At 69.9% G+C, this 222,358-nt stretch carries 220 protein-coding genes, 5 tRNA genes, 5 pseudogenes and 1 riboswitch (2 of these 231 only partly in view); of the genes and pseudogenes, 117 read left to right on the forward strand and 113 right to left on the reverse strand.

The genetic code is table 11. The features are described from left to right. On the reverse strand, positions 1-480 hold the 5' end (the start) of the coding sequence (locus tag ACQCO7_RS14945) for a mannosyltransferase family protein (protein ID WP_464072299.1). 750 nt of this gene lie to the left of the window's left edge; only the first 480 of its 1,230 coding nucleotides appear in the window; it begins with the start codon at positions 478-480; its stop codon lies beyond the left edge, outside the window. A 546-nt stretch (positions 481-1,026) separates the two neighbouring features. Here ACQCO7_RS14945 and recD2 point away from each other — a divergent pair. From recD2 to ACQCO7_RS14960, 3 genes are all read left to right on the forward strand, one after another. Next, entirely contained in the window at positions 1,027-3,276 is a 2,250-nt protein-coding gene (recD2, locus tag ACQCO7_RS14950) for an SF1B family DNA helicase RecD2 (protein WP_464072300.1), read from the forward strand. Between the two features lie 261 nt (positions 3,277-3,537). Further along, positions 3,538-4,827 carry a citrate synthase gene (locus tag ACQCO7_RS14955; protein ID WP_010350127.1) on the forward strand — a complete coding sequence of 430 codons (1,290 nt, stop codon included), beginning with the start codon at positions 3,538-3,540 and terminating at the stop codon, positions 4,825-4,827. Between the two features lie 238 nt (positions 4,828-5,065). Then, positions 5,066-5,857, forward strand: a complete 792-nt coding sequence (locus ACQCO7_RS14960) for a helix-turn-helix transcriptional regulator (RefSeq protein ID WP_464072301.1) — start codon at positions 5,066-5,068, stop codon at positions 5,855-5,857. Between the two features lie 84 nt (positions 5,858-5,941). Here ACQCO7_RS14960 and ACQCO7_RS14965 read toward each other — a convergent pair whose 3' ends face one another. From ACQCO7_RS14965 to ACQCO7_RS15005, 9 genes are all read right to left on the reverse strand, one after another. Then, complete coding sequence (locus tag ACQCO7_RS14965; RefSeq protein ID WP_464072302.1) at positions 5,942-6,445, reverse strand: hypothetical protein; 504 nt, start codon at positions 6,443-6,445, stop codon at positions 5,942-5,944. A gap of 350 nt (positions 6,446-6,795) precedes the next feature. After that, positions 6,796-7,185, reverse strand: coding sequence for a D-ribose pyranase (gene rbsD, locus ACQCO7_RS14970; RefSeq protein ID WP_464072303.1), 390 nt, complete (start codon positions 7,183-7,185; stop codon positions 6,796-6,798). Further along, positions 7,182-8,174 (reverse strand): ribokinase, encoded by a 993-nt coding sequence (locus ACQCO7_RS14975; RefSeq protein ID WP_464072304.1) that lies wholly within the window; start codon positions 8,172-8,174, stop codon positions 7,182-7,184. The genes rbsD and ACQCO7_RS14975 overlap by 4 nt, the downstream gene beginning before the upstream one ends. A gap of 156 nt (positions 8,175-8,330) precedes the next feature. Continuing rightward, the gene (locus ACQCO7_RS14980; RefSeq protein ID WP_464072305.1) at positions 8,331-10,280 is read right to left on the reverse strand and encodes an ABC transporter permease/substrate-binding protein; all 1,950 of its coding nucleotides are present in this window, start codon (positions 10,278-10,280) and stop codon (positions 8,331-8,333) included. Beyond that, positions 10,270-11,790 carry a sugar ABC transporter ATP-binding protein gene (locus ACQCO7_RS14985; protein ID WP_464072306.1) on the reverse strand — a complete coding sequence of 507 codons (1,521 nt, stop codon included), beginning with the start codon at positions 11,788-11,790 and terminating at the stop codon, positions 10,270-10,272. Before ACQCO7_RS14985 ends, ACQCO7_RS14980 begins: the two co-directional genes overlap by 11 nt. Beyond that, positions 11,787-12,803 (reverse strand): LacI family DNA-binding transcriptional regulator, encoded by a 1,017-nt coding sequence (locus ACQCO7_RS14990; RefSeq protein ID WP_464072307.1) that lies wholly within the window; start codon positions 12,801-12,803, stop codon positions 11,787-11,789. Before ACQCO7_RS14990 ends, ACQCO7_RS14985 begins: the two co-directional genes overlap by 4 nt. Before the next feature lie 121 nt (positions 12,804-12,924). After that, positions 12,925-13,395: a GNAT family N-acetyltransferase gene (locus ACQCO7_RS14995; protein WP_464072308.1), complete on the reverse strand. Its 471-nt coding sequence runs from the start codon at positions 13,393-13,395 to the stop codon at positions 12,925-12,927. Between the two features lie 298 nt (positions 13,396-13,693). After that, complete coding sequence (locus tag ACQCO7_RS15000; protein WP_464072309.1) at positions 13,694-13,873, reverse strand: hypothetical protein; 180 nt, start codon at positions 13,871-13,873, stop codon at positions 13,694-13,696. Continuing rightward, positions 13,870-14,277, reverse strand: coding sequence for a hypothetical protein (locus ACQCO7_RS15005; protein WP_464072310.1), 408 nt, complete (start codon positions 14,275-14,277; stop codon positions 13,870-13,872). Before ACQCO7_RS15005 ends, ACQCO7_RS15000 begins: the two co-directional genes overlap by 4 nt. Before the next feature lie 168 nt (positions 14,278-14,445). Here ACQCO7_RS15005 and ACQCO7_RS15010 point away from each other — a divergent pair, with 168 nt between their 5' ends. Continuing rightward, positions 14,446-15,288, forward strand: a complete 843-nt coding sequence (locus ACQCO7_RS15010; RefSeq protein ID WP_464072311.1) for a helix-turn-helix domain-containing protein — start codon at positions 14,446-14,448, stop codon at positions 15,286-15,288. After that, positions 15,270-15,473 carry a DUF397 domain-containing protein gene (locus ACQCO7_RS15015; RefSeq protein WP_464072312.1) on the forward strand — a complete coding sequence of 68 codons (204 nt, stop codon included), beginning with the start codon at positions 15,270-15,272 and terminating at the stop codon, positions 15,471-15,473. Before ACQCO7_RS15010 ends, ACQCO7_RS15015 begins: the two co-directional genes overlap by 19 nt. 62 nt (positions 15,474-15,535) lie before the next feature. On the opposite strand, the gene ACQCO7_RS15020 is transcribed toward ACQCO7_RS15015, so the two are convergent. The 3 genes from ACQCO7_RS15020 to ACQCO7_RS15030 are packed head-to-tail and all read right to left on the reverse strand — an operon-like array spanning position 15,536 to position 18,668. Further along, positions 15,536-16,369: a sugar phosphate isomerase/epimerase family protein gene (locus ACQCO7_RS15020; protein WP_464072313.1), complete on the reverse strand. Its 834-nt coding sequence runs from the start codon at positions 16,367-16,369 to the stop codon at positions 15,536-15,538. Then, a complete protein-coding gene (locus tag ACQCO7_RS15025) occupies positions 16,366-17,520 on the reverse strand; it encodes a dihydrodipicolinate synthase family protein (RefSeq protein ID WP_464072314.1) in 1,155 nt (384 codons plus the stop codon). Before ACQCO7_RS15025 ends, ACQCO7_RS15020 begins: the two co-directional genes overlap by 4 nt. Further along, positions 17,517-18,668, reverse strand: coding sequence for a Gfo/Idh/MocA family protein (locus ACQCO7_RS15030; RefSeq protein WP_464072315.1), 1,152 nt, complete (start codon positions 18,666-18,668; stop codon positions 17,517-17,519). The genes ACQCO7_RS15025 and ACQCO7_RS15030 overlap by 4 nt, the downstream gene beginning before the upstream one ends. Before the next feature lie 247 nt (positions 18,669-18,915). On the opposite strand from ACQCO7_RS15030, the gene ACQCO7_RS15035 reads away from it, so the two are divergent. The 6 genes and pseudogenes from ACQCO7_RS15035 (at position 18,916) to ACQCO7_RS15060 (ending at position 23,046) form a co-directional block, all read left to right on the forward strand. Then, entirely contained in the window at positions 18,916-19,962 is a 1,047-nt protein-coding gene (locus ACQCO7_RS15035) for a LacI family DNA-binding transcriptional regulator (protein ID WP_464072316.1), read from the forward strand. Between the two features lie 137 nt (positions 19,963-20,099). After that, positions 20,100-20,273: pseudogene (locus tag ACQCO7_RS15040) on the forward strand (DUF6232 family protein); the annotation flags it as partial. Positions 20,274-20,352: 79 nt separating this feature from the next. Beyond that, positions 20,353-20,625: pseudogene (locus ACQCO7_RS15045) on the forward strand (DUF6232 family protein); the annotation flags it as partial. Then, positions 20,622-20,954, forward strand: coding sequence for a hypothetical protein (locus ACQCO7_RS15050; RefSeq protein ID WP_464077443.1), 333 nt, complete (start codon positions 20,622-20,624; stop codon positions 20,952-20,954). The pseudogene ACQCO7_RS15045 and the gene ACQCO7_RS15050, both read left to right, overlap by 4 nt. Positions 20,955-21,190: 236 nt before the next feature. Beyond that, positions 21,191-22,399, forward strand: a complete 1,209-nt coding sequence (locus ACQCO7_RS15055; RefSeq protein ID WP_464072317.1) for an MFS transporter — start codon at positions 21,191-21,193, stop codon at positions 22,397-22,399. A 254-nt stretch (positions 22,400-22,653) separates the two neighbouring features. Continuing rightward, a complete protein-coding gene (locus ACQCO7_RS15060; RefSeq protein WP_464072318.1) occupies positions 22,654-23,046 on the forward strand; it encodes a DUF6281 family protein in 393 nt (130 codons plus the stop codon). Here the strand turns inward: ACQCO7_RS15060 and ACQCO7_RS15065 are convergent. From ACQCO7_RS15065 to ACQCO7_RS15075, 3 genes are all read right to left on the reverse strand, one after another. Further along, entirely contained in the window at positions 23,021-23,668 is a 648-nt protein-coding gene (locus ACQCO7_RS15065) for a GNAT family N-acetyltransferase (RefSeq protein ID WP_464072319.1), read from the reverse strand. The two genes, ACQCO7_RS15060 and ACQCO7_RS15065, sit on opposite strands and share 26 nt — an antisense overlap. Further along, the gene (aroA, locus tag ACQCO7_RS15070) at positions 23,665-24,936 is read right to left on the reverse strand and encodes a 3-phosphoshikimate 1-carboxyvinyltransferase (protein ID WP_464072320.1); all 1,272 of its coding nucleotides are present in this window, start codon (positions 24,934-24,936) and stop codon (positions 23,665-23,667) included. The genes ACQCO7_RS15065 and aroA overlap by 4 nt, the downstream gene beginning before the upstream one ends. A gap of 119 nt (positions 24,937-25,055) precedes the next feature. Beyond that, positions 25,056-26,066, reverse strand: coding sequence for an EamA family transporter (locus ACQCO7_RS15075; RefSeq protein ID WP_464072321.1), 1,011 nt, complete (start codon positions 26,064-26,066; stop codon positions 25,056-25,058). Positions 26,067-26,156: 90 nt separating this feature from the next. On the opposite strand from ACQCO7_RS15075, the gene ACQCO7_RS15080 reads away from it, so the two are divergent. From ACQCO7_RS15080 to ACQCO7_RS15115, 8 genes are all read left to right on the forward strand, one after another. Continuing rightward, positions 26,157-27,065: a LysR family transcriptional regulator gene (locus ACQCO7_RS15080; RefSeq protein ID WP_464072322.1), complete on the forward strand. Its 909-nt coding sequence runs from the start codon at positions 26,157-26,159 to the stop codon at positions 27,063-27,065. A gap of 303 nt (positions 27,066-27,368) precedes the next feature. Further along, the gene (locus ACQCO7_RS15085) at positions 27,369-28,370 is read left to right on the forward strand and encodes a LacI family DNA-binding transcriptional regulator (RefSeq protein WP_464072323.1); all 1,002 of its coding nucleotides are present in this window, start codon (positions 27,369-27,371) and stop codon (positions 28,368-28,370) included. A 159-nt stretch (positions 28,371-28,529) separates the two neighbouring features. After that, positions 28,530-29,948: a S28 family serine protease gene (locus tag ACQCO7_RS15090; protein WP_464072324.1), complete on the forward strand. Its 1,419-nt coding sequence runs from the start codon at positions 28,530-28,532 to the stop codon at positions 29,946-29,948. A 100-nt stretch (positions 29,949-30,048) separates the two neighbouring features. After that, on the forward strand, positions 30,049-30,126 hold the full coding sequence (locus ACQCO7_RS15095; RefSeq protein WP_368451344.1) for a putative leader peptide: 78 nt from the start codon (positions 30,049-30,051) through the stop codon (positions 30,124-30,126). 130 nt (positions 30,127-30,256) lie between these two features. Further along, entirely contained in the window at positions 30,257-31,348 is a 1,092-nt protein-coding gene (locus tag ACQCO7_RS15100; RefSeq protein ID WP_464072325.1) for an LLM class flavin-dependent oxidoreductase, read from the forward strand. An 84-nt stretch (positions 31,349-31,432) separates the two neighbouring features. Beyond that, positions 31,433-32,734, forward strand: a complete 1,302-nt coding sequence (locus tag ACQCO7_RS15105; protein WP_464072326.1) for an ABC transporter substrate-binding protein — start codon at positions 31,433-31,435, stop codon at positions 32,732-32,734. Continuing rightward, entirely contained in the window at positions 32,709-33,602 is an 894-nt protein-coding gene (locus tag ACQCO7_RS15110) for a carbohydrate ABC transporter permease (protein WP_464072327.1), read from the forward strand. The genes ACQCO7_RS15105 and ACQCO7_RS15110 overlap by 26 nt, the downstream gene beginning before the upstream one ends. Then, positions 33,599-34,411, forward strand: a complete 813-nt coding sequence (locus ACQCO7_RS15115) for a carbohydrate ABC transporter permease (RefSeq protein ID WP_464072328.1) — start codon at positions 33,599-33,601, stop codon at positions 34,409-34,411. Before ACQCO7_RS15110 ends, ACQCO7_RS15115 begins: the two co-directional genes overlap by 4 nt. A 32-nt stretch (positions 34,412-34,443) precedes the next feature. On the opposite strand, the gene ACQCO7_RS15120 is transcribed toward ACQCO7_RS15115, so the two are convergent. After that, positions 34,444-35,652, reverse strand: a complete 1,209-nt coding sequence (locus ACQCO7_RS15120; protein ID WP_464072329.1) for a HEAT repeat domain-containing protein — start codon at positions 35,650-35,652, stop codon at positions 34,444-34,446. A 115-nt stretch (positions 35,653-35,767) separates the two neighbouring features. Between ACQCO7_RS15120 and ACQCO7_RS15125 the strand changes: the two genes are divergently transcribed. After that, positions 35,768-36,190: a DNA-binding protein gene (locus ACQCO7_RS15125; protein WP_464072330.1), complete on the forward strand. Its 423-nt coding sequence runs from the start codon at positions 35,768-35,770 to the stop codon at positions 36,188-36,190. A gap of 102 nt (positions 36,191-36,292) precedes the next feature. Here ACQCO7_RS15125 and ACQCO7_RS15130 read toward each other — a convergent pair whose 3' ends face one another. The 16 genes and pseudogenes from ACQCO7_RS15130 to ACQCO7_RS15205 form a co-directional block, all read right to left on the reverse strand. Next, complete coding sequence (locus ACQCO7_RS15130) at positions 36,293-36,529, reverse strand: hypothetical protein (protein WP_464077444.1); 237 nt, start codon at positions 36,527-36,529, stop codon at positions 36,293-36,295. Between the two features lie 107 nt (positions 36,530-36,636). After that, a pseudogene (locus ACQCO7_RS15135) lies at positions 36,637-36,783 on the reverse strand (helix-turn-helix domain-containing protein); the annotation flags it as partial. Positions 36,784-37,016: 233 nt separating this feature from the next. Next, positions 37,017-37,448 carry a hypothetical protein gene (locus tag ACQCO7_RS15140; protein WP_464072331.1) on the reverse strand — a complete coding sequence of 144 codons (432 nt, stop codon included), beginning with the start codon at positions 37,446-37,448 and terminating at the stop codon, positions 37,017-37,019. A gap of 77 nt (positions 37,449-37,525) precedes the next feature. Then, complete coding sequence (locus tag ACQCO7_RS15145; RefSeq protein ID WP_464072332.1) at positions 37,526-41,233, reverse strand: ABC transporter ATP-binding protein; 3,708 nt, start codon at positions 41,231-41,233, stop codon at positions 37,526-37,528. A gap of 63 nt (positions 41,234-41,296) precedes the next feature. Then, complete coding sequence (locus ACQCO7_RS15150) at positions 41,297-42,547, reverse strand: MFS transporter (RefSeq protein ID WP_464072333.1); 1,251 nt, start codon at positions 42,545-42,547, stop codon at positions 41,297-41,299. Next, positions 42,544-43,866, reverse strand: coding sequence for an amidohydrolase family protein (locus ACQCO7_RS15155; RefSeq protein ID WP_464072334.1), 1,323 nt, complete (start codon positions 43,864-43,866; stop codon positions 42,544-42,546). The genes ACQCO7_RS15150 and ACQCO7_RS15155 overlap by 4 nt, the downstream gene beginning before the upstream one ends. Continuing rightward, a complete protein-coding gene (locus tag ACQCO7_RS15160) occupies positions 43,863-45,140 on the reverse strand; it encodes an ATP-grasp domain-containing protein (protein WP_464072335.1) in 1,278 nt (425 codons plus the stop codon). Before ACQCO7_RS15160 ends, ACQCO7_RS15155 begins: the two co-directional genes overlap by 4 nt. Continuing rightward, the gene (locus ACQCO7_RS15165) at positions 45,128-46,099 is read right to left on the reverse strand and encodes a transketolase family protein (RefSeq protein WP_464072336.1); all 972 of its coding nucleotides are present in this window, start codon (positions 46,097-46,099) and stop codon (positions 45,128-45,130) included. Before ACQCO7_RS15165 ends, ACQCO7_RS15160 begins: the two co-directional genes overlap by 13 nt. After that, positions 46,096-46,929 (reverse strand): thiamine pyrophosphate-dependent enzyme, encoded by an 834-nt coding sequence (locus ACQCO7_RS15170; RefSeq protein ID WP_464072337.1) that lies wholly within the window; start codon positions 46,927-46,929, stop codon positions 46,096-46,098. The genes ACQCO7_RS15165 and ACQCO7_RS15170 overlap by 4 nt, the downstream gene beginning before the upstream one ends. Beyond that, the gene (locus ACQCO7_RS15175; RefSeq protein ID WP_464072338.1) at positions 46,926-48,851 is read right to left on the reverse strand and encodes a M20/M25/M40 family metallo-hydrolase; all 1,926 of its coding nucleotides are present in this window, start codon (positions 48,849-48,851) and stop codon (positions 46,926-46,928) included. Before ACQCO7_RS15175 ends, ACQCO7_RS15170 begins: the two co-directional genes overlap by 4 nt. Then, positions 48,848-49,891, reverse strand: coding sequence for an N-acetyl-gamma-glutamyl-phosphate reductase (gene argC / locus ACQCO7_RS15180; RefSeq protein ID WP_464072339.1), 1,044 nt, complete (start codon positions 49,889-49,891; stop codon positions 48,848-48,850). The genes ACQCO7_RS15175 and argC overlap by 4 nt, the downstream gene beginning before the upstream one ends. After that, positions 49,884-51,203 (reverse strand): DegT/DnrJ/EryC1/StrS family aminotransferase, encoded by a 1,320-nt coding sequence (locus ACQCO7_RS15185; RefSeq protein ID WP_464072340.1) that lies wholly within the window; start codon positions 51,201-51,203, stop codon positions 49,884-49,886. The genes argC and ACQCO7_RS15185 overlap by 8 nt, the downstream gene beginning before the upstream one ends. Then, positions 51,200-51,826 (reverse strand): PLP-dependent aminotransferase family protein, encoded by a 627-nt coding sequence (locus tag ACQCO7_RS15190; protein ID WP_464072341.1) that lies wholly within the window; start codon positions 51,824-51,826, stop codon positions 51,200-51,202. The genes ACQCO7_RS15185 and ACQCO7_RS15190 overlap by 4 nt, the downstream gene beginning before the upstream one ends. A gap of 19 nt (positions 51,827-51,845) precedes the next feature. Then, positions 51,846-52,721, reverse strand: coding sequence for a RimK family alpha-L-glutamate ligase (locus ACQCO7_RS15195; RefSeq protein WP_338683478.1), 876 nt, complete (start codon positions 52,719-52,721; stop codon positions 51,846-51,848). Continuing rightward, positions 52,718-52,906, reverse strand: a complete 189-nt coding sequence (locus ACQCO7_RS15200) for a lysine biosynthesis protein LysW (protein WP_050369545.1) — start codon at positions 52,904-52,906, stop codon at positions 52,718-52,720. The genes ACQCO7_RS15195 and ACQCO7_RS15200 overlap by 4 nt, the downstream gene beginning before the upstream one ends. A 141-nt stretch (positions 52,907-53,047) precedes the next feature. Continuing rightward, on the reverse strand, positions 53,048-53,200 hold the full coding sequence (locus tag ACQCO7_RS15205; RefSeq protein WP_464072342.1) for a hypothetical protein: 153 nt from the start codon (positions 53,198-53,200) through the stop codon (positions 53,048-53,050). Between the two features lie 296 nt (positions 53,201-53,496). On the opposite strand from ACQCO7_RS15205, the gene ACQCO7_RS15210 reads away from it, so the two are divergent. Further along, the gene (locus ACQCO7_RS15210; RefSeq protein WP_464072343.1) at positions 53,497-54,351 is read left to right on the forward strand and encodes a helix-turn-helix transcriptional regulator; all 855 of its coding nucleotides are present in this window, start codon (positions 53,497-53,499) and stop codon (positions 54,349-54,351) included. A 75-nt stretch (positions 54,352-54,426) separates the two neighbouring features. Here the strand turns inward: ACQCO7_RS15210 and ACQCO7_RS15215 are convergent, their stop codons facing one another. Both ACQCO7_RS15215 and ACQCO7_RS15220 read right to left on the reverse strand, forming a co-directional pair. Next, positions 54,427-55,452: an esterase-like activity of phytase family protein gene (locus ACQCO7_RS15215; RefSeq protein ID WP_464072344.1), complete on the reverse strand. Its 1,026-nt coding sequence runs from the start codon at positions 55,450-55,452 to the stop codon at positions 54,427-54,429. Between the two features lie 151 nt (positions 55,453-55,603). Then, positions 55,604-56,449, reverse strand: coding sequence for a serine hydrolase (locus ACQCO7_RS15220; protein ID WP_464072345.1), 846 nt, complete (start codon positions 56,447-56,449; stop codon positions 55,604-55,606). Positions 56,450-56,606: 157 nt separating this feature from the next. Here ACQCO7_RS15220 and ACQCO7_RS15225 point away from each other — a divergent pair, with 157 nt between their 5' ends. From ACQCO7_RS15225 to ACQCO7_RS15235, 3 genes and pseudogenes are all read left to right on the forward strand, one after another. Beyond that, entirely contained in the window at positions 56,607-58,889 is a 2,283-nt protein-coding gene (locus tag ACQCO7_RS15225) for a mannosyltransferase YkcB-related protein (RefSeq protein WP_464072346.1), read from the forward strand. An 88-nt stretch (positions 58,890-58,977) separates the two neighbouring features. Then, positions 58,978-59,619, forward strand: a pseudogene (locus tag ACQCO7_RS15230) (HAD family hydrolase). 114 nt (positions 59,620-59,733) lie between these two features. After that, positions 59,734-60,396 carry an HAD family hydrolase gene (locus ACQCO7_RS15235; RefSeq protein ID WP_464072347.1) on the forward strand — a complete coding sequence of 221 codons (663 nt, stop codon included), beginning with the start codon at positions 59,734-59,736 and terminating at the stop codon, positions 60,394-60,396. Here the strand turns inward: ACQCO7_RS15235 and ACQCO7_RS15240 are convergent. Further along, positions 60,377-61,558 (reverse strand): helix-turn-helix domain-containing protein, encoded by a 1,182-nt coding sequence (locus ACQCO7_RS15240; protein WP_464072348.1) that lies wholly within the window; start codon positions 61,556-61,558, stop codon positions 60,377-60,379. The genes ACQCO7_RS15235 and ACQCO7_RS15240 overlap by 20 nt on opposite strands. 368 nt (positions 61,559-61,926) lie before the next feature. On the opposite strand from ACQCO7_RS15240, the gene ACQCO7_RS15245 reads away from it, so the two are divergent. The 10 genes from ACQCO7_RS15245 to ACQCO7_RS15290 all read left to right on the forward strand — a co-directional run bounded on the left by ACQCO7_RS15245 (position 61,927) and on the right by ACQCO7_RS15290 (position 71,486). Beyond that, positions 61,927-62,166 carry a hypothetical protein gene (locus ACQCO7_RS15245; protein ID WP_464072349.1) on the forward strand — a complete coding sequence of 80 codons (240 nt, stop codon included), beginning with the start codon at positions 61,927-61,929 and terminating at the stop codon, positions 62,164-62,166. 75 nt (positions 62,167-62,241) lie between these two features. Further along, complete coding sequence (locus tag ACQCO7_RS15250; RefSeq protein WP_464072350.1) at positions 62,242-62,700, forward strand: DUF6415 family natural product biosynthesis protein; 459 nt, start codon at positions 62,242-62,244, stop codon at positions 62,698-62,700. Beyond that, positions 62,697-62,828 carry a hypothetical protein gene (locus ACQCO7_RS15255; RefSeq protein WP_464072351.1) on the forward strand — a complete coding sequence of 44 codons (132 nt, stop codon included), beginning with the start codon at positions 62,697-62,699 and terminating at the stop codon, positions 62,826-62,828. Before ACQCO7_RS15250 ends, ACQCO7_RS15255 begins: the two co-directional genes overlap by 4 nt. A 41-nt stretch (positions 62,829-62,869) precedes the next feature. Continuing rightward, on the forward strand, positions 62,870-63,499 hold the full coding sequence (locus tag ACQCO7_RS15260) for a hypothetical protein (RefSeq protein WP_464072352.1): 630 nt from the start codon (positions 62,870-62,872) through the stop codon (positions 63,497-63,499). Positions 63,500-63,752: 253 nt separating this feature from the next. After that, a complete protein-coding gene (gene fxlM, locus ACQCO7_RS15265; protein WP_464072353.1) occupies positions 63,753-64,991 on the forward strand; it encodes a methyltransferase, FxLD system in 1,239 nt (412 codons plus the stop codon). A 52-nt stretch (positions 64,992-65,043) separates the two neighbouring features. Beyond that, positions 65,044-65,247: an FxLD family lanthipeptide gene (locus tag ACQCO7_RS15270; RefSeq protein ID WP_464072354.1), complete on the forward strand. Its 204-nt coding sequence runs from the start codon at positions 65,044-65,046 to the stop codon at positions 65,245-65,247. Between the two features lie 81 nt (positions 65,248-65,328). Then, a complete protein-coding gene (locus tag ACQCO7_RS15275; protein WP_464072355.1) occupies positions 65,329-68,379 on the forward strand; it encodes a lantibiotic dehydratase in 3,051 nt (1,016 codons plus the stop codon). After that, positions 68,376-69,584, forward strand: coding sequence for a lanthionine synthetase C family protein (locus ACQCO7_RS15280; RefSeq protein ID WP_464072356.1), 1,209 nt, complete (start codon positions 68,376-68,378; stop codon positions 69,582-69,584). The genes ACQCO7_RS15275 and ACQCO7_RS15280 overlap by 4 nt, the downstream gene beginning before the upstream one ends. Beyond that, positions 69,566-70,555 carry a thiopeptide-type bacteriocin biosynthesis protein gene (locus ACQCO7_RS15285; RefSeq protein WP_464072357.1) on the forward strand — a complete coding sequence of 330 codons (990 nt, stop codon included), beginning with the start codon at positions 69,566-69,568 and terminating at the stop codon, positions 70,553-70,555. Before ACQCO7_RS15280 ends, ACQCO7_RS15285 begins: the two co-directional genes overlap by 19 nt. A 124-nt stretch (positions 70,556-70,679) precedes the next feature. Further along, positions 70,680-71,486: an endonuclease I family protein gene (locus ACQCO7_RS15290; protein WP_464072358.1), complete on the forward strand. Its 807-nt coding sequence runs from the start codon at positions 70,680-70,682 to the stop codon at positions 71,484-71,486. A 64-nt stretch (positions 71,487-71,550) separates the two neighbouring features. On the opposite strand, the gene ACQCO7_RS15295 is transcribed toward ACQCO7_RS15290, so the two are convergent. After that, on the reverse strand, positions 71,551-71,751 hold the full coding sequence (locus ACQCO7_RS15295; RefSeq protein ID WP_464072359.1) for a hypothetical protein: 201 nt from the start codon (positions 71,749-71,751) through the stop codon (positions 71,551-71,553). A gap of 152 nt (positions 71,752-71,903) precedes the next feature. Between ACQCO7_RS15295 and ACQCO7_RS15300 the strand changes: the two genes are divergently transcribed. Both ACQCO7_RS15300 and ACQCO7_RS15305 read left to right on the forward strand, forming a co-directional pair. Continuing rightward, positions 71,904-72,518 (forward strand): DUF7691 family protein, encoded by a 615-nt coding sequence (locus ACQCO7_RS15300; RefSeq protein ID WP_464072360.1) that lies wholly within the window; start codon positions 71,904-71,906, stop codon positions 72,516-72,518. A 10-nt stretch (positions 72,519-72,528) separates the two neighbouring features. After that, positions 72,529-72,915, forward strand: coding sequence for a VOC family protein (locus ACQCO7_RS15305; protein ID WP_464072361.1), 387 nt, complete (start codon positions 72,529-72,531; stop codon positions 72,913-72,915). Between the two features lies 1 nt (position 72,916). Here the strand turns inward: ACQCO7_RS15305 and ACQCO7_RS15310 are convergent, their stop codons facing one another. The 4 genes from ACQCO7_RS15310 to ACQCO7_RS15325 all read right to left on the reverse strand — a co-directional run bounded on the left by ACQCO7_RS15310 (position 72,917) and on the right by ACQCO7_RS15325 (position 78,260). Further along, positions 72,917-73,975, reverse strand: coding sequence for a methyltransferase (locus ACQCO7_RS15310; protein ID WP_464072362.1), 1,059 nt, complete (start codon positions 73,973-73,975; stop codon positions 72,917-72,919). Positions 73,976-74,087: 112 nt separating this feature from the next. Next, the gene (locus tag ACQCO7_RS15315) at positions 74,088-75,770 is read right to left on the reverse strand and encodes a thiamine pyrophosphate-binding protein (protein ID WP_464072363.1); all 1,683 of its coding nucleotides are present in this window, start codon (positions 75,768-75,770) and stop codon (positions 74,088-74,090) included. Further along, the gene (gene speB / locus ACQCO7_RS15320) at positions 75,767-76,738 is read right to left on the reverse strand and encodes an agmatinase (RefSeq protein WP_464072364.1); all 972 of its coding nucleotides are present in this window, start codon (positions 76,736-76,738) and stop codon (positions 75,767-75,769) included. Before speB ends, ACQCO7_RS15315 begins: the two co-directional genes overlap by 4 nt. Positions 76,739-76,787: 49 nt before the next feature. Beyond that, positions 76,788-78,260, reverse strand: a complete 1,473-nt coding sequence (locus tag ACQCO7_RS15325) for a sodium:solute symporter family protein (protein ID WP_464072365.1) — start codon at positions 78,258-78,260, stop codon at positions 76,788-76,790. A gap of 138 nt (positions 78,261-78,398) precedes the next feature. Between ACQCO7_RS15325 and ACQCO7_RS15330 the strand changes: the two genes are divergently transcribed. Together ACQCO7_RS15330 and ACQCO7_RS15335 are read left to right on the forward strand one after the other, a co-directional pair. Beyond that, the gene (locus tag ACQCO7_RS15330; protein ID WP_464072366.1) at positions 78,399-80,174 is read left to right on the forward strand and encodes a PucR family transcriptional regulator; all 1,776 of its coding nucleotides are present in this window, start codon (positions 78,399-78,401) and stop codon (positions 80,172-80,174) included. Between the two features lie 73 nt (positions 80,175-80,247). After that, positions 80,248-81,036, forward strand: coding sequence for a phosphatase (locus ACQCO7_RS15335; protein WP_409115905.1), 789 nt, complete (start codon positions 80,248-80,250; stop codon positions 81,034-81,036). Positions 81,037-81,046: 10 nt separating this feature from the next. Here ACQCO7_RS15335 and tesB read toward each other — a convergent pair whose 3' ends face one another. The 3 genes from tesB to ACQCO7_RS15350 form a co-directional block, all read right to left on the reverse strand. Then, positions 81,047-81,934, reverse strand: coding sequence for an acyl-CoA thioesterase II (tesB, locus tag ACQCO7_RS15340; protein WP_464072367.1), 888 nt, complete (start codon positions 81,932-81,934; stop codon positions 81,047-81,049). 46 nt (positions 81,935-81,980) lie between these two features. Further along, positions 81,981-83,138, reverse strand: coding sequence for an acyl-CoA dehydrogenase family protein (locus ACQCO7_RS15345; RefSeq protein ID WP_464072368.1), 1,158 nt, complete (start codon positions 83,136-83,138; stop codon positions 81,981-81,983). A gap of 144 nt (positions 83,139-83,282) precedes the next feature. Further along, entirely contained in the window at positions 83,283-83,882 is a 600-nt protein-coding gene (locus ACQCO7_RS15350; protein WP_464072369.1) for an SACE_7040 family transcriptional regulator, read from the reverse strand. 85 nt (positions 83,883-83,967) lie between these two features. Here ACQCO7_RS15350 and ACQCO7_RS15355 point away from each other — a divergent pair, with 85 nt between their 5' ends. The 10 genes from ACQCO7_RS15355 (at position 83,968) to ACQCO7_RS15400 (ending at position 97,080) form a co-directional block, all read left to right on the forward strand. Further along, positions 83,968-85,584 carry a carboxyl transferase domain-containing protein gene (locus tag ACQCO7_RS15355; RefSeq protein ID WP_464072370.1) on the forward strand — a complete coding sequence of 539 codons (1,617 nt, stop codon included), beginning with the start codon at positions 83,968-83,970 and terminating at the stop codon, positions 85,582-85,584. 137 nt (positions 85,585-85,721) lie between these two features. Then, positions 85,722-87,686 (forward strand): acetyl/propionyl/methylcrotonyl-CoA carboxylase subunit alpha, encoded by a 1,965-nt coding sequence (locus tag ACQCO7_RS15360; RefSeq protein ID WP_464072371.1) that lies wholly within the window; start codon positions 85,722-85,724, stop codon positions 87,684-87,686. Continuing rightward, positions 87,679-88,629 (forward strand): hydroxymethylglutaryl-CoA lyase, encoded by a 951-nt coding sequence (locus ACQCO7_RS15365; protein ID WP_464072372.1) that lies wholly within the window; start codon positions 87,679-87,681, stop codon positions 88,627-88,629. Before ACQCO7_RS15360 ends, ACQCO7_RS15365 begins: the two co-directional genes overlap by 8 nt. Beyond that, positions 88,629-89,789: an acyl-CoA dehydrogenase family protein gene (locus ACQCO7_RS15370; RefSeq protein ID WP_464072373.1), complete on the forward strand. Its 1,161-nt coding sequence runs from the start codon at positions 88,629-88,631 to the stop codon at positions 89,787-89,789. Before ACQCO7_RS15365 ends, ACQCO7_RS15370 begins: the two co-directional genes overlap by 1 nt. 134 nt (positions 89,790-89,923) lie before the next feature. Further along, positions 89,924-90,976 carry an ABC transporter substrate-binding protein gene (locus tag ACQCO7_RS15375; protein ID WP_464072374.1) on the forward strand — a complete coding sequence of 351 codons (1,053 nt, stop codon included), beginning with the start codon at positions 89,924-89,926 and terminating at the stop codon, positions 90,974-90,976. A 67-nt stretch (positions 90,977-91,043) separates the two neighbouring features. After that, positions 91,044-92,486, forward strand: a complete 1,443-nt coding sequence (gene desA / locus ACQCO7_RS15380; protein WP_464072375.1) for a lysine decarboxylase DesA — start codon at positions 91,044-91,046, stop codon at positions 92,484-92,486. Continuing rightward, positions 92,470-93,738 carry a lysine N(6)-hydroxylase/L-ornithine N(5)-oxygenase family protein gene (locus ACQCO7_RS15385; protein ID WP_464072376.1) on the forward strand — a complete coding sequence of 423 codons (1,269 nt, stop codon included), beginning with the start codon at positions 92,470-92,472 and terminating at the stop codon, positions 93,736-93,738. Before desA ends, ACQCO7_RS15385 begins: the two co-directional genes overlap by 17 nt. A gap of 68 nt (positions 93,739-93,806) precedes the next feature. Continuing rightward, a complete protein-coding gene (locus ACQCO7_RS15390; protein WP_464077209.1) occupies positions 93,807-94,373 on the forward strand; it encodes a GNAT family N-acetyltransferase in 567 nt (188 codons plus the stop codon). Then, positions 94,370-96,139, forward strand: a complete 1,770-nt coding sequence (locus ACQCO7_RS15395) for an IucA/IucC family protein (protein ID WP_464072377.1) — start codon at positions 94,370-94,372, stop codon at positions 96,137-96,139. The genes ACQCO7_RS15390 and ACQCO7_RS15395 overlap by 4 nt, the downstream gene beginning before the upstream one ends. A gap of 68 nt (positions 96,140-96,207) precedes the next feature. Then, a complete protein-coding gene (locus ACQCO7_RS15400; RefSeq protein ID WP_464072378.1) occupies positions 96,208-97,080 on the forward strand; it encodes a DUF4429 domain-containing protein in 873 nt (290 codons plus the stop codon). 77 nt (positions 97,081-97,157) lie between these two features. On the opposite strand, the gene ACQCO7_RS15405 is transcribed toward ACQCO7_RS15400, so the two are convergent. After that, positions 97,158-98,723, reverse strand: coding sequence for a purple acid phosphatase family protein (locus tag ACQCO7_RS15405; RefSeq protein WP_464072379.1), 1,566 nt, complete (start codon positions 98,721-98,723; stop codon positions 97,158-97,160). 199 nt (positions 98,724-98,922) lie between these two features. Between ACQCO7_RS15405 and ACQCO7_RS15410 the strand changes: the two genes are divergently transcribed. Beyond that, positions 98,923-99,180, forward strand: coding sequence for a hypothetical protein (locus ACQCO7_RS15410; protein ID WP_464072380.1), 258 nt, complete (start codon positions 98,923-98,925; stop codon positions 99,178-99,180). 41 nt (positions 99,181-99,221) lie between these two features. Then, positions 99,222-101,039 carry a glutamine--fructose-6-phosphate transaminase (isomerizing) gene (glmS, locus tag ACQCO7_RS15415; RefSeq protein ID WP_464072381.1) on the forward strand — a complete coding sequence of 606 codons (1,818 nt, stop codon included), beginning with the start codon at positions 99,222-99,224 and terminating at the stop codon, positions 101,037-101,039. Positions 101,040-101,222: 183 nt separating this feature from the next. Here glmS and ACQCO7_RS15420 read toward each other — a convergent pair whose 3' ends face one another. Together ACQCO7_RS15420 and ACQCO7_RS15425 are read right to left on the reverse strand one after the other, a co-directional pair. Beyond that, positions 101,223-101,798, reverse strand: coding sequence for a GPR1/FUN34/YaaH family transporter (locus ACQCO7_RS15420; RefSeq protein ID WP_464072382.1), 576 nt, complete (start codon positions 101,796-101,798; stop codon positions 101,223-101,225). Between the two features lie 165 nt (positions 101,799-101,963). Beyond that, a complete protein-coding gene (locus tag ACQCO7_RS15425) occupies positions 101,964-102,491 on the reverse strand; it encodes a universal stress protein (protein ID WP_010350209.1) in 528 nt (175 codons plus the stop codon). Positions 102,492-102,825: 334 nt separating this feature from the next. Here ACQCO7_RS15425 and ACQCO7_RS15430 point away from each other — a divergent pair, with 334 nt between their 5' ends. The 4 genes from ACQCO7_RS15430 (at position 102,826) to ACQCO7_RS15445 (ending at position 105,730) form a co-directional block, all read left to right on the forward strand. After that, positions 102,826-103,161, forward strand: a complete 336-nt coding sequence (locus ACQCO7_RS15430) for a hypothetical protein (RefSeq protein WP_464072383.1) — start codon at positions 102,826-102,828, stop codon at positions 103,159-103,161. A gap of 377 nt (positions 103,162-103,538) precedes the next feature. After that, complete coding sequence (locus ACQCO7_RS15435) at positions 103,539-104,780, forward strand: helix-turn-helix domain-containing protein (RefSeq protein WP_464072384.1); 1,242 nt, start codon at positions 103,539-103,541, stop codon at positions 104,778-104,780. Positions 104,781-104,944: 164 nt separating this feature from the next. Beyond that, positions 104,945-105,547 (forward strand): oligoribonuclease, encoded by a 603-nt coding sequence (gene orn / locus ACQCO7_RS15440; RefSeq protein WP_319731352.1) that lies wholly within the window; start codon positions 104,945-104,947, stop codon positions 105,545-105,547. A gap of 110 nt (positions 105,548-105,657) precedes the next feature. Then, positions 105,658-105,730, forward strand: a tRNA-His gene (locus ACQCO7_RS15445). A 40-nt stretch (positions 105,731-105,770) separates the two neighbouring features. Here the strand turns inward: ACQCO7_RS15445 and ACQCO7_RS15450 are convergent. Then, positions 105,771-106,562 carry a serine/threonine protein kinase gene (locus ACQCO7_RS15450; RefSeq protein ID WP_464072385.1) on the reverse strand — a complete coding sequence of 264 codons (792 nt, stop codon included), beginning with the start codon at positions 106,560-106,562 and terminating at the stop codon, positions 105,771-105,773. A gap of 54 nt (positions 106,563-106,616) precedes the next feature. Here ACQCO7_RS15450 and ACQCO7_RS15455 point away from each other — a divergent pair, with 54 nt between their 5' ends. Then, the gene (locus ACQCO7_RS15455; RefSeq protein WP_464072386.1) at positions 106,617-106,787 is read left to right on the forward strand and encodes a hypothetical protein; all 171 of its coding nucleotides are present in this window, start codon (positions 106,617-106,619) and stop codon (positions 106,785-106,787) included. Between the two features lie 20 nt (positions 106,788-106,807). On the opposite strand, the gene ACQCO7_RS15460 is transcribed toward ACQCO7_RS15455, so the two are convergent. Further along, positions 106,808-107,854 (reverse strand): LacI family DNA-binding transcriptional regulator, encoded by a 1,047-nt coding sequence (locus tag ACQCO7_RS15460; protein ID WP_409115882.1) that lies wholly within the window; start codon positions 107,852-107,854, stop codon positions 106,808-106,810. A gap of 349 nt (positions 107,855-108,203) precedes the next feature. On the opposite strand from ACQCO7_RS15460, the gene ACQCO7_RS15465 reads away from it, so the two are divergent. The 4 genes from ACQCO7_RS15465 (at position 108,204) to ACQCO7_RS15480 (ending at position 113,146) form a co-directional block, all read left to right on the forward strand. Further along, positions 108,204-109,541, forward strand: a complete 1,338-nt coding sequence (locus tag ACQCO7_RS15465; protein WP_464072387.1) for an ABC transporter substrate-binding protein — start codon at positions 108,204-108,206, stop codon at positions 109,539-109,541. A 5-nt stretch (positions 109,542-109,546) separates the two neighbouring features. Next, the gene (locus ACQCO7_RS15470) at positions 109,547-110,560 is read left to right on the forward strand and encodes a carbohydrate ABC transporter permease (protein ID WP_464072388.1); all 1,014 of its coding nucleotides are present in this window, start codon (positions 109,547-109,549) and stop codon (positions 110,558-110,560) included. A 10-nt stretch (positions 110,561-110,570) separates the two neighbouring features. Further along, positions 110,571-111,479, forward strand: a complete 909-nt coding sequence (locus tag ACQCO7_RS15475; protein ID WP_464072389.1) for a carbohydrate ABC transporter permease — start codon at positions 110,571-110,573, stop codon at positions 111,477-111,479. A 233-nt stretch (positions 111,480-111,712) separates the two neighbouring features. After that, positions 111,713-113,146, forward strand: a complete 1,434-nt coding sequence (locus tag ACQCO7_RS15480) for a GH1 family beta-glucosidase (protein ID WP_464072390.1) — start codon at positions 111,713-111,715, stop codon at positions 113,144-113,146. Positions 113,147-113,248: 102 nt separating this feature from the next. Here ACQCO7_RS15480 and ACQCO7_RS15485 read toward each other — a convergent pair whose 3' ends face one another. Continuing rightward, positions 113,249-114,112, reverse strand: a complete 864-nt coding sequence (locus ACQCO7_RS15485) for a spermidine synthase (protein ID WP_464072391.1) — start codon at positions 114,110-114,112, stop codon at positions 113,249-113,251. A gap of 121 nt (positions 114,113-114,233) precedes the next feature. Continuing rightward, entirely contained in the window at positions 114,234-114,623 is a 390-nt protein-coding gene (locus ACQCO7_RS15490) for a hypothetical protein (protein ID WP_464072392.1), read from the reverse strand. Between the two features lie 285 nt (positions 114,624-114,908). On the opposite strand from ACQCO7_RS15490, the gene ACQCO7_RS15495 reads away from it, so the two are divergent. Further along, positions 114,909-116,369 (forward strand): hypothetical protein, encoded by a 1,461-nt coding sequence (locus ACQCO7_RS15495; RefSeq protein WP_464072393.1) that lies wholly within the window; start codon positions 114,909-114,911, stop codon positions 116,367-116,369. Positions 116,370-116,436: 67 nt separating this feature from the next. On the opposite strand, the gene ACQCO7_RS15500 is transcribed toward ACQCO7_RS15495, so the two are convergent. Then, positions 116,437-117,030 (reverse strand): histidine phosphatase family protein, encoded by a 594-nt coding sequence (locus ACQCO7_RS15500; RefSeq protein WP_010350223.1) that lies wholly within the window; start codon positions 117,028-117,030, stop codon positions 116,437-116,439. 189 nt (positions 117,031-117,219) lie between these two features. On the opposite strand from ACQCO7_RS15500, the gene ACQCO7_RS15505 reads away from it, so the two are divergent. The 7 genes from ACQCO7_RS15505 (at position 117,220) to ACQCO7_RS15535 (ending at position 123,698) form a co-directional block, all read left to right on the forward strand. Then, on the forward strand, positions 117,220-118,161 hold the full coding sequence (locus tag ACQCO7_RS15505) for a phosphatase PAP2 family protein (protein ID WP_464072394.1): 942 nt from the start codon (positions 117,220-117,222) through the stop codon (positions 118,159-118,161). Next, positions 118,112-119,290 (forward strand): hypothetical protein, encoded by a 1,179-nt coding sequence (locus ACQCO7_RS15510; protein ID WP_464072395.1) that lies wholly within the window; start codon positions 118,112-118,114, stop codon positions 119,288-119,290. Before ACQCO7_RS15505 ends, ACQCO7_RS15510 begins: the two co-directional genes overlap by 50 nt. Further along, positions 119,281-120,870, forward strand: coding sequence for a hypothetical protein (locus ACQCO7_RS15515; protein ID WP_464072396.1), 1,590 nt, complete (start codon positions 119,281-119,283; stop codon positions 120,868-120,870). The genes ACQCO7_RS15510 and ACQCO7_RS15515 overlap by 10 nt, the downstream gene beginning before the upstream one ends. Continuing rightward, a complete protein-coding gene (locus ACQCO7_RS15520; protein WP_464072397.1) occupies positions 120,867-122,201 on the forward strand; it encodes an AAA domain-containing protein in 1,335 nt (444 codons plus the stop codon). The genes ACQCO7_RS15515 and ACQCO7_RS15520 overlap by 4 nt, the downstream gene beginning before the upstream one ends. Positions 122,202-122,472: 271 nt before the next feature. After that, positions 122,473-122,853 carry a hypothetical protein gene (locus tag ACQCO7_RS15525; RefSeq protein WP_409115868.1) on the forward strand — a complete coding sequence of 127 codons (381 nt, stop codon included), beginning with the start codon at positions 122,473-122,475 and terminating at the stop codon, positions 122,851-122,853. A gap of 196 nt (positions 122,854-123,049) precedes the next feature. Then, positions 123,050-123,634 carry a bifunctional DNA primase/polymerase gene (locus ACQCO7_RS15530; RefSeq protein WP_464072398.1) on the forward strand — a complete coding sequence of 195 codons (585 nt, stop codon included), beginning with the start codon at positions 123,050-123,052 and terminating at the stop codon, positions 123,632-123,634. Further along, positions 123,625-123,698, forward strand: a tRNA-Lys gene (locus ACQCO7_RS15535). Before ACQCO7_RS15530 ends, ACQCO7_RS15535 begins: the two co-directional genes overlap by 10 nt. Before the next feature lie 91 nt (positions 123,699-123,789). Here ACQCO7_RS15535 and ACQCO7_RS15540 read toward each other — a convergent pair. Then, positions 123,790-125,064, reverse strand: coding sequence for a M6 family metalloprotease domain-containing protein (locus tag ACQCO7_RS15540; RefSeq protein WP_464072399.1), 1,275 nt, complete (start codon positions 125,062-125,064; stop codon positions 123,790-123,792). Between the two features lie 330 nt (positions 125,065-125,394). Between ACQCO7_RS15540 and ACQCO7_RS15545 the strand changes: the two genes are divergently transcribed. Beyond that, entirely contained in the window at positions 125,395-127,269 is a 1,875-nt protein-coding gene (locus ACQCO7_RS15545) for a putative bifunctional diguanylate cyclase/phosphodiesterase (protein WP_464072400.1), read from the forward strand. Positions 127,270-128,601: 1,332 nt separating this feature from the next. Here ACQCO7_RS15545 and ACQCO7_RS15550 read toward each other — a convergent pair. Together ACQCO7_RS15550 and ACQCO7_RS15555 are read right to left on the reverse strand one after the other, a co-directional pair. Beyond that, entirely contained in the window at positions 128,602-129,684 is a 1,083-nt protein-coding gene (locus ACQCO7_RS15550; protein WP_464072401.1) for an LLM class flavin-dependent oxidoreductase, read from the reverse strand. 190 nt (positions 129,685-129,874) lie between these two features. Next, a complete protein-coding gene (locus ACQCO7_RS15555) occupies positions 129,875-130,528 on the reverse strand; it encodes an aspartate racemase/maleate isomerase family protein (RefSeq protein WP_464072402.1) in 654 nt (217 codons plus the stop codon). 259 nt (positions 130,529-130,787) lie between these two features. Here ACQCO7_RS15555 and ACQCO7_RS15560 point away from each other — a divergent pair, with 259 nt between their 5' ends. From ACQCO7_RS15560 to ACQCO7_RS15570, 3 genes are all read left to right on the forward strand, one after another. Next, positions 130,788-131,735 (forward strand): D-2-hydroxyacid dehydrogenase, encoded by a 948-nt coding sequence (locus ACQCO7_RS15560; protein WP_464072403.1) that lies wholly within the window; start codon positions 130,788-130,790, stop codon positions 131,733-131,735. Between the two features lie 264 nt (positions 131,736-131,999). Then, entirely contained in the window at positions 132,000-132,758 is a 759-nt protein-coding gene (locus ACQCO7_RS15565; RefSeq protein ID WP_464072404.1) for an IclR family transcriptional regulator, read from the forward strand. A gap of 81 nt (positions 132,759-132,839) precedes the next feature. Further along, positions 132,840-132,913: transfer RNA gene (locus ACQCO7_RS15570), tRNA-Lys, on the forward strand. On the opposite strand, the gene ACQCO7_RS15575 is transcribed toward ACQCO7_RS15570, so the two are convergent. The 4 genes from ACQCO7_RS15575 to ACQCO7_RS15590 all read right to left on the reverse strand — a co-directional run bounded on the left by ACQCO7_RS15575 (position 132,879) and on the right by ACQCO7_RS15590 (position 137,804). Beyond that, a complete protein-coding gene (locus ACQCO7_RS15575) occupies positions 132,879-134,558 on the reverse strand; it encodes an AMP-binding protein (protein ID WP_464072405.1) in 1,680 nt (559 codons plus the stop codon). The genes ACQCO7_RS15570 and ACQCO7_RS15575 overlap by 35 nt on opposite strands. 40 nt (positions 134,559-134,598) lie before the next feature. Next, positions 134,599-135,117, reverse strand: coding sequence for a DUF3592 domain-containing protein (locus ACQCO7_RS15580; protein ID WP_464072406.1), 519 nt, complete (start codon positions 135,115-135,117; stop codon positions 134,599-134,601). A gap of 145 nt (positions 135,118-135,262) precedes the next feature. Beyond that, a complete protein-coding gene (locus tag ACQCO7_RS15585) occupies positions 135,263-136,441 on the reverse strand; it encodes an SPFH domain-containing protein (protein ID WP_464072407.1) in 1,179 nt (392 codons plus the stop codon). Between the two features lie 73 nt (positions 136,442-136,514). Beyond that, positions 136,515-137,804, reverse strand: coding sequence for a peptidoglycan-binding protein (locus ACQCO7_RS15590; protein ID WP_464072408.1), 1,290 nt, complete (start codon positions 137,802-137,804; stop codon positions 136,515-136,517). Positions 137,805-137,989: 185 nt separating this feature from the next. Between ACQCO7_RS15590 and ACQCO7_RS15595 the strand changes: the two genes are divergently transcribed. Continuing rightward, positions 137,990-138,063 (forward strand) — tRNA-Lys (locus ACQCO7_RS15595). A gap of 405 nt (positions 138,064-138,468) precedes the next feature. Here the strand turns inward: ACQCO7_RS15595 and ACQCO7_RS15600 are convergent. The 5 genes from ACQCO7_RS15600 to ACQCO7_RS15620 all read right to left on the reverse strand — a co-directional run bounded on the left by ACQCO7_RS15600 (position 138,469) and on the right by ACQCO7_RS15620 (position 143,243). Continuing rightward, the gene (locus tag ACQCO7_RS15600; RefSeq protein ID WP_464072409.1) at positions 138,469-139,134 is read right to left on the reverse strand and encodes a class F sortase; all 666 of its coding nucleotides are present in this window, start codon (positions 139,132-139,134) and stop codon (positions 138,469-138,471) included. A gap of 3 nt (positions 139,135-139,137) precedes the next feature. Next, positions 139,138-139,848 carry a hypothetical protein gene (locus tag ACQCO7_RS15605; protein WP_464072410.1) on the reverse strand — a complete coding sequence of 237 codons (711 nt, stop codon included), beginning with the start codon at positions 139,846-139,848 and terminating at the stop codon, positions 139,138-139,140. A 142-nt stretch (positions 139,849-139,990) separates the two neighbouring features. Continuing rightward, entirely contained in the window at positions 139,991-140,770 is a 780-nt protein-coding gene (locus ACQCO7_RS15610; protein WP_010356346.1) for an HAD-IIA family hydrolase, read from the reverse strand. 247 nt (positions 140,771-141,017) lie between these two features. Then, positions 141,018-141,917: a hypothetical protein gene (locus ACQCO7_RS15615; RefSeq protein ID WP_464077210.1), complete on the reverse strand. Its 900-nt coding sequence runs from the start codon at positions 141,915-141,917 to the stop codon at positions 141,018-141,020. Positions 141,918-142,175: 258 nt separating this feature from the next. After that, a complete protein-coding gene (locus ACQCO7_RS15620; RefSeq protein ID WP_464072411.1) occupies positions 142,176-143,243 on the reverse strand; it encodes an ROK family transcriptional regulator in 1,068 nt (355 codons plus the stop codon). 56 nt (positions 143,244-143,299) lie between these two features. Between ACQCO7_RS15620 and ACQCO7_RS15625 the strand changes: the two genes are divergently transcribed. Together ACQCO7_RS15625 and ACQCO7_RS15630 are read left to right on the forward strand one after the other, a co-directional pair. After that, positions 143,300-144,379: a Gfo/Idh/MocA family oxidoreductase gene (locus tag ACQCO7_RS15625; protein ID WP_464072412.1), complete on the forward strand. Its 1,080-nt coding sequence runs from the start codon at positions 143,300-143,302 to the stop codon at positions 144,377-144,379. Continuing rightward, positions 144,379-144,870, forward strand: a complete 492-nt coding sequence (locus ACQCO7_RS15630) for a heme-degrading domain-containing protein (RefSeq protein WP_464072413.1) — start codon at positions 144,379-144,381, stop codon at positions 144,868-144,870. Before ACQCO7_RS15625 ends, ACQCO7_RS15630 begins: the two co-directional genes overlap by 1 nt. A gap of 4 nt (positions 144,871-144,874) precedes the next feature. Here the strand turns inward: ACQCO7_RS15630 and ACQCO7_RS15635 are convergent, their stop codons facing one another. The 4 genes from ACQCO7_RS15635 to ACQCO7_RS15650 all read right to left on the reverse strand — a co-directional run bounded on the left by ACQCO7_RS15635 (position 144,875) and on the right by ACQCO7_RS15650 (position 148,016). Beyond that, positions 144,875-145,732, reverse strand: a complete 858-nt coding sequence (locus ACQCO7_RS15635; RefSeq protein ID WP_464072414.1) for a fumarylacetoacetate hydrolase family protein — start codon at positions 145,730-145,732, stop codon at positions 144,875-144,877. Positions 145,733-145,868: 136 nt separating this feature from the next. Continuing rightward, complete coding sequence (locus tag ACQCO7_RS15640) at positions 145,869-146,576, reverse strand: YidC/Oxa1 family membrane protein insertase (RefSeq protein WP_464072415.1); 708 nt, start codon at positions 146,574-146,576, stop codon at positions 145,869-145,871. A gap of 131 nt (positions 146,577-146,707) precedes the next feature. Further along, positions 146,708-147,019 (reverse strand): DUF6412 domain-containing protein, encoded by a 312-nt coding sequence (locus ACQCO7_RS15645; RefSeq protein WP_050369599.1) that lies wholly within the window; start codon positions 147,017-147,019, stop codon positions 146,708-146,710. A gap of 193 nt (positions 147,020-147,212) precedes the next feature. Next, complete coding sequence (locus ACQCO7_RS15650) at positions 147,213-148,016, reverse strand: class E sortase (RefSeq protein WP_464072416.1); 804 nt, start codon at positions 148,014-148,016, stop codon at positions 147,213-147,215. A 243-nt stretch (positions 148,017-148,259) separates the two neighbouring features. Between ACQCO7_RS15650 and ACQCO7_RS15655 the strand changes: the two genes are divergently transcribed. From ACQCO7_RS15655 to ACQCO7_RS15675, 5 genes are all read left to right on the forward strand, one after another. Beyond that, positions 148,260-149,735 carry a glycoside hydrolase gene (locus ACQCO7_RS15655; protein ID WP_010356337.1) on the forward strand — a complete coding sequence of 492 codons (1,476 nt, stop codon included), beginning with the start codon at positions 148,260-148,262 and terminating at the stop codon, positions 149,733-149,735. Positions 149,736-149,916: 181 nt separating this feature from the next. Continuing rightward, positions 149,917-150,933, forward strand: a complete 1,017-nt coding sequence (locus tag ACQCO7_RS15660; protein ID WP_464072417.1) for an SEC-C metal-binding domain-containing protein — start codon at positions 149,917-149,919, stop codon at positions 150,931-150,933. Between the two features lie 285 nt (positions 150,934-151,218). Next, positions 151,219-151,611 (forward strand): very short patch repair endonuclease, encoded by a 393-nt coding sequence (locus tag ACQCO7_RS15665; RefSeq protein WP_464077211.1) that lies wholly within the window; start codon positions 151,219-151,221, stop codon positions 151,609-151,611. Positions 151,612-151,680: 69 nt separating this feature from the next. Then, the gene (locus ACQCO7_RS15670) at positions 151,681-152,589 is read left to right on the forward strand and encodes an NgoMIV family type II restriction endonuclease (protein ID WP_464072418.1); all 909 of its coding nucleotides are present in this window, start codon (positions 151,681-151,683) and stop codon (positions 152,587-152,589) included. A gap of 132 nt (positions 152,590-152,721) precedes the next feature. After that, positions 152,722-153,837, forward strand: a complete 1,116-nt coding sequence (locus ACQCO7_RS15675) for a DNA cytosine methyltransferase (RefSeq protein WP_319731438.1) — start codon at positions 152,722-152,724, stop codon at positions 153,835-153,837. Here the strand turns inward: ACQCO7_RS15675 and ACQCO7_RS15680 are convergent. The 3 genes from ACQCO7_RS15680 to ACQCO7_RS15690 all read right to left on the reverse strand — a co-directional run bounded on the left by ACQCO7_RS15680 (position 153,834) and on the right by ACQCO7_RS15690 (position 155,927). Next, positions 153,834-154,796 carry a NaeI family type II restriction endonuclease gene (locus ACQCO7_RS15680; RefSeq protein ID WP_464072419.1) on the reverse strand — a complete coding sequence of 321 codons (963 nt, stop codon included), beginning with the start codon at positions 154,794-154,796 and terminating at the stop codon, positions 153,834-153,836. The genes ACQCO7_RS15675 and ACQCO7_RS15680 overlap by 4 nt on opposite strands. Before the next feature lie 79 nt (positions 154,797-154,875). After that, the gene (locus ACQCO7_RS15685; RefSeq protein ID WP_464072420.1) at positions 154,876-155,271 is read right to left on the reverse strand and encodes a hypothetical protein; all 396 of its coding nucleotides are present in this window, start codon (positions 155,269-155,271) and stop codon (positions 154,876-154,878) included. Continuing rightward, positions 155,268-155,927 carry an ATP-binding protein gene (locus tag ACQCO7_RS15690; protein ID WP_464072421.1) on the reverse strand — a complete coding sequence of 220 codons (660 nt, stop codon included), beginning with the start codon at positions 155,925-155,927 and terminating at the stop codon, positions 155,268-155,270. Before ACQCO7_RS15690 ends, ACQCO7_RS15685 begins: the two co-directional genes overlap by 4 nt. 271 nt (positions 155,928-156,198) lie before the next feature. Between ACQCO7_RS15690 and ACQCO7_RS15695 the strand changes: the two genes are divergently transcribed. Beyond that, positions 156,199-157,050: a helix-turn-helix domain-containing protein gene (locus ACQCO7_RS15695; RefSeq protein ID WP_464072422.1), complete on the forward strand. Its 852-nt coding sequence runs from the start codon at positions 156,199-156,201 to the stop codon at positions 157,048-157,050. An 8-nt stretch (positions 157,051-157,058) separates the two neighbouring features. Continuing rightward, positions 157,059-157,253, forward strand: coding sequence for a hypothetical protein (locus ACQCO7_RS15700; protein ID WP_464072423.1), 195 nt, complete (start codon positions 157,059-157,061; stop codon positions 157,251-157,253). 118 nt (positions 157,254-157,371) lie between these two features. On the opposite strand, the gene ACQCO7_RS15705 is transcribed toward ACQCO7_RS15700, so the two are convergent. The 4 genes from ACQCO7_RS15705 to ACQCO7_RS15720 all read right to left on the reverse strand — a co-directional run bounded on the left by ACQCO7_RS15705 (position 157,372) and on the right by ACQCO7_RS15720 (position 159,584). Then, positions 157,372-158,274, reverse strand: coding sequence for a JmjC domain-containing protein (locus ACQCO7_RS15705; RefSeq protein ID WP_464072424.1), 903 nt, complete (start codon positions 158,272-158,274; stop codon positions 157,372-157,374). A 22-nt stretch (positions 158,275-158,296) separates the two neighbouring features. Then, positions 158,297-158,800, reverse strand: a complete 504-nt coding sequence (locus ACQCO7_RS15710; RefSeq protein ID WP_464072425.1) for a hypothetical protein — start codon at positions 158,798-158,800, stop codon at positions 158,297-158,299. Between the two features lie 69 nt (positions 158,801-158,869). Further along, complete coding sequence (locus tag ACQCO7_RS15715) at positions 158,870-159,109, reverse strand: DUF397 domain-containing protein (RefSeq protein ID WP_464072426.1); 240 nt, start codon at positions 159,107-159,109, stop codon at positions 158,870-158,872. A 106-nt stretch (positions 159,110-159,215) separates the two neighbouring features. After that, positions 159,216-159,584 (reverse strand): hypothetical protein, encoded by a 369-nt coding sequence (locus ACQCO7_RS15720; RefSeq protein WP_464072427.1) that lies wholly within the window; start codon positions 159,582-159,584, stop codon positions 159,216-159,218. Between the two features lie 194 nt (positions 159,585-159,778). Here ACQCO7_RS15720 and ACQCO7_RS15725 point away from each other — a divergent pair, with 194 nt between their 5' ends. Genes ACQCO7_RS15725 through ACQCO7_RS15740 form a run of 4 tightly spaced genes read left to right on the forward strand, consistent with a single transcriptional unit; the run spans position 159,779 to position 161,738 of the window. Continuing rightward, the gene (locus tag ACQCO7_RS15725) at positions 159,779-160,186 is read left to right on the forward strand and encodes a hypothetical protein (RefSeq protein WP_464072428.1); all 408 of its coding nucleotides are present in this window, start codon (positions 159,779-159,781) and stop codon (positions 160,184-160,186) included. Then, entirely contained in the window at positions 160,158-160,682 is a 525-nt protein-coding gene (locus tag ACQCO7_RS15730; RefSeq protein ID WP_464072429.1) for a DUF6879 family protein, read from the forward strand. The genes ACQCO7_RS15725 and ACQCO7_RS15730 overlap by 29 nt, the downstream gene beginning before the upstream one ends. A gap of 7 nt (positions 160,683-160,689) precedes the next feature. Further along, positions 160,690-161,544: a helix-turn-helix domain-containing protein gene (locus tag ACQCO7_RS15735; protein ID WP_464072430.1), complete on the forward strand. Its 855-nt coding sequence runs from the start codon at positions 160,690-160,692 to the stop codon at positions 161,542-161,544. A gap of 14 nt (positions 161,545-161,558) precedes the next feature. Next, positions 161,559-161,738 carry a DUF397 domain-containing protein gene (locus ACQCO7_RS15740; protein ID WP_319731465.1) on the forward strand — a complete coding sequence of 60 codons (180 nt, stop codon included), beginning with the start codon at positions 161,559-161,561 and terminating at the stop codon, positions 161,736-161,738. On the opposite strand, the gene ACQCO7_RS15745 is transcribed toward ACQCO7_RS15740, so the two are convergent. Together ACQCO7_RS15745 and ACQCO7_RS15750 are read right to left on the reverse strand one after the other, a co-directional pair. Then, complete coding sequence (locus ACQCO7_RS15745; RefSeq protein WP_464072431.1) at positions 161,716-162,537, reverse strand: alpha/beta fold hydrolase; 822 nt, start codon at positions 162,535-162,537, stop codon at positions 161,716-161,718. The genes ACQCO7_RS15740 and ACQCO7_RS15745 overlap by 23 nt on opposite strands. A gap of 49 nt (positions 162,538-162,586) precedes the next feature. Further along, positions 162,587-163,078, reverse strand: a complete 492-nt coding sequence (locus tag ACQCO7_RS15750; RefSeq protein WP_464072432.1) for a DUF2267 domain-containing protein — start codon at positions 163,076-163,078, stop codon at positions 162,587-162,589. A gap of 156 nt (positions 163,079-163,234) precedes the next feature. Between ACQCO7_RS15750 and ACQCO7_RS15755 the strand changes: the two genes are divergently transcribed. Next, complete coding sequence (locus ACQCO7_RS15755; protein WP_464072433.1) at positions 163,235-163,540, forward strand: hypothetical protein; 306 nt, start codon at positions 163,235-163,237, stop codon at positions 163,538-163,540. Positions 163,541-163,825: 285 nt separating this feature from the next. Here ACQCO7_RS15755 and ACQCO7_RS15760 read toward each other — a convergent pair whose 3' ends face one another. Together ACQCO7_RS15760 and ACQCO7_RS15765 are read right to left on the reverse strand one after the other, a co-directional pair. After that, positions 163,826-164,803 carry a GlxA family transcriptional regulator gene (locus tag ACQCO7_RS15760; protein ID WP_464072434.1) on the reverse strand — a complete coding sequence of 326 codons (978 nt, stop codon included), beginning with the start codon at positions 164,801-164,803 and terminating at the stop codon, positions 163,826-163,828. A gap of 89 nt (positions 164,804-164,892) precedes the next feature. Further along, positions 164,893-165,342, reverse strand: coding sequence for a hypothetical protein (locus ACQCO7_RS15765; RefSeq protein WP_464072435.1), 450 nt, complete (start codon positions 165,340-165,342; stop codon positions 164,893-164,895). A gap of 167 nt (positions 165,343-165,509) precedes the next feature. On the opposite strand from ACQCO7_RS15765, the gene ACQCO7_RS15770 reads away from it, so the two are divergent. Further along, a complete protein-coding gene (locus tag ACQCO7_RS15770) occupies positions 165,510-167,072 on the forward strand; it encodes an alginate lyase family protein (protein ID WP_464072436.1) in 1,563 nt (520 codons plus the stop codon). Between the two features lie 14 nt (positions 167,073-167,086). Here the strand turns inward: ACQCO7_RS15770 and ACQCO7_RS15775 are convergent, their stop codons facing one another. The 5 genes from ACQCO7_RS15775 to ACQCO7_RS15795 all read right to left on the reverse strand — a co-directional run bounded on the left by ACQCO7_RS15775 (position 167,087) and on the right by ACQCO7_RS15795 (position 172,274). Then, positions 167,087-168,538, reverse strand: a complete 1,452-nt coding sequence (locus ACQCO7_RS15775; RefSeq protein WP_464077212.1) for a DUF445 domain-containing protein — start codon at positions 168,536-168,538, stop codon at positions 167,087-167,089. Between the two features lie 235 nt (positions 168,539-168,773). Beyond that, positions 168,774-169,553, reverse strand: coding sequence for a DUF1707 SHOCT-like domain-containing protein (locus ACQCO7_RS15780; RefSeq protein ID WP_464072437.1), 780 nt, complete (start codon positions 169,551-169,553; stop codon positions 168,774-168,776). 32 nt (positions 169,554-169,585) lie between these two features. Continuing rightward, positions 169,586-170,551 carry an ABC transporter ATP-binding protein gene (locus ACQCO7_RS15785; protein WP_338683519.1) on the reverse strand — a complete coding sequence of 322 codons (966 nt, stop codon included), beginning with the start codon at positions 170,549-170,551 and terminating at the stop codon, positions 169,586-169,588. Between the two features lie 3 nt (positions 170,552-170,554). Next, positions 170,555-171,331, reverse strand: coding sequence for an ABC transporter permease (locus ACQCO7_RS15790; RefSeq protein WP_464077213.1), 777 nt, complete (start codon positions 171,329-171,331; stop codon positions 170,555-170,557). Between the two features lie 142 nt (positions 171,332-171,473). After that, entirely contained in the window at positions 171,474-172,274 is an 801-nt protein-coding gene (locus ACQCO7_RS15795; protein WP_464072438.1) for an ABC transporter permease, read from the reverse strand. Between the two features lie 351 nt (positions 172,275-172,625). Between ACQCO7_RS15795 and ACQCO7_RS15800 the strand changes: the two genes are divergently transcribed. Then, positions 172,626-175,067, forward strand: coding sequence for a transglycosylase domain-containing protein (locus ACQCO7_RS15800; protein WP_464072439.1), 2,442 nt, complete (start codon positions 172,626-172,628; stop codon positions 175,065-175,067). A gap of 49 nt (positions 175,068-175,116) precedes the next feature. On the opposite strand, the gene ACQCO7_RS15805 is transcribed toward ACQCO7_RS15800, so the two are convergent. From ACQCO7_RS15805 to ACQCO7_RS15815, 3 genes are all read right to left on the reverse strand, one after another. Further along, entirely contained in the window at positions 175,117-175,437 is a 321-nt protein-coding gene (locus tag ACQCO7_RS15805) for a DMT family transporter (RefSeq protein ID WP_338683521.1), read from the reverse strand. A 33-nt stretch (positions 175,438-175,470) separates the two neighbouring features. Continuing rightward, a riboswitch (guanidine-III (ykkC-III) riboswitch) is annotated at positions 175,471-175,549 on the reverse strand. A gap of 52 nt (positions 175,550-175,601) precedes the next feature. After that, a complete protein-coding gene (locus tag ACQCO7_RS15810) occupies positions 175,602-175,958 on the reverse strand; it encodes a GroES family chaperonin (RefSeq protein WP_464072440.1) in 357 nt (118 codons plus the stop codon). A 44-nt stretch (positions 175,959-176,002) separates the two neighbouring features. Then, positions 176,003-176,341 (reverse strand): DUF3618 domain-containing protein, encoded by a 339-nt coding sequence (locus tag ACQCO7_RS15815; protein WP_055724299.1) that lies wholly within the window; start codon positions 176,339-176,341, stop codon positions 176,003-176,005. Between the two features lie 110 nt (positions 176,342-176,451). Between ACQCO7_RS15815 and bcp the strand changes: the two genes are divergently transcribed. The 4 genes from bcp to ACQCO7_RS15835 all read left to right on the forward strand — a co-directional run bounded on the left by bcp (position 176,452) and on the right by ACQCO7_RS15835 (position 178,453). Beyond that, complete coding sequence (gene bcp, locus ACQCO7_RS15820) at positions 176,452-176,919, forward strand: thioredoxin-dependent thiol peroxidase (RefSeq protein ID WP_010356303.1); 468 nt, start codon at positions 176,452-176,454, stop codon at positions 176,917-176,919. Between the two features lie 139 nt (positions 176,920-177,058). Continuing rightward, entirely contained in the window at positions 177,059-177,694 is a 636-nt protein-coding gene (locus tag ACQCO7_RS15825) for an HNH endonuclease signature motif containing protein (protein ID WP_464072441.1), read from the forward strand. Continuing rightward, positions 177,691-178,362, forward strand: a complete 672-nt coding sequence (locus tag ACQCO7_RS15830; protein ID WP_464072442.1) for an HNH endonuclease — start codon at positions 177,691-177,693, stop codon at positions 178,360-178,362. Before ACQCO7_RS15825 ends, ACQCO7_RS15830 begins: the two co-directional genes overlap by 4 nt. Positions 178,363-178,377: 15 nt before the next feature. Continuing rightward, positions 178,378-178,453: transfer RNA gene (locus tag ACQCO7_RS15835), tRNA-Leu, on the forward strand. A 44-nt stretch (positions 178,454-178,497) separates the two neighbouring features. Here ACQCO7_RS15835 and rdgB read toward each other — a convergent pair. The 4 genes from rdgB to ACQCO7_RS15855 all read right to left on the reverse strand — a co-directional run bounded on the left by rdgB (position 178,498) and on the right by ACQCO7_RS15855 (position 180,852). After that, positions 178,498-179,100, reverse strand: coding sequence for an RdgB/HAM1 family non-canonical purine NTP pyrophosphatase (rdgB, locus tag ACQCO7_RS15840; protein ID WP_464072443.1), 603 nt, complete (start codon positions 179,098-179,100; stop codon positions 178,498-178,500). A 119-nt stretch (positions 179,101-179,219) separates the two neighbouring features. Next, positions 179,220-179,627, reverse strand: a complete 408-nt coding sequence (locus tag ACQCO7_RS15845) for a hypothetical protein (RefSeq protein WP_464072444.1) — start codon at positions 179,625-179,627, stop codon at positions 179,220-179,222. A 150-nt stretch (positions 179,628-179,777) separates the two neighbouring features. Next, complete coding sequence (rph, locus tag ACQCO7_RS15850) at positions 179,778-180,515, reverse strand: ribonuclease PH (RefSeq protein WP_010356299.1); 738 nt, start codon at positions 180,513-180,515, stop codon at positions 179,778-179,780. A 103-nt stretch (positions 180,516-180,618) separates the two neighbouring features. Then, on the reverse strand, positions 180,619-180,852 hold the full coding sequence (locus tag ACQCO7_RS15855) for a glucose PTS transporter subunit EIIB (protein WP_464072445.1): 234 nt from the start codon (positions 180,850-180,852) through the stop codon (positions 180,619-180,621). A 127-nt stretch (positions 180,853-180,979) separates the two neighbouring features. Here ACQCO7_RS15855 and ACQCO7_RS15860 point away from each other — a divergent pair, with 127 nt between their 5' ends. Then, complete coding sequence (locus tag ACQCO7_RS15860) at positions 180,980-182,266, forward strand: PTS transporter subunit EIIC (protein WP_464072446.1); 1,287 nt, start codon at positions 180,980-180,982, stop codon at positions 182,264-182,266. Positions 182,267-182,385: 119 nt separating this feature from the next. Further along, positions 182,386-183,642 (forward strand): PTS transporter subunit EIIC, encoded by a 1,257-nt coding sequence (locus ACQCO7_RS15865; protein WP_464072447.1) that lies wholly within the window; start codon positions 182,386-182,388, stop codon positions 183,640-183,642. 109 nt (positions 183,643-183,751) lie between these two features. Here ACQCO7_RS15865 and ACQCO7_RS15870 read toward each other — a convergent pair whose 3' ends face one another. Next, a complete protein-coding gene (locus ACQCO7_RS15870; RefSeq protein ID WP_464072448.1) occupies positions 183,752-184,504 on the reverse strand; it encodes an MBL fold metallo-hydrolase in 753 nt (250 codons plus the stop codon). 349 nt (positions 184,505-184,853) lie between these two features. Here ACQCO7_RS15870 and ACQCO7_RS15875 point away from each other — a divergent pair, with 349 nt between their 5' ends. Next, positions 184,854-185,255, forward strand: coding sequence for a type II toxin-antitoxin system PemK/MazF family toxin (locus tag ACQCO7_RS15875; protein WP_464072449.1), 402 nt, complete (start codon positions 184,854-184,856; stop codon positions 185,253-185,255). 49 nt (positions 185,256-185,304) lie between these two features. Here ACQCO7_RS15875 and ACQCO7_RS15880 read toward each other — a convergent pair whose 3' ends face one another. The 7 genes from ACQCO7_RS15880 to clpS all read right to left on the reverse strand — a co-directional run bounded on the left by ACQCO7_RS15880 (position 185,305) and on the right by clpS (position 191,208). Beyond that, a complete protein-coding gene (locus ACQCO7_RS15880; protein ID WP_464072450.1) occupies positions 185,305-186,255 on the reverse strand; it encodes a PLP-dependent cysteine synthase family protein in 951 nt (316 codons plus the stop codon). Positions 186,256-186,262: 7 nt separating this feature from the next. Further along, positions 186,263-186,541 (reverse strand): MoaD/ThiS family protein, encoded by a 279-nt coding sequence (locus ACQCO7_RS15885; protein WP_075825489.1) that lies wholly within the window; start codon positions 186,539-186,541, stop codon positions 186,263-186,265. 275 nt (positions 186,542-186,816) lie between these two features. Beyond that, entirely contained in the window at positions 186,817-187,845 is a 1,029-nt protein-coding gene (locus ACQCO7_RS15890) for a LacI family DNA-binding transcriptional regulator (RefSeq protein ID WP_464072451.1), read from the reverse strand. Between the two features lie 54 nt (positions 187,846-187,899). After that, positions 187,900-188,322: a M67 family metallopeptidase gene (locus ACQCO7_RS15895; RefSeq protein WP_409115818.1), complete on the reverse strand. Its 423-nt coding sequence runs from the start codon at positions 188,320-188,322 to the stop codon at positions 187,900-187,902. 142 nt (positions 188,323-188,464) lie between these two features. Continuing rightward, positions 188,465-189,895: an amino acid permease gene (locus tag ACQCO7_RS15900; protein ID WP_464072452.1), complete on the reverse strand. Its 1,431-nt coding sequence runs from the start codon at positions 189,893-189,895 to the stop codon at positions 188,465-188,467. Positions 189,896-190,252: 357 nt separating this feature from the next. Continuing rightward, positions 190,253-190,840 (reverse strand): DUF2017 domain-containing protein, encoded by a 588-nt coding sequence (locus ACQCO7_RS15905; protein WP_464072453.1) that lies wholly within the window; start codon positions 190,838-190,840, stop codon positions 190,253-190,255. A 50-nt stretch (positions 190,841-190,890) separates the two neighbouring features. Then, a complete protein-coding gene (clpS, locus tag ACQCO7_RS15910; protein ID WP_464072454.1) occupies positions 190,891-191,208 on the reverse strand; it encodes an ATP-dependent Clp protease adapter ClpS in 318 nt (105 codons plus the stop codon). Positions 191,209-191,264: 56 nt separating this feature from the next. Between clpS and ACQCO7_RS15915 the strand changes: the two genes are divergently transcribed. From ACQCO7_RS15915 to ACQCO7_RS15935, 5 genes are all read left to right on the forward strand, one after another. Then, on the forward strand, positions 191,265-192,611 hold the full coding sequence (locus ACQCO7_RS15915; protein WP_464072455.1) for a nicotinate phosphoribosyltransferase: 1,347 nt from the start codon (positions 191,265-191,267) through the stop codon (positions 192,609-192,611). Between the two features lie 117 nt (positions 192,612-192,728). Then, complete coding sequence (locus ACQCO7_RS15920; protein WP_409115813.1) at positions 192,729-193,316, forward strand: nicotinamidase; 588 nt, start codon at positions 192,729-192,731, stop codon at positions 193,314-193,316. A gap of 186 nt (positions 193,317-193,502) precedes the next feature. Beyond that, positions 193,503-193,709, forward strand: coding sequence for a cold-shock protein (locus ACQCO7_RS15925; protein WP_010356280.1), 207 nt, complete (start codon positions 193,503-193,505; stop codon positions 193,707-193,709). Between the two features lie 94 nt (positions 193,710-193,803). Then, positions 193,804-194,451 carry a dihydrofolate reductase family protein gene (locus ACQCO7_RS15930; protein ID WP_464072456.1) on the forward strand — a complete coding sequence of 216 codons (648 nt, stop codon included), beginning with the start codon at positions 193,804-193,806 and terminating at the stop codon, positions 194,449-194,451. A 27-nt stretch (positions 194,452-194,478) separates the two neighbouring features. Next, a complete protein-coding gene (locus ACQCO7_RS15935) occupies positions 194,479-194,922 on the forward strand; it encodes an NUDIX domain-containing protein (RefSeq protein WP_464072457.1) in 444 nt (147 codons plus the stop codon). Between the two features lie 79 nt (positions 194,923-195,001). On the opposite strand, the gene ACQCO7_RS15940 is transcribed toward ACQCO7_RS15935, so the two are convergent. The 4 genes from ACQCO7_RS15940 to ACQCO7_RS15955 all read right to left on the reverse strand — a co-directional run bounded on the left by ACQCO7_RS15940 (position 195,002) and on the right by ACQCO7_RS15955 (position 197,985). Continuing rightward, positions 195,002-195,580: an HAD domain-containing protein gene (locus ACQCO7_RS15940; protein WP_464072458.1), complete on the reverse strand. Its 579-nt coding sequence runs from the start codon at positions 195,578-195,580 to the stop codon at positions 195,002-195,004. 16 nt (positions 195,581-195,596) lie between these two features. After that, on the reverse strand, positions 195,597-196,256 hold the full coding sequence (locus ACQCO7_RS15945) for a class I SAM-dependent methyltransferase (protein WP_464072459.1): 660 nt from the start codon (positions 196,254-196,256) through the stop codon (positions 195,597-195,599). Between the two features lies 1 nt (position 196,257). Next, complete coding sequence (locus tag ACQCO7_RS15950) at positions 196,258-197,169, reverse strand: phosphotransferase family protein (RefSeq protein WP_464072460.1); 912 nt, start codon at positions 197,167-197,169, stop codon at positions 196,258-196,260. 66 nt (positions 197,170-197,235) lie between these two features. Continuing rightward, on the reverse strand, positions 197,236-197,985 hold the full coding sequence (locus tag ACQCO7_RS15955; RefSeq protein WP_464072461.1) for a hypothetical protein: 750 nt from the start codon (positions 197,983-197,985) through the stop codon (positions 197,236-197,238). 205 nt (positions 197,986-198,190) lie between these two features. On the opposite strand from ACQCO7_RS15955, the gene ACQCO7_RS15960 reads away from it, so the two are divergent. Next, positions 198,191-199,303 (forward strand): helix-turn-helix domain-containing protein, encoded by a 1,113-nt coding sequence (locus tag ACQCO7_RS15960; RefSeq protein WP_464072462.1) that lies wholly within the window; start codon positions 198,191-198,193, stop codon positions 199,301-199,303. A gap of 12 nt (positions 199,304-199,315) precedes the next feature. Beyond that, a pseudogene (locus ACQCO7_RS15965) lies at positions 199,316-199,900 on the forward strand (HD domain-containing protein). A 20-nt stretch (positions 199,901-199,920) separates the two neighbouring features. Here the strand turns inward: ACQCO7_RS15965 and ACQCO7_RS15970 are convergent. Continuing rightward, on the reverse strand, positions 199,921-200,124 hold the full coding sequence (locus ACQCO7_RS15970) for a DUF397 domain-containing protein (protein ID WP_464072463.1): 204 nt from the start codon (positions 200,122-200,124) through the stop codon (positions 199,921-199,923). Positions 200,125-200,126: 2 nt separating this feature from the next. Continuing rightward, positions 200,127-201,071, reverse strand: coding sequence for a helix-turn-helix domain-containing protein (locus tag ACQCO7_RS15975; protein WP_464072464.1), 945 nt, complete (start codon positions 201,069-201,071; stop codon positions 200,127-200,129). A 140-nt stretch (positions 201,072-201,211) separates the two neighbouring features. Between ACQCO7_RS15975 and ACQCO7_RS15980 the strand changes: the two genes are divergently transcribed. The 5 genes from ACQCO7_RS15980 to ACQCO7_RS16000 all read left to right on the forward strand — a co-directional run bounded on the left by ACQCO7_RS15980 (position 201,212) and on the right by ACQCO7_RS16000 (position 205,243). Further along, complete coding sequence (locus ACQCO7_RS15980; protein ID WP_464072465.1) at positions 201,212-201,640, forward strand: ATP-binding protein; 429 nt, start codon at positions 201,212-201,214, stop codon at positions 201,638-201,640. A gap of 515 nt (positions 201,641-202,155) precedes the next feature. After that, entirely contained in the window at positions 202,156-202,350 is a 195-nt protein-coding gene (locus ACQCO7_RS15985; protein ID WP_464072466.1) for a hypothetical protein, read from the forward strand. Positions 202,351-202,499: 149 nt separating this feature from the next. After that, positions 202,500-203,663, forward strand: coding sequence for an NAD(P)/FAD-dependent oxidoreductase (locus ACQCO7_RS15990; protein ID WP_464072467.1), 1,164 nt, complete (start codon positions 202,500-202,502; stop codon positions 203,661-203,663). Between the two features lie 112 nt (positions 203,664-203,775). Continuing rightward, positions 203,776-204,996, forward strand: coding sequence for a cytochrome P450 (locus ACQCO7_RS15995; RefSeq protein WP_464072468.1), 1,221 nt, complete (start codon positions 203,776-203,778; stop codon positions 204,994-204,996). Between the two features lie 55 nt (positions 204,997-205,051). After that, entirely contained in the window at positions 205,052-205,243 is a 192-nt protein-coding gene (locus ACQCO7_RS16000) for a ferredoxin (protein ID WP_464072469.1), read from the forward strand. Positions 205,244-205,301: 58 nt separating this feature from the next. Here ACQCO7_RS16000 and ACQCO7_RS16005 read toward each other — a convergent pair whose 3' ends face one another. Next, positions 205,302-205,610, reverse strand: coding sequence for a hypothetical protein (locus tag ACQCO7_RS16005; RefSeq protein ID WP_075825383.1), 309 nt, complete (start codon positions 205,608-205,610; stop codon positions 205,302-205,304). 121 nt (positions 205,611-205,731) lie between these two features. Beyond that, positions 205,732-208,074 (reverse strand): immune inhibitor A domain-containing protein, encoded by a 2,343-nt coding sequence (locus tag ACQCO7_RS16010; protein ID WP_464072470.1) that lies wholly within the window; start codon positions 208,072-208,074, stop codon positions 205,732-205,734. A 366-nt stretch (positions 208,075-208,440) separates the two neighbouring features. Between ACQCO7_RS16010 and ACQCO7_RS16015 the strand changes: the two genes are divergently transcribed. Then, positions 208,441-208,692 (forward strand): hypothetical protein, encoded by a 252-nt coding sequence (locus ACQCO7_RS16015; RefSeq protein ID WP_464072471.1) that lies wholly within the window; start codon positions 208,441-208,443, stop codon positions 208,690-208,692. A 121-nt stretch (positions 208,693-208,813) separates the two neighbouring features. Here ACQCO7_RS16015 and ACQCO7_RS16020 read toward each other — a convergent pair whose 3' ends face one another. Then, positions 208,814-209,488: an RDD family protein gene (locus ACQCO7_RS16020; protein ID WP_464072472.1), complete on the reverse strand. Its 675-nt coding sequence runs from the start codon at positions 209,486-209,488 to the stop codon at positions 208,814-208,816. Between the two features lie 89 nt (positions 209,489-209,577). After that, the gene (locus tag ACQCO7_RS16025) at positions 209,578-211,017 is read right to left on the reverse strand and encodes an RDD family protein (RefSeq protein WP_464072473.1); all 1,440 of its coding nucleotides are present in this window, start codon (positions 211,015-211,017) and stop codon (positions 209,578-209,580) included. Positions 211,018-211,244: 227 nt separating this feature from the next. On the opposite strand from ACQCO7_RS16025, the gene ACQCO7_RS16030 reads away from it, so the two are divergent. After that, positions 211,245-211,721, forward strand: a complete 477-nt coding sequence (locus tag ACQCO7_RS16030) for an SsgA family sporulation/cell division regulator (protein ID WP_010356261.1) — start codon at positions 211,245-211,247, stop codon at positions 211,719-211,721. 155 nt (positions 211,722-211,876) lie between these two features. On the opposite strand, the gene ACQCO7_RS16035 is transcribed toward ACQCO7_RS16030, so the two are convergent. Then, positions 211,877-213,253, reverse strand: coding sequence for an FAD-binding oxidoreductase (locus tag ACQCO7_RS16035; RefSeq protein WP_464072474.1), 1,377 nt, complete (start codon positions 213,251-213,253; stop codon positions 211,877-211,879). 96 nt (positions 213,254-213,349) lie between these two features. Between ACQCO7_RS16035 and ACQCO7_RS16040 the strand changes: the two genes are divergently transcribed. Continuing rightward, positions 213,350-214,816 (forward strand): tetratricopeptide repeat protein, encoded by a 1,467-nt coding sequence (locus ACQCO7_RS16040; RefSeq protein WP_464072475.1) that lies wholly within the window; start codon positions 213,350-213,352, stop codon positions 214,814-214,816. Positions 214,817-214,821: 5 nt separating this feature from the next. Here ACQCO7_RS16040 and hppD read toward each other — a convergent pair whose 3' ends face one another. Continuing rightward, a complete protein-coding gene (gene hppD, locus ACQCO7_RS16045; protein WP_464072476.1) occupies positions 214,822-215,967 on the reverse strand; it encodes a 4-hydroxyphenylpyruvate dioxygenase in 1,146 nt (381 codons plus the stop codon). A gap of 124 nt (positions 215,968-216,091) precedes the next feature. On the opposite strand from hppD, the gene ACQCO7_RS16050 reads away from it, so the two are divergent. The 7 genes from ACQCO7_RS16050 (at position 216,092) to ACQCO7_RS16080 (ending at position 221,118) form a co-directional block, all read left to right on the forward strand. Then, positions 216,092-216,559 carry an Lrp/AsnC family transcriptional regulator gene (locus tag ACQCO7_RS16050; protein ID WP_055722490.1) on the forward strand — a complete coding sequence of 156 codons (468 nt, stop codon included), beginning with the start codon at positions 216,092-216,094 and terminating at the stop codon, positions 216,557-216,559. 16 nt (positions 216,560-216,575) lie between these two features. Then, positions 216,576-217,223: an ABC transporter permease gene (locus ACQCO7_RS16055; RefSeq protein ID WP_464072477.1), complete on the forward strand. Its 648-nt coding sequence runs from the start codon at positions 216,576-216,578 to the stop codon at positions 217,221-217,223. Further along, complete coding sequence (locus tag ACQCO7_RS16060; protein WP_464072478.1) at positions 217,216-218,448, forward strand: betaine/proline/choline family ABC transporter ATP-binding protein; 1,233 nt, start codon at positions 217,216-217,218, stop codon at positions 218,446-218,448. The genes ACQCO7_RS16055 and ACQCO7_RS16060 overlap by 8 nt, the downstream gene beginning before the upstream one ends. Beyond that, positions 218,445-219,299, forward strand: a complete 855-nt coding sequence (locus ACQCO7_RS16065; protein ID WP_464072479.1) for an ABC transporter permease — start codon at positions 218,445-218,447, stop codon at positions 219,297-219,299. Before ACQCO7_RS16060 ends, ACQCO7_RS16065 begins: the two co-directional genes overlap by 4 nt. Continuing rightward, entirely contained in the window at positions 219,296-220,249 is a 954-nt protein-coding gene (locus ACQCO7_RS16070; protein ID WP_464072480.1) for a glycine betaine ABC transporter substrate-binding protein, read from the forward strand. The genes ACQCO7_RS16065 and ACQCO7_RS16070 overlap by 4 nt, the downstream gene beginning before the upstream one ends. 81 nt (positions 220,250-220,330) lie before the next feature. Beyond that, positions 220,331-220,924 carry an ArsR/SmtB family transcription factor gene (locus ACQCO7_RS16075; protein ID WP_464072481.1) on the forward strand — a complete coding sequence of 198 codons (594 nt, stop codon included), beginning with the start codon at positions 220,331-220,333 and terminating at the stop codon, positions 220,922-220,924. After that, on the forward strand, positions 220,924-221,118 hold the full coding sequence (locus tag ACQCO7_RS16080; RefSeq protein ID WP_409118020.1) for a hypothetical protein: 195 nt from the start codon (positions 220,924-220,926) through the stop codon (positions 221,116-221,118). Before ACQCO7_RS16075 ends, ACQCO7_RS16080 begins: the two co-directional genes overlap by 1 nt. Here the strand turns inward: ACQCO7_RS16080 and ACQCO7_RS16085 are convergent. Both ACQCO7_RS16085 and ACQCO7_RS16090 read right to left on the reverse strand, forming a co-directional pair. Further along, a complete protein-coding gene (locus tag ACQCO7_RS16085) occupies positions 221,108-221,899 on the reverse strand; it encodes a S16 family serine protease (RefSeq protein ID WP_464072482.1) in 792 nt (263 codons plus the stop codon). The genes ACQCO7_RS16080 and ACQCO7_RS16085 overlap by 11 nt on opposite strands. A gap of 97 nt (positions 221,900-221,996) precedes the next feature. Then, a protein-coding gene (locus ACQCO7_RS16090; protein ID WP_075825375.1) for an IclR family transcriptional regulator crosses the window boundary here: on the reverse strand, positions 221,997-222,358 show its 3' portion. Its footprint extends 280 nt past the window's final position; 362 of the gene's 642 nt are visible here — the last part of the coding sequence; its start codon lies off the right edge, out of view; its stop codon occupies positions 221,997-221,999.

Raw genomic sequence — 222,358 nt, forward strand, 5'->3', positions numbered from 1 at the left:
GTCGTAGAGGTCCAGGAGGAGGCGGTGGAGGCAGATCAGGGCCGCTATGAGGGCCAGGTGCGCGGCGACGAGGCCGGCCGTGTCGTAGTCCAGGAACGTCAGCGTGTGGACCGTACGGACGAGGAGCGGGTACGCGGGGAAGAAGGCCAGGGTGCCGCCCTGGAGGCCGTCGGGGGTGATCGCGAAGCCGTGGGGGTAGCCGTTGCGGGCTATGTCGAGGAACCACTGGCCGTCCCAGGAGGTCAGCCGGTCGTGGACGCTCTGGTCGCCGGGCGGGTTCAGGAGAGCGAGCAGGACGAGGTGGAGGACCAGACAGACGCCGTACACCGCGAGGGGGAAACGGACCGCGCGGGCGGCGCGGTGGAGGCGGGTGAGGCGGGGGCGCGTGTTCCAGGGGTCGGTGCGCGGGGGCGGCGCGGGGGCGCGTACCTCGGGCGGAAGGGGGCCGCGGGCCGGCAGCGGGAGAGGGGTGGGCGGCATAGGAGGCGTTCGCAATTCTTTCTTCGGTCGTACGCCTGGCGGAAATTGAGAGAGGGTCAGCCAGGGCCCGGGCTCGGATAAGGGCGGGAATCCAGGGGCGGAAGGCGATGTTCGGGGGGAAGTCCGAGCGGGCTCGCATTCGGTGGGGAATAGCGGCGGGGCACGGTCGGGCGGCTCACCGAAAAGACCAGCGCAACCGCGAGGAGTAACAGCGAGGCGGCGGCGCACGAGCCCAGGACCAGGGCTCTGTACGGGTGCGACGGCATGGCGGAATCTCCGGGCGCGGAACGGTGGGGGGTCTCCAGGAGCCGGATATCGCGGGCGGCGCGATATTTCTTCGCGTCCTCGCGATGAGAGGTCCGATCCTCTCACGCGCATGATCGAGGAAATAGTCCGTCAGGTTACTTGAAATGTAAAGCTTCGATCTCGGTTGTGAATTGATGGTGAAAAGTGAGCATCGTTCGGATACTGACCGGTCGCTTTTCCGGACGGCCCGGAATCGCCCGTGCACACCCCGTTGTCAGACCCGGGCGGTACCTTCGGATCATGTCCAGTCAGGCGGGGAACCCATCGGGCGAACGGCGGTCGACGACCCTCGAAGGCGTGCTGGAGCGCATCACGTACGCGAACGAGGAGAACGGCTACACGATCGCCCGCGTAGACACCGGCAGAGGCGCCGGTGATCTTCTCACGGTCGTCGGCGCGCTCCTCGGCGCGCAGGTCGGGGAGTCGCTGCGGATGGAGGGCCGCTGGGGCTCGCACCCGCAGTACGGCAAGCAGTTCACCGTGGAGAACTACACGACCGTCCTGCCCGCGACCGTCCAGGGCATCCGGCGCTATCTGGGCTCCGGCCTGGTCAAGGGGATCGGCCCGGTCTTCGCCGACCGCATCACGCAGCACTTCGGCGTGGACACCCTCAGGATCATCGAGGAGGAGCCGAAGCGGCTGATCGAGGTCCCCGGACTCGGCCCCAAGCGCACGCGCAAGATCGCCGACGCCTGGGAGGAGCAGAAGGCGATCAAGGAGGTCATGCTCTTCCTCCAGACCGTCGAGGTGTCGACGTCCATCGCGGTGCGCATCTACAAGAAGTACGGCGACGCCTCGATCTCCGTCGTCAAGAACCAGCCGTACCGCCTCGCGGCCGACGTGTGGGGCATCGGGTTCCTCACCGCCGACAAGATCGCCCAGTCCGTGGGCATCCCGCACGACAGCCCGGAGCGCGTGAAGGCGGGCCTCCAGTACGCGCTCTCGCAATCCGCCGACCAGGGCAACTGCTACCTCCCCGAGGAGCGCCTCATCTCGGACGCGGTGAAGCTCCTCCAGGTCGACACCGGCCTGGTCATCGAGTGCCTCGCGGAACTGGCGGCGCCCCCTGAGGACGGCGAGGACCCCGGCGTCGTCCGCGAGAAGGTCCCCGGACCCGACGGGGAGCCGGTGACGGCCGTGTACCTCGTGCCGTTCCACCGCGCCGAACTGTCCCTCGCCGGCCAGCTGCTGCGGCTGCTGCGCACCGGCGAGGACCGGATGCCGGGGTTCCGGGACATCGTCTGGGACAAGGCGCTGGAGTGGCTCAAGCGGCGTACGGGGGCGGAGCTGGCGCCCGAGCAGGAGGCGGCCGTACGGCTCGCGCTGAGCGAGAAGGTCGCGGTGCTGACGGGCGGGCCGGGGTGCGGGAAGTCGTTCACCGTGCGGTCGATCGTGGAGCTGGCGCGCGCGAAGCGGGCGAAGGTGCTGCTGGCCGCGCCGACCGGGCGCGCGGCGAAGCGGCTCGCGGAGCTGACCGGCGCGGAGGCGTCGACCGTGCACCGGCTCCTGGAGCTGAAGCCGGGCGGAGACGCGGCGTACGACCGGGACCGGCCGCTGGACGCGGACCTGGTCGTCGTCGACGAGGCGTCGATGCTGGACCTGCTGCTCGCCAACAAGCTCGTGAAGGCCGTCCCCCCGGGCGCGCACCTGCTGTTCGTGGGGGACGTCGACCAGTTGCCCAGCGTGGGCGCGGGTGAGGTGCTGCGGGATCTGCTCGCCGAGGGCGGGCCGGTGCCTGCGGTGCGGCTGACGCGCGTGTTCCGGCAGGCGCAGCAGTCGGGGGTGGTGACCAACGCGCACCGGATCAACGCCGGGCAGCATCCGGTGACCGACGGGATGGCGGACTTCTTCCTGTTCGTCGAGGACGACACGGAGGAGGCGGGGAAGCTCGCGGTGGACGTGGCCGCGCGGCGCATCCCGGCGAAGTTCGGACTCGATCCGCGGCGCGACGTACAGGTCCTGGCGCCGATGCACCGGGGGCCCGCCGGGGCCGGGAACCTCAACGGGCTGCTCCAGCAGGTCATCACGCCCGGCCGGCCCGACGTACCCGAACGGCGGTTCGGGGGGCGGGTGTTCCGGGTCGGGGACAAGGTCACGCAGGTGCGCAACAACTACGACAAGGGGGCCAACGGGGTCTTCAACGGGACCGTCGGCGTCATCACCTCACTCGACCCGGTGGAACAGAACCTCACCGTGCTGACGGACGAGGACGAGGAGGTGCCGTACGACTTCGACGAGTTGGACGAACTGGCGCACGCGTACGCCGTCACCATCCACCGGTCGCAGGGCAGCGAGTATCCCGCCGTTGTGATTCCCGTCACGACGGGCGCATGGATGATGCTCCAGCGGAACCTGCTCTATACGGCCGTCACGCGCGCGAAACGGCTGGTCGTGCTCGTCGGGTCGCGCAAGGCGATCGGGCAGGCCGTCCGGACGGTCTCCGCCGGGAGGCGGTGCACGGCGCTGGACTTCAGACTGGCGAACGGGTGAGCGGGAGCGCCGGAGGGCATGCCTCCTCGCACGTCTGCCCTGTGAAGTCGTGGGAAAAAATGATCGATCAAATGAGTCACGAAGGTCACAGAGCACTTCCGGAAGCGGAACAAAGGCGGCAGGATGAACAAGTTGGCGGCACTGAGTGCCGCCGACACGCCCAATGGCCGACCCCGAGTGCACTCTCCTGCGCCAAATGGGGGATGGTAGAGACAGTCAGGGCAACCTCGAAGATGAGGCACAACGTCGGTGAGGGAAGACGTGAGCGACAACTCTGTAGTACTGCGGTACGGCGACGGCGAGTACACCTACCCGGTGATCGACAGCACCGTCGGTGACAAGGGCTTCGACATCGGGAAGCTCCGCGCCCAGACCGGTCTCGTGACACTCGACAGCGGCTACGGCAACACCGCCGCGTACAAATCCGCGATCACCTACCTCGACGGCGAGGCGGGCATCCTGCGCTACCGGGGTTACCCGATCGAGCAGCTGGCCGAGCGCTCCACGTTCCTGGAGGTCGCCTACCTGCTGATCAACGGCGAGCTGCCGACCGTCGACGAGCTCTCCGTGTTCAAGAGCGACATCACGCAGCACACGCTGCTCCACGAGGACGTCAAGAACTTCTACCGGGGGTTCCCGCGCGACGCGCACCCGATGGCGATGCTGTCGTCCGTCGTCTCCGCGCTGTCGACGTTCTACCAGGACAGCCACAATCCGTTCGACGAGAAGCAGCGCAATCTCTCGACGATCCGGTTGCTCGCGAAGCTTCCGACCATCGCCGCGTACGCGTACAAGAAGTCCGTCGGGCATCCGTTCGTCTACCCGCGCAACGATCTCGGGTACGTCGAGAACTTCCTGCGGATGACGTTCTCCGTGCCGGCGCAGGACTACGACCTCGATCCCGTCGTCGTCGCCGCGCTCGACAAGCTGCTGATTCTGCACGCCGACCACGAGCAGAACTGTTCGACCTCGACCGTCCGCCTCGTCGGGTCGTCGCAGGCCAACATGTTCGCTTCCATCTCCGCCGGGATCAACGCACTGTGGGGGCCCCTGCACGGGGGCGCCAACCAGTCCGTCCTGGAGATGCTCGAAGGGATTCAGGCGAGCGGGGGTGACGTCGACTCCTTCATCCGCAAGGTGAAGAACAAGGAGGACGGCGTTCGGCTCATGGGCTTCGGGCACCGGGTCTACAAGAACTTCGACCCCCGCGCGAAGATCATCAAGGCGGCTGCGCACGATGTCCTCTCGGCGCTCGGCAAGTCCGACGAGCTGCTCGACATCGCGCTGAAGCTTGAGGAGCACGCGCTCTCCGACGACTACTTCGTGTCGCGGAGCCTGTATCCCAACGTCGACTTCTACACCGGGCTCATCTACCGGGCGATGGGCTTCCCGACGGAGATGTTCACGGTGCTGTTCGCGCTGGGGCGGCTGCCGGGGTGGATCGCTCAGTGGCACGAGATGATCAAGGAGCCCGGTTCGCGTATCGGGCGTCCGCGTCAGATTTACACGGGTGTGGTGGAGCGGGACTTCGTCCCGGTCGAGGAGCGCTGACGCCTCCGGCGGTCGCGCCGGGAGCGTGTGAATGTGGGCCGAGGGTCCTTCCGTCTGCTGACGGGAGGACCCTTCGCCTATGGGGGTGGGGGTTCTGTCCGCCATGCGGCTACCTATGCGACGATCCGCAAATTTACCACAAGTGCGACATTGTGCTAGAAAGTTCAAATACGCCGGGTCACCCGAAACCCGGTGCGGTCCCCCACCCCCCTCACCGCGCACCCCGCATGGAGACGCAGTGCCGCACGACCTCGCCTTCCCCCCACATCCGTTGCGCACCGAGTCGCTGACCGTGGCTCTGGTGAGCCGCCATGGCAGCCGGCCGCCCGCCATGGCGAACGTCGAGAGCCGGCTCATAGAAGGGCCGCACGAGATTCGCGCGAGCGACGATGTCGTCCTGTTCTACGGCCCCGGCCCGGCGCGGGAACTGGGGCTGTTCTCGGCCGAGGCGGAAGGCGGTCTGCCGCCCGTCGCGGTGCTGGCGTACTGGCTCGACTGGCAGGACGTGCGGCAGGCCCTGGACCACGGCGCCATCAGCTACCTGCTGGAGAGCGTTCACGTGTCACGGTGGCTCCCGTGGATGCTGCTGTGGACGGCGCGCGGAGGAAGCTGCCTCGATCCGGTGATCGCCGCCGAACCGGGCAAGGTCGTCAGCCGGGTGCGGGCCCAGGAGCACGGGAAGCGCTACGGGTTTCGCACGCTGTCCGAGCGGGAGCGGCAGGTCATGGAACTGCTCGCGGCCGGACAGGGCGTCCGCGACATCGCCCGGGACATGTTCCTGACCGAGAAGACGGTGCGGAACTATCTGAGCCGCATCTACGCGAAGCTCGAAGTGCGGGGACGGTCCGAGGCCATCCTCCGCTGGCTCGGACATCTGAGCGGCACAACGTGCGGCGAGACGCGGAAGCCGGACAGACAGGGTACGGACCACGTGCCAGAGGTGACGTCGTCACGGCACGTCGTGTCGCGGCGCGCGGGCAGGGTTGGGCCCACTGCCGGGCCCAACCCTGCTGTCCCGTACGTCAGTTGACGTTCACGCTGCTCGGTGGCGGAATGGCGGCCGTGGCCGCGTGAGGCCAGGCGCCGCTGAGTTCCTTCGCCGCGGGCGCGTCGGTCAGGCTTGCCGGCACCCGGCGCCGAGGCCGTCGGTCCAGCCGCCGTCGGTGCAGACGAACATGGCTGGATTCGAGATGCGGACCTGTACGAGCGTGAACGTCCCGTTCTTCGGGCTGGGACCGTTGTACGAGGCCGTGTAGCCGATGCCCGGGGAGACCTTGTTCCCCCGGCAGGAGCCGTCGCTGAACGCGTCGATCGAGAACGAGGTGCCCTCGCCCACCTGGAGCCCGGTGCTGATATTGGCGCTGCGGTCGCCCGGACGGCCGGTGCAGAACGCGCCCGTGCCGGGGATGGTCACCAGGACGCTGTTGGCGCTGTCGGGAAGGCTGACCCGTCCGCCCTGGATGGAGAGCGGGACATTGCCTCCGCCCCTGTTGGACAGCGCGGCATAGGCGGTGCCGCCCGTCATGGCGACCGCGCCGAGGCCCATTCCGGCCACGGCCAGCAGGCCCAGGGACTTGTTCAGGAGACGACGCCCGTTCGGGCGACTCGACGTGAGCACAGTGGCTCCTCTCGTTTCGGCGGCTGTGTTCCTGATCAAGATTTCCGTGGGTAACCATGAGGTGATAGAGGCAAATGACCCCAACTCCCGAGTAGGGCAGAACCGGTGACTTCCGCCTTTATGGGCGATCCGCGTGCGACGCCGCCTGTGATGCCGGCGCCCGGAAGAATCTTGCAGAAGCCGTACAACCCTTTGCCGCCCAGGCCGGTCGTACTGTGCGTCGGAACCCTGGAGGGGGATCTGGGGGGATCACGAGGGTTCCGGCACGGAGGGGGAAACGCGCGAGGGGCCCGGTCGACGGACGGGGCCCCTCGAAGCATTTCCACCAGCACCTCTGCCAAGCAGCGGACCTAGAAGAACACCCCGCACCGCAACAGCACGTTCGCGTACGGCCGGGCCTCCCCCGTCCGCACCACCAACCGTGCCCCCGCGCTCAGTTCCTTCAGCTTCTCGTGCGACACGTACGTCAGCTCCGCGAACGCCCCGGCCAACAACCCGTCCGCAGCGGGGTTCGCCTCCCGCACCTCCTCCGCCGCGACCGCCCCCTCGACCACCAACTCGTCGAGCAGCCCGGCGAGTACGTCCTCGAACGACGGCACCCCCGCCCGGAACGCGAGGTCGACCACCCGGGGCCCGTCCGGAATCGGCATCCCCGCGTCGCACACGAGCACCCCGTCCCCGTGCCCCAACTCGGCGATGGCCCCGGCGAGATGGCGATTCAGAATCCCACTTCTCTTCACCGAGACTCACCTCCCGAGACAGTGCCGGGGATGTTGTCCGACCCCCGGCCGGGGGTCCGGGGGTTGTCCCCCGGGCCAGCACAGCACAGGGCCTCGACCTCCTCGGCGGTCGGGAACGACTCCTGCGCACCCCGCCGCGTGACCGCGACTGCTCCGACGCGAGCGGCATAAGCAGCAGCCTCCGTCAGAGAGGACCCGGCGCCCAACTTCCAGGCCAGCGCGGCCGTGAACGAGTCCCCGGCCCCGGTCGTGTCGACGGCGTCGACCTTCACCGAAGCGACCCGCGCGACCCCCTCCTCCGCAGACGCGACCAACGCCCCCTCCGAACCCAGCGTCACCACCACCGACTTGGGCCCGCTCGCGAGCAACTCCCGCGCCCACTCGGCAGGATCGTCACCGATCGAGCCACCCCCCAGGATCACCCGGGCCTCGTGCTCGTTGACGATCAGCGGATCGCACGCGGCCAGCACCTCGGCGGGCAGCGCCTGCGGGGGAGAGGGGTTCAGCACGAACCGCGTACCGGACGGCAGTTGCCGCACGACCTCCACGACCGACTCCAGCGGGATCTCCAACTGCGCCGAGACCACCCGCGAGGCGTGGAACAGGGACCCGGCGGACCGGATGTCCTCAGGCGTCAGCCGCCCGTTCGCACCGGGCGACACCACGATGCTGTTGTCCCCCGACGGGTCGACGGTGATCAGCGCGACGCCGGTCGGCGCCCCGCCCACCAGCACGCCGACCGTGTCGACCCCGGCGCCCTGCTGCGACTCCAGCAGCAGCCGCCCGTTCGCGTCGTCCCCGACCCGCGCGAGCAGCGCCGTACGCGCACCGAGCCGCGCGGCGGCGACCGCCTGGTTGGCCCCCTTGCCGCCGGGATGGACGGTGAGGTCCGACCCGAGCACCGTCTCCCCGGCGCCGGGCCTGCGCTCGACACCGATCACGAGATCGGCGTTGGCCGACCCGACGACCAGCAGGTCGTAGTCGTACATGAAACTCCCCAATCAGGACGGGTTGCACAACCGCTTGCGCAACCCCCGCCGGCCACGGCGGCCGGAACCGTTGTGCAACCGTTTGCACAACAACCCGGCCACCACAACAGAGCCAGCCGGAGCCCCGCTCACGCGAGACCCCGGCCACCCCTCACCTCAGCCGCTGAACCCGGCCACGTTCTCCTTCGTGACCACCTTCACCGGCACCTTGATCGTCTCCTCGACCTTCTCCCCCTTGATCGCCTTCAGCGCGTTGTCCACCGCGATCTTCCCGAGCTGCGACGGCTGCTGAGCCACGGACGCGTACAGCGTCCCCTGCTCAACCGCCTTGAGCCCGTCGGGAGTTCCGTCGAACCCGACGACCTGGACGGACTTCCCGGCCTTCGACCCGAGTGCCTTGGCCGCGCCCAGCGCCATCTCGTCGTTCGCGGCGATGACACCCTGCACATCGGGGTGCGCCTGGAGCAGGTTCGACATCACGTCGAGCCCCTTGGTCCGGTCGAAGTCCGCCGGCTGCTGCGCGACGACCTGGATCCCCGGGTACGCCTTGAGCCCCTTGGCGAAGCCCTCGGCCCGCTCGCGTGCGGCGGACGTACCCGCCTGCCCCTGAAGGATGACGATCTTCCCGTTGCCGCCGAGCTTCTCGGCGATGGCCTTGGCCGCCTGCTCACCACCGGCGACGTTGTCGGAGGCGACGAGCGCGTCCACCTGGGCCTTGTTGACGCCGCGGTCGACGGCGATGACCGGGATCTTCGCCTTGTCCGCGGCCTTCACGGAGTTGCCCGCCGCGTCCGAGTCCACCGGGTTGACGATGATCGCCCCGAGGTTCGAACTGGTGAAGTTCTGGAGCTGGTTGGCCTGCTGCGAGGCGTCGTTCTGCGCGTCGGTGACCGTCAGGTCGACGCCCAGCTTCTTCGCCTCGGCCTGCGCCCCGGACCGGATCTGCACGAAGAACGGGTTGTTCAACGTGGAGAGCGAGAGCCCGATCTTCGGATCGTCCGACTTCGACGAACCGTTGTGCAGGAACGACGTGGCCCCCACGACAGCCACGGTCACCACAGCGGCGACCCCGTACGTCGCGACCTGCTTCCCCTTGCCCCCACCGGGCGCCCCGATCGCCGTAGGAGCCGCCCCGGCCTTGCGCCGCACCGTGTCGAGCAGCACCGCCAGCGCGATGACGACCCCGATGACGACCTGCTGCCAGAACGCGGAGACGTTCAGCAGGTTCAGCCCGTTGCGCAGCACCGCGAGGATCAGCGCACCGATCAACGTCCCCGACGCCTTACCCGTACCTCCCGCGAGGGAGGCGCCGCCGATGACGACGGCGGCGATCGCGTCCAGCTCGTACCCGGTCGCGGCCTGCGGCTGCGCGGAGGAGAGCCGGGAGGCGAGGACGACACCGGCGATGGCGGCGAAGACACCGGACAGCGCGTAGATCGCGATCTTCTGCCGGTTCACCCGCAGACCCGACAGCCGTGCCGCTTCCTCGTTACCACCGATGGCGTACATCGAACGGCCGATGTACGTACGCCCCAGGACGAACGCGGCGATGAGCCCCATGGCCACCATCACGAGCACCGGCACCGGCAGCCACCCGCCGAGCGTGTCACCAAGATGGGAGATCGAGTCCGGGAACGCGATCGGCGACCCGTCCGAGATCACCAGCGCGAGCCCGCGCCCCACCGACAGCATCGCGAGCGTCGCGATGAACGGCGGCAGCTTGCCGTACGAGATCAGGAAGCCGTTGACCAGACCGGCGGCGACACCCGTCGCCAGCGCCAGCAGCACGGCCAGCACCACCGGCACCCCGTGCGACGTGGCGCTCCACGCCAGCACGGTCGCCGACAGCGCCGCCACCGAACCCACCGACAGGTCGATGCCCGCCGAGACGATCACGAAGGTGACACCGAAGGCGAGGATGGCGGTCACGGCCGCCTGGACACCGACGTTGAGCAGGTTGTCGGTCGTCAGGAAGTCGCCCGACAGCGCCGACATGGCGATGACGAGGACGATCAGCGCGGTCAGCGCGCCGTTGTCGAGCAGCAGGCGGCGCACCGCCGCGGCGCCACCGGCGCCCGTACCGCTCTTGAGCGTTTCAGCGGCCACGGGGGGCCTCCAGTTCGGTAGTGGGGTTGCTCACGGCCAGCGACATGACCGCGTCCTGCGTGGCCTGGTCGGCGGACAGCTCGCCCGCGATGCGGCCCTGCGCCATCACCAGCACCCGGTCGCTCATACCGAGCACCTCGGGCAGATCGCTGGAGATCATGAGTACGGCCGCCCCGGCGGCCGTCAGTTCGTTGATCAGCTGGTAGATCTCGACCTTGGCGCCGACGTCGATCCCGCGCGTCGGCTCGTCGAGGATCAGCACCTTCGTGTCGGCCAGCAGCCACTTGCCGATGACGACCTTCTGCTGGTTCCCGCCGGACAGCGTGCGCACCTGCTGACCGAGCCCGGCCATCCGCACGCCGAGCTGCTCGGCGATCCGGGCGGCGTCGTCGTGCTGGCTCTTGAGGTCGACGATCCCCCCTTTGGTGGCAGACCTGAGAGTGACCAGTCCGAGGTTCTCCTCGACCGACTGGTCGAGCACGAGCCCCTGACCCTTGCGGTCCTCGGGTACCAGCCCGATGCCCGCGGCCATGGCGGCGACGACGTCGTGCTTCTTCAGAGAGTCCCCGGAAACCCGGACCGTACCGTGGTCGTACGGGTCCGCCCCGAACACGGCGCGTACCACCTCGGTACGACCCGCGCCCACGAGACCGGCGATCCCGACGACCTCACCGGCGCGCACCTCGAAGCTGACGTCGTGGAAGACGCCGTCCCGGGTCAGCCCCTCCACGGACAGCAGCGCCGCGCCCGTGTCGGCCCGCTCGCGCGGGTACTGCTGCTCGATGGACCGGCCCACCATCAGCCGGACGAGTTCCTCCTCCGGCGTGGAGGCGGGCACCTGGCCGACCGACTTGCCGTCCCGGATGACCGTCACCCGGTCCCCGAGCGCGGCGATCTCCTCCAGGTGGTGCGTGATGAAGACGATCCCGACGCCGTCCTCGCGCAGCTTGCGCACGATGACGAACAGCTTCTCGACCTCCTCGGAGGTCAGCACGGCCGTCGGCTCGTCCATGATCAGTACGCGCGCGTTCAGGCTCAGCGCCTTCGCGATCTCGACCATCTGGAGCCGTGCGATGCCGAGTTCACGCACCCGCGCGCGGGGGGAGACGTTGACACCGACGCGCTCCAGGAGGACAGCGGCGTCCGCTTCCATCGTCTTGCGGTCGATCATCCCGTACTTGCGCGGCTGGCGGCCCAGGAAGATGTTCTCGGCGACCGTCAGGTCGGGGACGAGGTTGAACTCCTGGTAGATCGTGGCGATCCCGAGCCGCTCGGAGTCCTGCGCACCATGGATGCGCACCTCCTCGCCGCCGGCCAGAATCCGTCCCTCGTCGGGGGTGTACGCGCCGGAGAGCATCTTGATCAGCGTGCTCTTTCCCGCGCCGTTCTCACCGAGCAGCACATGGACCTCGCCCCGCCTCAGGTCGAAGTCGACGCGGTCCAGCGCGACCACCCCGGGGAAGGTCTTCCTGATGCCCTCGATGCGCAGCAACTCGTCCGCGTTGCTCACGACTGGCTCCTGTTCGTTACGGGGTTCTCGCCGCAGGAGCGGCGAACGACGAGACGGGCGGGGAGCGTCACCGATCGCGGCGCCCGCCCCTCGATGAGGTCCACGAGCGCGCGTACGGCCGCGCGGCCCAGCTCGCCCGTGGGCTGGGCGATCGCGGTGATCGGCGGGTCCGTGTGCACGAACCAGCGGATGTCGTCGAACGCGGCGAGCGCGATGTCGTCCGGCACCCGCAGCCCGCGCGCGCGTACGGCGTCCAGGGCGCCCAGCGCCATCAGGTTGTCCGCCGCGAACACGACCTGCGGGGGCTCGGCGAGGTCGAGGAAGCCCTCGGTCACCCGCCGCCCGCTGGCGACCTGGAAGTCACCCTGGCCTATGTACTGCTCCGGCAGATCGAGCCCGCACGCCTCCAGCGCCTCGCGGAACGCCTCGACACGCTCCTGGCCGGTGGTGGTCGCCGCCGGCCCCGCGATGATCGCGAGCCGCCGGTGCCCCAGCCCGTGCAGGTGCGCGACGAGGTCCCGTACGGCACCTCGCCCGTCCGCCCGGACGACCGGCACATCCACCCCGGGGATCCACCGGTCCACGAACACCATCGGCGTCCCGCCCCGAGCGGCGTCCAGCATGAGCGGCGACCCGCCGTCGGTGGGCGACACGAGCAGCCCGTCGATACGGCGGTCCAGCAGCGTCCGTACGTGGTGATCCTGAAGTTCCGGCCGCTCATCGGCGTTCCCGATGATCACGCTGTACCCCAGCGCCCGCGCCTCTTCCTCCACCGACCTCGCCAGCTCGGTGAAGTACGGATTCAGCACGTCACTGATCACGAGCCCCAAGGTGCGGGTCTGATCGGTGCGCAGGGACCGCGCGACGGCGTTGGGCCGGTACCCCAGCGCCTCTACGGCAGCCTCGACCCGGGTCCGCGCGTCCGCACTCACCGAGGGGTGCCGATTCAGGACACGCGACACGGTCGCCACGGACACGCCCGCTTCGGCGGCAACATCCTTGATGCTCGCCATGACCGCCCCACCTCCTCGTGGAATCGATTACATCGACGTGTTAACACGATTGGAATCGATTACATGCCCGAGAAGCAAGTGTTACGCCACTGGCCGAAACCCGATCGTGATGAACCCCCGCTCAGATGAGCGCAAGCTCGTACCGGACCCCGCCGCGCTCGGTGGCGCCGCCGGCCACGAACCCGTTCCGCTCCAGGACGGTCTGCGAGGCTCGGTTTCCGACGTCGGTCCCCGCGAAGAGTCCTCGGAGGCCGTACGTGTCTCGCGCCAGCCGGCACACCTCGCCGACGGCCCGCGTCGCGACTCCTCGCCCGGCCCACCGCTCGCCCACCCGGTAGCCCAGCTCGGCGAGACCGTCCTCGACGTCCACGAGGTTGATCCGACCCGCCACCTCCTCTCCGCTCAGCAGCACATGGAAGTGGCACACGCCCTCTTCCTGCTCGGCGAGCAGTCCGGCGAGCCGGTCTTCGAACTCCCGGAAGTAGTCGTCGCCACGGTCGGGGATGGTGCGGGCGAAGTAGGCACGGTTCTCCAGCTCGAAGGCGAGCAGGGCGGGGGCGTGGTCGGCTCGGAGCCGCTCCAGACGGATCATGGGGCGACGCTAGTGCCGTTTCAGGCGACGTTTGCCCGTCAAGGAGCGGCGTCCGGTGCGTGCTTCTCGGCGTGCCGGCCGGAAGTCCTCGTACTGGACGTACGTGGGCTTTCGGCCGGTGCGGCGAGAGTGCGTGCCGGGCGTCGCGACGGGGCGAACGTTGCCTGACGCGGCACTAGCTTGGGGGCGCGGGGCGGTGGGGGTCGGCGCTTGCCCGTGGAGTCCCGTCCGTCCGCTGCGGGGGACAGCGAACGGGCGGGACGTTCAGGGGTGTCGGGGGTGGTTCTCGGGGGTCGGATCAGGTGTGGAGGAATCTCGTCAGGGTCGCCGCGGACATCGCGAGGAGGCTGGCGAGGCTCAGGGCTGTGAGGAGGGTGTCGAGGAGGCGCGGGGTGGGGGGCGGTGGGGGTTGAGGCGGTGGGGGTGTCACGTAGGTCGGGAGGACTTCGGTGATCTGGTGGGGGTGGGGGCGGGTCACTCCGTGGTGTCCCGGGGGTGGGGGTGGGCCTCGGCGTGGTGGCGGCGCAGGAGGACGTTCGCGTCGGCGGCTGCGCTGTAGTCCAGTTCCTTGGCGGCGGCTCGGCGGAGGGTGGCGAGTTCGTCGCAGGTGCCGCAGTCGGGGTAGGGGCGGGGGGCGGCGTTCAGGTCGATCGCCGGTTCCAACGGGGTGTTGTTCGGGGGGTTGTTGAGGCTCTGGCGGTTCGCGGCCTTCACGCCGGCGCGGAGACGTTCGGTGTCCGTCGGGGGGCGGAGGGTCTTGGGGTCGGCGGACCACTCGGTGCCGCCGCCGACGGGGCGGAGCATGGCGTACTTGCCGAGGTGGTCCTGGTACTCGCCGACCTTGTCGGTGGCGGGGTCGTAGTAGAGGGTTCCCGGTTCCATCGGGTATCGGTCCTTTCATCCAACATCTGTACGGAATGCGGCAGTTGTAATACTCTGCGTGTTCCTGGGTAAGAAGAGGATGGCCCAGGTTCGGGTGTCGGTGCAGCCGGAACGGGCGTTGGTTCCGGATGAGGCGGCCAAATTCCATAAACGCCGGGAGGGGACGAGGTGCCACAGCGGAATGCGGTCACGGGACGCAGCCAGGAGCCGAGGAAGAGGTTCGCGCAGGAGCTGAGGAGACTGCGGGAGGAGAAGGGGGAGACGCTTCAGCAGCTCGCGGACCAACTCGGTTGGGACGCTTCGACGTTCGGGAAGCTGGAGAGCGGGCGGAATCTGGGGAGCCCGGAGATCGTGGAGGCGCTGGACCAGCACTACGGGACGACGCCGATGCTGATGGCGTTGTGGGAGTTGGCGATCCTGGACATGAAGCAGTTCAAGGCGGAGTTTCGGCCGTACATGGTGTGGGAGGCCAAGGCGGTCAGGATGTGGCACTACGCCGCCGCGAGCCTGCCCGGTGTGCTGCAAACCGAGGCCTACGCCAGGGAATTCCTGTCAGCGGGCGGCATGAAGGGCGAGGAGCTGGCCACACAGGTCGACGCTCGCATGGGCCGACGTGACCTCCTGACCGGGGACGCCGCACCGGCCTTCCGCTCAATCATCTCGGAGTCCGTGCTGCGCACCCCGCTCAAGGACCCCGCCGAATGGCGTGAGCAGCTCCAGGACCTGCTGGACATGTCGGAGCTCGACAACGTCACCATCCAGGTACTCCCGGTGTCCGTCGGCCTCCACGCCCTGACGAACACCGACACCATGTTCCTCCAGGACGACACCAACCAGACCGTCGCCTGGGTGGAGACTGGTTACGACGGCGAGCTGTTCGAAGAAACTGATGACGTCCGGCGGCTTCAGCTCAGATACGATCGGGTTCGCGATTTGGCCCTATCCCCGGACGAATCGCGCGAGTTCATCCGGCGGCTGTTGGAGGAAGTACCGTGCGAGCCATCGACCTGAGAAGCGTCTCGTGGCGCAAGAGCAGCTACAGCAGCCAGTCCGGCGGCCAGTGCCTCGAATTCGCCCCCAACCTCCCCTCCCTCGTCCCCGTCCGCGACAGCAAGGCCCCCACCCTCGGCGCCCTCCTCTTCACCGCCGCCTCCTGGAACACCTTCGTCGACTCCGTCAAGGAATCCACGCGCTGACCTCACGCCGAGGCCCCGCCCAGGAACGTTCCCGGGCGGGGCCTGTCGTGTGTCCCCCGCGTTCAGCGGATCACGTGCTCCACGAACCGCGCCGCCGTCTCCGCGAGGAGTTCGCGGCCGTCGCGGGTCCAGAGGTCGTCGTTGAACAACTCGACCTCGATGGGGCCCGTGTACCCGGCGTCCTCGACGTAGCGCTTCCACTCGCGCATGTCGATCGCGCCGTCCCCGATCTGGCCCCGGCCGTTGAGCACGCCTTCGGGCAACGGGGTTGTCCAGTCGGCGAGTTGGAAGGTGTGGATCCGGCCGGAGGCCCCCGCGCGGGCGATCTGCGCGGGTGCGTCGTCGTCCCACCAGATGTGGTACGTGTCGACGGTGACGCCGACCTGGTGCGCCGGGAAGCGCTCGGCGATGTCGAGGGCCTGCGCGAGGGTCGAGACGACGCAGCGGTCCGAGGCGTACATCGGGTGGAGCGGCTCGATGGCGAGACGTACGCCGTGCTGCTCGGCGTACGGGCCCAACTCGCCCAGTGCGTCGGCGATCCGCTCGCGGGCGCCGTGGAGGTCCTTGGAGCCCGCCGGGAGGCCGCCGGAGACCAGGACGAGGGTGTCGGTGCCGAGGGTGGCCGCCTCCTCGATCGCGCGGCGGTTGTCGGCGAGGGCCGCCGTACGCTCGGCCGGGTCGATCGCCGTGAAGAAGCCGCCCCGGCAGAGGGTCGTGACGGTGAGGCCGGCGTCGCGCACGAGCTTGGCGGTGGCGTCAAGTCCGTACGTCTGGACGGGGTCCCGCCAGAGGCCGACCTTGTCGATGCCCAACTCGGCGCAGGCGTCGGCGAGTTCGGGGAGCGACAGTTGCTTGACCGTCATCTGGTTGATGGCGAAGCGCGCGAGGTCGGTCACCGGGTCACCCCGTACACCGCGAGCAGGCTCTTCATGCGCTCCTCGGCGAGCTTCGGGTCCGGGAACAGGCCCAGGCCGTCGGCGAGTTGGTAGGCGCGGGCGAAGTGCGGGAGGGAGCGCGCGGACTGGAGGCCGCCGACCATCGTGAAGTGGGACTGGTGTCCCGCGAGCCAGGCGAGGAACACGACTCCCGTCTTGTAGAAGCGAGTCGGCGTCTGGAACAGGTGCCGGGACAACTCGACGGTCGGGTCCAGCAGTTCACGGAAACCGGCCGTGTTGCCCGTGTCCAGGACGCGTACGGCCTCGGCGGCGAGCGGGCCCAGCGGGTCGAAGATGCCGAGGAGGGCGTGGCTGAAGCCCTTCTCGTCGCCCGCGATCAGCTCGGGGTAGTTGAAGTCGTCGCCGGTGTAGCAGCGGACGCCCTGCGGGAGCCTGCGGCGCAGGTCCACCTCGCGCTGCGCGTCGAGCAGGGAGACCTTGATGCCGTCGACCTTGTCGGGGTGGGCGGCGATCACTTCGAGGAACGTGTCGGTCGCCGCGTCGAGGTCCGAGGAGCCCCAGTAGCCCTCCAACGCCGGGTCGAACATGGGGCCCAGCCAGTGCAGGACGACCGGTTCGGCGGCCTGGCGCAGGAGGTGGCCGTAGATCTCCAGGTAGTCCTCGGGGCCCTGGGCGGCTGCCGCGAGCGCCCTGGACGCCATCAGGATGGCCTGGGCGCCGGACTCCTCGACGACCGCCAGCTGCTCCTCGTACGCCGCTCGGATCGCCGCGAGGGACCCGCCGGTGGTGAGCTGGTCGGTGCCGACGCCGCACGCGATGCGTCCGCCAACCGCCTTGGCCTCGGCGGCACTTCGGCGGATCAGCTCCGCCGCGCCCGCCCAGTCGAGGCCCATGCCGCGCTGCGCGGTGTCCATCGCCTCGGCGACACCGAGGCCGTGGGACCAGAGGTGGCGGCGGAAGGCGAGGGTGGCGTCCCAGTCGACGGCGGCCGGGGAGTCGGGCGACACGTCGGCGTACGGGTCCGCGACGACGTGGGCCGCCGAGAAGACCGTACGGGAGGTGAAGGGGACGCCGGGGGTGACGGCGAGGGGTTCGGCGCGCGGCTCGTACGCGTGCAACCCGCCGTCCGGGGAGGGGAGTTGGATGGTCACAGTGCGATCTCCGGGACGTCGAAGCGGCGGCCCTCGGTGGACGACTTCAGCCCCAGCTCGGCGAGTTGGACGCCGCGGGCGCCCGCGAGGAGGTCCCAGTGGTAGGGAGCGTCGGCGTACACGTGCTTGAGGAACAGCTCCCACTGTGCCTTGAAGCCGTTGTCGAACTCGCCGTTGTCCGGGACCTCCTGCCACTGGTCGCGGAAGACCTCGGTGGCGGGGATGTCCGGGTTCCAGACCGGCTTCGGGGTCGAACTGCGGTGCTGTGCACGGCAGTTGCGCAGGCCCGCGACGGCCGAGCCCTCGGTGCCGTCGACCTGGAACTCGACGAGTTCGTCGCGGTTGACGCGCACGGCCCAGGACGAGTTGATCTGGGCGATGGCGCCGCCGTCGAGCTCGAAGATGCCGTACGCGGCGTCGTCCGCCGTCGCGTCGTACGGCTTGTCGTTCTCGTCCCAGCGCTGCGGGATGTGGGTCGTGGCGAGGGCCTGGACGGACTTCACGCGGCCGAACAGCTCGTGCAGGACGTACTCCCAGTGCGGGAACATGTCGACGACGATGCCGCCGCCGTCCTCCGCGCGGTAGTTCCACGACGGACGCTGGGCCGGCTGCCAGTCGCCCTCGAAGACCCAGTAGCCGAACTCGCCCCGGATGGACAGGATGCGGCCGAAGAAGCCGCCGTCGATGAGGCGCTTCAGCTTGAGCAGGCCGGGGAGGAAGATCTTGTCCTGGACGACGCCGTGCTTGATCCCCTTCGCGTTCGCGAGGCGGGCCAGCTCCAGGGCGCCGTCGAGGCCGGTCGCGGTCGGCTTCTCGGTGTAGATGTGCTTGCCCGCAGCAATCGCTTTCTTGATCGCGTCCTCGCGGGCGGAGGTCACCTGGGCGTCGAAGTAGATGTCGACGGTCGGGTCGGCGAGGACCGCGTCGACGTCCGTGGAGATGTGCTCCAGGCCGTGCTCGTCCGCCATCGCGCGCAGGACGTGCTCGCGGCGGCCGACGAGGATCGGTTCGGGCCACAGCACCGTGCCGTCGCCGAGGTCGAGTCCGCCCTGTTCGCGGAGGGCGAGGATGGATCGGACGAGGTGCTGGCGGTAGCCCATCCGTCCAGTGACGCCGTTCATGGCGATACGCACCGTTTTGCGTGTCACGTCGGTCCCTTCGGAGAAAGTCGTACGCGGGGAGTGTGCGCCGCACGCACGCCTCCACCTGATCAGCGTCACAGCAAGCGCTTTCTATTACTCCTGGCAAGCTAGCCTCTGACCAGTGGTCCGGACAAGACCGTGTCCAGTTCGAGACACTCGGGTCGTTCGAGGGGGCGAACGGTACGGCCGTTCGGCCGTAGGGTCTCTCCGGTACGACGATGTACGACGACGCTCGACCCCGGAGGACGACGAGATGACGGTGACCCTGGCGGACGTGGCGGCCCGCGCACAGGTCTCCCCCGCGACGGTGTCGCGCGTACTGAACGGGAACTACCCCGTCGCGGCCTCGACCCGGGAGCGGGTCCTGCGCGCGGTGGACGAGCTGGACTACGTCCTGAACGGCCCCGCGAGCGCCCTCGCCGCCGCCACCTCCGACCTCGTCGGCATCCTGGTCAACGACATCGCCGACCCCTTCTTCGGGATCATGGCCGGTGCCGTGCAGTCCGAGATCGGCGGGACCGGGGGGCGCGCGGGGGGTGAGCGGCTCGCGGTCGTGTGCAACACCGGGGGCGATCCCGAACGCGAGCTGACCTACCTGACGTTGTTGCAGCGGCAGCGCGCGGCTGCCGTCGTCCTGACCGGCGGCGCGATGGAGAACGAGCCCCACGCGGCGGCCGTGGCCGCGAAGTTGCGCCGGCTGGCGGAGGCGGGGACGCGGATCGTGCTGTGCGGGCGGCCTCCGGCGCCGGACACCGGGGCGATCGCGCTCACCTTCGACAACCGGGGCGGGGGGCGGGAGTTGACCGAGCACCTGCTCGGGCTCGGGCACCGGCGGCTCGGCTACATCGCCGGGCCCGAGGAGCGGACGACCACTCGGCACCGGCTCGAAGGGCACCGGGCGGCTCTGGAGGCCGCCGGGGTCGAGGAGTTGGCCGGGTGGACCGTCCATGGGCCTTACGACCGGCGGGCGGGGTACGAGGCGACGCTCGAACTCCTGCGCCGGGACCCGTCGTTGACTGCCGTGGTCGCCGCTAACGACTCCGTCGCGCTGGGGGCGTGTGCGGCGTTGCGGGACTCGGGGTTGCGGATTCCCGATGACGTTTCCGTAGCCGGTTTCGACGACTTGCCGTTCAGTATCGATGCGGTGCCCGCGCTGACGACTGTTCGGCTGCCGCTTGCCGAGGCGGGGGCTCGGGCGGGGCGGATCGCGATGGGGCGGGAGGAGCCGCCGCCCGGGGGGATCGCGGTGATCCGGGGGGAGTTGATGGTTCGGGGGTCTTCCGGGGTGCCTCGGGGGTAAGCGGTTGCGGGGGTTTTCTGCGGGGGCTGTCGCGGGGGTAGGCGGTTGGCGGGGGTCTTCTGGGGTGCCGTGAGAGCGCGAGGATGCTCTTTTCCTGTCGGGGGAGCGCCCTGGGCGCCGGTTCGGGGGAATCCGTCATGGCCAAGCGCGAAGTCATCGTTGTCCGGGTCAGCCGGCGAATCCTGTGGGTGGGAGCGGAGGCGTATCCGCTGCACAACATCGCGCGGGCGACGACGGTTCGGATTCGGCCGAGGCGGATGGTCGCGCTGGGGCAGTTCTTCGGCTATGCGCTGGTCCTGGTGATCGTCTCCGGCGTGATCGTCTCGGCGGCGTCACATGGGGAGTTGAACAACGCGGACGCCGGGACCGGTCTCGGACCTCGCCCTCCTCCTCGACTGCGCGCTCGGGTTCGTCCTCGTCGCGCGGCTCGTGTCCGTCCTGGTCACGCCCGTCTACCACGCGCTCGTCATCGAGACCGCCGGGACGCCGTACACCGCGCTCGTCAGCACCGACAAGGCCGTCGTATCGCGGCTCGTCCTCCAGATCATGGACGCGATCGACAATCCCGAGGCGGAATTCCAGATCCAGGTCGAGAACTATCACATCGGGGACAAGGTCAATATGGTCGGCGGGCACAACAACGTGGGGAAGCAGGGGAATTGAACGCCGAAGAGAGTCGTCATTTCCATCAGGGGGACGTCGTGAACATGTACGGCGGGGCGGGGAACGTCGGGAAGGTCCAGAACACGTATCAGTCGGCCGGTGATTCGGAGGCCGCGTTCCGGGAAATGGTGGTCGCTGTTCGCGCGCTGCGGGGTCAGGTGTCTCCGGCCGATCGGGAGAGCCTTGACGAGTCGTTGCGAGTTATCGGGGAGGGGGCTGAATCTGGGGTGCTACGGCGGGCGTTGACCGCGGTTATGGGGGTGGCTGTGGTGGTTGGGGAGGTGGGGGCGCCGGTGGTGGAAGCGGTGCGGCGGGTGTTGGGCGGTTGATCGGGGGTGGGGGTTGGGCGGGGTGGGGGTTGGGCGGTTGATCGGAGGTGGGGCGGGCTTGTAGCGTGCCGGGTATGTCGAGCCCCGAGTCGGACAGAGTGCAGCCGCAGACCCCGTGCGGCTGAGTAGTAACCGGTAACTGAGGCTTTTCTGGGCCACATCGGCGCCGTTTCAGCGCGCGGGACCTGTACGTCAGCGTCCGTGCACTCTCCCCTCTCTGGCTGGAGCGGCTTCCCTTGCCTGTTTTTCTGTACGTCCTCGGCCTTGCCGTTTTCGCGCAAGGCACCTCTGAGTTCATGCTGTCGGGGCTGATCCCCGGCATCGCGCGCGAGTTGTCCGTGTCCGTCGGGGCCGCGGCCAGTCTGACGTCCGCTTATGCGGTCGGGATGGTCGTGGGGGCGCCGGTGATGGCCGTCGTGGGGGCGCGGTTGCCCCGGCGGGCGGCGTTGGGCGGGTTTCTCGCGGCGTTCGTCGTCGTGCATGTTGTGGGAGCGGTTACTTCGGATTTCTCGGTGCTGTTCGGGACCCGGGTGGTGGCGGCTGTCGTCAACGCGGGGTTTCTGGCTGTGGCGTTGTCCACGGCTTCTTCCCTGGTCGCGCCTGAGTCGGCGGGGCGGGCTGCTTCCGTGCTGCTTGCGGGGGTGACCCTGTCGTGTGCGGTGGGGGTGCCTGCGGGGGCGTTGCTCGGGGAGTGGTTCGGGTGGCGGGCCGCGTTCTGGGGCGTGGCCGGGTTGTGTCTGCCCGCGCTGGGGTGGGTTGTTCGGGTGTCCGGGGGTGAATCCGCTGGCGTGGGCGGCGAGTTCGGGGCCCGTGCCGAACTCCGTTCACTGCGGCGGGGTCCGCTGCGGCGTGCGCTGTGCATGGGGGCCGCCGTCAACGGGGCTACTTTCGCCGGGTTCTCGTATCTCGCCGTCATCGGTACGGAGGTTGCCGGGCTGCCCGATGTCTCCGTGCCGGCGTTGCTCGCCGTGTTCGGGGTGGGGGCGTTCTTCGGGGTGACTGCCGTCGGGCGCAAGGGAGACGCGTGGCTGCGGGTGGTGCTGGGGGTACTGCCGCTGGCTTGGGGTGGGTTGGCGTTGACCGGGGAGTGGGGTGGTGTGCTTTTCGGTGGGGCGCTGGTGCTGGGCGCGTTGTCGTTCGGGGGTGGATCGGCTCTGGTGGGGCGGGTGTTGTACGTCGGGGCTGGTGAAGCGCCGGTTCTGGCGGGGGCGTTCGCTACGGTCGCGCTCAACTTGGGGGCGGTTGTGGGGCCGTTGGTGGCGGGGGGTGTTACTGAGGTGACTGGGGATTATCGCGATGCGTTGTGGGTTGGCGCGGGGCTTGCGGGGTTGGTGGTCTTGGGGAGTGGGGTCGGTGGGCGTGGGGGTGGGGGACGTTTCGGTGGGGGTGGTTGGTCCGGCGGGGGTGGGGAGCGGTGTGGGGAGCGGCAGGGGGGAGCTGGGTGAGGGGGCTCGGTGTGCGGCGGCTGGGCATGAGAGGGCCTGGGGTAAGAGGGATCGGCGCGAGGGGGCCCGGCGCGAGAGGACCCGGGGCGAGGAAGCTCGGCGGCGCGCGCCGTACTGTACGCGCTCCCCTCACCTGGCCTCCCCAGCCTCACCTCGCCGTCAGCCTCGTCTCGCCGTCCAGGCACCACTGAACGTTCCTCGGGGGCGGGGCGTCACCGTCGTGACGAGTCGTCCGTACGAGGGGATGTCCCGCTGTGAGAACCGTAGTAAGCCGTTTCACCGTGTTGCTGGCCATGGGCGTCGGGGCCGTGCTCACCAGCGGGTGCGCCGCCGGCGACAGCGCGGCGTCCTGCGCGTTCGTCGCCGACTTCGACGGACGGCGGTACTCCGACCTGGCCGGAGCCGAGTTCACGCCCGGGGAGCAGGTCGGTACGGCGGTGCTGCCGGTCTGTGACGACACGGGTGGGGACGACGACCCCGGGATCGCGGCGCGGAAGGTACGGGCGTACTCCGTCGTCGGGGTGGACCCGTCGGTGGCGATCGTCGTGGACGGGTCCACGGAGACGTTGTTGGTGGCGATGAGGGTGCGGGACCAACTGCCCATGGAAGTACGGAAGTTGCTTACGCGAGAGCCGTCCGCTCCGTAGGCGCGTAGCGGGCGACCCGCTCCTCCAGACCGGTCCGGCGCTCCGGCCATTCCTCGGACGTGATCGAGAAGATCGCCGAGTCGCGCAACTCGCCTTCCTCGCCGGGGTACTTGGAAGGGGACCAGTTACGCAGGACGCCCTCGAAAGTGGCGCCGACAGCGGCGATGGCCGCGCGGGAGCGGGCGTTGCGGGCGTCGGTCTTCAGGTCGACGCGGGAGACCTGCCAGACCTCGAACGCGTGCCGGAACAGGAGGAGTTTGGCCTCCGCGTTGACGCCGGTGCCCTGGGCGGACGCGGCGAGCCAGGTGTGGCCGACCTCGACCGCGTCGAGCCGGGCGGGGTCGAGCCAGGCTCGGGGTTCGCAGTAGGCCGTCACGCCGACGGCACGGCCCGTGGACGCCGAGATCTGGGCGAACGGGGAGATCGATCCGTCGGCCGCGCGGGCGAGTTGGAGGTCGAGGTAGCGGTCCAGCTCGGCGGACGTCGGGACCCAGGTGTACGCGTACGTCCCCCGGTCCTCCTGCGCCGCGCGCGCCAACTCGGTCGCGTGGCGCCGGTCCAGGGGTTCCAGACGTACGAAGTCGCCGTACAGGACCGGCTGTTGGCCTGACTCGAATCTCACCCGGTGATGTCCTTCCTCAACTGCGCGAACGCTTCGTGGAAACCGGGGAAAGTCTTGCGGACGCAACCGGGGTCGTCGAACGAAATACCGGGCGTGCGCAGGCCGGTGACCGCGAAGGACATGACGATGCGGTGGTCGCCGTGGGTCGTGATCTCGGCGGGCTTCGGGGTGCCGGGGTGGATCTCGATCCAGTCGGGGCCCGTCGTGACGTCGATGCCGAGGCGGCGCAGGTTCTCCGCGCAGGCGTCGAGGCGGTCGCACTCCTTGACGCGGGTGTTGGCGACGTCCTCGATGCGGACGGGGCCGGTGGCGAAGGGGGCGATCGCGGCGAGGGTGGGCATCGTGTCGGAGATGTCGCGCATGGTGACCGTCACGCCGTTCAGCGTGCCGGTTCCCCGCACCGTCGTACGGTCGGCGGCGATCTCGACGTACGCGCCCATCTTGCGCAGGACCTCCACGAAGCCCAAGTCGCCCTGGAGCGCGCCCTGCCCGAGGCCGGGGACGGTGACCTCGCCGCCGGTGAGGGCGGCTGCGGCGAAGAAGTAGCTCGCGGTGGAGGCGTCGGGTTCGATGGGGTAGGTGGTGGCGCGGTAGCCGCCGGGCGGGACGGTGTAGACACGCTCGCCCGAGGCGCCGGGGTCGTTTGTGGAAACGGTTGCTTCCTGTTTCACCTCCACGCCGAACGCCCGCATCATCGCGATCGTGATCTCCACGTACGGCACGGAGACCAGGTCGGTGACGCGGATGCGCAGGCCCGTGCGGGTGAGGGGGCCGAGGAGAAGCAGCGCGGTGAGGTACTGGGAGGACTGGCCGGCGTCGAGGACGACCTCGCCGCCCTCCACCCCGGCCGCGTCGACCGTCAGGGGGTGGTGGCCCTCCGCGTCCTCGTGGCGCAGGTCCACGCCGAGGTCGCGCAGGGCGCGGGTGAGCGGGAGAAGGGGGCGACGGCGCATCTGGGGCGAGGCGTCGAAGCGGAACGTGCCGTGGCCCGCGGCGGCGAGCGTCGGCAGGAAGCGGGCGGTCGTCGCGCCGTCCCGGCAGTACACGTCCGCGTCCGTGACCGCCGGGCCCTGCGGGCGGCCGTCCACCTGCCAGACGTCCGGCGCCCGCCCGACCCGATAACCGAGGCTGCTCAGCCCCTCGGCGAACCCTTCCGTGTCGTCCGAGCGCAAGGGACGCACGAGGGTCGTGACACCGTCCGCCGCTGCCGCCAGGAAGAGGGCGCGGGCGGTGAGGGACTTGGAACCGGGGATGTCGACGAGGGGCATGCCCCTCATGATCCCGGGCCGGGGGTGGCGGGGGTGGGAGCGTCCAGGGGTTGGTATGGGGGGTTCGTCAGGTTGGTGGTGGGGCCGGGGCCGTACGGTCCGGACGTTTCAGCAACCGTTTACACAACGGATGACCGCTGGGCCGGCTCCGTCGGTTGTGCAACCGCTTCCACAACCGGCGTCCGCGAAGTCGTCCCCGGCGTTTGCGTAACCGGTTGCACAACTCGCGCGCCCGGGTCCGCTTCCGGCGTTTGTGCAACCGCTTCCACAACCTTCTTCCCCGGCACCAGCGACGTCAGCGCCACCCCGCCCACCAGCAGTACCGCCGCGCACCAGCGCAGTGGGCTCACCGGTTCGCCGAGGAACAGGGCCGCGGAGGACATGCCGAAGACGGGGACGAGGAGGGAGAAGGGGGCGACCGTGGAGGCGGGGTGGCGGCGCAGGAGCCAGCCCCAGGCGCCGAAGCCGAGGACGGTGGAGATCCAGGCGACGAAGAGGACCGTGCCGGCGCCGGCGAGGTCGAGGGAGCGCAGGGCGTCGAGGTCGCGGCGCGGGCCTTCGGTGAGCAACGACAGGGCGAGCAGCGGCAGTACGGGGACCGTGCTCACCCACACCATGAAGTTGAGGGCGTCGGGCGGCGCGGCCTTGCGGGTCAGGACGTTGGAGACGCCCCAGCAGGCGGCACCGGCGACGACGAGCGCGAACGCCCCCAGCGGCCCGGCGGTTCCCTCGTCGACGGCGGCGACCCCGATCCCCGCGAAGGCGACGCCCATCCCCAACACCCGTACGCGCGTGAGCCGTTCGCCCAGCACCGCGAACGCGATCAGCGCGGTGAACACGGCCTGGATCTGGAGGACGAGCGAGGAGAGCCCGGCCGGCATCCCCGCGTCCATCCCGACGAAGACGAACCCGAACTTCGCGACGCCGAGCGAGAGCCCCACGCCGACGATCCACTTCCACGCGACCTTCGGCCGCCCCACGAAGAACACGGCGGGCAGCGCGGCCACCAGGAAGCGCAGGGCGGAGAAGAGCAGCGGCGGAAAGTGGTCGAGGCCGATTTCTATGACGGTGAAGTTGACGCCCCAGATCGCGGCGACGAGGACGGCGAGGAGGAGATGTGCTGGTCGCATGCGTCGAGGATCGACTGTACAGACCATGTAGCACCAGCGATGATTACTGCACGACAGGATGAAGCAACGCTTACCTTTGGGGAGCCCGGCATGCTCGACCTCCAGCGCCTGCGCGCCCTGCACGCGGTCTCCGTCCACGGCACGGTCGGCGCCGCCGCTGCCGCGCTCGGGTACACCTCGTCGGCGGTGTCGCAGCAGATCGCCAAGCTGGAGCGGGAGACGAGGACGGTCCTGCTCGAACGCGAGGGCAGGGGCGTGCGGTTGACCGACGAGGCATGGCAACTCGCGGAGACCGCACAGGAGTTGCTGGCGATCGTCGAGCGCGCGGAGACGGGCCTCGAAGAGCGCCGGGGGCTGCCCGCCGGGCGGCTGACGATCGCGGCGTTCGCCTCGGCGGCGCGGGGGCTGTTGCCGGCCGTCCTCGCGGACCTGGCCCGCCGGCACCCCGCGCTCGACGCCCGGCTGACCGAGGTCGACCCGCACCTGTCGGTGGACCTGGCGGCCAAGGGCGCGGTCGACCTCGTCGTCGCGCACGACTGGGACATCGCCCCGCTGCCCGCCCCGGCGGGACTCGAGCAGGCGCACATCGGGGACGACCTGTGCGATCTCCTCGTACCTGAGAGCCACCCGTTCGCGGGTCGTACGGCGGTCACGCGCGAGGAGCTGGGGGGTGAGCGGTGGATCTGCCAGCCGCCGGGGCGGGTCTGCCACGACTGGCTCCTGCGCACCCTGCGCTCGGCGGGGCACGAGCCCGACGTGGTCCATCAGGCCGACGAGAACCCGACGCTGGTGGCGCTGGTCGCGGCGGGGCTGGGGGTGGCGCTGATCCCGCGCCTGGGTCGCGGGCCGCTGCCGCCGGGGGTGGTGGAGGTGCCGCTGGAGCCGGTACCCGTACGCAGGTTGTACGCCTTGTGGCGGACGGGGGCGGCCCGGCGTCCGGCGATCGCGGAGACGGTGCGGACGCTGCGGGAGCACTGGCCGAGGGTGACGGCCAGGTGAGGTACCCCGGCGGTACGGGGGGTACGGGGTACGTGAGCAGGGGGTCCGGGGTGCACCGTCCCCGCCGGGAACCGTTCGTACCCCGGGTACGTCGAACCCCAGACTGCCGGACGAGTCACCACGGTGCGGTGTCGGCCCTCGCGGCTGGCCGTGATCGCCGACCCACCCTCTCCGCCGTACCGCGGCCGGCAGCGTGCCGTCATCGGCGCGCCCCCCTCCAGAGCGCCGATGGCGGCCCCTCCTGGCGTGAACTCCTCGTGACAGCGCGGCGGTTCGGGTGATTCCAGGCCGTAGGGTGGGCCGATGCGCGCGGGGATCGGGCTCAGGGAGGTGGCCGAGCGGGCCGGGGTGTCGATGCGGACCGTGTCGAACGTGGTCCGGGGCACGGGTCGTTTCTCGGAGGCGACGCGGGTCAAAGTCGCCCTCGCTGTCGAGGAGTTGGGGTACCGGCCGAACACCGCCGCGCGGCGGCTGCGCACCGGCCGCAGCGGGGTGCTCCTGCTGGCGGTGCCCGATCTGTCCATGCCGTACTTCGCCGAACTCGCCGGGCACGTCCTGCGGGAGGCGGCGGCGCACGGCTGCACGCTCCTCGTCGAGGCGACCGGCGGTGCCCCCGGGGCGGAGTTGGAGATCGCCCTCGGCCGGACCGATCCGATGGTGGACGGTGTCATCCTGAGCCCGCTCGCGCTGGACGACGCGGCGGCCTCAACCGCCGTACGCAGCAGACCTCTTGTCCTGCTGGGCGAGCGGTTGCACGACCTGCCGCATCCGCACGTCACCATCGACAACACGGCGGCTGCGCGGGAGGCGACGGGCCGGTTGCTGGCGCGCGGGCGACGCCGGATCGCCGTGATCGGGCGGCAGACCGTGCCGCACGCGGCGACCTCGACGACCCGGCTGAAGGGGTATCTGGAGGCGCTGCGCGCGTTCGACGTGCCGTACGACGAGGCGCTCGCGCCGCCCGTCCCCGCGTACGACCGGGCGTCGGGGGCCGACGCGCTGCGCACTCTGCTCGGGCTGTCCCGGCTCCCGGACGCTGTCTTCTGTTTCGCGGACGCGCTCGCCGAGGGGGCGTTGCACGCGGCGCGGGAAGCAGGGGTGCGGGTTCCCGGGCAACTGGCGGTAATCGGTTTCGACGACATCGAGGCGGCCCGGTACACCGCTCCCCCGCTGACCACCGTCGCCCCGGACAAGCCGGGGCTGGCGCGGCTGGCGGTGCGGTCGTTGCTGACGGGGATCGAGGGGGCGGACCGGGCGCCGGTGCTGGTCGCGGGGCATCGGCTGGTGGTACGGGAGAGCGGGTGAAGAGGGGCGCGGTCAGCGGCCGTAGGCAGGTCATCTCTCCTGTTTCTCCTGTGAGTTCAGGTGGCTGTGCGCTCTATGCGCTCTGGCGCCGAGGCCGTTGCTCCGATAGCTTCCGGCGCACACATCAACTCCACAGGTATGCAGGGAGGGTGCACGCGCATGCGCAAGGCGCTCAGATGGCTGCTCGCGCTCATGGTGCTCATCAGCACGCTGGGTACGGCGACGGCGGCGACCGCCGCCGAACCGGAGGCCACCGACATAGAAGACCAGCTGCTGGCGATACCCGGCATGAGCCTGGTGCAGGAGAAGCCGTACCCCGGTTACCGCTTCTTCGTGCTGAACTACACGCAGCCGGTCGACCACCGCCGCCCTGCCGCCGGAACGTTCGAGCAGCGCATCACGGTGCTGCACAAGGACGTGAACCGGCCGACCGTCTTCTACACAGGCGGTTACAGCGTCTCCACGACGCCGGGCCGCCGCGAGCCCACGCAGATCGTGGACGGCAACCAAGTCTCCATGGAATACCGGTACTTCACGCCGTCGCGGCCCGCCGAGCCGGCCGACTGGTCCAAGCTGACCATCTGGCAGGCCGCCAGCGACCAGCACCGTATCTTCGAGGCGTTGAAGCCGATCTACTCCAAGAAGTGGCTGTCGACGGGCGGTTCGAAGGGCGGGATGACCGCCACGTACTACGAGCGTTTCTACCCGCGTGACATGGACGGCGTCGTCGCGTACGTGGCGCCCAACGACGTGGTGAACGACGAGGATTCGGCGTACGACCGGTTCTTCGCGACGGTCGGCACCAAGGAGTGCCGCGACCGCCTCAACGGGGTGCAGCGCGAGGCGCTGGTGCGCCGGGAGCCGCTGGAGAAGCGGTACGCGGCGTACGCGGCCGACAACGGGTACACCTTCGGTACGGTCGGCAGCCTCGACAAGGCGTACGAGGCGGTCGTCCTCGACTACGTCTGGGGTTTCTGGCAGTACAGCCTGCTCGGTGACTGCGACACGATCCCGGCGGACGCGAAGAACGCGACGGACGACGAGATCTGGAACTCGGTCGACGCGATCTCCGGGTTCTCCTTCTACACGGACCAGGGCCTCACCCCGTACACCCCGTACTACTTCCAGGCGGCCTCGCAGCTCGGCGCGCCGACCATCCACTTCCCGCACATCGAGCGGAAGTACGTCCGGTACGGGTACCAGCCGCCGTCGAACTTCGTGCCGGGCAGCGTCCGCATCCCGCACTTCGACCGGTACGCGATGGCCGACGTCGACAACTGGGTGCGGCACAACGCCCGCCAGATGCTCTTCGTGTACGGGCAGAACGACCCCTGGGGCGCGGAGCGGTTCCGGGTCGGCAAGGGCGCGAAGGACTCGTACGTGCTGACCGCGCCGGGGCTGAACCACGGGGCGAACGTCGCGGGGCTCGTCCCCGACGAGAAGGCGTTCGCCACCTCGCGCATCCTGGAGTGGGCGGGCGTCTCCGCCTCCGCCGTGGAGGCCGCGAAGCCGCTGGCGAGGTTCGACGCGAAGCTGGACGTGCGGGACGTCGAGAGGGAGCCGGCCCTGCGTCCGTAGTTGTACCCGGGTAGTACCTGAGAGCCACCCCGACGGCCGGCCGGACCACATTCCGGGCGGCCGTCGTTTCTTTCACCGGTGGTGTGTATAGTCCCGGCCCATGGAATCCACCGGTGTCGAGCTTGTGAAGCGCGCACACGTCGACCTGCTCAGGGTCGCCACCGCGCTGTGTAGCTGACCCCGCACGCCGCGTTCGGCGTTCTTCTTTTCATCTCCTTCTTTCGCTTCGTACGCTTCCGCGTCATGTTCGCCGAGCGTTGATTCAACGTTGCATCCTCCTTGGTGACCACCCTCCTCCTGGAGTCCCCATGACCGTGCGCCTGCACTGGTTCCTGCCCACCACGGGCGACGACCGTGACGTGGTCGGCGTGACCGCGCGTGACTCGCTCCAGTCCCGGACGACCACCCGTCCACCGACCCTGGACTACCTCGCGCAGGTGGCCCGTGCCGCCGAGTCGGCCGGTTTCGAGGCCGTGCTGACCCCGACGGGCAGCGACTGCGAGGACTCCTGGCTCACCACGGCCGCGCTGCTCCCGCAGACCACCCGGCTGAAGTTCCTGGTCGCGTTCCGCCCGGGCGTGATCGCGCCGCCGCTCGCCGCGCAGATGACGGCGACCTACCAACGCCTGTCCGGCGGGCGCCTGTTGCTCAACGTGGTGACCGGCTCCGACGCCGACGAGCAGCGCGCGTACGGCGACTTCCTCTCCCACGACGAGCGCTACGGCCGTACGGCGGAGTTCCTGGACCTGCTGCGGACCGCGTGGTCGGGCGAGTCGTACGACCACGAGGGCGCCCATTACCGGGTCGCGGGCGGACGGCTGCGCAAGCCTCCGGCCGAGCTGCCCCCGGTGTTCTTCGGCGGCTCGTCGCAGGCGGCGCTGCCGGTGGCCGCCAAGTACGCGGACACATACCTGACGTGGGGTGAGCCCCCGGCCGCCGTCGCCCAGAAGATCGGCCGGGTACGGGAGTTGGCCGAGGCCGAGGGGCGTGAGCTGTCGTACGGCATCCGGCTGCACGTGATCAGCCGGGACACCGCCGCCGAGGCGTGGGCGGAGGCCGACCGGATCCTCGACAGCCTCGACCCGGCCGCCGTCAAGGCCGCGCACGAACGGTTCAGGACCTCGGAGTCGGCAGGTCAGCGGGCGATGGCCGCGCTGTCCGGGGGCCGTACGGACCGGCTGGAGATCCACCCCAACCTCTGGGCCGGGTTCGGGCTGGTCCGGCCCGGCGCGGGCACCGCGCTGGTCGGCAGCCACGAGCAGGTCGCCGAGCGCATCGAGGAGTTCGCCGCGCTCGGCATCGAGCACTTCATCCTCTCCGGGCAGCCGCATCTGGAGGAGGCGATCCGCTTCGGCGAGTGCGTCCGGCCGCTGCTGGCCCGCCAACTCGCCGCCGTCTGACCCGACTTCACCGGATTCACCGGCTTCACCCACTTCATCTGCTTCGCCGACTCCGCCGACTTCGCCAGAAGAGAGATCCGCGCCATGTCCTCCACGCTCGACAGACGAGCCGCCCTCCGCCTCTTCGCCGCCTCCGGTCTGGGCCTCGGCCTCGCCGCCTGCGCCGGTCCCGGCGGTGGCGGCACCTCCTCGGCGAGCAGCGACTCCCCGTCCGCTCTGGCCACTTCGGGCGCGGTGAAGGGGACCGTGTCCTTCGCGCACTGGCGGGCCGAGGACAAGGCGGTGATAGCCGAGCTGGTGAAGGCGTTCGTGAAGAAGTACCCGGACGCGAACGTCGAGCAGGACATCTCCCCGTCCGCCGACTACCAGTCGACCGCGCTGCGCCGCATCCAGGGCTCGAAGACGGGCGACCTGTTCACCGCGTTCCGGGGCGCGCAGTTCCAGCAGATCGTGAAGGCGGGCGTGTACGCGCCGCTGACCGGCACGGACGTGGTCGGCAAGTACCAGGCGAGCCTGATCACGCCGGGCGCGCAGGCGGGCCAACAGTACGGGCTGCCCTACCAGTTGGTGTTCAACATGCCGCTCGCCAACACCGACGCGCTCGACAAGGCGGGGCACACGAGCGCGCCGAAGGACTGGACCGGATTCCTCCAGCTCCTCGACGATCTCAAGGCGAAGGGGTACACGCCGATCGCCTGGCCGGGCGGGGACACCGCGAACGCGGGGCAGTTGCTCAACACGATGGTCATGAACAACGCGCCGAGCGACGACATGTTCACGAAGATCACGTCGGGCGTGTACAAGGTGACCGACGACTGGTTCCTCAAGACCCTTGAGCAGTACGCCCAGTTGACGCCGTACTTCCAGGCGCGCGCGACCGGTTCGACGACCGACGCGGTGACGCAGCTGTTCGCCTCGGGGAAGGCCGGGTTGCTCGCGACGGGTTCCTTCCAGATGGCCGGAGTGCGGGCGCTGGGGGCGAAGTTCCCGTTCGACCTGGTCGCGCCGATCACGACGACGGCCGGGCAGGCCAAGTACGAGGGCGTGTTCAACGCGACGTTCGTCCTCGGCGTGAACAGCGCGTCGAAGGTGCAGCCGGCGGCGTACGCGTTCCTGGAATTCCTCAGCGACCCGGTGAACGCGGCCGTCTACGCGAACGGCACGGGGCAGCACGTCACCGTGAAGGACGTCGCGTACACCAACGCCGACCTGAAGGCGGTGTCGCCCTGGCTGACCCATAAGACGCTGCTCGCGCCGCGCTTCCAGTTCCTGGACCTCGACATCCGCTCGGCGGTGGAGAACGCGGCCGTGGCGGTCGTCGGGGGCAAGAAGCCGGCGCAGGCGGCCGAGGAGGCCCAGCGTGTCATCGACCAGAAGCGCGCGTAACCGCCGTACGGCGCGGGCCCTGTGGCTGTTCCCGGTGCCCGCGCTGGCGCTCTACCTGTTCTTCTTCGCGTACCCGACCGTGCAGGCGGTGCAGTACGCGCTGACGGACTGGGACGGCTACAGCGCCGCCTACCACAGCGTCGGGCTGGACAACTTCCGTCAACTCGCCACCGGCGACGACGTGTTCAGGAACGCGGCCGAGAACAACCTCAAGCTGATGGTGGTGGTCGTCCTCGCCCAGACGGCGCTGGCGCTGCTCCTCGCTCTCTACCTGGTCCGCACGACCCGCGCCTCCACGTTCCTGCGCGCGCTGTTCTTCCTGCCGACGGTCCTGTCCTCGGTGGCCGTCGCCTTCGTGTGGCGGTTCGTGTACGACCCGGACGGCGGGCTGCTCAACTCGGGCCTGCGTGCTGTGGGGTTGGGGAGTCTCCAGGCGGTGTACCTCGGCAACCCGGACACAGCCGTGTACTGGCTGGCGCTCACGCAGGTGTGGTTCCACGCGGGCCAGATGATGGTTGTGTTCATCGCCGGACTCCAGGCGATCCCACGGGAGTTGTACGAGGCGGCCGAGCTGGACGGCGCCGGGCGGTGGGCGCGATTCCGGTACGTCACCTGGCCGTTGGTGGCTCCGGCGACCGGGATCGTCGTCGCCTACACGACCGTGCAGTCCTTCAAGGCGTTCGACCTGGTCCTCGGGCTCGGCGGCAACCCCCCTGGCCCGGCACTGGACTTGCTCTCGACGCGGGTCTACACCACCTTCTCCAACAACCAGTTCGGCTACGCCGCCGCCCAGTCCCTGTTGTTCATGGCGCTCATCGCGCTGCTCACCTGGGTCCAGCGGCGGGCGATCCGGAGGGCGACGCGATGACGAAGACCCTGCGACCCCTGGTCCTGACGCTGGGCGCGGCGACCGTCGTACTCCCTTTGCTGGTCGTGGTGTTCGGCACGTTCAAGACGCTGCCGCAGCTCTTCGACTCGCCGCTCACTCCGCCGTCTTCGCCGACGCTGGACAACTACCGGCGCGCGGTCGACGAGGGCGGGCTCGGGGCCGCGTTCGGCAACAGCGTGATCGTGACGGCGGGCGCGGTGACGCTGACGCTGGCCGTCGCGAGCCTCGCCGCGTTCTTCTGCGCGCGGATCCCGGGGCGGGTCGGGTGGATCGTGTTCGGTGTCCTCGTGGCGGGGCTCGCCGTGCCCGCGCAGGCGGCGATCGTCCCGCAGTACGTGCTGTTCGACCGGCTCGGGCTCACCGACAGCCTGCTCGGGCTGATCCTCGTGGACACGACGATGACGCTGCCGACGGCCGTGTTCATCCTCGGCGGGTTCCTGCGCACGATCCCCGAAGAGCTGTACGAGGCCGCCGAGTTGGACGGGGCCGGGCCGCTGCGGTCGTTCGTGTCCATCGCGCTGCCCCTGACCCGGCCCGCGCTCGCGACGACCGGGATCTTCCTGTTCGTGATGGACTGGAACGACCTGCTGTATCCCCTGCTGTTCATCCGCTCCCACGAGCAACGGACTTTGCCACTCGCCCTGTTGGACTTCCAGGGCGAGTTCCTCACGCAATACCCCTTGCTGTTCGCGGGAGTTGTGATCGCTTCGGTGCCGGTGGTGGTCGTGTACGTGCTGTTGCAGAGGCACTTCGTGTCGGGGCTGACGGCGGGAGCGGTACGCGGCTGAGGCTCGTGGGCCGAGTTTTCGGTCGGCGTCCTTCAGATGCCGTAAGCCCCTGTCCTCGGCGGGTCGTTGTGGCGGGCGTGCGGGGTGAGGGCGACCATGCCCTCACCGCGTACCGGGGTGTCGGCGTCCAGGTCGAGGGGGCTCACGCCCCACTCCGGGTCGAGCGTGACCGAGGGGTCCTGCCAGTCGTCGGGGTCGTCATCGTCGTCCTCCCAGGAGGGGAGACAGCGTCGTACGACCTTCCCGTCGGCGGCGGCCAGCCAGCCCGAGGGGCCGCCCTCGTCGCTCTCGTAGTGCGCCTCGGCGCGGCCGTAGCGGGCGCTCAACTCCTCGACGAGGCGCTGGACTTCGGCGGCGCGCTCGGGGTCGCCGGGGTTGCCCCAGGGGCCGAGGACCAGGGTCCACCCGTCCACCTCCGGAGTGACGTACACCCTGCCGTACTCGGCTACGTCGTGGCTGTCGTGCGAGACGACGTGGTGGCCCAGTTCGAAGGTCGCCGGGCGGCCGTTCCACAGGCCCAGTGTCTCGGCGATGCCGTCGCGGTCGCCGCCGGGGACGGCCATCCAGGCGTTGAAGCAGACATCGAGGGGCTTCGGGCGGTCGTCCGGGAGTTTGACGCGGACGAGGCGTTCGACGGCCGCGCGGTCGCGGTCCGACAGTGCCTCCTCGCCGCCGACCGTCGCGAGCACCGACAGTGCGTCCGCCCTCAACTCGCCCGGCCCGTAACGCCGTACGTGACGCAGCGGTGCCAGGACCTCGGGGCCCAGCATCGACAGGACGACCGCCGCCCGCCAGGCGACCTCGCCGTCCGGGTCGGCCATGAGGGGGATCAGCGCGTCGATCACCGGGCCGATGTCGATCGCGGGGTCGCGCTTGCGGCCGTACGCGACCGAGCAGACCTTCTGGATGCCGATCGCGGCGGACTCGCGGACGTTCGCGGAGGGGTGGGTGAGCGAGACGACGTAGCGGTCCAGTGTCCCGAACCGGCTCAACACCACGCTCGCGCGCCGCCGTTGCTCCTCGTCCAGGGCGGCGGCCAGGGTCTCGGCGACCTCGTCGTACGCCGTCTCCCCGAAGCCGTCGACCAGGACGTCCTCGATCCGGGCGATCAGGCTCCGGGGCGACTTCTCGTCCAACAGGGCCTTCAGCAGCGGGCCCACGACTACCGAGCCCATCGCGACGAGGGTGTCCCTTGTCTCCTTCTGCCGTGTCTCGTCCGCGAGTTGGGCGATGACGTCCATGTACTGCTCCCCCGGTCAGTGGCTGGTGATCGTCATCATTGCGCACGCCCACATGACAACAACTCGTTCAACATAGTGCGTTGACGCTTCTTCGTTCAACTCTCATGCTGGGGGCATGACTTCGGATCTCTTCAGCGCTCCCGACCCCGAACAGGCCCGCGCCCAGCGCGTCTATCCCTCCCTCTTCCGCATAGCCGAGCGGCACGCGGCCACGGACGCCCAGCGCGCGCGGCAGACCAACCCGGCGATCCTCGCGCCGCACGAGGCGGTACGGCTGGTGTCGTTCCTGCTCAGCGGGGCGGCGCTGAAAGAGGAGGGCGAACAGGACATCGACCGGGCCGACATCACGGCCGCGCTGACGCTGCTGCCTTTGGTGCGGGCCGAGTTGGACGAGCTGGAGTTCGGGTTGCTGGAGATGGCGCGGGGGCGGGAGATGACGTGGCAGGAGATCGCGTTCGGGCTGGGACTGGGGACTCCGCAGGCGGCCCGGCAGCGGCATGAGCGGTTGGCGAGCCGAGTGGAGGGGGATGCGGAGTAGGCGGGTGGGGAGCGCGGTTGCCGCCCGTCCCCCCTCACGCCGTACCCCTCAAGTACCCCCTCACGCCGTACGCCTCAGGTCGTACCCCTCACACCGTTGCCATCACGCCCCGAAGCACTCCCGGCCGCCCGCCCCTGTCCCCGCCCCCGCCGCCCCCGGCACGAAGCACACCCGCAACCCCGCCCGGTCCGGCTCGCCGATCATCGCGATGAACCGGTGGACAGCGGTGTCAGCAACGTTCCTGACGACGGCCCGCGGCGCCCGCGCCCCCAGCGCCGAGATCTCCACCGTGTCCCCGACCCGCGCGTGCCAGATCCGCCCCCAAGCGGCCCCCCGCACACCGCGCTGTACCGCGTCTCGACGCTCGCCCGGTGCGCGTCCGGTGCTGCGACCCGCGCGAGTTCCTCCACCGCCCGCCGGGGCGGGAGCGCCTTGCCGTTGAGGTAGCGCTCCCACGACGAGCGGCTGTGCCCGGTCTTGGCGGCGAGCGAGGCCGGGCTCAGCCCGGAGCGGTCCTTCAACCTCCTTAGCTGCACGGCGAGTTGCCGGACCCTCTGGTCCAGTGAGTCCGGCAGTTCCTGCCAGCGCGACATGCCTCACCCCGCACGCGTCAGGAAACCATCGACTCTGTAGTACACCCCCGCGCAGGGGTCCGGGTTCCGGCCGGGACGCCGCACCGGTCGTCTTTCGATCGCGCTCGACTGGGGTCCATCCGGCCAGTCCCGGCGCTCGGCCCCTACCGCAGAGCTACCACGTCCGTGGTAACCGGCTACTCCCCCAGGGGGACGTCATGCGCACACCGGCATGAGCCGTCAGGAAAGAACCGTCAGCACAGGATCCACCCCGACTTGACCTCCCCGCGCCCCACTCGGCCCTCCACGCGCACGCACCGGTGCCCCGCGTGGACCGTGACGGCCGGGGAGGTCCGGGCATGGGACCAGCCCCGCTTCACGGGGGCGTTGCCGCGTGCCTGGACGGTGACGGAGATGTCCTGCCGCCCGCCGGGCCGCTTGGCGAGGGTGACGGCGCAGACGTACCCGGGACGCTTGTAGACGACGACCGTGCCGGTGGCGAAGGGGAAGGTGCGGACCGCGCGGCCGGCACAACTCATGGGAGCCGGCGCCCTGTTGGACGGCGACGGCACCGCCTCCGCGACGGCCGGGGTCGCCAGGGCGAGCACCCCGGACACCGCCAGTCCGGCCGTCACCAGCGCCAGCCGCCGTCTCGTCCCGCGTTTCCCCGTCCCGCGTTTCCCCATGGCCCCCACCCGCGCGCGTAGTCCGCATCCGTACTGTTGTACGGACGCACGGCGTGTGTCGTACGGTTGCACGACCGTCACGAGGACACGGCGTCCGCGGGCTCCCCGATGAACGTCCGCCACAGCAGGGCGTACCGGCCGCCCCGCGCGAGCAGTTCGTCGTGGGTGCCGTCCTCCGCGACCCGGCCGTCGGCCATGACGACGACCCGGTCGGCGCGCGCGGCGGTCGTCAGCCGGTGGGCGACGACGAGGGTGGTACGACGCCCGGCGAGCCGCTGCGTGGCCTGGTTGACCTGCGCTTCCGTCGCCAGGTCGAGGGCGGCCGTCGCCTCGTCGAGGAGCAGGACGTCCGGGTCGACGAGTTCGGCTCGGGCCAGCGCGATCAACTGCCGTTGTCCGGCGGAGAGGTTGCGTCCGCGTTCGGCGACCTCGTGCAGGTAGCCGTTCTCCAGGGTGGCGATCATCTCGTGCGCGCCGACGGCCCGCGCCGCCGCCTCGACCTCGGCGTCGGTCGCGTCGGGGCGGCCGTACGCGATGGCGTCGCGGATCGTCCCCTGGAAGAGGTAAGCCTCCTGGGGTACTACTCCGAGGTGATGGCGGTACGACGTGAGGTCGAGGTCGCGCAGGTCGGTGCCGTCGGCCAGGACCCGCCCCGAGGTGGGGTCGTAGAACCGGGCGACGAGCTTCACCAGGGTCGACTTTCCGGCGCCGGTCTCGCCGACGAACGCGACGGTCTGTCCGGCGGGGATCGTCAACGAGACGCCGCCCAGGGCCTCTTCGCCGTCGGTGTAGGAGAAGTGGACGTCCTCGAAGGTGATGTCGCCGCGCAGGGAGAGCACGTCGAGGGGTTCGTCGGCGGACTTCGTGGACGTGGGTTCCTGGAGCAACTCCTGTATGCGGCCCAGCGATACGGACGCCTGCTGGTAGCCGTCGAAGACCTGCGAGAGCTGCTGGACGGGGGCGAAGAACAGGTCGATGTAGAGCAGGTAGGCGACGAGCGCGCCGGTCGTCAGGGTCGCCGCCTCCACCCGGCCCGCGCCCGCGATCAGGACGGCGGCGGCGGCGACGGACGACAGGAGCTGCACGAACGGGAAGTAGACCGAGATGAGCCACTGGCCGCGCACCCGGGCCTCGCGGTAGGCGGTGGAGCCCGCCGCGAACCGTACGCCGCCGTCGCGTTCGCGGCCGAATGCCTGGACGATCCGCAGGCCGGCCACGGCCTCCTGGAGGTCGGCGTTGACGGTGGAGATCCGCTCGCGGGCCAGTTCGTAGGCGCGCACGCTCGCCCGCCTGAAGTAGTACGTCGCCAGTACCAGCGGGGGAATCGTCGCGAAGACGACCAGCGCGAGCTGTACGTCGATGACGACGAGGGCGACCATGATCCCGAAGAAGGTGACGACGGAGACGAACGCGGTGACCAGACCGGTCTGGAGGAACGTCGACAGCGCGTCGACGTCCGTGGTCATCCGGGTCATGATCCGGCCGGTCAACTCCCGTTCGTAGTAGTCGAGTCCGAGCCGCTGGAGCTGGGCGAAGATCTTCAGCCGCAGGGTGTAGAGGACGCGTTCACCGGTCCGGCCGGTCATCCGGGTCTCGCCGATCTGCGCGGCCCACTGCACGAGGACGGCGAGGAGCGCGAGGAACGAGGCCGCCCACACCGCGCCGAGGGCGGCTTCGGTGACGCCGCTGTCGATGCCGTGCCGGATGAGGACGGGCAGCAGCAGGCCGACGCCCGCGTCGACGGCGACGAGTCCGAGGCTGATCAGCAGCGGCGTACGGAATCCGCGCAGCAACCGCCGTAGCCCGTACGACTCTTCGGGGGTGACCGCGCGTGCCTCGTCGATGCCGGGGGTGTCGGTCGCCGGGGGCAACGCCTCGACCTGGGCGAGGAGTTCGGGGGTCGAGGGGGTGCCGGAGAGGGCCGTGTCGCGGGCCGGGCGCTCCCCCGCCCAGAGCCTCGGGGTGATGCCGTGTTCGGCGTCGAACTCGGCGTCCAGCTCGTCGCGTACGGTCGTGTCCTCGGCGGGCTGGACGGGCCGGGCGTGGCCGGGGCTGACGCCGCCGAGGCCGTCGGGGTCGGTCAACAGGCGCCGGTAGAGCGGGGATCGGCGTTCCAGCTCGTCGTGGGTTCCGATGTCGGCGAGGCGTCCGGCGTCCAGGACGGCGATGCGGTCGGCGAGGTTGAGGGTCGAGCGGCGGTGCGCGATCAGGAGGGTCGTACGGCCGCTCATGACCGTCTTGAGGGCCTCGTGGATCTCGTGCTCGACGCGGGCGTCCACGGCCGACGTGGCGTCGTCGAGGATGAGGAGGCGGGGGTCCGTGAGGATGGCGCGGGCGAGGGCGACGCGCTGGCGCTGGCCGCCGGAGAGGGTGAGGCCGTGTTCGCCGACCTTCGTGTCGTACCCGAGAGGGAGACCGGTGATGAAGCCGTGGGCCTGGGCGGCGCGGGCGGCGGCCTCGATCTCGGCGTCGGTGGCGTCGGGGCGGCCGTACGCGATGTTGTAGCGGACGGTCTCCGAGAAGAGGAAGGAGTCCTCGGGTACTAGTCCTATGGCGGTACGCAGGGAGTCGTACGTCAGCTCGCGGACGTCGTGGCCGCCGACCAGGACGGCGCCGTGGGTGACGTCGTAGAACCGGGGCATCAGCAGCGACAGGGTGGACTTCCCGGAGCCGGAGGCGCCGACGACGGCGAGGGTTTCGCCGGGCTGGATCTCGAAGCTGAGGCCGGACAGGACGGGGCGGTCGTCGTCGTAGCCGAAGGAGACGTCGTCGAACTCGACGGTGGCCGGGGCGTCGGCGGGCAGTTGCTTGGTGCCCTCGCGCATCGTCGGCTCGGTGTCGATGAGTTCGAGGACGCGTTCGGTGCCCGCGCGGGCCTGCTGACCGACGGTGAGGACCATCGCCAGCATCCTGACGGGGCCCACGAGTTGGGCGAGGTAGGTGGAGAACGCGACGAACGTGCCGAGGGTGATGCTGCCGCGTACGGCGAGCCAGCCGCCGAGGGCCAGCATCGCGACCTGGCCGAGCGCGGGGACGGCCTGAAGGGCGGGCGTGTAGAGGGAGTTGAGGCGTACCGTGCGCAGCCGCCCGGCGAACAGGCGGCGGCCGACCTCGCGGAGCTTGCCGGTCTCCTGGTCCTCCTGCCCGAACCCCTTCACCACGCGTACGCCGCTCACGGCGCCGTCGACGACTCCGGCGACGGCGGCGGCCTGCGCCTGCGCGTACCAGGTCGCCGGGTGGAGCCGGTGACGGCTCAGGTTGGCTATCCAGATCAGCGCGGGGCCCACCGCGAGAGCTACGAGGGTGAGCGGGATCGACAGCCAGGCCATGACGGCGAGGGAGATCACGAACAGGGCGATGTTGCCGATCGTCATCGGCAGCATGAAGAGCAGGCCCTGGATGAGCTGGAGGTCGCTGGTGGCGCGGCCGACGACCTGCCCGGTGGACAGCTCGTCCTGGCGGCGGCCGTCCAGCCGGGTGATCGTCCCGTACATCTCGGTACGCAGGTCGTGCTGGACGTCGAGGGCGAGGCGGCCCCCGTAGTACCTGCGTATGTACGTCATCACGTACACCACGAGAGCTGCCCCGATGAGGGCGCCCGCCCAGGGGGCCATCGAGCGGGAGCGGTCACCGATGACGTCGTCGATGATCACCTTCGTGATCAGGGGTACGACGGCCATGACCGCCATACCTCCGAGGGAGGAGCCGAGGGCCAGGACCGTGTCCTTCGGATACCGCCAGGCGTACCCCGCCAGCCGTCGTGCCCATCCCCGTTGCGCTGCCACGCGGTGCCCTTCCACAGAAAACGATGCTTACCCGGAAGGCACCAACGCGAACAGCACCGGATTTCATCCCTCCGCAACAATTCCGGCGGCGATCTTCTCCTCCTTCACACTTTCCTCCGCCGTCCGGCCGGACAGGCAGACCACCGCGCAGCCTGCGGCGATCACGGCGGCGACGTACCAGTTCAGTCCCGGCAGATCCAGCGAACCCGACAGATCGAACAGCACGCCGGCCAGCAGCGAACCAGCCATGTTCCCGGCGCTGCGGAAGAAGTGCATGGCACCCATCGCCTTCGCGAGCCGGTCCTCGGGAACCCGCCGCGCGACCCACATGTCGAACGAAGGCACGAAAAGAATGTCACCGAGTACGACGACGAGGCACCCCGCGAACACCCACCCCGGACCCCGGCCGGCGCCGAACGCGAGGAAGGCCAGCGTCATGCCCACGAGCCCGATCGCCATCACCGTGCCGGGTTCCAGGCGCTTGATGAGTGCCTTGAACAGGGGGTACTGGAGTACTAGTACCACCAGACCGGTGATCCAGAAGGGGGACGAGGGAGCCCACCCCGAGGCGTACCTCTCCATGTGGAGGGGGATGCCGACGATAAAGCCGATCGACAGGAACCAGAAGACGGCCGAGAGCAGGAAGTAGCGGGTCGCACCCCGTACCTCGATGCCCTTGAAGACAGCGGTGCTGAAGAGAGGCGGCTTCGGCGTAGTACCCGTAGTACCCGTAGTACTTTCGTCACTCTCCGTGCTGGTCGTGAAGCCGTCGCGCGGGATGAACGCCGACGACGCCAGGCAGAAGCCGATGAAGATCGCGAAGACGACGGAGAAGAGGGTGCGCAGGTTCAGGTCGACGAAGAGGCCGCCGATCAGCGCGCCGCCGAGGAGGCCGACCTGCGCGGCCATCTGGAACGTGGAGAACGCCTTGGGCCGCTCGTCGTCCGGGTAGGAGACGAGGATGTTCTTCAGGCCGGGGAAGGCGGTCCCCGAGCCGAGGCCGATGAACAGGGCCAGCGCGCTGTAGGCGGCGACCCCGCCGACGAATCCCATCGCGCCGAGCGCCGTCGCCTCCAGCGCCGTACCGGCGAAGACCGCGCCGCGTACGCCGATCCGGGCCGCGACCCCCTCGTAGAAGAAGGTCGCGGCGAGCCGGCCGACGTACGTCATGCACATCACGACACCGGCCCAGAAGCCGCTGTCGGTGCCGCCGAGGGAGGCGACGAAGACCGGGAACCAGATGTAGTTGCCGATGTGGGCGAGGAAGATGCCGGCGTTGACGCCGATCAGCGCCCGCCTGCGTTCGGAGGTCACAGGGCTGCCTTTCTGCTGGTCTCCGCGTCGGAGCGGAGTTCGGAGCGGAGTTCGGTGATCGCCCTGGCGAGGGCGGGGCGGTCGACGGGAATGCCGTGCACAACCGTTTTCTGCGGGATTGCTGTCAGCGGTGCCGCGGGGTCGATCAGGTTGTACGTCGCCGGCGCGCCGACGCTCAGCGGGTGCGCGCCTGAGGTGTCGCCGCGCAACTCGTCGAAGTACCGGCGTCCGCCGACCGTCGCCCGGTGGCGCAGCGGTTCGTCCAGCGAGGCGTCCTCGCCGCGCAGCAGACCGAGTTCACCGAGGAGTGAATAGCCGTGGTACGCACCGGTGTTGCCCGCATCGGTGCCGATCAGGAGGCTGCCGTCGGCGAGCCCGGCGAGCGCGTTGCGGCGCATGTCACCGAGAGCGGCCGTACGGATCTCCTGGACGCCGAACTTGACGCCGTACGGCTGCTCGATCCCCCGGACGAGGTCGAGGTTGCGGATGTCCTGGGTCTCGGCGAAACCCTCGCGGGAGTACTCGGCGAGGAACTCGTCGCCGGTCATGACCATCGGCCGCAGTCCGGCGAGCGTCGAGATGAACCGCGCTCCCTCGAACTCCTTCCGGTCGGCGGCGTCCAGCGTGCGGTCCCGGACGGTGTGCGCGAAGAGGCGGAAGCCGCACGCGTAGGCCCAGCGGGTCTCCTGGAGCGTGTTGCAGTCGATGACGGCGGTCACCCCCCGCTCGGCCGCCAACCGGGCGGTGAACCGCAGGACTTGCTCGGAGATACGGCTGAACTTGACGGGACTTCCCGGCTGTTCGGTGCCGTCGGTGAACATCACCTTCAGGAACGTGCCGCCCCGCGCGGAGTTGGCGCTCAGCGCGTGGTCGAGGTCGGACTCCACGGACAGCATGTGCACCGGCGCCGGGAACTCGACGCCGTGTCCGGTGCGGCCGGCCGTGTCGGTCGTCGCGGTGACCGCGTACCCGCAGTGGACGAGGTCGGGGTACGGCCAGGGGGAGGCCGTACGGCCCCGCTCCCAGGCGTCGGCGACGAGGGGGAAGCCGAACATGTCCACGACGTGGGTGACCCCGTGGTACAGGTACTGGAGAGCTACCACTTCCGGGGGATCGGCGGTGTCGTCCCAGTTCGCGGGGAGGGAGACGTGCGCGTGGGTCTCGGTGTAGCCGGGCCACAGTTCGGCCTCGCCGCCCCGGCGGGGTCCGGTCTCGTGGAAGGCGGTGAAGACGCCGTCCTCGGTGGTGACGTCGTAGACGCTCCGCGGGTCGAGTGCGGGGACCGCGACTGCCTCCAGAGTCGTACGGGTACGGGTCACCGCGCGACCTCCACCTTCAGGCGCAGGTCGATGTGGTCGAGGCCCTCCTCGCAGCGCTTGTTGACCTCGTCGCGGCCGGTGCCGGTGAAGATGACGTGGCCGATCCAGTCGAAGTTGCTGCGGGAGAGGCGGGTGACCGCGACGCCGGGCTTCTTGTAGGCGAGGGCGCTGTGGAAGCCGGGGAGCTGAGTGAGTCCGTCGAAGCCGATCTCCTCGACGACACCCTCGACCGGGGAGCCGAACCAGTGGCCGCCTGCGGTGACTTCACCGGGGAACGGCAGCTCGGGACGCTCGCCGAGAGCCTGCCGGATGACCTCCAGATAGGCGTCCACGCCGGAGCTGAGCTGCATCAGGCTCGGCACGATCCCGCCGATGAGACGGCCGTTGACCTCGCACAGCACCGGTCCGTCGGGGCCGAGCAGGAACTCCGTGTGGATGAACCCGAAGTCGACGCCCAGCTCTTCGAGGACGCGGGTCGTCATCGCGAACAGCTCGTCCTGGAGCGGGTGTCCGGAGAAATACGTCGCACCCATCTCGATGAAGTGCGGGAAACCGCTGAGCGGCCGGTCGGTGAGGCCCAGGTTGACGATCTCGGCGCCGCCGTCGGCCGTGCGCAGCACGCAGGACTCCACCGAGATCAGCTCCCCGGTGACGAACTCCTCGATGAGCACGTCCGGTACCCGCACGACGCCGCGTCCGTAGTCCGTGACGTCCGCCAACTCCGCGAGGTACGACCGGAGATCGTCCTCGTCCTTGAGGTGCAGGACGTGCAGGCTGGCAGTGCCGTCGGACGGCTTCACGACGCAGGGGAAGCCGATCTCGCGTACGGCGGCCTCGACGGCGGCCGGGTCGTCCGCGTCGGCGACGTGCGCGAAACGCGGCTGGCCGACACCGGACTTGCCGTCCAGGGTGAGCCGGGTGCGGTGCTTGTGGCGGGCGTTGCGAGCGCCGTCCACGCTCATGCCGGGAAGTCCCAGCGCCTCGGCGACGGCGGCGGTGTGGACGGTGTGGTACTCGCTGTACGTCGTCACGCCGTGGACCGGGTTCGCCGCGTGCAGCTCGCGGGCCAGGGCGATCAACTCGTCGACCACGAAGGCTCGTTCGCTCTTCACGACGGTGCAGCGCGGGTGGGCGTACGCGGCCTCGGTGAGCGGGGAGACGGCGAGGTAGAAGTCGGGGTCGGCGGAGACCAGGGTGACGTCATGGCCCAGGTCGAGCGCGTTGGCGATGCCGGCCATGCCGTTCGGGTTGCATTCGATCATCAGGACGTGCATGAGAGGCTCCTCGGCCGGGACGGGGTGACGGTGGGGTTCTGCGTGGCGTGCTGCAACGCCTTGAGGACGGCGGGGAGTTCGAGGCCGAGCGCGGCCATCACCTCCGCGTGGTCGCCGCCGTACGACGGCCAGCTCCGGTCGGCGGCAACCGAGGTGACCTCGCAGCGAGGCAGGAGAAGTGCCAGTGCCTCGGCGGCTCCGCCCTGGGTCCGGTGTTCCTCGACGACCACGAACTTCCGGTGTCTGCGCGCGAGTTCGGGAGCCGCTCGGGCGAGGTGCTCGTGGTCGACGTGCACGAGGTGTGCGTGTGCCGTGCCGGGCCGCTGCTCGCGGGCCTCGACGGCGAGGCGGGTGCCTTCCTCGCCGACCGACACGAGACAGACGTCGCCGTCCGCCGACTCCCAGTTCACCAGGGGGAGTTGGTCCGCACCCGCGAGCGACGCGTACCGCGCGTTGCGTCCGGTCCGGATGTAGTACGGCCGTCCCGAGCGGGCCGCCTCGCGGATCACCGCCCTCATCTCGGCCTCGCCGTACGGCGCGGCGATCGTCACGCCGGGGACCGCGCGCAGGACGGCGAGGTCCTCCAGACAGTGGTGGGTCGTACCGAACCAGGCGCCGGAGACCCCGGCGTACGGCGCGACGACCGTGACGCCCGCGTTCAGGTATCCCAGCGTCAGCTTCAGGCTCTCGGCGGCACGCAGGGCGGCGAAGGGGGCGAACGTGCTGACGAACGGTCGGTATCCGCCGGCCGCGAGTCCCGCCGCCATGTCGACCATCGCTCCCTCGGCGATGCCGAGGTTGAAGAAACGGTCGGGGTGGGCGAGTTGGAAGGGGTGGCCCTTGCCGCCGAGGTCGGCTTCCAGGCAGAGGACGCGGTCGTCGGTGGCGGCGAGGCCGGTGAGTTCGGCACGGTAGGCGTCGCGGCCGGAGAGGGGCTGGGCGTCCGTGGCCGTGGTCATCGTACGACTCGCTTCCACTTGGCGGCCCGCGCCGCGTCGATGCTCACGTAGTGCGAGGCCGCCTTGCCTTCGACCGGCGGAACTCCCTTGCCCTTGACGGTCGTTGCGAGGACCGCGAGGGGACGGCCGGCCATGGGCCGGTCGGCGGCGAAGAGTTCGGTGAGGGCGGCGAGGTCGTGGCCGTCCACCTCCACCGTGTCGAAGCCGAACGACCGGAAGCGGTCGGCCAGTTGGGGCAGCGGGGAGATGTCCGAGACGAGGCCGTCGTTCTGGCCGCCGTTCACGTCGACGACCAGCACGAACCGGCCCAGCTCCTGCGCGGCGGCGACCTGGCAGGTCTCCCAGACCAGTCCCTCCTGGAGTTCGCCGTCCCCGGCGACGGCGATCCCGAGGCCGGGGGCGGCGTCGAGGCGCCGGGAGAGCGCCCACCCCGCGGCATACGGGACGCCGTGGCCGAGGCTGCCGGTGGGGAAGCGGACGCCGGGAACCTTCGGCCCGGGGTGTCCGGTGAAGGGTTCGCCGGCCAGGCCGTAGCGGGGTGCCGGGTTCTCCGGCAGGACGCCGCTGACGTACAGGGCCGCGTACAGTCCGGCCGCCGCGTGTCCCTTGCTGAGCACGACCTCAGTACCGTCCCCGGCCGCCGCCCGGTGCAGGGCGGCGATCAGGATGTCCAGCACGGAGAGGCTGCCCCCGAGGTGGCAGCCGCGCGGGCTCGCGGCCATGTCGATCACGAGGCGGCGGGCGGCGAGGGCGCGTTGTGCAAGCGTTTCCACAACGAGCGCCTGGTGTGGGGCCGCTTCCACGACACCCCGGTCCAGAGCGACGCTCATCCCCGGCCTCCTTCCGGCAGTGCCAGCCACCGGTTCACCGCGTCCGCCAGCAGCGACCGCGCCGTCCGGTACTCCATCGCCCCGATGCGCTCCTCGTCGGTGTGGTCGAGGGAGGAGTCACCGGGTCCGTAGGCGACCATCGGGACGTCGCGCCAGGTCGTGGCGAGCGTGTTCATGTCCGAGGTGCCTTTCTTGACGACGAACCGGGGCCGCACCCCGACGTCCGCGAACGCCCTGGTGAAGGACTTGACGAGGGGTCCCGTACGACCTCCGGCGTACCCCGGGGTAGCTCTCAGGACGGAGATCTCCACCCTGTCCCCCGCGAGAGCCACGGCCGCCGTACGCAGCGCGTCGAGGTCGGCCCCGGGAGGGACCCGGAAGTTGAGGATCCCGGTGGCACTCCCCTGCTCACGCCCGGTCGCGCAGGAGACGTCGATGACGGCGCTGAGCGCGTCGGGTGCCTGGGTGAGGACCCCGGCGCGGATCGCCGCAAGCACCTCGATGAGCCGGTCCGGCGCGGACACCGCGTCCATGCCCGCCGAGTGTCCGGTCGGCACGGAGACGGTGACGCGCAGCTTGAACAGGCCGAAGTAACCGAGTGTAAGCGTTTGTGCACCACTGGGTTCCCCGATGACGACGGCGTCGGCCGGGTAGTGGTCGCGCGCGTGGAAGGCGCCTTTGGAGGACGAGATCTCCTCCTCGACGGCTCCGACGACCATGACCTGTCCGTCGTCCGGGATGTCGGCGTGCGCGAGGACTTCGAGGAACGCGGCGAGGCACCCCTTCGCGTCGACGCTCCCCCGGCCCCACAGCTCGCCGCCCCGCCATTCGGTGGGCCAGACGTGCGGCACCGTGTCCAAGTGGCCCATCAGCAGCAGCCGTCGGCGTCCGCGGCCCCGGCTCGCGACGAGGTTGCCGGCCGCGTCGACGTGCGCGTCCATGCCGCGCTCACGGCACCATTCGGCGAGGTACGCGGCGAGTTCGGCCTCGTCCCCGGAGACCGAGGGGACGCCGACGACGCGGGTGAGCAGGGTGAGGTCGGCGGCGGGTTCGCGGGTGCGCCAGAAGCGGGTCCAGCCGGTCGGCTCGTCCATGGTGTGCGGGCCGGTGATCGCGACGTCCGCGCTCGACTCCAGGGCGAGTTCGGCCGCGCGCACCTTCTGCCGCATCCGTCCGCCGGCGTAGCGCGCGGCGTCGCCGGGGTAGGCGTCGGTGAGCGTGGACCCCGGGTCGGCGGGGTCGGTGAGCAGCCCCCGGGTGCCGGTCACGAGGCGTACGTGGTCGGCGTGCAGGGAGCCCGCCAGCGCCGCCGCGAGGACGTCCGCGTCGACGTTGAGCGGGGCCCCGCCGGCCGTGTCGGCGACCGGCGGGGAGAGGCACACGACGTCGTACGCGTCGAGCAGCGCGGCCAGGCGGACGGTGTCCACGTCGGTGGGGACGCCGGCCCGGTGGTCGCGGACGACGAGGGTACGGCCCTCCGCCGAGACCGCCTTGAGCGGACGGTTGGCGCGTCCCGCGACGAGTGCGCCGCGTGCGGCGACCGCCGTGAAGACACTCAACTCGTGGAGGTTCAGGCCCTCTTCGACGGCCGGCAGGGTGACCCGCTCGTAGGCGTCGACGAGGTGCGTCATCTCCTCGGGCGGGCAGTACCGCACCGAGTCCCCGTTGGCGAGCCGGAGTTGAGGCATCGGGCGGCCGATCGCCCGGTAGTGGCGCTCGATTCCGGTGGCGCCCCCCGCGACGAGCAGGACGCGGGCACCCCGGCCGACGAGGTCGGCGATCTCCTTGAACACCGTCTCGCGGTCGAGGGTGGCACTGCCGACCTTGACGACGTACAGGGCGCGGCGTGAAGTCGTGGCGGCCTTGCGGTAGTTACCGGCTACGGTTCCGACAGCCGTGCCGGATACGGGAGTTGCGCTCACGGTGACACCGCCGTACTCGGCAGTCCGGCCGCTTCCTCGAACCCGGCGATCAGGTTCATCGCCTGGATCGCCTGTCCCGCCGCACCCTTGACGAGGTTGTCGAGAGCGGCGACGGTGACGCACTGTCCGTCGCGGACGGCGACGGCGACCTCGGCGACGTTCGAGCCGACGACGGCCTTCAGCATCGGGAAGTCCTGCGGCGCCTTCGGCGCGGGACGCACCCGCACGAACGGCTTGCCGACGTACGCCTTCGCGTAGGCCCGCTTGACGTCCAACGGCGTGACGCCGTCGCGGAGTTCGGAGTACGCGGTGACGAGGATCCCCCGCGACACGTCGAGGCTGTGCGTGGAGAACCGCAGTTCGACGGACGCGCCGGTGAAGTCGGCGAGGGCCTGGCGGATCTCCGGCGCGTGCCGGTGGCCGTACAGCTTGTGCACCCGGAAGTTGCCCGAGCGCTCGGCGGGCGGCTCGCCGCTGTCCCGGCCGCCGCCGGTGGAGCCGGTCTTGGCGTCGACGATGACCCGGTCGGCCACCAACTGCCCCTGGGAGAACAGCGGGTAGAGGGCGTAGATGGTGGTGACGGCCATGCAGCCGGGCAGGTTGACGAACCGTCCCTCCGGCACGGACGTACTCAACTCGGGTACGTAGTAAGCGAATTGGTCCAGCGGCGGGTGCTCGGCGGTCTTCGGGTAGTGGCTGCGGATCTCGGCCTCGTCCCGGAGCCGGAAGTCGCCGCCCAGGTTCAGGATCCGCTTGGCGTGTTCGGCGATCAGCGGCAGCCGCTCGGGCAGTGCGCCGGTCGGCAGGCAGGTGAACGCGACGTCCACCGGCCCGAGTTCGGCGAGCGGCCGGAACTTCAGGGAGGCCGCGCGGGGATGGTTGCGCAGCCAGGGGTGGACGGCGCCGACGGAGGCTCCGGCGGCACGCTCGGCGGAGAGGAACGCCAGCTCCACGCCCGGGTGTTCGAGCAGGAGGCGGATCACCTCGCCGCCGGTGTAGCCGCTCGCGCCGATGACGGCGACGCGCAGGGTGTCAGCCAAGGCGGGCCGCCTTCTCGTACGGCCGCCGGTAGTCGCGCTCCTCGACGAGCTTACGGATCGCGTCAGGGCGGCGCGCGACCTTGCGGAACGCGTCGGCGTACCGGAGGATCCGCTCGTACTCGACGGGCGAGCGCAGTTCGCGGCAGAGGACCAGCGTCGAGTCGAGCATCCCGAGGGTGACCGGGAAGTCCTCGGGCCGGTGGTCGCGTACCGCGCCGGGGTTGAGGGTGAACGGGTAGCCGTTGCCGAAGCCGTCGCGGTGCGTGAACGGCAGGTGGCAGGGGATCGGCGTGTTCTGCCACTCGCGCGCGGGAACCCCTTCGGCGACGAGGAGTTCGTGCACGGCCTCCTTCACCGCGAACACGGGAAGGTCGTCGAGACCGACTGCCTCCGGGTGCAGGGTGGTCCGGTACATGTTGTACGCGTGGACGTGTCCCTCGGGGACCCGTGGCGGCGTGAACAGCCCTGTTCCGTCGAGGACTTCGCCGAGCAGAGCGGCGTTGCGTGCGCGGATCTCGTCGTAGTACGGCAGCCGCTCGAGCTGGCTCGCGCCGAACGCGGCGGCCACCCACGACATGCCGTAGTCGATGCCGTGTTCGGCGAGATACGCCAAGGCACGCTCGTACGACTCCTGTTGAGCGAAGAAGGCGATGCCTCCCTCGCCGCCGAGCGGGAAGTTCTTGTCGGCCATCAGGCTCTGGCCGGCCGCGTCACCGAACGAACCGGCGACCCGGCCGTCGACGCGCGCGGAGTGCGCGTGGGAGGCGTCCTCGACGAGAGACAGGCCGCGCGCGTCGGCGAGTGCGCGCAACTCCCGTACGTCGGCGGGGAGTCCGTGGACGTGGACCGGCATGAGCGCGCGGGTGCGGCCGGTGATCGCGGCGGCTGCGGCGGCCGGGTCCATGCAGTACGTCACGGGGTCGATGTCGACGAACACGGGGATGGCGTGCGCGGCGACGACGGCCTGTGCGGTGGCGATGAACGTGAAGGCAGGGACGATGACTTCGTCACCCGGTCGCACCCCCGCGCCGACCAGAGCGAGGTGGAGGCTGGAGGTGCCGCTCGCCGTGGGGAGCGCGAACTGGGCGCCCACGTAGGCGCGGTAGGACTCGGCGAAGTCGGCGACGACCTTCTCCGGTGCCTGGCGCTGGGCCAGCATCAGGTTGAAGACGTCCTCCTTGGTGATGACCGGGAAGAGCGTGCGGCGCAGCGCCTTCGGGATCATCTCCGTGCCGCCGAGCGCGGCGAGTTCGGCGTCGACGTCGGCCGGGTCGGGCAGCGGCAGCGGTGCCGCCGGGAAGTCGGTGATCACTGGTTCGCTCCCGAGGTGGCGGCGGGCCGGGCCGCCTGGGTCAGGGCCATCCGCACGCAGGCGGCGACCAGCGGGCTGAGCCGGTAGTTGAACTGCACGCCGGGGACGGGCTGTTCGCCGTCCTCCTGCTGCGTCCACATGGTCCGCAGGTCGTGCGCGCCGAAGATCTTCAGCCGTTCGGCGCGCGACCAGAGGGAGGTGTCGTCGGTGAGGACGGCGGCGGCAGGGCCGAAGCCGATGCCGGTGAGGTCGACGACGAGAGCGGGTGCGGTGGACGTGAACTCGCCCAGCAGGTGGGTGTTTTCGGCGTCGAGGGAGAGGAAGTCGTACGGCGCGGGGGCGCCGTCGCCGGTGACGGTGACGCCGAGCCACTTGAGGAAGCGGACGCTCTCGGGGGTCGCGCCGGGCAGACTGACGGTGTCGCCGTGGCCGATTCCCTGGCCGGCGAGTGCGGCGTGCAGGGCGCCGGTGCGGCTGTTGAGGAGGACGGCTTTCCGGCGGCCGGTCCGCTTGGTCAACAGGCGTTCCAGACCGGGGAGTTCCCGGTCGCTCTTCTCGATGCTCATGACGACGCCCGAGGTGAGGACGCGGGTGAGCACCGTGGTGGTGTCGAACGGTTCCATGACGTCGGTGTTCTCCGGTTCAGGCGGCTACGGGCGCCGGCGCGAGCTGCTGGGTGACGTGCTCGGCGAGCAACCCCGCGACGTCCACGCCGTGTTGGGCGGACGACTTGGCGAACTCCGGGTTGGCGTTGACCTCCAGGACGAGGAGTTCGCCGCTCGCGCGGTCCTCGACGAGGTCGACGCCGTAGAAGCCGGGTCCGAGGACGTCGACGACGAGTGCGCACAACTTCTCGATCTCGGCGGTGAGTTCGACCCGGCGCACGGTGGCGCCGAGGTGCGTGTTGGTGCGGAAGTCCGTGGAGGCGCGCTCGATGGCGACGACGGGGGTGGTGCCGACGACGACCACGCGCAGGTCGTGGCCGGGTTTGTCGACGTACTCCTGGACGACGACGGGGAACAACTTGCCTGCCGCGTCGGCGGATTCGCGTCCGCCGGCCCATGCCTCGACGCACTCCGGGTTGACCATCCGGGTCACGCCGCGGCCCCAGGAGCCGCTGACCGGCTTGACGACGGCGGGCAGGCCGAGTTCGGCGACGGTCGCGCGGACCTGGTCATAGCTGAAGGCGTGCCGGGTCAGCGGGTGCGGGATGCCGTGCCGGGCGAACAACAGGGCTTGCAGACCCTTGTCGTTGCAGGTCTCGATGACGGCCGCGCGGTTGAGGGTGGTGATGCCGGCGTGTTCGAGGCGCCGGGAGACGCCGATGGCGTCGCGGTGGGAGAGGTTGCGGATCAGCGCGAGGGCGGGTGGCGCGGCGGCGCCCGCGACCACCCCGGCGAGATCCTCCATGAGCAGCGGGTCAGCGGTGAGTCCTCGGTCACGCAACGCCCCGAGGAGGAGTTTCTCCTCGGGACGCAGCATGGTGACCGAGAGCAGGACCCGGTCGGTGGCGGTCACTCGCCCCAGTCCTCCTCGACCTCGGGCGCGAGGTCGAGCCGGATCACGGCGTCGCTCTTCTCCAGCACCTCGTGCTCCTGACCGCAGGCCGCGCACTCGGTGATCTCGCCCTTTTCCCAGTCGGCCTGGACCTCGAATTCGGTGTCGCAGACGAGGCACTTGGGAGCCGCCACGGCAAGGGACATCGACAACACTCCTTATTTTTCCGTAAAACTTGTGGACGGGCATGCGGAAATCACCGTGCGGCGGTTATCGCGCGCCGGAATTTCCTGAAGCAGGCGACGGACGGCGGACGATGACGGATCGTCACGTTCCACCGGGCCGGATCATCCCCAGCGGTCGTCGCCCGGAACCGACGTGGCGGCGGCCGACGTCGTGGGGTGAGCGGTGGCGGCGGAAACGCCGGTGAAAGCGATTGCCGTGACGGCGAGAGCGCCGAGCAGGCCGGCGAGTCTGCGGATCAGGACGGCACGCTTCATTTCAATCCCCCTGTTGATATTCGGGCGGCTATCCGTGGTGCGCCGCCCGCACACCGAAAGAGTGCCTCCGGAGGCATGGTTGCCGAAAGGGTCGACAGGGTTCATGATCATGCGTTGCAGAAGTCAGAAGGGGGAGCGACGAGATGTGCGGCAAAACAGACATAAGCGAAGCCGGGTTTCATACAGAGCTCTGTTCCGCGGGAATCACGTTCTACCGCAACGCCGTACGGCGGGGCCGGGCCGTCCGCGACGGAGCCCCGGACTGTCTGGAGTCACTCGGACTACTGACGCCGGCCGTGGACGACCCGGACGCCGTCATACCCGTACCCCCTGAGATGGCCACGGTGGCGCTGACCCGTCCGCTGGAGGAGGAGATCCTGCGGCAGCAGCGGGAGATGGCCGCCGTAAGGACGACGATGTCGCAGGTGGAGAGCGTCTACCGAGACCTCCAGGGGCGCGACGGCAAAGCCGTGCAGCCGCTCGCCGGGGAGTCGGTGATCGCCGCCGCGATCGACGAGGCGGTGCGCTGCACGCGGGTCGAGGCGCTCTCCGCACACCCCGGTGGCGGCCGGCCGCAGCGCGCGCTCGTCCAGGCGCTGCCGCTCGCACTGGAGGCCCGCGAGCGCGGCATACAGCAGCGCAGGCTGTACCAGCACACCGTCCGCACGCACGGGCCGACCCTCGACTACATCAAGGCCGTCACCGAGGTCGGCGTCGAAGTCCGCACCGTGAACGAGGTGTTCGACCGGCTGCTCGTGTACGACCGGACGGTCGCGTTCATCCCCGACGTCGAGAAGTCGCACCGCGACCACGCGCTGCGCGTCACCGATCCCGGGATCGTGCACTTCCTGGTCTCGGTGTTCGAGCACGCCTGGGAGCGGGCGCAGGCCATCGTCTACACGGACGACCACCACCGGCCGCGCCTGCTCACCGATGAAACACGTCTACGCGTGTTGCGTCTGATGGTCGACGGCTACACGGACGCGGCGATCGCGACGCGGCTGGGGATGAGTACGCGGAGTGTGGCGAGCCATCTGAAGAAGGTGTCGGACATGCTCGGGAGCAAGAGCCGGGCTCAGCTGGCGTACCTGACGGCGCAGAGCGGACTGCTGGACGAGCCGGTGGGGGACGGGGCCGAAGCGGCTCCGTAGCGCTCAGGTACTACCCGGGTAGTACCACGGGAGGGGTCTCGTACCGGACGGCTCGACCCCTCCCCCGGATCTGGGTCAGTGCGTCCGTACCCGCAGGAAGTAGAACCGGGTCGTCTGTACGGCGTTCTGGTTGTCGTCGCTGACCAGCGTCACGCGCAGCCGGTCGCCGGAGCGGCCGGTGACCGCCATGCCCTCGATGTTGTCGAGCAGGGGGTTGGGCTGGGGCTGCTTCGCGGTGGCGCCGAGGCTCGGGCAGTCGGCGATGTCGGCGAGGAGCGTCTTGCGGATGACGCGCACCTCGGGCTGCCCGGTCAGGTACTCGACGTTCCGCGTGTCCGTCGCGCGGCGCGGGTCGGCGAGGTAGAGGCGGACCGTGTTGCCGACGCCCGCGGTGAACCCCCGCTCCAGGACGAGGAGTTGCCCGCCGGGCAGCGCCTGCACCTCGGGGACGCCGAGCCCGGCGTCCGTCCGGTAGGCGTACTGCGCGCCGAGCGCGAACCCCTTCCCGTGCCGCTTCCAGGTCTGGAACCGGACGGTCCCGGCGGCGTCCCCGGCCAGCGCGTACTCCATGGACGCCAGCAGCGTACGCCCGCCGTCCGCCCAGCTCAGGCCCTCGAACGTGCCGTTGGACACGGCCCGCCCGGCCGGCGCGACCTGGAGCGGGGCGGGGACGGGGAGCCGGTCGAGGACACGGCCGTCCCGGTCGTAGCGGCGTACCGACGGCTCGGTCTCGGAGGTGATCAGCCGGGTGCCGTCCCGGTCGATGACCAGCCCCTCCGAGTCGAGGGCCACGCCCTTCTCGTCCGCGAGCTGAACGACCTTGCGGGGCTGGAGAGTTCGCCGGTCCAGCGAGAACAGGGCCGACCGGTCGGAGAGCGCGGCGAGGGTGCCGTCCGGATCGAGGGCGAGGGCGGAGAAGTTGCCGACGAAGGTCCCGTCGTACGACGTCTTGTCGAGGGAGTCGGAGAAGCCGCCGATGGCCACGGCGGGCGAACAGGCGTGGTTCGCGGGCGTGTTGGCCGCGGCAGGCCCTGCGGCGGTGAGGGTGGTGGCTGCCGCCAGGCCGGCGGTGAGGGTGGCGAGTACGGTTCTCAGGCGCATGGACGGCACCGTAGGACGCGCGGGTGTCCGCGAGAAGAACGCCCTGCCACGGACGCTGTGCCGTGAACGCCGCGCGATGGACGCCGTGTTGTGCCCGCCGCGCCACGAACCCCGGGAAGCCCGGCCGCGGGGAGGCCGGGTGCCGGTTCGTTCAGGACGCCTTGAGGTCCGCGTGGACGGCCTTCGCCACGCCCTGGATCGTCGCGATCCCGTAGTTCATGGTGCTGTTGCCGTGCGTGAGCACGGTGATCGTGTAGTCGTGCCCGCCACCGGTGAACGTGCCGACGCTGTGCACGCGCCAGCCGTTGGTGGCCCGCTGGAGCCAGCCGTTCTTGACGCGGACGGCGACACCGGCCGGAGCGCCGTAGGGAGTTCCCCAGCGCTGGGACGAAATCACCTTGCTCATCAGGCCGTTGGCGTACGAACGGGAGCCGTCGGTGAGGACGGTGTTCTTCGCGTGCAGCAGCTTGAGCAGCTTCTGCTCGTCGGTGACCGTGATCTGCGTGAGGCCCCAGTACCCGTTCGCGCCCGGCTTCGTCTGGGTCATCGCGGCGGCCTTGAGGAAGTTGTTCACCTTGGTGACGCCGAGCTGCTTCCACAGGGTGCTCGTGGAGGCGTTGTCCGACTTGGTGATCATCGCGGTCGCGAGGGACTTCTCGCGGGCGGTGAGGGAGCGCTTCGCCTTCTGCGCGTCCCAGAGAAGTGTTGAGAGAACGGTTACTTTGACGACGCTGGCCGAGTCGTACGCCGAGGACGCCCGCAGCGTGCAGTTCGTGTTGGTCGTACGGTCGTAGACGCCGACGGCGACCGTGCCCTTGCGGGAGGCGACCGCAGCGGTGATGTCCTTCTTGAGTTTGATCGCGAGGGCCGCCTTGGACGACGTGCAGCTCACGGCGGGCGCGGCTGCCGAGGCCGGGACGGCGGCGGTTATGAGGAGGCCGGTGCCGAGGGCGGCGACGGTCGCCGCTCTAGCACGTCTCGAAGTAGACGGAGTCATACCTCAGTTGACTCATGAGTTCGAGCGAATGGTTGTACGAGCCGTCAGCACGGTTGGGTAAAGGTTGCACAACGCGTTACTACGCCCCGCGCGCATTCACAGGTGACGGCCAGCTTCGGCACAGCGGTCGCCAACGTGGGGTTCGCACCATGCTCGGGTGACCTCTGCCACCGATCCCCAGCACCGTACGACCGAGCCGTCCGTGTCCCCCGACCAGCCACCGCCCGAGCCCGCGGCGGGCGCCGTACCGGGGAAGGCGCCGCGCTGGTCGCTGCCCGCGCTGCTCGCGATCCTGGTCCTGGCGGCGGTCCTCTACTCCTGGAACCTCTCCGGTTCGAGCCTCAACAGCTTCTACAGCGCTGCCGTGTTGAGCGGTACGGAGAGCTGGAAGGCATGGTTCTTCGGCTCGTTGGACGCCGGGAACTTCCTGACCGTCGACAAGCCGCCGTTCGCGCTGATGGTGATGGGCCTGTCCTGCCGGGTCTTCGGCTTCGGCACCTGGCAGATGATGCTGCCGATGGTCCTGGTCGCGCTCGGCACGATCTGGATCCTGCACGCGTCCGTGCAGCGGGTGTGGGGGCACGGCGCGGCGGCCGTCGCCGCGCTGGTCCTGGCGCTGACCCCGATCACCGTCGCCATCAACCGCGACAACAACCCCGACACGCTGCTGGTGTTCCTGATGGCGGGCGGCGCGGCCCTCGCGCTGCGCGCCGTGCACAACGGCAGACTGCTGCCGCTGCTCGGGTCGGCCGCGTGCTTCGGGCTCGCCTTCAACACCAAGATGCTCCAGGGCTACATCGCGCTGCCGGCCGTCTTCGCGGTCTACCTGTACGCGGCGAGGCCGAAGCTGGTGAAGCGGATCGTCAACCTGCTGCTCGCGGGTGCAGTACTCGCGGTTTCCTCCTTCTGGTGGGCCGCCGCCGTGTCCGTAGTACCTGCGGACGAGCGGCCCTACATCGGAGGTTCGACGGACGGTTCCGCCTGGAACCTGATCATGGGCTACAACGGCCTCGGCCGGGTCTTCGGCGGCGACGGCAACATGGGCGGCGGAGGCGGGGGCGGCGGCGGAGGCGGCGGCTTCTCCGGCACCGCCGGTCTCGGCCGGATGTTCAACGACATCCTCGGCGGGCAGATCTCCTGGCTGCTGCCCTTTGCAGCAATCGCTTTCATCGGCGCGATCATCCTGTGCGGACGCGCTCCGCGCACCGACCTCACCCGCGCCGCCGTCCTGGTCTGGGGCGGCTGGCTGGGCCTGCACTTCCTCACGTTCAGCATGGCCGAGGGCACGATGCACCCGTACTACACGACCGCCATGGCGCCCGGGATCGCGGCGCTGTGCGGGGGCGGCGGCGCGATGCTGCTGCGCGCGTTCCGTACGGACAAGCGGTGGGTGTGGGTGCTGCCGGTGGCTCTTGCAGCAACCGCTCTCTGGTCCGTTGTGCTGCTGCGGCGCGCGTCCGGGTGGAACACCTGGCTGTGGCCGGCGGTCGGGGTGGTGATGGCCGCGGCCGTCGTCGGGCTGATCGTCTTCCGGTCCGGGAACCGGGTACGGCTGCTGGCGGCTTCCGTCGCTGCGGCGGTCGTCGCCTCGGTGGCGGGACCTGCGGCGTACGCGTGGTCGGTGCCGTCGGGGTCCGGCGGAGGTATGGGGGGTATGGGGGGTATGGGGGGTACTAATCCCACGGCCGGTCCGACCACGGGGAACGGTGGCTTCGGCGGGGGGCCTGGTAGGGGTGGTACGGGGGGTGGACAGGGTGGCTTCCCTGGTGGCCAGGGTGGTCGAGACGGTCAGGGGCAGGACGGTCAGGGCGGCGCTCAGATGACGCCCGGCGGCGGGTACGGCGAGTTGCCCGGCGGCGTCCAGGGCGGTACGCCGCCCGGCGGCACCGGCTCCACCGAGGGGAACGCCGGGTTCGGCACCGAGGGCGGCACCGAAGCCGGCGGCACCCAGATCGACCCCGGCGGCATGACCGGCGGCGTACCCGGCGGTGGCGGCATGGGCGGCGGCATGGGCATGGGCGGCGCGAACAGCGAGCTGATCGCCTACCTGAAGAAGCACCAGGACGGCGCCAAGTGGCTGCTGGCGGTGTCGAGTTCGCAGAGCGCGGCCCAGCTGATCCTCAGCAGCGGCGAGCCGGTGATCTCCATGTGGGGCTGGTCCGGCAGCGACAAGGCGATGACCCTCGCCAAGCTGAAGGAGCTGGTCAAAAAGGGCGAGCTGCACTACATCCAGATCGGCGGCAGCGGCATGGGCGGCGGCCCCGGCGGCAGCTCGAACGTCAGCTCCGAGGTCACGGAGTGGGTCCAGCAGAACGCGACGGCGGTGAAGGAGAGCGACTACAGCAAGAGCGCGTCCACGTCGGCGAGTTCGGCCAGCGAGTCGTCGTCCACGTCGAACACCTCGACGGTCTACCGCCTGGACCCCTCGGACGTGAGCTGACCCTCGCCCCCGGCGGCACCGGCTCAAGCGGCCCTCACCCTTCAGAAGAGCGAGGGCCGCTTTCGTCATACCCCGTAAGCTCACGAAGGTGATCGACACCATCGTGCTGGACGTAGGCGAGACCATCACGCGGGACGACCGCTACTGGGGAGCCTGGGCCGACTGGTTCGGCGTGCCTCGCCACACGGTCTCCGCGCTCGTCGGCGCCGTAGTGGCCCAAGGCCGTGACAACTCCGACGCGTTGCGGCTCATCCGTCCCGGAGCCGACCTCAAGGCCGAGTACCGGAAGCGCGCAGAGGCCGGTCACGGGGAGCAGTTGGACGAGTCCGACCTGTACGACGACGTCCGCCCGGCCCTCACCGCCGTCCGCCGGACCGGCGTACGCGTCATCATCGCGGGCAACCAGACTTCTCTGGCCGGTGACTTGCTGTGAGGGCTGGCCCTCCCGGCAGACCTCATCGCCACGTCTGAGGAATGGGGTGTCGCGAAGCCCCGGCCCGGCTTCTTCGAACGAGTGCTGGAGGTGTCGCAGGCCCCTGCCGACCGCACGCTCTACGTCGGAGATCACCCGGCGAACGACGTATTCCCCGCCCGGACAGCCGGGTTGAAGACGGCACACCTACGACGCGGGCCCTGGGGACACCTCTGGGCCGACGTCCCGGAGGTGGTCGCGGCGGCGTACTGGCGGATCGACAGCCTCATGGAACTCGTGGACGTGGTAGGCCGCTAGGCAAAAGCTCCACTCCGGGCGGAGGAGAACGAAGCTGTTCGTGCGCGTACATGGTGACCTGCGAGCGGAAGGGGCTCTTCTGTCATGCCCGGGCACCCAGGCATGATGAAACCCATGATTCGCGCTGTGATCTTCGACGTCGGTGAGTGCCTGGTGGACGAGACCACCGAGTACGGCACTTGGGCCGACTGGCTCGGTATCCCACGTCATACCTTCCACTCCATGTTCGGCGCCGTCATCGCCCGAGGCCGTGACTACAGAGAGGTGTTTCAGGAGTTCCGGCCTGGCTTCGACCTGTACACCGAGCGCGAGCGCAGGGCTGAGGCCGGGAAGCCCGAACACTTCGGGGAGACAGACCTGTACCCCGACGTCCGTGACGCCTTCGCCGCTCTCCGCGCGGACGGACTGTGGGTTGGGATCGCCGGCAATCAGACGGTCCGTGCGGGCGGCATCCTGCGCGAGCTGTTCAGTGCCGATGTCGACCTGATCGGCACCTCGGACGACTGGGGCGCCAGCAAGCCCGACCGGGCGTTCTTCGACCGCGTCGCCGAAGTTGTCCCCGCCGAAGCGGACGAGATGCTGTACGTCGGCGACCGTGTCGACAACGACATCCGGCCGGCCGTCGCCGTAGGCATGCACACCGCCCTCATCCGCCGAGGCCCGTGGGCGACGATTCAATGGAACACCGAGGAAGCCGAGAAGCTCCCGACATTCCGCATCGAAAGTCTCCTCGAACTCTCCGGTCTGGTGCGGGAGTTCAACGCGCGAGGGCACTGACCGTCGTCGACCACCCATACAGCCGGTCGTCCAACTCGCGCACGCACCGCTCGTGCTGGTGCGGCGCCAGAGTCCGCCGCACCTCCCGAATCCGATCCATGCCCATCGCGTACCAGGTCCGCTCCAGTTGGTCGAGCGCGCGGACCGCATACGCGCATGCTGCCTCGGGGTCGCCGGCCGCGGCCTCGACAGCGGCGAGGTCGCCGAGCACGACCGTGATCTGCTTCTCCTCAGGCTCCAGGGAGTCGAGGACTCCGAGGAGAGTGACCCTTGCTTGGGGCAGGTGGTTGGCCTTGAGCTGGGTGTTGCCTTTGAAAGCGGCAAGACGGACCGGGCTGAACCAGTCCATCCACTCAGGCGTCGCGTGTTCGGAGCCGTGAGCGAGCACGTCCTCGGCATGGCCGATCAGGTGCAGCGCGGTCCGCGCATTCCCGCAGCGCGTTTCGCACTCCGCCTCTACCGCATCCAGCCACGCGAGCAGTTCGGCAGACGCCGGACCCCGGCGGGCATAGGTGCGTGCGGCCACCATCCTTTCCATCGCCGCCTCCCGGTCTCTCGCCCAGGCTGGAGCGAACGCGGTGTGCGCAAGGACCGCAGCACCGAGTAGAGGATCGTCCGCCTCGCCTGCTGCCTGGAGCGCACGGAGAAGAGTCTGCTGGGAGCGGCCGGCGTCGCGGATGTCGAAAAACTCGATCCTGCCCGCAAGGAGATACGTCTCCGCGAGCGCCGCCGCTACGCGTTGCTTGGTCTGCCCAGCGGTCTCGGGAAGCAGGGCACAGCCGAGGCAGGCGTGCGCGATGGCAGCGGGGTGGAGAGTGGCAGGGGCGACGGACCAGTACAGGCGGCGGTGAGACCGGGTGATCGCCTCATAGTCGGCGGCGACAGTCGCGGGTTGCATGGCCACAGCCTGAGTGGGAACGGACGGCAGGCCGACTCCTGGGGTCTCGGCGAGCGTGCTGATATGGCGACGAGACTTCGCGGGGAGGCCGCCAGGCGGGGTGAAGCCGAGCGATTCCAGGTCCTGCCCAAGCAGGCGGATGAGAGCCTGGGCCACCTCGGGTTGGGGCCAGGGCGGTGATTCGGATTCCCATCGGCGGACCTGACGGACCCCCACCTGGAGGGCATCCGCAAAGGCCTGCTGGGAGTTGAACCCAGCCGCCATCCTGGCTGCCTTGAGACGGGTGTTACCTGAAGGCCGTGCCACTGCTCCACCTCCGCATCGAGCCCTGCGGAGAGTGTCCCTCAAAGCCCTATTGACGGCTAGCTACCCCCCTTGTGAGTTAATAAAAGTCCTCTTTACGCCTCAGAAAAGTCCCTCTTAAGTCCTCGGAAGTGCCGTTCCGCAGGGCCAGGCTGAGACACGTCAGATTCCAGGCCTCCAAGGAACCACTCGTGTCGACGCCGCCGTTACTGTCCGCTGAGGAGTGCGCCCTGCACGACGCAGGGCATACGTGGGATGCCATCCGCGTACCCCACACGCTCGGCCTCACCGCCATGCGCATCCTCGGCAGTCGCTGCGGAGCTGTGATCGTGAACAGCGGCGGAGACACTCTCTACTTCTTCGTCTCCGTCGGTACCGCCGCGAACTGGTCCGTCGAGGGCACCCGTCCCGTGGGCCGGGGATCTGTGATGGCGATCCCGGCGGAGCGCCGTACGGACGGACCCGGCGCGCACTGGTTGATCTGCCCCGGAGAGGACGGCTGGCTCACCGACCCCGCCGCCCTGGAGGCGGCGCTCGGAGACAGCGTCGCCTCGCACGAGCCCGAATAGGCCGCTGCCGCAAATACCCCGGCGACCGTTCGCGGCGGCCCCGGGGCGCGGCCAACGCTGCAAAGGAGCGTCAACATGGCGAACGGTATCGCCCCCCAAGGGTCGCCTCGGCCCTCTGGCTCGATCACGCCGGCCTACGAAGTGAACCGGCACGGCATGATCACCAAACAGGCGAGCAGGACGGACGCGCAGCCGTCGCTCACCTCGACCTGCGCCGCTGCCGAGTGGTACGGCACGCAGAGCACACTGCTGCGGCACGGCGAAGTGGCCGAGTTCGGCGAGCAGTTCACTGCCTGCCTCGCGCAGTTGGTGCCGGAGGTCAAGGAGATGGCTGAGCGCTTGGACCCTGGCGACGCCGAGGCGGAGACCGCGCTTGCCGCCGTCAGGACCGCCTGTATGCGGATGGACCGCCCGAAAGCCCCGGGTTCGAGGGGTGAGTCGGAGCGAGTCGGTGACCTCGCGCTCTCGGTCAGCGCTCTCGCCCACCACCGCGAGAAGCTCACCGCCGCGTTGGCCGTGCTGGAGGCACGATGACCAGGCCGACCCACGCCTGCCCCAACGAGACCCGGCGCCGTCGACTCCTCGGAGTCGCATACCTCTCCGTACTGGTCACCCTGGTCGTCGCCCTGGTCTGGGGAATCGCCTCCGGGGGTTCGTTGTGACGCCCGCCCAACTGCTCTGGTGGGATATGCCGGTGCCTTGGGTGACTCCCTGGAGCCATGAGCAGACGCTGCCCAGCCGGTTCGTCCGGCACGTCAACGAGGAGTCCGAGGAGCGGCTCGGCTACGCGGACGAACACCCCTCGGACCGGCGCAACGGTGTCCTGTGGGTGCGGATGTCGGTGACACGGGGGCGCGGCGAGCCGGACTTCGCGGGCCTGCACCCGCTGCGCCAGCGGCAGGCGATGACGCACATGCTGTGCCAGGTGTGCGGGACCACGACCGTCGGCACCCGCGCGGACGAACGGCACCTGTTCGACTTCGTCGCCCGTGGCGATGACTCCCCCGTCCGGGAGGGCGAGAGGGTCATCGTGCCGCCCGTGCACGAGACCTGCGCCCTCCAGGCCGTTGAGCAGTGCCCCCACCTGCGCCGGGGCTGGACCGCAGCCCTCGTGGGCTGGGCCCCGTCCTGGGGCGTCGCCGGGGCCCTCATCCATCCGGGCACTCTCGACCTGATCAGTGACCCGTCCGATCTGGTCGAGGTGCCGTACGCGGACGAGCGGCGTCTGCGCTGGATCTACGCCTCCCGCGAGGCCGTCTCCCTCCACGACGTCGAGCCGATCGACCTCGCCCGCCTGGAGATCGAGGCCCGAACGGCACGGGCCCCGGCATGAAGTCGGTCATCGGTCTGCTCGTGTACGTGGCGGTCGTGACCGCTCCTGTCCTCGCCCTGGTGCTGGCGCGGACGCCGACCTGAAAACGCATCCCCACGGCGACCGCAGGGTCAGGGTCACACCTCGCGAGTTCCTGTCCGGTAGTCCGATGCTGTAAGGCCCTGGCAGCGCGGGGCTACCGCTTTTCTCCACAGCCCTCGGCGCGGCTCCGCGCCGGTCCGCAAGTCAACAGCCAACCGGCCGAAGGAACTTCATGACCAACACGACCGCCGAACTCGGCGAGGCGACCCGCCTGCGGAACCAGGTGGTGGACCAACTGTGCGCGGACGGCACGATCTCCTCCCCTGAGATCGAAGCCACGATGCGCAAGGTCCCGCGCCACGAGTTCACCCCCGACGCCCCGCTGGAGAAGGCGTACGACACGTACGCGGCGGTGGTCACGAAGGTGGACCAGTACGGCGTTCAACTCAGCTCCGTCTCCGCCCCACAGATCCAGGCCATGATGCTGGAGCAGGCCCAGGTGAAGCCCGGCATGAGTGTGCTGGAGATCGGTTCGGGCGGGCTGAACGCGGCCTACCTCGCCGAACTCGTCGGCGAGGACGGCGATGTCGTCACCGTGGACATCGACCCCGCCGTGACCGAGCGCGCCGCGCGCCTGCTGGCCGTGCACAACTACGACACGGTGCGGGTCGTCACTGCGGACGCGGCCGAGCCGATCACCCCCGGCCTCGGTGAGTTCGACGTCATCCTGGTGACCGTCGGGGCCTGGGACATCCCTCCGGCCTGGATCTCGCAGCTCAAGCCGAGCGGCCGGCTCGTAGTGCCGCTGCGGATGCGCGGCCTGACCCGTTCGATCGCCTTCACGCAGGTGGCAGGCGAGCACGGTGACCACCTGGAGAGCGAGTCGGCGCTGATCTGCGGCTTCGTCCCCGTGCAGGGGGCAACTGCTCATCAGGAGGAGTTGCTGCTGGTCAACGGCACGTCGGAGATCGGCCTGAAGTTCGACGACGGGCTGCCGGCCGATCCGCACCGCCTCGACAACGCCGTCACGATGCCGCGCCACGACCTGTGGACCGGCGTCACCGTCGGCCTCCGGGAACTCCTCGACACCCTCCAGATGGCGATGGCGATCGGTCTTCCGGGCTTCTGCACGATGGCCGTCGACGAGAACCTGGACACGGGCCTGGTCGCGCCCGTGAACAAGCGGTTCGCCCTCGCCGCCGTCGAGGACGACACCTTCGCCTATCTCGTCACCCGCCGCACCGAGGACGCCCAGCACGCCGAGTACGGCGTGCACGCCCTCGGCCCGCACGCGAAGCAACTCGCCGACAAGATCGCCGACGTGCTCCGCGACTGGGGAGCCAACCGGCGCGGCGGCCCGGGCCCGGTCGTCCGGGTCCATCCGGCCGGCACCCCCGACGACCAGATCCAGGCCGACCAGGTGATCGACAAGGTGCACAGCCGGATCTCGCTCTCCTGGCCGTCGGCGTGACCCCGAGGCCAGGCAGTCCCGCACCATCCGAACAAGAGGAAGGCAGCACATCATGACGAGCGCCACCCTGGCCCCGCCCGCCCTGCTGGCGGACCCGGCCGACGACGGCGACGACGACTTCGCTCCCTTGGACGTGAGGGTCGTCATCGCCGAGCACCCGCACGGCAAGCTCATGTGCTCCACGGGCGACGGCTGCGGCAGCACCTGCGCGACGGGCTCCTCCGCCTGCACCTCGTTCGTGGAGGACCCGGCGTGACCTCACCGGTGGGCCGGGCGAAGCGCTTCGCCCGGCCCACCGGCCCCTGTCTCCGTGCCGCCTTCTCACAGAAGGGTTCCCATGGCTTCCCGAGCAGCCGACTACCGGTGGCAGGGCGTTGCGATGCTGCGCGCCACCACCAGCCCCGGGCCGGCAGACATCCCCCACACCCTCGACCTGGACGACGTGGCCGTGACCCGCGGCTGGCTGGACCGCGTCCAGCAGCGCGAGGACTTCCGCAGCGCGCTGGAACTGGCCACCCCCGCCCTGTCCCACGCCATCGAGGCCGTTGTACAAGGACGGCAGGCTGAACCCCGCCATGTCCGCCGTACCGCACTGTCGACGGCCTCCTACCTCCTGCGATGGCAGCACCGCCCGACCCCGCTCGGCCTGTTCGCCGGTACCGCGCCGGTCTCCGTCGGGCCCATGGCGAGTTCGCGGTGGCGCGACAAGCACCGCGTGATGATCCGGCCGGACGCCGAATGGGTCACCGACCTCGCCCTCCGGCTCCAGCGCACCCCCGCGTTACGGGAGCGGCTGCCGCTCGTCGCGAACAACGCCGCCCGCGTACGCGGCGACCGGGTCGTGGCGCCGGGCCCGCCCTCCGACGGCCACTCCGTCCTCCTGGCGCCGGTTGAGACATCCGTCCGTAACACGCGGTCGGTGGCCGCCGCCATGGACGCGGCCCGCACCCCCATCGTGTACGGAGACCTCCACGACCACCTCCGCGAGCACTTCCCGAACGCCTCCGCGCATCAAGTCGACACGGTGCTCACCGACTTGATCGGGCAGCGATTCCTGATCACCAGCCTGTGGGCTCCGATGACCACGGTGGACGCCTTCCAACACCTGTGCCGCGAACTGGAGCGGCTACAGGCGGACAGCGTCCCCGAGGTACGGGACCTGGTCCGCTCGCTGTACGCGCTGCGGGACGATGTGTCCGCCCATCAGCCGGCGCTCTCCGACACGAGCCTGACCGCCCTCATGGCTCGGATGCGCGCCCTCACCGCTGTCACCCCGACGCCGCTGCTCGTCGACACCGCCCTCGACTGCGAGACTCAGCTCCCGCACGCCGTGATCTCGGAAGTGCGGGCAGCTGTATCAGCGCTTTACCGGATCACCCCTCAGCCCTACGGCTATCAGCACTGGCGCGACTACCACCGCCGGTTCCGGGCCCGGTACGGGATCGGCGTTCTGGTGCCGGTGATGGACCTGGTCGCGGACAGCGGCCTGGGCCTGCCCGCTGGATACGTCGGCTCGGAACGCGGCCCGGCACCGAAACTGCGCACCGACCGCGACGAGCTGCTGCTCGCCCTGGTGCAACAGGTCCTCCTCGACGGCCACGACGAACTCCGGCTGACGGACGACATGATCGACGCCCTGGAGAGGGCCGCCGGCGACGACGAGCGGCTGTTCGTGCCCCGGGTGGAAGCCGCCTTCGAAGTCCACTCCCCCAGCACCAGGGCACTGTCCGACGGCACCTTCGACGTCCTGCTCACAGCCGTACCCCGGCCCGGCAGCAGCATGGGCGGCCGGTTCGCCCACGTCCTGCCCTCTGAGCAGCAGGACGCGCTCACCGCCACCTACCGCGGAACGCCGGACGTCCTCAGCGCGCAGCTCATATTCCCGCCACGCCGTCACCGCAACGAGAACGTCGCCCGCACTCCACGGCTGCTGCCGTACGTCATCGAACTGTCCGGCCACCAGGAGGCGGACGAGACGGTGATCCCGCTCGCCGACATCGCCGTCACCGCGGCCCCCCGCAGCTTTCACCTCGTGCAGCTCTCCACCGGCCGGCACATCGACGTGCGGGTCCTGCACGCCCTGGAAGGCGGAACTCAGACACCGCCGCTGGCGCGTTTCCTCGCCGAGGTGGCCACCGCCCGCCACGCCGCCTACAAGCCCATGGATTTCGGCGTCGGCTCCCGGCTCCCGTTCCTTCCCCGGGTGCGCTACCGCCGTACCGTCCTCCTCCAGGCCCGATGGCTGCTCGCGGCCGACGAGCTGCCCGGCCGCAAGGCCCCGGCAAAGGAGTGGGAGCGCGCTTTCACCGCCTGGCGGGAGAGGTTGCGCGTCCCGATGCGGGTCGCCGTCGTCGAGTACGACCAGCGCCTTCCCCTCGGCCTGTCCCACCCGGTCCACCTCCGGGTGCTGCGCGCGCACCTCGACAACGCCCGGCGCGCGGAACTGCGCGAGGTCCCGGACGCAGACGCCCACGGCTGGATCGGGCGAGCGCACGAGATCTGGCTCTCCCTTGGCCTCTCCCAGCCCGGCGCCACCGATGTGCCCCGGTTCCGCCCCACCACATCACAGGTCCCCCCGGGCACCGGCGATGTCCTCCACGCGCAGCTCCACGCCCACCCGCGCCGTTACGACGAGATCCTGAGCCGCCACCTCCCCCGCCTGCTCGCCGCCTTCGGCGAAGCCCCGCCGCTCTGGTGGTTCACCCGGCACCGGGAGATGGCCCGCCCGGACGCCGACCAGCACCTCGACCTCACGCTGCACCTGCCGAGAGACGCGTACGGGGCCGCCGCCCAGCACCTCCGTACCTGGGCGGACGACCTGCACGGGATGGGTCTGGCGTCCGGGCTCGTCCTGGTTCCCTACCAGCCGCAGACCGGGCGCTTCGGCAGCGGGGCCGCCATGGACGCGGCGCACCGGGTGTTCGCCGCGGACTCCGCCGCTGCCCTCGCACAGATCCGGCTCACCGAGCGCACCGACGCCGTCGCCCCGCAGGCCCTCGCCGCCGCCAGCGCCCTGCACCTCGTGACTTCCCTGGCGCCGACCATTGCGGCGGCCGAGGAGTGGCTGGTGCACAACCTTCCCCGGAGCACGGGCCCGCTGGACCGAGCCCTGCGCGGTCAGGCGCTCGAACTGGCCCTGCCCAGTGGCGCCTCCGCGCTCGCGGCCCTCCCCGGCGGCCCTGGGGTCACCGACGCGTGGCGGGCCCGCGCCGCAGCCGCGAGCACCTACCGCAGCGCCCTGACCGGCCAGTTCGACCCGCTCGTCACCGCCCGCTCGCTGCTGCACCAGCACCACGTCCGGGCTCTGGGTGTCGACCCGCGCGCCGAAGAGACGACGATCCGGCTCGTACAGACCGCAGCCCTCCGGCACCGCATGGCCGCCCGATGACCGCCGCGATACTGGAGCAGTACACCGCCCGCCTCGCACACCCCGCTCCTCCCTCCCCGGACGAGCCGTGGGCAGCGCAGTCCCTCGCCGACGGCGCCGCCGGAATCAGCCTGCTGCACATCGAGACCGCCGCCCGTCACGGCGGCTCCTGGCACACCGCCCACCGATGGATCACCGCCGCAGCCGCCGGACACGTCAGCGCGGCCGACACCACCGGCCTGTTCCTCGGCGCCCCGGCCCTCGGCTTCGTCCTCACCACCGTCCCCCCGGCCTTCCAGCACCTGTACGCCCCAGCACGCCGGACCCTGCACCAGCACATCACCGACCTGGCCCACCGCCGGGTGGACGCCGCACTCACCCGCATCCGCAAGAGCGACCTGCCCACGTTCGCCGAGTACGACCTCCTCCACGGCCTCACCGGCATCGGCGCCTACCTCCTGCGGACCGACCCCGAAGGGCTCGCCCTCGAACGAGTCCTGACGTACCTCGTCGCCCTGACCCATCCGCTCGCCGCCAACGGCCGCCTCCTGCCCGGCTGGTGGGTACGCCACGACCCGGCCCGCGGCGAATCGCCCCACTTCCCGGGCGGCCACGCCAACTTCGGTGCCGCCCACGGCATCACCGGCCCGCTGTTCCTCCTCGCGCAAGCCCTGCGCCGTGACATCACCGTCTCCGGTCACCGCGAGGCGATGTGGACCATCTGCGAACACCTCGACGCCTGGTGCCAGTTGAGCCCCTCCGGCCCCTGGTGGCCTGAGCATCTCTCACGCCGCGACCTCGACGCCGGACGGCCCCACCACCACGCCCCCGCCCGGCCGAGCTGGTGCTACGGCACCACCGGCATCGCACGGGCCGGACAACTCGCCGGGCTCGCCCTGCACGCCCCCGACCTCCAGGCGTTCTACGAGAACGCCCTCTACCGCGCCCTGACCGACCCCGGACAGCTCGCCTACATGACCGACTCCGGCCTGTGCCACGGCTGGGCAGGCATCTACCAGACCAGCGTCCGCGCCGCCGCCGACGCCCGCGACCCGCGCCTCCACGACCTCCCGGAGCGCCTCGGTTCCACCCTCGCCGAACAGGCCCGGACCGGCGGCCCTCCCGGGCTGATCACGGGCGACGCCGGCACGGCGCTCGCCCTCTCCACCTTCACCTCGCAGCAGACACCAGTCACCGGATGGGACGCATGTCTCTTGATCGACTGACCCGGGCGACCGAGTCGAACCCGACGCACCTCGCCGTCCTCGCCGTCCTCGGCGGCCTGCCGATCGCCGACGCGGCACACCAGTACCGGCTGGACCCCCTGGTCCTCTCCGACGCGGTCGTCGTCTACGACCAGGCGGGCCGGAGCGCGCTGGTCCGCCACATGGTCGCCGACGACTGGTGGCAGACCTACCTGCACTTCGCCGACTGGACGAACGCCGACACCACCTTCATCACGCACGTCCTGCCCGTACTGCGCGAGGCCGAGGCCACCGGTGCGATCGACGGCTGGTGGTACACCCGGAAACACCCCTGCTGGCGCCTGCGCCTCCGCGTCCAGCCCGTCACCGGCGCCAAGCTCTCCGTAGGGGACGAACTGGACCGCCTCGTCTCCGACGGACACCTCCAACGCTGGTGGCCCGGCATCTACGAACCGGAGACCCCGGCGTTCGGCGGGCGGACGAGCATGACGGCCGCACACCGCCTCTTCGTCGCCGACAGCAGGGAGGCCCAGCAGCTACGCCATCGCGGCGACCTTGCGGTGGGAACCCGAGAGCTGTCCGTCCTCCTGTGCACGATCATGATGCGCGCGGCCGGGCTGGAATGGTACGAGCAGGGCGAAGTCTGGCACCGCGTCATCACGGACGAACACCGCTCGGCCGTCAGCGACGTCCCAGTGGAACAGCTCAGAGCCCGAGCCCGGGAGATCCGTCCCCTTCTCTTCGCCGACAGCGACGTCCTGCTGCGCCCCGGAGGGCTGTTGGAGCCCGTCACCGAGTGGGTCACCGCCTTCCACAGCACAGGGCAGGCGCTCGACCAAGCCGTCCAGGACGGCACACTCGACCGCGGACTGCGACAGGTGCTCAGCTACCACGTGCTCTTCCACTGGAACCGGCTCGGACTGTCCCTGCGGGGGCAGAGCGTGCTGGCCGCGGCAGCCAAGGCAGCGATCCTGGATGGTCAACTCGCGTAGATCGCCACCGATTTGCCGTTTCTTGACACCGAACAGACATGTCACATTCATTTACATGACCTCATGTCCATGTCACCCTCGCCGTGTTGCCCCCCACTCAACACGCGTAGACAGGACACTCCTTATGCTGGCGACACGCATACGCCGCCGCTGGAAGCCGGTGGCGCTGACGACCGCAGCGGTCCTGGTGGGCCTCGCCGTACCCGCGGTGACGGCGACCCCGGCCTCCGCCACGACCACGGCGTACGACTCGACGTACTACAAGAACGCGGTCGGCAAGACGGGTGCGAGCCTCAAGTCCTCGCTGCACACGATCATCAGCAGCCAGTCGAAGATCTCGTACTCCGCCGTGTGGGACGCGCTCAAGGCGACCGACCAGGACCCGAACAACAGCGCCAACGTGATCCTGCTCTACAGCGGCGCCTCGCGCAGCAAGTCGCTCAACGGCGGGGACGTCGGCGACTGGAACCGTGAGCACGTGTGGGCCAAGTCGCACGGCGACTTCGGCGAGGCGACCGGGCCCGGCACCGACCTGCACCACCTGCGCCCGGCGGACGTCCAGCTCAACAGCACGCGCGGGAACCTGGACTTCGACAACGGCGGCAGCGCGGTCACGGGCGGCGGTGGCAGCAAGGTCGATTCGGACTCCTTCGAGCCGCGCGCCGCGGACAAGGGCGACGTCGCCCGCATGATCCTCTACATGGCCGTGCGGTACGACGGCGGCGACGGCTTCGCCGACCTGGAGCCGAACGAGAAGGTCAACAACGGCAGCAACCCGTACATCGGCAAGCTCTCCGTGCTGAAGGCGTGGAACGAGCAGGACCCGCCGAGCGCCTTCGAGGAGCGCCGCAACCAGGTCATCTACGACACGTACCAGCACAACCGCAACCCGTTCATCGACCACCCGGAGTGGGTCGAGGCGATCTGGTAGCAACCGGTTTCAGCAACGCGGACCCTTCTCCCGGCCGGGGCAGGGTCCGCGTCGTCTTTCCAGGTCAACCGCGGCCGTCGACCTCGCGGCGAGCGGCGAGAGCGACCAGCGCGCCGACCGCACCCGAGGCGGCCAGTACCCCACCCACAAGTACCCCGTAGTACACCCCGCCGGACCCGGCGCCACCCACGAGCAGCGCCGCGAGCACCCCGAGCGCGACGGCAAGCGCCAGCAGCGCCGCCGGCAGTCCGCGTATCTCGGCCAAGACCCCTCCCCACAGCTCGGACACAATGATCGGCAAGCGTACACAAGCCCGCCGGGAAAACCCCGACTCCCTTTTCCTGTAAGGGAGTTGGCCTTCAGCAGCCGCGCGGCCGATCATGGGACGAGCGGTCGAGCGGGAGGGGAAGGACGACGGTGAGCTACGCCCTGGAGATGAGTACGGGGGACATGCGGCAGGTGGTCCGGCTACTGACGACGGTGGAGCGGACGCCCGCGCAGGAGGAGCACCTCGGCAGGGTGCGGGAGCACTGCAAGGCGCTGGACGTCAGACTTGAGAGCCAGGGGGTGCACTACGACGTACCGGTGATCCGGGCGCTGGAGGAACTGATCGACGGCGCCCCGTCGAGGACCGTGTCCCCCGCGTACGCCCACGCCTTCCACGAGGTCGTGACGTCCTGCTTCTCGTACACCACGGACCTGGGCAGCTGGCGCCGGATGTCCTGGTTCCAGACGGTCTCCAACGACCTGGCCCGCAACGGCATCCCGACCGTGCTCCTCCCGGAGACGTTCCTCTTCTGCGGCCCGCCGCTCCCCCTCCCCCACCCGGGCGACGTCCACCCCCGCATCGGCACCCTCTCGATCCAGCGTGCCGCCGAGGCGGCGACCGCGTACACCGCCGTCCTGGACCGCGTCCACCCCGACTGCCAGGACACGGTCCGCCGCTTCACGGAGGCGTTCCGCTTCGAGTTGAACGACTGGCGCCCCAACTCACCGGCGGACACCCTCTTCTTCTGGTTCGACCGACCCTAGACTCCCCACCATGATCGCCGACCTCCAGTGCGTGGTCCTGGACTGCCCAGCCCCCGCCGAACTGGCCGCCTTCTACCACGAGTTGCTGGGCGGCACGATCGACCACCCGGACCCCCGCTGGTCCCTGCACGAGTCCTGGTCCACCCTCCACACCCCCTCGGGCCTGGTCCTCTGCTTCCAGCAGGTCCCGGACCACCGCCCCCCGGCCTGGCCGGACCCGACCCGCCCCCAGCAGTTCCATCTGGACTTCGGCGTCCGGGACTTGGACGAGGCCCAGGCCCAAGTCCTCGCCCTGGGAGCCAAGCTCCTCGACGCAGGCTCCCCGAACCACAGTTGGCGAGTCTTCGCGGACCCGGCGGGCCATCCCCTGTGCCTGGTCCGGCACCACGGCGGCTGAGTCACCCCTCCACGGCCACCGCCTCCACCACCGACAGCACCGACTCCGTCGGAATCACCCGGCTCAGCCGCAGCCCCGCCGCCTCGAACAGCGCCGCGAAGTCCGACGCCGTGCGCTCCCGGCCGCCCAGGGACGCCATCATCATGATGTCGAGGGTCTTGGACTGGTGGGGTGCGTTGCCGGGCGGGACGACGGCGTCCAGGACGAGGACCCGGCCGCCGGGGTGGAGGGAGTTCCGGCAGTGGCGCAGGAGGGTTACGCAGCGGTCGTCGTCCCAGTCGTGGGTGATGCGTTTCATCATGATGACGTCGCCAGGGGGTACGGACGTGAAGAAGTCGCCGTCCGCCAGGGTCCAGCGGTCGGCGACGGTCTTGTCGCCGGCCAGGCGGTGGCCCGCGAGGACGTGGGCGCGGTCGTACAACACGCCCTCCAGGCCGGGGTTCTGGCGCAACGTCTCCTGGAGGAGGCCGCCGTGGCCCCCGCCGACGTCGACGACCGTACCGCTCGCCGGGAAGTCGTACGCCGCGGCGATGACCGCGTTCTCGGGATCGGACATCGCGGCCATCCCGACGTGGAAGACGGCGGCCGTACGCTCGTCCTGTGCGAAGTAGTCGAAGAACGGCATCCCGAACATCGCGTCGAACGCGGTGACTTGACCGGTGAGGCAGCGGGACAGCTCCCCGGCGGGCTGCCACATGCTCTGGTCGGTGATCATGAGTACGGCGCTCCGCACGGAACCCGGCACGTCGCCGCGCAGCGCCTGCCCGGCCTCGGTGAGCGTGAACGCGCCGCGCGCGTCCTCCTCGACGACGCCGCGGGTCGCGAGGAGCCGTAGCACGCGGTAGAGCCCGCGCTCGTCCGCGCCGGTGGCGACGGCGAGTTGGGCCGGGGTGCGGGGGCCGTCGGCGAGGTGGTCGGCGACGCCGGTCTCGGCCGCCGCGCGCAGGGCCGCGGGTTGGAGGAAGCCGAGCGCCTCGTCGACGAGGAACGCGCCGGAACGCCGCAGGCGTTCGCTCTCCGTCTCCGGAACACCCGCCGCACCGGCCTCGCCCTGCGCCATGCCGTTCTCCTCACCACGAAGCCAAAAGTAACCCTCTGTTCACCTAGAGTGACATGTCGCACCGGCAGAACGGAACACCCGAAAGAGCCAACCTCCCTCGGGAATACCTCTGCTACAGATGCGTCGGCGCGAACATCCGCAGCACCGCCGGCAGCACCACCACCGAAGGCCCGGGCTCCGCAAGGGACTTGGCCAGATCCTCGGCCAGCGTCTCCACCGAGGTCAGCACCCCGGGCACCCCGAACGACTCGGCCAGCGCCACGAAGTCGGGCCGGACCAGCTCGGTCCCGGTGGCCTCGCCGAACGCGTCGGTCATGTACTCCCGCAGAATCCCGTACCCCCCGTCGTCGACGACGAGCCAGGTCACGTCGGACCCGTACTGCCGGGCCGTGGCCAGCTCGGCGATGGAGTACAGCGCGCCCCCGTCCCCGGACACCGCGAGGACGGGCCGCGTCGGATCGGCGGCGGCAGCCCCCAGCGCCGCGGGGAACGCGTACCCCAACCCCCCGGCGCCCTGGGCGGAATGCATGAGGTTGGGCGCCCCGGCGTCGAACCCGGCCCACGCCCAGTACCCCAGGATGGTCATGTCCCAGAACGACGCGGCCCCCTTGGGCAGCGCACGCCGCACGGCCGCCAACACCCCTCGCTCCAGATCGAGTTGCTGACCGGCGAGCCGTTCCTCCACCTTCGCCAGCAACTCCCGCACCCGCACCGGTGCTTGCTCGTCGACCCGGTCGGCCACCGTCTCCAGCAGCGCCTGCACCGCGAGCCGCGCGTCCGCGTGGATGCCGAGCGCGGGATGGTTGGACTCCAGCTTGCCGAGATCCGCCTCGACCTGGATCACCCGGCCGCGCGGCCTGAACGTGTGGTAGTTGGACGAGAGTTCACCGAGCCCGGAGCCGAGGACGAGCAACACGTCGGCGTCTTCGAGGAGTTCGGTGGTGTGCCGGTCCTCCATCCACGACTGCAACGACAGCGGGTGCTTCCAGGGGAACGCCCCCTTCCCGCCGTACGTCGTCACGACGGGCGCGGAGAGCCGCTCGGCCAGTTTCCGCAGCTTGCCGGAGGCGTCGGCGCGGACCACCCCGCCGCCCGCGACGATCACCGGGCGCTCGGCACGGGAGAGCAGGTCGGCGGCTACGGCGGTGAGTTCGGGCCGGGGTGCCGGCTCCTCGGGGGTCGCGTCGACGCCGGTCACGACGGGGATCGCGGTCGGCGCGAGGAGCACGTCCTGCGGGATCTCCACCCACACCGGCCCGTGCGGCGCGGACAGCGCCGACCGCCACGCGTCCGCGATCGCCGAGGGGATCTGCGACTGCGTACGGACGGTGTGGACGGACTTCACAACGCCCCTGAACGAGGCTGCCTGGTCCGGGAGTTCGTGGAGGTGGCCGTGGCGTCCGCCGCCCAGTCCAGCGGTCGGGACCTGGCTACAGATGGCCAGCACCGGCGCCGAGGCGGCAGCCGCCTCCTGGAGCGCGGCGAGCGAGGTCAGCGCGCCGGGCCCGGTGGACAGCAGCAGCGGCGCCGCCTCACCCGTGACCCGGCCGTACGCGTCGGCCGCGAAGCCCGCGTTGTTCTCCACCCTGAGACCGACATACCTGAGAGGGGAGCGGCGCAGCGCGTCGAACATGCCGAGCGCGTGCTGGCCGGGCAGTCCGAAGACGGTCGTAGCTCCCAGGCTGTACAGGGTTTCCACGACCAGGTCCCCGCCGATCCGCCCGGCGGGCGGGTTCAGCGCGGCCTCGGTCTGGGCCGCCGTCGGACAAAGGACGAGGTCATGGTCGTGAGTCACTGTGCGCGGGCCTCGGCAATCTGGCGGGACATGAGGGTGACCAGCTCGTACGCCGTGTGGGAGGCGGCGACGGAGGTGATCTCGGCGTGGTCGTAGGCCGGAGCAACCTCTACCACATCGGCGGAAACGAGGTTGCACCCGGACAGGCCGCGCAGAATCTCCAGCAGCTCGCGGGACGTCATACCTCCGGCCTCGGGGGTACCCGTACCAGGGGCGTACGCGGGGTCGAGGCAGTCGATGTCGATCGAGATGTACAGCGGCCGGTTCCCGACCCGCTGCCTGAGCTGGTCGGCGACCTCGTCGACGCCGCGCCGCATGACGTCGGCGGAGGTGACGATCCCGAAGCCCATCTTCTCGTCGTCGGTGAGGTCCTGCTTGCCGTAGAGGGGGCCGCGGGTGCCGACGTGCGAGAGCGCCGAGGTGTCGAGGATGCCCTCCTCGACCGCGCGCCGGAACGGGGTACCGTGCGTGTACTCGGCCCCGAAGTACGTGTCCCAGGTGTCGAGATGGGCGTCGAAGTGCAGCAGGGCGACCGGCCCGTGCTGCTTGGCGACCGCCCGCAGCAGGGGCAGCGCGATGGTGTGGTCGCCGCCGAGGGTCATCAACCGGGCGCCGCCGTACAGGAGTTGGTCGGCGGCGGCCTCGACCGTCTCGACGGCCTCGTTGATGTCGAACGGGTTCACGGCGATGTCCCCGGCGTCCGCGACCTGCGCGAGCGCGAACGGCGAGGCGTCCTGCGCGGGATTGTACGGCCGCAGCAGCCGCGATGCCTCCCGGATCGCGTTCCCGCCGAACCGCGCCCCCGGCCGGTACGAGACGCCGGAGTCGAACGGCACCCCCACGACGGCGACATCGGCCTTCCCGCCGACCTCGTCGATCCTCGGCAGCCGCGCGAACGTCGCGGGTCCGGCGTAGCGGGGGATCCGGGAGGAGTCGACGGGGCCACGGGGCGTCTCGTACTCAGCCATGCTCAACTGCCTTCTTTCTCGCGCCTGTTGGCGTTTTCTGCGCTGTCTCCTACGACGAGGTCGTCGCCGTACGGAGCTGATGTTCCGTCAGTTCGGGTGCGTGCCCGGCGAGTCGCTCGCGCCAGGCGGCGAGGACGGCCGCGTCGGTCGGCGGGGTCGCCAGCGAGACGGCTACGTAGGCCACGAGGGAGGCCGAAAGGCCGTAGTACACGGGCTCGTTGGCGAGGATGCCGTACGCCGCCATCAGCCCGATGACCGAGCCGCCGCCGACCACGACCGAGGCGAGCGCGCCGTGCACCGTGCCCCGCTTCCACAGCAGGCCGCCGAGGATGGGGACGAGGAGGCCGCCGACGAGGAGGTTGTAGGCGACGGTGAGCGCCTCGACGACGTTGTTCAACGCGACGGCCGTGCCGATCACCGCGATGCCCATGACCAGGATGAACCGCCGGTTGTCCCGGACCTCGTCGCCACCGTTCTCGGCACCGGCCACCTTGCCCCGCAGCCGCGCCCAGATGTCGTTGTTCGCCACCGTCGCGCAGGCGATGAGCGCGCCGGACGACGTCGACATGACCGCCGCGAGGGCCGCCGCCAGCACCAACCCTCTGACACCGACGGGGAGTTCGTCCTTCACGATCGTCGCGAAGGCATCGTCCGCCGAACTCAGGTTCGGGTACAGGACTTTGGCCGCCGTACCGATGACGGCGCCCGCCAGGGCGTACGCGAGGCAGTACGAACCCGCCACCGTGCCGCCCCACTTGGCGGTGCGGTCGCTGCGGGCCGTGAACACGCGCTGCCAGATGTCCTGGCCGATGAGCATGCCGAACGTGTAGATCAGGACGTAGGTGAAGATCGTCTCGCCGCCGATGCCCAGCGGGTCGAAGTACGAGGTCGGCAACTCGTCGCGCATGGCGCCGAATCCGCCCGCCTTGACGACCGCGATCGGCAGCAGCAGGAGCAGGACGCCGATGGTCTTGACGACGAACTGCACCATGTCGGTCAGGGTGATCGACCACATCCCGCCGAGGGTGGAGTAGGCGACGACGATCGAGCCGCCGAGGACGATCGCGAGGGTGCGGTTCATGTCGAGGAGGACGTCGAAGATCGTGGCGTACGCGATGGTCGAGGTCACCGCCAGCATCAGGGTGTAGGCCCACATGACCACCCCGGAGATCACCCCGGCCCTGCCACCCCCGTACCTGAGGTCGAGCATCTCGGAGACGGTGTACACCCTGAGGCGGGCGATCCGCGCGGAGAAGAAGACGCTCAGGGCGAGCAGGCCGAGGCCGATGGTGAAGACCATCCAGGCGCCGGAGAGGCCGTACTGATACCCGAGACCTACCCCGCCGATGGTGGACGCGCCGCCGAGGACGATCGCGGCCATCGTCCCGGAGTACATCGCGGGACCGAGCCGGCGGCCCGCCACCAGGAACTCGCTCTTCGAGCGGGCGCGGCGCATGCCCCACCAGCCCATGGCCAGCATCCCGGCCAGGTAGACGACGATCACGGTGTAGTCGACGGCCATGGAATCCCTCACTGTGGCTGCGCGCGGAGGCGCTCGTTGTCGCCGTGCGGGTGACGGACTCCGACATTAGGTGGCCGGAAAGCGACTGCGAAGTGTACGTTTCCCACACCCTCGCGGTCCGGGATGGAGGAAACGCACATGTATGGCGAACCGTCGGCCCCATCGCCGCCTCCGCCCGCCGTCCCTCCCACCCCGCCCGTCCCCCTCTCCGCCCTCCTCGCCCGCGAGGACCTCGCCCTGCGGCAGATCGCCGGGCCCTCGGACCCGGCCACCGTCCTGTACGGCGCCCTCACCTCCGAGATGGCCGACCCCTACCCGTACCTCCTGGGAGGGGAGCTGCTCCTCACGGCGGGCGTGCACATCCCGGAGGCCACCGGTTCGGGGACGTACTTCGACGACTACGTCTCCAGGGTGATCGCCGCGGGCGGCGTGGCTCTCGGGTTCGGGGTCGCCCCCGTCCACGACACCGTTCCCCGCGCCCTGGTCGCCGCCTGCGAGTCGTACGGGTTGCCGCTGATCGAGGTACCCGAGGAGACGACGTTCGCGGCGGTCGCCCGGGCGGTGTGGCAGTTGATGGAGCGGGCTCGTACCTCGGAGCTACGCCGGGTGACGGAGGCCCAGCAGAGCCTCGCGGCGGCGGCGTCCCGGCCGGACCCGGTCCCGGCGGTGCTGCGGCAGCTGGCCCAGCGGACCGGTGGGCGGGCGGTGCTGTTCGGGCCGGAGGGGGTGGAGGTCGCGGCGGCGGGGACGGTGGGCGGGGCTCCCCGGGCGGGCACGGCTTCCAGGGCGGGCGCGGCTTCCGGGACAGGCGCGCCCTCCGGGACGGGCTCAGCTTCCGAAGCAGGCGTGGACGCCTCGCTCGCCGCGCTGGCCCACCTCGTCACGACCCGCGCCTCGACGACGGCCACCGACACGGATCCCGCCACAGGGGTACACCTCGCGGCGTACTCCTTGGGTACTACGGGAGCTACGGGTCTCGCAGGCGGGAGCGCCGTAAGCACCACGGGTACGACGACGCCCCCTCGCACCCCGAACACCACCCCCCGCCGCCCCTTCGCCCTCGCCGTGGCCTCCCCCCACCGCACCCCCGCCGACCACACCATCACCTCGGTCGCCGCCGTCCTCCTCACCCTCCTCACCGACGAGCGCCAGAGCGCCCCGGAGACGACCCGCACGACCTCCCTCGTACGCCTCCTCCTGGGCGCGCCCCCGGCAGAGGTCGCCCCCCTCCTCGGCGCCGAACGCTGGATCGTCGTCCACGCCCGCCGGACGAGCCGCCCCTCCCCCACCCCCGACCACCGCTCGGCCGTCCCCGTCCCCCTCCTCGTCCCCCACGAGAGCCACCCCCACCCGTACCCCACCCCACCCCTCACTCGCCTCGACCCCCACCCCGCCCTCACCCTCGCCTCATCCCTCGGTACCCCCCTCGTAGACCTCACCCCCGACCTGGTCCGCCTCCTCCTCCCCGCCGACCAGGACCCGTACCCCACCCCGCACCCCCAACCCGGCTGGTCCCTGGGTATGAGTGCCCCCGTCACCCCCGCCGACTGGCCGGCGGCCGACGCGCAGGCCGCGCGAGCGCTCGCCCGGGCCCTGGCCACCCGCGTCCCCCTCGTCCAGCACACCGCACGCACCGCGCTCACCACGCTGGTCTCCCCCCAGGACGCCGAGGCGCACGCGCGGGTGCTGCTCGCGCCGGTCGCCGAGAACCCGGCGCTGACCGAGACGCTGCGCACCTGGCTGTCCCTGCACGGGAGTTGGGACCGTACGGCGGTGGCGCTCGGCGTGCACCGCAACACCGTCCGCCAACGCATCGCGCGCTGTGCGGGGTTGCTGGGTACGGACCTGGACGATCCGGACGTACGGATGGAGTTGTGGTTCGCGCTGCGGGAACGGCCGGGCGGCGAGGCATGATCGCCGACGTGACCCACGTCCCAGCGGCCGCAACCGCGCTGACGCGCACAGGCGTCTGGACCAGAATGGGGGTATGCCGATACCCCGGATCCCCACCCGCAGCGAGCTCGTCGACCACCTGGTGAAGACCCGCATCGCGGGCCAGGTGGCCACACCGCGCGAGAACAACCTCTCTCACTACCGTCAACTCGCCAACGGGGTGCGGAACTTCTGGCTCGGCCTCGAACTGGGCGACCGATGGGCGGACGAGCAGGACGTGCTCGCGGTGATGGCGGAGCGGGTCGGGGTGAACGACGATCCGGAGTACCGGTACGGGCAGGACACGATCGACCCGGAGCTGACGGTCGACGCGCTGGACCGGATGGCGGCGCGGCTGCGCAAGGCGGCGGACGGGCACCAGCGGGTGCTGTTCGCGACGGGGCACCCCGGCGGGCTGCTGGACGTGCACCGCACGGTCGCCGCCGCCCTGCACACCGCGGGCTGCGACATCGTGGTGATCCCGGACGGCCTCCAGACGGAGGAGGGGTACGTCATGCAGTTCGCCGACGTCGCGGTCCTCGAACACGGCGCGACCCTCTGGCACACGCACTCCGGCGAGCCGATGCGGCAGATCCTCACGGCCCTCGAACGCACCGCCCGCGACCTGCCGGACCTCGTCGTCGCCGACCACGGCTGGGCCGGGTACGCCGGCCAGCACGGCATCGACTCCCTGGGGTACGCCGACTGCAACGACCCCGCCCTGTTCCTCGCGGAGTCGGAGGGGACGGTGCAGGTGGCGGTGCCGCTGGACGATCACGTCGTCAGCCCCAGGTACTACGACCCGATGGTGGCGTACCTGCTGGCGGAAGCGGGGCTGAGATGACCCGTAGCTCTCAGGACGTACCCGGCTGACTCTCGCGGGGGACCCGGACCACACCCTCCTGGATCACCGAGATCGCCAGTTGCCCGTCCTGCGTGTAGATCCGCGCCTGCCCGAGCCCCCGCCCGCCGTGCGCCGACGGCGACTCCTGGTCGTACAGGAGCCATTCGTCGGCCCGGAACGGCCGGTGGAACCACATCGCGTGGTCCAGGGAGGCCCCGACGACGTCCCCGACCGCCCAGCCCCCGCGCCCGTGCGCGAGCAGGACCGAGTCGAGGAGGGTCATGTCCGAGACGTACGTCGCGAGGACTACGTGGAGCAGCGGGTCGTCGGCCAGCTTGCCGTTCGTGCGGAACCAGACCTGGGAGTGCGGCTCGCGGGGTTCGCCGTACTTGCCGTACGGGGGCTCCTCGACGTACCGCAGGTCGATCGCCTCGCGGGCCTCCAGGAAGCGCTCGACGGTCTCGGGCGCCAAGTGGCCGTACCCGCGCAGCCGTTCGTGGCTGGTCGGGAGGGACTCCGGGTCGGGTGCGGGCGGTATCGGGGTCTGGTGGTCGAGGCCGTCCTCGTACGTCTGGAAGGACGCCGACAGCGCGAAGATCGGCCGGCCGTGCTGGACGGCGACCGCGCGGCGGGTCGTGAAGGAGCGGCCGTCGCGCAGGCGCTCGACCGTGTAGACGATCGGCGCGCCGGGGTCGCCGGGGCGCAGGAAGTAGGCGTGCAGGGAGTGCGCGAGCCGGTCCGGCGGGACCGTGCGCCCCGCCGCGACCAGCGCCTGGGCCGCGACCTGCCCGCCGAAGACCCGGGGGACGACGGCGGAGCGGGACTGGCCGCGGAAGATGTTCTCCTCGATCTGTTCGAGGTCGAGCAGATCGAGGAGATCGTGAAGTGCCTCGGTCATGGCCCCTAGTTTCGTGACGTGTCGTTGCCGGGGCCTTTCCCGCTGCTTACAGGCCCATGTTCTTCGCGATGATCGACTTCATGATCTCGCTGGTGCCGCCGTAGATGCGGTTGACGCGGTTGTCCGCGTACAGGCGGGCGATCGGGTACTCGTTCATGAAGCCGTAGCCGCCGTGCAGCTGGAGACAGCGGTCGATGACGCGGTGCGCGACCTCGGTGGTGAAGAGCTTCGCGGAGGCGGCCTCGGCGGGGGTCAGCTCGCCCGCGTCGAGCGCCTCGGTGGCGCGGTCGACGACGGCCTCGGCGGCGTCCACCTCGGCCTGGCAGGCGGCGAGTTCGAACTTGGTGTTCTGGAACGCGGCGACCGGCTGGCCGAAGACGACGCGGTCCTTGACGTACTGCGTGGCGAACCGGATCGCGGCCTTCGCCTGCGCGTACGCGCCGTAGGCGATGCCCCAGCGCTCGGAGGCGAGGTTGTGGCCGAGGTAGTAGAAGCCCTTGTTCTCCTCGCCGAGGAGGTCCTCGACGGGAATCTTGACGTCGACGAACGCCAGCTCGGCGGTGTCGGAGGTCTTCAGGCCGAGCTTGTCGAGCTTGCGGCCGACGGAGTAGCCCTCGGCCTTCGTGTCGACGACGAAGAGCGAGATGCCGTGGCGGCGGTCCTCGGCGCTCTGCGGGGAGGTGCGGGCGCAGACGATCATGCGGTCGGCGTGGACGCCGCCGGTGATGAAGGTCTTGGCGCCGTTGAGGACGTAGTGCGTGCCGTCCTCGCTGAGCTTGGCGGTGGTCTTCATGCCCGCGAGGTCGGAGCCGGTGCCCGGCTCGGTCATCGCGATGGCCCACATCTCCTCGCCGGAGACGAACTTCGGGAGGTAGCGCTTCTTCTGCTCGTCGGTGGCGAGCAGCTTCACGTACGGCAGGCCCAGCAGCGTGTGCACGCCGGAGCCGCCGAACGTCACGCCCGCGCGCGCGGTCTCCTCGTAGATGATCGCCTCGAACTTGTACGAGTCGATGCCCGCGCCGCCGTACTCCTCGGCGACCTGGATCCCGAACACGCCCAGCTCGGCCAGCTTGTGGTAGAACTCGCGCGGCGCCTGGCCGGCGGCGAACCACTCGTCGTACACCGGCACGACCTCGGCCTCGATGAACGCCCGAAGGGTCTCCCGGAACGCCTCGTGATCCTCGTTGAACACCGTACGGCGCACGCCGCCACCTCCCGCTACATGTCTAAGCGCTTGCTCATACCCCAAGATACCGGTGGGTAGCGAGCAGCGTCCAGAGATGCAGGTCACTTCGGGGGAACCGGCGCGCGCACGCGTGCATCTCCACCCCTACGCGCGCGCGTGACGTCACTCCCCCTCCGCCGCCGCCCCGAACGCCCCCCGGGCCATCCGGTGCAGCAGCCGCGCCGTGTCCCCCCGCCCCGGCAGCGACCCCGCGCGCCCGAGGTGCGGCGTCGAGTTCAGGAGGCCGAAGACCGAGTGGACGGCGGACCGCGCGGCGGGTTCGGGCAGGCCCGGGTACACCTCGCGCACGACCCCCACCCACAGCTCGACGTACTGCCGCTGGAGCTGGCGGACGAGCTTGCGGTCGCTGTCGCGCAGGCGGTCGAGCTCGCGGTCGTGGAGGGTGATGAGGGGCCGGTCGTCGAGGGCGAAGTCGATGTGGCCCTCGACGAGGGAGTCCAGCACGCGCGCGGGAGGCTCGGCGGCGGATTCCTGGAGGCGGCGGCGCGCGCCCGTGAGGAGCTGGCCGCTGATGCCGACGAGGAGTTCCGCGAGCATCGCGTCCTTGCCGGCGAAGTGCCGGTAGAGCCCGGGTCCGCTGATGCCGACGGCCGCGCCTATCTCGTCGACGCCGACGCCGTGGAACCCGCGCTCGGCGAAGAGCCGCGCGGCCTCTCGGAGGATCTGGTCGCGCCGGGTGGGAGCGTCGGTTCGGGTGCCCATGGAATCAATTCTAGACAGGCTTGTTAGCGGTCGTTAACATGGACGACATGGGTTAACGCTCATTAACTTCGGAGGGGAGCGCGACATGGCGCAGGAACCCGTGCTGACCAGCGCGGCAGACCCCGCGTCGCAGGCGTGGCGGGCGAACGAGGCGGCGCACCAGGCCCTCGTCGAGGAGCTGCGCGGCAAGCTCGCGGCGGCCCGCCTCGGCGGCGGCGAGAAGGCCCGCGCCCGGCACACCGCGCGCGGCAAGCTCCTCCCGCGCGACCGCGTGGACACCCTCCTGGACCCCGGTTCCCCGTTCCTGGAGCTGGCCCCGCTCGCGGCCGAGGGGATGTACGACGGCCAGGCCCCGGCGGCCGGCGTCATCGCGGGCATCGGCCGTGTGAGCGGGCGCGAGTGCGTGATCGTCGCGAACGACGCCACGGTCAAGGGCGGGACGTACTACCCGATGACCGTGAAGAAGCACCTGCGCGCGCAGGAGGTCGCCCTCGACAACCGCCTCCCCTGCGTGTACCTGGTGGACTCGGGCGGCGCCTTCCTCCCGATGCAGGACGAGGTCTTCCCGGACCGCGACCACTTCGGCCGCATCTTCTACAACCAGGCCCGCATGTCCGGCGCGGGCATCCCGCAGATCGCCGCCGTCATGGGCTCGTGCACGGCGGGCGGCGCGTACGTCCCCGCGATGAGCGACGAAGCGGTGATCGTCCGCGACCAGGGCACGATCTTCCTCGGCGGCCCCCCGCTGGTGAAGGCGGCCACGGGCGAGGTCGTCACGGCGGAGGAGCTGGGCGGCGGCGAGGTCCACGCGCGCGTGTCGGGCGTGACGGACCACCTCGCGCAGGACGACGCGCACGCGCTGCGCATCGTCAGGAACATCGTCGCCACCCTCCCCGCGCGCGGGACGCTCCCCTGGGAGGTGCGGCAGGCGGCGGAGCCGAAGGTCGACCCGTACGGCCTGTACGGCGCGGTACCGGTCGACCCGCGCACCCCGTACGACGTCCGCGAGGTCATCGCGCGCATCGCGGACGGCTCGCGGTTCGCGGAGTTCAAGGCGGAGTTCGGCCAGACCCTGGTCACCGGCTTCGCGCACATCCACGGCCACCCCGTCGGCATCGTCGCCAACAACGGCATCCTGTTCTCCGAGTCGGCCCAGAAGGGCGCCCACTTCATCGAGCTGTGCGACCAGCGCGGCATCCCGCTGCTGTTCCTCCAGAACATCTCGGGCTTCATGGTCGGCAAGGACTACGAGGCGGGCGGCATCGCGAAGCACGGCGCGAAGATGGTCACGGCCGTCGCGTGCACGCGCGTACCGAAGCTGACGGTCGTGATCGGCGGCTCGTACGGCGCGGGCAACTACTCGATGTGCGGCCGGGCCTACTCCCCCCGCTTCCTGTGGATGTGGCCCGGCGCGAAGATCTCCGTCATGGGCGGCGAACAGGCCGCCTCGGTCCTGGCGACCGTCAAGCGCGACCAGCTGGAGGCGCGCGGCGAACAGTGGCCGACCACCGACGAGGACGCCTTCAAGGCGCCGATCCGCGCGCAGTACGACCAGCAGGGCAGCGCCTACTACGCGACGGCGCGCCTGTGGGACGACGGTGTGATCGACCCCCTGGAGACCCGCCAGGTCCTCGGACTCGCCCTGACCGCCTGCGCCAACGCGCCACTGGGTGACCCCCGGTTCGGCGTCTTCCGGATGTGAGGCGCGCCCCCCTGCGGCTAAACCGCCGCCGCTCTCGCGGAGGTGGTTGCTCGCCGTCGTGGTTCCTCAATTAATGGTTGCGGTGATCTGGTGGAAAAAGAGGTGGTTGCGGTGATCTCGTGGAAAGAGGGTTCTTCATGATGGGGACCGTTCTGGTCGCTAACCGGGGCGAGATCGCCGTCCGCGTCATCCGCACGCTCCGCGCGCTGGGGGTGCGTTCCGTCGCCGTGTACTCGGACGCCGACGCGGACGCGCGGCACGTCCGCGAGGCCGACACAGCCGTACGGATCGGCCCGGCGCCCGCGTCGGAGAGCTATCTGTCGGTGGAGCGCATCCTGGAGGCCGCCGCCCGCACGGGCGCGCAGGCGGTCCACCCCGGGTACGGCTTCCTCGCGGAGAACGCCTCCTTCGCGCGCGCCTGCGCCGAGGCGGGGCTCGTCTTCATCGGCCCGCCCGCCGAGGCGATCGCCCTGATGGGCGACAAGATCCGCGCCAAGGAGACGGTGGAGGCGGCCGGCGTCCCCGTCGTCCCGGGCGGGCGTGACCCCGAACTCGCCGAGGCGGCCCGCGCGTTGGGCGCTCCCGTCCTGCTCAAGCCCAGCGCGGGCGGCGGCGGCAAGGGCATGCGCTTGGTGCGCGACATGGCCGCGCTGGACGACGAGATCGCCGCCGCGCGCCGCGAGGCCCTCGCCTCCTTCGGCGACGACACGCTCCTGGTCGAGCGCTGGATCGACCGCCCCCGGCACATCGAGATCCAGGTCCTGGCCGACGGCCACGGGAACGTCGTCCACCTGGGCGAGCGCGAGTGCTCCCTCCAGCGGCGCCACCAGAAGGTGATCGAGGAGGCCCCGTCGGTCTTCCTCGACGCGTCCGCGCGCGCGGCGATGGGCGAGGCGGCGGTGCAGGCGGCGCGCTCGTGCGGGTACGTCGGCGCGGGGACGGTCGAGTTCATCGTCCCCGGGGGTGACGCGACGCAGTACTGCTTCATGGAGATGAACACCCGCCTCCAGGTGGAGCATCCGGTCACCGAACTCGTCACCGGCATCGACCTGGTGGAGTGGCAGCTGAGGGTCGCCGCAGGCGAGAAGCTCCCCTTCACGCAGGACGACGTCACTCTCAAGGGCCACGCGGTGGAGGCCCGCCTCTGCGCCGAGGACCCCGCGCGCGGGTTCCTCCCGACCGGCGGGACGGTCCTGCGGCTCCGCGAGCCCCGGGGCGACGGCATCCGCACCGACTCCGGGCTCAGCGAGGGCACCGAGGTCGGCAGCCTGTACGACCCGATGCTCGCGAAGGTCATCGCGTACGGGCCGGACCGCGAGACGGCCCTGCGCAGGCTCCGGGGCGCCCTCGCGGAGACGGTCACCCTGGGGGTGCAGACCAACGCGGGGTTCCTGCGCGCGCTCCTGGCCCACCCGGCGGTCGTCGCGGGCGAGCTGGACACGGGGCTCGTCGAGCGCGTCGCGGGGGACCTGGTCTGCGACGCCGTGCCGGAGGAGGTGTACGAGGCGGCGGCGGCCGTACGGCTGGAAGCGCTCCGGCCGGCCCGGCAGGGGTGGGTGGACCCCTTCTCCGTACCGAGCGGCTGGCGGCTGGGCGGCGAGGAGAAGCCGGCCTCGTTCCCGATGCGGGTGACGGGACACGAACCCGTCACTCACGTGATGCGCGGAACGGCGGCGGTGGGGGACGACCAGGTCTCGGTGACCCTGGACGGAGTCCGCCACGCGTTCCACCACAGCGGCGACTGGCTGGGCCGCGACGGCGACGCCTGGCAGGTCCGCGACCACGACCCGGTCGCCGCCTCCCTGACGGCCACCACGCGCGCGGGCGCCGACGCCCTCACCGCCCCGATGCCCGGCACGGTCACGGTCGTCAAGGTCGCACCCGGCGACGAAGTCACCGCGGGCCAGAGCCTGTTGGTCGTCGAGGCGATGAAGATGGAGCACGTCATCACGGCCCCGCACGCGGGCACGGTCACCGAACTCGACGTCACCCCGGGCACGACGGTCGCCATGGACCAGGTCCTGGCGGTCGTCACACCGAACGAGCCGAACGGCCCGAACGACCCGACCGGCGCCCCTCCCCAGGAGGCCCACGATGCCTGAACTCCCCATGACCGTCCCGGCCGACGGCCTCCCCGCGCGCGTACGCATCCACGAAGTGGGCGCCAGGGACGGCCTCCAGAACGAGAAGACGACCGTCCCCACGGAGATCAAGGCGGAGTTCATCCGCCGCCTGGCCGCCGCCGGCCTCACCACCATCGAGGCGACGAGCTTCGTCCACCCCAAGTGGGTCCCCCAACTGGCGGACGCCGAGGCCCTGTTCCCGCAGATCAGCCAACTCCCTGTGGATCTCCCGGTGTTGGTTCCCAACGACCGTGGCCTGGACCGGGCCCTCGCCCTCGGCGCCACCCGGATCGCCGTCTTCGCCAGCGCCACGGAGTCCTTCGCCAAGGCCAACCTGAACCGCACGGTCGACGAGTCCCTGAAGATGTTCGAACCGGTGGTCACGCGCGCGAAGGAACACGAAGCCCACGTCCGCGGCTACCTCTCGATGTGCTTCGGCGACCCCTGGGAGGGCCCGGTCCCGATCCCCCAGGTCGTCAAGGTCGCCAAGGCCCTGCACACCATGGGCTGCGACGAGTTGAGCCTCGGCGACACGATCGGCGTGGCGACCCCGGGCCATGTGAAAGCCCTCCTCACAGCGCTCGGCGAGGCTCAAGTCCCCACCTCCGCCCTGGCCGTCCACTTCCACGACACCTACGGCCAGGCCCTCGCCAACACCCTCGCCGCCCTCCAGCACGGCGTCACCACGGTCGACGCCTCCGCAGGGGGCCTCGGCGGCTGCCCGTTCGCCAAGTCGGCCACCGGCAACCTCGCCACCGAGGACCTCGTGTGGATGCTCCAGGGCCTCGGCATCGACACGGGCACCGACCTCGGTCAACTCGTCGCCACAAGCGCATGGTTGGCCGGTCACCTGGGCCGCCCGAGCCCGTCCCGAACCGTCCGCGCCCTCGCCCGCGAGGAACTCTCCCACAAGGAACAGTGATGGACTACCGCCTCTCCCCCGAGCTGGAAGAACTCCGCCGCACGGTCGAGGAGTTCGCGCACGACGTCGTGGCCCCCAAGATCGGCGACTTCTACGAACGGCACGAGTTCCCGTACGAGATCGTCCGCGAGATGGGCCGCATGGGCCTGTTCGGCCTCCCGTTCCCGGAGGAGTACGGCGGGATGGGCGGCGACTACCTCGCACTGGGCGTCGCGCTGGAGGAACTGGCCCGCGTCGACTCGTCGGTGGCGATCACCCTGGAGGCGGGCGTCTCGCTGGGCGCGATGCCGATCCACCTGTTCGGCACGGACGAGCAGAAGCGCGAGTGGCTCCCGCGCCTGTGCGCGGGCGAACTCCTCGGCGCCTTCGGCCTGACGGAGCCGGACGGCGGCAGCGACGCGGGCGCGACGCGGACGACGGCCCGCCTCGACCCGGAGACGGACGAATGGGTCATCAACGGCACGAAGTGCTTCATCACCAACTCGGGTACGGACATCACGGGGTTGGTGACCGTGACGGCGGTCACCGGCCGCAAGCCGGACGGCAGGCCGCTGATCTCGTCGATCATCGTCCCGTCGGGGACACCGGGGTTCACGGTCGCGGCCCCCTACTCGAAGGTCGGCTGGAACGCCTCCGACACCCACGAGCTCTCCTTCGCGGACGTGCGCGTCCCCGCCGCGAACCTCCTCGGTGAACTCGGCCGCGGCTACGCCCAGTTCCTGCGCATCCTGGACGAGGGCCGGATCGCGATCGCCGCGCTGGGGACGGGTCTCGCGCAGGGCTGCGTGGACGAGTCGGTGAAGTACGCGAAGGAGCGCGAGGCGTTCGGCCGCCCGATCGGCGCGAACCAGGCCATCCAGTTCAAGATCGCCGACATGGAGCTGAAGGCGTACACCGCGCGCCTGGCGTGGCGGGACGCGGCGGCGCGGCTGGTCGCCGGTGAACCCTTCAAGAAGGAGGCGGCGCTGGCCAAGCTGCACTCCTCGACGGTCGCGGTCGACAACGCGCGCGACGCGACGCAGATCCACGGCGGCTACGGCTTCATGAACGAGTACCCGGTGGCCAGAATGTGGCGCGACTCGAAGATCCTGGAGATCGGGGAGGGCACGAGCGAGGTGCAACGGATGTTGATCGCAAGGGAGTTGGGCCTCGTGGGCTGATATCTCGCACCTCATAGGCCGCACATAGCTTTCGATCCAAGGCGACCACCCCCGGGAAGATCGACTGAGGCTAGGCTAACCTATCTTCGATCTGTCCCGGCGGTGATCCCGCACGTCCGAAAGCAGCCTCCCCCATGCCCAACGCCAGAACCACCCACCTCACCCGCCGCGGCGTCCTGGCCGCCGGCGGGGCCCTCGGCCTCGGTGCCGCCCTCGCCGCCTGCGGGGACGACGACGCGAAAAGCGGTGGTTCCGACGCGTCGGCGAGCGCGAACACCGCCAAGCCGGGCCCGTGGACGTTCAAGGACGACCGCGGTACGACCGTGAAGCTCGACAGGACCCCCTCGACGATCGTCGCCTTCACCGGCGTCGGCGCCGCGCTGTACGACTACGGCATCCAGGTCAAGGGCGTCTTCGGCCCGACGAAGACGCCCGCCGGCAAGGCCGACGTCCAGGCCGGCGACATGGACGTCTCGAAGGTCGAGATCCTCGGCAACGTGTGGGACGAGTTCAACGTCGAGAAGTACGCCGCCCTCGCGCCGGACGTCCTCGTCTCCACGATGTTCGACACGGCCGGCACCCTCTGGTACGTCCCCGAGGCGTCCAAGGACAAGATCGCCAAGTTGGCGCCCAGCGTGGGCCTTTCGGTGTACGACCGCCAGCTCACCGCGCCGCTGGAGCGCATGTGGGAGCTGGCCGAGTCGCTCGGCGCGGACATGACGGCCGCGAAGGTGACCGCCGCGAGGAAGCGGTTCGAGGACGCGGCGAGCCGGCTGCGCGCCGCCGCGAAGGCGAAGCCCGGCATCAGGGTCCTCGCCGGTTCCGCGAGCGCCGAGCTGTTCTACGTCTCCGGCAGCGACCTCTCCATCGACCTGGAGTACTTCAAGGCCCTCGGCGTCACCTTCGTGGAGCCCCCGGCCGACACGCTCAAGGCGAGCGGCGGCTGGTTCGAGCCGCTGAGCTGGGAGAACGTCGACAAGTACCCGGCGGACCTGATCCTGATGGACGACCGCACCTCCGCGATCCAGCCCTCGGCGATCACGAAGGACACCTGGAAGAAGCTCCCCGCCGTCAAGGCCGGCCAGGTCATCGCGCGTTCACCCGAGCCGATTCTGTCGTACGACAAGTGCGCGCCGCTGCTGGAGAACCTCGCGGCGGCCATCGAGAAGGCCAAGAAGGTCACCTGACCCCCGTGTGACCGATCACCCCGTTCCCCCCACGCCGCCGCCGTCCCCTTCCCCCGGAGGACCCCGCATGCGCTCGCACCTGCTCAACGACACGACCGCGGAGCGGTACCGCCGCTCCGTGACCGACGGAGTGGCGCGGGTGGCCGCCAGACTCGCCGCCACCGACCGTCCGTTCACCGGCGTCACGGCCGACGCCCTCGCCGCCCGCATCGAGCGGATCGACCTCGACAGGCCGCTGTACGACACGACGGCGGTCCTCGACGAGCTGGAGGAGGTGTACCTCCGGGACGCGGTCTACTTCCACCACCCCCGCTACCTCGCCCACCTCAACTGCCCGGTCGTCATACCGGCGGTGCTCGGCGAGGCGGTCCTGAGCGCGGTCAACTCCTCGCTGGACACGTGGGACCAGTCGGCGGGCGGCACGCTGATCGAGCGGAAACTGATCGACTGGACGACCGGACGCATCGGCCTCGGCCCGTCGGCGGACGGCGTCTTCACCTCCGGCGGCACCCAGTCCAACCTCCAGGCGCTGCTGCTGGCCCGCGAGGAGGCCAAGACCGACTCCCTGGCGAAACTGCGCGTCTTCGCCTCCGAGGTCAGCCACTTCAGCGTGCAGAAGTCCGCCAAACTCCTGGGCCTGTCCGCCGATTCGGTCGTCCCGATCCCCGTCGACCACGACAAACGGATGCAAACGGTGGCCCTGGCACGGGAGTTGGAGCGCTGCGCAGCCGCCGGCCTGACCCCGATGGCCGTCGTCGCCACCGCCGGCACCACCGACTTCGGCTCCATCGACCCGCTCCCCGAGATCGCCGAACTCTGCGCCCAGTACGGGACGTGGCTGCACGTGGACGCGGCGTACGGCTGCGGCCTGCTCGCAAGCCGCAAGTACCGCCACCGCATCGACGGCATCGAGCGCGCCGACTCCGTCACCGTCGACTACCACAAGTCCTTCTTCCAGCCGGTGAGTTCGTCCGCCGTCCTGGTCCGCGACGCGGCGACCCTGCGCCACGCGACCTACCACGCCGAGTACTTGAACCCGCGCCGGATGGTGCGGGAGCGCATCCCGAACCAGGTCGACAAGTCCCTCCAGACGACCCGCCGCTTCGACGCGCTCAAGCTGTGGATGACGCTGCGCACGATGGGCTCGGACGGCATCGGTGAACTCTTCGACGAGGTCTGCGACTTGGCCGTCGAGGGCTGGCAACTCCTCGCAGCCGACCCGCGTTTCGACGTCGTCGTCGAGCCGTCGCTGTCCACGCTGGTCTTCCGCTGCATCCCGGCGGCGGTCACCGACCCCTCGGAGATCGACCGCGCCAACCTGTACGCCCGAGAGGCCCTGTTCGCGTCCGGTGCCGCGGTCGTCGCGGGCACGAAGGTCGGCAACCGCCACTACCTGAAGTTCACCCTGCTCAACCCCGAGACCACGGTGGACGACATCGCCGCCGTCCTCGACCTGATCGCCGGCCACGCCGAGCAGTACCTGGGAGAGCCCCTTGACCGCGCGTCCTGACACCCCGTACGACTTCGTGGGGATCGGCCTCGGCCCCTTCAACCTCGGCCTCGCCTGCCTGACCGAGCCGATCGCCGAACTCGACGGTGTCTTCCTGGAGTCGAAGCCCGACTTCGCGTGGCACGCGGGCATGTTCCTCGACGGCGCCCACCTCCAGACCCCGTTCCTGTCGGACCTGGTCACCCTCGCCGACCCCACCTCGCCCTACTCCTTCCTCAACTACCTGAAGGAGAAAGGCCGGTTGTACCCGTTCTACATCCGCGAGAACTTCTATCCGCTGCGGGTGGAGTACGACGACTACTGCCGCTGGGCCGCGAACAGGCTGACCGGCGTGCGCTTCTCGACGACGGTCGAGGAGGTCACGTACGACGACGAGGTGTACGTCGTGAGAACCACCGCCGGTGACACCTACCGCGCCCGGAAACTGGTCCTGGGCACCGGCACCCAGCCGTACCACCCGCCCGCCGTGCAGGGGCTCGGCGGCGACTTCCTCCACAACTCGCGGTATGTGCAGAGCCGTTCGGAGCTGGTGAAGAAGGAGTCGATCACGCTGGTCGGCTCGGGCCAGTCCGCCGCCGAGATCTACTACGACCTCCTGAGCGAGATCGACGTCCACGGCTACCGGCTGAACTGGGTGACGCGCTCGCCGCGCTTCTTCCCCCTCGAATACACCAAGCTGACGCTGGAGTTGACCTCTCCGGAGTACATCGACTACTTCCGCGCGCTGCCCGAGGCCACCCGCTACCGACTCGCGTCCCAGCAGAAGGGGCTGTTCAAGGGCATCGACGGCGAGCTGATCGACCAGATCTTCGACCTGCTCTACCGGAAGAACCTCGGCGGCCCCGTCCCCACCCGGCTGCTCACCAACTCCTCGCTGAACAGCGCTGCTTACGACAGCGGCAGCTACACCCTGGGCTTCCGCCAGGAGGAGCAGGGCAAGGACTTCGAGCTGACGACCGAGGGCCTGGTCCTCGCGACCGGGTACGCCTACACCGAGCCGGAGTTCCTCGCGCCGGTCCGCGACCGGCTGGTCTACGACTCCCACGGCAACTTCGACATCGCCCGCAACTACGCGATCGACACGACCGGCCGGGGCGTCTTCCTCCAGAACGCGGGCGTGCACACGCACAGCGTCACCTCCCCCGACCTGGGGATGGGGGCGTACCGCAACAGCTGCATCATCGCGGAGCTGCTGGGCCGGGAGTACTACCCGGTGGAGAAGGCCATCGCGTTCCAGGAGTTCGCGGCATGAGCGACAGGAGCGACAGGAGCGACAGGAGCGACAGGAGCGACAGGAGCGACAGGAGCGGCATCAGCAGCATGAGCGGCGGTACTACCCGGGTAGTACCCGAGGACTTCACCTTCCGCCCGGTCGACCCCCTCACCGACTCCGAGTTCCTGCACTCCTGGCTGACCCACCCCAAGGCGGCCTACTGGATGATGCTGGACGCCAGACTGGAAGACATCGAGCGCGCCTACATGGCCGTGGCCGCCGACGAGCACCAGCAGGCGTTCCTCGGCCTGGAGCACGGCGTCCCCGCCTTCGTGATGGAGCGCTACGACCCCGTCCACCGCGAACTGCCGGGCCTGTACGACCCGTTGCCCGGCGACGTCGGCATGCACTTCCTCACCCCGGCGACCGACACCCCCCGCAGCGGCTTCACCCTGGCCGTCATCACCGCCGTCATGGCCCACCTCTTCGCGGACCCGGCCGTCGAGCGGGTCGTCGTCGAGCCGGACGTGTCCAACACCGCCGTCCACGCCCTGAACGAAGCCGTCGGATTCGTCGCCGAACGCGAGATCCAGAAGCCGGAGAAGACAGCGTTGCTGAGTTTCTGCACCCGCGACCAGTTCCTCGCGAAGCGCGCGGCGGCGGTGACCGCATGAGCCTCGCCGACTCCGTGGCCCACCTCTCCCCCGACCGCTGGGAGAAGGCCAACCGCCGGCTGATCCGCAAGGCCCTCGCCGAGTTCGCGCACGAGCGCCTCCTCGACCCCGAGGAGCGGGACGGCAGTTACACGGTCCGCAGCGACGACGGCCGGACCACCTACCGCTTCACGGCCGTCCGCCGCGCCCTCGACCACTGGCAGATCGACGCGGACTCGATCACCCGCACCCGCGACGAGGCCCGACTCCCTCTGGCCGCCCTGGACTTCTTCATCGAGCTGAAGGACACGCTCGGCCTCGGCGACAAGGTCCTGCCCGTCTACCTGGAGGAGATCTCCTCCACCCTCTCCGGCACCTGCTACAAGCTCACGAAGCCCCAACTCACCTCCGCCGAACTGATCGACGCCGGTTTCCAGGCGATCGAGACCGGCATGACCGAGGGCCACCCCTGCTTCGTCGCCAACAACGGCCGGCTCGGCTTCGGCGTCCACGACTACCTCGCGTACGCCCCGGAGACCGCGAGCCCGGTCCGCCTGGTCTGGCTCGCCGCGCACCGCTCGCGCGCCGCGTTCACGGCGGGCGCCGGCATCGAGTACGAGTCGTTCGTACGGCGGGAGTTGGGCGCGGAGACCGTCGACCGGTTCGAGGCACGCCTGCGTGAACTCGGCCACGACCCCGCCGAGTTCCTCCTCGTCCCGGTCCACCCGTGGCAGTGGTGGAACAAGCTCGCGGTGACGTTCGCGGCGGAGGTCGCGCGCGGGACGCTCGTACCGCTCGGCGAGGGCGACGACGCGTACCTGGCCCAGCAGTCGATCCGCACCTTCTTCAACAGCTCCCACCCCGAGAAGCACTACGTCAAGACGGCGCTGTCGGTCCTCAACATGGGCTTCATGCGCGGGCTTTCGGCCGCGTACATGGAGGCGACCCCGGCCATCAACGACTGGCTGGCCGGGCTGATCGACAACGACCCGGTGTTGAAGGAGTCCGGCCTGTCGATCATCCGGGAGCGCGCCGCCGTCGGCTACCGCCACCTGGAGTACGAGGCGGCGACGGATCGCTACTCGCCGTACCGCAAGATGCTCGCCGCGCTCTGGCGGGAGAGCCCCGTCTCCGCGCTCCGGGAGGGCGAACAGCTCGCCACGATGGCCTCGTTGATCCATGTGGACCACGAAGGCCGGTCGCTGGCCGCCGAGTTGATCGAGCGGTCGGGCCTGCCACCCGCCGCGTGGCTGAGGCGCTACCTGGACGCCTACTACACGCCGCTGCTGCACTCCTTCTACGCCTACGGCCTGGTGTTCATGCCGCACGGCGAGAACACGATCCTGGTGCTGAAGGACGGCGTCGTACGGCGGGCAATCTACAAGGACATCGCCGAGGAGATCGCCGTCATGGACCCGGACGCGGTACTGCCGCCCGAGGTCCGGCGGATCGCCGTCGAGGTCCCCGAGGACAAGAAGCTGCTGTCGCTCTTCACGGACGTCTACGACTGCTTCTTCCGCTTCCTCGCCTCCGACCTCGCCGCCGAAGGCGTCCTCACCGAGGGCGAGTTCTGGCGGACGGTCGCGGAGACGACCCGCTCCTACCAGGAGGCGCACCCCGAACTCGCCGAGAAATTCCGGCAGTACGACCTGTTCGCCCCCGAGTTCGCGCGCTCCTGCCTCAACCGGCTCCAGCTGCGCGACAACGAGCAGATGGTCGACCTGGCCGACCCGGCGGGCGCCCTCCAGCTGATCGGCACCCTGAGGAACCCCGTCGCGGGGTACTGATCAAGAGACGGGCGCCTCCGAGTACGGTCCTCGGGGGCGCCCGTCGCCTTCTGGTGGACAATCATGGCATGGCGGAAATCATCCAGAAGGACGGCACCTGGATCTTCGACGGCGACCGGCTGAGGCTGACGCCGGGACACGACAAGAACGTGAGCCCGCTCCGCAAGGAACTGGGTGAACTCACCGTCCCCCTGGAGGCGTTGGCCGGTGTCTCCTTCGAACAGGGCAAGAAGAACGGCCGGTTGAGACTGCGCCTGCGCGACGGCGCCGACCCCCTGCTGCTGGCCACCGCGGGGCGGCTCACCGAACCCCACGACCCCTATCAACTCGTCGTCGAGTCCGACCGCTACGGCGTCGCCGAGTACCTGGTGGACGAGGTGCGGGGCGCGCTGCTCCTGGAGCAGGTGCCGGGCACCCCGGTGGACGCGTTCCTGCTGGCGGGGCCCGCCGTACCGCTCTCGGTGTCCGCCGGGGACGGCAGCGCGAGCTTCGACGGGGACACCGTGCGGCTGGAGTGGAACTGGAAGACCGAGGACGCCAAGTCGGCCGCCGGAGCACGGCAGTTGGCGATCGGCGACATCCTCGGCGTGGAGTGGCTGCCGGCCGCCGGGCTGGAGAACGGGCATCTGCGCTTCACGGTCCGGGGCGCGGCCACGAAGGCGCCGCCGAAGTACGACCCCAACTCGGTGGAGCTGTGGGGGTTCAAGAAGGACCCGCTGATGGCGCTGGTCGCGGCGGCGGTCCAGGCCCGGCTCCCGCATCCGGCGGCGGCTCCCGGCACCGCCGTACCGGCCGTCGAGCCGACTCCCGTACCAGCCAGCGGAGATGACCACGACGCGCTGCTGCGGCGGCTGCGCGAACTCGGGGAGCTGCACCGGGACGGGGTGCTGACGGACGACGAGTTCACGATGGCCAAACAGGCCGTCCTCAAACGCCTTTGACACCAACGGCGTTGAGGACAGCCCGCAGCTCGTTCAGAAGTAACACCCTGCCTTCCGGGCCTACTTGCTGAACACGCTCACTTCGCGCGCCGCGCCACCGTGAAGTGGTCGACCTGCTCGCCGGTCTCGGCGATACCGCGCACGGTCAGCGTCGCCGTACGGCCCTTGGCGGCCGGGGTGACGTCGACGCGCAGGAACGAGTAGTCGAGGTAGCGCACGCGCGACCAGGTGACCGTCTCGTTCACCTTGCCGTCCTTGGTGTTGATGAAGGAGGCGACGGAGTCGACCTCGTTCTCGTGGCCCTCGTACGACAGCGGCGCGGTGAACGCGTACAGGCTGCGGCCCGCCGCGCCCGCCGTGACGTAGACGACGCCGTCGGTCTCGGGGTACGCCGTACCGCCGATCGGGAGCTTCTTGGTGACCGCGCCCTTCTTGATGACGTCGGTGCGCTCGTACTGGTGGTTGTGGCCGTTGATGACCAGGTCCACCGTGTACTTCTCGAACAGCGGCACCCACTCCTGCCGGACCCCGCCCTCGGAGGCGTGCGCGGTGGAGGTGCAGTAGGCGCAGTGGTGGAAGAAGACGACGACGAAGTCGATGTCCTTCGCGGCGCGGTACTTCTTGAGCTGCGCCTCCAACCATTTGGTCTGAGTCCCCCCGGAGATACCGAGGTTGGCGGGGATCTCGAACGAAATGTCGTTGGCGTCCAGGGAGATGATCGCCGTGTTGCCGTAGGTGAAGGTGTAGACGCCCGGCAGGTTCTTCTTGTCGGGGCCGTTGTCGGGGAGGTTCCAGCGGGCCTCCTCGCCGCCGTAACCGTTGGGCGAGTACCAGGCCTCCATGTCGTGGTTGCCGTAAGCCGGCATCCACGGAACGGACTTGGCGACCGACTCGGTCTGCGCGAGGAACTGGTCCCACACGCGCGAGTCGAAGCCGGTGTCCCCGGTCTTGCCGGCGCCGGTCGGGTCGGCGTACGCGATGTCGCCCGCGTGCAGGTGGAAGGCCGGATTCTGGCCCAGGAGAAGGGAGTTGTTGGCGAGGCCGTGGTAGCTGACGCCCTCGTCGCCGAACGCGGTGAAGGTGAACGGCGCCTTGTGCGCGGGCGCGGTGGTGAACGTGCCGAGCGTGCCCAGGAGATGGGGCGCGGCCGGGTCGAAGCCGGCGTGGCCGACGCCGTAGTAGTACGTCTTGCCGGGGCGCAGGTGGGTCAGCTTGGCGTGCAGGTAGTACTGGGTGTGGTTGCCGCTCGCGCCGACGCCGGCCGGCGTGAAGAGCGTGCGGACCTCGGCCTCGATCTTGCGGGAGAGGTCCCAGGGGTGGGCGCCGATGCGGATGTACGGCTTCTTGACGGCGACCGGGACCTGCCAGGAGACGGTGATCTCGGTGCGGGGGTCGTTGCCGTAGGCGAGGTGGCGGCCGAAGGGGGCGACGAGGGAGCCGTCGACCTTCTCGGCGGCCGGCCGCGCGGCCGGTGTGCGGGGTGCGGCCTGGGCGGTGGCGCCCGGCACGAAGACGCCGCCGGCGACGGCGCCGAGGGTCACGGCGCCGCCTCTGACCATCGACCGGCGGGAGAACTTGGCGCGCAGGTACTCGTGCTGCTCCGCCATCGTCATACGGGCGGCGAGCTGCTCGGGTACGCCCATGCGTGGAGTGTCCATGAGGTCTGAAATTGGTCGTTCCGGACGACGCCCGACAAGACGCCGAATGGACGATGTACGAACAAGGGCTCATGAGACCTTCAACACCACCCCAAGAGTTTCCCTCCCGGGTTTCCCGCAGGGGCGTGCCCGATAGCGGGCAGATTTCTTGCGAAAGACGCCCTTGTCCCTCAGGATCTACCGGGTGCACGACGAACTCGTTGATCATCTGATGCGGTCCACGCCCCTCCAGCGGGGCGAGGCGCTGCGGGTGATCCAGGACGTGCTCGCCTACTTCGACGAGACGACGGAGGACTACGTCCGCCGCCGCCACCGGGAGCTCCAGACGCAGGGTCTGGTGAACGCGGAGATCTTCGAGCGGATCGAGGCGGAACTGAAGTACAGGGCGGTCGCCCCGCCGGAGCTCTCGCTCCGGCAGCTCCGGCGGATCGTCTACGGGTAGTCACTCCCAGGAGTGACTCGGACCATGAGGACCTTTTACGTATGTGCGGAATTGTCGGATACATCGGCAAGCGTGATGTGGCACCCCTTCTCCTTGAGGGTCTCCAGCGTCTGGAGTACCGGGGGTACGACTCGGCGGGCATCGTCGTGTCCTCCCCGAAGTCGGCCGGTCTGAAGGTCGTCAAGGCCAAGGGCCGCGTCCGTGACCTGGAGGCGAAGGTCCCGGCGCGCTTCAAGGGCACGACCGGCATCGCGCACACCCGCTGGGCCACCCACGGCGCCCCCTCCGACCTGAACGCGCACCCGCACCTGTCGGCCGACCTGAAGGTTGCCGTCGTCCACAACGGGATCATCGACAACGCCTCCGACCTGCGGCGCAAGCTGGAGGCGGACGGCATCGAGTTCCTCTCCGAGACCGACACCGAGGTCCTCACCCACCTGATCGCCCGCTCGCAGGCCGAGAAGCTGGAGGACAAGGTCCGCGACGCGCTGCGCCTCGTCGAGGGCACGTACGGCATCGCCGTCATGCACGCCGAGTTCCCCGACCGCATCGTCGTCGCCCGCAACGGCTCCCCGGTCGTCCTCGGCATCGGCGAGAAGGAGATGTTCGTCGCCTCGGACATCGCCGCGCTGGTCGCGCATACCCGTCAGGTGGTAACGCTGGACGACGGCGAGATGGCCACGCTGAAGGCGGACGACTTCCGTACGTACACCACGGAGGGGACCCGTACCACTTCGGAGCCGACGACCGTCGAGTGGGAGGCCGCCTCCTACGACATGGGTGGCCACGACACCTACATGCACAAGGAGATCCACGAGCAGGCGGACGCCGTGGACCGCGTCCTGCGCGGCCGGATCGACGACCGCTTCTCCACCGTCCACCTCGGCGGCCTCAACCTCGACGCGCGCGAGGCCCGGCAGATCCGGCGCGTGAAGATCCTCGGCTGCGGCACCTCGTACCACGCGGGCATGATCGGCGCCCAGATGATCGAGGAGCTGGCCCGCATCCCCGCCGACGCCGAGCCCGCCTCCGAGTTCCGCTACCGCAACGCCGTCGTCGACCCCGACACCCTGTACATCGCCGTCTCCCAGTCCGGTGAGACGTACGACGTCCTCGCGGCCGTCCAGGAGCTGAAGCGCAAGGGCGCGCGCGTCCTCGGCGTCGTCAACGTCGTCGGCTCGGCGATCGCCCGCGAGGCGGACGGCGGCATCTACGTGCACGCGGGTCCCGAGGTCTGCGTCGTCTCCACCAAGTGCTTCACCAATACGACGGTGGCGTTCGCGCTGCTGGCCCTGCACCTGGGCCGTACGCGCGACCTCTCGGTGCGCGACGGCAAGCGGATCATCGAGGGGCTGCGCAAACTCCCGGGCCAGATCGCGGAGATCATGGCGAACGAGGCCGAGTACGAGAAGCTGGCGGCCGAGTTGGCGGAGGCTCGCTCGATGCTGTTCATCGGGCGCGTGCGGGGCTACCCCGTCGCCCGTGAGGCGTCCCTGAAGCTCAAGGAGGTCTCCTACATCCACGCCGAGGCGTACCCCGCCTCGGAGTTGAAGCACGGCCCCCTCGCCCTCATCGAGCCCGCCCTGCCGACGGTCGCCATCGTCCCCGACGACGACCTGCTGGAGAAGAACCGCGCCGCGCTGGAGGAGATCAAGGCCCGCAGCGGCCGGATCGTCGCCGTCGCCCACCGCGAGCAGGAGAAGGCCGACCGCACGATCGTCGTCCCGAAGAACGAGGACGAGCTGGACCCGATCCTGATGGGCATCCCGCTCCAACTCCTCGCGTACTACACGGCGAAGGCCCTGGGCCGCGACATCGACAAGCCGAGGAACCTGGCGAAGTCGGTGACGGTCGAGTAGAGATTTTCTCACCACCCGACCACCGAAGCGATAATTGAGGAACCCCCGCGGCGAGCAACCAACTCCGCGAGAGCGGCGCCGGTTTAGGCGCGAAGGCAGGAACGGACCCTCTACGATGCCACCTTCGCAGAGGGTCCGTTCATCGGTGCCGGGGACGCCCAACTCCCCGGCTGCGGCTGCCATTCAGCCGGTGGCCGTCACCCCCCGGCCGGCAGCGCGTCCACGTCGGGGCAGGGCGGTGGGCCAGTGGGCCAGGGCCGCTGTCGCCGCGTACCAGGCGACCGCGCCCGCCGCGACGGCGAACCAACCGCCCACCTTGGCCAGGGAGTCGGGGCCCCACAGCCGCGCGACGGCCGTCAGGACCAGCGCGACGAGGAACAACCCGTAGGTCCCCTGGGCGAGTTGGTCCCCGCCGGAGACGGTGAGGGACAGGGCGATGAGCGCGAACAGCAGCAGGAACAACCCGGCCGCGTTGTCGGAGACCTGGTTCCCGGCGGACACGGCCCAGGTGAACCAGAACGCCCCGACGGCCACGAACCCGGTCCCGTTCAGGGTGTCGTGGTCCCGGAAGGCGAAGAGTCCGGCGACGAAGAGGGTGACTCCGCCGACGTAGTGGGCGACGGAGACGGCGTCGGCCGCCGAGACCCCGTCGATGACATCGGCGTACCCGAGCCCGAAGGCCAACAGGGTGACGGCGAGGGCGAGTCGGCCGGCGATCGTTGAGGTGCCTGTGATTCCCGCAGGGACGTCGTTGGCCACGGCGGGGCTCCCTTCAAGCATGTGCAGTTGTGCGGTGTGCGATATATGCCCTTCACCAAGGCACGAACACCTCTACGCGTCGGTAGGTTCACGCCCGCGCAAAAGCCTGACCTCAGCAGTCACCCGTCCCTCAAAAGGCTTACGGGTACTACGGGATGACGACCACTACGGGATGACGACCACGGGCCGCTGCGCGCGCTTCGCGAGCCGCCCCGCGACGGAGCCGAAGATCCGGCCCACGATGCCGTGCGTGGAGCCGACGACGATCGCGTCCGCCTCGTACTCCCGCCCCACCTCTTCGAGTTCGTGGCAGATGTCGCCGCCGCGCTCGACGAGGATCCACGGCACCTCGGACAGGTACTCCGCACAGGCGAGTTCGAGGCCGAGGACCTCCGTGCGGTGGTCCGGGACGTCGACGAAGACCGGGGGCTCGCAGCCCGCCCACACGGTCGTGGGCAGCCGGTTGGCGACGTGGACGATGATCAGACCCGAGCCGGAGCGGTGGGCCATGCCGATGGCGTACGCGAGGGCCCGCTCGCTCGACGTGGAGCCGTCGAAGCCGACGACCACGCCGTGCTTGAAGGCGGGATCGCAGAGGGGGCGTGCGTCTTCCGCCGCCAGGGGCTCGGCCGCCGTTGGGTCGGCGACGGGCCGCTTGCGGTCTGCGGGTTCGAAGAATTCGTGACCGGCCATGGCTGTCTCGGCGAATCGATCCTTGTGTTGGGAGGGCGACAGGAGCGGCGGAGCTGTTGTCCGGGAATCATCTTCCCAACCCCATACCCCCAAGGGTACGGCGGCACGCCTCCTCAGCCCATATCCCGTGCCCTACCGGTGGGGGTTCCAGGGAGCATGCACGAGGTGGCGCCCGTAACGCAATGGTTGCTGCCCCGTGCAGGCGGTTTGCACAGGATTCGCTGACGCGGCACCCGCGCCCGAGTGACCGACCGGTCGAACGGGCGTTGAACCCGGTGCCCGACCGCACCCCCGACCACCCCGCCGACCGCCTCCGGGAGACAGGAAGCCCACCGTGCCCGTACCCCGTAGTACCTCCGAGGGACCCCCGGGGTCCCCCGAGGACCGGACGACCGATCTCATCCGCTGGGCGGTCTTCTCCTGTCTGCTCGTACCCGTAGTACTCCTTTGGTACGGCACCTCGCTCGGCGGCACCGCCGGCACCGCGCTGGGGCTGGCCGCCGTGACCGCCGTGTGCCGGGTACTGCTGCGGCAGTCGGAGCGCTGCGAGGCGCGCGTACTCGCCGAGGAACACGCGCCGCACCCGCACCACCACAGGCGCCCCGCGCGTGCGGGCACGGGCGCGCACCGAGGCGGACGTCACACCGGAGGAGGCTCACCGGTCGGCTGACCGGTTTCCGCGCACAACCACATCGCTTTTCAGCCAACTTCCCGCACCTGTGCATCAGCTGGTCCGAACACCCCCCACCCCCCGTTTGACCTGCACGGAAAGGGTCTCAGGGCCCCCCTGCACCCTACGCAGATTAGCCACTGCCACGAGGCGCACTTCCCTGCACGTCCTCGTAGTGCAACGCTTCGTGATCGAATGCTTCACGCCAAGTTGCCATGTCGACAATGCGCCGGGTGGAGAACTGGCCACCGCGGCGCGACGCGACACAGTAGATTCGATCTTGACTGTCTACGGCGGGGGACTCGTGCAGGACCGAGGGGAAACGTGCAGGAGCGACACAACCGAGGAGCCGCGACCACCGAGGGGGGCTTAGCAGGATGAGCCACGACTCCACTGCCGCGCCGGAAACCGCTGCCCGGAAGCTTTCCGGGCGCCGCCGCAAGGAGATCGTCGCGGTGCTGCTGTTCAGCGGCGGCCCCATATTCGAGAGTTCCATACCGCTGTCGGTGTTCGGCATCGACCGCCAGGACGCCGGCGTACCGCGCTACCGCTTGCTGGTGTGCGCCGGTGAGGACGGCCCGCTGCGGACCACAGGGGGCCTGGAACTCACCGCGCCACACGGCCTGGAGGCGATCTCCCGCGCCGGGACGGTCGTCGTACCGGCCTGGCGCTCGATCACCGCGCCACCGCCCGAGGAGGCGCTCGACGCGCTGCGCCGGGCACACGAGGAGGGGGCCCGCATCGTCGGGCTCTGCACGGGCGCCTTCGTGCTGGCAGCCGCGGGGCTGCTGGACGGCCGCCCGGCGACCACTCACTGGATGTACGCGCCGACCCTGGCGAAACGTTATCCGTCAGTGCACGTCGATCCGAGAGAGCTGTTCGTCGACGACGGCGACGTCCTCACGTCCGCCGGTACGGCGGCCGGGATCGACCTGTGCCTGCACATCGTGCGCACGGACCACGGCAACGAGGCGGCCGGCGCGCTGGCCCGCCGGCTTGTCGTCCCGCCGCGCCGCTCGGGCGGTCAGGAGCGCTACCTCGACCGCTCTTTACCAGAGGAGATCGGGGCCGACCCGCTCGCCGAGGTCGTCTCCTGGGCGCTGGAACACCTCCACGAACAGTTCGACGTGGAGACGCTCGCCGCGCGCGCGTACATGAGCCGGCGCACGTTCGACCGCCGGTTCCGCTCGCTGACCGGCAGTGCGCCGCTCCAGTGGCTGATCACCCAGCGGGTGCTCCAGGCACAGCGGCTGCTGGAGACGTCCGACTACTCGGTGGACGAGGTCGCGGGGCGCTGCGGCTTCCGCTCGCCGGTGGCGCTGCGCGGGCACTTCCGCCGGCAGCTCGGGTCGTCGCCGGCCGCCTACCGGGCCGCGTACCGGGCCCGCCGGCCGCAGAGCGAGCGCCAGTTGGACAGTGATCCGACACCGGCCCCGCTGGGTCCGCCGTCCCCGGGGATGCACTCCGAGGCGCCGGTCCCGCTCCAGGCCCGCCGTACGGCGTCCGTCGGCTCCTCCGCGTCCGGGCTCTCCCCGGACCACGCGGTCTCCCGCGACCGCGACCGGGACCCGTACGCCGGCGCCCGCGCGGCCCTGCCGGGGCAGCGCAGCGGAGGCTGACCATACCGATCGGTCGACCGGCCGACGTCCGGCCCGGAGGGGGTAGCCCTTCCGGGCCGGACGTCTGCGGTGCCGTGTCTGCGAGGTCGTACCCGTGTACTACCGGGGAGCTACCCCAGGTCGCGGTACACCCGATCGGTGGATGTCAGCCTTAGGGTGGACGCATGAACGATCGCATGGTGTGGATCGACTGCGAGATGACCGGCCTCTCGCTGTCCGACGACGCGCTCATCGAGGTTGCCGCCCTCGTCACCGACTCCGAGCTGAACGTGCTCGGCGAGGGGGTCGACATCGTCGTCCGCCCGCCGGACGCGGCGCTGGAGACGATGCCGGACGTGGTGCGTCAGATGCACACCTCGTCCGGGCTCCTCGCCGAGCTCGCGGGCGGTACGACGCTGGCGGACGCGGAGGCGCAGGTCCTCGCGTACGTCCGCGAGCACGTGAAGGAGCCCGGGAAGGCGCCGCTGTGCGGCAACTCCGTCGGCACCGACCGGGGCTTCCTCGCCCGGGACATGGCCGCGCTGGAGTCCTACCTCCACTACCGCATCGTCGACGTGTCCTCCGTCAAGGAACTCGCGCGCCGCTGGTACCCACGCGCCTACTTCAACAGCCCGGAGAAGAACGGCAACCACCGCGCCCTGGCCGACATCCGCGAGTCCATCGCGGAACTGCGCTACTACCGCGACGCGATCTTCGTCCCCCAGCCCGGCCCCGACTCCGACACCGCGAAGTCCATCGCGGCGCGGCACGTACTGCCCGCGAGCTAGGTCCGCAGGTCACCCGGAAGGGGTGCCGTGAAATCCGTGCGCGAGCACCCCTTCGGACCCTGTACACTTTTTCTCAGCCGGTCGGAAAGAAACAAACAACGCCGGTCATGGTGGGTGTAGCTCAGCTGGTAGAGCACCTGGTTGTGGTCCAGGATGCCGCGGGTTCAAGTCCCGTCACTCACCCTGAAGTACTGAGGGCCGATCCGCTCAAGCGGGTCGGCCCTCAGTCGTATTCCCCCTCTACGACGGTCTCGCGCCAGGCGTCCGCCAACTCCCGTACGCCCGCGAACCGCTCCCCCGGCCTCGCCCTCGTCGCCCGTTCCACCACCGCGTACTGGTCCGCCGTTCCCCTCCACGCGCGTTCGTCGTTCCCCGCGTCCATCAGCAGCCGTACGGCTCTTCCGAGTACGTGGACCGTCGTCCGGCTGTCGATCCTGGCCCCCCGGTGCCACTCCTCGGGTGCCATGAAGCGGCGGGAGCCGGGGAGGCGGTCGGCGGTGAGGCGGAAAGGGGACGGGCGGTACTCGTCCAGGTCGATGAGGTGGAGGGTCGCGCGGGGGAAGTCGTAGAGAAGGGCGCCGTCGTAGAAGTCGACCGGTTGCCAGCCCGCCGACTCCACGGCGAGGTGGGCGTCCAGGAGGGTGTCCAGGGCGCGGTGGATCTCCGGGAGCGGCAACCGGCGGAAGCGGGCGCGGTGTTCGGGGGCGTGGAGCAGGTCGCCGTCCCGCCAGGGCATCACCACCGCCGGGCCCAGCCGGTGGAGCTGGGGCACGATCGCGGGATGCCGCACGGACCGGTGGAAGCGCCAGGCACGGTCCAGGGTGCCGTACGCCTCGGGCACCGTCGGAACCTTCACGAACCAGCGTTCGCCGCCCGGGAGACGTACACCGTAGGAGGTACACCCCGAGTCCTGCTCCGGGGCGGCGAAGCGCCGGAAGACCTCACCGATACCTGAGAGGTAGCTCTCCAGGGGGACGGGGGCGTCGTCGATGTCCAGGAGGGGGTGCGGGGGCATGGCGGGAAGTGTTGCAGGGTCCGGTGGCGGCGTCCATCGAGAAACTGCCGGGTCATGGCAGGGGGCGTACCGTCGAGGTGTGAGCCGTTCGTGTGGGGGACCGCGATCGGCGCCGGATTCATCTGGGGCGCCGACTCCGTCATCCTCGGCCTGATCTGGCTCGTCACCAACAGGTCCTCGGGCCGCGCTGCCCGGCGTCAACCACCCCCGCCCGACCGCTGGTGACCTCCCTTACAGCTAGCCCCTCAAGAAGACGCCCGCACCACCAGCTCCGTAGCCACCACGATCTGCCTCCGTTCCAGCCCCCGCGACACCGCCGGGCGGCGGTCCGCGATCTCGGTCAGGAGGAGGTCCAGCATGTGGCGGCCCATCTCCTCGATCGGCTGGCGGACGCTCGTGAGGGGCGGGTCCATGTGGCGGGCGATGGCGGAGTCGTCGTACCCCACGAGAGCTACGTCCTCAGGGGTACGGCGGCCGGCCTCGCGGAGGGCCTGGCGGGCGCCGGCTGCCATGACGTCGGAGCCGGCGAAGACCGCGTCCAGCAGAGGGGTACGAGACAGCAGGCGCTGGGCCGCCCGGTAACCGCTCTCCTCCGTGAAGTCCCCGGCCTCGATCAGCGGCTCCCGGCCCGCGTCCTCCATCGCGTCCCGGTACCCGTCGACGCGGCGCTGCGCGCCGTACACGTCCGGCAGCCCGGTGATGTGCGCGATGCGTTCCCGCCCCCGCGACAGCAAATGCTCGGCGGCGCTGCGGCCACCGCCGTAGTTGTCGGAGTCGACGGACGGCAGCGTCTCGGCGGCGGAGCGGGGACCGCTGATGACGGAGGGGATCTCCAGCTGGGCGAGCAGGTCGGGGAGGGGGTCGTCGGCGTGGACGGAGACGAGGAGGACGCCGTCCACGCGGTGCGCGGCGAGGTACTGCGCGAGCCGCTTCCGCTCCCGGTCGCTGCCCGCGAAGATCAGTAGCAACTGCATCTCGGTGTCGGAGAGTTCGGCGCCGACACCGCGCAGGATGTCGGAGAAGTACGGCTCGGAGAAGAACCGCGTCTCGGGCTCGGGGACGACGAGCGCTATCGCGTCGGTACGGTTCGCGGCGAGCGCGCGGGCGGCGGTATTGGGGACGTACCCCAGCTCCGCGACGGCGGCCTCGACGGCGGCGCGCGTCGCGTCGGAGACCCGGGGGGAGCCGTTGATCACGCGGGAGACGGTGCCCCGGCCGACCCCCGCGCGCGCGGCCACTTCCTCAAGGGTCGGGCGGCCACCGCTGCGCCCTCGCGCTCCGTGGGTTGCCATGGGCCCCGCCTTCCCTCGTTCGCTACGCACTGGCCTGGAATCTAACAGCCCTGTCCTGACATGAAACGGCCCGCACCTCACCCTCGCCAGCGGGATCCGTCCGGCCGAAAACCGCCCCACCCCGCTTCCAGTTAACGTCCCGATAACTGAACGCATCTCTCCGCGTCGACTCCCTTGACACCCCCGCCGGAACCGACGACTCTTCAACACATCACTTGTGGGAGCGCTCCCACAGTACCTGACACATACACATCCCGCACGTTCCCCGCCCGAGCCGCAGCGAGAAAAGAACGGGCCCAACCATGCAGTTGGCCGGGGGGTCGGCACGTCAGGGCAACAGGAGGACGCAATGCGAGCAGGTTCCCGAACCTCCCGTCGGGTGGTGGTCCTGGCGGCTGCCGTGTCGCTGGGCGCCGGGCTGCTGGCCGGCTGTGCCGACGACAGCGGCGACAAGGCATCCGACGACCCGTCGTCGTCCGGCGGAGGCGGCGGCAAGGGGCAGACGACGATCACCCTCGGGCTCTTCGGTGCGCAGGGCTTCAAGGAAGCCGGGCTCTACACCGAGTACGAGAAGCTCCACCCCGACATCAAGATCGCCGAGAACGCCATCGAGTCGAACGACAACTACTATCCCGCGCTGCTCAACCACCTGACCACCAACAGCGGTCTGATGGACATCCAGGCCATCGAGGTCGGCAACATCGCGGAGATCGTCGCGACGCAGGCGGACAAGTTCGAGGACATCGGCAAGGCCGAGGGCGTCACCAAGAGCAACTGGCTGGACTGGAAGTGGTCGCAGGCGACGACGAAGGACGGCAAGACGATCGGCCTGGGCACGGACATCGGCCCGATGGCCATCTGCTACCGCACGGACCTCTTCAAGGCGGCGGGGCTGCCCACCGACCGGGACAAGGTGAGCCAACTGTGGGCCGGGGACTGGAAGAAGGTGCTCACCGTCGGTGAGCAGTACAAGAGCAAGGCGCCCAGCGGGACTTACTTCATGGATTCGCCGGGCGGACTGTTCAACGCGATCATCAGCAGCCAGAAGGACAAGTACTACAACGCCGCCGGAGACGTCATCTACAAGACGAACCCCGCGGTGAAGTCCGCGTTCGACCTCACGGGGGAGGCCGCGCAGAAGGGTCTCACGCAGCCGATCGGGCAGTTCGAGACGGCGTGGGACCAGTCCATCGCCAACACGAAGTTCGCCACGATCTCCTGCCCGCCGTGGATGCTCGGCTACCTGAAGGGGAAGTCGAAGCCCGAGGCAGCCGGCAAGTGGGATGTCGCCCAGGCGCCGCAGGTCGGCAACTGGGGCGGCACCTTCCTCGCCGTCCCGAAGGCCAGCAAGCACGTCAAGGAAGCTGAGGCGCTGGCCACTTGGCTCACCCAGCCCGCGCAGCTCGCCAAGCTCTTCGCCGTCCAGGGCAGCGTCCCGAGCACGCCCGGCGCGTACACCCTGCCCCAAGTCACTGACGCCAAGAACGACATGACGGGTGCCGCCCCGGTCGGGAAGATCTTCACCGAGGCCGCCAAGAAGGTGCCGGTCCAGTCGGTCGGCCCGAAGGACCAGATCATCCAGACGGGTCTGACCAAGAACGGCGTGCTCCTCGTGGCGAAGGGCAAGTCGATCCAGGAGGCGTGGGACAACGCCACCAAGACCATCGACAACAACCTGGACAAGTGACCCGGATGGCCAGTCACGACACCGCCGCGCCCCCCTCGAAGGGGGGCGCGGCCCCGGGCCGCCCCGCGCCCGGTCAGCCCTCCGAGGCGGAGCAGCGGCACCGGGCCAAGCTCTCGCGGCGCTGGCAGCGGGACATGAAGTGGAGCCCGTACACGTTCGTCTCGCCGTTCTTCCTGCTCTTCCTGGCCTTCGGGCTGTTCCCGCTGATCTACACCGGCTGGGCCTCGCTGCACCAGGTGGAGCTGACCGCGCCCACCGACATGAAGTGGGTGGGGCTGCGCAACTACACGCGGATCTTCGACGACGATTTCTTCTGGAACGCCGCGAAGAACACGCTGACGATCGGCATCATCTCGACCGTGCCGCAGCTGCTGATGGCGCTGGGCATCGCGCACATCCTCAACTACCGTCTGCGCGGCTCGACTTTCTACCGGGTCGTCATCCTCGCGCCGTACGCGACGTCCATCGCCGCGGCCTCGCTCGTCTTCGTGCTGCTCTTCGGGCGCGACTACGGGATGATCAACTGGGTCCTGGACTCGGTGGGGTTCGGCAAGGTCGACTGGCAGAGCGACAAGTGGCCCTCCCAGATCGCCGTTTCGACGATCGTCATCTGGCGGTGGACCGGCTACAACGCGCTGATCTACCTCGCGGCGATGCAGGCGATCCCCAACGACCTCTACGAGTCAGCCGCGTTGGACGGCGCGAGCCGCTGGAAGCAGTTCGTCCATGTGACGCTGCCGTCGCTGCGGCCGACGATCCTCTTCACGGTCGTCGTCTCCACCATCGGCGCGAGCCAGATCTTCGGCGAACCCCTGCTGTTCGACTCGGGCAAGGGCGCGTCCGGCGGCGAGCAGCACCAGTTCCAGACGCTCGGCCTCTACCTGTACGAACAGGGCTGGGTCAACCAGCACTTGGGCCGCGCCTCGGCGATCGCCTGGACGATGTTCCTGATCCTCATCGTGATCGGCATCGTCAACTACGTCATCTCGCGCCGCCTGCGCGCCAGCAGTGGCAGTTAGGAGTACGACGGTGACGACGACGTTGCCCAAGCCCGCCCCGAAGGAGGCGGCACCGAAGGCCACGCGCCGCCGGTTCGCCAAGTCGGGCCGTGCGGGCGGGCAGTTGCACGGCGGCCCGATCGCCTACATCGTCCTCGGACTGTTCACGTTCGGCTCGCTGGCCCCGCTGGTCTGGGCGGCGGTCGCCGCCTCCCGGGACACCAACCGGCTGGCCCAGACGCCGCCCCCGTTCTGGTTCGGCTCCAACCTCTTCAAGAACCTCGACAAGGCGTGGACCGACGCCAACCTCGGCAAGGCGTTCCTCAACACCACGATCGTGGCCGGGACTTCGGCGATCACCATCGTGGTCCTGTCCACCATCGCCGGGTTCGCCTTCGCCAAACTCCGGTTCCGGGGGCGGGGGGCGATGATGCTGATCGTCATCGGGACGATGATGGTGCCGCCCCAACTCAACATCATCCCGCTGTACATGATGGTCGCGAAGCTGGAGTGGACCGACCAGCTCCAGTCCGTCATCCTGCCGTCGCTGGTGAGCGCCTTCGGGGTGTTCTTCATGCGGCAGTACCTGATCCAGGCGCTGCCCGACGAGATCATCGAGGCCGCCCGGGTGGACGGGGCGAGCAGTTGGCGGATCATCTGGCACGTGGTGTTCCCCACCGCGCGGCCCGCGATGGCCGTCCTCGGGATGCTGACGTTCGTCCAGTCCTGGAACGACTTCCTGTGGCCGTTCCTCGTCCTGAGCCAGACCGGCAACCCGACGGTCCAGGTCGCGCTGGCCGGCCTCGGCCGCGGCTACACCCCCGACCAGTCCCTCATCATGGCCGGCGCCTTCCTCGGCACGATTCCCCTCCTCGTCGTCTTCGCCATCTTCGGCAAGCAGATCGTGGGCGGGATCATGCAGGGGGCGGTCAAGGGCTGAGCGGGGAGCGCGAGTTGAGGGAGTTGGCCGGAGTCTGCGAGTCGGCGGCGGACGTCCTCCACCGATCCGGGCACGGCCAACTCCCCCCGCCCGTCGGCCTTCTGACCGTCATCTGCTCAACTCGCCCCACCCGTCCCCCACTTCAGCCACCGGCACGAATCTCCGCAGGCTCATCCCCACCATCCCCCCTCCACTCTCCGTCGGTCTCGACGACCACCCATGGGAGCGCTTCCATGTCTGAGCCCATTACACCCGTCACCTTCCCCTCCACCTTCCTCTGGGGCGCCGCCACCTCCGCGTACCAGATCGAGGGGGCGGTGCGGGAAGGCGGCCGTACCCCGTCGATCTGGGACACCTTCAGCCGTACACCGGGGAAGACCGCCGCCGGTGAGACCGGTGACATCGCTGTCGACCACTACCACCGCTACCGCGACGACGTGGCGCTGATGGCGGACATGGGCCTGAACGCGTACCGCTTCTCCGTCTCCTGGTCGCGGGTGCAGCCCACCGGGCGCGGGCCCGCCGTCCAGGTCGGCCTCGACTTCTACCGGCGGCTCGTGGACGAGCTGCTCGCGGCCGGGATCAAACCGGCGCTCACGCTCTACCACTGGGACCTGCCGCAGGAGCTGGAGGACGCGGGAGGCTGGCCGGCACGGGACACGGCGCTGCGGTTCGCGGAGTACGCGCAGATCGTCGGCGAGGCGCTCGGGGACCGGGTGGAGCACTGGATCACCCTCAACGAGCCCTGGTGCAGCGCCTTTCTGGGGTACGGCTCCGGGGTGCACGCGCCCGGGCGGACCGACCCGGCCGCCGCGCTGAAGGCGGCCCACCATCTCAACCTCGGCCATGGTCTCGCCACTTCGGCGCTGCGCTCGGTGATGCCGGCCCGCAACTCGGTGGCGCTCAGTCTCAACTCCCATGTCCTGCGGCCCCTTTCGCAGGACCCGGCCGACCTCGCGGCCGTCCGCAAGATCGACGACCTCGCGAACGGGATCTTCCACGGGCCGATCCTGCACGGCGCGTACCCGGACAGCCTGCTGGCCGCGACCTCGTCCGTCACCGACTGGTCCTTCGTCCAGCACGGCGATCTGCGCACCGCCAACCAGCCGTTGGACGCGCTCGGGCTCAACTACTACTCCCCGACGCTGGTTTCGGCGGGCGGGACACCGGTGGAGGCCCGGCGGGCCGACGGGCACGGGGCCAGCGAGCACACGCCCTGGCCCGCCGCCGACGACGTCGCCTTCCACCAGACCCCGGGCGAGCGTACGGAGATGGGGTGGACCATCGACGCGACCGGGCTCCACGAGCTGATCATGCGGTACACCCGCGAGGCGCCCGGGCTCCCCCTCTACATCACCGAGAACGGCGCCGCCTACGACGACAAGCCCGACCCCGACGGGCGCGTCCACGACCCCGAGCGGATCGCCTACCTCCACGCCCACCTCGCCGCCGTCCGCCACGCCCTCGCGGACGGGGCGGACGTCCGCGGGTACTACCTGTGGTCGCTGCTCGACAACTTCGAGTGGTCCTACGGGTACGGGAAGCGGTTCGGGGCGGTGTACGTGGACTACGCGACGCTGGCCAGGACGCCGAAGTCGAGTGCGCGGTGGTACGGGCAGGTGGCTCGGACCGGGGTGCTGCCGGGGGAGGCGGGGGGCGAGGTCTAGTACCTCGGGGGTAACTCGGAGGTACTACAAGTACGCGGGGTGCGGCACGGGGAGGGGATGTGCCGCACCCCGTCCGTGTGCTCGGCGCTCGACGCGGGAGCGTCAGCGGAACACCGACTCCGGTGGGGCCGGGGACGGGGTCGCCGAGGCGTCGGTGATCGGGGTGGCTCCGCCGGTGAAGTCGGTGAGGGGGCGGCCGTGTTCGATGCGGACGGGGTGGGGGTCCGTGGCGGCGCGGCGGGTCAGTTCGGGGAGGGGGAGGGGGGTGTCGGACGCCGTGAGGATCGCGTTGCCGAAGCGTTTGCCTCGCAGGACTGTGGGGTCCGCCAGGAGGGCGAGGTGGGGAAAGCGGGAGGCCGCCGTGGCTATCTGGGCGCGGAGGTGCGTCAGGGGTGGGCCGTCGGCCACGTTCGCGGCGTAGACCGCGCCCGGGCGCAGCGTGCGGCGGACCTCGTCCAGGAACTCCGTCGACGTCAGGTGGGCCGGGGTCCGCGCGCCGCTGAAGACGTCGGCGATCACGAGGTCCGCCCAGCCGTCGGGGACCTTCGCGAGCCCCTCGCGCGCGTCGGCCGAGCGGATCCGGATCCGGGCCGCCGGGTCCAGCGGGAGTTGCCTGCGGACGAGCTGGACGAGGCGGGCGTCCCGCTCGACGACCTGCTGGGTGGACCGGGGGCGCGTCGCGGCGACGTACCGCGCGAGCGTGAGCCCGCCGCCGCCGAGGTGCACGGCGTGGATCGGCTTCCCCGGCGGTGCGACGAGGTCGATGACGTGCCCGAGCCGGCGCTGGTACTCGAACGACAGGAACCGCGGATCGTCGAGGTCCACATGCGACTGCGGTGCCCCGTCGATGAGCAGCGTCCACGCCCGCGTGCGGTCCCGGTCGGGCACGAGCCGCGCCGTTCCGCCGTCGACCTCCTCGGCCACGCCCTCGGCGTCTCCCCGCCGGCCACCCTTGCCCTTCGCCATGCCCCCATCCTCGCAGCCCGGGCCGACACGTGCCGCTGCCATCGGCCGGCCTGTGGATAACTCGGCGCCGTGAGGGGCGGAGCGCCTCCTGAAGGACCGTTTCCCCTCCCTCAGCGGCCGTTCACCGGCAACTGTCCGCCGCCTCGATGAGCCGCGCCGCCTCCCCCAGGGCCCGGCGCAGCTGCGCGGGGTCCGTCGCGAGGTCCGTGTCGCCCGGTGGCAGGAGCCAGTCGGAGCCCTCCACCGGAGGTTCGGGGGCGAGGCGCAGGCCCCGGCCGTCGGTCTCCGTGCAGGTGCTGCCCGGGACGTCCCAGGCCGCCGCCGTGCCGGGCGGGACGAGGAAGCCGAGGGTGCGGCCGTCGTCGTCGTGCAGGACGGGGCCGACCGCGTCGCAGGCGCCGCGGCGGAGGATGTCGACCGCCTCCAGGCCCTGCCGTGTCGGCACCGTCACGAGATCGCACGGCGCCGCCGACGGCGTCGTACAGGGGTCGTTGCTCTGGCTGGTCTCCATGCCGGCCTCCCACCGCGCAGCCCGATTGCAGTCCACAGCGTTCAACGCGCCACCGCGTCAACGGCTACGGCGGAAGTCAGCCGCAAAGGATGGCAGTTCATGGCAGATCACGCATGAGATATCCGGTTTGTAGCCAAATCCTGTGTGGCGACCCCGGAACAGCAGGTACGTTCTTGCCCGCCGGAAACAGTTGGATACGGCCGTTACTGCCTGATACGGGGCTTTACTCGGCCAATTCTCCCTGGAACCGGCATGGTTCGACGGTTCGCACGAGAGGACCCGGCCATGGCGTCGTCAACGGTGACCCCACCCCGTCCCGACCGGCCCGCACGCCCCAACCACGCTTTCCGGCGCCTGCGCGGACAGCGCTCGCCCGCCGAGTTCGCCGCCTTGGTGCGGCGCGCCGCACGGGAGATCGGGGAGCGGGTCAGCTGTGACGCGCGTTACATCGGGCGGGTCGAGGCGGGCGAGATCCGCTGCCCCAACTACGCGTACGAACGGGTGTTCCTGCACATGTTCCCCGGCCGCACGCTCATCGACCTGGGTTTCGCCCCCCGCTCGTCCGTACGCGGGCGCGGAGCGCGCGACCCGGACAACGCGCCCCGCGCGCGCGTCCCGAGCCCCGTACACACCACCGCGTCCGCGCGGGGGGCGGATGAACCGCGCGCGGCGGGTCATTCGTATGACACGCAGGACCCGTACGACACGCACCACGACCACGAGGAGAGCGACGTGCTGCGTCGCGCATTCATGACCGGCGGGGGCGCCACCGTGGCGGCCGTCTCGCTGGGCTCCCTGGGCCTCGCCACCGACGCGTACGCCTCCGGACGGCCCACGCGCCGCGCCGGGGCGGGCGAGGCGGGCGCCCTGGAGGAAGCGGTCCGCAGAATCCGCCTGCTGGACGACCGGCACGGCGCGGACAGCCTGTACCGGCGTGCCGCCGAGCCGCTGCGCGCCGCGTACGCGCTGCTGGACGCCGGCACGACCCGCCGCACGACGGCGGACCGGCTGTACTCCGGCGCCGGGGAACTGGCGATCTCGGTGGGCTGGCTGGCCCACGACTCCGGGCGGTACGAGGAGGCCCGCTCGCACTACGCGGAGGCGCTGGCGACCGCCCGGATGACCGGGGACCGCGCGCTGGAGGCGCACGCCTTCTGCAACACGGCGTTCCTGTCGCGCGACGCGGGGCGCCCGCGCGAGGCGGTGCGCGCGGCGCAGGCCGCCCAGCGTGTCGCGCGCCCACTGGGCTCCGACCGGCTGCTGTCGCTGCTGTCCCTCAGGGAGGCCGGCGGCTGGGCCGGGCTCGGGGACCCGACCGGCTGCACCCAGGCGCTCACGCGCGCGCACGCCCTGTACGAGCGAGGCCCCTCGGACGCCGACCCCGAGTGGATGAGCTTCTACGGGGAGGCGGAGCTGGCGAGCCTGGAGGCGCAGTGCTGGTCCGCCCTGGGCCACTGGTCGCGGGCCGCGCGCCGGGCGAGCGACGCCGCCGACCTCCAGGACCCCGACTTCAGCCGCAACATGGCGCTGTACACGGCCGAGCTGGCCGACGACCTCGCGCGCGACGGCCGTCCCGACGAGGCCGCGCGCGCGGGCCTGCGCGTCCTGGAGCTGCTGGGCCACGTCCAGTCGTCCCGGATCCGGGCGATGCTGGGCGACACCGCGCGCGTGCTGCTCCCGCACCGCAGGACGGCGGACGTCTCGGAGTTCCTGGAGCGACGGGTGCCGCGCCAGAGGGGGCGGTGACCCGCGCGGGCGGGCTTCCGGCGTCTCGCGCGCGGGCGCCCCGGACGACCGGGCGGTCCCGGGGTACCTACGAGAGGTGTCCCAGGTCGTTCCAGCTCTCGATCGCCGGCTGTCCGTAGGCCCAGCCCAGTACCGACAGAGAGGTCGGGTTGAGCCGTATCCGGGCCGCGAAGTCCAGCGGCAGGCCGAGCCAGCGGGCCCCTATGGAGCGAAGGATGTGCCCGTGGGCGAAGACCAGGACGTCCCGGTCGGCCTCGCGCGCCCACGCGACGACGTCGTCCGCGCGCGAGGTCACCTCCGCGACGCTCTCCCCCTCGGGCACGCCGTCGCGCCAGATGAGCCACCCGGGGCGGACGGCCTGGATCTCGGCGGGCGTGAGCCCCTCGTACGCGCCGTAGTGCCACTCCATGAGCGTGTCCCACTCGGTGGCGCGCTCCCCGAACCCGGCGATGTCGCACGTCTCGCGCGCGCGGGCCAGCGGACTCGTGCGGACCTCCACTCCCGTGAGACCGTCGTAGGGCATCCTGCGCAGCCGTTCGCCGAGCAGCTTGGCGCCCCGGCGGCCCTCCTCCAGGAGGGGGACGTCGGTCCTGCCGGTGTGCTTCCCGGACAGCGACCAGGCGGTCTGTCCGTGCCGGGCCAGCAGGATGCGCGGTGCCATGAGGGACCTTTCCGGGAGAAAAACAGGAGCGGAACTTCTCCATCATCGCGCACCGTGGATCAGGGCAACCCGGTGGGCGATCCCGACGTCTTCACAGGCCGAGGGCGCCCGGTCCGGGCGCGCACATACGCCGTAAAGTGACACGTCCGCACGGCATGTCCACCACGAATCGGAAGGGGAGGCGATCGGATGCCGAAGACCAAGACACCGGGCACCCAGGAGGCTCCCCCGGGACGGCTGCGCTGGTGGACGGAGCTGCCGCTGATCGTGCTGGTGTACGCCTGCTACTCGGCGGGCCGCCTCCTCGCGCGCGGGGACGTGTCGACGGCCGTGGACCACGGCCTGACGCTCCTCAGAGTCGAGAAGGCGCTGCACATCAACGCGGAGCACCCGCTGAACCGGCTGTTCACGCGCGAGGCGTGGCTCGGCGTCCCGGCGGACTTCTGGTACGCGTCGCTGCACTACGTGGTGACCCCGGTGATCTTGATCTGGCTGTTCCGCTCGCGCACGGTGCGCTACCGCGCGGCGCGCACGTGGCTGATGACGTCCACGTTCATGGGCCTGATCGGCTTCACGCTGCTGCCGACCTGCCCGCCCCGGCTGCTGGACGCGGGGCACGGCTTCGTGGACACGATGGCGCAGTACAGCTCGTACGGCTGGTGGGGCGGCGAGGCGAGCGCCCCGCGCGGGCTCGGCGGCATGACGAACCAGTACGCGGCGATGCCGAGCCTGCACGTGGGCTGGGCGCTGTGGTGCGGGGTGATGCTGTGGCGGTTCGGCGGGTCGCGCTGGACGAAGGCGGCCGGCGTGGCCTACCCGCTGATCACGACGATCGTGGTCATGGGCACGGCGAACCACTACTTCCTCGACGCGGTCGCGGGGGCCGCCGTGATGGGCGTCGGGCTGCTGCTGACGCCGTTCGTGACGCGTGGCGCCGACCGGCTCAAGTCCCGTTTCCTGCCGGTCAGGACGCATGTCGCAGCCGTCCCGGCAGCCTCACGGACCCCGATTGTCAGTGGCGGATGCCAGACTTCGACGGGTGAGCACTTCTCCCGGCCCCGCGACTCCCGAGCCGAGCCGAGTGCCTCCTCCGCGGACGCGGGGGACGGCGCTCCGGCACCAGCTCGCTGAGCTGCGCGGACCCGACGTCCCGGCCAAGGCGCTGGACGCCCGCGCCCTCGCGGCGCTCGCCGCGAACCCGGGCTGCGGGCGGCGCGCGCTCCTCGACGGCGCGGGGGTGGACAAGACGGCGCTGGCGAGCGCGCTGGGGTCCCCCGCGGTCTTCGGCCAGTCCCAGTTCGCGCTGACGCGCGGGAACGCGTTCGAGGCGAAGGTCAAGGCCGACGGCGGCGCGGAACTCCTGCGCCTGGCGCACGCGGCGCTGGACGCGTCCGCCGAGCCGCCCGCCTCGGCCGCCGTCCCGGACCTGACGGCCGCGGGCCCCGAGGGGCGTACGGCGCGTACGGCGCTGGCGCTGCGCGAGGCGGCCTCCGCGCCGGGGGCGTGGACGCTGCTGGACCACCCGATGCTCGCGCTGGACGTGGCCGGTTCGCCCGCCTTCCTGGAGCCCGACGCGGTCGTGGTGCACCCGGACGGGGTGTGGACGGTCGTCGAGATCAAGTCGTTCCCGATGCTGGACGGTTCGGCGGACCCGGCGAAGGTGGGCGCCGCGGCCCGGCAGGCGGCGGTGTACGTGCTGGCGCTGGAGCAGGTCGCCGCGCAGCTGCCGGTCCCCCCGCGCGTGCGCCACAGCGTCCTGCTGGTCTGCCCGAGGGACTTCTCCAACCTCCCTACGGCGTCCGCGGTCGACGTCCGCAAGCAGCGCGCGGTGACGGCCCGCCAGCTGGCCCGCCTCACCCGCATCGAGGACATCGCCGCCGGCCTCCCCGAGGGCACCTGCTTCGCCCCGTCCCTCCCCGCCGAGCAGCTCACGGCGGCCGTCGAGTCGGTGCCCGCGACGTACTCGCCGGAGTGCCTCGCCACCTGCGAACTCGCCTTCCACTGCCGGGACCGCTCCCGCGCGGCAGGCGCCGTCACGACGCTGGGCCGCTCGACCCGGGCGGAGCTGGGCGGCCTGAGCAGAGTGGAGGACGTCCTGGCCGCCGCGCGCGGTGAGGAGGGCGACCCGGACGACCCGGCCGTGGCGGCGCTGCGCAGAGCGGCGGCGCTGCGCGCGGAGGCGCTCGCGGGATCGGTCCCCGGCGGCCCTGTGAGCCTCCCCCTCGCCCCTCGGCACCCCGAGGTGACCCCATGTCGCTGATCTCCACCCTCGCGCGCCTGGAGGCCGACTCCACCGGCCGCGCACAGCCGACGGCGACCGTCCTGCACCGGCACCTGTCCGAACGCCCCATGGTGCTGGTCCCGTTGATCACGGGCGGTGAGGCGGGGGCGCCGCTCGGCGCGCTCGTGGGGACGGACCGCGACGCCCCGCGCCTGTTCGCCGTACCGCAGCCGCGCAACCCGGAGCTGCGGTTCGCGTTCCTGTCGCGGCTCGCCGACGTCGTCCTGCCGTACATCGACGAGTACGGCGACCTGGTGGAGGCGGCCGAGCGGAGCGAAACCGACGCGGAGACGGGGAAGTGGGTCAAGGTCGAGGTCGAGCTGTGCGCGGACGCGCCGCAGCTGATCGTGCCGAGCCGGGGCGGCGTAGACCTGCTGCGCCTGCTGGGGCGGTCGATGCGGTTCCGGCGTACGGCGGAGCAGGACCCGCAGGCGCCCTATCCGGCGCCCCCGCGCGTGCCGTTGCTGGGGCGCTGGCTGACGCACTACGCGGAGCGCGCGCGGGTGCCGGGCTCGTCGCTGCTGCTGGCGCTGACGGACGTCCTGGCGCTGCACTGGGCGACGGGACAGTCCTCCCTGGAGGACCAGCACCTGGGGTCGCTGCTGGCGTGGATCGATCCCCCCGAGGGCGCGTCCGGCGCGCGGGAGGCGCTGCGGGTGGAACTGGCGCGGGACGACGACGGCCAGTTGACGCACCCCCCGGCGGGACCCGCGACGGACCCGGCGTTCGACAACAAGCTGCTCGCCCCGGCGATCGAGCGCTACGACCGCGCGCGGACGGCGCTGGCGCTCGCCGAGGACGGCCTGGAGGCCGACGACCGGCTGGGCGCCCTGACCGCCGCGGAGGAGCGCGTCCGGGAGCTGGTGCTGAGCCGGACCCTGCCGACCTGGGAGCGCGTGTGGCGGGGCCTGGACCTGCTGCGGGAGCTGCCGCCGGGGGCGCACGTCGAGGAGCGGTGGACGCGCGACCGCTGGTCGTTCACCGGCCACCGCGACCGCGTGCGCGCGGGCGAGCCGCCGCAGCCGCGCCGGGACGACGCCGTGACGGCCGCGAACAAGCTGGCCACGCGCGAGCGTGAACAGGCCCGTCTGGACGCGCAGGAGGCCCTGGACGACCCGCTGGTGATGGCCGGCCGGCGGCTGACCGGCGAGGCGTTCGCCGGCGAGGTCGTCGACGTCGAGATGGCCTACAGCGAGGGCCGCTCCCCGCGCCCGCGCCCGCTGGTGACCGTCCGCACCGACGACCGCCCGCACCTGGGCGAGCGCGCGAAGGTGTACCGCTCCCTCGCGGGCAGGCCCCAGGCGGCCGAGTTCGTCGCCGCCGAGGCGGACGGCGTCCTGACCCTGCGCCTCCTCGACAAGATGGGCCGCGGCAAGGAGCCCGACCAGGGCTCCGTGCCCGAGAAGGGCGACCGCGTCTGCTGGACCACGTTCGAGCACGAGCAGCGCGGCGGCGCGAAGCTCCCCGACCCCGAGGACACGCCGTGGACGCACGGCGGCCCGCCGGGCGAGCCGATGCTCGAAGCGGCCGACCCGGTGACCGAGGAGGACGTCCTGTGACCACCGTCTTCGACCCCGGTACGGCCGCCGCCCAGGCCACCGACGCGATCCTGCGCGACACCCTGCACGGCACCGCGCGCGGGGTCGTCGTCGACTCGCCCCCGGGCGCGGGGAAGTCGACCCTCGTCGTGCGCGCGGCCCTCGAACTCGCGGACGCCGGGCGCCCCTTGATGGTCGTCGCGCAGACCAACGCGCAGGTGGACGACCTGGTCCTGCGGCTCGCCGAGAAGGCGCCGGAGCTGCCGGTGGGGCGCCTGCACAGCAGCGACGCGGACGCGTACGACAAGGCGCTGGACGCGCTGCCGGCCGTACGGACGTCGGCGAAGGCGGCGGATCTCGCGGGGCTGCCGGTGGTGATCTCGACGGCGGCGAAGTGGGCGCACGTGAAGGTCGACGAGCCGTGGCGGCACGCGATCGTGGACGAGGCGTACCAGATGCGCTCGGACGGGCTGCTGGCCGTCGCCGGGCTGTTCGAGCGGGCGCTGTTCGTGGGCGACCCGGGCCAGCTGGACCCCTTCGCGATCGTCGGCAGCGAGCAGTGGGCGGGGCTGTCGTACGACCCGTCCGCGTCGGCGGTGACGACGCTGCTGGCGCACAACCCGGGTCTCCCCCAGCACCGCCTGCCGGTGTCCTGGCGGCTCCCGGCGTCGGCGGCGCCGCTGGTGTCGGACGCGTTCTACCCGTACACGCCGTTCCGCAGCGGCACCGCGCACGCGGACCGGCGCCTGACGTTCGCCGTGCCCTCCGACGGCTCCGGCCCCGACCGGGTCATCGACGAGGCCGCGGAGTCCGGCTGGGGCCTGCTGGAGCTGCCCGCGCGCCACACCCCGCGCACCGACCCGGAGGCCGTCCGCGCGGTCGCCACGGTCGTACGGCGCATGCTGGACCGGGGCGGCGCGGCGACGTCCGAACGCTCGCCGGACCCGGCGCCGGTGACGGCCGCGCGGATCGCCGTCGGCACGGCCCACCGCGACCAGGCGGCGGCCGTCCGCGCGGCGCTGGCGGACCTGGGCGTGAGCGACGTCACCGTGGACACCGCGAACCGCCTCCAGGGCATGGAGTTCGACGTCACGGTCATCCTGCACCCCCTCTCGGGCCGCCCCGACGCGACGGCCTTCCACCTGGAGACGGGCCGCCTGTGCGTGCTGACGTCCCGCCACCGGCACGCGTGCGTGGTGGTGTGCCGGGAGGGCGTGAGCGACCTGCTGGACGACTACCCGTCCACGGAGCCGGTGCAGTTGGGGACGCTGGTGAAGTTCCCGGACGGCTGGGAGGCGAACCACGCCGTACTGGGGCACCTCGCGGAACACCGGGTGCGCTGGAGACCCTGAGCGCCCTGCCTGACGCCTCCCACCGGGCGGAGTCCGGCACGCCGCCGGAGGCGGCAGATGAATACAGCCCCGGACGGCTGGGAGGCGAACCACGCCGTACTGGGGCACCTCGCGGAGCACCGGGTGCGCTGGAGACCCTGACGTACCCGCGCGCGGGAACACCCGTCACTCCTCGCGCGTTGGTTCTCGGGGTCACAGTCCGAATGCCTCTTGCGCAGGCGGGGGACAATGGAGGGTGGTCCGGAATCGCACCGTACGAGGAGGAGAAGACATGGCGGAGCCCACGCCGCGTCGGAACGAACCGCGGCCACGCCCCGCGCCCCTGCTCTTCGAGCCCGCCCACGCGGCGGCCGACCCGGAGCACTTCTTCGACCTGGAGTCGATCGACGACCCCGCGGCGCTGTTCGCGCGCGCGAGTGAGCTCGCTCAGGCCTTCCAGGCCGCCGCGGACCGGGCGTCGGAGTTCCAGGCCATGGCCGCGGCCCAGCTCGCCGATCCCCGGCGGTTCGACCGGCTGACGCCCGCGGACATCGCGGAGCGCGCGGAGTGGACCGAGGACTACGCGCGCAAGGTCGTGGAGTTCGGGCGGGATCTGCTGCGCGCCGAGGGCGAGAACGCCGGGGGGAGCCACAGCCGAGTGGAGCCCATCTAGAGCGCGGAGCCACGGGGGGCTCGCGATCGGCCGTACGCGCGCGAGGGGGCCGTACACCGGTACGACCCTTCACCCCGTAGGACCCTCATCCGCCCGGCATATGCCAGCGGGGCAAGATACCGCCCCGGCCGTCCCCTGTCCCCGTTTTCGGCAACTCTCCGGGATCTTCCGCTCACCCCCGGTAGACCTTTAGCCCATGAGCGGCTCTTGGGACGAGTGTGACGAGATCGGCGGGGTGACCCCGGACGGCGCGGCGTGGCTGGCTTCGGCGGGGGCGCACCCGCGCAGCCTGCTGTCCTTCTGGGAGGAGCGGCCGGACGCGCCGGTCGTGCTGTCGTGCGGCGCGGTCTTCGACGTCGTGAGCACGGCGGCGGTCTTCGGCCGGCGGATGCTGGACCGCCTGTGGGGCGAGGGGGAGGGCACGGGCCCGGTGGCGGTCTTCCGGGGCCGGATGCTGCTGTTCGCGGCCCCTGGTACGGCACAGCGCCTGCCGTCGCTGCTGTCCTGGGAGGAGTGGGGCGGCGACAGCCGCCGTACGGCGTGTCTCCCGCCGCTGCTGTGCCATGGTCCCGGCGACGCGATCACCGTCCCGCCGGTCACCGGCGAGGCCACCTCGGCGGCGCGCTGGCTGGTCGCTCCGGACACGCGTCACCCCTGGCTGCCGGGGGCGGAAGTGCTGCTGTGGGCGGCGGTGCGGGCCGCGCGGGCGGCCGTACGTTTATCGATTTCGCCGGGTCCCGATCAGGGTGCTAAGGTCTACGACGTCAGCAGGCGCCGCTAGCTCAGTTGGTTAGAGCAGCTGACTCTTAATCAGCGGGTCCGGGGTTCGAGTCCCTGGCGGCGCACTTGACGGCAAGGCCCCTCGCGGAAGCGGGGGGCCTTTCGCGTGTCCTCCCACTTGATGCGCGCACCCCCTACCTGAGAGGTAGTGCGGGACTACCGTGGCGTGATCCGCACCGTCCATGCCCCGGAAGCCGTACGACCCTCCACCTCCAGGCGTACGGCCCGCTCCCCCGGTACGGCGGGCACGGTGAAGCTCTCGCCCGTGCCGACCGGCGCGTCCGCGAGGGGCGGGTACACGGAGCGCTCCCAGCACGCCTCGCTGTGCGGGTGCGCGTCGACGACCTCGACGGGGCCGCGCCCGGAGTCCGCCGTACTGCGGACCCGGTAGACGAGGACCCCGGCGCGGCAGGCGGCCGTGTCGTCGCCGACGGGGCCGCGCGCCTCGAAGGCGAGCGTGCTGCCCGCGCCGGTGCGGACGACCGCGAGCTTCGTGCCGTTGCCGAGCCCGAAGGCCGGGGAACCGGAGGCGCGGGTGACGGGTACGCCGGGGCCGGCGCCCAGCGGTTCCAGGGTGAGGCGGGTCGTACCGGCATCCCGTACGCAGACCACCTGGCGGGGCCGGAGCCATCCCAGCTTCCACTTGTGCCAGCCGAACAGGTCCGGCGCGAGCCCGAACTGGCTGCCCATCAGGTCCCAGTCGCCGACGTACGTGTCCCAGTCGCCCTTGCCGTCGGCGGGCCGGTGGTACAGGTCGGGGAGGTCGAAGACGTGGCCGGTCTCGTGCGCGAGGACCAGCCGGTCGGGGGGGTGCTGCTCGAAGACGGTGACGACCCGCCGGATGTCGACCCCGTCGGCCCTGAGAGGGATGTCGAGGTTGACTACTTTCGTCGCGTCCGAGTCGACGCCGGGCGCGTCGGGGTCGGCCACGAAGTAGACGACGTCGTACCGGGTGAAGTCGACGCCGGGGTCGGCGGCGGCGAGCGCGTCGCGCAGGTAGGTGGCGCGGCGCTCGGCGTTCCAGTCGCGCTGTATGGCGTACGCCGTGGACGGTTTCGGCATGCGGATCCACCGCTTGAGGGGGTGGGCGCGCAGCGTGAAGCGGCCGTAGGAGGCGCGGCGGAAGAAGTCGGAGGTGGCCGGGAAGTGGTCGGCGGCGAGTTCGGCGGGGGTGGTGCGGGGGCGGCTGTCGGGGAAGGACAGGAAGACCATCACCGCGTCGAGGGAGCGGGCCGGGCGTGGATAGGCGGCGTTCCAGGTGTCGAGGCCCTCGGAGTGGTGGGCGGTGGTGCGGGTGAGGGCGCAGGGCGCGGTGGAGAAGGGTTCGGCCACCGAGGGGGCGCCCGCGAGGGAGGTCGCGGCGAGCGCGGAGAGCGTGGTGCACACGGCCGCCGACTTGCGCAGTCGGGGGCGCGGGAGCGGACGCGGCACGAGGACCTCCGGAGGCGGGCGGTTCTGGGGACACCTCCACCCACCCTGTATGGGTTTGTCATACTGCGCCTCGTTTGTCTGCCCCGGAAGAGTGAGCGGTATGACATACCGGGGGACCCTCGACACCCCGGAACACTCACGGAACGTCACATGTGGTCCCAGGTCCGCAGAACCGGTCCCGCTGCGGGCAGAAACGATCTGTCAGAAGAGTGGGTAGGTCATGGACACTTGGCAGTGGCTGCGGTGGTCCGGGCCCAGCCTCTATGATCGGCACACTTTCCTGACACTTTCCTGCGCGGACAGAGATCGAGTGCACTGCGGGAGCGAGCGGTGAGCGGAACGTCCGAAGGGCCGACGCCCGCGGCAGACCTCGACCGGTCCGCCGTTACAGAGAGTGACACTTTGGCATCGGATGGTGCCCGAGGGCTGAACGGCGCCCTCGGCGCCTCCACCTATCAGGCGGTCTTCGCCGCGTCCCCCTCGGCCATGGCCGTCGTGGGGCGCGACGGGCTGATCGTCTCCGTCAACGCGGCCTTCGGGGAGATCCTCGGGGCCGATCCCGGCGGGCTGGTCGGGCGGGTCGCCGCCGACCTCCTCGACCTCGCGTCCGACGCGCGCACCTGGCACGCGTACCGCGAGGTGCTGTGCGGCCGGCAGGCCGAACTCCGGTGCGCCCGGCGGCTCAAGCAGCCCGACGGGCGGGCCGTGTGGGCGCGGGTGACCGTGTCCCCCCTCGGCGGCGACACGCCCGGGGTGCTGCTGTCGGTCGCCGACATCAGCGCGCGGCGCGAACTCCAGGCGCGGCTGCGGCATCTCCAGATGCACGATCCGGTGACCCGGCTCCCCAACAGGGCGTTGTTCTTCGAGCGGTTGTCGGCCGCGCTGGAGCCCGACGCGTACGAACGGGGCGGGACCGGGCGGATCGGGCTGTGCTACCTCGACCTCGACGGGTTCAAGGCCGTCAACGACACGCTCGGGCACCGGGTCGGTGACCGGCTGCTCGCCGCCGTCGCCGACCGGCTCAACTCCTGTGCGGAGGAGGCGGGTCGGGCCAGGGCGGCGGCTCCGCTCGTCGCGCGGCTCGGCGGGGACGAGTTCGCGCTCCTCGTCGCGGACTCCACGGGCACGGATCAGCTCGCGGAGCTGGCGGAGGCCGTCCTCAAGTCCCTTCAGGCGCCCTTCGATCTGGACGGGCAGCGGCTCAACGTCACCGCGTCCATCGGGGTCGTGGAGCGACACGCGGCGGGAACGACGGCAACTGGCCTCGTGCAGGCGGCGGATACGACGCTGTACTGGGCCAAGGTCGACGGGAAGTCCCGGTGGACGCTGTTCGATCCCGAGCGCAACGCGCATCTGATGACCCGTCAAGCTCTCGCCTCCACACTCCGGCCCGCCATCGAGCGGGGTGAATTCGTGCTGGAGTACCAGCCGTTGGTCGGGATGTCCGACGGACGGCTGCGCGGAGTCGAGGCGTTGGTGCGCTGGGACCATCCCCGGTTCGGGCTGCTGCCGCCGAATCGGTTCGTCGGGCTCGCCGAAGAGGACGGCTCCATCGTGCCGTTGGGGCGCTGGGTACTGGCGACCGCCTGCCGGCAGGCCCGGCGCTGGCAGCTCGACCATCCCGACGAGACGCCCCTCTTCGTCAGCGTCAACGTCGCCGTCCGGCAGGTGTGGGACTCCGACCTCGTCGCGGACGTCGCGGAGATCCTCGCGGAGACCGAACTCGCCCCCGGGCTCCTCCAGTTGGAGCTCACGGAGTCGGCCGTCATGGGGTCCGCCGGGCGCCCTCTCCAGGCCCTCCAGGCCCTCAGCGACATGGGCGTCCGCATCGCCATCGACGACTTCGGGACGGGGTACTCCAACCTCGCGTACCTGAGCCGTCTGCCGGTGTCGGTGCTGAAGCTGGACGGTTCCTTCGTCCGCGGCTTCCAGTACGACGGCTCCGGCGCGCCGCCCAATCCCGCCGACGAGGTCGTGGTCGAGGCGATGATCGACCTCGCGCACCGGCTGGGGCTCACGGTCACCGCCGAGTGCGTCGAAACGGCTTCGCAGGCGGCGCGGTTGAGGCGGATCGGGTGCGATACGGGGCAGGGGTGGCTGTATTCCCGTCCGGTGTCGGCGGAGCGGATCGCGGAGTTGCATGGGGGTGGGGCGGAGGGGCCTGGGAAGAATGGGGAGGTTCGGGGGCGGGCTGTTCGGCCGTAGGGGGTGAGGGTTGAGGTCGGGTCGCGTCGGCTGGTCGGTGGAGGGGCTGGTCGGCGCGGGCGTCGAGGGTGGGGCGTCGCGTTTGGTTGATCGGTGCGGGAGTTGAGGTGGGGGGCGTCGCGGCGACTGGTCGGCGCGGGCGTCGGGGGAGTTGCGTCGGTCAGTCTGCGGGAAAAGCTGACCGGCGTGAGGGGTGGGAGTGGGGTAGGGCGGGGGTTGGGATTGGCGACGGCCGGTCGGTGCGGGAGTTGAGGGTGCGTTGGCCGGTCGGGCGCGGCGGTTGTGCCGGGTGGTCGGTGAAGGGGGCGAGCCGGAGGGGAGGTCGGGGGTGAGGATCGGCGCCCGCCGGTCGGTGCGGGGAGGGCGGTCGGCGCGGGAGTCGTGTCGGCTGGTCAGTTGAAGGGGCTGGCTGGTGCGGGAGTTGGGGCCGGGTGTGGTCGATGTGCCGGTAGAAGGCGGGGAGTTGGCGGCGTACGGGTGAGGTGTCGACAGCCTCAGCCGGTCGGCGGGCGTCGGGAGCTATTCGGCCAACCATCCGTGTACGCCCCGCCTCACGCCGCCCGCCTCTCACAACTCACGCTGCTCATCGGGAGATTGCCGGGCCGTCGCCGCATCACGCTCCGCGATCGGTGCCGCGGGCCCAGGGCTCGCGTTGCTGACCGCCGGTCACTCTCACACCGTACGGCGCTGGTTTCCCGCAGGCGCCTCTCGTCAACGCGCCCCGGACGTACTGCTGGTGACGCTCCGTCGGCCATGTTCGCCCCGTAACGGCACAGGCTTCCCGGCAGGTGCCTCGCGTCAACTCACGCCGAGCACCGTTCCTTTGGCGAGTCGCCGGACAACATCCCACGCACGGCAAGGGCAGCTCGGGCCTCGGAGGCGCCGCGTGCGCACCCGGCGCCCCACCTCGGCGCCGGCCTTGTCGGGCAGGCACTGCCGACGTCGCCGAGCACCACTCCGCGCCCGGCGACGCTCCACTCCTCGGCCTCAGCACCAGCGCCGCTCGGCGCACCACCGGTCCCGCGCGCCAGAACCTCACCCGGCGACGCGCCGAGTAGCGTCGCGCGCCCCGCCCCGGCTGGGCGTCAACGGGGCGACGCCGGGCTCCACTTCACCCCGCCCCCGACGCAACACCAGGCACCACCGCGTCAGCGGCACGAGGCCAAGCGCTGCTCCGCCTCGCTGCCGACGCGACGCCGAGCGTGCTCCACCTCGCTGCCGACGCGACGCCGAGCGTGCTCCACCTCGCTGCCGGCACGATGCCGAGCGCCATCCCGCCCTGGCCCTCAGGCCCTCACTTCACCGGAGCCCGGCCCCGATCCCCCGCCCCCTTCACTCCGTAGGCAACCCATACGCATCCGCGATCAACTCGTAAGACCGCACCCGCAGTTCCCCTCGATGCGCGTGGCTCGTCAGCATCAGTTCGTCCGCTCCCGTTCGCTTCTGGAGGTCGTCGAGGCCGGTGCGGACCTCGTCCGCCTGGCCGTGGATGACGTTGGCGTTCCAGGAGTTGATGAAGTCGGCTTCCATGTCGGTGAGTTGGTGGGCCTCGGCCTCCTCGGGGGAGGGGAAGAGGCCGGGGCGTCCGGTGCGGAGGCGGACCATGTTGAGCCCGGCGGCGAGGAGTTGACGGCGAGCCTCGGCCCCGTCGTCGGTGGCGAGGACCGAGACGCCGATGAGGGCGTAGGGCGCGTCGAGGACCGCGGAGGGTTTGAAGGACTCGCGGTAGAGGTCGAGCGCGGGGACCGTGTTCTGCGCGGAGAAGTGGTGCGCGAAGGCGAAGGGCAGCCCGAGGACCCCGGCGAGGCGCGCGCTGAACCCGGAGGAGCCCAGGAGCCAGACGGGCGGACGGTGAGGAGACTGGACCCCGCCGGGCGCGCTGCCCTGGATCGGCCCCGGGATGGCGTGGATACGGGAGTAGGGGTGCCCGTCGGGAAAGTCGTCGTCGAGGAAGCGCGTCAACTCGGCGAGCTGCTCGGGGAAGTCGTCCGCGCCCTCGTGGAGCCGCTCGGTCCGGCGCAGCGCGGCGGCGGTCACCCCGTCCGTACCGGGCGCCCGCCCGAGCCCGAGGTCGACCCGGTTCGGCGCGAGCGCCTCCAGCGTCCCGAACTGCTCGGCGATGACGAGCGGCGCGTGGTTGGGGAGCATGACGCCGCCGGAGCCGAGCCGGATGCGCCCGGTGTGGGCGGCGAGGTGGGCGAGGATGACGGCCGGCGAGGAGGAGGCGACGCCCGGCATGGAGTGGTGCTCGGCGACCCAGTACCGGTGGAACCCGCGCCGCTCGGTGTACTTCGCCAGCTCCACGCTCGTCCGCAGCGCGTCGCTCGCCGTCCGCCCGCTGCCGACGGTCACCAGGTCCAGTACGGAGAGGGGTACGGGCGCCTCGCCCTGGACCGTGCCGCGGATCTCGTCCACCGATTGCCTCCTGCGTCGCGTCGTCGACTGCCTTCCCCGCGATAACAGGAGGCCGTCTCCGTTTATTCCCGCCGGCTCCGCCCGCCTTCGCGCCGCTACCCCTCTGGTACTACCCGGTTAGTACTCCAGGCCGGTCTCCCCTCGGGGGCGTCCTCGGACACCAGGCCCACGCCAGGTGTCCCCGTCCCGCTCAGACCTGCACCACCGGCTCCCGCGTGAACAGGACGCCCAGCTCGGGCGCGTTGACGCGCCGGTCCGTCAGCCGCAGCGCCTCCCAGACGGCGACCTGGTGGGCCGAAAGGACGGGCTTGCCCAACCGGCGCTCCAGCGCGGTCAACTGGGCCACCGTGCGCAGCGACGTGTCCGGCAGGAACAGCGCCTGCGCGTCCTCGTGCGCGGCGGGGTGCACCGACGCGGCCAGGTCCTCGCCGAGCGGCGCCGTGCAGACCACGCTCACCCCGCCCGCCCGCAGGAACTCCGTGAAGGCGGCGTCCCCGTGCGCGGTCACCACGGCGACCCGGCTCACCGCCAGCTCCCGGGCCGCGTGCACGAACCCGAACGCGGTGGACGACGCCGGCAGCCCCGCGGCCCGCGCGAGCACCCTGACCTGCCCGTGCGCCCCCTCCCACCCGGCGGCCACGGCGGCGGTCGTACTCGCCCACACGACGGAGTCGGCCCCGGCGAGCCGTAGCTCCTCGGTGCGCGCGGCGAGCCGCTCGGGCGGGTCCCCGGCCGGGTCGGCGCGGATCAGGTCGATCCGTACGTCGCTGCCGAGGAGCTGTTCGAGGCGCGGGTAGTCGTCCTCGGCGGCCTCGCCCGGGACGAGCAGTCCGAGTGCGGTCATGGTGGGGGTCCTTCCTCGTGGCGGCGGTTTCCGCGGCTTTCCTGCGACACGACGGCACCCGGTACGACCCGGGTAATACCCGAGTACGACCCGACGGGTCACCCGTCCCGTTCCGGCTGCCTCCCTCCGCCGGGTACCCCGTACGGCGCCGACCCCCGCACCGCATCCCCCGCAGCCATCCGTACGGCCCTGTTGACGCCACCCGGCGGCGGTGCCAGCGTGTTCCCACCCACCGGCACGAGCCAGGTCACGAGGTGCCATGCCCGCCCCCACCCTCCTGGTCCTGGACGCCGACCCACTCCCCCGGCTGGGCCGCCTGACCGGCCGGGCCACGATCGTGCACACCGGCGCGGACTCCCTCGCCGCACGCCTGCCGGAGGCGGACGTCCTCCTGGTGTGGGACACCGCTACCGAAGTACTACGGGACGCCTGGGCCGGAGACGGCGCGCGGCCCGCGTGGGTGCATGTCGCCGGGGTCCCCGTGGACCGGGTCCTGGGACCGGCGCTCACCTCGTCGGACACGGTCGTGACGAACGCGCGGGGCGTCTTCGAGGACGCGGTAGCGGAGTACGTCGTGGCGCTGGTGCTGGCGATGGCGAAGGAGCTGCCGGGGGCGTGGGAGGCACAGCGGGCGCGGCAGTGGCGTCCCCGGGAAGTACTACGGGTAGGGGGTACCAGGGCGGTAGTCGTGGGGGCGGGTCCGGTGGGCCGTACCGTCGCGCGGGCGCTGAAGGCGGCCGGGGTGGGGGTGGCGCTGGTGGGGCGGGCGCCGAGGACCGGGATCCATGGCCCCGGGGACCTGGACCGGCTGCTGGCGCGGGCCGAGTGGGTGGTCGCGGCGGCGCCGCTCACGGAGGCGACGCGGGGGATGTTCGACGCGCGCCGGTTCGGGGTGATGCTGCCGTCGGCACGGTTCGTGAACGTGGCCCGGGGCGAGTTGGTGGACGAGGCGGCGCTGGCCGAGGCGCTGCGCCGGCGGTGGATCGCGGGGGCGGCGCTCGACGTGTTCGCGCGCGAGCCGCTCGGCCGGGACAGCCCGCTGTGGGACGTACCGGATCTGCTCGTGACGCCCCGGGCGAGCGGCGCCTTCGTGGGGCAACACGACCGGCTGGCCGCGCAGTTCGTGGAGCTGTGGGAACGTAGAGAGGCCGGCAGACGGCTGGTGAACGTGGTGGACAAGGCCCGCGGGTACGTCCCCGGCCACTGACACCCGCCGCCGATGCCGTAGATATTTCTGCTCGGAGCACGTGGTGCGACCGCGCGACCGCCAGGCGTGCACACGTCAAGCATGCAGGTCCGGGCTCCGGTTCATGTCAAAGGCATATGCCATTCGAACGTTGCCGCACGTGAGAGGCCCTACGGTCACCCCACGTTCTCGTCAACACCCCCTCCGTATCCGGCGGTTGGCGGTTATCGTGGAGGAGATCCGCCACCCGGATCACGGCCTGAAAGCGACCGCAGGGGGAAAACCGTGGCGCTGAAGCACGAGCCGCCCACGCCGTACCACTCCGCGCGGGAGGCGCTCTGGGTCCTGGAGACCATCGCCAGGCACTCCGACGGTGTCACCGACACCGCGCTCGCCCGCCGCACCGGCCTGGGCGACCGCAGACTGACCCCGCTGCTGCGGATGCTCCGCCGCGAGGGGTACGTCGAAAGGACTACGGACGGGGCGTACGTGACGGGCGCCACCCTCGCCCGCCTCGGTGCCGCACAGGACCGGGAGAGCGCCCTGCGCGAGAAGCTCCAGCACACCCTGGACCGGCTGCGGGACTCGGTCGGCGCGGCGGTCTACATCAGCCGGTACGTCGACGGCGAGATCAAGGTCGACCAGTACGCCGCCGGACCTACCACTCCCGTGGTGCACGAGTGGGTGGACTTCCGGTACTCCGCGCACGCGACCGCGATCGGCAAGAGCCTGCTGGGGCAGCTCGACCGCGACGGGCGCCGGGACCACCTCTCTCGCCACAAGATGGCCCGCCTCACGTCGCGCACGATCACCAGCGACAAGCTGCTGCTGTCCCGGCTGGAGGCCCAGCCCCCGAGTAGTCCCGCACTAGACCTCCAGGAGTACGCCGTGGGGACGGTCTGCGCGGCCGTGCCGATCACCGACGGCTCGTCCGTGGGGTGCCTCGCGCTGTCCCTGCCGGTCTCGGACGCGCACCGGCTGAGGCAGGCGGCGGACCGGCTGCACCGGCACGCGACGCCGCTGCTGCTGTCGCTGGCGATCTGAGGGCGGTCACGAGCACTCTTCCGGACCAGGTAGTATTTTCTCTGTCGCCGGGAAAAGCAGGACAAACCCGGCGAGAGTCACGCGCCGCTAGCTCAGTTGGTTAGAGCAGCTGACTCTTAATCAGCGGGTCCGGGGTTCGAGTCCCTGGCGGCGCACATCGGAAGGGCCCTTCGCTCCGGCGAGGGGCCCTTCGGCATGCCCGGCCGCACCCGTCGTACCCGTAGCTCTCCGGTACGACACCTCCCCCGGCCCCCGCTCCCACACCGGGTCCCCGCACTCCACCCCCTCCCTCCGCAGCCGCGCCCGCTGGATCTTGTTCGTCGCCGTCACCGGCATCCGCTCCAGCACCCGTACGAACCGGGGCGCCATCTTCGTCCCCAGATCGGGCTGGGCGCGCAGGAACGCGGCGAACGACTCCGGCTCGAACCTCCCGGCGATCGCCGCCATCACCTGGTCCCCGGTCACCGGATCGGGCACCGCGTACACGGCGACGGCGTCGGCACCGTCGTACCGCGCGAGGATCGACTCGATCAGCGCCGCCGCCAGGTTCTCCCCGTCCACCCGGATCCGGTCGTCGCCGCGTCCGGCGAAGTAGAGGTAACCGTTCTCGTCGCGGTAGAAGAGGTCGCCGCTCCAGTACGCCCCGTCGCGCCGGCGCTCGGCCTCGGCGGCGGGGTTGCGCCAGTACCCCTCGAAGGGGTTGGGGCCGTGGTTGACCAACTCCCCTATCGCCTCGGTGCCGTTGAGGAGTTCCCCGCTCAATCCGAAAGCGGCGGGCGGGCATTCGGCATGCGTCTCCGGGTCCCGTACGACGAGACCGGGCGCCGCCGGACCGACCGCCCCGGCGGGCGTCCCGGGCGCCCACTGGATCGCCGCTCCGCCCTCGCTGGACCCGTACCCCTCCACCAGCCTTGTGCCGAACCGGAGTTGGAACGCCGCCGCGTCAACCGCGCCCGCCTCGGTGCCGAAGCCGAGCCGCAGCCGGTGGTCGCGGTCCTCGTTCGGGCGGGGCGGCGTGGCCAGGACGTACTGGATCGCCCGGCCGACGTAGGTGAAGTACGTGGCCCGGTAACGGCGTACGTCGTCGAGGAAGCCGGAGGCGGAGAAGCGGCTGCGCAGGGCGAGCCCGGCGCGGGCGGCGAGGGCGGGGGCCCAGCCGGCGATGACGGCGTTGCCGTGGAACATCGGCATGCACAGGTAGTGGACGTCGTCCTCCGCAACCGCGAACTGTTCGGCGAGGCGGTGACCGGCCGCCGCGAGGCGCCCCTGGGTGCAGATCGCCGCCTTGGGGGCGCCGGTTGAGCCGGAGGTGAAGTAGAGGAGGAGGCGGTCGGCGGGCTCGGCGGCGCTCCGGTGGAGGGCGGTCGCCGTGAACTGCCCCAGGAGGGCGGCGTATTCGTCCGTCCCGGTGATCAGGAGGCGGACGCCGGGGAGGTCCAGGCCGCGCAGGAGCGGGAGTTGGGCCGGTTCGGTGATCAGAAGGGCGCAGTCGGTGTGGAGGATGTCGCGGGCCAGGTCGGGGCCGCGGTGGGTGGGGTTGATGCCGGCGACGGCGGCTCGCGCGAGGGCGGCGGCCGAGAGCCAGTGGACGAACTCCGGTGTGTTGTCGAGGAGTACACCTAGATGCGGGGGTGCGTCCGGCGGGAGGAGGGCGGTGAGCAGGGCCGCTCGGGTGGAGGCTTCGCGGGCGAGGTCGTGGTGGGTGAGGACGGTGTCCCGCCACCACAGGGCCGGGCGGTGGTCGGCCCAGCCCCGGGCGACGAGTTCGGCGGTCGTGGTGGCGTACTCCGTGGACTCCATGGCGGAGCACGGTAGTTGACGGACCGTCAGATGAGGATGGTCACGGCGTGGGGAAGTCGGTCGGGAAGTCGGCGGGGAGGTCGTCCGTGCCGCTGCCGAAGAGCCCGTCGGACAGGTCGAAGACGGTGTGCGCGCCGATCATGAAGGCGACGCAGATCGCGGCGAACACCCCGAGGAAGACGAGCAGTACGCCGGACTCGGCCATGAGGCGGCCCCGCATGGGCGGCAGCGCGGTCGCCCGCTCGGGGTGCTCGGGGGTGTAGTGGACGGTGACGTAGTCGCCCTCGATGACGGTCCCCGGGCCGTTCTTCTCCTCGAAGCGGACGGGGCGGCCGTCGGCGGCCGTGAACTCGTAGACGTGGTGCAGGGTCGTCCGGGTGTGGTGGTGCTCGCCGGCTTCACTGCTGGTCGTCGTGTACGAGCGCAGACAGCGCCCCTCGGCGGTGAAGCCGCTGTTCCAGGCGGTGCTGATGCTCCGGGAGCGGCGGACCACGGCGGCGGCCATGGAGAGGGCGCCGACGAGCATGAGCGACGGGACGAGGTAGAAGATGACGTCCATGGTGGTTCCCCCGGGTGTGCTGGTCGGTGCACAGGCGTGCCGGTCGGTGCACGTGTCGGGAACGTACCCCTGAGGTACTACGGATTGCCTCAGGGGAAGCTCAGAGTTCCGGGTGATACCTCGGTACTACCTCGCCGGTACTACTTCACCCTCCGGTCTCCCTCCGTCCCGCGCAGAACGCCACGGTGAGGTCCTTCACCAGCGCCTTGCGCTCGTAGTCGTCCAGTTCGACCAGGCCCCGCATGGTGAGCCGGGTGACCGTGTCCTCCACCGAGTCGACGACCGACGTGAGGACCAAGGCCCGGTGCTGCGCGTCGAGCGCGGCGATCCGGCGGCGGTGCATCGCGGTGGCGACCTCGGGGGCGTACTCGACCCGGACGGGCTGGACGGAGTACACCTCAAGTCCGATGGCCCCGGCGTCCGCCGCGACCAGCCGGGTCAGCGCGTCCCCGGCGGTCTCGACCGGGCCGCGCCCGGCGCCCGGCATCTCCACCGGCACCCTCGCCAGCGCCGCCTCGACGCATTCGCGCAGGTAGGTCTCGTGGTCCTCGACCCCGAGCGTGGCCCGCGCGGTGTCGCGCACCCGCCACACGACGAGGACGACGGCCCGCAGCGCGACCCCGCTGCCGTCGGCGGCCGGCATCGGCTCGCTGCGCCAGTGCCGCAGCCGTACGTCGACCCGGCGGCGCAGCAGAAGGGGGTTCACCCACATCAGCCCCGTACGCCGGACGGTCCCCCGGTACCGGCCGAACAGCCCCAGCACCCACGCCCGTCCGGTCCGGCCGCGCGCGAGGCCGCCGAACCCGAACAGGCCGAGCGCCCCGGACCCGGCGTACGCGGCCCACTGCGCGAGGCCGAGTCCCGTCCCCGTGTACATCGGAAGGTGGAGTGCCTCGGTCGCGAGGTGCGGGAGAACGCCGGCCCACCAGGAGGCGGCGACACAGCCCGCGGCGCCGCAGGTGCCGGCGAGGACACCGACGGTTCCGGGGAGGACCCGCGCGGGGCGCTCCACCAGGGCGGGGTCGACCTGGGCGGCCGGGCGGGGGGTGCCCTGGCCGGGGCGTCTGAGGCGGGGGGTGGGGGGTTGGAGTCCTTGAGTACTACGGGGAGTACCGCCCGGGGTACGGCTGATCAGCGCCTGGTCCACTGGTACCAGAGGACCAGGCTCGGGGTCGTCCCGGAAGAGGAGGTGTACGGGGATCTCGGTGGTGGCCTCGTTCTGGATCAGCCGGGTGGGGCGAGGGGCCCCTTCGGGCATCCCCTCCGGCCGTTCCTCCGCGGGCCCCCCGGGACCCGGCGTCTGTGAAGTGGTCGTCCTGCTCATGTCTGCCTCCAGCCTCCGCGCCAGATGCGTCAACGTTTCTGCGGTCCGCGCGGCGTCCGCGCCCATGACAGGGTCAGGAGAAGAGGCGCCTCCAGGTCTCGGGGCCGGGATAGCCGTCGGCGGCGGCGCCCCGCCAGCCCTGGGCGCGCTGGAACGCCTCGACGGCACGCCGGTCGGCGTCACCCCAGCGGGGGGTGGGTCCGGTGCCGTAGTACCTCCCGTACCCCTTGCGTACGAACTGTTCGCCCAGCAGGGTGACGTACGTGTTCTCGGCGCCCGGCCGGAAGTACGCGCGCCCCGGGAAGGCGGGCGCGCCGGCCGCGTGGGCGGGCGGGCCGGGGGTGCCGGGGGTGCCGGTGACGATGTCGCGGCCCTTGCCGGTGATCAGCAGGGCCCAGGTGTCGGGGCCGGGGATGCCGTCCGCGTCGGTGCCACGCCAGCCCTGGGCCTGCTGGAATGCCTGGGTGGCGCGCCGGTCGGCGTCGGACCAGCGGGGCCCGGGACCCGTCGCGTAGAAACGTTTCGCCCCGCGCTCGACGAGCATCTGTCCGAGCGCCGTGACGTGGGTGTTGTTCGCGCCGGGGCCGAAGTGGGCGCGCCCCGGGAAGGGGGTGGCGCCGTCGGTCTGGGCGCCCCCCGTACCCGTAGTACCCGTCACTCCTGAGTACCGGTAGGCGATGTACCGGTCGGAGTGGGTCCAGTAGGCGTAGGGGGTGGCCTGGCGGCGGGTGCCGGGGCGGGTCTGCTCGTAGGCGATGTAGTAGCTGTGGGTGTAGTCCGTCCAGCCGCCGAAGATCACCACGTGGGACCCCTTCTGGGGGTCGACCGGGTTGTGGAACAGGAGGATGTCGCCGGGCTGGAGGTCCTCCTTGGCGATACGGACGCCGTAGCGGTCGAGGGTGCCCGTCCACTCGTTGCCGGGGAGGTTCCAGGCCATCGAGACGAACCCGGAGCAGTCCTGCCGGTAGCCGTCCGACCAGTACGCGGTCATGCTGTACGGCACTTTCGTGGCGACCCACGTCTTCGCGCGCCGGATGATGTCGGCGCGGGTGGTGGCCGGGGCCTTCACCGGGGTCGCCGGGCGGCCGGTCGGGCCGTGCAGCGGGGCCGCGCCGCCCTGGGGGGTCTCGGGCTCGCCATCTGCGGGAACGGCGCGGGCGGGGCTCTGGGGCGCGGCCTGGGCGGGGGGCGCGTGCGCGGCGCCGAGGGCCGCGGTGGCGGCCGACGCGGTGGCCACGACGATCACCGCGCGGGGGGTGACGGCGAGCGCCGGGCGGCCGGAGCCGCTCAGTCTGCGGCGTACGCAGCCGGTGCAGCCGCAGTCGTTCGCGGGATCGATCTCCTCGAATACCGGAGTCTCCATGAGACGCCCCTCACACTCCGCCAGACATATCCACTTCCATGCACATTCGCCAGCTTCTCAACTGTCGCCCGGGCTCGCATGTTGACGGTCCGAATGATGTACCCGGGTAGTACTCCGGTGTTCGACCAGGCGTTCGGGCGGTCGGGATCACCTCCGGGGGTCCTGTAGAGTTACGCCGTCAGCAGGCGCCGCTAGCTCAGTTGGTTAGAGCAGCTGACTCTTAATCAGCGGGTCCGGGGTTCGAGTCCCTGGCGGCGCACAGACCGGAGAAGCCTCCCGAGTGATCGGGGGGCTTTTTCGTGTTCCCGTGAGGATCATTCGTTGCGCACCTGGCGCGACACCTGCGGGGGTGACAGTTAGTCACAGCCTCGGGACTTGGCGTCAAAAGAACCTAGGCCCCGGGCCCTGGTCCGTTCTACAGTTCTTCTCGGATACCTCGGCCCCCCGGCTCTACAGCCTTGCGGTGCCGCTCAGTTACTCTTCTCAGACGGCCCCAGCCCCTGGTCGGCAACAAACCCACCGAGGTTTCCACGAACCTCCCGCGCCGGTCGCCGGGTTTCTCCCGCAGCCCGTGCGCGCGCGGTCGAGGACCTGCCCGGTCGGCGGTTTCGGGGGAGCGGGCCGCCGGCCGGGACAGGTGTACTCCCTTGCCGGGGACGGGAGTTCAGGGTCCCGTCCCCGTGAGGTACGCGGAGACGATCACGTTCGCCGTATAGCTGCGGCTGACCCGGTCGAAGGTGCCGCCGCAGGTGATCAGCCGTAGCTCCGCGCGCCCCGACTCCCTTGTGCCGTACGCTCGTTGGGCGTCGAAGCGGTCACGCCGGACGACCTCCACGTCGTCCACCGTGAACTCGGCGACCTTTCCGTCGCCGCGCACCACCCAGATCGTCTCGCCCGCCTTCACCGTGCTGAGCTTGTAGAAGACGGCCGGACGGGTCTCGGTGTCGACGTGTCCCACCAGCAGCGCGGTGCCGCGCGCGCCAGGGGTGACGCCGGCCGCGTACCAGCCGACGACACCGGCCTGGTCGTAGGGCGGCGGGTCGATCGCGCCGCTCGTGTCGAGGCCGCGGGCCACCACGGGTGCCTGGACGCCGAGTTCGGGGATGTCGATGCGCTGCGGGAGGGCCTTGGTCAACGGGCGTGCGGCGGGCGGGAGTTGCCGCTCCGGCGGACGTCCCACCGCCGCCATGTCGCCCGTTGTGGGGGCTGATATCCCGTCGGGGACCTCGGTGACCTCGCGTCCCCACAGCCAGAGGCCCAGGAGGAGGAGCGCCCAGGCGAGGCCGGTGAGGAGGCGGGTGGGGTGGGAGGAGCGAGGGTGGTCGGACACCGGTCAGGGCTTTCGGGGGGTGGTGTCGGAGGGTGTGGGGGTGACGCCGGGTACGGGGGTAGGGGTGAGGGTTTCGGTGGGTACGGGGGTGGAGGTGAGGCCGGTCGCGGTGGCCGCGGTGGCTCCGCGTCTGCGGAGGACCCCCCTGAGGGCCAGTACCGCGAGGGCGGCGAGGCCCGCGAGGGTGAGGCCGGTGACGGCGTGCGCGGTGTTGGGGGCGGCGGCTCGGGGCTGGGCCAGGGGCTGGGGGTGAGGCCGGGTTTCCGCCGGGTTCTCCACCCGCGTCTCCACCCGGTCCGCGAGCAGGTCCGCCGCTCCTCCGCCGCCCGCGTGGACGGGGGCCACCGGGGTCGCGTGCGGCGTCGCGCCGGGGCCCGCGACCGTGATGCTGCCCTTGATCTCGATGTCCGCGCAGGTGATCGTCACGGCGTACGCGCCCGGCTCGGTCGTCGAGCGGATCTTCGTCTCGCCGACGAGGGTGCCGTCGGTGCCGATCAGCCGGGCGTCCGAGACGAAGGCGCCGGACACCGCCTTCGCCGTCTTCCCCGTGCAACCACTGACCTTGAGAGCTACTTCGCCGCCGGCCACGGGCGTCGACGGGACCACCGAGACGCCCCGGCCTGCGTCCGCCGCGTACGCCGCGGGTACGACCGGGGCGAGCGCCAGGGCGGCGGCCAGAACGCTGGTACAGAGTGTGAAGCGGGGTGAACCCATCGTGAAACCTCCAGATAACTGGAGGCTTCCTCACGGGGGCGGCTCCTGCACCCTCAGTAGGGGTGGGCTACTCCGTACGGGTGGGGGTCACGAGGTGGGCCGGGGGTCCCGGAAGCGGCGGCGTTCCGGGCGCCGGGATGGTTCAGATCCGTTCGACGAGGTCGGCGATCGAGTCGACGATCCTCGAAGGGCGGTACGGGAAGTTCTCCACCTGCTCGGGCCGGGTGAGCCCCGTGAGGACCAGGTACGTCTTCATGCCCGCCTCGATGCCGGCCAGGACGTCCGTGTCCATCCGGTCGCCGATCATCGCGCTGCTCTCGGAGTGCGCGCCGATCGCGTTCAGCCCGGTCCGCATCATCAGGGGGTTCGGCTTGCCCGCGAAGTACGGCTGCTTGCCGGTCGCCTTCGTGATCAGCGCGGCCACGGCACCGGTCGCGGGGAGGGGTCCCTCTGTGGAGGGACCGGTCTCATCCGGGTTGGTGCAGATGAACCGGGCGCCGTCGTTGATCAGCCGGACCGCCTTCGTCATCGCCTCGAAGGAATACGTCCGGGTCTCGCCGAGGACGACGTAGTCCGGCTCGTGGTCGGTCAGCACGTACCCGATGTCGTGCAGCGCGGTCGTCAGACCGGCCTCGCCGATCACGTACGCGGTGCCGCCCGGCCGCTGGTCGTCCAGGAACTTCGCGGTCGCGAGCGCCGAGGTCCAGATGTTGTCGACCGGCACGTCCAGGCCCATCCGCCGCAGCCGGGCGTGCAGGTCGCGGGGCGTGTAGATCGAGTTGTTCGTCAGCACCAGGAACGGCTTGCCCGACTCCCGCAGCTTCTTCAGGAACGCGTCGGCCCCCGGGATCGGGACACCCTCGTGAATCAGCACACCGTCCATGTCGGTGAGCCACGACTCGATGGGCTTGGGGTCTGCCATGTGCGGGGTCTCCTGCCGTGCCGTACGCGAACGCACCGTGAGTACGTCCTCGGGCCCACCCTAAGCACAGGTCGGATCTTGAGGGAATGGGTGGATTTTCTGGGGATGGCCGGTGGGTTACGGGCTGGGGGACTTGAGGGGGATGAGGGTGAGGGCCGAGCCCTCGGAGGCAGGGGGTACTTGAGAGGTAGGGGGTGACCCGTAGTACCGGGGAGGGACGGCCGTACGGTACGACGCGTCGGCCCCCTTACCGGTAGCGCCTGCGGCGTACGACGACCAGTACCGTCCCCGCCGCGACAAGGCCACCGGCAACCGCCGCCACCCCCACGACGACCCGCCCGGCCCCCGTACCGGCGAGTTCACGGCCCTCCTCGGTACGCGCCCCCGTCCCCTGCGGGACGGAGGTGGAGGCCGAGGTGGAACCGGTCGTCCCCTCTACGGTGAACCGGTAGGCGTCGGACTGGCCGACCCACTCCCCGTCGTCCCCCCGGCGCTGGACGACGGCCGCGTGGGCGGTGACGTCGTTGGCGACGGCGTCGGAGGTGAACGAGAGGCGGAGCTTCACGGTGAGGGTGCGGTGCGCGGGGACGGAGAACCCGGCGAAGCCGCCGCCACCGGCGCTCGCGTCCCCCTTCCCGCCGAGTCCCGTGTCGTCCCCACTGCCGCTCGCGTCCCCCTCGCCGAACGGCCCGACCAGTTCGTCCGCGTCCGTCTCCTCGAACCGGACCGCGCGGGGGCACTCACCGTCGTAGAACTCCAGATGGACCTGGCCCGCCTTCAACTCCCGCCGCCCGTCGACCAGTACGACCACGGGGTGCACCCCGGCGCAGTCCCGCCCGGTGCTGTTGACGAGGTCCAGGTACCAGACCCCGTACCCGCCCCCGGACTCGTAGCTCTCAGGTCCACCCCGCAGCCGGGCGGTGAGCGGGAAGTCCCGGGCGTCGGGGGTGGCGCAGGCGGGTGCTTCGGCGGCGGGCGCGGGGAGGGTGGCGGGGACTACGGCGAGGGTGTCGGGGGCGAGGGCGGCCGGGACCGGGGTTGCCGGGGCGAGGGCGGCGGCGGGGACGCACAGGAGGGCTTGGCCGAGGAGGGCGGGGCCGAGGGCTGCCCCGGCGAGTCGGCGGGCGCGGGACAGGCAGGGTCGCATGGTCACGTGAGCCTGCCGGAGGGCGCCGGGTTCAGGGGTGCGCCGCTCCGTCGGGGCTCCGGAGTCCGCCCGTTCAGCTCATGTGACGTACATATGAGGCGCGTACGGGTGTGGGGGCGGCTTGGGTATTAGCGGGGTACAACTGCGGGACGTCGAGGGACCAGCCGCGTACGACTGCGAGGCGCCGTAGGTATTAACCGCCTACCCCTCCGGAGCTACGGTCTCCTCCCCCGCCGTATCCGCCGTACCCCACAAGTCCTACCCCCTCCCGAACACCTCTCCCAACCGCAGCTGAGCCGCCCCCACCGCAACCCCCCACACCCCGCCGTCAGCGACCCGCACCGGCGCCTCCACCACCTCTGCGGAGACCCCTCGCACGAACACCTCCGGTGTCTGTTCGATCCGGCGTCCGCCGAGCAGGACCTGGTCGATGTCCAGGAGGCCGACGAGGTTCGCGGCGCCCACGCCCAGTACCCGGGCCGCCTCCTCCGGGTCCCCGCGGTCGAGGGCGGCGAGGCACAGGGCCTCGACGCAGCCGGACTTTCCGCAGGGGCAGGGCGGGCCGTCGAGGAGGATCACCTGGTGGCCGAACTCGCCGGCACCCGTGCGCGCCCCCCGGTGGACCGTGCCGGCGATGACGAGCCCCGCACCGAGGCCGGTGCCGAGGTGGAGGTAGGCGAAGGAGCCGCCCTCGCCCGCGGCGGCGAGGCCGAGGGCGGCGGCGTTGGTGTCCTTGTCGACGACGACGGGGACGCCGAGTTCACGGGCGAGGACGTCGCGCAGGGGGAAGCCGTCCCAGTCGGGGAAGCCGGTGACGCGGCCGAGTACCCCGTACGTATGGTCCAGCGGCCCCGGAAGAGCTACCCCCGCCCCCAGAAGTCCTACGACCCCCTCGGCGAGCACCCCCCGCACCTCACGTACTAGACCGTCTACGACCTCGGAGGTACCCGCTCCCAGGTCCAGCGGGGTACGCCGTTCGGCGACGACCTGTCCGTCCAGCCGGACAAGGACCACGCGCAGTTCGTCCCGGTCGAGGTGTACCCCCACGGCGTGACCCGCCTCGGGGACGAGCCGCAGGACGGTGCGGGGCTTGCCGCCGGTGGAGGCGCGGCGGCCGGCCTCCGCCGCGAGGCCCTCCTCCCGCAGCCGTGCGGTGATCTTGCTGACGGCCTGGGGGGTGAGCCCGGTCCGCTCGGCGAGTTCGAGGCGGCTGATCCCGTCGGCGCCGGCCGTGCGCAGCAGGTCGAGCACGAGCGCGGTGTTGTGCCCGCGCACGGCGAGAAGGTTGGTGCCCGTCGTACGCCCCGGGTCGTTCGTCCTGTTCACGGCTCCATTCTCGCCCGCGCTTGCACTTTGGCAACAGCGTTGCCAAAGTGGACGGCATGAGTACTGGCGCTGCTGCGAACCCCCTCCGTGTGGGCCTGATCGGCTACGGCCTCGCGGGTTCCGTCTTCCATGCCCCGCTGATCGGCACGACGAAGGGCCTGACCCTCGACACGGTCGTCACCTCGAACCCGGACCGCCAGGCACAGGCGCGTGCCGAGCACCCGGGCGCCGAGGTCGTGGCGACGCCGGACGAACTCCTCGCGCGGGCGGGCGAGTTGGACCTGGTGGTGATCGCGTCCCCGAACAGGACGCACGTCCCGCTGGCGACCGCCGCGCTCGACGCGGGGCTGCCGGTCGTCGTCGACAAGCCGATCGCGGGGACGGCACAGGAGGCCCGCGCGCTGGCGGCGCTCGCCGAGGAGCGCGGTCTGCTGCTGTCCGTCTTCCAGAACCGCCGCTGGGACAACGACTTCCTCACGCTCCGCAAGCTCCTCAGCGACGGCGAGCTCGGTGACGTCCGGCGGTTCGAGTCCCGCTTCGAGCGCTGGCGTCCGCTGCCGAAGGGCGGCTGGCGCGAGTCCGGCGACCCGGCAGAGATCGGAGGTCTGCTGTACGACCTGGGTAGTCACCTCGTAGACCAGGCGCTGGTGCTGTTCGGTCCGGTCGCGTCCGTGTACGCGGAGGCGGATGTCCGTCGGCCCGGCGCCGAGACCGACGACGACACGTTCATCGCCCTGACGCACGCGAACGGCGTCCGCACCCATCTGTACGCGTCCGCGACGACCGCCCAACTGGGGCCGCGTTTCCGGGTGTTGGGGTCGAAGGCGGGGTTCGTGAAGTACGGGCTCGATCCGCAGGAGGCGGCGCTGCGGGAGGGTGCGCGGCCGGGGTCCGGGTGGGGCGTGGAGCCCGAGGAGCTGTGGGGGCGGGTCGGCTCCGGGGAGTCGCCGCCGACCGGGGGCGGCCGGGCCGTGCCGACCCTACCTGGGGACTACCCCGCCTACTACTCTGCGGTGACCGAGGCACTGATCGGTGGCGGCCCGAACCCGGTGCCCGCCACCGAGGCGGCCACCGCTCTCGACGTCCTGGAAGCGGCCCGCCGTTCGGCACGAGACGGATCGACGGTGAACCTGTGATGGTGAACAACAACCCCGCCCTGGAAATCACCCCTTCACTCGACGAGCTGAAAGCCCAGGAACGGCGACTGGTCTTCCGGCAATTCACTTATGACGACGCCTGGGCGCTGGGTTCCCTCCTGGTCGGATTGGCCCGTGAGCGCGAGGCTCCCGTGGCGATCGACATCCACCGCGCCGGACAGCAGCTCTTCCATGCCGCGCTGCCCGGCTCGTCCCCCGACAACGACGCCTGGATCGCCCGGAAACGCCGGGTCGTGGAGCGGTACGGTTCCGCTTCCTATCTGGTGGGCGCGGAATTCAGGGCGAAAGGGACGACTTTCGAGGAGTCGTCCCGTCTCGACCCTGACGAATACGCGGCGCACGGGGGCTCTTTCCCGATCACCGTGGAGGGAGTGGGTGTGATCGGGTCCGTGACGGTGTCGGGACTTCCGCAGCTTGAGGACCACAGGTTCGTGATCGAGGCGCTGGAGGAATTCCTCAAGAAGGACTGACGGATCAGGCGTCCTTGAATTCCTGCCGCTGCCGCCCGAGCCCTTCGATCTCCAGTTCCACCACGTCACCGGACCGGAGATAGGGCTTGGGCTCGGGCTCCCCCAACGCGACCCCGGCGGGCGTACCCGTGTTGATGACGTCGCCGGGGTAGAGCGTCATGAACTGGCTGACGTACCGAACGACCTCGCCCACCGGGAATATCTGCTCGGCGGTGGTGCCGTTCTGCTTCTGTTCTCCGTTGACCCGGAGTTTCAGCGTGAGATTCTGCGGGTCGGGAATCTCGTCGGCGGTCACCAGCCAGGGTCCGAGCGGGTTGAACGTCTCGCAGTTCTTTCCCTTGTCCCAGGTGCCGCCCCGCTCGATCTGGAATTCCCGCTCCGACACGTCGTGCGCCACCGCGTAACCGCCGACATGCGCGAGCCCTTCCTCAGCGGATTCCAGATAGCGGGCGGTGCGGCCGATGACGACCGCCAATTCGACTTCCCAGTCCGTCTTCACGGAACCGCGCGGCACGAGAACCGTGTCATAAGGGCCCACGACCGTGTCGGCGGCCTTGAAGAAGATCACCGGTTCCGCGGGCGGCTCGGCGCCGGTCTCCCGGGCGTGGTCGTGGTAATTGAGGCCGATGCAGACGATCTTCCCGATCCGGCCGACCGGCGCCCCCACGCGTTCGGTGTCCGCGTCGATCGCGGGCAGCTCGCCGCCGTCGACGGCATCCCGGACTCTCGCCAGAGCCGCTTCGTCCGCGAGGAGGGTGCCGTCGATGTCGTCCACGAGCCCGGAGAGGTCCCGTAGTACTCCAGCGGTATCCAGCGCCGCGGGACGTTCCGACCCCGCCGTACCGACGCGCAGCAGCTTCATGGTCGTAGTACCTCTCCCTCGCTGGTGGTACGTCTCCGGTGACCCCAGCCATCCGATGTCTGCTCGAATCCTCCGATCTCTCTATTCAGTCCGCAAGACCCCGTTCACGTACTGGACCGGCACGGCCGGGGGTGCGTCACCTGTGGAGCAGCGTCCTCTCCGCCGTCCCCCACGCCGTGCTCGTCACGATGTACAGCGCGGCGGCCAGCGGTACGACGGCGACGCTCACCAGCGTGAAGAACGACAGGTACGGCATCACCCGGGTGACCGCGCCGAGGCCCGGCACCTCGCTGCCCGTGGCGGCCGGCGCGCTCGTGCTCATGGTGCGCCGGGTCTGCCGGTACGAGAACCACGCGACGACCGCGACGAGGGCGAAGAGGCCCAGGTAGACGAGGCCCGCCGGGCCGAACAGGCCGCCGTCGCCCAGCGCGTCGGTCCACCGCTTCCCCAACGGCGCGGCCAGCAGCTCGTGTTCGAGCAGGCCGTTGGTCTCGCCGCCGATCGTCGGACGGGAGAAGAGGTGGAACAGGACGAAGAACACCGGGAGTTGGATCAGGCTCGGCAGGCAGCCCGCGAGCGGGGACACCTGTTCCTTCGTGTGCAGCTCCAGGACCGCCTTCTGGAGCCGTTCCGGGTCCTTGCCGTGCTTCTCGCGCAAGTCGGCGATCTTCGGTTGCAGCGCCGCCCGCGCCTTCTGTCCGCGCGCCGATGCCCGGGACAGGGGGTGGACGAGGAGGCGTACGAGGGCCGTCAGCAGGATGATCGCGGCGGCTGCGGCGGAGGCGTGGAAGAGGGGTTCGAGCAGGGCGGCGAACCGCTCGACCAGGGACGCGAAGACGGACATGGTGAGTGAGCCCTCCGGGGGTCTCGTCGTGCCGGGAGTGGTGGGGCGGCATGACGACTCACGCGGGCAGGCGTGTCCCACTGGAGGGGGCCGGGTTTCTTTCCCGGCCCGGTCGGTGACCTGGGGGTGCCCTACGCGGTGGTCGTCCGGAGGGCGAGCCCTGGGGCTCGGGGTCTGGAGCGGCCCGAGGCGTCGGGGTCACGTTGCGGCAGGAAGGCCGTACGGCGGGCCCGGTCCCGTATCGCCGTACGTATGCGCGTGCCGGGTACGGGCGGTGCGCAGCGGGCGGCGAGGAGGCAGCAGAGGGCGAACGCCGAGCCGATCGCGGCGGCCACGGCGAGGGTGGTGAAGAGGGGGCCGGTGTCGAGGAGGAGGGTGCCGGCGAGGAGGACGAGGAGAGCGCCGAACGCGCGTACCGGGAACCGGCTTTGCAGTCGCTCCATCGTTCACTCCCCCTCTGTCGCTCGGGCCGGTCGAGCGGCCGGATCACTGCCTGTGCCCTGAAGACGAACGGGCCCGGCCGCTGGTTCCCGCGCCGGACGATCTTTTCCGCCGGTTCCGGTCGCCGTCCGGCAGGTCTCGCCGCTCGGCCCCGGCGCCCGCTCACCCGAGTCCGCCGCCCCTCACTCCCCTCGCTCACCCCCGCCGCTCGCTGGACACCAGCTTCCCCCACACCACCAGCCGGTACCGGGACGTGTACTCCGGGGTGCACGTGGTCAGCGTGACGTACGCCCCAGGTATGTCGTACCCGTACCCGGGGTGGACGGTCGAGCGGGGTACGGGTCGTAGTACTCCGGAGTCACGGGCCGAGGTCTGCGGGAGGATCCGGTCGACGGCGTACGTGTAGACGGTGGACGCGGTCTCCACCCGGACGGTGTCCCCCCGCCGGAGCCGGTCGAGGTGCCGGAAGGGCTCGCCGTGGGTGTTGCGGTGGGCGGCGAGGGCGAAGTTGCCCTGGGCGCCGGGCTGTCGGGTGCCGGGATAGTGGCCGGCGTACCCCTTGTCGAGGACGCCCCGCTTGTCGATGCCCTCGGCGATCGGGACGCGGACGCCGATACGGGGGAGGACGAGGACGGCGTACGCCTGGGAGTGTCGGGGTGTAGTACCTCCGGACGACTGCCCCGAACTCCCCCCGGCGGAACCGGAGCCGGAACCGGAATCGACGGAGGGGTCCTCCTCGGGGGAACTGCCCTGGGCCGGCTCCCCCTCGCTCCCCCACTGCCGCTCCAGCGCCCGGACCTTGCGCTCGGCGCCCTCTCTGGCCTCCTGGTTGGTCCACCAGAGCTGGTGGACGACGAGCAGCAGCCCCAACACCCCTGCTGTGACGAGGAGTTCGGCGCCGGTCCACAGGAACCTCCGGCGCCGGGCGCGTCGTCGCAGGACGCGGTGCTGTACGACGTGCTGGACGACGGGATTCGGCACGCGGACCACCTCCGCCACATCGGACCCCGATCCGGGGTGCAGGGACGATAAGCGATAGGGACCAAACTCTCCAGACCTACCCATTCACGGCGTCGCGTTCGTCCGGTCGAACCCTTCTTCCATCGGTTTGTGAAAGGGCTGTCGTATGTCTCGACAACACGGCACGGCACCCCTGATGCTTCCTGTCGCACCCCACAAGGCCGGTTGGACGACCGGCCCTCCCCACAACCGTCGATCGACGACGATCGAAGCGGAGTAGCCATGATCCGACGCAGGACACTGCTCGCGGCCGGCGGCGGCGCGTTCCTCGGCAGCGCGCTGGCCACCGGCACGGCCCATGCCGATGCGACGATTGCCGTCAACCCCGGCTCCACGTACGGCACTTGGGAGGGCTGGGGCACGTCCCTGGCCTGGTGGGCGAACGTCTTCGGCGCCCGGGACGACTTCGCCGACATCTTCTTCACCACCAAGTCGACGACGTACAACGGCACTTCGCTCCCCGGCCTGGGCCTGAACATCGCGCGCTACAACCTGGGCGCGTGCAGCTCGAACTCGGTGGGCGGCGAGTCGATGGTGGCCTCGGCCAACATCCCCGCGTTCAAGCAGATCGAGGGCTACTGGCAGGACTGGAACAACGAGGACCCCACCTCCTCGGCGTGGAAGTGGACGGCGGACGCGAAGCAGCGCGCCATGCTCCAGAAGGCGGTCTCGCGCGGCGCGACGACCGAGCTGTTCGCCAACTCCCCCATGTGGTGGATGTGTTCGAACCACAACCCGTCCGGCGCGGCCGACGGCGGCAACAACCTCACGACGTGGAACTACCGCCAGCACGCCTCGCACCTCGCGGCGGTCGCCCTCTACGCCAAGAACAACTGGGGCGTGAACTTCGCGACGGTCGACCCCTTCAACGAGCCCTCGTCGAACTGGTGGACGGCGACCGGCACGCAGGAGGGCTGCCACATCGACTCGACCGTCCAGGCGGCCGTACTCCCCTACATGCGCAGCGAGTTGGACAAGCGGGGCCTGACCGGCGTACGGATCTCGGCGAGCGACGAGACCAACTACGACACGGCGCGCAGCACGTGGAGCGCGTTCTCGTCGACGACCAAGGGGTACGTCAACCAGGTCAACGTGCACGGGTATCAGGGGTCCGGCGGCCGAAGGGACCTGCTCTACACGGACGTTGTGACGACGTCCGGCAAGAAGCTGTGGAACTCCGAGACCGGCGACAACGACGGCACCGGCATGTCCATGGCCAGCAACCTCCTCTCCGACTTCCGCTGGCTGCATCCGACGGCGTGGGTGTACTGGCAGGTCATGGACCCCTCGTCGAACTGGGCGATGATCGCGTACGACGCCGCGACGCTCACGCCCGGTGCCGTACAGACGAAGTACTACGTGATGGCCCAGTTCAGCCGGCACATCCGGCCGGGGATGACGATCCTCGACACGGGCGTGAGCTACGCGGTCGCGGCGCTCGACCGGTCGGCGAACCGGCTGGTGATCGTCGCGGCGAACACGGCGACGTCGGCGCAGACGCTGACGTTCGACCTCTCCCGGTTCACCACCGTCTCCGGGGGTTCGGGTGGTGTCGTACCGCGCTGGAGCACGCTCACGACCGGCGGCGGCGACCTCTACACGGCCCGCTCGGACATCCGCGTGTCCGGCAAGACGGTCGCGGTGCCGTTCGCGGCGAAGTCGGTGCAGACGCTACAGATCGACGGGGTGGTCGTGTAGGGGGTACCTGAGAGCTACCCGGCGTACTCCGCGTACCGGTGACGGTCGGGGGCGCGTCGGGTGGCGGCGGGCCCGGGTATGACGTACCCAGGTACGACGTACTGCCATCAGCCACGGTACGGACCCACCCCGGCCTGCGGATACCTCACCTTTGTCACCGGCGGGCAGTACCGTGTCGTCCATGCGCCCCGACACGCCCGCCGAGAACGTCGACCACACCGCCGAAGCCGCCCGCCTGGAACGCACCGTGGCCCTCCACCCGGAGGACGCGGAACCGCTCCTGCTGCGGGCGGCGGCCCATCTGGAACTGGCCGGCGACCGCCCCTCGGCAACCGCTCTGTACGACCGTCTGCTGGCGACCCCGGACTCCCTGGACGCCCCGCACCTCACCCGCGCCCTCAAGGCGGCCAACCTCTGGGAGTACGGCCACGAGGCCGAGGCCCGCGCGATCATCGACGGCATCCGCGCGTCCGCTCCGCGCGACCCGGCGCCCTGGGTGATCGTCGCGGAGGCGCTGGAGTCCCACGACGAACTGGAGGCGGCGGAGGCGACGTTCACCGACGGCGCCCGCCTCCTCCTGACGGACGGCGCCGAACCCCCGTACTCCACGCACCCGTTGCTCTTCGGCCGCCACCGGGTACGCCGCATGCTGGGCGCGGCCCACGACGACTGGGACCAGCTCGCGGACACCCTCCACACCTCGCCGGTGTCCCTCGACGAACTCCATGACCCCAAGCGCGTATGGTCACTTGGCTCGGAGAACCCCGACGAACTGGCCGCCGAGATCTCCCGCCTCCGCGCCGAACTGGGCGCCTACCGCGAGGCGTTGTCCCGTCCGTTCCCGGTGGCGATCCTCCACTGGCCGGCCCCGGAACTGACCGAACTCCTCACGGCGTACCCCTCCCTCTCCGCCGAATACCCGTCCCACGAAGCCCACTTGGCGACCATAGAGTCCTCCCTCCGCGAACTCTCCGCCTCCGGCACGCCCAACCTCGGCATCGTCACGGGGACGGTCCCGTCGTACGAGGCGTTCGCGGCGTCGGAGGGCACGTCCCCGTCCGACCCGACGCTGCTGCCGCAGTACGCGACGACGTTGGCGGCACGGGGGCGGGCGGTGGCGTGGCCGCCGCAGCGGGGGGCGGAGTGCTGGTGCGGGTCGGGGAGCGCGTACGGAGAGTGTCACGGAACGGGTGCTTGAGCCGTCTTGTTACAACACACTCTGACCGGCCACCCGCTAAGCCCGCTCGGCGTGTCCCCACTGCGCAAACACACGCACTCCATCGGCTCACTTCTCCCTCGTGCCGAAGTGAGCCGAGTTGAGGGCAGCGCGCAAGGCCACGGCCGCAGCGATGCGCAGAGCCCGTGACACGGCTCGTTGGGCCCCTTTGCGCAACGTCAAAGCCGCTCACGACAAGAGTGGGCACGCCGGCACACTGTCCTTGTGCATGGTGCTGTCCCCTCCTCCCCCGCCGTCTCTGCCCGAATGCGCAGACAGAGTTCGCGCGACACCGCGCCCGAGGTCTCGGTGCGCAAGCTGCTTCATGCAGCAGGGCTGCGCTATCGAGTCAACTTTCCCGTACCCGGCATGCCTCGGCGAAGCATCGACATTGCCTTCAGTCGAGCGAAGGTCGCCGTCTTCCTCGACGGCTGCTTCTGGCACGGGTGCCCCGAGCATGCGACTCACCCGAAGTCAAATGCCGAGTGGTGGCGCGCAAAGTTGAATAAGAACATGATGCGTGATCACGAAACGACTGAACACCTGAGATCCTCAGGATGGGTCGTCCTTCGATTTTGGGAGCACGAAATTCCCGATTCGATCGCATCCATCATCACGGAAGAATGGAGAGTTAATTCAGATCTCAAGCACACAAAATAGGTCACCCAAGAAGTCGCAAAGAAAAATTCCGGAAAAAATCGCACTCCAAAGATACACGACAGAGGAACCATGCCTGCTCCATTCATCGATTCACTTTGCGGATATCGCGACGGAAGGCCGAACACATCGGACAAAAATGATCCCGGATCGATCGCCTTGGGAAAAATTTTCTTCGAGGTAATGGGAATTTCCCCCGACGCGATTCCCCCTGATCAGCGCGACCAGAAAACGGCCGTGGGCACCTTGATGAATAGCCTCCTTTCCACCGACCTCGAAGAATCCCTCAAGGTGGATTCCCCTCATCTCACTGTCGAACCGGAGAAGTCATTTTCAGAATTCGAGCAATTCACACACCTGACCGCTGCACGCGACCTCCGAAGCGACATGACCAAAGAGGTGACAAAAGCAGTAAAGGAACTTGAAGCATACTCCGCAAGCGCAGGACTCGACGAGGCGGTACTGACCAAGCTGATGGGACACCTCGAATCGATTCGTCAACAAGTTGCGGTATCGGAAGAGCGTCGAATTGAGCTTCTTAATCTCCAGGGCGAAGAATCCCTACTCAAACTCGATGTAACCATCGCTCGCAAGTTGACCAACGGCCTCGACGAGGCAACACCGATGCGACACCTGGTAGCGGGTCTGTCCCTGAAGTGGACTCTCCGGACCGACAGGGCCCAGGACTGCAGAAGCCAGGGAGTGAAGATGGCCGCCCTGCGAAGGGGCCGGATGCCTCACTTCGCCGCAGTCACCATGGAGCCCCGCCCTGCCATGCTGGCACTGCTGGGGCGCGGATCAGGCGACATCGACTGTGTCTACCACCTGCACCTGCCCGCCTTGTCCGACGCAATAGACGAGTACTGCTCCGGATCGACCCACAAGTCTCGGCTGGCCATCCGCGACAACTTCAGGCGTCTGCGCGATCAGCGGCGGATCCGTGACTACGACGAGCTGCGTAGGTACATCGCGACACTGTGACGAGCGTGGTTCTTCTCACACTCCCACTCCAGTCGGCCGGATGCTCCGTCGCACGCCCCTACCACCCGGCGCGCTCAATTTCACCACCCGCATCAAGACCCACTGTCAGCACCTGGGATTAACCTGTCCAGCATGGCTAAGCGCATCTCCATGATCGACCTGTTCGCAGGCTGCGGTGGTATGACCTCCGGCTTCATGGCCGCAAAGGGGTACAAACCGGTCATGGCTGTCGAATGGGACCTTCATGCGGCTGCTACCTACGCCGCCAACTTCGGTGAATCTCACATGCGTTGGGGTGACATCCAAGAGATCAAGGATCGTGAGATCCCGAACGCGGACGTGATCATCGGCGGCCCCCCCTGCCAGGGCTTTTCGAACCTGGGTACCCGGGATGTGAACGATCCGCGCAACAAGCTGTGGAAGGAGTACATCCGGTTCGTCAGGCATGCCCGCCCCATGGTCTTCGTCATCGAGAACGTCGATCGCTTCCTCAAGTCCTCCGAGTTTTCCCTCCTCCAGGCCGAGGTCCGCCGCGGCGGCCTGCTCGAAGGTTACGAACTGTCCTACGGACTGCTGCTGGCAGCCGACTACGGTGCGCCTCAGCGTCGCAAACGAACCATCGTGATCGGATCTCGGATCGGAAAAATTCCCCTGCCCGAGGCGACGCACGGCCAGGGGAACCCCATCGGTCTGAAGAGTTGGCGTACCGTTCGTGAGGCTTTCGCAGGGAAGCAACTGCTCGATGTACCCGCCGTCAAGGCACTGCCCGAGTCAACCGTGTCATTCTTCGGCCAAACAGTACCGGGCATCTACAAGAGCGAGGACTTGCACATCGGACGGACCCCGACCGATATTTCATTGCTCCGATACGCTCAGATCCCTCCGGGCGGTGGGCGGTTCAACCTACCGGAAGAACTTCTTCCCAACTGCTGGAAGAACAAGCCCACCGGCACTACCGACGTCATGGGCCGCATGCAATGGACCGAGCCTTCGCTCACCATTCGAACTGAATTCTACAAGCCCGAGAAGGGGCAATACCTGCACCCCCAATGGGAGCCAGGACCGAACGGATATCGCGTCGATCGCCCGATCACACACAGAGAAGCAGCCTTGCTTCAAACTTTTCCCGATTCCTATCAATGGTGTGGCACAAAGATCCAGATCGCCAAGCAGATCGGAAATGCCGTCCCAACTGTTCTCGCTGAAGCAATCGCACGCCAGATCAAGCCATACATCTTGAGCGCTTAACATTCGACGGCAGGGGCCGGTTGTGGTTTTTCGTCCGACCTCGCCTCCACATAAGAAACGCCATCGATCCAAACCTGTGGACGACCGTCGTCGAGTGGTGCCGGAATCAAGCGGGTTGCAATCCAAGTCCCCTTTTCCGGCACCTCCAGACCTAGCGCTTTCGCCACTCTCGGGCTTTCTTTCTGATGTCCCAGAATCACCACGCCATCTGGCGCAAGTCTCTTTCGGGCATCCCGCACACGCTTCGCCGCATCCAGTTGCTTGGCAACCGTCAGAACCGCATTCCTGTCAATAATGCGTCTGTGTACCATTCCGAACAGAAGATCGACCCTGTTCTGCCCGGCGGGCTCCCGACTCAGCGCCTCGCGAACAGTCGGGTCGAGACCCAAAAGTAGATTAGGCTTCAACTTCCCCTCTTCGATTATCCATCTGATCACCCTCTTGCCCGAGGAAGATATATTTCGCTTTCCATCCTGATTCCCGCCCTGTGTGAGAACATCCTCCGAAACTTGGACCAGGCCGACCTTGAAGCTGGATCTCCTGTCGTTCGCCGCCATAAGGAGACAGATATGCCCCATCGCTTCGCGGGGAATCATCCATCTGCCGTCCAGGGAGAACTTCGCGTCCACTTCATGACCACACACTCGATAATCCATCTTGTTTCCAAAACCAAGGTCAAATGCAGTGCGGCAGATGATCTCGACCTTAGTACCTAGATAGGTTTTTTCCGTCTTCTCCAAAGCGTCGACGTCGTACCTTCCGGTCCGCTGACCGTCCAATACTTCATCCAAGGCTTGTCTGAGGGCAGATGAAAACCGGTTCTCCAGGTCAGCATGTCCCTCGAACCACAGCGCAACGCGCTCAACCGCTCCGCCCTCATCGCTCTCCCGCGCCGAGCTGGGATCGTGGGCCTTAAAGTCGTTCGGCTCGCCGAACAGGGCATCCTCAACAACTGGCATGCAACCACCCTAAGTCGCCGGGGTGGCCCACCTCCATAGTTTCGAGTTGCAGGATGCCCCGTCGGACGGAGCGTTCGGCTCACTCGCTCCGTTCGAGAAGCATGCGCACCTGTTCCAGCTCCGACGCCACGCGCAGCCACGTGTACGCCTTCAGTTCGGTCGTCGTACGCCGTGCAATCCCGTCGACTCGGTCGAGCACGTAGCGAGCAGCCTCGACGCCCCTCAGGCCATCGGGGGGCTTCACTTCATCCCAGGTGAAGCGAGCCGATGCCAGAACCAACCCCTCCTCAACGGTCACCGTCACGAGGAATTCCCTCTTCAAAATGCCAGTCGCGAGAGGAAGTACCTCCACCCCGCTCAGGATTCCCTTTTCCTCCGCCACTTGACAGAGAACCTGTAGCGAATCAGGGTCGCGCCACCCGATGTTGAAGTCACTCGCAGTTCCGGAGGGGCCGGAATCATTGTTGCGCTTCATCCCGATCGCCTCGTCAAGGCTGCCTCTTCGAAGCGCTCCTGCGCCTTTTCCAAAGTGCTTTCCGGGTCCAGCCCATGCGCCCGAATCCAGTGCAAAAGGTCAGCGATGAGCCTCGCCGCCTCCTCGGCCGATCGGGCCACGGAGGTTTCCACCGCACCGACGCAGCGGGGGGCCCGCGCACTGTAGGACGTCAGCAATTCATCAGCGCGTGAAACATGGTAATCACGCACATGCCCATGTGGAGATGTGAGCGCCGTGGCGAGCTCGCACCACGTCACCTTTCCGGCTTCCGTCAGACGAACACCCCACTTCTCGCACATCATGTCGATGAGCGCCAGGCCGCGCCCTCCCTCGGACTCGTCCTCCACTCGACCGGACAGCTCCGGGAGTTTGTCAACCGACGGGTCCTGCACTTCCAGACGGAGGTTCGTGTCGCTCATGGAGACAGCGAGTAGACCGGACACTCCGACGCCCACGTGCTTGATCACATTTGTAACCAGCTCGCTGACGCACAACTGGGCAGGCTCCGCCACACCTAGCAGACCCCAGTGGGTCAGATGCTGGCGCAGGATCCGGCGCAGAGCGGGGACCTCTCTCGGTGTCGCCTCGAAGGGAATCCGGAGCTCCGAGCGCGGCAAACAGTTGTCGTGGTCCATGAGCGACCTCCTTGGGTTCACAGCAGTTCTCCCGCCGTCGATCGTGCAGGCGAGCAGTGGCCTGTCTCCCTGACGCAAGCTCACCTCCCCCAGGGCAAGGGGAACCAGGCAGGCATGCGCGACGCGCTTCTGCTCGCTGCCCGTGAGCAGCTCAGTGCCCAACGTAGAGCCGTCTTGGTAAATTTGCCATCGACTTCGGTAAATTAGCTAGATCGTGGCTCCAGTGCGAGCCGCAAGGCAGACTGCTCTGAGCGCACACGGAAGGAACGGCATGCCCCCGAAGGCAGTACTCACCCAGCGGCAAAAGCGCCTCGGCCACGAGTTGCGCAAGATGCGGGCAACCGCCGGCATGTCCGCTGAGCAGGCGGCGAACCTCCTCGGCGTGGACCGGGGGAAGATCTCCAACATGGAGTCCGGCGTCCGAAACATCAGTGAAGAACGTCTACGGGTTCTTGCACAGCACTGCCACCACACCGACCCCACCTACGTGAACGCGCTGGTCGAACTGGCCGACACCGGATCTCAGAACTGGTGGGAGCAGTACCGGGGATCCCTGCCTCAGGGGTTGATGGACATCGCCGAACTCGAAGCACGAGCGATCCGGATGCGAACAGCGTGCACGGTGCACATCCCCGGGCTCCTGCAGACCACGGACTACGCCTTGGAGGTGTTCCGCGCCGTCCTCCCCAACCTGCCCGAGCACGAAGTGGCGCTACGGCTCGCGCACCGCAGCCGCCGCCAGGAAGTACTGGACGGTGGGACCGCCGCGCCTTACATCGGCATCGTCCACGAGGCCGCACTGCGCATGCAGTTCGGTGGCCCCCGCGTCGCACGCGCACAACTCCAGCACCTGCTGGACCAGTCCGAGAAAAGCAACGTGACCCTGCTGGCGATTCCCTTCACACACGGCGCCTTCCCCGGTGCTGGGCAAACTGTTCTGTACGCCGAAGGCCCGACAGAGCAACTGGACACCGTGCAGATCGACAACTCCCACGGCCCGGACTTCCTTTACGGGGAAGACGAACTGGCAAAGTACCGTTCCCACTTGGAACGGATGGAGCAGCTTGCGCTGTCTCCCGACGACACAAGAGCCTTCATCCGAACCGTCGTACGCGAGCTGTAGGAGTCAGCATGCCCGAGATCCAGTGGGAAGAGCCGTTCTGTGGAGAAGGCAACGCCTGTTTCCGTATAGGGACCGATCGCTCAGGCAACGCATATATCGCCGTACGTGGTCAGGAGGACCGTTTCATCACGGACAGCCGGGACGCACTGCGGATCATGATCCTCGACATCAAGGCAGGCAAGGCGGATCACTTGCTCCAGTGATCATGGGCTCAATCGGCGTCGATCATCCACCGATCAGGTGCTGAAATGCGACGAACCCCAGTCCAGTCACCCGCGACAAGGTGACTGAACTGGGGTTTGCTTCAGGCATGTTGGAACGCTAAGTGGTGTACTCCAGCTCAGTCACTGCGGCTTTGCGCACCGCTGGGGCAAGCTCGTCGAAGTCCAGTCCGTCCAGGTGTCCGCAGAGCGCTTGCCGAGCTTCGCGCATCCATGCGACGAGCATGGGGCCGTTGATGGCACCAGGCAGAACGATGCGGCGGAACTCCGGGTCCTCGATCGCTTCAGCGACCAGTTTCTCGGCCAGCCACAGGAGCGTGCGCTCCCGGATAGCGAACGTCAGATGGATGCTGTGCTCGCCCCCGTCGACGACGTACGGATTGTGGACCCAGCCCCGCGGAAGGAGAAGGGACTGTCCGGCGCGAAGGTCGATCTCGGTATCCGGTCCTGCGGCCTCCCACGCAGGGATGTAGTCATCGCGCCACACGCGCCACGACTCGTTGTAGTCCCGCATGGGCGCCTCGACCGGAGGGTGCCAGAGTTGCCACCGCTTGACGCCGGAGATCTGCACGATGACAGCCATCTGCTGGTCCCAGTGATGGCGCAGGCCCTGGTTGCCGGGCGGGGTCAGGAAGGCGTGGACGTAGTTGGAGTACCCCGTCTCCTGCTGGATGCCGCGCGAGACCGCCGCGAGGTACGGGACCACTCGCTGGAGGTTGCCGAGCCGGATCGTGAAACCCGTGTCGTAGAGCTTGGTGAGTTTGGCCGCGTCGGTACGGCCGTCGGTCGTGAAGGCGTTCTGGTTCAGGGACGGGGCGGGGGCTTTCACCACCGCGATCTCGTTCGCCGGGACGCAGCCGGTGAAGGCGTAGTCGTGGAGGAAGTCCTTGGTGACCGTCTCGTCGAGTGCGGTCCTGCCACGTTCGAAGACCCGAGGCTCGTCGGGCCAGGTGGTCAGGAGTTCGGTCCGGCCGTCCTCGGGCAGGATGAGGCTCAGAGACATGGCGGTGGTCCTTCCGTGCGGTTCAGGAGGGCGGCAACGGGCAGCGCAGGTCGGGGTGGTGGCGGTTGGGGCAGCACACGACGTTGATCGAGACGATGTTGCCCGAGCGGTTGTAGTGGACCCAGCTCACGTCGACACCGACCGGCAGGACATCAGCCGCGTACTCACGCTTCACGTCCAGGCTGACGTACATCTGCTTGCCGTCATCGGGTTCGAGCGGAAGGTTGTCGAGGTAGTGCTTCGTCATCCACTCCAGTGCCGCCTCCGGGTCGGTCCATGTGCGGTCGGCGGAGGTCTGGTTGCGTTTCAGGAGCCAGTGGCCCGACATCATGGGCGGCAGGTTCGAGACCGGGAACTCGGCGGAGACTTCTCGGTAGCGCGCGAGCGTCCGCTCGGCCGTCTTGTCGTCGGGAGCCGAGGGCGCGGGCGGGGCGGGGTGCGGCGGCCGGCGGTTTCCTTCCCGGTGGTAGTTCTCCGGGGTTCCGACCCATGGGCCGTACCCGTGGAAGTGCCCTGACCAGGTCATCTGTTTCCTTCTGGAGATACGACGGGCCGCCCTGCCACGCAGGACGGCCCGCTGGTGCGTGGGGGGAGGTCAGATCGTCAGGTGCCGTTCCCGGGCGTAGCCGATGACGAACGCGTCCAACTCGGCCTCGGTGAAGCGGATCTCCTTGCCGGCGCCTTCCGGCTTGGAGTCCGTCAGGACGTATGCGGGCTGCGCGCCGGGGATCAGCGCGAACCGGACGCACGCCTCGTGCTCGCCTCCCAGGTTGCCGCCGCAGAACTGCCGGACTTCGGTTCCCTCGACAGGCAGGGTGTAGAGGTCAACGTTCATGGGATCGTCCTCCTGATGCGATTGCGGTATGGAGAGAGTCGGTCTCCGTACCGTCGGGTCCTCGTTCCGATGAGCGGGCCGCCGAGGTGAGGCCCGGCCCCGGGATTCACGAGATGCCGCGTCCATTGCCCTCGGCGTACACCCGCAACAGACGTCGGGTCAGTTCGGCCGTCTCCCGGAGGTGGGAGAACGCTGCGAAGGCCGGAGTCGATGACGTAGGGCGCTGTTTGAGGTCCAGGAGTCGGTAGCCCTTGCGGAATAGTTCCCTGACTTCGGGGTTTTCGTCCGCGCCCAGGTCCTGGACCAGAAGGATGTTCAGGTGGCGGCCGACTTCCACCGTGCGGGTGTCGATGGCCGCGCGGGTCGACGTGTTCAGCTCCATCTTCAGCGCGAGGTCGGTCATCTCCGAGATCAGCTCGACGTCGATGGAGTCGTCGACATCTGCCGCGCCGGTCTCCTGTCTCACGGTCGCCACCACATGTCTCCCCTCGGTACGGCGGCAAGGGCGGCTGCCTGGCTTTCGGGCTCGGAGACGACGGTAGGGTCGGCGTCATCCAACTCCCAAGAAGATTGCGCGAGTTTGCAGAACCAGCTTTGACGGGTGTTAACGGCTTGCCGAACATCTAGTCATCGCGCAAACAAGCGCAAGGCAGCGGACGGGAGAGCCCCATGAAGCTACGGTTCCTCGGAAAGAACTCGACGCCCGGAGACAGTCCCACCCTGTACGCCAGCGACCAGGACAGCTACGTGATCCAGGGCTGGAGGATCTACTCGAACGAACTGCTCATGCAACTCGACGTTCCAGAAGGGGAGACCGCCGTCGAGGTGCCGACCGAGTTGTTCGAGTACCTGACGAAGGACGGCCTGCAGTCCGGTCTGGTCAAGAAGTTCACCGCTCCGATCATGATCGTCACCGAACAGGGGACCTGTGTTCTCCAAGGCCCGGAGATGAACGATCCTGAAGCCCTGAGTCAGATGCGCATGCCCGACTATGAGACCTGCATCGAGGTCCCCAAGTCCTCGATCACGGCCCTGTTGGAGGAAGACCGTGGACCTGATCACCCCGGCCCAGCGTGACGAACTGTTCAACAGTTTCGAACGCGACGCCTTCCACCTGGAGTTGAGGGACGACTACGGCTCTCCCGTCGAAGACACGCCGTACGCCCGATGGCAGCGGGGCGAGCCGGACGACTACGCCTGGCTCGACGACTGGAAGGCGCTCATCGAGCGCGTCACGGACACGGGCAGGACGGTCCGCCGCGTACGGGTGGTCACGGAGCCGCACAGCCGGTACGTGACGTGGGAGCACTCGCTGACCCGGCTCAACATCGAGATCGGCGAGGACATCCGCTGGCTGCCACGGCATCTCCTGCCGCAGGACATCGTCTTCCCCGTACAGGGCAACGACTGGTGGCTGTACGACGACCGACTGCTCGCCATCGGCCACTTCGACCCGGAGGGACGCGTACTCGGCTCCGAGATTGTCGAGGATCCCGACATCGTGGCCGAGTGCGCCCGCGTACGCGACCTGCTCTGGACCATCGCCGTCCCGCACGCCGAGTACAAGCCCTGACCCATCAGTGAGCAATCAAGCACAAGAAGCACGAGAGGCGCTGGGTGCCCGGCTTCGTGGATTCCGCAAGGATGCAGGATTCAGCAGCGGCCGGGCATTCGCGCGAGCCACCGGATGGGCGGAGTCGAAGGTTTCCCGGATCGAGAACGGGAAGCAGAATGCGAGCGAGCAGGATATTCGCATCTGGTGCGGCACGACCCACCGCGAGGACCAGGCGGAGGACTTGATCGCCACGGTCCGACACATAGACGAACTGTGGCTTGAGTGGCGCAGGCAACTGTCGACCGGATCGGAGAAGAGACAGAAGGCCGCTCTGCCTATTTACGCAAAGACCAAAGTCTTCCGCATCTGGCACCCGACTCTGATTTGGGGAACACTTCAAACCTCCGCATACGCCGCCGAGACCTTCAAACTGGTTCGCAACTACTACGAGATACCCGACGACACGGAAGCAGCCACCGCCAAACGCCTTGAGCGCCAGCAGCACCTCTACAAGGGGGACAAAATCTTCAACGTACTGCTCGCCGAGCAGGCGTTGTACACCAACTTCGGAGGAGCAGAGGTGATGAAAGGCCAACTCGACCGACTGTTGGCCGTATGGCGACTCCCTCGACTCAGCCTGGGGATCGTACCCAGGTCAGCCCCTATGCATATCTGGCCCGGCAACTCCTTCTCCATGTTCGACAACAAGCTCGTACTCGTCGAAACCTACTCGGCAGAGTTCTCGGTGACACAACCCCGAGAAATCGAGCTGTACGCCAAAGCTTTTGCGCTCTTGAAGCAATCCGCAGTGTACGGACCCACGGTCCGCGATCTCATATTTACCGCTATCCACCATTACGATCGGATCCCGTCCGACTAGAAAGGAAGAGTATCGTGGCACCTAACTGGCGCACCAGTTCCTACACAGGAAAAGAAAACTGTGTTGAAGTCGCCGACAACAACCCGGAAAAGGTCATGGTTCGAGACACGAAAAACCACGGTGGAGGAATCCTGGGATTTCAGCTGATCACCTGGGGAACGTTCGTAAAGTTTATGGCGTTGAAGAACCTCTGACGAAGGCCGACACCACCCTGTACAACTCGGCCGGTCGGTCCAGGTGTGCGTCGTGGCCCGCGTCCGGGACCGTCATCAGGTGGGTGGTGTCGGGGCGGCGGGTCCGCATCTCCAGGGGTTCCGATTCCGGCATGGTGCCGTGGGCGCCCCGAACTACCAGGGTGGGGCAGCGGAGTTGGGTCCACTCCGGCCAGTAGTCGCGGGTGGCCGGTTCCTGGACTGCCGCAAGCATGGTTCGGCGGTCGATGCGGGGGTGACCGGTTCCGTCCGGGCGCCAAGTCAGGCTGTCGGCCCATGAGTCGTGGCCGAAGAAGGTGACGGCGGACTGGTACGAGAGGAAGGGCGTCGGCCAACTGTCCAGCCACGTCGCGATGTTGTCGGGGAGGTCGGGGGTACCGGCTGCGGGGCCTGCCTCTACCAGGATCAGGGCCCGGGCTAGGTCCGGGTGGGCCGCTGCCGTGAGGAGGGCGGTCAGGCCGCCGAGGGACTGGCCCAGGAGGACTACGGGTCCTGGCCTCAGCGCAGTCAGGAGTGCCACCGCGTCCGCTGCCGCCGCCGCGCGGGACATGTCCGGTGGGGTGCGGGTGCTGGCGCCGTGGCCTGCCGCGTCGTAGCGGATGACCCGATGGCCGGCTGCGAGGAGGCGGGCGGTCAGGTCGTCCCATTCGCCCAGGTGGCCTGCCAGGCCGTGCAGGAGGAGGAACGGGGGGACCTGCTTGGGGTGCGGTGGGTGTTCGTCGCGGTAGGCGAGTCTGGTGCCGGTGGGGGTGTGGAGGAAGGAGGGCGGGGGTGGGGTCACGGGGTGGGATTCTGCCGGTTCGGCCGCCGCCCCCGCCTCCGGGTTCGCCTCAGGCCTTTCGCATCAGTTCCGCCCTGCCGAACAACAGCGCGTAGCCCTGCGGGAGTTGGGCGATGATGCGGTCGGTCACCGTGGGGCCCGCGTAGTGGGCGAGGGTGGTCAGGACCGATGTCACGTGCCAACGGGCCGTGTCCGGGGTGGTGTTGTCCAGGCGTGCGGCCACCTTCGACACGAACTCCGCCGCTCTGTACGGGGGTTGGGGTGGGGCCGCGAGGAGGGTGACCGCCTCCGGAGGGAGGGTGCGGGTCAGGGCCGTGCGTTCCGGGGCGGGGAGGAGCGGGGCCAGGGTGGTCAGGGTGGTGCGGGTGTTCTTCTCCGCTTCCGCCGTCGTCAGGTACTGGCCCGTTCTCTTCACCCTCGCCACCAGGTGAGGCCAGGGCTCCGGGGTGCGGATCAGGGAGTGCTTCGGTGACGGGATCGCCCTCCCCGAGGTGTCCTTGGTCTGCTTCGGGTCGGCCGGGTGAGGCTCCGTCGTCGTCATGTTCTCGTTTCCGCTCGGGTTCTCTCTGTACCCCGTCTTTCGCTCCTGCCCGGTTTTTCTGGGGCGACACCTATGAAGTTGACAGGGATGGGCTCAGGTTCGGGGGCGTACCGCCCTGCGGGGTTAGCCTCAGGGGTAACTCTCAGGAGGTATCTCATGGCCAGGGTTCCCAGCTCGCTCATCGCCACCGGTGGGCTCGTCGGTGGGTACGGTGTCGCCCGCTGGACCAAGAAGCGCCAGCTCGGCGGGGTCGTGCTCGCCGGTGCGGGGGCCGCTGCCGCCTGGCAGTGGAAGGAGCGGGCCGGCGGGAAGGCCGCGGGAGCGCTCGGGGTCGCGTACCTCGCCGCGTTCGCCGGGTCGCATCCGCTGGCGAAGAAGGTCGGGGCCTGGCCGTCGGTGTTCGGGGTCGCGGGAGTTGTGGGGCTCGCGTCATGGGCGGTCGCGGACCGCAAGGGGGATTGAGGGCGGCGTCGCACTTCGAGGCTACCTCGGTGGGCGTACGGATACGGTCGTACTCCGGGACTATCTCGGCGGGGGGTCGGGGCGGTCATACTTCGGAGCTAGCCCGGCGGGGGTACCGGCGCCGTCGTACTTCAGAGCTACCTCCGCAGAGGTACCGGCATCGTCGTACCTCAGAGTTAGCCCGGCAGACGTAGAGGCGCGGTCACCCTCTGGAGCTACCCCTGCGGAAGTACGACCGCAGCCCTCCCCTCCGCCCGGCGTCGAGCCGTAGCCCCGTCATACCCCTCACCCCACCCCCGCCCCCTCACCCCGAAACGCCCGTCGATACCCCTGCGGGCTCGTCCCCACCACGCTCCGGAACCGTTCCCGGAACGCCGTCGGTGACCCGAAGCCGACCTGTGCCGCGATCCGTTCGACCGGGTGCGAGGTCGTCTCCAGGAGGTACTGAGCCCGCCGCACCCGCGCCCGGTGCAGCCAGCGCAGCGGCGTCGTGCCGGTCTGTTCGCGGAAGCGGCGGTTCAGGGTTCGGGCGCTCATACCCGCCCGCGCCGCGATCTGATCCAGCGTCAAGTCCCTTGCGCACTCCGCCTCCAGCCACTCCAGCAGGGGCTCCAGGGCGGTGCCCGCCGGTGCCGGAGGCAGGTCGTGGACGATGAACTGGGCCTGGCCGCCCTCGCGTTCGAGGGGTGTGACGCACATGCGGGCCGTGTGCGCGGCGACGGCCGAGCCGTGGTCCGTGCGGACCATGTGGAGGCACATGTCCATCGCCGCGGCGGCTCCCGCCGACGTCAGGAACTGGCCGTTGTCGACGTACAACACCTCGGGATCCACGTCGACTTGAGGGTAGCGAGCCGCCAGGTCGGACGCCGCGATCCAGTGGGTCGTCGCGCGCAGGCCGTCCAGGAGTCCGGTCGCCGCGAGCAGGAACGCGCCCACGCAGACCGAGGCGATCCGCGTGCCGTTCGCCGCCGCGTCGCGCAGTGCCTCCGCGACTCCCGGCGGGAGTTGCGCCGGGGGTTCGTCCACGCCGGGGAGGATGATCGTGTCGGCCTCGGCGAGGAGTTCCAGGCCGTACGGGGGTCGCAGTGTGAACGCCGGCGATCTCATGCCGGCGCGCACGTCCTCCCCCGCCCGTACGCCGCACACCTTCACGTCGTACGGCGGACGCCCGTCCGGGAGCCGGGCCCAGCCGAAGGTGTCGATCGGGAGGGAGAGGTCGTAGGGGATGACTCCGTCGAGGGCGAGCACGGCAACGGTATGCATGGCGGGATCGTACGTGGCCGCCAGGTTCTCGCCACAGGGCGCGCCCCGGGCCACTCCACGAATCCCACCGCAAGCCACCCCGGCCCGCCTCACGCCCCCGTCGTCGACCCCGGCCGTACGATCATCAGCACCGTCACCGTCGCCCACAACAGGTTGAACACCCCAGTGAACATGCCGAGTTGGACAGTCGTCCGCTGATCCCCGCCACCCTCCACGAGAACCTCCTGCCGGGGCAGCACAAGGACGACGAGGACGAGCGCGGCGGCGACCGTCAGTGCCGTCGACGCGATCAGCCACGTATCGCCCATCACCCCCATCGCGCTCGCCGTGGCGAACCCGAGGACCGGTACGGCGACGCCGACCGCGGCGTACACCTGGCAGATGCGGTGCAGCAGCCGTACGGAGGCCCCCGCCCGCTCGTCCTCCGGCGCGGCCAGCGCCTTGCGTGCGGCGGGCGGGAACATGCTGGCGGCGACCGTGACCGGGCCGACGGCGATGATCGCGGCAAGGACGTGCAGGGAGAGGAGGAGCTTGGTCATGGGGCGACGGTAGGAGGAGACGGGGATCTTGGAGAAGTGGCGGGATTGACAGGGGCCGACGGATTCTCGCCAGGACGACGCGCCCCCGAGACCTCACGGCAGAAAACCCCTGCAACCGGTTACCCCACTTTTCGTTATCGCCCCCACCCCCACCCCGTCTCCACCGCATGCACCTCACCCGACGCACCCTCCTCAAGACCACCGCCCTCACGGGAACCGCCCTCGCCCTCCCAGCAACCGCCGCAGCCGCCCCCGCCGCCTACGCCCACCCCGGCCTCCTCCACACCGCCGCCGACCTCACCCGCATGGCCACGAAGGTGAAGGCCAACTCGGCGCCGTACACGGCCGGTTACGCGAAACTCACCGCCAACCGCCACGCGCAGACCGGCTGGAACCCCAACCCCCAGCAGACGGTGTACCGGGGAGCGGGCAGCCCGCAGAACTACACGGTCCTCTACAACGACCTGCACGCGGCGTACCAGAACGGCCTGCGGTACCACGTGAGCGGCGACGAAGCGCACGCCGACACCGCCGTGAAGATCCTCAACTCCTGGTCCGGCAAGCTGACTTCGCTCCAGGGCTCCGCCGACCGCTTCCTCGCGGCGGGCCTGTACGGCTACCAGGCCGCGAACGCCGCCGAACTGGTCCGCGACCACCCGGACTTCGAGTTGGACCGCTTCCGCACGATGCTCACGGAGGTCTTCGCGCCGATCAGCGACAGCTTCCTGCTCCACCACAACAACGCGGTCGTCACCAACTACTGGCCCAACTGGGACCTGGCCGCCCTCGCGTGCGTCCTGGCGACCGGCATCTTCTGCGACGACAGGGCCCAAGTCGCCCGCGCCGTCGACTACTTCAAGAACGGCGACGGCCTCGGCGCGGTGCGCAACGCGATCCCCGTCGTGCGCGAGGACGGCCTCGCCGAGTGGCTGGAGGCCGGCCGCGACCAGGGGCACACCCTGCTGGGGATCGGGCTGATGGGCACGGTCTGCGAGATGGCCTGGAACCAGGGCATCGACCTGTACGGGTACGACGACAGCCGTTTCCTGAAGGGTGCGCAGTACGTCGCGAAGTGGTGCCTGGGAGAATCGGTCCCGTACACGCCCAACACCCGTCGCAAGGGCGCGATCGGCGGCTGGTCCGGGCAGGAGACCGCGTCCGCCGCGGCGTCCGTGGACCCGAACATGACCCGTCCGGTGTGGGCGATGATCGCGAACCACTACACCAAGCGGCGTGGCCTGGACGCCTCGTACGTCACCCGCGTCGCCGCGAAGTCCGCGCCCGAGGGCGGCGGCGGGGACTACGGCCCCAACAGCGGCGGGTACGACCAACTGGGCTTCGGGACACTGGCGTTCACCCGGGACAAGGCGACGCGGGACCAGCGGCTCGCGGAAGCGGGCGCCGGAACCGGAGCGGGCGCCACGGACCCCACCCCCGGCGCGAGCGCCGCCCCCGGCCCGAACGCCGACGCCAACACCGGCACCGGCACCGGCACCGGCACCGGCACGAACCCCACCCCCGACCACCCCAAGACCCAGGACCTCGCCGCCACCGGCCCCACCGACCTCGCCCCCTGGGCAGCGGCCACCGGCATCACCACCCTCGCCGCCGGCTTCCTCCTCCTACGCCGCCGCAACAGGAACCGCGAACTCCAGACCCAGGCCCAGACCCACCCCCAGCAGACCCCGCCCGAGTCCCAGCCCCACCGCTCCCACCGCCGCCCCGAGTAACCCCCGCTCCCCCTTCACGCCCCCAAAGCCCGAGACACCGTATAAATCAGCACCCCTGCCAACGCCCCCACCACCGTCCCGTTGATCCGGATGAACTGTAGATCCCGCCCGATATGCGCCTCGATCTTCCGAGTCGTGTGCTCCGCGTCCCACCCGGCCACCGTGTCCGTGATCAGCGACGTGATCTCCTTCCGATACGTCGTCACCACATGCACGGCCGCCCCCTCGACCCACCCGTCCACCTTCCCCTGGACGGACGGCTCGGCGGCCATCCGCGCCCCCAGCGACAGCAACGCGGCCCGCACCCGCAGCCGCAGCTCACTGCGCTCGTCCTCCGCAGCCGCGACGATCATCGAGCGGACGGCGGTCCACGCGGACGCGATGAGGTCCTGCACCTCGCCCCTCCCGAGGACCTCGGTCTTGAGGCGCTCGACCCGCGCGCGGGTGTCCGTGTCGGACTGGAGGTCGGCGGCGAAGTCGGAGAGGAACCGGTCGAGGGCGCCGCGCGCGGGGTGCGAGGGCATGTCCCGCATCTCGGTGACGAACCGGAGCAGCTCCTTGTAGACGCGCTCGCCGATCCGCTTGTCGACGAACCGGGGCGTCCAGCCGGGCGCCCCGCCCTCGACGGCGTCCATCACGGAGTCGCTGTGCAGCACGAGCCAGTCGTGCGCACGCGCCACGACCAGGTCGACGGCGCGCTTGTGGCCGCCGTCCGCGACGACCTTCTCCAGCATCTTGCCGATGCCGGGCGCGATCTCCTGCGCGTCCGCGCGCCGGGTGATGGCCTCGCCGACGACGGCCTGGACGTCGGAGTCGCGCAGGACGGCGAGCGCGCCGCGCAGGGCGGTCGCCAGCTCCGCGGTGACCCGGTCGGCGTTCTGCGGCTCGGCGAGCCAGGCACCGAGGCGGCTGCCGATCCCGACGGAGCGCAGGCGCTGCCGTACGACGTCCTGGGAGAGGAAGTTCTCGCCGACGAACTCGCCCAGGGACACGCCGAGGGCGTCCTTCTTGGTCGGGATGATCGCCGTGTGCGGGATGGGCAGGCCCATGGGGTGCCGGAAGAGGGCGGTCACGGCGAACCAGTCGGCGAGCGCGCCCACCATGCCGGCCTCGGCGGCGGCCGCCACGTACCCGGCCCAGGCGCCCGCGCCCGCGTGGGAGGCCCACTTCGCCAGCACGTACACGACGGCCACGAAGAGCAACAGCCCGGTGGCGGTGAGCTTCATCCGCCGCACCCCACGCCGCCGCTCCTCGTCGGCAGCGGTGAACGCGGTCATCGTGCGGTACGACGGCGCGGCACCCCCAGCAGTGCCCTCCGGGCCCGCACCCCCAGCGCTCTCCGCGCCCGCGCCTCCCGCGCGCCCGGCACTCGGCAGCCCCGCGCCGCGCGGAGACCCGACGCCGTCGCCGGCCCTGCTCCCGGCGTCGTCGGCACCCGCACCCCCAGCAGCGCCCTCGGCCCCCATGCCTCCGGCCCGCCCGGCACTCTCCACGCCCACGCTCCCCTCACCCTCAGCACCACTCGCGCCCGCACGCCCAGCACCACCCGCCCCCGGCACCCCCGCGCCCAAGCGTCCAGCGCCCCCCGTCTCCACTTCCCTGCGTTCCATAAGCTCCACCCGGTCGGCGATCTCCTCCCCATTGTCCTTCTTGCTCCTGGAACGGGAGAGGCGTCCCCGATGGTTCCCACCACCCTCGCGTTCACTCGCGCGGGTGATCCTCCCGGCGCTTGCGGGACTCCCCCAGCAGATCCCCCAGCACATCGCGATGCCCCTCCAGCATCCGGTGCCGCTCCCCGCGCCGCTCCTCCCTGAGCCGGCGCCGCTCCTCCCGCCGGTCCTCCTTCTCCTGCTTCAGCGCGGCCCGCGTCCGCTTGCGCTCGATGTTGACGCCACCCCAGAACGCGAACCCGGTGATCACCACGCGCGGCGCGCCGGGCCCGGCCGGCACCCCGCTCTCGCGGTGGCTGAAGTCCCCCATGACCCCGATCCCCTTGGACACGATCTCGACGCCGGGAGGCACGAGGACGTCGATCCCGCCCATGATCGCGACGCAGGTGATCTCGACCTCCCCGGCGGAGAAGTCGGCCTCGCGCAGGTCGATCTCGCCGCCGCCCCAGAAGGCGACGCAGTTCATCCGCCGGGGCACGGTCCACCGCCCCTTGCGCTGGAACCCGCCCATGACGGCGACGGCCCAACTCGGCGACGTGTCAACGCCACCGACCACCCTCCCCGTCCAACTCCCGTCGGACGGCGGCTCCTTGAAGAGGTTCACCGGCGCCTGCGGCACACCGCCGGGCGCGGGCAGGTCACGGGTGATCGGCGCCAACTCGCCGTACGTACGCGCCTTGTAGGTCGTCTCCAGCCGTTCCTCGAACTCCTCCATGTCGAGCCGACCCTCCGCGAGGGCGTCCCGCAGGATCTCCGCGACCCGTTCGCGGTCGGCGTCCGATGCGCGCAGTTCCGGAGCGTTGTCGGTCATACGACCAGCCTACGAGGAACCGGAGTGGGGCACTATGCGGTGGCCCGATCCGCGTACATCTTCGCGATCACCGCCTCGATGTCCGGCTCCCGCACCGACAGGTCCACCAGCGGGTACTCCGCCGCGATCCGCGCGACCAGCGGCGCCGCCGACGCGGACGCCGGGAACGCGAGCCACTGGCGTACGCCGTCGACGCGTACGACGCGGGCGGAGGGTCCCGCGTCGATGGGCGGGAGTTCGCGTTCCAGGTCGACGACGAGGACGCGTTCGCTCTCGCCCGCCTCGTGCAGACCGGCGAGCGGGCCGTCGTACATCATGCGGCCGTGGTCGATGACCATCACCCGCTTGCACAACTGCTCGATGTCCTGGAGGTCGTGGGTGGTGAGCAGGACCGTCGTGCCGCGTTCGGTGTTCAACTCCCGCAGGAAGTCACGGACCTTGGCCTTGGAGACGACGTCGAGGCCGATGGTCGGCTCGTCGAGGTAGAGGACGTCCGGGTCGTGCAGGAGGGCCGCCGCGATGTCGCCGCGCATCCGCTGGCCGAGGGAGAGTTGGCGCACCGGACGGTCCAACAGGTCACCGAGGTCGAGGAGTTGGACGAGGCGGTCGAGGTTCTCGGCGTAACGGGCGTCCGGGATGCGGTACATGCGGTGCATCAGCCGGTAGGAGTCGATGAGCGGGAGGTCCCACCACAGGGTCGTACGCTGCCCGAAGACGACGCCGATCCGGTGGGCGAGGCGGGTGCGTTCGCGGGAGGGGTCGATGCCGGCGACCCGCAGCCGGCCGCCGCTCGGGGTGAGGATGCCGGTCAGCATCTTGATGGTCGTCGACTTCCCGGCGCCGTTCGGGCCGATGTACCCGACCATCTCGCCGCGCGCAACGGTGAAGGAGAGCGAGTCCACGGCGCGCACCTGGGAGCGCTCGCGCTTCAGGAAGCCGGTCTTCCTGCGGACGTCGAACACCTTCTCCAGGGCGTCGACTTGGATGAATTCGGCCACGGTTCAGCTCCCTGTGCTCCGGTACGACCTGACGCCCGCCCGCCACACGAGCCCCGCGAGCGCGCAGCACAGCGCGGCGACCAACGGCGGTGCCCACGCGGTGCCTTGGGGGAGGTCCAGGGGGTATGCGCGCCCCAACACGTAGGACGCGGGCACCCAGTTGACGAACGCGAGCGGGAAGACGAACGTCACCCCGCGCACCAGTTCCTTCGCGAACACGGTCGGCGGGTACTGGAGCATCGTCCCCCCGCCGTAGGTGAACGCCGACTGCACCTCGGACGCGTCCTCCGCGATGAACTGGAACGCGCCGCCCGCGACGAACACCGCGGAGAAGATCGCCCCGCCGGACAGGATGGTCACCGGTACGAGGAGCACCTTCTCCGGGGTCCAGTGGACGTCGAGCGCGGACAGCGCGTACAGGAGGATCAGGGCGCCCTGGGTGATCCGGCTGAGCCGGCGCAGCGCGAACCGGTCGGCGGCGACCTGCGCGAGCACCGGGGCGGGCCGTACGAGGAGGGTGTCGAGGGAGCCGTCGCGCACGCGCTGGCCGAGGCGGGCCACCGAGCCGATCGCGAGGTCGGCGATGCCGAACGACGTGGCCGCGAGGCCGTACAGGAAGGCGACCTCGGGGAGGGTGTAGCCGCCGAGGGAGTCGACCTGCGAGAACATCAGGACGATGCCGACGAAGTCGAGGCCGGTCAGCAGCAGGCCGCCGAACAGGGACATCGCGAACGAGGCGCGGTAGGCGAGGGTGGAGCGGATCCACATGCCGGCGATCATGCGGTAGGCGCGCAGGCCCTCCGCGAGCCGGTTGCCGCCGGGCGCGACGGTGTCGTACCCCCCGTACCCCCCGTACCCCCCGTACCCCCCGTCCCTCTCGCACCCGTCATACCCCCCGTACCCGTCGTCCTTCCGATGGAGATCAGCCACCCTGGACCACCACCCTGCGGGTCGCGACCGTCACCAGGAGACGGCCGGCGGCGAGGAGGACCACGGCCCAGGCCGCCTGGAAGGCGTACACGTGCAGTACTGAGGTCTTACCCATCAGCAGGTCGGCCGGCATCTGGAGCTGGGCGGCCCACGGGAGGGTCTTGACGACGTCGCCGAGGGCGCCGGGGAAGGCGTTCAGCGGGAGCGTCATGCCCGAGCAGAACAGGCCGGTGATCATCATCACCTGGAGCGCGCCGGTGCCGTCGAGGAGCCAGAAGCCGGTGAGGGCGACCAGGAAGCGGATGCCGAAACTCACCAGCGCCGCCAGGACCAGCGCGAGCAGGAAGGCCAGCCAGCGCAGGGGGTCGGTGGGCAGCGCCGTCGGGAAGAGCAGCGTGCCGATCGCGAACGGGATCACGCCCCGGCCGATCAGTTGGAACGCCGCACGGCCCAGGTCGGCCGCCAGCCACCAGAGCTGGAGGTCGACCGGCCGGTACAGGTCGACGGCGATGTCACCGGAGCGGATGCGCTCCATGAGGTCGACCTCCATGCCGCCGCTCTGGAGTGCGAGCGTCGCGAACAGGGCCTGGCCTAGCCAGACGTACGTCACGGCCTCCGCCTGGTCGTACCCGCCGAGATGCGGACGTTCGTCCCACAGAGCGAGATAGGTATAGACCAGGATCAGACCGAAGACCGTATTGGTGAAGACCCCTGCGGCCGTCGCCACCCGGTACGTCGCGTACCGTCGGAAACCCCCCGCCGCGACAGCCACGTACAACCGCGCCGGACCCACCGCGAGCGCCCTCCCCTCGTCCGAGACATCCCCGCGCGACGTGACATTCGTCGCACGGCACCGAAGCGCAGGAGCCTAGTGGGCGGGAACGACGGCATGCCACGCGTTTTCCGCGCCAACGCGTGCCGATTGCCGGGAACGGTTCGCATGGTGCGAGAGTCTTCAAACCAGAGGCGCGCGAAAATCGAGTACGGCGAGCCCGCCGAGGCCCTCGGGTCCGCCGAGCAGTAACAAGCAGTAACGGGTTGCACAACCCGCGAGCACCACAACCCGCACGAGCCACAGCTCGCCGCGCGAGAATCACGAGACACACGCCAGAGCACCAGGCACGCACAGGAGTCCGAGCAATACATGAGCGACGAGCCGCAGCCGCAGCGACCGGCCCAGGGGTGGGCGCCGAGAGAGCCCCTCGGCGACGCCACGGGCGTCCCGGACGCCCCTGAGGACGGCAGCAAGAAGGCCAAGCGGCCCAAGCGCACCGGGTGGCGGCGGGTCATCCCCACCTGGCGGATAGTGCTCGGCACCTTCATCGTCGGTGTCCTCGCGCTCGTCGGCCTCTTCTACCTCGGCTACTCGATGGTCAAGATCCCGCCGGCCAACGCGCTCGCCACCAAGCAGTCGAACCTGTACCTCTACGCGGACGGCACCGAGATCGCCCGCGACGGCGAGGTCAACCGCGAGAACGTCACCCTCGCGCAGATCTCCAAGGACGCGCAGCACGCCGTACTCGCCGCCGAGGACCGCGACTTCTACACCGAGTCCGCGATCGATCCCAAGGCGATGCTCCGCGCCGGCGTCAACACCGCGATGGGCAAGGGCAAGCAGTCCGGCTCGACCATCACCCAGCAGTACGTGAAGAACTACTACCTCGCGCAGGAGCAGACCGTCTCCCGCAAGGTGAAGGAGTTCTTCATCTCCATCAAGCTGGACCAGGAGCAGAGCAAGGACAAGATCCTTGAGGGCTACCTGAACACGTCGTACTTCGGGCGTAACGCGTACGGCATCCAGGCCGCCGCCCAGGCGTACTACGGCGTCGACGCGACCGCCCTCACCCCCGGCCAGGGCGCCTACCTCGCCGCGCTGCTGAACGCGCCCAGCGAGTACGACGTCATCGCGCACCCCGAGAACAAGGCCGCGGCCCAGGCCCGCTGGAACTACGTCCTCGACGGCATGGTCAAGAAGGGCTGGCTGGAGCAGTCGAAGCGGACCGGGATGAAGTTCCCGACCCCCCTTGAGTCCAGCGGCGCCTCGACCGGCATGTCCGGGCAGCGCGGGTACATCGTCACCGCCATCAAGGACTACCTCAAGGACAACAAGATCCTCACCGAGGAGGAGCTCGACGGCGGCGGCTACCGCATCACCACCACGCTGGAGAAGGCCAAGCAGGACGCCTTCGTGAAGTCCGTCAACGACAACCTGATGGACAAGCTCGACAAGAAGAAGAACAAGGTCGACAACTACGTCCGCGCGGGCGGCGCCGCCGTCGACCCCAAGACCGGCAAGGTCCTCGCGATGTACGGCGGCATCGACTACGTCAAGCAGTACACGAACAACGCGACCCGCCAGGACTTCCAGGTCGGCTCCACCTTCAAGCCGTTCGTCTTCACCTCGGCCGTCGACAACAAGTCCGAGACGCAGGACGGCCGCCTCATCACGCCGAACACGGTGTACGACGGCACCAACAAGCGTCCCGTGCAGGGCTGGAACGGCGGCACCTACGCGCCCGCCAACGAGGACGACGTCAACTACGGCGACGTCACCGTCCGCACCGCCACCGACAAGTCGATCAACTCGGTGTACGCGCAGATGGCCGTCGACGTCGGCTCCGACAAGGTCAAGGAGACCGCCGTCGCGCTCGGTCTGCCGAGCAGCACTCCGGAGCTGACCGCGTCCCCCTCGATCGCCCTCGGCGTCGCCACCGGCAGCGTCCTCGACATGGCCGAGTCGTACGCCACCCTCGCCAACCACGGCAAGCACGGCACGTACACCCTGATCGACAAGATCACCAAGGACGGCAAGACCACCATCGAGCTGCCCGTCCAGAAGTCGACCCAGGCCGTCAGCCGCGAGGCCGCCGACACCACCACCGCGGTCCTCCAGAGCGTCGTCGAGAACGGCACCGCGACCGCCGCGCAGGCCGTCGGCCGGCCCGCCGCGGGCAAGACCGGCACCGCCGAGGAGGACCAGGCCGCCTGGTTCGCCGGGTACACACCCGACCTCGCGACCGTCGTCGCCGTCATGGGCCAGGACCCGGAGACCGCCGCGCACAAGTCGCTGTACGGCGCGATGGGGCTGCCCCGCATCAACGGCGGTGGGGCGCCCACCGAGATCTGGGCGCAGTTCATGAAGGACGCGCTCAAGGGGACGCCGTCCTCCGAGTTCGACCTCCAGCTCCAGGAGGGGGCGGACGTGGTGCAGGACGTGCCGCCGACGCCGTCGGACACGGAGAGCGGCGGGCCGCAGGACGAGGGGACGCCGACCGACGGGGGCGCCGACGGGGGTGACGCCCAGGGCCAGAACCAGGGTGCCGCCCAGGGCGGGGCCACGCAGGGCGGGCCCACCGGAGGTGCTACGGGTACTACGGGAGGCGCCTCTACCGGGGGTACTACGGGTACTACGGGTGGGGATACGTCCACGGGTGCCACCGGGGGTGACGCCTCCGGCGGGAGTACTACCGGTACGACGGGGGGCGATACCTCCGCCGGGGCATCGGGCGGGGATACCTCCGCCGGGACCGGGACGTCGGGGGGACCGACATCGGGCGGGACCAGCGGAGGGACACCCGGGACGTAGGGAGCGACCGGTACTAGAGCTCTAGTACCTCAGAGGGACCAGGTGGGGCTCAGTGGCCGGAGGTGGCCTTGAGCCCCACCACTGCTGTCAGCAGCAGACAGACGAAGAAGATCCGGGCCGCCGTCGTGGGCTCACCCAGCGCGGCCATCCCCACGACCGCCGCACCCGCCGCGCCGATCCCCACCCACACGCCGTACGCGGTACCGACGGGGAGCGTGCGGACCGCGTACGACAGCAGGACCATGCTGGTGACGATGCCCGCGCCGGTGAGCAGGCTGGGGACGAGGCGGGTGAAGCCGTCGGTGTACTTCATGCCGATCGACCAGGCGACCTCGATCAGACCGGCGAGAATGAGCGCTATCCATGCCATGACGGCACCTCCGGAGACGGGACTCGATACGGGGGTGCGTCGTCTTTTCCGAAGGTGCTGCCGGCCGCCCGGTACGGCGCGTCTCGTCGGGCGGTTTCCACGCTAGCAAAGGAACGGCAAAGGGGGCCGGTGACGATGGTCACCGGCCCCCTACCGCTTGAGTACTACAGGTACAGCCCCGTGGAGTCCTCCGACCCCTCGAAGCGGTCCGCGGCGACCGCGTGCAGGTCGCGCTCGCGCATCAGCACGTACGTCGCGCCCCGCACCTCGACCTCGGCGCGGTCCTCGGGGTCGTACAGGACCCGGTCGCCCGGCTCCACCGTCCGGACGTTCTGCCCGACCGCCACGACCTCCGCCCAGGCCAGCCGCCGGCCCACCGCCGCCGTCGCCGGGATCAGGATCCCGCCGCCGGAACGCCGCTCGCCCTCGCCGCTGTCCTGCCGTACCAGCACCCGGTCGTGCAGCATCCGGATCGGAAGCTTGTCGTGCTGGGTACCGTGCTCGTTACTGTTGCCGCTCACGTCTCGAACCTACCTGCCTCCGGCGGTGCCGTAGCCCTCTGGGGCTAGTCCTTACGGCGCCGGGTGCCGAGGACCAGGAGGCCGACGACGCCGACCGCCAGGAGAGCTACGGGGACGATGCGTTCGACGCGGGGGGCGCCGTCGTCGTCCGTGAACTTCGCCGTGACGTCGCTGACGACACGGTTGACCTGGACGTACGCACGTCCGAGCGTGTGGTCGACGTTGGCGACGACCTTGGCCTTGGCGTCCCCGACGATCGTCTTGGGGTGCACCCGTACACCGATCTCGTCGAGCGTCTCGGCCAGCGTCTCGCGGCGGCGCTTGATGTCCGCCTCGATCTGGGCCGGGGTTCTCGTGTCCGGCGTGTCCGCAGTGTCCGCCACCGTACGGCCTCCGAAGTCTGCTGATGCGTTGTTCCGCACAGTCTGTCAGCTTCTCCGCCCGGCGCACGGGCAGGGGCCGCCGTTGTCGCGCGCCCGGCTACGCTGGCCGGATGAGCGAGCGACTCCAGCCCGGCGAACCGGCCCCCGCGTTCACCCTCTCCGACGCCGACGGCAACGAGGTGTCCCTTGCGGACCACAAGGGACGCAAGGTCATCGTCTACTTCTACCCGGCGGCCCTGACCCCGGGCTGCACGAAGCAGGCATGCGACTTCACCGACAACCTGTCCCTCCTGGCCGACGCCGGCTACGACGTCCTCGGCATCTCCCCCGACAAGCCCGAGAAACTCGCCAAGTTCCGCGAGAAGGAGTCCCTCCGGGTGACCCTCCTCGCGGACCCCGACAAGGCAGTACTGGAGGCGTACGGGGCTTACGGCGAGAAGAAGCTCTACGGCAAGACCGTCGTCGGCGTCATCCGCTCCACGATCGTCGTCGACGAGTCCGGCAACGTGGAACGGGCCCTGTACAACGTCAAGGCGACGGGCCACGTGGCGAAGATCATCAAGGACCTGGGCATCTGACGGGTCCACGTTCTGCCGTTCGGCCCGCGTCCGGAGTTTTCCGGGGGCGGGCCGATTTACATTTCATGCGTAACCGTCCGGGGTGGCGCTCGTTAATCCGTTCGAGTAGCGAGCAAGTGAGCCAGGACGGAGGGGTTTTGTGGGACGCAGTGCGTACACCAGAGAGCGGTTGGAGGAGGCCGCGAGGGGGGCTCGGACGTTGTCCGAGGCTTGTGAGCGGTTGGGGGTGGAGACCGAGAGTTCGACACGGCGGTACATACACGACCGGATGCGGAAGCTGGGTATCGATGTCTCCCACTTCCAACGGGGTGGGGTGAAGTGGACGAGGGAAGTCCTGGAGCCCGTGGTGGCGGCGTCGACGAACATGTGTGACGTACTCCGGCGTCTCGGGCTGGAGGCCGTCGGCGGCCACCACACGCACATCAGCCGCAAAGTGAAGGTGTACGGCATCGACACCTCGCATTTCCGGACACCGACCGAGCGCGGCAGAGCTCGCCGAACCCCCGAGGAGATCCTCGTCGAGGACCAGTCGGCCCACGCCGGTCGGATCCCCAGCGGCCGCTTGAAGCGCCTGATGCGCCAGGTTGGCATGGAGGAGCAGTGCGCTCTGTGCGGCATCGAGGGGGTATGGCTCGGCGAGCCGCTGCCCCTGGAGGTCGATCACATCGACGGCAACTGGCGGAACAACCGCATCGAGAATCTGCGGTTCCTGTGTCCCAACTGCCACTCGACGACGGACAGTTATCGCGGTCGCAGCAGTAGGCGGGCCTCATGAGCGGCATTCAGTACACCAGGGAGCGCCTGCGGGAAGCGGCGGCTTGCTGCTCCGACATCCAGGAGGTCGTCGCCTTCTTCGGGGCGAAGCCTTACCGGAATCTGCATCGACACCTGTACAAGCGTTTCGAGGACTTCGGCATCGACGTCTCGCACTTCCCCCGTCACCGGAGGGGACTGACCTACTCGCGGCCTACCCCCGAAGAGCTACGCCAGGCCGTCGCAGGGGCGATCTCCCGCGCGGGCGCTCTCCGCGCGCTGGGCAAACCCAACAACGGTCGCTGCCGCGCGCTCTTCGACCAGTGGATCACGGAGGAGCAGCTCGACACCTCCCACTTCCTGGGACAGGCCCACCAGAAAGGCCGTCCGAGCTCAACGGCCAAGCGCGCCGAGGAAATCCTGGTCCAGCACCACGGGAAACGCCGGACGCATACTCCCCTGCTACGCCGAGCCCTTCGAGAAGTGGGCGTACCCGAAGCCTGCGACAGGTGCGGCGTCGGTCCCGAGTGGCTCGGCAAGCCCATGACCCTGGAGGTCGATCACATCAGCGGGGACTGGAGCGACGACCGGCGGGAGAATCTGCGGTTGTTGTGTCCCAACTGTCATGCGGTCACGAGTACGTGGTGCAGGGGAGGAAGGCGGCGGCAATCGACCCCAGCAGCCCAGTAGAGTAGAGAGCGTTGCGGGCCCGTATCCCAGCTGGCCGAGAGGACGCCGGTTTAGATCCGGTGTGTCGTGGGTTCGAGTCCCACCGGGCCCACGCAACTGAGAGGGGCCGTCCGCCAGGACGGCCCCTCTCCTGTCTCACCCCAACAACTCCCGCACCACCGGCACCAACCCCCTGAACGCCTCCCCCCGATGACTGATCGCGTTCTTCTCCCCCGCCGTCAGCTCCGCACACGTCCGCGTCTCCCCCTCCGGCTGGAGGATCGGGTCGTACCCGAACCCGTTGGTGCCGCTGGGGGCATGCCGCAACACCCCCCGCAACCGCCCCTCCACCACCCGTTCCGTGCCGTCCGGCAGCGCCAGGGCCGCCGCGCAGACGAAGTGGGCGCCCCGGTGTCCGTCCCCGATGTCGGAGATCTGGGCGAGGAGGAGGTCCAGGTTGGCGCGGTCGTCGCCGTGGGTGCCGGACCAGCGGCCCGAGAAGATGCCGGGGGCGCCATTGAGGACGTCGACGCAGAGGCCGGAGTCGTCGGCGACGGCGGGGAGGCCGGTCGCCCGGGCGAGGGCGTGGGCTTTGAGGAGTGCGTTCTCGGCGAAGGTGACGCCGGTTTCCTTGACGTCGGGTACGTCGGGATAGGCATCGGCGCCGACCAGTTCGTGCGGGAGCCCGGACTCCGCGAGGATCGCGCGGAGTTCGGTGATTTTGCCGGCGTTGCGGGTGGCGAGGATCAGGCGGGTCATGGCCCCCAGTATTACGGGGGCTACGACTGCGGGGTTACGGGGAGCAGGTCACCGGCCTCGCGGACGACACCGTGCCGCACTCACCCGGCCGGGCCGGCCCCGTACTCAGGACCTACCCCTCACGGCGTACACACCTTCGTCAGCTCCCCCGCCGCATCCGTCAGCGGGCTCAGGTCCGGTGTCCTGTCCCCGCTGTCCACCGAGCTGCGGACGTTCGTGACCGCCTCGCGGAGGTCGTCGACGGCCTTGTTGACGTCCGCGTCGTCCGTCTTGTCGCCGAGGGTGTTGAGGTTCTTGTCGATGCTCGCGAGGGATTCGTCGAGCTGGGTGGGGTCGGTGGCGGCGTTCTCGACGGCCTGCTGGAGGTCGGTGACGCTGTCGGCGACGGTCTCGGCGGTCTGGACGCAGTCGAGCGCCTTGTTGACGGCGTCGCAGCCGGTGGTGGTGAACCCCATCGTGAGGGCGACCGCGGCGGCGGCTGCGGCGATGGCGGTTCGGCGACCTCGGCGTCGGCGGAGCGCGGCCATGCGGTGGTTCCTCCCGTTCGTCAGGCCCCGGTTCGCACCGCTGGGCCCCCGTCCCCAGGAGCTTCCGGTCGGAAGCCTCCTCTGTACTGCCCAAGACGCGAGGAAAAGCGGCACAGTTGCTCCACCGTACCGCTTTCCTTGGCTTCTTCTTTACCTTTCCAGGGCCTGCTCCAGCGCGGCCCGCTGGAGCGCGGCGAGGTCCGTGCAGCCCGAAACGGCCAGATCCAGCAGGGAGTTGAGCTCGTCGCGCGCGAACGGCTCGGCCTCGGCGGTGCCTTGGACCTCGACGAAGCGCCCGTCGCCGGTGCAGACGACGTTCATGTCGGTGTCGGCGCGGACGTCTTCCTCGTAGCAGAGGTCGAGGAGGGGTACGCCGCCGACGATGCCGACGGAGACGGCGGAGACGGTGCCGGTGATGGGCTGGCGGTTCGCCTTGATCAGCTTGCGGCCCTGCGCCCAGGCGACGGCGTCGGCGAGGGCGACGTACGCGCCGGTGATGGCGGCGGTACGGGTGCCGCCGTCGGCCTGGAGTACGTCGCAGTCGAGGACGATGGTGTTCTCGCCGAGCGCCTTGTAGTCGATGACGGCGCGCAGCGAGCGGCCGATGAGGCGGCTGATCTCGTGCGTGCGTCCGCCGATCCTGCCGCGTACGGACTCGCGGTCGCCGCGGGTGTTGGTGGCGCGGGGGAGCATGGAGTACTCGGCGGTGACCCAGCCCTCGCCGCTGCCCTTGCGCCAGCGGGGGACGCCTTCGGTGACGGAGGCCGTGCAGAAGACCTTGGTGTCGCCGAAGGAGACGAGGACGGAGCCCTCGGCGTGCTTGCTCCAGCCGCGTTCCAGGGTGACCGGGCGGAGCTGTTCGGGGGTGCGGCCGTCGATTCGAGACATGGGGACGACCCTATCCGTACGGCGGAAAGGGGCTGCTCCCGCCGTGGGAGTAGCCCCTCAGGGGTAGAGCTCTGGTACCGGCGGCCCGGGTAGTACCCGAGAGCTACATCATGTCCTCGATCTCGCTCGCGATCGGGTCCGCGTCCGTGCCGATGACGACCTGTACGGCCGTCCCCATCTTGACGACGCCGTGCGCGCCGGCGGCCTTGAGGGCGGCTTCGTCGACCAGGTCGGGGTTGATCACCTCGGTGCGCAGCCGGGTGATGCAGCCCTCGACCTCCTCGATGTTCTCGATGCCCCCGAGCCCGGCGACGATCTTCTCTGCCTTGCTGGCCATGTCGGTCTCCTCACGCACAGTTGGCCCAACTTCGCGAGCGATTGTGCCGTGGGTACCGAAAGATGGCGTCACAGCATCCCAATCGTCGAGAACTGGTCTACACCACCTGACGGGCGGTCGCCAATCCATGAGTGCCGACAGCGCAGTGAACCCGGTCCGGGCCCGCTGGGGCGCCCTGTTCCAGGGCCTCCAGAAGATGGGCCGCAGCCTCCAGCTCCCCATCGCGGTGCTGCCCGCCGCCGGGATCCTCAACCGGCTGGGCCAGCCGGACATGTTCGGGGACGACGGGCTGGGCTGGACGAACGTCTCGAAGGTGATGGCGGGCGCGGGCGGCGCGCTGCTGGACGGCTCGCTGGGGCTGCCGCTGCTGTTCTGCGTCGGCGTCGCGATCGGCATGGCGAAGAAGTCGGACGGGTCGACGGCGCTGGCGGCGCTGGCCGGGTTCCTCGTCTACTACAACGTGCTGCGCCAGTTCCCGAAGGACTGTGTGGACGGTGCGAAAACGGTTGCTACGGGTTGTCAGGGCGCCGACGGGACGGTGACCGCGTTCGGCTACCAGAACCCGGGGGTCTTCGGCGGCATCGTGATCGGGCTGCTCGCGGCGTACCTGTGGGTGCGGTTCCACCGTACGAAGCTGGTGGACTGGCTGGGGTTCTTCAACGGGCGGCGGCTGGTGCCGATCCTGATGTCGTTCGCCGCGATCGTGTTCGCCGCGCTGTGCCTGTGGGTGTGGCCGCCGATCGGTGACGGTCTGGAGAACTTCAGCGACTGGCTGGGCGGCCTCGGCGCGTGGGGCGCCGGGGTGTTCGGGATTGCCAACAGGGCTTTGCTGGTGGTGGGGTTGCACCAGTTCCTGAACGTGCCGATCTGGTTCCAGTTCGGGTCGTACACGAAGCCGGACGGCACGGTCGTGCACGGCGACATCAACATGTTCCTCCAAGGGGACCCGCACGCGGGGCTGTTCACGACCGGGTTCTTCCCCATCATGATGTTCGCCTTGCCGGCGGCGGCACTTGCGATCGCGCACACGGCAAAACCCGGGCGCCGCAAGGAAGTCGGCGGTCTGATGCTGTCGGTGGCGCTGACGTCGCTCATCACCGGCATCACGGAGCCGATCGAGTACTCGTTCCTGTTCATCGCGCCCGCGCTGTACGCGGTGCACGCGGTGCTGACCGGCGTCTCGATGGCGGTGACGTGGGGGCTCGGGGTGCACGACGGGTTCAGTTTCTCGGCGGGGCTCATCGACTACGTCATCAACTGGAACCTGGCGACGAGGCCGTGGGCGATCATCCCGATCGGCCTGTGTTTCGCCGTCGTCTACTACGTGGTCTTCCGGTTCGCGATCACCCGGTTCGATCTGAAGACACCCGGCCGGGAGCCGGAGGAGGAGCGGGAGGACGTCACCAAAGCGTGATCGCGGGCGCCTTAACAGGGGGCTTAACTCCGGCCTCTCCCCCGTGCTACAAAAGGTCTACACCACACACTGGTGTAGACCTTTTTCGCGTCCTCCCCACCCTCTGAAGGAACCCCTCTATGAGCACGGCCGGCGCCGCTCCCGCAGCCGAGAAACAAGCCAGGAAGGGGACGGCCGTGATGGCCGTCCTCCAGCGCATCGGCCGCAGCCTGATGCTGCCCGTCGCGGTGCTGCCCGCCGCCGCGCTGCTGGTGCGCCTGGGCAACGCCGACATGCTCGGCCGCCCGAGCTTCCCCGGCTTCCTGACGAAGATCGCCTCGTTCATGGCGGCCGGCGGGGGCGCGATCCTCGACAACATGGCGCTGCTGTTCGCGGTCGGCGTCGCGATCGGGTTCGCGAAGAAGTCGGACGGCTCGACGGCGCTCGCCGCGGTCGTCGGCTACCTCGTCTTCAAGAACGTGCTCGGCACGTTCACCGACAAGAACCTCCCGAAGGTCGCGACGGCCGTCGACGGCAAGGTCGTCATGGTGGACGCGCCCGTCGACGCGAAGGTGCTCGGCGGGGTCGTGATGGGGCTCGTCGTGGCACTGCTCTACCAGCGCTTCTACCGCACCAAACTCCCGGACTGGGCAGGTTTCTTCGGCGGCCGGCGGCTCGTCCCGATCCTGTCCGCGTTCGCGGGTCTGCTGATCGGCGTCGTCTTCGGTTACATATGGCCGGTGTTGGGCACGGGGCTGCACAACTTCGGTGAGTGGCTGGTGGGTTCGGGCGCGGTCGGCGCCGGGATCTTCGGTGTGATGAACCGCGCGCTGATCCCGATCGGCATGCACCACCTCCTCAACTCGTTCCCGTGGTTCCAGGCAGGCGAGTACCACGGCAAGAGCGGTGACATCGCGCGCTTCCTCGCCGGGGACCCGAGCGCCGGGCAGTTCATGACCGGCTTCTTCCCGATCATGATGTTCGCGCTGCCGGCCGCGTGCCTGGCGATCGTGCACTGTGCCCGTCCCGAGCGCCGCAAGGCCGTCGGCGGCATGATGTTCTCGCTCGCGCTGACGTCGTTCGTCACGGGCGTCACCGAGCCGATCGAGTTCACGTTCATGTTCATCGCGCCGGTCCTGTTCGCGATCCACGCGCTGCTGACCGGCGTCTCCATGGCGCTGACCTGGGCACTCGGCATGAAGGACGGCTTCGGCTTCTCGGCCGGCGTGATCGACTTCGGCCTCAACCTGGGGATCGCCACGAACCCGTGGGGGCTGGTCCTGGTCGGCCTGTGCTTCGGCGCCGTCTACTACGCCGTCTTCCGCTTCGCGATCACGAAGTGGAACCTGCCGACGCCGGGGCGCGAGCCGGAGGGCGAGGACCTCACGAAGGCGTAGCGCCAGGGTCGTAGAGCTCTCGTACCGGAGAGCCACGACGTACGAAGGCACCCGGGGCCCTGAACTGCCCCGGGTGCCTTCGTGTTCGTACCCGTCATACCCGTAGTACTCAGATCTCGTACGACGTCCTCGCCGCCGCCAGTTCCACCGGACCGTCGTACGTCGCGCGCGCGTCGGCCAGGTTGATCTGGGGGTCGGTCCACGGGGGGATGTGGGTGAGGACGAGGCGGCGGACGCCCGCCCTGGTGGCCGTCTCACCCGCCTCCCGGCCGTTGAGGTGCAGGTCGGGGATGTTCTCCTTGCCGTGCGTGAAGGCGGCCTCGCACAGGAACAGGTCGGCGCCTTGGGCGAGTTCGTCGAGCACGGGCGTGACACCGGTGTCCCCGGAGTAGGCGAGCGACCTGCCGCCGTGCTCCACGCGGATGCCGTACGCCTCGACCGGGTGGGCGACGCGTTCGGTGTGGACCGTGAAGGGGCCGATGTCGAAGGTGGACGGCTTGACCGTGTGGAAGTCGAAGACCTCGCTCATCGAGGAGGCCGACGGCGTATCCGCGTACGCCGTGGTCAGCCGGTGTTCGGTGCCTTCGGGGCCGTAGACCGGGATGGGGTCGCAACGGCCGCCGTCGTGGCGGTAGTAGCGCGCCACGAAGTAGGCGCACATGTCGATGCAGTGGTCGGCGTGCAGATGGGTCAGGAAGATCGCGTCGAGGTCGTAGAGACCGCAGTGGCGCTGCAACTCGCCCAGGGCGCCGTTGCCCATGTCGAGAAGCAGCCGGAAGCCGTCGGCCTCGACGAGGTAGCTCGAACAGGCCGAATCCGCGGACGGGAACGACCCCGAGCAGCCGACGACGGTGAGCTTCATGATGCAGAAACCTCCGCTGGCGGGAACCGAAGGGGACACCGGCGGTCGTCGATGGCGCCGGGGGACCGGATGCCACCGGCGGTGCCGGGTGGTGCCGGCGCGGCCGGGCCTCGCGAAGGATCCGGAAGGCCGGGAGTGCCGGGTGGACCGGGCCCGAGGAGTGCGTGGGAACGGGCGTCGGGGGTCGTGCGGTCCGTAGAGCGTAAGGCGCAAAACCCCCCTTCGCTCCGTTGCCAGGGGCCGTTGTGGGCGAACTCACCTGCGGTGTCACCGGTTCGGCTGGAAGTGGGGCGTGTGGGGATCGCGAGAGGGCGCGCGGCGGATCGCGCGCGCCGGTACCGTCGTCCTCATGGACACGTCCTGGTGGCTGGCGCTCGCGGCGGTGGTGCTGCTCGCGCTCGTCGCCACGCTCGTCGACGGCTGGGGCCGCTCGGGCCGCCCGCCCCGCCGTCCGGCGCGCTCCCGTACGGACGCCGATCCGCGCCCGGCGGAGATCTGGGTGGCGGACGGTCACCGTTTCCTGGTGCTGAGCGTGCACGCGGGGTACGCCACGGTCGCGCGGATCAGCGGGAAGTTCCGCGACGAGCGGTCGGGGGTGATTCCGCTGCCGCCCGGCGCCGTGGGGGACGCGGGGGGCCGGGCGAGTTTCCTGGAGACCGACGAGCTGCTCGACGTACCGGTGGGGGATCTGCGGCACCGGGTGGGGGTGGTGGACCCGGCCCTGTGGGACCAGGTCCGGCACCTGACCTGAAGTACTACGGGTATTACGGGTACTACGGGGCTTACGGGTACTACGGGTACTACGCCCAGAGTTGACCCTGGAGCGTCTCGATCGCTTCCTCGGTCGTCGCCGCCGTGTACACCCCCGTCGAGAGGTACTTCCACCCACCGTCCGCGACGACGAAGACGATGTCGGCGGACTCCCCCGCGGCCACGGCCTTCTTGCCGACGCCGATCGCGGCGTGCAGGGCCGCGCCGGTGGAGACCCCGGCGAAGATGCCCTCCTGCTGGAGCAGCTCGCGCGTACGGGTGACGGCGTCCGCCGAGCCGACGGAGAAGCGGGTGGTGAGGACGGAGGCGTCGTACAGCTCGGGTACGAAGCCCTCGTCGAGGTTGCGCAGCCCGTAGACGAGGTCGTCGTAGCGCGGCTCGGCGGCGACGATCCGTACGTCCGGCTTGTGTTCGCGCAGGTAGCGGCCGACGCCCATCAGGGTGCCCGTCGTGCCGAGTCCGGCGACGAAGTGGGTGATCGAGGGGAGGTCCGCGAGGACCTCGGGGCCGGTCGTGGCGTAGTGGGCGCCCGCGTTGTCGGGGTTCCCGTACTGGTACAGCATCACCCAGTCGGGGTGCTCGGCGGCGAGTTCCTTCGCCACGCGTACGGCGGTGTTGGAGCCGCCGGCCGCCGGGGACGGGATGATCTCGGCGCCCCACATCGCGAGCAGCTCGCGGCGTTCCTGGGAGGTGTTCTCGGGCATCACGCACACCATGCGGTAGCCCTTGAGGCGGGCCGCCATGGCGAGCGAGATGCCGGTGTTGCCGCTGGTGGGCTCCAGGATCGTGCAGCCGGGGGTGAGGCGTCCGTCCTTCTCCGCCCGCTCGATCATGTGCAGCGCGGGGCGGTCCTTGACGGAGCCAGTGGGGTTGCGGTCCTCCAGCTTGGCCCAGATGGAGACCTCGGGGGACGGCGACAGCCGCGGCAGGCGCACCAGGGGGGTGTTGCCCACCGCGGCCAGCGGGGAGTCGTAGCGCATACCGGTATCAGGCCATGCCGCCGGCGACGGCCGGCAGGATCGTCACCGTGTCGCCGTCGGCCAGCTTGGTGTTGATGCCGTCGACGAAGCGGACGTCCTCGTCGTTGAGGTAGACGTTGACGAAGCGGCGCAGCTTGCCGTCGTCCACGATGCGGGCCTGGATGCCCGAGTGCCGCGTCTCCAGGTCGGAGAACAGGTCGGCGAGGGTCTCCCCGGCGCCCTCGACGGCCTTCGCGCCGTCGGTGTACTGGCGGAGGATGGTGGGGATGCGGACCTCGATGGCCATGGCTCAGGGCTCCTGTCGGAAGGTGGGCGGCGCAGGGACGTGCGAGTGAGGCGCCTAGTCCCTGAGGACTACGGCGCGGGCAGGGCCGGCGTCAGATGGCGGCGGCGCACCTGCACAGGTCGACGTGCAGCCGCGCCACGAGCAGCTCGCCCGGCGTCCTCGTGCTCACGTCGTTCACAACCATGGGCTCATCGTATCGATTCCCGTCCGGCCTTCGGGAAGACGCTTCCACATGGCGGACGGATTACGACCAGTACCTGAGATGTACCCGGGTACTACGCCGACTCCCGCACCACCAGCCTCGTCGGCACCACCACCGAGCCCCTGTCTCCAGGGGTCCTTCCCTCGTACACCGCCCCGCACAGCAGCTCCGCCATCAGCCGGCCCATGCCCTCGACGTCCTGATGGACGGTCGTCAGGGGCGGGACCGTCGCCTCGGCGATCTGTGTGAGGTCGTCGAAGCCGACGACGGCGACGTCCTCGGGGACGCGGCGGCCCCGATCGCGCAGGGCCTGGAGGACGCCGACGGCCATCAGGTCGGAGGCGGCGAAGACCGCGTCGAGGTCGGGGCGCCGGTCGAGGAGCGTGTGCATGGCGAGGGCCGCGCCGTGCTCGGTGTAGTCCGCGCGTTCGGTGAGCGCGGGGTCGGCGCCGGGGAGGACGTCGCGGTACCCGGCGAGGCGGTCGTCGGCGGAGGGCTCCTGGTCGTAGGGGCCGGTGACGGTGGCGATCCGGGTGCGGCCGAGCGCGCGCAGGTGGGTGACCGCCTGCCGGGCGCCGTCGCGGTTGTCGCAGTCGACATGGACGTACGCGGTGTCGTCGGCGCCCGCGCGCGAGCGGCCCCCGAAGACGGCGGGCAGGCCGGTGCGGGCGATGAGGGCGCCGAGGTGGTCGTCGGGGCGCAGGGAGAACAGGATCGCGCCGTCGACGTGGCCGCCGCCGAGGTAGTCGGCGACGCGCGCGTGGTCGTCGGGTTCGTCGAGGAACAGCAGGACGGCCTGGGCGCCGTGCCGGGTGAGTTCGCGGCGGATCCCGCGCAGGAGGCAGTCGAAGAAGGGGTCCATGAACAGGCGGTCCTGCGGCTGGGTGGCCACCACGGCGACCGCGCCCGTGCGCCGGGTGACGAGCTGGCGGGCGGCCTGGTTCGGGACGTACCCGAGGTCCGCGATCACCTCGCGGACCTTGTCGATCACCTCGGCGCGGACCTTCGGCGCTCCGTTGAGGACTCTCGACACCGTCGTCCTGGACACTCCGGCCCGGCGGGCGACATCCTCGATCGTGGGGCGCCGTGCTTGCGTCAACACCGTCTCCGACTGGGTGAGTTGGGCTGCGTACGGCTCAACTCGGGCCGTACGCAGTCAGTATGACGCGACGACCGTGACCTCTTCCTCGGTGATCTCGCCGTCCACGATGCGGAACGAGCGGAACTGGAAAGGGCCGTTGCCGTCGGTGTCGGCGGTGGAGACGAGGACGTAGTGGGCGCCGGGTTCGTTGGCGTAGGTGACATCCGTGCGGGAGGGGTACGCCTCGGTCGCGGTGTGGGAGTGGTAGATGACGACGGGTTCCTCGTCGCGGTCGTCCAGCTCGCGGTACAGCTTGAGCAGGTCGCCGGAGTCGAACTCGTAGAACGTGGGCGACATGGCCGCGTTCAGCATCGGGACGAACCGCTCCGGGCGGTCCGACCCGGCCGGGCCCGCGACGACTCCGCACGCCTCGTCGGGGTGGTCCTTGCGGGCGTGGGCGACGATCTGGTCGTGGAGGGCCTGGGTGATGGTCAGCATGGTCGCCAGGATAAGCAGAGGACCCCGTAGTACCGAGGGGTGGTACTACGGGGTCCGGATGCCGGACGGCGGCGGTCGGCGGGGGCGTCGTGGGTATTACCCGGGTAGTACCCAGGTCCCGTACCCCCGTCGCTCCGGAGAGCTAGCCCACCTTGTCGTACGCGCGCTCCGTGACCTCCGGGCTCGCCTTCTTCAGTACGGCCCAGCCGATGCCCAGCGCGGCCACCCACCCGGCCATGACGTACAGGCAGATCCGCGCGTCGGCGTCGTACGCGATGATCCCCGTCACGAACAGCAGGAAGACGATGGCGATCCAGCTGCACACCGAGCCGCCCGGAGCCGGGAAGGAGGAGGCCGGCAGCCGGCCCGCGACCACGGCGCGGCGGTACAGGACGTGGCTGATCAGGATCATCAGCCAGGTCCAGATACCGGCGGCGGTCGCGACGGACGTCACGTACCCGAACGCCTTCTCCGGGACCACGTAGTTGAGGACGACGCCGATCCCCATGAAGAGCACGGAGATGGTGATACCGAAGGCCGGGGTCTTCGTGGACGACAGCTTCTTGAAGACGGCCGGGGCCTCGCCGTTGTCCGCGAGGGTACGCAGCATGCGACCTGTGGAGTACATACCCGAGTTGCAGGACGACAGGGCGGCCGTGAGGACTACGAAGTTGACGATGCCCGCGCCCGCCGGGATGCCGATCTTCGCGAACGCCTCGACGAACGGCGAGACGCCGGGCTGGAACTCGGTCCACTTGACGATGCACAGGATGACGGTGAGCGCGCCGACGTAGAAGAGGGCGATGCGCCACGGCAGCGTGTTGATGGCCTTGGGCAGGGTCTTCTCGGGGTCCTCGGACTCACCGGCCGTGACGCCGACCAGCTCGACGGCGAGGTAGGCGAACATGACGCCCTGGAGGGTCATGAGGGAGGAGCCGATGCCCTTGGGGAAGAAGCCGTCGAAGGCCCACAGGTTGGAGACGGCGGCGGTGTCGCCCGCGCTGCTGAAGCCGAAGGTCAGCACGCCGAGGCCGATGACGATCATGCCGATCAGGGCGGTGACCTTGACCATGGAGAACCAGAACTCCAGCTCGCCGAAGAGCTTCACGGAGATCAGGTTGACGCCGAAGAGGACCACCAGGAACACCAGCGCCGTCACCCATCGGGGGATCGCCGGGAACCAGTAGTTGACGTAGATCGCGGCGGCGGTCAGCTCGGCCATGCCGGTGACCACCCACATCAGCCAGTACGTCCAGCCGGTGAGATAGCCGAAGAACGGGCCGAGGAACTCGCGGGAGTACTCCGCGAAGGAGCCCGATACGGGCCGGTAGAGCAGGAGTTCGCCGAGCGCCCGCATGATGAAGAAGATGATCACGCCGGCGAGGGCGTACATCAGGATGAGGCTGGGGCCGGCCTTGGCGATGTTGGCCCCGGCGCCGAGGAAGAGGCCGACGCCGATGGCGCCGCCGATGGCGATCATCTGCACCTGACGGCTGCCGAGCCCGCGCTCGTAGCCTTCCTCGGGTGCCTTGTCCGTGCCGCCGTTCTCTGTGTCGACCTGAGCGGAGGTCATGTGTGGTGCGCCTTTCTCCATGCCGATCCGGGCCTCTCGTCGACCACGGATCGGGTTTCGATCCCCCCGGAACTGCTGGAGCGGGCGGGCCTGGGGGCCTGCCCTTGCCTGGCCGGCGATCGAGCCGGCTCGGTGGCGCACCCGGCGGCGCATACGGATGGTGCGCGCCGGGCGGTCGTGAAGATTTATCACGACTGCAATATCAATTACCGGTGCTGGATGTGGCGCACCCCACAGGAAGAAGCGGACGAACGGCTCACTCGGCGACCAAAACCGGCCGGGCCGGTGACGGGATCGTTATCCGGATTTGAGGGCCTTCTGAGCAAGGGTGTAACCGGTTACATCCGAGGTATGACGTCAGGGCATCAGCGTGCCGACGAGGGTCTCCTGGAGTCCGCCGAGCCAGAGGTACGCCATGACCATCGGCTTGCGCGGGTCGTCGTCCGGGAGGTGGTAGAGGACGTCGGTGTCGTCCTCGGCGGTGATGTCGAGGCGTGAACCGATCGCCAGGCGCAGGTCGTTGAGGGCGCCGAGCCACTTGCGGGAGTCGTCGGTGGTCAGCTTGAGGACGGCGCCGTCCGCGTCCAGCGCGTCGAGGGAGCGGACGACGGCGAGCGCGTTCTCGCGCTTGCCCGCGCGCAGGTCGTTCTCGGTGAACCGGCGGAACTCCGAGGAGTACTCCTTCTGCCGCTCCTTCTGCCGGTCGGTCCCCTCGGGGTCGGTGTAGGCGTCCGGGAAGAGGCGCAGCAGCACCGGGTCGGACGGCGGCTCGCTCGGTCCCTCGGCGAAGAGTTCGGCGAGCGGGTCGGCGGAGGCGTCCTCGGCGGGGCCGGGGCCGATCAGCTCCAGGAGCTGGACCGCCAGCGAGCGGATGATCGAGATCTCGACGTCGTCGAGTGCGACGGCCGCGCCGCCGCCGGGGAGCGGTTCGAAGATGCCTGGCATGAAACCGGTCGTAGCACTTTCGGCGTAGGGGGTGGAGGGACTGCGGGGGCTTACTTGCGGTCCTGCTGGAGCGTCGCCCACAGCCCGTACCCGTGCATGGCCTGCACGTCCCGCTCCATCTCCTCACGGGTGCCGTTGGAGACGACCGCGCGGCCCTTGTGGTGGACGTCGAGCATGAGCTTGGCGGCCTTGTCCTTGCTGTAGCCGAAGTACGTCTGGAAGACGTACGCGACGTAGCTCATGAGGTTGACGGGGTCGTTGTGCACGATCGTGACCCAGGGGACGTCGGGCTCCGCCACGGCGAAGACCTCCTCCACCGTTTCGGTGCGTTCGATCTCTGCGGGAGCGGGTGACGTCACAGGCCCCATGCTGCCACGCGACCCCGAAATCGTCACACTGACGAAATGGGAGTACGATCCGCTGCATGAACCCTGCGGACCTTGGGCTGCCGGTCGACGTCCCGTCCACGGCGCTCTTCACCGACCAGTACGAGCTGACGATGCTGCGGGCCGCGCTGAAGGCGGGCACCGCCGAGCGGCGCAGCGTGTTCGAGGTCTTCACCCGGCGCCTGCCCGAGGGCCGCCGCTACGGCGTGGTCGCCGGCACCGGCCGGGTCCTGGACGCCGTCGAGAACTTCCGCTTCGACGCCGGGGTCATCGGCTTCCTGCGGGAGCGGAGCATCGTCGACGACGAGACGCTCGACTGGCTGGCGTCGTACCGCTTCTCCGGGGACATCTGGGGCTACCCCGAAGGTCAGGTGTACTTCCCTGGCTCTCCGGTACTACGGGTGGAGGGCTCGTTCGCGGAGTGCGTGCTCCTCGAAACGGTGATCCTCTCCATCCTCAACCACGACTCCGCGATCGCCGCCGCCGCGTCCCGGATGTCCTCGGCGGCGGGCGGGCGCCCGCTGATCGAGATGGGCGCGCGCCGGACGCACGAGCTGGCCGCCGTCGCCGCCGCCCGCGCCGCGTACGTCGGCGGCTTCACCACCACCTCCGACCTCGCCGCCGGTTTCCGCTACGGCATCCCGACCGTCGGCACCAGCGCGCACGCCTTCACGCTGCTCCACGACACCGAGCGCGACGCCTTCCGCGCGCAGGTCGACTCCCTCGGCAGGGGTACGACGCTCCTCGTCGACACGTACGACGTCGCCGAGGCCGTCCGTACCGCCGTAGAGGTAGCCGGACCCGAACTCGGCGCCGTCCGCATCGACTCGGGGGACCTGCTCCTCGTGGCGCATCGCGTACGACAGCAGCTGGACGCGCTGGGCGCGACGGATACGCGGATCATCGTCACCTCCGACCTCGACGAGTACGCCATCGCGTCGCTCGCGGCGGCTCCGGTGGACGCGTACGGGGTCGGGACGCAGCTCGTCACGGGGTCCGGGCACCCGACCTGTTCCATGGTCTACAAGCTGGTCGCGCGCGCGGAGTCCGCCGACCCGAAGGCGCCTCTGGTGTCCGTGGCCAAGAAGTCCTCCGGGGGGAAGACCTCGCTGGGGGGACGGAAGTGGGCGGCCCGTCGGTCGGACGCGGACGGCGTCGCCGAGGCCGAGGTCGTCGGTACGGGGCCGGTGCCGGCCGAACTCGCCGACCAGCAGCTCCTCGTGGAGCTCGTGAAGGGGGGCGAGGTGGTCGGGCGTGAGCCTCTGGACGTAGTACGTGAGCGGCATATCGCCGTCCGTGCCAGGCTGCCCCTGTCCGCTACACAGCTCTCGCGAGGGGAACCGGTTCTTCCGACGGAGTACCTCGTGGGGAGGTCGGGTAGTTAGGGCGGTGTGCCGCTCCCGGGCGGTGTCATACCCCCCGTACCCCAGCCGTAGCACCGTAGAGCCAGAGCCCCTCTCCCCCAGCCGATTGACTCCCCCCATAGCCGAAGGGCACCGACCATGCGCCGCGCACTGATCGTCGTAGACGTGCAGAACGATTTCTGTGAGGGGGGCAGCCTCGCGGTCTCCGGTGGTGCCGATGTCGCCGCCGCCATCACCGAGTTGATCGGGCAGGCCGGGGGGACCGGGTACCGGCACGTCGTCGCCACCCGCGACCACCACATCGCGCCCGGCGGGCACTTCGCCGACGACCCCGACTTCGTGACCTCCTGGCCGGCGCACTGTGTCGCGGGGACCGAGGGGGTCGGGTTCCATCCCAACTTCGCGCCCGCCGTGGCCTCCGGCGCGATCGACGCCGTCTTCGACAAGGGGACGTACTCGGCCGCGTACAGCGGGTTCGAGGGGGTGGACGAGAACGGGGTGTCCCTCGCGGACTGGCTGCGGGAGCGGCGGATCGACGAGGTCGACGTCGTGGGGATCGCCACGGATCACTGTGTGCGGGCCACCGCGCTGGACTCGGCGCGGGAGGGGTTCCGTACCCAGGTACTGCTCGATCTGACGGCCGGGGTGGCGAAGGAGACGACCGAGCGGGCGGTGGAGGAGCTGCGGGGGGCCGGGGTGGAGCTGACGGGTAAGCCTGTGGTGTGAGGGGTTGTGGTGTGAAGGGGTGTGGCATGAGGGGCGGTACTACGCCTCGGGTATTACGCCCGGGGTATTAACCCTCGGGTACTACCTCTGGGGTACGACCTCTGGGGTACGACCCCGGTTTCCCCGGCTGAGCGGTGGGGCAGGATCGGCAGGCACACCGTGATCGAGCAGAGGAAGGGGCCGTAGATGCCGCAGCAGGGGACCGTCAAGTGGTTCAACGGGGAGAAGGGGTTCGGGTTCATCTCTCCGGACGACGGCGGCTCGGACGTCTTCGTGCACTACTCCGCGATCCAGGGGACCGGGTTCCGGAACCTGGACGAGAACCAGCGGGTGGAGTTCGAGGTGACGCAGGGGCAGCGGGGGCCGCAGGCCGGGGAAGTCCGCGCGGTCTAGTACCTCGTTTCCTTCTGGGCCGACGCCGACCGATGAGTTTTCATCGTCCGGTGAGTCTTCATCGGTGTTGTTGCCGTCGGCACAGGAGGAACCCATGCCTCAGCTCTTGCGCGTCCAGAACTTCAACGTCTCCAGCGACGGGGTCGGCGCGGGTGAGAACCAGTCGCTGGAACACCCCTTCGGTGACGCGGTCGATCCCGGGCAGCTCTTCGCGTGGGCCGGGGCGACGGCGAGCTGGCCGAACCGTACGGACCCCGGCGGCACGCGTGGCCTCGACGACTATCTGACCCGGGACTTCAGGAACAACATCGGCGCCGAGATCATGGGCCGCAACAAGTTCGGCCCCCAGCGCGGGCCTTGGACCGACCATGAGTGGCAGGGCTGGTGGGGCGACGAACCCCCCTTCCGCACACCGGTGTTCGTGATGACCCACCATCCGCGCCCCTCCATCACCCTCTCCGACACGACGTTCCACTTCGTCTCGGGCGACCCGGCCTCGATCCTCGCGCAGGCCCGCGAGGCCGCCGCGGGCAAGGACGTCCGCCTCGGGGGTGGCGTCTCGACGGTCCGCCAGTTCCTCGAAGCCGACCTGGTCGACACGCTCCATGTCGCCGTGTCCCCGCTGAAGTTGGGGGCGGGTCTACGCCTGTGGGACTCGCCGGACGAGCTGCTGGACCGCTTCCACCTGGAGGTCGTGCCGAGTCCGAGCGGGGTCGCGCATCACTTGTTCTGGCGGAAGTGACACCAACTCGCCACCGACAATGGGTCCATGACTCTCCTGGCCGCCGCCGTCATCGTCCACGACAAGTCCGCCGGTCGCGTCGCCCTGCTCCAACGCGGCCAACACGCCAAGTTCGGCCGGGGGTTGTGGGATCTACCGGCCGGCAAGGGTGAGCCCGGCGAACCCATCACCACCACCGCCGTACGGGAGTTGTACGAGGAGACCGGGTTGAGGGTGCGTCCCGATTCACTCCAGGTCGCCCATGTCGTCCACGGCGCCTGGGGAGTCGAGGCACCCGACGGTTTCCTCGTGGTCGTCTTCGTCGTGCACGAATGGAGCGGCGAGCTTCAGAACCGCGAGCCGGACAAGCATGCGCGGGTGTGCTGGGTCGATACGGAGGCTGTACCCGGGGAGTTCGTGGAGGCATCGCGAGAGGCGCTCCAGGGGTACTTCGCGGGTAGCTCTCAGGTATCACTGGCCGGGTGGGAGTAGGCCCTACCCGGCCACCAGGGACAGAGTCAGCGCCGACCAGGGTCGGGCTTACGGTGCCTGTGTCCATACGCTTCCATCCCTACGCGGCTTCGACTCCGCTTGGGATATCGCAGGTGCCGTTCTCGGTCACACGCAGCCGCGCGGCCCATGCCAGCACTTCGATCAGGTGCTCGACACAGAGTCCGACGCGAGGTTCGGGTTGCACCAGGGCAGTTGCCAAGCCGTTGGCGTTGCGTTCCACCGCCCACCTGTGATCGAGGCCGGTGAAGTCGTCGTCGATCCAAATGACGGGGGCGTCACCGAGCCACGTGTCCACGTGGTCGCGTTTCCAGAGGTAGCCGTTGGGGTGGCTGGTGGTGATCCGGGGACGCGGGAGGTCTACGTACGGCAGGCGCGGGAGGTTGAGCAGCGGGCCGATCAGGGTGGTGGCGTCCTGGCGCCAACTGGTGCACCAGACAGGGGTGATCAGGCCGGATCGGATCACTTGCGTGAGCAAGGGGCCGTGCACGGGGTTGAGCCAGATGGTGACAGGGTTGTCGGGGGTTCGGCCTGTCGGGACGACGTCGTGGCGTGTGTGGGTGGCCGGGGTGGTCCCGTCGGCCTGGGGGAAGGGGATCAGGACACCGTCGACGTCGAGGAGCAGGTAGGGCGGACGCATCGGTTTCTCCCTGGTGTCAGGACTTGCGCGCGGTGATGAGCAAGGTGGCGTGGAACTCCTGGGCCGAGGTGAGCCGGAAGCCGACGCGGCTGAGGTGTTTCTCCCAGCGGTCGGTGTCGAACTCCCAGCGAGCGAGAGGAAGTCGGGTGTGGTCGGGGAGGGTGATGTGGTCGCGGCGAGGCCGGTCGTCGTCGGAGAGGGTCCGGCCACAGCGGAGCGGGTGAGGAACGGAGAAGACGAACACCCGTCCGCGCGTGAGGCGATACGCGATGGCCTGGAGCAGGAACTCGGGGGCGACGAGTCCTACGGCGCCGAAGACGGAGTAGATCGCGTCGAACTGCTCGTGGGAAGCATGCAGTTGGTGCAGGGCATGGTCAGTGACGAACGTGAGGTTGTTCAGCCGTCCGTAGTGGGAACGGGCGCGGTGGACCTGGAGGCCGGTCAGGTCGACGCCGGTGACGTGTGCGCCGTGGCGGTCGGCGAGGTGAGCGGCGTTGTGACCGGAGCCGCAGCCGAGTTCCAGCAGCCGCTTGCCGCGCAGGTCGGGGCCGAGGATCTCCGCGCCGGGTCCGGTGCCGGGCTTCGTGGTCCATTCCATCCGGGCAGGTACGGCGAGAGGGCCGGTGGCGGTGCGCTGGAGGGCGTAGGCGTACCACGGGGACGCCTCGGCGAGCACGTCAGATCTCCAGGAGGTGGAGGACGTCGGTGAGGTGGCGGCGTACGGCCTTGACGTACGCGGGGTCGGTGGCCGGGTCGGCGATCCAGCGGACGGCCTGCTCCATGAACCACTCGACGGCCCACATGCGGTGCCAGCCCAGCGCCCAGTTCTCGGCGGCGAGCCCACCGCGCGCGCCGAGGGCGTCGGGGGTGCCGCCGGCGGTGACGTACTGCTCCAGGAGGACCCGCAGGCGTACGGGGTCGGGGGCGCCGACGGTGCCGTGCCAACTGGCGAGGTCGAGCAGGCCGGGGCCGGTGAAGGCACGGGCGAAGTCCAGCAGCTGCCAGCCGCGCTCGCCGATGTGGAGGCTGGTGGGGTGGAACTCGGAGTGCACCCAACCGAAGGGTTCCCGTATCGCTCCGGCCGAGCGGGCCTCGGCAGCCCGCGCGATCATGCCGAGCGCGTCCTCGACTTCGTCCGCGTCCTGCCACCGGTCGGCCTTGCGGAGCCGTTCGAGATGCTCCAGCGCCAGGGTCGGCAGGGAGCACAGCCGTTGCTGGTCGAGGACGGGCAGGGAGGCAGCCGTACGTGTGCTGTGCAGGACCACGGCCGCAGCAACGCCGTCGAGGTCGTCGGCCTGACGGACGGACGGTCCGAAGTCCTCCATGAGCATGCCGAGCCAGCCGTCGAGGACGGCGGAGGCGTGGACCTGGGGGACGGGGACACCGAGGGTGCGGGCCAGGCGCAGGGCCTGGTCCTCGGTGTCGAAGGGCTTCTTGGCGTACTTGAAGATTGCGGTGGTGCCGTCGGGGAAAGTGACGCGCTCGACGCCGGACATGGACCACACTCGCACTTCTTCCCGTGCGGCGGTGGTCCGGCCGGTCGCGGTGAGCAGGTGGTCGAGGAGTTCGGCGCTGGGGTTGATGGTCATCTGTGGGCTCCGGAAGGTGAGGGCGGTGTCCGGGGCTGGCGAAAGGTGTCCGCCAGCCCCGGAGTCTTACGCAGCGGGGTTCACTCGGTGCGCGTAGACCTGCTCGATCCAGCCCGCCTTGAAAGCGGCGAGGTCGTCACGGAAGTCGGCCATCGAGGCACCGTAGGGCGCGACCACGCCGCCGGTCTGGTCCGGCACGGACTGGCAGCCGTGCACGAGCCGTCCTCCGAGCGCGGCGTGGGCTTTGATGGACTCGATGCGGCGGTGCTCGTTGAACCAGCCGCCGTGGTAGACCTCGTCGAGCATCCCGCCCGTCTCGTCGTCCAGGTCGAAGACGACGGAGGTGGCGGCGGGGAAGAACCAGCACGGGCCGACGTTGGAGATGCGCCCGTCCAGTTCCACCTTGTTCAGCGCCATGAGCGTGGCCGCCTCGCGGAGCATCCGCAGGTGCTCGGCCGTGATCTGCGGCAGACCGAGGCCGGCCAGGTGCTCGTCACGGAACAGGTACGCGTACACCTCGTACGCGGTGGCCAGGACACGGGCGGCGTCCGAGGTGGACTCGGCGTGAGCCTTGATGAAGTCCAGCGCGAGCTGCTCGACCGCACTCTCGGTCGTCTCATCCAGGTCCAGGAGCTGGGACTTGACCAGCTCCCAGTCGGTGACGAGCCAGGTATTGGACTCGAAGCGGAAGAAGTACTCGACCGGGTCGATGGTGATGCGCGGGCCGTCGACGCGGATGCCGGGCAGGCGGCTCCAGCGCTCGTCGAACGCCTCGGGCAGTACGACCGTGATGGCCGCGGTGTCGATGGTGGTCACCGTGTCTCCGTCTCTGATCGGGGTGAGGGACTCGGGGAGTGTCCGGCCGACGAGAAAGCGACCCCTGTCGTCGCGTTCGCTCCCGGATCACCCACCTCCTCCGTACGCTTTGCGGGGATGACGAAAAAGGTAGAAAGACACGTCTGTCTCTTGAAGTGACCGCCAGTACAGGTGGTTTGCTCCACGCGGCTCGGATGGGACCTTTATGCGGCTGAACCCGCCACGAACCCTGACCGTCGGTACGAGTAAGGCATCCCGCGCCCGAATCGGGCTGATCAGCGGGTACGTCCTGCGGACGATCCGTGAGCAACAGGGCCGCACTCAGGACGAAGCAGCCGAGTTCCTGAAGGTGTCGCAGGACACGGTCGCGGGGTGGGAGACAGGCAGGCGCCCCCTGACCGCCGTTCCCGTCGGGCAGATGCACGGCCTGCGTCACCGGCTGATGCGCATGGGTACCCCTCCGGCTCTCTTGCAAGTACTGGAGAGGGCGTTGGAGGCGGACACTCTTCTGGGGGAAATCCTCGACGAGGAAACGCCCGTCGAAGACAGCCCGCTCGGCGCCATGGTGATGCGGCGCGACCTCGCCGAGGTACTGGTCTGGCCACTCACCGGAGTCCTGCCCGAGCCCGTACGCGGCCTCCCGGCACCAAGCCGTCCGCGTCGAGGCCCTGCACCTTCCGTATTGGATCTCGGCATCGCCGACAGGCAGGTCTTCTTCGAGCGGGTGCGGCGCACGGCAGAGCAAGCGAGCGACAGCAGGTTTCTCTTACGCCGCCAGGCCCTCTACCTGAGCGGCTACGACACCGCCGGCGACACCGACGCCTGGCTCACGCACCAGCAGCGCACCGAGCGACCGGGGAACTGGCTCTCGGTCTGGCTCAACTCCCGCAGCGTCGCGACCGTCGCCGCCCGCCAGGGTGACCGCGACCGTATGAGCCACTTCATCGACTCCTCGCTCTTGGACGACGACGCCGGTGAGGCCGCCAACCTCGCGTACTGGGCCTACTGGGTCGGTGAGACCTCCGCCCCTCAGTTGTCGGACGACTTCATCGCGGACGGTTCCCTCGAAATATGGCCCGGAGGCAAGCTTCTCGCTCACTTGTCGGCCGGTATCGCTCCCCGGCACGACTATGTGGAGCTGAGCATTCACAGCGTGTGGGCCCTGCTTCAGATACGGCCTGACCTGATCCGCTCCGGGGCAGCCGCCCGTTCCCTGCACGAGCGCCTTCCGATCATGTTGGGTAGCCAGGAGGTCTCACTGAGCGGCAAACGCGAGTTGGAGAGCCTTCGTTACGCGATCTGGCTCGCCGAGGCGTGAAAGGAACCCGAAGTGGCTGACGCCGAGCTGACCGCAGTCGCGAACTTCCTCTACGAGGCGGGCACCTTGAAGCAAACGAGGCGCACCGGCTGGTGGGTGGTGGGGGTGTAGGACCCGGAGTCCGTCGCGGACCACTCCTGGCGGACCTTGCTCATCGCGACGATCATCGCGAAGCTCGAAGGCGCCGATCCGGCTCGTGCGGCGCTGCTCGCCGTCTAGCACGACTCGCAGGAGACACGTACGGGGGATGTGAACCACCTGGGCAAGAGGTACGGCGCCGGAGAGGCCGATGCTCGGACGGTCACCGCGGATCAAGTCGCCGGAATGCCCGAGGCGTTGGCGGAGACGGTGCGTGAACTGGTCGGCGCGTACGAGGACAAGGAGTCGCCGGAGGCGGTCTGCGCCCGCGATGCCGACAAGCTGGAGTGCATGATCCAGGGCATCGAGTACCGAGACCAGGGGTACGCCAACGCGCAGCGCTGGATCGACAACTCCCGCCGCCGGATCGCCACGGAGAGCGGACAGGCTCTGGCGGACGCGGTGTTGGCGACGGGGTCGTTGGACTGGCTCCGGGCGGCGCTGGGGGAGAGGAGCTGAGGGGAAGGGCGTTGCGTGTTTTAGAAGGTGCCGGTTTCGAGGGCGGTGAGGAGGGCGGGGCGGGAGAAGAGGATGGCGGGGCCGTGGGGGGACTTGCTGTCGCGGATGGCGACGCGGTCTTGGTACGGGGCGAGTTCGACGCAGTTTTCGTGGCCGCCGGATTTCGAAGACTTGCGCCATGTCGCGTCGATCGTTGATGCGTCCGGGATGGAGTGTCGTGACATTGCTATCCGTCCTTGCGGTAGTTCGCGAGGTAGCGCTCGATCAGCTTGCGTGACTCCGGTGCTCGGAGTGAGTCCTTCATCATCAAGCGTCTGAACAGCTTGCTGTACGTCTGGACTTGGCCGGGGTCCTCCAGGAATCTACTGCCGGTGAAGCCTTCCAGGTAGACGATGTCGGACTCCCAGCGCTGGGGGAACGAGAGGATGACGAACGGGCCGAACAGGGCGCCGTGCGATTCCGATCTCTCAGGGAGTACGTGGATGGTGATCGATTGCGCGTAGTCCCTGGACATGTCCAGCAGATATTCGAGTTGGCCGGCCATGACGCGGGGGCCGCCCATGGCGTGGCGGAGTACCGACTCCGAGATGACACTCCAGAGCTCCAGGGGGCTTGCCCGGTCGAATACCTGTCTCCGTTTGTCCCGGATATCGAGCCGCTCCTGACGTTGCACCTCCGTCAATTCCGGCGCGTGCTGATCGAAGACGGCCCGCGTATAGCCGTGGGTCTGCAACAGGCCGGGGATCAGCGAGGTTTCCATGTTGTATTCCTCCGCGGCGTCCGATTCGTAGCCGATGTAGTCGGCGTGCGAAGCACTCACGAAAGAGCGGACGTCGGTGTCCCAACCACGTACGTTTCCCCGTCGGCGCAGGTCGGCGATATAACCACGCAGGCTCTGGTCCTCAACCCGGTACCGGTCCAGCAGTAGCCCCAGGTCGACCTCGCCGATGCCCAGGCGGCCCGACTCGATGCGGCTCAACTTGGACTCCGACCAACCCAGTTCACCAGCGACGGCGTCCTGGCTGCCATGGGCTCCCGCCTCCCTCAGGCCACGAAGTATGGACCCCATCCGCACCTGGCGTGCGGTCGGCTGCGAAATCCGGCGCGTTGCCACGCTCCCCCTCTCTGACGTGATCACCCTTAGCAGAATGCCCGAGTCCGCACGCGGCATGCAACCCAATCACCACTCGAACGAAGGGAATTGGTTGCAGGGTTGCAAACGGTCAAATCCATATTGCAACTCACGCTTGGGAAAACGCGCTGCCGGAATTAGCGTCCTCCTCACCGAACTCTCCGAGGGGGATGCAGCCCATGCCCGAGAATTTCGCCAGCTTCCACTACCCAACCACCAAGCTCGCCGCCGCCCGCGCCCGAACCGACTGCCGCAAGTTCCTCCTCACCTGCGGCACCCCCGTGGACGACGACTTCGCCGGGGAACTCACGCTCGTCGTCGACGAGTTGGTCACCAACGCCGTCACGCACGGCCGCGTACCCGGCACTACGGGACGTCAGGTCCGGCTCTCCATCTCCCGCGACGACGACCTCTTTCGCGTCGAGGTGCGGGATACGCAGAGCGACCGGATGCCGCAACCTTGCAAGGCCGGGCCCGGTGACGAGAGCGGGCGAGGGCTCGCCCTCATCGAGTCGCTCGCCACTTCTTGGGGCGTCACCGGCGAGGTCATCGGCAAGACCGTGTGGGCCGAGAAGATCCTCCCCGCACAAAAGGTCGCCGCCTCCTAGAACCCTGCCGCGCGTACTCCCACCCACGCGCCGCAGGTCAGAGGCTCCCGGGCACCCCCTTCTCGTCCGGTCGAGCCTCCGTCGGCGCCCTGGGCGGTCCGCCCCGCCCGGGGCGCCGGTGTCACCGGGAACCCCGCACATCGGGAAACCCCGTACCCCGACCCCACGGGAACCCCCGCGCCTCGACCCCACGGGAACCCTCACTCCAACCCTCACGAGAACCCCGTACCCCTCTACCCCCACACCCCCGGAGCCGTACCCCCATGAGACGCCTGCTCGCGTCGTTGCTGTCATACCGGCGTCACCGAAGCCGCACCCGTCATACCCGTAGCACCCCCTACATCCACGACCCCTACGTCTCCCCCTCCCCCTACCGGACCCTCGGTCACTCCGCCCTACAACCCCACCCATTTGAACGCAATCCCCCCACCATCCGTGAACCAGGACAACCGCACACCCCCGGCGCCCCACCCCACCCCCCGGTGAAGCGCCCCGGCACGACAGGGGACCCCACGATGACGACCCCTTCCGAACCCCCCGAGAACCCCCCGCACACCCGCGCGGCGAACCTCTACCGCGACTGGCTCATCCACGCCGCATCCTGCAAGGACACGTGCCGCGCGCAGGGCGTGGACTGCGCGGAGGCCCGGCATCTGCGGGAGGAGTACCGGGCGGCGAGCGACGCCGTGCGGGCCTTCCCCGAAGGATGACCCGACCCTCTGGCGCCCCGCCCCTCCCCCCGCCTCCGCACAACTCCCCGTCGGATTACTTGACTTACGCAAGCCCAATCTGGTTGCGTAAGTAAAGCAAATAGATGCCGCACTGAATCTCGACCCCACACGAGAAGCAGGAGACGCCCATGCACCGCGCCCTGATAGTCGGCGCCTCGGCCGCCGGACTCGCCGCCGCGGAGACCCTCTTCCGGGAGAGCTACGAGGGAACGATCACGCTGGTAGGGGACGAGCCCTACGACCCGTACGACCGACCACCCCTCTCGAAACAGGTACTGGCGGGCGAGTGGACACCGGAGAGGGTGAGGCTGCGTACCCCTGAGGAGCTAGGCGGACTAGAACTGCGGCTGGGGAGTCCCGCGACCTCGCTGGACACCGAGGCACGCGTAGTACTTCTGGGGGACGGGTCAGAGATCGAGTACGACGGACTCGTCATCGCCACCGGCGTACGCCCGAAGAAGCTCCCCGGCACCGGTCCCCAGCACGTGATGCGCACGCTGGACGACGCCCTCCGCCTCCGGGAACGCCTCCGCAGCGGACGGCGCCTGGTGGTCGTCGGCGCCGGATTCCTCGGCGCGGAGGTCGCCGCCGTGGCCCGCAAGCTCGGCGCCGAAGTGGTCCTCCTGGAGCCCGCCCCCGTACCGCTGGCGCACGCCGTCGGCGAGGACGTCGGACGCGTGCTGACCGAGGCACACCGGGAGCACGGGGTGGACCTGCGCTGCGGGGTGTCCGTCAGTGAGACCTGCGAGGGAGGGGTACGGCTCGCCGACGGGACGGAGATCAAGGCCGACGACGTCCTCGTGGCGATCGGGGCCCTCCCCAACACCGAGTGGCTCAACAACAGCGGGCTGACGCTGGACTCCGGCGTGGTCTGCGACGAGTACTGCGCCGCCGCGCCCGGCGTGTACGCCGCCGGTGACGTCGCCCGCTGGCACAACCCCCTCTTCGGCACGCCGATGCGCATCGAGCACCGGACGAACGCCGCCGAGCAGGGCATGGCCGCCGCCCGGAACCTCCTGAACCCCGGCGCGCCCAAGGCGTTCGCGCCGGTGCCGTACTTCTGGTCGGACCAGTACGACATGAAGGTGCAGGCGTTCGGCTACCTGCGCGAGCACGACGAGGTCGCCGTGGTGGACGGCTCGCTCGCCGAGCGCCGGTTCATCGCCGCGTACCGCAAGGGCGACCGGCTCGTCGGCGCGCTCGGCGTGGGGATGCCGCCCAAGGCGATCCGGCAGTGGCGGCAGTCCATCGCCGTGTCGGCGGCGTGGGAGGACGCGGTGGCGTCCGTCTGACGGTGCCGCGCCGCCGCCTCCCCACCCACGCCGAGTACCCCCTGAGACCCGTACCCGTACGGCGTAATACCCCTCCCCCCTACCTCCCCCACACACAAGGAGCTCCCCCACCATGACCGCCACCGACGACGTAGTACCCGCCTACCCCTTCGACCAGCCCCAGGCCCTCCAGCCGCCCCGCGAGTGGGCCGAGGCCCGGCAGGGGTGCCCCGTCACCCATGTCCGGATGCCGAGCGGCGACGTCGTCGGGCTGGTCACCGGGTACGACGACGCCCGCGCCCTCCTCTCCGACCCCCGCTTCAACCGCCGCCTCGACAAACCCGGCGCCGCGAAGACGTCGAACACCGAGGACGGCGGCCTCTTCAGCCGGGAGAACGAGGCGACGTCCTCGATGATGGGCGAGGGCCACCGCAGGTACCGGCGCCTGCTGACCTCGGCGTTCACGGTGAAGAAGATGGAGCTGTGGCGCCCGCGCATCCAGGAGATGGCGGACGAGCTGCTGGACGGCATGATCGCCAAGGGCGGCCCGCTCGACCTGCGCACGGAGTTCGCGCTGCCGCTCCCCGTCCGGGTCATCTGCGCACTGGTCGGCGCCCCCGCGAGCGACCAGGACAAGTTCGCGCGCTGGTCCGAGGTCATGATGACGACGACCAAGTACACGCAGGCCGAAGTGGACGAAGCGCTAAGGGAGTTCGGCGCGTACGCCTCCGCGCTCGTCGAGGAGAAGCGCGCGAACCCGCAGGGCGATCTGATCAGCGAGCTGACGCAGATCTCCGACAGCGAGGACGGCCGGCTCAGCCACGCGGAGCTCGTGCAGACGGTCGTCGGCCTGCTGCTGGCGGGCCACGAAACCACCTCGAACATGATCGCCAAGATGACGGCCCTGCTCCTCGCGGACCGCGCGCTGTACGAGGCGATCGTAGACGACCCCTCCCTGGTCCCCGGCGCGGTCGAGGAGTCGCTGCGGCTCGATCCCGTCGGCGGGCTCGGCATCCCGCGCTTCATCACGGAGGACATCGAGGTCGGCGGCAAGCCGGTGCCGGCCGGTACGACCCTGTTCGTCAACCTCAGCGCCGCCGACCGCGACGAGCGCAAGTTCGAGGACCCCGACAGCTTCGACCCCCGCCGCGCCAACGCCCAGCAGCACCTCGCGTTCAGCGCGGGCCCCCGCTTCTGCGTCGGCCAGACCCTCGCGCGCGTCGAGCTCCAGGTCGTCCTCGCGAGCTTCGCACAGCGCCTGCCGGGCCTGCGGCTGCGGGACACGCCGGAGACGCTCAGCATCCGTACGGGGGTCGTGGCGACGGGGCTCGACGAGCTGTGGGTCACCTGGTGAACCGCGCCGAATCAACGACCTGATCCCCCACGCGTACGAAGAAGGAACCCCCACCATGAAGATCACCGTCGACGAAGAGCTGTGCTGCGCGAGCGGTCTGTGCACCGTCCAGGCGGCCGAGGTGTTCGACCAGGACGACGACGGAATCGTCGTCCTCCTGACCGAGGCACCGGGACCTGAGCACCACGACGCCGCCCGGGAAGCCGCCGCCGTCTGCCCGGCCGCCGCCATCCGCATCACCGGATGACTGGATGACCGGGCGACTGGGCCGAGAGCGACCGTAGCTCTCAGGTATTAACCGGTTACTACCGCGCCACCGTCCCGCGCATCAACGCCCTGATCGGATGCCACAGCTCCATCGACCCGTCGGTCCGCCATATCAGCCCGTCGGGATGGTGGAGCACGGCCGTGATCTCGTCCGGCGTCGGGGGCGCGGCGTTACCTCTCAGGTACACCGCGCGCAGCCCCAGGTTGCGCAGCCGGGTCAGGGCGCGGGCCCGGTTCCCGGCGTGGACCAGGACCCGTACGACCGCGTCCGCGACGGCCGGGCTGGGCAGGTTCACGGCCACCACGACGGTGCCTCCGGGCAGCTTCGAGAAGCCTCCTGTGGCCATGCGGTCATACCCCCGTGCGGGTCGGTGTCAATAAGCGGTCCACAGGAGGCACCTAAACACGATCGGCGGCAACCCGCCAGGGGGTTGCCGCCGATACGCCTCTGACCTGCGAAGACGCCGACTACTTCGTCGAGGGCCCGACCTTCACCGTGACCGTCCGGCCGCTCAGCGGCTCGCTCACGATCCTGATGGAGGTGTTGGTGTCAGTGATTTTGACACCGGCGAACGGGGTCGACGCGTCGTAGTAGCTGGAGCGGCCGTCGTCGAAGACCGGGACGCCCGGACGGGCCTTGATCTTCGTCGCGACGCCCGCCTTGTGCAGCGTGAGCGCGTCGGTCGGGTACCAGCTGAAGGTGGAGTCGAAGGACTGGATGCGGTTGCGCATCAGGGTGCCGTCGGACCACTTCAGCGGGGTGGGGTGGGAGTCCACCGGAAGGACCAGACCGGTGCCCGGGTGGGCGCTGGTGTTGTTGTCCTGCTGGGAGGTGTCCCACTTCCAGATGAGCAGACCGTTCTGGTACGGGTAGTGCTCGACCCACTTGTCCTTGGGGGCCGCGAAACCGAAGTTGTACGGGCCTACCTTCAGGGTCTTGTCGTACGACACGTACTGGCGGTTCTCGGCGAGGTAGTACTGGGCGTAGCTGTCCGAGATGGACGCGCCGATCCGGGAGAAGCCGTTCGCGGTCCACGCGGCGTCCGCGCTCTCCGCGTCGTCGGCGAAGACCGTAGCCCCGTCCGCCTTGAGGGTGATCTGGTCGGCCGCGAAGCCCTTGAGGGCCACGCCGCCGTCGGTCTGGTAGCGCAGCCGCAGCGAGATCTGCTTGCCGGCGTACGCGTCGAGCGGGAACGTCAGCTTCTGGTAGGCGTCCACCGACCCCGTGAGGGCCGGACGGCCGCTGCCGTCGCGCGGGATCGCGGTGCCGTCGGCGAGGGTGCCGTCGACCGGGGTGTACGACGCGCCGCCGTCCGTGGAGACCTCGACGTACGCGTAGTCGAAGTCCTTCTCGGTGTCCCACCAGGCGTCCAGGGACAGCGTGGCCGAGGACTTGCCGGTCAGGTCGACCGGGCGGGTCAGGGTGTTGCGCAGGTCGTTGCCGCTGCCGCTCCACCACTGCGTCGCGCCCTGGGCGGGCGGCACGACCTCCGTCGTGACCTGCTTCTCGGGCAGTTGGACGACGACGGCCTGCGGGTTCTTCGTGTTGTACTCGGCAACTCCCAGCTTGTGCGTCGACTTGACGCCCGCCTTGGCCACCTCGTAGTCCAGCCAGCCCAGTTGGAGCTTGTCCCAGGCGTTCATGTCGCCGGGCATGTCACCGATCTCGTTCTTGCCGGTGCCGAGCCAGGAGCCGGACGACATCAGCGTCCAGAAGCCGGTGGAGTTCTCGCCGCCGGCGGTGTCGTAGTGGTCCGGCAGGCCGAGGTCGTGGCCGTACTCGTGGGCGTAGACGCCGAGTCCGCCGTTCTCGGGCTGGATCGTGTAGTCGCCGACCCAGACGCCGGTGTCGCCGATCTGGGCGCCGCCGAGCTTGTTGCCCGCGGGGCCGGTGACGCCCGAGTCGGTGGAGAAGGCGTACCAGCGGTGCGCCCAGATCGCGTCGGTGCCCTGCGCGCCGCCGCCCGCGGACTCGTCCTCGCCGGCGTGCACGATCTGGAAGTGGTCGATGTAGCCGTCGGGTTCGTTGAAGTTCCCGTCGCCGTCGAAGTCGTAGCGGTCCCACTGGTCGTACCCGGCGAGCGTCGACTTGATGACCGCGTCGGAGACCCCGGCGGCCTTCTGTCCGGCGACCCACGCGTTGACGCCGTCCTGAACGGCGTACCAGGCGCCCTGCGGTGCGTCGTTGGAGCCGTAACGGGCTTCGTTGTAGGGGACCTTGACCCAGTCCTGCACGGTGCCGTCGACCGAGTAGCGGCCCGAGGACTGCTTCTCGTAGTACGTCTTCACCGAGGCTTCGCCGTCGCCGAAGTACAGGTCCTGGAAGTGCTCGCGGTGGTAATCGGGCTGCCAGGCCGTCGAGTTGTCGAGGGCGGGGTCGGGCTTGGCTATCTGGTTGTGCAGCGGGCCGGCCGTGCCGCCGTAGCGCGGGTCGACCTGGTCGCCGAACTCGACGAGGATCGTGAAGATCTTGTCGGTCTTCTCGCGGCCCAGCTCGACGTACTTGCTGTCGCCCTTCTTGCCCTTCAGCTGGACGACCTTCGAGCCGTCGCGGTTCTTGACCGCCGCCTCGCCGGATATCACCTGCTTGAGGGCCTCTTCGCGCTGCGCCTCCTGCGTCTTGCTGAGCGGGCCGTCGAAGTCGTGTTCCTTGCTCGCCGCGGGTTGCGGGTCGTGCCGGTCCACCGCCGGGGCCGCCGACGGGCCGTTGTCGGCCGCCTGAGCCACGGCGAACGTCGAGAACGTGGCCGAGGCCGCCGCGAGGGCGACCGCGGTGGCGGCCGTTCTGAACGTCCAGGATCTGCTGGTCACTTGTTGTCCTCCCCTGCACGTACCGACCCGCACCATGGGTGACATGGGCATGACATAGGACATGCCGGACCTGCGCACGGGGGATACGCGTGTATAGCCAAGTGACGCCATTTGACTACTGGTTGAAAAGAAAAGACAGACCTTGACTTACATACAACATATGCATTATTGGATGCTGGCGTTCGCATTGCGGACACATGACTGTTACATCACGGGCGCGCACCCTGGCCCGAACACCTGTTGCCATGACTCCGTGCGCCCCCTGTGCTCCGAGCCCGTGCGTCAGGTCACGCTTACCGTTCGTTCCGCTCGGGCATGCACGCGATTAGAGTCGAGATCTCCCCCGCATCCGAGGACACGATTGCCATGCCTCGTCCGACTGTCGCACAGCTCACGTACGGTACTTGCACCGTCATTCTTTCGACGCTGGCCATGCTGCTGCTGTCAGAGACCAGTTCGGGTCCAGGTGTCGCGGTGATCGCCGTCGCGGCCCTCGCCCTCGGCCTCCTCGTCGCCATGACGGTCCCGGCCAGGTCGCCCCGCACGGCGCGCGCCGCCTCCCCTGTGGTGGCCCGCTCCACGGCCGACCACCCGGCGAAGGAGCCGGTGGCACCCTAGAACTCCCTTCACAGCGACGCTCGTTGTACGGCGCGCCCGCCGTACGGCACAGTGGAGGGCCCGAGTCGAAAGACTCGGGCCCTCCACTGTGCCGTGTGCGCGGCGAGTTGACGCCGGGACGTTAGACGCTCACCACGACCGTCTTCGCCGCCTTGTCGTGCAGGCCCTGTTTGTAGGGCCTGTCGAAGTAGCTCCAGCCGCCCGAGATCAGCGTCCACACGCAGGCGCAGCAGAACGCGAACGGGATCCACAGGACGGCCGCCCGCGCGAGCGACGTCTGCATCGAGGGGTTCGTGCCGTCGGCGAGGTTGGCGACCCGCATGCCGAGCCACTTCTTGCCCAGGGTCTGGCCGGTGCGGGCGGTCAGGACCGTGTCGTACGCCATGTAGAGGACGGCGGCGACGAGCGACTGCCAGAACGACTTGCCGAAGTTCACGTCGTCGCCGCTGACGTCGTACTCGTTGACGCGGAACGCCCAGGTGAGCACGGCGACGACCGCGCCGACGAGGATCATGTCGACGATCCTCGCGAGGGTGCGCCTGCCGCTGGGGGCCAGTGGGGGCATGCCCGCGAGGGGGTCGTTGCCGTGCGGGGCGCCGCCGTAGGGGTCGTTGCCGTAGGGAGGCCCCTGGTAGGGGGTACCTGAGGGGTACCCCCCAGGAGGCTGCTGGCCTCCGTACGGGTTGCCGTAGGGGTCGCCGCCCTGTGACTGGCCGTACGAGGGGGGCTGCTGCTTCCTGAAGGGGTCTTCTTCCGGTGGCTGTCCGCCGGAGCCGGGGGGCGGTTCGGTGGTCATGGCCCGAGTGCACCGCGAAGTGCCCGGCTCCGCATCCGGCGGGAGGCCGTACGAGGGACCGAGTCAGGTAGTCCTGGAGCGGTACGGGGTCATCCCGCCACGAACGTATGTGCGGCCTTGTCGTGCCAGCACTGGCGCCACGGCTTGTCGAACACGCCCCAGACGACGCCCACGGCCCCGACGGCCAGCAGCCCCGGGACGCTGTATACCAGCCAGCGGCGCAGCGCGGCGCCGAAGCTCGGGGGCTCGCCGCCCTCGATGTCCCGCACCTCCAGGCCGAACAGCTTCTTGCCGAGGGTGCGGCCCCACTTCGCGGTGGGCAGCGCCTCGTACAGGACGCCGAAGAGCAGGAGGACGGCGAGGACGATGCCCAGGTAGGCGGAGGTCGTGCCGTCCAGGAGCCAGACAGTGACCGTACGGCCCGACAGCTTCGCCTCGTCGATCTTCGCGTTCACGTGGTCCACGGCTCTGGTACCCAGGGGGAACGCCGCCGCGCCGGTGACGGCCGCGAGGACCAGGGTGTCGACCAGGCGGGCGGCGAAGCGCTTGCCGAGGCCGGCGGGGCGGGCCGCCGCCTGGCGCCGGGCGGCGGCCTGGAAGACGTCCTCCACCGGGGGGCGCCACGGGGTGACGGGCTGGTTCTGGTCGTCGGCGGCGAGCCGGTGGACCTGCTGCGCCCAGGAGTGCGGGCCGCTCGCGGGGGCGGGGGACGGGGAGTCGTCGGTGTCGTGGGGGAAGGCCGGGGCGGGGACCGAGATGCCGGGGGGACGACGGGGGGTGGGGGTACCGGGGGTACCGGGGGACGCCGGGAAGGCGGGGGCGCCGGGTGCGCCGGAGGTATGAGGGGTACCAGGGGTCCCCGGAGCTACGCCGCCGGGGCGGGACGTCGTCGTACCCCCCGTAGTACCCGTAGTACCCGCGCTCACCCCCGCACCGGCCCCCTGCGCCGCAGCCGCCCGCGCAGCCGCCGCCTTCCCCGCGCCGAACCCCGGCTTGGCCGCGGCAGACGCCGGTGCCGTACCCGGGGTCGTCCCCCCGGCGGGACCCGTGCTCCCCCGCTGCTCCCCCGTGCGCGGGACCGGCGCACGGAAGGTGACCGTGCCGTGGTCGCCGGCGGAACCGGACTCATGATCGGCGGGTGGCCCGGCGGGAGCACCAGTACCTGAGGACTGCCCGGGGACCCTGGGGTCCCTGGGCGCGCGGGGGTCGGCGGGCTGCGGGGAGCCCCAGGAGACACGGCGGTCCTGGTCGCCGCCGAAGCCGGACTGGCGGGCGGCGTCGGCGGCCCACGCGGACGCGGGCTCGGGGTCCTCGTCGAAGAAGTGGGGGCCGGTCTCCTCCACGGCGGGCGCCGGGCCGCCGGAGCCCGCCGGGGGTGTGAGCGGGCGGCCGTCCGACGGGGCCGGGCGGCTGGTGCCCGGTACCCAGGCGGCGCCGTTCCAGTACCGGACGTATCCGGGGATGGACGGGTCCGGGTAGTAGCCCTCGCGGGGCCTGTCGTCGCCGGGGGCCGGGGTTGGGGCGCTCATGTCCGTCGTCCCGCTATCTGCTCGGAGGTGGGGTGGGGGCAACCACATCTATCAGACCCGCGCGCGGCCCATCACCAGTCCGTCCGTACCGGTCTCATTGCGGACCGGTACGCACACCGTTCTCACCCCCGCCGAAAATTTTTCTCCGAACCCGCGTAATGCTCCGCCGCGAAGCCGCTCTCTCCTCGCGCGGGCCCACTCCGGGCCGCCCAGAGAGGAGTACGGACATGCACCCCACCGTGGTCGAGCGGGAGCTGGAACTCAAGCTGATCCTGTCGCCGGAGCGCAGCATCCCGGTGCCGGCGCGGCTGAGCTACCGCTCGGACGACCCCTTCGCGATCCACGTCACCTTCCACATCAACTCCAGCGTGCCGGTCAACTGGACGTTCGCCCGTGAACTCCTCGTCGAGGGCGTCTTCCGGCCCTGCGGCCACGGCGACGTCCGCGTCTGGCCGACGAAGGTCGACGGCCGCAGCGTGGTCCTGATGGCCCTCAGCTCCCCCGACGGCGACGCCCTCCTCGAAGCGCCCGCCGCCCAGGTCTCCGCCTGGCTGGAGCGCACCCTCCGGGTGGTACCCCCGGGCTCTGAGGGCGAGCGGCTCGGCCTCGACGACGGCCTCGCCGAGCTGCTCGCGGTCACCCCGGCCGACGACCTGTGGCTGCGCGACCCGTGGCCGTCGGACGAGTCGAAGGACGGCGAGTGAGCGAGGCTACAACCTACGAGGTACTCCCTCACGTCCCTCTGAAGGGGTACGCCCCTGTGAAGGGGTACGCCCCTGTGAAGGGGCACGTCCCTGTGAAGGGGTACGTCTCTGTGAAGGGGTACGGGGTTTCCCGTACGGAACTCAGGAGGTCCCCCTCAGAACAGCTTCCCCGGGTTCAGGAGCCCCTGGGGGTCGAAGACCTCCTTGATCTTCCGCTGCATCTCCAGGCCCACGGGTCCCAACTCCCGTGCCAGCCACTCCTTCTTGAGGACGCCGACCCCGTGTTCTCCCGTGATGGTCCCGCCGAGTTCGAGGCCGAGGGCCATGATCGCGTCGAAGGACTCGCGGGCCCGGCGGGACTCGTCGGGGTCGGTGGCGTCGAAGCAGACGGTGGGGTGGGTGTTGCCGTCGCCGGCGTGCGCGCAGACGCCGATGGTGAGCTTGTGCTCCTCGGCGATCCGCTCCACGCCTTCGAGCATGTCGGCGAGGCGGGAGCGGGGCACGCAGACGTCGTCGATCATCGTGGTGCCCTTGACCGCCTCCAGCGCGTTGAGGGCCAGTCGGCGTGCCTGGAGGAGGAGTTCGGACTCGGCGGCGTCCTCGGCGGGGACGACCTGCGTCGCGCCCGCGGCCTCGCAGAGCGCGCCCACGGCGGCGAGGTCGGCGGCCGGGTCGGCGGTGTCGAAGGCGCACATCAGCAGCGCCTCGGTGGTCTCCGGCAGCCCCATGTGCGCGAGGTCGTTGACCGCCTTGACGGTCGTACGGTCCATGAGTTCGAGGAGGGACGGCAGGTGCCCGCCCTCCATGATCGCGCACACGGCGTCGCAGGCGGCCCGCGCCGAGGCGAACTCAGCGGCCAGGACCAGTTGTTGGGGCGGCTGCGGCTTCAGCGCGAGGGTGGCGCCTACCACCACCCCGAGCGACCCCTCCGACCCGACGAACAGCCGCGTCAGGTCGTACCCGGCTACCCCCTTGGCGGTACGCCGTCCGGTGGACAGCAGCCGCCCGTCCGCGAGGACCACGTCGAGGCCGAGGACGTACTCCGCGGTGACCCCGTACTTCACGCAGCACAGTCCCCCGGAGGCCGTGCCGATGTTGCCGCCGATCGTGCACATCTCCCAACTGGAGGGATCCGGCGGGTAGTACAGCCCGTGCTCGTTGACCGCGCGGGAGAGCGTCGCGTTGATGACCCCCGGTTCGACCACCGCGATCCGGTCGACCGGGCTGATCTCCAGGATGCGGTCCATCTTGACGAGGGAGAGCACCACGCACCCCTCGGAGGCGTTGGCCCCGCCGGAGAGTCCGGTTCTGGCCCCCTGGGGTACTACGGGTACCCCCAGCTCGGTGGCGACCCGCATCACGTGCTGGACCTGCTCGACGGTCCGGGGCAGTACGACGACCGCAGGGGTACCCGCCGGACAGAAGCTGGCCATGTCGTTGGCGTAGGAGGCGGTGACGTCGGGGTCGGTGAGGAGCGCTTCGGCCGGGAGACCGTCGCGGAGTCGGGCGAGGAGACCTTCGGAACGGCTCATGATCACAGCCTCGCACCCGGGGCCATCGGTGTGAACCCCGCCGCACGAGCCACCGGGTGACGTGATGTGCTCGTCATATCGACGCACAGTAAGCGCATGTACGGGACAACCCAGGGAAACAGCACAGAAAACGTTGCTGAAAACGCCGCACAGCCCCCGCAGAGCCCACAACTCCCCACCCCCCGCCGCCGCCCCCGCCTCCTCGCCGCCCTCGCCACCGCCCTCACCCTCACCGGCGGCGCGCTCCTGTTCCTCCCCGGCGAGTCCGCCCCCGTCCACCGCGCCCCCGCCCCGGCGCCCGGCGCCCTGGCGCACACGGCCGTCACGACCGGCATGGCCGCGGCCCTCCCGGACCTGACGGCGCTGATCGGCGAGCGCGAGGCGTTCGTACGGCGCCACCCGGGCGACGCCCCCGCGTGGGCCGTGCTCGGCGCGGCGTACGTCGAGCGGGGACGTAGGACCGCGGACGTAACCGTGTACTACCCGAAGGCCGAACACGCCCTGCGCGCCTCCCTGCACGTGTCCCGCACCCCCGATGCCCTCATCGGTCTCGCCGCCCTCGCGAGCGCCCGCCGGGACTTCCGGGGCGCCAGGGAGTGGGGCGAGGCGGCGGTGAAGGCGGCGCCGAAGCGCTGGACGGCGTACGGCCCGCTGATCGACGCGTACACCGGCCTCGGCGACTACAGGAAGGCCCGCGCCACCCTGGACAAGCTCATGGAGCTGCACTCGGGTCCGGCCGCGCAGGCGAAGGCGTCGGCGGTGTACCGGGACCGGGGCTGGCGCGAGGACGCGGCGGCCGTCCTGTACGACGCGTCGGCGCGAGCCGACTCCCCCGCCGAACAGGCCGCGTTGCTGGAGCAGGCCGGTCAACTCTCCTGGGAGCGCGGCGACTTCCCCGACGCGCTGCGGCACTTCCAGGAGGCCGTCCGCCTCGACCCCGACCAGCGGGCGGCGCAGGCCGGCCAGGGCAGGACGCTGGCCGCGCTGGGCCGTACGGCGGAGGCGCTGGCCGTGTACAAGTCCGCGCTCGCCGGTCAGCCGCTGCCCGAGTACGCCCTGGAGCTGGGCGAGTTGTACGAGTCGCTGGGCCTCGCCGAACAGGCCCACGCCGAGTACGAGTTGCTGCGTGCCCGCATCCGCCAGGACAGTGCGGCCGGGGTCGACAACGAGGTGCTGCTCGGCCGGTTCGAGGCCGATCACGGCGCCCCGGAGGCGGCGGTGACGCGGCTGCGCGCCGAGTGGCGCCGCCAGCCGGGCATCGCGGTCGCGGACGCGCTCGGGTGGGCCCTGTATCGGGCGGGGCAGCACAAGACAGCCCTCGGGTACGCGTCGATCGCGACGGACGGCACGAAGGGCGGCGGGGTGCGCAGCGCGTCGTACCTGTTCCACCGGGGCGCGATCGAGCGGGAGTTGGGGAAGTACGGGCCCGCGCGCAGGCATCTGAAGGACGCGTTGCGGATCAACCCGGGGTTCTCGCCGCTGTGGGCGCCCCGGGCACGGGCCGCGCTGGCGGCGCTGGGCGAGCCGCCGGACGTACCCGTGCCCAAGTCCCGCAAGGGGTAGGCGGGTTACAGGTTGCCGCGCTTGGCCTGCTCGCGCTCGATGGCTTCGAAGAGGGCCTTGAAGTTGCCCTTGCCGAAGCCCATCGAGCCGTGGCGTTCGATGAGTTCGAAGAACACGGTCGGGCGGTCCTGGACCGGCTTGGTGAAGATCTGGAGCAGGTAGCCGTCCTCGTCGCGGTCGGCGAGGATCTTCAGCTCGCGCAGGGTGTCGAGGGGGACGCGGGTGTCGCCGACCCACTCGCCGAGGGTGTCGTAGTAGGAGTCGGGGGTGTCGAGGAACTGAACTCCCGCCGCGCGCATGGCCGTTACCGTCGCGACGATGTCGTTGGTGTTGAGTGCGATGTGCTGGACGCCGGCGCCGCCGTAGAACTCCAGGTACTCGTCGATCTGGGACTTCTTCTTGGCCAATGCCGGTTCGTTGATGGGGAACTTGACCTTCAGGGTGCCGTCCGCGACGACCTTCGACATCAGGGCGCTGTACTCGGTGGCGATGTCGTCGCCGACGAACTCCTTCATGTTCGTGAAGCCCATGACCCGGTTGTAGAAGCCGACCCACTCGTTCATCCGGCCGAGTTCGACGTTGCCGACGCAGTGGTCGACCGCCTGGAACATGCGCTGCGCGGGCGTCTCGACGAGGGGCGTCGCCGGAGTGAACCCGGGGAGGTACGGGCCGTCGTAGTCCTGGCGTTCGACGAGGGTGTGGCGGGTCTCGCCGTACGTGGCGATCGCGGCGAGGACGACGGTGCCGTGCTCGTCCTTCAGCTCGTACGGCTCGGCGAGGGAGCGGGCGCCGTGCTCGACGGCGTAGGCGTGGGCGCGGCGGGCGTCCGGGACCTCGATCGCGAGGTCGATCACGCCGTCGCCGTGCGCGGCGACGTGACCGGCCAGGAAGCGGCCCCAGTCCGTCGTGGGGCGGATGACGGAGGTGAACACGAAGCGGGCGGAGCCGCTCTCCAGGACGTAGCTCGCGGTCTCGCGGCTGCCGGTCTCCGGTCCGGAGTAGGCGGCCAGGCGCATACCGAAGGCGGTGGAGTAGTAGTGCGCCGCCTGCTTGGCGTTGCCGACGGCGAAGACGACCGCGTCCATTCCCTTGACCGGGAAGGGGTCGGCCTGCCGGGCGGTGTCGGGAGTGTGGTGTGTGGTCTGCGTCATACTTCAGGGTCACTCCGGGCTCGCAAGCTGCGCAACAGTTCACGATTCGGCTGGGCAATATGCTCGGTACTAGAGCGTTAGTACCGCCCTCTCTGTACAGGATGACCATCGAGGAGACCGGGCCATGGGGATCGACCGGCTGGACGGGCGGATCATCGTGCTGCTGGCGCGCGAGCCCCGGATCGGGGTGCTGGAGATGTCCCGGCGGCTCGGGGTGGCGCGCGGGACGGTGCAGGCGCGGCTCGACCGGCTTACGTCGAATGGAGTCATCCGCGGATTCGGCCCCGAGGTCGATCCGGCGGCGCTCGGCTACCCGGTGACGGCGTTCGCGACGCTCCAGATCCGCCAGGGCCAAGGGCCCGCGATCCGGGCGCACTTGAGCACAGTGCCGGAGGTCCTGGAGCTGCACACGACGACCGGCAGCGGGGACATGCTGTGCCGGCTGGTCGCGCGGTCCAACGCGGATCTCCAGCGGGTGATCGACCTGGTTGTCGGTTTTGATGGCATCGTCCGGGCCTCCACCGCGATCGTGATGGAGAACCCGGTGCCGCTGCGGATCATCCCGCTGGTGGAGGAGGCGTCGCGCGAATGAGCTGAGGTGAAGGTGTGTGAGCTTCTGGGAGTACCTCGACAACCGGCATGAGCAACTGCTCGCCGACGCGTTGCAGCATGCCAGCGCGGTCTTCCAGTGCATGCTGCTCGCGACCGTCATCGGGATCCTGATCGGGGTGCTCACCTACCGCAGCGAGTGGGCGGGCAACATCGCGACCACCGCGACGGCGACCATCCTCACGATCCCCTCGCTGGCCATGATCGGCCTGCTCGTCCCCGTGGTGGGACTGGGGGTAGCCCCTACGGTCGTAGCTCTCACGTTGTACGGGTTGCTCCCCATCGTGCGTAACTCCATCGTCGGACTCCGTGGCGTGGACCCCTCGCTGGTGGACGCCGCGAAGGGCATCGGGATGTCCCGTCCGGCGCGGCTGGTGCGGGTCGAGCTGCCGCTCGCGTGGCCGCCGATCCTGACCGGCATCCGGGTCGCGACGCAGATGCTGATGGGGATCGCCGCGATCGCCGCGTACGCCTCGGGTCCGGGGCTCGGCAACGAGATCTTCCGGGGGATCGCCTCGCTCGGCAGCAAGAACGCGCTCAACCAGGTCCTCGCCGGCACGCTCGGGATCGTCGTCCTGGCGCTGCTGTTCGACGCCGCGTACGTCGTCATCGGGCGGCTCACCATTCCCAGGGGGATCCGTGTCTGAATCCTTGGGTGCCTCGATCGAGCTGGAAAACCTCAGCAAACGGTATCCGGGCAACCCCAACCCGTCCGTCGACAACGTGAACATGGAGATCAAGGCGGGCGAGACGGTCATCTTCGTCGGCCCCTCCGGGTGCGGGAAGTCGACGACGCTGAAGATGATCAACCGGCTGATCGAGCCGTCCGGCGGGCGGATCCGGATCGGCGGCGAGGACGTCACCGACATCGACCCGGTGAAGCTGCGCCGCAAGGTCGGGTACGCGATCCAGTCGTCCGGCCTCTTCCCGCACATGACGGTCGCTCAGAACATCGCGCTGGTACCGAAGATGGTGGGCTGGCCGAAGAGCCGGATCAAGGCGCGGATCGACGAGATGCTCGACCTCGTCGGACTCGACCCGGGCGAGTTCCACGGCCGCTATCCACGGCAGTTGTCCGGCGGGCAGCAGCAACGCGTGGGCGTGGCACGGGCGTTGGCCGCCGATCCGCCCGTCCTCCTCATGGACGAGCCCTTCGGCGCCGTCGACCCCATCACGCGCGACCACCTTCAGGACGAACTCATCCGGCTCCAGCGCGAGTTGCACAAGACGATCGTCTTCGTCACCCACGACTTCGACGAGGCGATCAAGCTGGGCGACCGGATCGCGGTGCTGCGCGAGCGGTCCCACATCGCGCAGTTCGACACGCCGGAGGCGATCCTCACCAACCCCGCCGACGACTTCGTGTCCGGGTTCGTCGGCGCCGGTGCGGCACTCAAGCGGCTCAACCTCACGCGCGTACGGGACGTGCCGATCACCGACTATCCGACGGTCACCGTCGACGATCCGCTCCAGGTCATCTTCAACAAGCTGCGCGACAGCGGGACCAACGAGATCCTCCTCCTCGACAAGCGCGGCCGGCCCTACAAGTGGCTGCGGCGCGGGGACTTGATGCGCGCGAAGGGTTCGCTCGCGCGCGCCGGGACGCTCGTCAACGACACCGTGACGCGGGACGCGACGCTGCGGGACGCGCTGGAGGCCGTCCTCACCGACAGCACGGGGCGGGCGGCCGTCACCGGGCGGCGCGGGGAGTACACGGGGGTCGTCGACATGGAGACGCTGATGAACTCCGTGCACGAACTCCTGGAGGCGGACCGGCTCGAAGCGATGGAGCACCAGCACGAGTTGGAGGAGACGCGGGCGGCTCAGACGCACGCGGAGCAGGAGGGCGACGGCGGGGAGGAGAAGGCGTGAGCACTCCAGGGGTGGGCTCCCCAGAGACCGACGCCGACGCCGGTTCCGGTGCCGACGCCGGTTCCGCCGCCGGTTCCTCGGGGTCGGCGTCCGGGACGCCCGGCAAGGTCCAACCCCGTATCGGCTGGCCCAAGTTGACCGTCCTGCCCGGCTTCCTCGTCGCCCTCCTCCTCGGCACCTGGCTCTGGTTCCAGCAGGCCGACCTGGACCCGATCTCCGAGAACGCGCTCTCCGGCGGCCAGGTCGCCAAGGCGCTGTGGCAGCACGTCCGGCTCACCGCGATCTCCACGTTCTTCGTCCTCATCATCGCCGTCCCGCTCGGCGTCCTGCTCACGCGCGGCGCGCTGCGCCGGGCCGCCCCGGTCGTCATGGCGATCGCCAACATCGGCCAAGCCACCCCGGCCATCGGCCTGTTGGCGCTCCTCGTGATCTGGCTCGGCATCGGTGAGAAGGCCGCGCTCATCGGGATCGTCGCGTACGCCGTCCTGCCGGTCCTCTCCAACACCATCGCCGGCCTGCGCGCGAACGACCCCACCCTCCTGGAGGCCGCGCGCGGCATCGGCATGTCCCCCCTCGGCGTCCTGTCCCGCGTCGAACTCCCCCTCGCCGTACCGCTGATCCTCGCGGGCGTCCGTACGGCGCTCGTCCTCAACGTCGGTACGGCCGCGCTGGCGACGTTCGGCGGGGGTGGCGGGCTCGGGGTGCTGATCACCACCGGGATCACCAACCAGCGTATGCCCGTACTGGTGTTGGGCTCGATCCTGACGGTGGCGCTCGCGCTGCTCGTGGACTGGCTGGCGTCCATCGCCGAACTCCTGTTGCGGCCAAGGGGATTGGAGACGGGCCGATGAGACGTACGATCACCCTCCTCACCGCCGTATCCGTGCTCTCCGCCTGCGGGCTGACGTCCGGCTCCCCCATGGTCGACGATGTCGAACCCGGCACGATCGGGCAGGGCCAGCCCCTCAAGGGGGCCGATCTGACGGTGACTTCGAAGTCCTTCACCGAGAACCTCGTCCTCGGCGCGATGATGGGCATCGCCTTCCAGGCCGCCGGCGCGCACGTCCTCGACCGGACCGGTATCCAGGGGTCCATCGGGGCGCGCGAGGCCGTCAAGAAGGGCGACGCGGACGGGATGTACGAGTACACCGGGACCGCGTGGATCACCTACCTCGGCAACAGCAAGCCGATCACCGATCCGCAGGCGCAGTGGGAGGCCGTGCGCAAGGCCGACGCGCGTAACGGGCTGACCTGGCTGCCCCCTTCGCGGGTCAACAACACGTACGCGCTCGCCATGAACCGTTCCGCCTATGAGAAGTACCGGACCAAGACCCTCTCGCAGGTCGCCGCGCTCGCCAAGTCCGACCCCAAGGCCGTTTCCCTGTGCGTCGAGAGCGAGTTCGCGAACCGGGCGGACGGGCTGCCGGGGATGCAGAAGGCGTACGGGATGAGTGTGCCGTCGTCCCGGATCACGCAGATGGACTCCGGGATCATCTACACGCAGACCGAGAAGGGGCACTGCACGTACGGCGAGGTGTACACGACCGACGGGCGCATCAAGGCGATGGACCTCGTCGTCATGGAGGACGACCGGCACTTCTTCCCCAACTACAACGCGGCGCCCGAGATCAACTCCAAGGTGATGAAGAAGTGGCCTGCGATCGCCGGGGTGTTGGACCCGGTCTCGGCTCGGCTGAACAACGCGGTGGCGCAGGAGCTGAACGCGAAGGTGGATGTCGACGGGGAGGATCCGCATCAGGTGGCGCTGGAGTGGATGAAGGAGCAGGGGTTCGTGAAGTGAGGCGAGGGGGACGGGAGTTACAAAGGGTTCCTTGCAAAGAACCCCTTGCAGAGATTCCTTTGCAACGCTATCTTTGCATCTATGGACGACCCGAGCCTTCCCCTCCATGACCTCAACGCCCGTACTCTGCGCGGCCTGGCCCACCCCCTCCGTATGCGCCTGCTGTCCGCCCTACGACGCGGCGGTCCCGCCACCGCGTCCCAACTCGCCGAGAAACTGGGCGAGTCCAGCGGGGCGACCAGTTACCACCTCCGCCAGCTCGCCGAGTACGGCTTCGTCGAGGACGCCCCCGAGCGCGGCAAGGGGCGGGAGCGCTGGTGGAAGGCCGCCCACCAGGGCGTACGGCTGGACGACTCTCTGCTCGACGACCCGAACCCTGACGTACAGGGAGCCCTCAACACGTTCCGACACGAGATCGCGACCATCCACGCCCAGGAGCTCTCGACCTACATCGGCACCGTCCACGACTGGTCCGACGAGTGGCAACGGGCCTCGGACGTCAGTGACTTCACCCTCCATCTGACGCCGGCCCTGAGCGCCGAACTCATCGAGGAGGTCCACACCCTGCTCGAACGGTTCCGCTCCCGCAGCGTCCCCGACGACACCCCGGACTCCGAAGAGGTCCGTATCCACAGCCACGTCTTCCCCATCACCTCACCCCGAAAGGCCCTCTGATGTATCACCCCGACTTCCACCTCCCCCTCCACCACCAGCGCACCGCCGACCTCCAAGCCGCCACCACCACCCACCGCCTGACCCACACCCCTACCCCACCCCTACGAACCCGCCTCGGCTGGACCCTCGTAGAACTCGGTCTCCGCCTCGCCGCCCACCCCCGCCCCCTCCCGCGCCCCGCGATCAGCAGCTAGGCACGCTCCCCTTCCCCGTCTCCAGCGCCTTCAGCGACCCCACCGCCCCCTTCAGATCCGTCACCGGAATCAGCCGCAGCCCCGACGGCAACTCGGCCTTCGCGTCGGAGCACTCGGCCTTCGGGACGAGGAACACCGTCGCCCCGTCCCTCCGCGCGGCCTGTGTCTTCAGCGAAACCCCACCCACGGCCCCGACACCGCCGTCCGCGTCGATCGTCCCGGTCCCGGCGATCACCCGCCCCCCGGTCAGATCCCCCCCGTTCCCGTCCCCGTCCAGCTTGTCGATGATCCCCAACGTGAACAGCAACCCCGCGCTGGGCCCGCCCACGTCGGACAGCTTGAGATCGACCTTCACATCCTTGGACGACCGCCCCAGAAACTTCAACGCGGCCTCGGTGGCGGCATCTTGGGACTGCTCCATCTGCTGCGTGTTGTGCCGCTCGATCTCCTTGACGGAGTCCCCGCTGGGATAGACGGAATCGCGGGGCATGACGGCGGAATCCGTACGGAACCACCCGTCGAGGACGTCACTCAGCGACACGTCGGTATCGGGCCCGGTGGCCACGATGGTCGTCATCCGCAACTCCCCGGACGTCTTGCGCACCGGCGCGCCGGACACGGTGATGACGGCCTCCCCCTTGTTCTCGCCCAGCACATCAGCCGTCATCCCCGGCTGAGCGATGGCAAACGGCAAGGGCGCGAAAACAGCGACCCCAAGCAGCGCCACGAGGGGAACACCACAGACGGCAACGGCCTGGAAACGCGTGAGACGAGAGAGCACGACTTAAATCTAACGTGACTACATGCCGCCAAGGGGCGCGGGGAACCGCGCGAGTACCACAACGCACCCGCACCCGCCGACGACGAACAACCGCCCCCTACCGAAGCGCCTCCGCCACTTCCCTCGCCGCATCCACCACCCGAGGCCCCACCCTCTCCGGCACCGCGTCCGCCAACATCACCACCCCCACACTCCCCTCCACCCCCGTGACCCCCAGCAACGGCGCGGCAGCCCCACTGGCCCCCACCTCAAGCTCCCCCTGCATCAGACAGAACCCCGGCTCCCCCACACCCTTCCGCCGCCCGGCGAGTATCGCCATCCCCGCGGCCCCCCGATCCAACGGATGCCGAAACCCGGCCCGATAGGCGACGTGATAATCGGTCCACGTCGGCTCCACCACGGCAACGGCAAGCGCATCGGCACCATCCACCAGCGTCAGATGAGCGGTGGCCCCGATGT

The organism is Streptomyces saintjeani, assembly GCF_055409605.1.

What these genes read in the sequence shown, in the direction of transcription:
- ACQCO7_RS15760 (WP_464072434.1), bottom strand. Translation starts at nt 164,803, where the DNA reads ATGCATACCGTTGCCGTGCTCGCCCTCGACGGAGTCATCCCCTACGAC.
- ACQCO7_RS15400 (WP_464072378.1), top strand. Translation starts at nt 96,208, where the DNA reads ATGGCGGAAATCATCCAGAAGGACGGCACCTGGATCTTCGACGGCGAC.
- ACQCO7_RS15990 (WP_464072467.1), top strand. Translation starts at nt 202,500, where the DNA reads ATGCACCGCGCCCTGATAGTCGGCGCCTCGGCCGCCGGACTCGCCGCC.
- clpS (WP_464072454.1), bottom strand. Translation starts at nt 191,208, where the DNA reads ATGGGGCCTGTGACGTCACCCGCTCCCGCAGAGATCGAACGCACCGAA.
- ACQCO7_RS15615 (WP_464077210.1), bottom strand. Translation starts at nt 141,917, where the DNA reads ATGCGACCCTGCCTGTCCCGCGCCCGCCGACTCGCCGGGGCAGCCCTC.
- ACQCO7_RS15335 (WP_409115905.1), top strand. Translation starts at nt 80,248, where the DNA reads ATGCCGATACCCCGGATCCCCACCCGCAGCGAGCTCGTCGACCACCTG.
- ACQCO7_RS16035 (WP_464072474.1), bottom strand. Translation starts at nt 213,253, where the DNA reads ATGAGCCGTTCCGAAGGTCTCCTCGCCCGACTCCGCGACGGTCTCCCG.
- ACQCO7_RS16000 (WP_464072469.1), top strand. Translation starts at nt 205,052, where the DNA reads ATGAAGATCACCGTCGACGAAGAGCTGTGCTGCGCGAGCGGTCTGTGC.
- ACQCO7_RS14990 (WP_464072307.1), bottom strand. Translation starts at nt 12,803, where the DNA reads ATGGCGAGCATCAAGGATGTTGCCGCCGAAGCGGGCGTGTCCGTGGCG.
- ACQCO7_RS16005 (WP_075825383.1), bottom strand. Translation starts at nt 205,610, where the DNA reads ATGGCCACAGGAGGCTTCTCGAAGCTGCCCGGAGGCACCGTCGTGGTG.
- ACQCO7_RS15405 (WP_464072379.1), bottom strand. Translation starts at nt 98,723, where the DNA reads ATGGGCGTACCCGAGCAGCTCGCCGCCCGTATGACGATGGCGGAGCAG.
- ACQCO7_RS15725 (WP_464072428.1), top strand. Translation starts at nt 159,779, where the DNA reads ATGAAGCTACGGTTCCTCGGAAAGAACTCGACGCCCGGAGACAGTCCC.
- ACQCO7_RS15325 (WP_464072365.1), bottom strand. Translation starts at nt 78,260, where the DNA reads ATGGCCGTCGACTACACCGTGATCGTCGTCTACCTGGCCGGGATGCTG.
- ACQCO7_RS15895 (WP_409115818.1), bottom strand. Translation starts at nt 188,322, where the DNA reads ATGCTGACCATCACCCAGGCCCTCCACGACCAGATCGTCGCCCACGCC.
- ACQCO7_RS15075 (WP_464072321.1), bottom strand. Translation starts at nt 26,066, where the DNA reads ATGCGACCAGCACATCTCCTCCTCGCCGTCCTCGTCGCCGCGATCTGG.
- ACQCO7_RS15455 (WP_464072386.1), top strand. Translation starts at nt 106,617, where the DNA reads ATGGCAGGGGGCGTACCGTCGAGGTGTGAGCCGTTCGTGTGGGGGACC.
- hppD (WP_464072476.1), bottom strand. Translation starts at nt 215,967, where the DNA reads ATGACGCAGACCACACACCACACTCCCGACACCGCCCGGCAGGCCGAC.
- ACQCO7_RS15870 (WP_464072448.1), bottom strand. Translation starts at nt 184,504, where the DNA reads ATGAAGCTCACCGTCGTCGGCTGCTCGGGGTCGTTCCCGTCCGCGGAT.
- ACQCO7_RS15240 (WP_464072348.1), bottom strand. Translation starts at nt 61,558, where the DNA reads ATGGCGGCTGGGTTCAACTCCCAGCAGGCCTTTGCGGATGCCCTCCAG.
- ACQCO7_RS15095 (WP_368451344.1), top strand. Translation starts at nt 30,049, where the DNA reads ATGGAATCCACCGGTGTCGAGCTTGTGAAGCGCGCACACGTCGACCTG.
- ACQCO7_RS15775 (WP_464077212.1), bottom strand. Translation starts at nt 168,538, where the DNA reads ATGGGGGCCGAGGGCGCTGCTGGGGGTGCGGGTGCCGACGACGCCGGG.
- ACQCO7_RS15995 (WP_464072468.1), top strand. Translation starts at nt 203,776, where the DNA reads ATGACCGCCACCGACGACGTAGTACCCGCCTACCCCTTCGACCAGCCC.
- ACQCO7_RS15560 (WP_464072403.1), top strand. Translation starts at nt 130,788, where the DNA reads ATGCCCGCCCCCACCCTCCTGGTCCTGGACGCCGACCCACTCCCCCGG.
- ACQCO7_RS15080 (WP_464072322.1), top strand. Translation starts at nt 26,157, where the DNA reads ATGCTCGACCTCCAGCGCCTGCGCGCCCTGCACGCGGTCTCCGTCCAC.
- ACQCO7_RS15665 (WP_464077211.1), top strand. Translation starts at nt 151,219, where the DNA reads ATGCGCAGACAGAGTTCGCGCGACACCGCGCCCGAGGTCTCGGTGCGC.
- ACQCO7_RS15755 (WP_464072433.1), top strand. Translation starts at nt 163,235, where the DNA reads ATGGCCAGGGTTCCCAGCTCGCTCATCGCCACCGGTGGGCTCGTCGGT.
- ACQCO7_RS16020 (WP_464072472.1), bottom strand. Translation starts at nt 209,488, where the DNA reads ATGACCACCGAACCGCCCCCCGGCTCCGGCGGACAGCCACCGGAAGAA.
- ACQCO7_RS15860 (WP_464072446.1), top strand. Translation starts at nt 180,980, where the DNA reads ATGAGTGCCGACAGCGCAGTGAACCCGGTCCGGGCCCGCTGGGGCGCC.
- ACQCO7_RS15500 (WP_010350223.1), bottom strand. Translation starts at nt 117,030, where the DNA reads ATGGCACCGCGCATCCTGCTGGCCCGGCACGGACAGACCGCCTGGTCG.
- ACQCO7_RS15555 (WP_464072402.1), bottom strand. Translation starts at nt 130,528, where the DNA reads ATGACCGCACTCGGACTGCTCGTCCCGGGCGAGGCCGCCGAGGACGAC.
- ACQCO7_RS15375 (WP_464072374.1), top strand. Translation starts at nt 89,924, where the DNA reads ATGCCCAACGCCAGAACCACCCACCTCACCCGCCGCGGCGTCCTGGCC.
- ACQCO7_RS15830 (WP_464072442.1), top strand. Translation starts at nt 177,691, where the DNA reads ATGAGCGGCATTCAGTACACCAGGGAGCGCCTGCGGGAAGCGGCGGCT.
- ACQCO7_RS15100 (WP_464072325.1), top strand. Translation starts at nt 30,257, where the DNA reads ATGACCGTGCGCCTGCACTGGTTCCTGCCCACCACGGGCGACGACCGT.
- ACQCO7_RS15255 (WP_464072351.1), top strand. Translation starts at nt 62,697, where the DNA reads ATGACCAGGCCGACCCACGCCTGCCCCAACGAGACCCGGCGCCGTCGA.
- ACQCO7_RS15215 (WP_464072344.1), bottom strand. Translation starts at nt 55,452, where the DNA reads ATGCGCCTGAGAACCGTACTCGCCACCCTCACCGCCGGCCTGGCGGCA.
- ACQCO7_RS15090 (WP_464072324.1), top strand. Translation starts at nt 28,530, where the DNA reads ATGCGCAAGGCGCTCAGATGGCTGCTCGCGCTCATGGTGCTCATCAGC.
- ACQCO7_RS15485 (WP_464072391.1), bottom strand. Translation starts at nt 114,112, where the DNA reads ATGGCGAAGGGCAAGGGTGGCCGGCGGGGAGACGCCGAGGGCGTGGCC.
- ACQCO7_RS15275 (WP_464072355.1), top strand. Translation starts at nt 65,329, where the DNA reads ATGGCTTCCCGAGCAGCCGACTACCGGTGGCAGGGCGTTGCGATGCTG.
- ACQCO7_RS15280 (WP_464072356.1), top strand. Translation starts at nt 68,376, where the DNA reads ATGACCGCCGCGATACTGGAGCAGTACACCGCCCGCCTCGCACACCCC.
- ACQCO7_RS15780 (WP_464072437.1), bottom strand. Translation starts at nt 169,553, where the DNA reads ATGACCGACAACGCTCCGGAACTGCGCGCATCGGACGCCGACCGCGAA.
- ACQCO7_RS15695 (WP_464072422.1), top strand. Translation starts at nt 156,199, where the DNA reads ATGCCCCCGAAGGCAGTACTCACCCAGCGGCAAAAGCGCCTCGGCCAC.
- ACQCO7_RS15855 (WP_464072445.1), bottom strand. Translation starts at nt 180,852, where the DNA reads ATGGCCAGCAAGGCAGAGAAGATCGTCGCCGGGCTCGGGGGCATCGAG.
- ACQCO7_RS15645 (WP_050369599.1), bottom strand. Translation starts at nt 147,019, where the DNA reads ATGGAGCGACTGCAAAGCCGGTTCCCGGTACGCGCGTTCGGCGCTCTC.
- ACQCO7_RS15460 (WP_409115882.1), bottom strand. Translation starts at nt 107,854, where the DNA reads ATGGCAACCCACGGAGCGCGAGGGCGCAGCGGTGGCCGCCCGACCCTT.
- ACQCO7_RS15305 (WP_464072361.1), top strand. Translation starts at nt 72,529, where the DNA reads ATGATCGCCGACCTCCAGTGCGTGGTCCTGGACTGCCCAGCCCCCGCC.
- ACQCO7_RS15690 (WP_464072421.1), bottom strand. Translation starts at nt 155,927, where the DNA reads ATGGACCACGACAACTGTTTGCCGCGCTCGGAGCTCCGGATTCCCTTC.
- rdgB (WP_464072443.1), bottom strand. Translation starts at nt 179,100, where the DNA reads ATGACCCGCCTGATCCTCGCCACCCGCAACGCCGGCAAAATCACCGAA.
- ACQCO7_RS15750 (WP_464072432.1), bottom strand. Translation starts at nt 163,078, where the DNA reads ATGACGACGACGGAGCCTCACCCGGCCGACCCGAAGCAGACCAAGGAC.
- ACQCO7_RS15235 (WP_464072347.1), top strand. Translation starts at nt 59,734, where the DNA reads ATGATTCGCGCTGTGATCTTCGACGTCGGTGAGTGCCTGGTGGACGAG.
- ACQCO7_RS15350 (WP_464072369.1), bottom strand. Translation starts at nt 83,882, where the DNA reads ATGGGCACCCGAACCGACGCTCCCACCCGGCGCGACCAGATCCTCCGA.
- ACQCO7_RS15310 (WP_464072362.1), bottom strand. Translation starts at nt 73,975, where the DNA reads ATGGCGCAGGGCGAGGCCGGTGCGGCGGGTGTTCCGGAGACGGAGAGC.
- ACQCO7_RS15685 (WP_464072420.1), bottom strand. Translation starts at nt 155,271, where the DNA reads ATGAAGCGCAACAATGATTCCGGCCCCTCCGGAACTGCGAGTGACTTC.
- ACQCO7_RS16070 (WP_464072480.1), top strand. Translation starts at nt 219,296, where the DNA reads ATGAGACGTACGATCACCCTCCTCACCGCCGTATCCGTGCTCTCCGCC.
- ACQCO7_RS15140 (WP_464072331.1), bottom strand. Translation starts at nt 37,448, where the DNA reads ATGGGGAAACGCGGGACGGGGAAACGCGGGACGAGACGGCGGCTGGCG.
- ACQCO7_RS15975 (WP_464072464.1), bottom strand. Translation starts at nt 201,071, where the DNA reads ATGCCGCGTGCGGACTCGGGCATTCTGCTAAGGGTGATCACGTCAGAG.
- ACQCO7_RS15630 (WP_464072413.1), top strand. Translation starts at nt 144,379, where the DNA reads ATGGTGAACAACAACCCCGCCCTGGAAATCACCCCTTCACTCGACGAG.
- ACQCO7_RS15700 (WP_464072423.1), top strand. Translation starts at nt 157,059, where the DNA reads ATGCCCGAGATCCAGTGGGAAGAGCCGTTCTGTGGAGAAGGCAACGCC.
- ACQCO7_RS15105 (WP_464072326.1), top strand. Translation starts at nt 31,433, where the DNA reads ATGTCCTCCACGCTCGACAGACGAGCCGCCCTCCGCCTCTTCGCCGCC.
- ACQCO7_RS15115 (WP_464072328.1), top strand. Translation starts at nt 33,599, where the DNA reads ATGACGAAGACCCTGCGACCCCTGGTCCTGACGCTGGGCGCGGCGACC.
- ACQCO7_RS16015 (WP_464072471.1), top strand. Translation starts at nt 208,441, where the DNA reads ATGCCTCGTCCGACTGTCGCACAGCTCACGTACGGTACTTGCACCGTC.
- ACQCO7_RS15085 (WP_464072323.1), top strand. Translation starts at nt 27,369, where the DNA reads ATGCGCGCGGGGATCGGGCTCAGGGAGGTGGCCGAGCGGGCCGGGGTG.
- ACQCO7_RS15525 (WP_409115868.1), top strand. Translation starts at nt 122,473, where the DNA reads ATGGCGGAGCCCACGCCGCGTCGGAACGAACCGCGGCCACGCCCCGCG.
- ACQCO7_RS15680 (WP_464072419.1), bottom strand. Translation starts at nt 154,796, where the DNA reads ATGCCAGTTGTTGAGGATGCCCTGTTCGGCGAGCCGAACGACTTTAAG.
- ACQCO7_RS15950 (WP_464072460.1), bottom strand. Translation starts at nt 197,169, where the DNA reads ATGACCATCAACCCCAGCGCCGAACTCCTCGACCACCTGCTCACCGCG.
- ACQCO7_RS15940 (WP_464072458.1), bottom strand. Translation starts at nt 195,580, where the DNA reads ATGCGTCCGCCCTACCTGCTCCTCGACGTCGACGGTGTCCTGATCCCC.
- ACQCO7_RS15575 (WP_464072405.1), bottom strand. Translation starts at nt 134,558, where the DNA reads ATGGAGTCCACGGAGTACGCCACCACGACCGCCGAACTCGTCGCCCGG.
- ACQCO7_RS16080 (WP_409118020.1), top strand. Translation starts at nt 220,924, where the DNA reads ATGTATCACCCCGACTTCCACCTCCCCCTCCACCACCAGCGCACCGCC.
- aroA (WP_464072320.1), bottom strand. Translation starts at nt 24,936, where the DNA reads ATGCCCCTCGTCGACATCCCCGGTTCCAAGTCCCTCACCGCCCGCGCC.
- ACQCO7_RS15655 (WP_010356337.1), top strand. Translation starts at nt 148,260, where the DNA reads ATGATCCGACGCAGGACACTGCTCGCGGCCGGCGGCGGCGCGTTCCTC.
- ACQCO7_RS15875 (WP_464072449.1), top strand. Translation starts at nt 184,854, where the DNA reads ATGGACACGTCCTGGTGGCTGGCGCTCGCGGCGGTGGTGCTGCTCGCG.
- ACQCO7_RS15490 (WP_464072392.1), bottom strand. Translation starts at nt 114,623, where the DNA reads ATGGAGACCAGCCAGAGCAACGACCCCTGTACGACGCCGTCGGCGGCG.
- ACQCO7_RS15035 (WP_464072316.1), top strand. Translation starts at nt 18,916, where the DNA reads ATGACGGTGACCCTGGCGGACGTGGCGGCCCGCGCACAGGTCTCCCCC.
- ACQCO7_RS16030 (WP_010356261.1), top strand. Translation starts at nt 211,245, where the DNA reads ATGCACCCCACCGTGGTCGAGCGGGAGCTGGAACTCAAGCTGATCCTG.
- bcp (WP_010356303.1), top strand. Translation starts at nt 176,452, where the DNA reads ATGAGCGAGCGACTCCAGCCCGGCGAACCGGCCCCCGCGTTCACCCTC.
- tesB (WP_464072367.1), bottom strand. Translation starts at nt 81,934, where the DNA reads ATGACCGAGGCACTTCACGATCTCCTCGATCTGCTCGACCTCGAACAG.
- ACQCO7_RS15190 (WP_464072341.1), bottom strand. Translation starts at nt 51,826, where the DNA reads ATGGAACCGTTCGACACCACCACGGTGCTCACCCGCGTCCTCACCTCG.
- ACQCO7_RS15005 (WP_464072310.1), bottom strand. Translation starts at nt 14,277, where the DNA reads ATGGAACCGGGAACCCTCTACTACGACCCCGCCACCGACAAGGTCGGC.
- ACQCO7_RS15905 (WP_464072453.1), bottom strand. Translation starts at nt 190,840, where the DNA reads ATGCCAGGCATCTTCGAACCGCTCCCCGGCGGCGGCGCGGCCGTCGCA.
- ACQCO7_RS15515 (WP_464072396.1), top strand. Translation starts at nt 119,281, where the DNA reads ATGTCGCTGATCTCCACCCTCGCGCGCCTGGAGGCCGACTCCACCGGC.
- ACQCO7_RS15675 (WP_319731438.1), top strand. Translation starts at nt 152,722, where the DNA reads ATGGCTAAGCGCATCTCCATGATCGACCTGTTCGCAGGCTGCGGTGGT.
- ACQCO7_RS15250 (WP_464072350.1), top strand. Translation starts at nt 62,242, where the DNA reads ATGGCGAACGGTATCGCCCCCCAAGGGTCGCCTCGGCCCTCTGGCTCG.
- ACQCO7_RS15800 (WP_464072439.1), top strand. Translation starts at nt 172,626, where the DNA reads ATGAGCGACGAGCCGCAGCCGCAGCGACCGGCCCAGGGGTGGGCGCCG.
- ACQCO7_RS15355 (WP_464072370.1), top strand. Translation starts at nt 83,968, where the DNA reads ATGGCGCAGGAACCCGTGCTGACCAGCGCGGCAGACCCCGCGTCGCAG.
- ACQCO7_RS16040 (WP_464072475.1), top strand. Translation starts at nt 213,350, where the DNA reads ATGTACGGGACAACCCAGGGAAACAGCACAGAAAACGTTGCTGAAAAC.
- ACQCO7_RS15220 (WP_464072345.1), bottom strand. Translation starts at nt 56,449, where the DNA reads ATGACTCCGTCTACTTCGAGACGTGCTAGAGCGGCGACCGTCGCCGCC.
- ACQCO7_RS15935 (WP_464072457.1), top strand. Translation starts at nt 194,479, where the DNA reads ATGACTCTCCTGGCCGCCGCCGTCATCGTCCACGACAAGTCCGCCGGT.
- ACQCO7_RS15470 (WP_464072388.1), top strand. Translation starts at nt 109,547, where the DNA reads ATGGCCAGTCACGACACCGCCGCGCCCCCCTCGAAGGGGGGCGCGGCC.
- ACQCO7_RS15120 (WP_464072329.1), bottom strand. Translation starts at nt 35,652, where the DNA reads ATGGACGTCATCGCCCAACTCGCGGACGAGACACGGCAGAAGGAGACA.
- ACQCO7_RS15610 (WP_010356346.1), bottom strand. Translation starts at nt 140,770, where the DNA reads ATGGCAGACCCCAAGCCCATCGAGTCGTGGCTCACCGACATGGACGGT.
- ACQCO7_RS16075 (WP_464072481.1), top strand. Translation starts at nt 220,331, where the DNA reads ATGGACGACCCGAGCCTTCCCCTCCATGACCTCAACGCCCGTACTCTG.
- ACQCO7_RS15205 (WP_464072342.1), bottom strand. Translation starts at nt 53,200, where the DNA reads ATGAAGCGTGCCGTCCTGATCCGCAGACTCGCCGGCCTGCTCGGCGCT.
- ACQCO7_RS15920 (WP_409115813.1), top strand. Translation starts at nt 192,729, where the DNA reads ATGCGCCGCGCACTGATCGTCGTAGACGTGCAGAACGATTTCTGTGAG.
- ACQCO7_RS15915 (WP_464072455.1), top strand. Translation starts at nt 191,265, where the DNA reads ATGAACCCTGCGGACCTTGGGCTGCCGGTCGACGTCCCGTCCACGGCG.
- ACQCO7_RS15790 (WP_464077213.1), bottom strand. Translation starts at nt 171,331, where the DNA reads ATGATCGCCGGCATGTGGATCCGCTCCACCCTCGCCTACCGCGCCTCG.
- ACQCO7_RS15900 (WP_464072452.1), bottom strand. Translation starts at nt 189,895, where the DNA reads ATGACCTCCGCTCAGGTCGACACAGAGAACGGCGGCACGGACAAGGCA.
- ACQCO7_RS15165 (WP_464072336.1), bottom strand. Translation starts at nt 46,099, where the DNA reads ATGACCACGGCCACGGACGCCCAGCCCCTCTCCGGCCGCGACGCCTAC.
- ACQCO7_RS16025 (WP_464072473.1), bottom strand. Translation starts at nt 211,017, where the DNA reads ATGAGCGCCCCAACCCCGGCCCCCGGCGACGACAGGCCCCGCGAGGGC.
- ACQCO7_RS15390 (WP_464077209.1), top strand. Translation starts at nt 93,807, where the DNA reads ATGAGCGGCGGTACTACCCGGGTAGTACCCGAGGACTTCACCTTCCGC.
- speB (WP_464072364.1), bottom strand. Translation starts at nt 76,738, where the DNA reads ATGGCTGAGTACGAGACGCCCCGTGGCCCCGTCGACTCCTCCCGGATC.
- ACQCO7_RS15765 (WP_464072435.1), bottom strand. Translation starts at nt 165,342, where the DNA reads ATGACCAAGCTCCTCCTCTCCCTGCACGTCCTTGCCGCGATCATCGCC.
- ACQCO7_RS15605 (WP_464072410.1), bottom strand. Translation starts at nt 139,848, where the DNA reads ATGGGTTCACCCCGCTTCACACTCTGTACCAGCGTTCTGGCCGCCGCC.
- ACQCO7_RS15580 (WP_464072406.1), bottom strand. Translation starts at nt 135,117, where the DNA reads ATGGACGTCATCTTCTACCTCGTCCCGTCGCTCATGCTCGTCGGCGCC.
- ACQCO7_RS15495 (WP_464072393.1), top strand. Translation starts at nt 114,909, where the DNA reads ATGGCGTCGTCAACGGTGACCCCACCCCGTCCCGACCGGCCCGCACGC.
- fxlM (WP_464072353.1), top strand. Translation starts at nt 63,753, where the DNA reads ATGACCAACACGACCGCCGAACTCGGCGAGGCGACCCGCCTGCGGAAC.
- ACQCO7_RS15465 (WP_464072387.1), top strand. Translation starts at nt 108,204, where the DNA reads ATGCGAGCAGGTTCCCGAACCTCCCGTCGGGTGGTGGTCCTGGCGGCT.
- ACQCO7_RS15435 (WP_464072384.1), top strand. Translation starts at nt 103,539, where the DNA reads ATGAGCCACGACTCCACTGCCGCGCCGGAAACCGCTGCCCGGAAGCTT.
- ACQCO7_RS15170 (WP_464072337.1), bottom strand. Translation starts at nt 46,929, where the DNA reads ATGAGCGTCGCTCTGGACCGGGGTGTCGTGGAAGCGGCCCCACACCAG.
- ACQCO7_RS15865 (WP_464072447.1), top strand. Translation starts at nt 182,386, where the DNA reads ATGAGCACGGCCGGCGCCGCTCCCGCAGCCGAGAAACAAGCCAGGAAG.
- ACQCO7_RS15640 (WP_464072415.1), bottom strand. Translation starts at nt 146,576, where the DNA reads ATGTCCGTCTTCGCGTCCCTGGTCGAGCGGTTCGCCGCCCTGCTCGAA.
- ACQCO7_RS15635 (WP_464072414.1), bottom strand. Translation starts at nt 145,732, where the DNA reads ATGAAGCTGCTGCGCGTCGGTACGGCGGGGTCGGAACGTCCCGCGGCG.
- ACQCO7_RS15585 (WP_464072407.1), bottom strand. Translation starts at nt 136,441, where the DNA reads ATGAGCAGGACGACCACTTCACAGACGCCGGGTCCCGGGGGGCCCGCG.
- ACQCO7_RS15705 (WP_464072424.1), bottom strand. Translation starts at nt 158,274, where the DNA reads ATGTCTCTGAGCCTCATCCTGCCCGAGGACGGCCGGACCGAACTCCTG.
- ACQCO7_RS15715 (WP_464072426.1), bottom strand. Translation starts at nt 159,109, where the DNA reads ATGAACGTTGACCTCTACACCCTGCCTGTCGAGGGAACCGAAGTCCGG.
- ACQCO7_RS15360 (WP_464072371.1), top strand. Translation starts at nt 85,722, where the DNA reads ATGATGGGGACCGTTCTGGTCGCTAACCGGGGCGAGATCGCCGTCCGC.
- desA (WP_464072375.1), top strand. Translation starts at nt 91,044, where the DNA reads ATGCGCTCGCACCTGCTCAACGACACGACCGCGGAGCGGTACCGCCGC.
- glmS (WP_464072381.1), top strand. Translation starts at nt 99,222, where the DNA reads ATGTGCGGAATTGTCGGATACATCGGCAAGCGTGATGTGGCACCCCTT.
- orn (WP_319731352.1), top strand. Translation starts at nt 104,945, where the DNA reads ATGAACGATCGCATGGTGTGGATCGACTGCGAGATGACCGGCCTCTCG.
- ACQCO7_RS15970 (WP_464072463.1), bottom strand. Translation starts at nt 200,124, where the DNA reads ATGTCACGACACTCCATCCCGGACGCATCAACGATCGACGCGACATGG.
- ACQCO7_RS15880 (WP_464072450.1), bottom strand. Translation starts at nt 186,255, where the DNA reads ATGCGCTACGACTCCCCGCTGGCCGCGGTGGGCAACACCCCCCTGGTG.
- ACQCO7_RS15480 (WP_464072390.1), top strand. Translation starts at nt 111,713, where the DNA reads ATGTCTGAGCCCATTACACCCGTCACCTTCCCCTCCACCTTCCTCTGG.
- ACQCO7_RS15625 (WP_464072412.1), top strand. Translation starts at nt 143,300, where the DNA reads ATGAGTACTGGCGCTGCTGCGAACCCCCTCCGTGTGGGCCTGATCGGC.
- ACQCO7_RS15930 (WP_464072456.1), top strand. Translation starts at nt 193,804, where the DNA reads ATGCCTCAGCTCTTGCGCGTCCAGAACTTCAACGTCTCCAGCGACGGG.
- ACQCO7_RS15590 (WP_464072408.1), bottom strand. Translation starts at nt 137,804, where the DNA reads ATGGAGACTCCGGTATTCGAGGAGATCGATCCCGCGAACGACTGCGGC.
- ACQCO7_RS15660 (WP_464072417.1), top strand. Translation starts at nt 149,917, where the DNA reads ATGCGCCCCGACACGCCCGCCGAGAACGTCGACCACACCGCCGAAGCC.
- ACQCO7_RS15805 (WP_338683521.1), bottom strand. Translation starts at nt 175,437, where the DNA reads ATGGCATGGATAGCGCTCATTCTCGCCGGTCTGATCGAGGTCGCCTGG.
- rph (WP_010356299.1), bottom strand. Translation starts at nt 180,515, where the DNA reads ATGTCTCGAATCGACGGCCGCACCCCCGAACAGCTCCGCCCGGTCACC.
- ACQCO7_RS15290 (WP_464072358.1), top strand. Translation starts at nt 70,680, where the DNA reads ATGCTGGCGACACGCATACGCCGCCGCTGGAAGCCGGTGGCGCTGACG.
- ACQCO7_RS15845 (WP_464072444.1), bottom strand. Translation starts at nt 179,627, where the DNA reads ATGGCCGCGCTCCGCCGACGCCGAGGTCGCCGAACCGCCATCGCCGCA.
- ACQCO7_RS15985 (WP_464072466.1), top strand. Translation starts at nt 202,156, where the DNA reads ATGACGACCCCTTCCGAACCCCCCGAGAACCCCCCGCACACCCGCGCG.
- ACQCO7_RS15885 (WP_075825489.1), bottom strand. Translation starts at nt 186,541, where the DNA reads ATGGCCATCGAGGTCCGCATCCCCACCATCCTCCGCCAGTACACCGAC.
- ACQCO7_RS15960 (WP_464072462.1), top strand. Translation starts at nt 198,191, where the DNA reads ATGCGGCTGAACCCGCCACGAACCCTGACCGTCGGTACGAGTAAGGCA.
- ACQCO7_RS15395 (WP_464072377.1), top strand. Translation starts at nt 94,370, where the DNA reads ATGAGCCTCGCCGACTCCGTGGCCCACCTCTCCCCCGACCGCTGGGAG.
- ACQCO7_RS15450 (WP_464072385.1), bottom strand. Translation starts at nt 106,562, where the DNA reads ATGCCCCCGCACCCCCTCCTGGACATCGACGACGCCCCCGTCCCCCTG.
- ACQCO7_RS14975 (WP_464072304.1), bottom strand. Translation starts at nt 8,174, where the DNA reads ATGTACGACTACGACCTGCTGGTCGTCGGGTCGGCCAACGCCGATCTC.
- ACQCO7_RS15770 (WP_464072436.1), top strand. Translation starts at nt 165,510, where the DNA reads ATGCACCTCACCCGACGCACCCTCCTCAAGACCACCGCCCTCACGGGA.
- ACQCO7_RS15365 (WP_464072372.1), top strand. Translation starts at nt 87,679, where the DNA reads ATGCCTGAACTCCCCATGACCGTCCCGGCCGACGGCCTCCCCGCGCGC.
- ACQCO7_RS14995 (WP_464072308.1), bottom strand. Translation starts at nt 13,395, where the DNA reads ATGATCCGTCTGGAGCGGCTCCGAGCCGACCACGCCCCCGCCCTGCTC.
- recD2 (WP_464072300.1), top strand. Translation starts at nt 1,027, where the DNA reads ATGTCCAGTCAGGCGGGGAACCCATCGGGCGAACGGCGGTCGACGACC.
- ACQCO7_RS15425 (WP_010350209.1), bottom strand. Translation starts at nt 102,491, where the DNA reads ATGGCCGGTCACGAATTCTTCGAACCCGCAGACCGCAAGCGGCCCGTC.
- ACQCO7_RS15980 (WP_464072465.1), top strand. Translation starts at nt 201,212, where the DNA reads ATGCCCGAGAATTTCGCCAGCTTCCACTACCCAACCACCAAGCTCGCC.
- ACQCO7_RS15160 (WP_464072335.1), bottom strand. Translation starts at nt 45,140, where the DNA reads ATGCACGTCCTGATGATCGAATGCAACCCGAACGGCATGGCCGGCATC.
- ACQCO7_RS15670 (WP_464072418.1), top strand. Translation starts at nt 151,681, where the DNA reads ATGCCTGCTCCATTCATCGATTCACTTTGCGGATATCGCGACGGAAGG.
- ACQCO7_RS15330 (WP_464072366.1), top strand. Translation starts at nt 78,399, where the DNA reads ATGTATGGCGAACCGTCGGCCCCATCGCCGCCTCCGCCCGCCGTCCCT.
- ACQCO7_RS15270 (WP_464072354.1), top strand. Translation starts at nt 65,044, where the DNA reads ATGACGAGCGCCACCCTGGCCCCGCCCGCCCTGCTGGCGGACCCGGCC.
- ACQCO7_RS15530 (WP_464072398.1), top strand. Translation starts at nt 123,050, where the DNA reads ATGAGCGGCTCTTGGGACGAGTGTGACGAGATCGGCGGGGTGACCCCG.
- ACQCO7_RS15125 (WP_464072330.1), top strand. Translation starts at nt 35,768, where the DNA reads ATGACTTCGGATCTCTTCAGCGCTCCCGACCCCGAACAGGCCCGCGCC.
- ACQCO7_RS15370 (WP_464072373.1), top strand. Translation starts at nt 88,629, where the DNA reads ATGGACTACCGCCTCTCCCCCGAGCTGGAAGAACTCCGCCGCACGGTC.
- ACQCO7_RS15505 (WP_464072394.1), top strand. Translation starts at nt 117,220, where the DNA reads ATGCCGAAGACCAAGACACCGGGCACCCAGGAGGCTCCCCCGGGACGG.
- ACQCO7_RS15710 (WP_464072425.1), bottom strand. Translation starts at nt 158,800, where the DNA reads ATGACCTGGTCAGGGCACTTCCACGGGTACGGCCCATGGGTCGGAACC.
- ACQCO7_RS16050 (WP_055722490.1), top strand. Translation starts at nt 216,092, where the DNA reads ATGGGGATCGACCGGCTGGACGGGCGGATCATCGTGCTGCTGGCGCGC.
- ACQCO7_RS15200 (WP_050369545.1), bottom strand. Translation starts at nt 52,906, where the DNA reads ATGTCCCTTGCCGTGGCGGCTCCCAAGTGCCTCGTCTGCGACACCGAA.
- ACQCO7_RS15925 (WP_010356280.1), top strand. Translation starts at nt 193,503, where the DNA reads ATGCCGCAGCAGGGGACCGTCAAGTGGTTCAACGGGGAGAAGGGGTTC.
- ACQCO7_RS15285 (WP_464072357.1), top strand. Translation starts at nt 69,566, where the DNA reads ATGTCTCTTGATCGACTGACCCGGGCGACCGAGTCGAACCCGACGCAC.